Source organism: Sutcliffiella sp. NPDC057660, from assembly GCF_042800035.1.
GTDB lineage: Bacteria > Bacillota > Bacilli > Bacillales > Bacillaceae_I > Sutcliffiella_A.
The window spans coordinates 57672-258653 of record NZ_JBHVHV010000007.1 but is presented as its reverse complement, the minus strand read 5'-3'; the positions used below and the strand labels follow the sequence as shown (position 1 = coordinate 258653).

Annotated in this window: 223 protein-coding genes, 1 other RNA gene, 1 pseudogene and 3 riboswitches (1 of these 228 cut by a window edge); of the genes and pseudogenes, 192 read left to right on the top strand and 33 right to left on the bottom strand. The window is 43.0% G+C overall.

Annotated elements, in window-relative coordinates:
• Window positions 1-1086 precede the first annotated feature (1086 nt).
• The 4 genes from ACFVAD_RS10255 (at window position 1087) to ACFVAD_RS10240 (ending at window position 4707) form a co-directional block, all read left to right on the top strand.
• The gene (locus tag ACFVAD_RS10255) at window positions 1087-2808 is read left to right on the top strand and encodes a WG repeat-containing protein (RefSeq protein WP_386639071.1); all 1722 of its coding nucleotides are present in this window, start codon (window positions 1087-1089) and stop codon (window positions 2806-2808) included.
• A gap of 223 nt (window positions 2809-3031) precedes the next feature.
• Window positions 3032-3547, top strand: coding sequence for a GNAT family N-acetyltransferase (locus ACFVAD_RS10250; RefSeq protein WP_386639069.1), 516 nt, complete (start codon window positions 3032-3034; stop codon window positions 3545-3547).
• Entirely contained in the window at window positions 3548-3976 is a 429-nt protein-coding gene (locus ACFVAD_RS10245; RefSeq protein ID WP_386639066.1) for a hypothetical protein, read from the top strand.
• 71 nt (window positions 3977-4047) lie between these two features.
• The gene (locus ACFVAD_RS10240; protein WP_386639063.1) at window positions 4048-4707 is read left to right on the top strand and encodes a DUF421 domain-containing protein; all 660 of its coding nucleotides are present in this window, start codon (window positions 4048-4050) and stop codon (window positions 4705-4707) included.
• A gap of 213 nt (window positions 4708-4920) precedes the next feature.
• On the opposite strand, the gene ACFVAD_RS10235 is transcribed toward ACFVAD_RS10240, so the two are convergent.
• Entirely contained in the window at window positions 4921-6381 is a 1461-nt protein-coding gene (locus tag ACFVAD_RS10235) for an alkaline phosphatase family protein (protein WP_386639060.1), read from the bottom strand.
• A 55-nt stretch (window positions 6382-6436) separates the two neighbouring features.
• Entirely contained in the window at window positions 6437-6853 is a 417-nt protein-coding gene (locus tag ACFVAD_RS10230; RefSeq protein ID WP_386639057.1) for a phosphatase PAP2 family protein, read from the bottom strand.
• Between the two features lie 258 nt (window positions 6854-7111).
• Between ACFVAD_RS10230 and ACFVAD_RS10225 the strand changes: the two genes are divergently transcribed.
• Window positions 7112-7465, top strand: a complete 354-nt coding sequence (locus ACFVAD_RS10225) for a DUF805 domain-containing protein (RefSeq protein WP_386639054.1) — start codon at window positions 7112-7114, stop codon at window positions 7463-7465.
• A 177-nt stretch (window positions 7466-7642) separates the two neighbouring features.
• Window positions 7643-8401, top strand: coding sequence for a class I SAM-dependent methyltransferase (locus ACFVAD_RS10220; RefSeq protein ID WP_386639052.1), 759 nt, complete (start codon window positions 7643-7645; stop codon window positions 8399-8401).
• A gap of 825 nt (window positions 8402-9226) precedes the next feature.
• Here ACFVAD_RS10220 and katA read toward each other — a convergent pair.
• The gene (gene katA / locus ACFVAD_RS10215; protein WP_386639114.1) at window positions 9227-10681 is read right to left on the bottom strand and encodes a catalase KatA; all 1455 of its coding nucleotides are present in this window, start codon (window positions 10679-10681) and stop codon (window positions 9227-9229) included.
• A 196-nt stretch (window positions 10682-10877) separates the two neighbouring features.
• Here katA and ACFVAD_RS10210 point away from each other — a divergent pair, with 196 nt between their 5' ends.
• Both ACFVAD_RS10210 and ACFVAD_RS10205 read left to right on the top strand, forming a co-directional pair.
• On the top strand, window positions 10878-11132 hold the full coding sequence (locus ACFVAD_RS10210) for a YqkE family protein (RefSeq protein WP_386639049.1): 255 nt from the start codon (window positions 10878-10880) through the stop codon (window positions 11130-11132).
• Window positions 11132-11653 carry a GrpB family protein gene (locus ACFVAD_RS10205; protein WP_386639046.1) on the top strand — a complete coding sequence of 174 codons (522 nt, stop codon included), beginning with the start codon at window positions 11132-11134 and terminating at the stop codon, window positions 11651-11653. The genes ACFVAD_RS10210 and ACFVAD_RS10205 overlap by 1 nt, the downstream gene beginning before the upstream one ends.
• A 37-nt stretch (window positions 11654-11690) precedes the next feature.
• On the opposite strand, the gene ACFVAD_RS10200 is transcribed toward ACFVAD_RS10205, so the two are convergent.
• Window positions 11691-12611, bottom strand: coding sequence for an aldo/keto reductase (locus ACFVAD_RS10200; protein ID WP_386639044.1), 921 nt, complete (start codon window positions 12609-12611; stop codon window positions 11691-11693).
• A 77-nt stretch (window positions 12612-12688) separates the two neighbouring features.
• The gene (gene mciZ, locus ACFVAD_RS10195; RefSeq protein ID WP_386639041.1) at window positions 12689-12829 is read right to left on the bottom strand and encodes a Z-ring formation inhibitor MciZ; all 141 of its coding nucleotides are present in this window, start codon (window positions 12827-12829) and stop codon (window positions 12689-12691) included.
• Between the two features lie 75 nt (window positions 12830-12904).
• Between mciZ and ACFVAD_RS10190 the strand changes: the two genes are divergently transcribed.
• The 28 genes from ACFVAD_RS10190 to ACFVAD_RS10055 all read left to right on the top strand — a co-directional run bounded on the left by ACFVAD_RS10190 (window position 12905) and on the right by ACFVAD_RS10055 (window position 37177).
• Complete coding sequence (locus ACFVAD_RS10190) at window positions 12905-13456, top strand: NUDIX hydrolase (RefSeq protein ID WP_386639038.1); 552 nt, start codon at window positions 12905-12907, stop codon at window positions 13454-13456.
• Between the two features lie 9 nt (window positions 13457-13465).
• On the top strand, window positions 13466-14635 hold the full coding sequence (locus tag ACFVAD_RS10185; protein ID WP_386639035.1) for an endonuclease Q family protein: 1170 nt from the start codon (window positions 13466-13468) through the stop codon (window positions 14633-14635).
• A gap of 155 nt (window positions 14636-14790) precedes the next feature.
• Window positions 14791-15432, top strand: coding sequence for a stage II sporulation protein M (gene spoIIM / locus ACFVAD_RS10180; protein WP_386639032.1), 642 nt, complete (start codon window positions 14791-14793; stop codon window positions 15430-15432).
• Between the two features lie 110 nt (window positions 15433-15542).
• Complete coding sequence (fur, locus tag ACFVAD_RS10175) at window positions 15543-16004, top strand: ferric iron uptake transcriptional regulator (protein WP_386639029.1); 462 nt, start codon at window positions 15543-15545, stop codon at window positions 16002-16004.
• 300 nt (window positions 16005-16304) lie between these two features.
• Window positions 16305-16532 carry a YqzK family protein gene (locus ACFVAD_RS10170; protein ID WP_204418043.1) on the top strand — a complete coding sequence of 76 codons (228 nt, stop codon included), beginning with the start codon at window positions 16305-16307 and terminating at the stop codon, window positions 16530-16532.
• 6 nt (window positions 16533-16538) lie between these two features.
• Complete coding sequence (gene xerD, locus ACFVAD_RS10165; RefSeq protein ID WP_386639026.1) at window positions 16539-17429, top strand: site-specific tyrosine recombinase XerD; 891 nt, start codon at window positions 16539-16541, stop codon at window positions 17427-17429.
• Between the two features lie 193 nt (window positions 17430-17622).
• Window positions 17623-18807 (top strand): phosphopentomutase, encoded by a 1185-nt coding sequence (deoB, locus tag ACFVAD_RS10160; RefSeq protein WP_386639023.1) that lies wholly within the window; start codon window positions 17623-17625, stop codon window positions 18805-18807.
• 12 nt (window positions 18808-18819) lie between these two features.
• Window positions 18820-19635 carry a purine-nucleoside phosphorylase gene (locus ACFVAD_RS10155; RefSeq protein WP_386639020.1) on the top strand — a complete coding sequence of 272 codons (816 nt, stop codon included), beginning with the start codon at window positions 18820-18822 and terminating at the stop codon, window positions 19633-19635.
• A 24-nt stretch (window positions 19636-19659) separates the two neighbouring features.
• Complete coding sequence (locus tag ACFVAD_RS10150) at window positions 19660-20964, top strand: pyrimidine-nucleoside phosphorylase (RefSeq protein ID WP_386639017.1); 1305 nt, start codon at window positions 19660-19662, stop codon at window positions 20962-20964.
• 404 nt (window positions 20965-21368) lie between these two features.
• A complete protein-coding gene (locus tag ACFVAD_RS10145) occupies window positions 21369-22532 on the top strand; it encodes a D-alanyl-D-alanine carboxypeptidase family protein (RefSeq protein ID WP_386639014.1) in 1164 nt (387 codons plus the stop codon).
• Between the two features lie 126 nt (window positions 22533-22658).
• The gene (gene spoIIAA / locus ACFVAD_RS10140) at window positions 22659-23009 is read left to right on the top strand and encodes an anti-sigma F factor antagonist (protein WP_386639011.1); all 351 of its coding nucleotides are present in this window, start codon (window positions 22659-22661) and stop codon (window positions 23007-23009) included.
• Window positions 23009-23446 carry an anti-sigma F factor gene (gene spoIIAB / locus ACFVAD_RS10135; RefSeq protein ID WP_386639008.1) on the top strand — a complete coding sequence of 146 codons (438 nt, stop codon included), beginning with the start codon at window positions 23009-23011 and terminating at the stop codon, window positions 23444-23446. Before spoIIAA ends, spoIIAB begins: the two co-directional genes overlap by 1 nt.
• A gap of 12 nt (window positions 23447-23458) precedes the next feature.
• Window positions 23459-24214, top strand: a complete 756-nt coding sequence (gene sigF, locus ACFVAD_RS10130) for an RNA polymerase sporulation sigma factor SigF (protein WP_204418051.1) — start codon at window positions 23459-23461, stop codon at window positions 24212-24214.
• A gap of 575 nt (window positions 24215-24789) precedes the next feature.
• On the top strand, window positions 24790-25410 hold the full coding sequence (locus tag ACFVAD_RS10125) for a stage V sporulation protein AA (protein WP_386639004.1): 621 nt from the start codon (window positions 24790-24792) through the stop codon (window positions 25408-25410).
• Window positions 25400-25822 (top strand): stage V sporulation protein AB, encoded by a 423-nt coding sequence (locus ACFVAD_RS10120; protein ID WP_386639111.1) that lies wholly within the window; start codon window positions 25400-25402, stop codon window positions 25820-25822. Before ACFVAD_RS10125 ends, ACFVAD_RS10120 begins: the two co-directional genes overlap by 11 nt.
• A 14-nt stretch (window positions 25823-25836) precedes the next feature.
• Window positions 25837-26295: a stage V sporulation protein AC gene (gene spoVAC / locus ACFVAD_RS10115; RefSeq protein ID WP_386639002.1), complete on the top strand. Its 459-nt coding sequence runs from the start codon at window positions 25837-25839 to the stop codon at window positions 26293-26295.
• A 13-nt stretch (window positions 26296-26308) separates the two neighbouring features.
• Entirely contained in the window at window positions 26309-27319 is a 1011-nt protein-coding gene (spoVAD, locus tag ACFVAD_RS10110) for a stage V sporulation protein AD (RefSeq protein WP_386638999.1), read from the top strand.
• Window positions 27319-27669, top strand: coding sequence for a stage V sporulation protein AE (gene spoVAE / locus ACFVAD_RS10105; RefSeq protein WP_386638996.1), 351 nt, complete (start codon window positions 27319-27321; stop codon window positions 27667-27669). The genes spoVAD and spoVAE overlap by 1 nt, the downstream gene beginning before the upstream one ends.
• A 6-nt stretch (window positions 27670-27675) precedes the next feature.
• A complete protein-coding gene (gene spoVAEA / locus ACFVAD_RS10100; RefSeq protein WP_386638993.1) occupies window positions 27676-28290 on the top strand; it encodes a stage V sporulation protein SpoVABEA in 615 nt (204 codons plus the stop codon).
• Window positions 28235-29710, top strand: a complete 1476-nt coding sequence (locus ACFVAD_RS10095; RefSeq protein ID WP_386639109.1) for a spore germination protein — start codon at window positions 28235-28237, stop codon at window positions 29708-29710. The genes spoVAEA and ACFVAD_RS10095 overlap by 56 nt, the downstream gene beginning before the upstream one ends.
• Window positions 29711-29927: 217 nt before the next feature.
• On the top strand, window positions 29928-31253 hold the full coding sequence (lysA, locus tag ACFVAD_RS10090; protein ID WP_386638990.1) for a diaminopimelate decarboxylase: 1326 nt from the start codon (window positions 29928-29930) through the stop codon (window positions 31251-31253).
• A gap of 43 nt (window positions 31254-31296) precedes the next feature.
• Window positions 31297-31599, top strand: a complete 303-nt coding sequence (locus tag ACFVAD_RS10085) for a hypothetical protein (protein ID WP_386638987.1) — start codon at window positions 31297-31299, stop codon at window positions 31597-31599.
• A gap of 158 nt (window positions 31600-31757) precedes the next feature.
• The gene (locus ACFVAD_RS10080; protein WP_386638984.1) at window positions 31758-32198 is read left to right on the top strand and encodes a peptidylprolyl isomerase; all 441 of its coding nucleotides are present in this window, start codon (window positions 31758-31760) and stop codon (window positions 32196-32198) included.
• A gap of 229 nt (window positions 32199-32427) precedes the next feature.
• Window positions 32428-32577: riboswitch (FMN riboswitch) on the top strand.
• 128 nt (window positions 32578-32705) lie between these two features.
• Window positions 32706-33788 (top strand): bifunctional diaminohydroxyphosphoribosylaminopyrimidine deaminase/5-amino-6-(5-phosphoribosylamino)uracil reductase RibD, encoded by a 1083-nt coding sequence (gene ribD, locus ACFVAD_RS10075; protein WP_386639106.1) that lies wholly within the window; start codon window positions 32706-32708, stop codon window positions 33786-33788.
• Window positions 33789-33800: 12 nt separating this feature from the next.
• Window positions 33801-34448: a riboflavin synthase gene (gene ribE, locus ACFVAD_RS10070; protein WP_386638981.1), complete on the top strand. Its 648-nt coding sequence runs from the start codon at window positions 33801-33803 to the stop codon at window positions 34446-34448.
• Window positions 34449-34472: 24 nt separating this feature from the next.
• Window positions 34473-35666, top strand: coding sequence for a bifunctional 3,4-dihydroxy-2-butanone-4-phosphate synthase/GTP cyclohydrolase II (locus ACFVAD_RS10065; protein ID WP_386639103.1), 1194 nt, complete (start codon window positions 34473-34475; stop codon window positions 35664-35666).
• Between the two features lie 546 nt (window positions 35667-36212).
• Window positions 36213-36677, top strand: coding sequence for a 6,7-dimethyl-8-ribityllumazine synthase (ribH, locus tag ACFVAD_RS10060; RefSeq protein ID WP_386638979.1), 465 nt, complete (start codon window positions 36213-36215; stop codon window positions 36675-36677).
• Window positions 36678-36829: 152 nt separating this feature from the next.
• A complete protein-coding gene (locus ACFVAD_RS10055) occupies window positions 36830-37177 on the top strand; it encodes a GNAT family N-acetyltransferase (RefSeq protein ID WP_386638976.1) in 348 nt (115 codons plus the stop codon).
• 70 nt (window positions 37178-37247) lie between these two features.
• Here ACFVAD_RS10055 and ACFVAD_RS10050 read toward each other — a convergent pair whose 3' ends face one another.
• Window positions 37248-37775, bottom strand: a complete 528-nt coding sequence (locus tag ACFVAD_RS10050; RefSeq protein ID WP_386638973.1) for a DUF309 domain-containing protein — start codon at window positions 37773-37775, stop codon at window positions 37248-37250.
• A 145-nt stretch (window positions 37776-37920) separates the two neighbouring features.
• Here ACFVAD_RS10050 and ACFVAD_RS10045 point away from each other — a divergent pair, with 145 nt between their 5' ends.
• From ACFVAD_RS10045 to ACFVAD_RS10010, 8 genes and pseudogenes are all read left to right on the top strand, one after another.
• Complete coding sequence (locus tag ACFVAD_RS10045) at window positions 37921-38703, top strand: segregation/condensation protein A (RefSeq protein WP_386639100.1); 783 nt, start codon at window positions 37921-37923, stop codon at window positions 38701-38703.
• On the top strand, window positions 38690-39268 hold the full coding sequence (gene scpB / locus ACFVAD_RS10040; protein WP_386639097.1) for an SMC-Scp complex subunit ScpB: 579 nt from the start codon (window positions 38690-38692) through the stop codon (window positions 39266-39268). Before ACFVAD_RS10045 ends, scpB begins: the two co-directional genes overlap by 14 nt.
• A gap of 76 nt (window positions 39269-39344) precedes the next feature.
• A complete protein-coding gene (locus ACFVAD_RS10035; protein ID WP_386638971.1) occupies window positions 39345-39773 on the top strand; it encodes a hypothetical protein in 429 nt (142 codons plus the stop codon).
• 95 nt (window positions 39774-39868) lie between these two features.
• The gene (locus tag ACFVAD_RS10030; protein WP_386638966.1) at window positions 39869-40357 is read left to right on the top strand and encodes a YpuI family protein; all 489 of its coding nucleotides are present in this window, start codon (window positions 39869-39871) and stop codon (window positions 40355-40357) included.
• Between the two features lie 366 nt (window positions 40358-40723).
• Window positions 40724-41359 (top strand): annotated as a pseudogene (locus ACFVAD_RS10025) (superoxide dismutase); the annotation flags it as partial.
• Window positions 41360-41660: 301 nt separating this feature from the next.
• Complete coding sequence (locus tag ACFVAD_RS10020; protein ID WP_386638961.1) at window positions 41661-42812, top strand: D-alanyl-D-alanine carboxypeptidase family protein; 1152 nt, start codon at window positions 41661-41663, stop codon at window positions 42810-42812.
• Complete coding sequence (locus ACFVAD_RS10015; RefSeq protein WP_386638959.1) at window positions 42809-43399, top strand: nucleoside recognition domain-containing protein; 591 nt, start codon at window positions 42809-42811, stop codon at window positions 43397-43399. Before ACFVAD_RS10020 ends, ACFVAD_RS10015 begins: the two co-directional genes overlap by 4 nt.
• A 2-nt stretch (window positions 43400-43401) precedes the next feature.
• On the top strand, window positions 43402-43935 hold the full coding sequence (locus tag ACFVAD_RS10010; RefSeq protein ID WP_204418071.1) for a spore maturation protein: 534 nt from the start codon (window positions 43402-43404) through the stop codon (window positions 43933-43935).
• 29 nt (window positions 43936-43964) lie between these two features.
• Here the strand turns inward: ACFVAD_RS10010 and ACFVAD_RS10005 are convergent, their stop codons facing one another.
• Window positions 43965-44192 carry a hypothetical protein gene (locus ACFVAD_RS10005; RefSeq protein ID WP_386638956.1) on the bottom strand — a complete coding sequence of 76 codons (228 nt, stop codon included), beginning with the start codon at window positions 44190-44192 and terminating at the stop codon, window positions 43965-43967.
• Between the two features lie 273 nt (window positions 44193-44465).
• On the opposite strand from ACFVAD_RS10005, the gene ACFVAD_RS10000 reads away from it, so the two are divergent.
• The 11 genes from ACFVAD_RS10000 (at window position 44466) to ACFVAD_RS09950 (ending at window position 56455) form a co-directional block, all read left to right on the top strand.
• The gene (locus ACFVAD_RS10000; protein ID WP_386638953.1) at window positions 44466-45194 is read left to right on the top strand and encodes a pseudouridine synthase; all 729 of its coding nucleotides are present in this window, start codon (window positions 44466-44468) and stop codon (window positions 45192-45194) included.
• Between the two features lie 557 nt (window positions 45195-45751).
• Complete coding sequence (resA, locus tag ACFVAD_RS09995; protein WP_386638950.1) at window positions 45752-46282, top strand: thiol-disulfide oxidoreductase ResA; 531 nt, start codon at window positions 45752-45754, stop codon at window positions 46280-46282.
• A gap of 12 nt (window positions 46283-46294) precedes the next feature.
• Entirely contained in the window at window positions 46295-47944 is a 1650-nt protein-coding gene (gene resB, locus ACFVAD_RS09990; protein WP_386638947.1) for a cytochrome c biogenesis protein ResB, read from the top strand.
• Window positions 47945-47955: 11 nt separating this feature from the next.
• Entirely contained in the window at window positions 47956-49119 is a 1164-nt protein-coding gene (gene ccsB, locus ACFVAD_RS09985; RefSeq protein ID WP_386638944.1) for a c-type cytochrome biogenesis protein CcsB, read from the top strand.
• A gap of 76 nt (window positions 49120-49195) precedes the next feature.
• Window positions 49196-49915 carry a response regulator transcription factor gene (locus ACFVAD_RS09980; RefSeq protein ID WP_386638940.1) on the top strand — a complete coding sequence of 240 codons (720 nt, stop codon included), beginning with the start codon at window positions 49196-49198 and terminating at the stop codon, window positions 49913-49915.
• Complete coding sequence (locus ACFVAD_RS09975; protein ID WP_386638937.1) at window positions 49912-51681, top strand: ATP-binding protein; 1770 nt, start codon at window positions 49912-49914, stop codon at window positions 51679-51681. Before ACFVAD_RS09980 ends, ACFVAD_RS09975 begins: the two co-directional genes overlap by 4 nt.
• A 90-nt stretch (window positions 51682-51771) precedes the next feature.
• Window positions 51772-51973, top strand: a riboswitch (cobalamin riboswitch).
• Between the two features lie 207 nt (window positions 51974-52180).
• Window positions 52181-52597 carry a DUF4430 domain-containing protein gene (locus ACFVAD_RS09970; protein WP_386638934.1) on the top strand — a complete coding sequence of 139 codons (417 nt, stop codon included), beginning with the start codon at window positions 52181-52183 and terminating at the stop codon, window positions 52595-52597.
• Between the two features lie 4 nt (window positions 52598-52601).
• Complete coding sequence (locus ACFVAD_RS09965; protein WP_386638931.1) at window positions 52602-53102, top strand: ECF transporter S component; 501 nt, start codon at window positions 52602-52604, stop codon at window positions 53100-53102.
• Between the two features lie 343 nt (window positions 53103-53445).
• Window positions 53446-53982, top strand: coding sequence for an RNA polymerase sigma factor SigX (sigX, locus tag ACFVAD_RS09960; protein ID WP_386638928.1), 537 nt, complete (start codon window positions 53446-53448; stop codon window positions 53980-53982).
• Window positions 53972-55267, top strand: a complete 1296-nt coding sequence (locus ACFVAD_RS09955) for a hypothetical protein (RefSeq protein WP_386638925.1) — start codon at window positions 53972-53974, stop codon at window positions 55265-55267. Before sigX ends, ACFVAD_RS09955 begins: the two co-directional genes overlap by 11 nt.
• Before the next feature lie 375 nt (window positions 55268-55642).
• A complete protein-coding gene (locus ACFVAD_RS09950) occupies window positions 55643-56455 on the top strand; it encodes a histidinol-phosphatase (RefSeq protein WP_386638923.1) in 813 nt (270 codons plus the stop codon).
• Window position 56456: 1 nt separating this feature from the next.
• Here the strand turns inward: ACFVAD_RS09950 and serA are convergent, their stop codons facing one another.
• Window positions 56457-58031 carry a phosphoglycerate dehydrogenase gene (gene serA, locus ACFVAD_RS09945; protein ID WP_386638920.1) on the bottom strand — a complete coding sequence of 525 codons (1575 nt, stop codon included), beginning with the start codon at window positions 58029-58031 and terminating at the stop codon, window positions 56457-56459.
• Window positions 58032-58224: 193 nt separating this feature from the next.
• Window positions 58225-58404, top strand: a riboswitch (FMN riboswitch).
• A gap of 178 nt (window positions 58405-58582) precedes the next feature.
• Between serA and ACFVAD_RS09940 the strand changes: the two genes are divergently transcribed.
• Complete coding sequence (locus ACFVAD_RS09940) at window positions 58583-59167, top strand: ECF transporter S component (protein ID WP_386638917.1); 585 nt, start codon at window positions 58583-58585, stop codon at window positions 59165-59167.
• A gap of 49 nt (window positions 59168-59216) precedes the next feature.
• On the opposite strand, the gene ACFVAD_RS09935 is transcribed toward ACFVAD_RS09940, so the two are convergent.
• Window positions 59217-59465 (bottom strand): ferredoxin, encoded by a 249-nt coding sequence (locus ACFVAD_RS09935; protein WP_386638914.1) that lies wholly within the window; start codon window positions 59463-59465, stop codon window positions 59217-59219.
• A gap of 256 nt (window positions 59466-59721) precedes the next feature.
• Here ACFVAD_RS09935 and ACFVAD_RS09930 point away from each other — a divergent pair, with 256 nt between their 5' ends.
• The 10 genes from ACFVAD_RS09930 to ACFVAD_RS09885 all read left to right on the top strand — a co-directional run bounded on the left by ACFVAD_RS09930 (window position 59722) and on the right by ACFVAD_RS09885 (window position 69429).
• A complete protein-coding gene (locus ACFVAD_RS09930) occupies window positions 59722-60780 on the top strand; it encodes a YpbB family protein (protein ID WP_386638911.1) in 1059 nt (352 codons plus the stop codon).
• The gene (locus tag ACFVAD_RS09925) at window positions 60773-62296 is read left to right on the top strand and encodes a RecQ family ATP-dependent DNA helicase (protein WP_386638908.1); all 1524 of its coding nucleotides are present in this window, start codon (window positions 60773-60775) and stop codon (window positions 62294-62296) included. The genes ACFVAD_RS09930 and ACFVAD_RS09925 overlap by 8 nt, the downstream gene beginning before the upstream one ends.
• A 2-nt stretch (window positions 62297-62298) precedes the next feature.
• Window positions 62299-62925, top strand: a complete 627-nt coding sequence (locus ACFVAD_RS09920) for a CPBP family intramembrane glutamic endopeptidase (protein WP_386638905.1) — start codon at window positions 62299-62301, stop codon at window positions 62923-62925.
• On the top strand, window positions 62918-63598 hold the full coding sequence (locus tag ACFVAD_RS09915; RefSeq protein ID WP_386638902.1) for a LysM peptidoglycan-binding domain-containing protein: 681 nt from the start codon (window positions 62918-62920) through the stop codon (window positions 63596-63598). Before ACFVAD_RS09920 ends, ACFVAD_RS09915 begins: the two co-directional genes overlap by 8 nt.
• A 115-nt stretch (window positions 63599-63713) precedes the next feature.
• On the top strand, window positions 63714-64169 hold the full coding sequence (locus ACFVAD_RS09910) for a DUF2663 family protein (protein ID WP_386638899.1): 456 nt from the start codon (window positions 63714-63716) through the stop codon (window positions 64167-64169).
• A 120-nt stretch (window positions 64170-64289) separates the two neighbouring features.
• On the top strand, window positions 64290-65066 hold the full coding sequence (locus ACFVAD_RS09905) for a metallophosphoesterase (protein ID WP_386638897.1): 777 nt from the start codon (window positions 64290-64292) through the stop codon (window positions 65064-65066).
• 158 nt (window positions 65067-65224) lie between these two features.
• A complete protein-coding gene (locus ACFVAD_RS09900) occupies window positions 65225-66148 on the top strand; it encodes a MerR family transcriptional regulator (RefSeq protein WP_386638895.1) in 924 nt (307 codons plus the stop codon).
• 102 nt (window positions 66149-66250) lie between these two features.
• Window positions 66251-66838, top strand: a complete 588-nt coding sequence (locus tag ACFVAD_RS09895) for a genetic competence negative regulator (RefSeq protein WP_386638892.1) — start codon at window positions 66251-66253, stop codon at window positions 66836-66838.
• Window positions 66839-67089: 251 nt separating this feature from the next.
• Entirely contained in the window at window positions 67090-68370 is a 1281-nt protein-coding gene (locus ACFVAD_RS09890; RefSeq protein ID WP_386638889.1) for a Glu/Leu/Phe/Val family dehydrogenase, read from the top strand.
• Window positions 68371-68460: 90 nt separating this feature from the next.
• The gene (locus tag ACFVAD_RS09885; RefSeq protein ID WP_386638886.1) at window positions 68461-69429 is read left to right on the top strand and encodes a YpdA family putative bacillithiol disulfide reductase; all 969 of its coding nucleotides are present in this window, start codon (window positions 68461-68463) and stop codon (window positions 69427-69429) included.
• A gap of 559 nt (window positions 69430-69988) precedes the next feature.
• On the opposite strand, the gene ACFVAD_RS09880 is transcribed toward ACFVAD_RS09885, so the two are convergent.
• Window positions 69989-70960: an asparaginase gene (locus ACFVAD_RS09880; RefSeq protein WP_386638883.1), complete on the bottom strand. Its 972-nt coding sequence runs from the start codon at window positions 70958-70960 to the stop codon at window positions 69989-69991.
• 112 nt (window positions 70961-71072) lie between these two features.
• Here ACFVAD_RS09880 and prsW point away from each other — a divergent pair, with 112 nt between their 5' ends.
• The 9 genes from prsW (at window position 71073) to fni (ending at window position 79213) form a co-directional block, all read left to right on the top strand.
• On the top strand, window positions 71073-71723 hold the full coding sequence (prsW, locus tag ACFVAD_RS09875) for a glutamic-type intramembrane protease PrsW (RefSeq protein WP_386638880.1): 651 nt from the start codon (window positions 71073-71075) through the stop codon (window positions 71721-71723).
• Between the two features lie 195 nt (window positions 71724-71918).
• Window positions 71919-72899 carry a spore cortex-lytic enzyme gene (gene sleB, locus ACFVAD_RS09870; RefSeq protein WP_386639094.1) on the top strand — a complete coding sequence of 327 codons (981 nt, stop codon included), beginning with the start codon at window positions 71919-71921 and terminating at the stop codon, window positions 72897-72899.
• Between the two features lie 15 nt (window positions 72900-72914).
• Window positions 72915-74255 carry a germination protein YpeB gene (ypeB, locus tag ACFVAD_RS09865; protein WP_386638877.1) on the top strand — a complete coding sequence of 447 codons (1341 nt, stop codon included), beginning with the start codon at window positions 72915-72917 and terminating at the stop codon, window positions 74253-74255.
• A gap of 122 nt (window positions 74256-74377) precedes the next feature.
• Window positions 74378-75028 (top strand): flagellar brake protein, encoded by a 651-nt coding sequence (locus tag ACFVAD_RS09860; protein ID WP_386638874.1) that lies wholly within the window; start codon window positions 74378-74380, stop codon window positions 75026-75028.
• 67 nt (window positions 75029-75095) lie between these two features.
• Window positions 75096-75278 carry a YpfB family protein gene (locus ACFVAD_RS09855; RefSeq protein ID WP_386638871.1) on the top strand — a complete coding sequence of 61 codons (183 nt, stop codon included), beginning with the start codon at window positions 75096-75098 and terminating at the stop codon, window positions 75276-75278.
• 157 nt (window positions 75279-75435) lie between these two features.
• Window positions 75436-76128 (top strand): (d)CMP kinase, encoded by a 693-nt coding sequence (gene cmk / locus ACFVAD_RS09850; protein WP_386638868.1) that lies wholly within the window; start codon window positions 75436-75438, stop codon window positions 76126-76128.
• Complete coding sequence (locus ACFVAD_RS09845) at window positions 76125-76706, top strand: lysophospholipid acyltransferase family protein (RefSeq protein ID WP_386638865.1); 582 nt, start codon at window positions 76125-76127, stop codon at window positions 76704-76706. Before cmk ends, ACFVAD_RS09845 begins: the two co-directional genes overlap by 4 nt.
• A gap of 296 nt (window positions 76707-77002) precedes the next feature.
• Window positions 77003-78145 carry a 30S ribosomal protein S1 gene (rpsA, locus tag ACFVAD_RS09840; protein WP_386638862.1) on the top strand — a complete coding sequence of 381 codons (1143 nt, stop codon included), beginning with the start codon at window positions 77003-77005 and terminating at the stop codon, window positions 78143-78145.
• 18 nt (window positions 78146-78163) lie between these two features.
• On the top strand, window positions 78164-79213 hold the full coding sequence (fni, locus tag ACFVAD_RS09835) for a type 2 isopentenyl-diphosphate Delta-isomerase (RefSeq protein ID WP_386638859.1): 1050 nt from the start codon (window positions 78164-78166) through the stop codon (window positions 79211-79213).
• 74 nt (window positions 79214-79287) lie between these two features.
• On the opposite strand, the gene ACFVAD_RS09830 is transcribed toward fni, so the two are convergent.
• A complete protein-coding gene (locus tag ACFVAD_RS09830) occupies window positions 79288-79419 on the bottom strand; it encodes a YpzI family protein (RefSeq protein WP_386638856.1) in 132 nt (43 codons plus the stop codon).
• A 128-nt stretch (window positions 79420-79547) separates the two neighbouring features.
• Here ACFVAD_RS09830 and ACFVAD_RS09825 point away from each other — a divergent pair, with 128 nt between their 5' ends.
• From ACFVAD_RS09825 to ACFVAD_RS09640, 38 genes are all read left to right on the top strand, one after another.
• Window positions 79548-80153, top strand: coding sequence for a YphA family membrane protein (locus ACFVAD_RS09825; RefSeq protein WP_386638853.1), 606 nt, complete (start codon window positions 79548-79550; stop codon window positions 80151-80153).
• Entirely contained in the window at window positions 80150-81034 is an 885-nt protein-coding gene (locus tag ACFVAD_RS09820) for a YIEGIA family protein (RefSeq protein WP_386638850.1), read from the top strand. The genes ACFVAD_RS09825 and ACFVAD_RS09820 overlap by 4 nt, the downstream gene beginning before the upstream one ends.
• A gap of 1 nt (window position 81035) precedes the next feature.
• Window positions 81036-81221 (top strand): capping complex subunit for YIEGIA, encoded by a 186-nt coding sequence (locus ACFVAD_RS09815; RefSeq protein ID WP_386638848.1) that lies wholly within the window; start codon window positions 81036-81038, stop codon window positions 81219-81221.
• 246 nt (window positions 81222-81467) lie between these two features.
• The gene (gene der, locus ACFVAD_RS09810) at window positions 81468-82778 is read left to right on the top strand and encodes a ribosome biogenesis GTPase Der (protein ID WP_386638845.1); all 1311 of its coding nucleotides are present in this window, start codon (window positions 81468-81470) and stop codon (window positions 82776-82778) included.
• An 18-nt stretch (window positions 82779-82796) separates the two neighbouring features.
• Window positions 82797-83837, top strand: a complete 1041-nt coding sequence (locus ACFVAD_RS09805; RefSeq protein WP_386638843.1) for an NAD(P)H-dependent glycerol-3-phosphate dehydrogenase — start codon at window positions 82797-82799, stop codon at window positions 83835-83837.
• A gap of 441 nt (window positions 83838-84278) precedes the next feature.
• Window positions 84279-84488 (top strand): DUF2768 domain-containing protein, encoded by a 210-nt coding sequence (locus tag ACFVAD_RS09800; protein WP_386638840.1) that lies wholly within the window; start codon window positions 84279-84281, stop codon window positions 84486-84488.
• A gap of 42 nt (window positions 84489-84530) precedes the next feature.
• Entirely contained in the window at window positions 84531-85268 is a 738-nt protein-coding gene (locus tag ACFVAD_RS09795; protein ID WP_386638837.1) for a hypothetical protein, read from the top strand.
• 234 nt (window positions 85269-85502) lie between these two features.
• The gene (gene spoIVA / locus ACFVAD_RS09790; protein ID WP_386638835.1) at window positions 85503-86981 is read left to right on the top strand and encodes a stage IV sporulation protein A; all 1479 of its coding nucleotides are present in this window, start codon (window positions 85503-85505) and stop codon (window positions 86979-86981) included.
• A 359-nt stretch (window positions 86982-87340) separates the two neighbouring features.
• Entirely contained in the window at window positions 87341-87613 is a 273-nt protein-coding gene (hbs, locus tag ACFVAD_RS09785; RefSeq protein ID WP_010193643.1) for a non-specific DNA-binding protein Hbs, read from the top strand.
• Between the two features lie 136 nt (window positions 87614-87749).
• On the top strand, window positions 87750-88316 hold the full coding sequence (gene folE, locus ACFVAD_RS09780) for a GTP cyclohydrolase I FolE (RefSeq protein WP_386638831.1): 567 nt from the start codon (window positions 87750-87752) through the stop codon (window positions 88314-88316).
• Between the two features lie 589 nt (window positions 88317-88905).
• Window positions 88906-89127 (top strand): trp RNA-binding attenuation protein MtrB, encoded by a 222-nt coding sequence (mtrB, locus tag ACFVAD_RS09775; protein ID WP_386638827.1) that lies wholly within the window; start codon window positions 88906-88908, stop codon window positions 89125-89127.
• A 321-nt stretch (window positions 89128-89448) separates the two neighbouring features.
• Window positions 89449-90279: a heptaprenyl diphosphate synthase component 1 gene (locus ACFVAD_RS09770; RefSeq protein ID WP_386638824.1), complete on the top strand. Its 831-nt coding sequence runs from the start codon at window positions 89449-89451 to the stop codon at window positions 90277-90279.
• Between the two features lie 3 nt (window positions 90280-90282).
• Entirely contained in the window at window positions 90283-90996 is a 714-nt protein-coding gene (locus ACFVAD_RS09765) for a demethylmenaquinone methyltransferase (RefSeq protein WP_386638821.1), read from the top strand.
• Window positions 90997-91014: 18 nt separating this feature from the next.
• Window positions 91015-91977, top strand: a complete 963-nt coding sequence (gene hepT / locus ACFVAD_RS09760; RefSeq protein WP_386638819.1) for a heptaprenyl diphosphate synthase component II — start codon at window positions 91015-91017, stop codon at window positions 91975-91977.
• Between the two features lie 109 nt (window positions 91978-92086).
• Complete coding sequence (gene ndk / locus ACFVAD_RS09755; RefSeq protein ID WP_386638816.1) at window positions 92087-92533, top strand: nucleoside-diphosphate kinase; 447 nt, start codon at window positions 92087-92089, stop codon at window positions 92531-92533.
• 174 nt (window positions 92534-92707) lie between these two features.
• Window positions 92708-93493, top strand: a complete 786-nt coding sequence (locus tag ACFVAD_RS09750) for a CheR family methyltransferase (protein WP_386638813.1) — start codon at window positions 92708-92710, stop codon at window positions 93491-93493.
• Between the two features lie 336 nt (window positions 93494-93829).
• Window positions 93830-95002 (top strand): chorismate synthase, encoded by a 1173-nt coding sequence (gene aroC / locus ACFVAD_RS09745; RefSeq protein WP_386638810.1) that lies wholly within the window; start codon window positions 93830-93832, stop codon window positions 95000-95002.
• Between the two features lies 1 nt (window position 95003).
• The gene (gene aroB / locus ACFVAD_RS09740) at window positions 95004-96083 is read left to right on the top strand and encodes a 3-dehydroquinate synthase (RefSeq protein ID WP_386639091.1); all 1080 of its coding nucleotides are present in this window, start codon (window positions 95004-95006) and stop codon (window positions 96081-96083) included.
• A gap of 12 nt (window positions 96084-96095) precedes the next feature.
• Entirely contained in the window at window positions 96096-96461 is a 366-nt protein-coding gene (gene aroH, locus ACFVAD_RS09735; RefSeq protein WP_386638807.1) for a chorismate mutase, read from the top strand.
• A 362-nt stretch (window positions 96462-96823) separates the two neighbouring features.
• Entirely contained in the window at window positions 96824-98335 is a 1512-nt protein-coding gene (gene trpE / locus ACFVAD_RS09730; protein WP_386638804.1) for an anthranilate synthase component I, read from the top strand.
• Complete coding sequence (gene trpD, locus ACFVAD_RS09725; protein WP_386638801.1) at window positions 98328-99353, top strand: anthranilate phosphoribosyltransferase; 1026 nt, start codon at window positions 98328-98330, stop codon at window positions 99351-99353. Before trpE ends, trpD begins: the two co-directional genes overlap by 8 nt.
• Window positions 99343-100107, top strand: a complete 765-nt coding sequence (gene trpC, locus ACFVAD_RS09720) for an indole-3-glycerol phosphate synthase TrpC (protein WP_386638798.1) — start codon at window positions 99343-99345, stop codon at window positions 100105-100107. The genes trpD and trpC overlap by 11 nt, the downstream gene beginning before the upstream one ends.
• Window positions 100100-100759 (top strand): phosphoribosylanthranilate isomerase, encoded by a 660-nt coding sequence (locus ACFVAD_RS09715; RefSeq protein ID WP_386638795.1) that lies wholly within the window; start codon window positions 100100-100102, stop codon window positions 100757-100759. Before trpC ends, ACFVAD_RS09715 begins: the two co-directional genes overlap by 8 nt.
• Window positions 100740-101963: a tryptophan synthase subunit beta gene (trpB, locus tag ACFVAD_RS09710; RefSeq protein ID WP_386638792.1), complete on the top strand. Its 1224-nt coding sequence runs from the start codon at window positions 100740-100742 to the stop codon at window positions 101961-101963. Before ACFVAD_RS09715 ends, trpB begins: the two co-directional genes overlap by 20 nt.
• The gene (trpA, locus tag ACFVAD_RS09705; protein ID WP_386639088.1) at window positions 101956-102756 is read left to right on the top strand and encodes a tryptophan synthase subunit alpha; all 801 of its coding nucleotides are present in this window, start codon (window positions 101956-101958) and stop codon (window positions 102754-102756) included. Before trpB ends, trpA begins: the two co-directional genes overlap by 8 nt.
• A 9-nt stretch (window positions 102757-102765) precedes the next feature.
• Entirely contained in the window at window positions 102766-103860 is a 1095-nt protein-coding gene (hisC, locus tag ACFVAD_RS09700; RefSeq protein WP_386638790.1) for a histidinol-phosphate transaminase, read from the top strand.
• A gap of 56 nt (window positions 103861-103916) precedes the next feature.
• Complete coding sequence (locus ACFVAD_RS09695) at window positions 103917-105026, top strand: prephenate dehydrogenase (RefSeq protein ID WP_386638787.1); 1110 nt, start codon at window positions 103917-103919, stop codon at window positions 105024-105026.
• Between the two features lie 24 nt (window positions 105027-105050).
• Window positions 105051-106337 carry a 3-phosphoshikimate 1-carboxyvinyltransferase gene (aroA, locus tag ACFVAD_RS09690; protein ID WP_386638785.1) on the top strand — a complete coding sequence of 429 codons (1287 nt, stop codon included), beginning with the start codon at window positions 105051-105053 and terminating at the stop codon, window positions 106335-106337.
• Window positions 106338-107151: 814 nt separating this feature from the next.
• Complete coding sequence (locus tag ACFVAD_RS09685; RefSeq protein WP_386638782.1) at window positions 107152-108054, top strand: hypothetical protein; 903 nt, start codon at window positions 107152-107154, stop codon at window positions 108052-108054.
• Window positions 108055-108101: 47 nt separating this feature from the next.
• Window positions 108102-109361, top strand: a complete 1260-nt coding sequence (locus ACFVAD_RS09680; protein ID WP_386638779.1) for a tetratricopeptide repeat protein — start codon at window positions 108102-108104, stop codon at window positions 109359-109361.
• Window positions 109362-109393: 32 nt separating this feature from the next.
• Window positions 109394-109930: a ReoY family proteolytic degradation factor gene (locus ACFVAD_RS09675; RefSeq protein WP_386638776.1), complete on the top strand. Its 537-nt coding sequence runs from the start codon at window positions 109394-109396 to the stop codon at window positions 109928-109930.
• Window positions 109931-110058: 128 nt separating this feature from the next.
• On the top strand, window positions 110059-110514 hold the full coding sequence (locus tag ACFVAD_RS09670) for a YpiF family protein (RefSeq protein WP_386638774.1): 456 nt from the start codon (window positions 110059-110061) through the stop codon (window positions 110512-110514).
• A gap of 224 nt (window positions 110515-110738) precedes the next feature.
• Entirely contained in the window at window positions 110739-111248 is a 510-nt protein-coding gene (locus ACFVAD_RS09665; protein WP_386638771.1) for a ubiquinol-cytochrome c reductase iron-sulfur subunit, read from the top strand.
• A gap of 3 nt (window positions 111249-111251) precedes the next feature.
• Complete coding sequence (gene qcrB, locus ACFVAD_RS09660) at window positions 111252-111926, top strand: menaquinol-cytochrome c reductase cytochrome b subunit (protein ID WP_078380200.1); 675 nt, start codon at window positions 111252-111254, stop codon at window positions 111924-111926.
• Window positions 111927-111962: 36 nt separating this feature from the next.
• Complete coding sequence (locus tag ACFVAD_RS09655) at window positions 111963-112754, top strand: menaquinol-cytochrome c reductase cytochrome b/c subunit (protein ID WP_386638768.1); 792 nt, start codon at window positions 111963-111965, stop codon at window positions 112752-112754.
• A 110-nt stretch (window positions 112755-112864) separates the two neighbouring features.
• The gene (lhaT, locus tag ACFVAD_RS09650) at window positions 112865-113461 is read left to right on the top strand and encodes a lipoprotein heptaprenylglyceryl N-acetyltransferase LhaT (protein ID WP_386638765.1); all 597 of its coding nucleotides are present in this window, start codon (window positions 112865-112867) and stop codon (window positions 113459-113461) included.
• Window positions 113462-113521: 60 nt separating this feature from the next.
• Entirely contained in the window at window positions 113522-114319 is a 798-nt protein-coding gene (gene ypjB, locus ACFVAD_RS09645; RefSeq protein ID WP_386638763.1) for a sporulation protein YpjB, read from the top strand.
• A gap of 446 nt (window positions 114320-114765) precedes the next feature.
• A complete protein-coding gene (locus ACFVAD_RS09640) occupies window positions 114766-115440 on the top strand; it encodes a zinc metallopeptidase (RefSeq protein ID WP_386638757.1) in 675 nt (224 codons plus the stop codon).
• A gap of 80 nt (window positions 115441-115520) precedes the next feature.
• Here ACFVAD_RS09640 and ACFVAD_RS09635 read toward each other — a convergent pair whose 3' ends face one another.
• Window positions 115521-116396: a YitT family protein gene (locus tag ACFVAD_RS09635; RefSeq protein WP_386638754.1), complete on the bottom strand. Its 876-nt coding sequence runs from the start codon at window positions 116394-116396 to the stop codon at window positions 115521-115523.
• Between the two features lie 145 nt (window positions 116397-116541).
• Between ACFVAD_RS09635 and ACFVAD_RS09630 the strand changes: the two genes are divergently transcribed.
• The 19 genes from ACFVAD_RS09630 to ACFVAD_RS09540 all read left to right on the top strand — a co-directional run bounded on the left by ACFVAD_RS09630 (window position 116542) and on the right by ACFVAD_RS09540 (window position 134924).
• The gene (locus ACFVAD_RS09630; RefSeq protein WP_386639085.1) at window positions 116542-116880 is read left to right on the top strand and encodes a nucleotide pyrophosphohydrolase; all 339 of its coding nucleotides are present in this window, start codon (window positions 116542-116544) and stop codon (window positions 116878-116880) included.
• A gap of 2 nt (window positions 116881-116882) precedes the next feature.
• A complete protein-coding gene (gene dapB, locus ACFVAD_RS09625) occupies window positions 116883-117686 on the top strand; it encodes a 4-hydroxy-tetrahydrodipicolinate reductase (RefSeq protein WP_386638751.1) in 804 nt (267 codons plus the stop codon).
• Window positions 117687-117700: 14 nt separating this feature from the next.
• Window positions 117701-118111: a methylglyoxal synthase gene (gene mgsA / locus ACFVAD_RS09620; RefSeq protein WP_386638748.1), complete on the top strand. Its 411-nt coding sequence runs from the start codon at window positions 117701-117703 to the stop codon at window positions 118109-118111.
• Window positions 118112-118819 (top strand): bacillithiol biosynthesis deacetylase BshB1, encoded by a 708-nt coding sequence (gene bshB1 / locus ACFVAD_RS09615; RefSeq protein WP_386638745.1) that lies wholly within the window; start codon window positions 118112-118114, stop codon window positions 118817-118819.
• Window positions 118820-119947, top strand: coding sequence for an N-acetyl-alpha-D-glucosaminyl L-malate synthase BshA (gene bshA / locus ACFVAD_RS09610; protein ID WP_386638742.1), 1128 nt, complete (start codon window positions 118820-118822; stop codon window positions 119945-119947).
• A gap of 39 nt (window positions 119948-119986) precedes the next feature.
• Window positions 119987-121180, top strand: a complete 1194-nt coding sequence (locus tag ACFVAD_RS09605) for a CCA tRNA nucleotidyltransferase (RefSeq protein ID WP_386638739.1) — start codon at window positions 119987-119989, stop codon at window positions 121178-121180.
• Window positions 121165-122151 (top strand): biotin--[acetyl-CoA-carboxylase] ligase, encoded by a 987-nt coding sequence (locus ACFVAD_RS09600; RefSeq protein ID WP_386638737.1) that lies wholly within the window; start codon window positions 121165-121167, stop codon window positions 122149-122151. The genes ACFVAD_RS09605 and ACFVAD_RS09600 overlap by 16 nt, the downstream gene beginning before the upstream one ends.
• 269 nt (window positions 122152-122420) lie before the next feature.
• The gene (gene panB / locus ACFVAD_RS09595; protein ID WP_386638734.1) at window positions 122421-123260 is read left to right on the top strand and encodes a 3-methyl-2-oxobutanoate hydroxymethyltransferase; all 840 of its coding nucleotides are present in this window, start codon (window positions 122421-122423) and stop codon (window positions 123258-123260) included.
• The gene (panC, locus tag ACFVAD_RS09590) at window positions 123257-124120 is read left to right on the top strand and encodes a pantoate--beta-alanine ligase (protein ID WP_386638727.1); all 864 of its coding nucleotides are present in this window, start codon (window positions 123257-123259) and stop codon (window positions 124118-124120) included. The genes panB and panC overlap by 4 nt, the downstream gene beginning before the upstream one ends.
• 1 nt (window position 124121) lies before the next feature.
• Window positions 124122-124508, top strand: a complete 387-nt coding sequence (gene panD, locus ACFVAD_RS09585) for an aspartate 1-decarboxylase (RefSeq protein WP_386638724.1) — start codon at window positions 124122-124124, stop codon at window positions 124506-124508.
• 581 nt (window positions 124509-125089) lie between these two features.
• Window positions 125090-127708 carry an exonuclease domain-containing protein gene (locus tag ACFVAD_RS09580; protein ID WP_386638721.1) on the top strand — a complete coding sequence of 873 codons (2619 nt, stop codon included), beginning with the start codon at window positions 125090-125092 and terminating at the stop codon, window positions 127706-127708.
• A 56-nt stretch (window positions 127709-127764) separates the two neighbouring features.
• Window positions 127765-128601: a ComEC/Rec2 family competence protein gene (locus ACFVAD_RS09575; RefSeq protein WP_386638718.1), complete on the top strand. Its 837-nt coding sequence runs from the start codon at window positions 127765-127767 to the stop codon at window positions 128599-128601.
• Window positions 128602-129024: 423 nt separating this feature from the next.
• Window positions 129025-129195, top strand: coding sequence for a YpmA family protein (locus ACFVAD_RS09570; RefSeq protein WP_386638715.1), 171 nt, complete (start codon window positions 129025-129027; stop codon window positions 129193-129195).
• A 12-nt stretch (window positions 129196-129207) separates the two neighbouring features.
• A complete protein-coding gene (locus ACFVAD_RS09565) occupies window positions 129208-129681 on the top strand; it encodes a cell wall elongation regulator TseB-like domain-containing protein (RefSeq protein WP_386638712.1) in 474 nt (157 codons plus the stop codon).
• A gap of 23 nt (window positions 129682-129704) precedes the next feature.
• Window positions 129705-130892, top strand: a complete 1188-nt coding sequence (locus tag ACFVAD_RS09560) for a pyridoxal phosphate-dependent aminotransferase (RefSeq protein WP_386638709.1) — start codon at window positions 129705-129707, stop codon at window positions 130890-130892.
• Window positions 130893-131015: 123 nt separating this feature from the next.
• Window positions 131016-132308 carry an asparagine--tRNA ligase gene (gene asnS, locus ACFVAD_RS09555; protein WP_386638706.1) on the top strand — a complete coding sequence of 431 codons (1293 nt, stop codon included), beginning with the start codon at window positions 131016-131018 and terminating at the stop codon, window positions 132306-132308.
• A 666-nt stretch (window positions 132309-132974) separates the two neighbouring features.
• Window positions 132975-133685, top strand: coding sequence for a DnaD domain protein (locus ACFVAD_RS09550; protein WP_386638702.1), 711 nt, complete (start codon window positions 132975-132977; stop codon window positions 133683-133685).
• A gap of 82 nt (window positions 133686-133767) precedes the next feature.
• Window positions 133768-134421 (top strand): endonuclease III, encoded by a 654-nt coding sequence (nth, locus tag ACFVAD_RS09545; RefSeq protein WP_386639082.1) that lies wholly within the window; start codon window positions 133768-133770, stop codon window positions 134419-134421.
• Complete coding sequence (locus ACFVAD_RS09540; RefSeq protein WP_386638700.1) at window positions 134418-134924, top strand: YpoC family protein; 507 nt, start codon at window positions 134418-134420, stop codon at window positions 134922-134924. Before nth ends, ACFVAD_RS09540 begins: the two co-directional genes overlap by 4 nt.
• A gap of 29 nt (window positions 134925-134953) precedes the next feature.
• Here the strand turns inward: ACFVAD_RS09540 and ACFVAD_RS09535 are convergent, their stop codons facing one another.
• Entirely contained in the window at window positions 134954-137665 is a 2712-nt protein-coding gene (locus ACFVAD_RS09535; protein WP_386638697.1) for a transglycosylase domain-containing protein, read from the bottom strand.
• 42 nt (window positions 137666-137707) lie between these two features.
• Window positions 137708-138307 (bottom strand): Holliday junction resolvase RecU, encoded by a 600-nt coding sequence (gene recU / locus ACFVAD_RS09530; protein WP_386638694.1) that lies wholly within the window; start codon window positions 138305-138307, stop codon window positions 137708-137710.
• Window positions 138308-138403: 96 nt separating this feature from the next.
• Between recU and ACFVAD_RS09525 the strand changes: the two genes are divergently transcribed.
• Window positions 138404-139420, top strand: a complete 1017-nt coding sequence (locus ACFVAD_RS09525; protein ID WP_386638692.1) for a DUF2515 family protein — start codon at window positions 138404-138406, stop codon at window positions 139418-139420.
• A gap of 243 nt (window positions 139421-139663) precedes the next feature.
• On the opposite strand, the gene ACFVAD_RS09520 is transcribed toward ACFVAD_RS09525, so the two are convergent.
• Entirely contained in the window at window positions 139664-139786 is a 123-nt protein-coding gene (locus ACFVAD_RS09520) for a spore protein (RefSeq protein ID WP_386638690.1), read from the bottom strand.
• A 178-nt stretch (window positions 139787-139964) separates the two neighbouring features.
• On the opposite strand from ACFVAD_RS09520, the gene ACFVAD_RS09515 reads away from it, so the two are divergent.
• Entirely contained in the window at window positions 139965-140225 is a 261-nt protein-coding gene (locus tag ACFVAD_RS09515) for a hypothetical protein (protein ID WP_386638687.1), read from the top strand.
• Window positions 140226-140269: 44 nt separating this feature from the next.
• The gene (locus ACFVAD_RS09510; RefSeq protein WP_386638684.1) at window positions 140270-140629 is read left to right on the top strand and encodes a YppE family protein; all 360 of its coding nucleotides are present in this window, start codon (window positions 140270-140272) and stop codon (window positions 140627-140629) included.
• Window positions 140630-140674: 45 nt separating this feature from the next.
• Here ACFVAD_RS09510 and ACFVAD_RS09505 read toward each other — a convergent pair whose 3' ends face one another.
• Entirely contained in the window at window positions 140675-140839 is a 165-nt protein-coding gene (locus tag ACFVAD_RS09505) for a hypothetical protein (RefSeq protein WP_204414563.1), read from the bottom strand.
• 108 nt (window positions 140840-140947) lie between these two features.
• Complete coding sequence (yppF, locus tag ACFVAD_RS09500; RefSeq protein WP_386638681.1) at window positions 140948-141151, bottom strand: YppF family protein; 204 nt, start codon at window positions 141149-141151, stop codon at window positions 140948-140950.
• Window positions 141152-141363: 212 nt separating this feature from the next.
• On the opposite strand from yppF, the gene ACFVAD_RS09495 reads away from it, so the two are divergent.
• Entirely contained in the window at window positions 141364-141972 is a 609-nt protein-coding gene (locus ACFVAD_RS09495) for a YppG family protein (RefSeq protein WP_386638678.1), read from the top strand.
• Between the two features lie 94 nt (window positions 141973-142066).
• On the opposite strand, the gene ACFVAD_RS09490 is transcribed toward ACFVAD_RS09495, so the two are convergent.
• Both ACFVAD_RS09490 and ACFVAD_RS09485 read right to left on the bottom strand, forming a co-directional pair.
• On the bottom strand, window positions 142067-142315 hold the full coding sequence (locus ACFVAD_RS09490) for a sporulation protein (protein WP_386638675.1): 249 nt from the start codon (window positions 142313-142315) through the stop codon (window positions 142067-142069).
• Complete coding sequence (locus tag ACFVAD_RS09485) at window positions 142308-142493, bottom strand: hypothetical protein (RefSeq protein WP_224840179.1); 186 nt, start codon at window positions 142491-142493, stop codon at window positions 142308-142310. Before ACFVAD_RS09485 ends, ACFVAD_RS09490 begins: the two co-directional genes overlap by 8 nt.
• Window positions 142494-142645: 152 nt before the next feature.
• On the opposite strand from ACFVAD_RS09485, the gene ACFVAD_RS09480 reads away from it, so the two are divergent.
• Window positions 142646-142795: a hypothetical protein gene (locus ACFVAD_RS09480; protein ID WP_386638672.1), complete on the top strand. Its 150-nt coding sequence runs from the start codon at window positions 142646-142648 to the stop codon at window positions 142793-142795.
• 40 nt (window positions 142796-142835) lie between these two features.
• On the opposite strand, the gene ACFVAD_RS09475 is transcribed toward ACFVAD_RS09480, so the two are convergent.
• On the bottom strand, window positions 142836-143312 hold the full coding sequence (locus tag ACFVAD_RS09475; protein ID WP_386638669.1) for an Hsp20/alpha crystallin family protein: 477 nt from the start codon (window positions 143310-143312) through the stop codon (window positions 142836-142838).
• A 165-nt stretch (window positions 143313-143477) separates the two neighbouring features.
• On the opposite strand from ACFVAD_RS09475, the gene ACFVAD_RS09470 reads away from it, so the two are divergent.
• Both ACFVAD_RS09470 and ACFVAD_RS09465 read left to right on the top strand, forming a co-directional pair.
• On the top strand, window positions 143478-145397 hold the full coding sequence (locus ACFVAD_RS09470; RefSeq protein ID WP_386638666.1) for a lysylphosphatidylglycerol synthase domain-containing protein: 1920 nt from the start codon (window positions 143478-143480) through the stop codon (window positions 145395-145397).
• Window positions 145398-145589: 192 nt separating this feature from the next.
• Window positions 145590-145796 (top strand): cold-shock protein, encoded by a 207-nt coding sequence (locus tag ACFVAD_RS09465; protein ID WP_204414551.1) that lies wholly within the window; start codon window positions 145590-145592, stop codon window positions 145794-145796.
• Window positions 145797-145864: 68 nt separating this feature from the next.
• On the opposite strand, the gene ACFVAD_RS09460 is transcribed toward ACFVAD_RS09465, so the two are convergent.
• A complete protein-coding gene (locus ACFVAD_RS09460) occupies window positions 145865-146827 on the bottom strand; it encodes a cation diffusion facilitator family transporter (protein WP_386638662.1) in 963 nt (320 codons plus the stop codon).
• A 228-nt stretch (window positions 146828-147055) separates the two neighbouring features.
• Between ACFVAD_RS09460 and ACFVAD_RS09455 the strand changes: the two genes are divergently transcribed.
• The 11 genes from ACFVAD_RS09455 to ACFVAD_RS09405 all read left to right on the top strand — a co-directional run bounded on the left by ACFVAD_RS09455 (window position 147056) and on the right by ACFVAD_RS09405 (window position 159008).
• Window positions 147056-149320, top strand: a complete 2265-nt coding sequence (locus tag ACFVAD_RS09455) for a DEAD/DEAH box helicase (protein WP_386638659.1) — start codon at window positions 147056-147058, stop codon at window positions 149318-149320.
• A gap of 14 nt (window positions 149321-149334) precedes the next feature.
• Window positions 149335-150591, top strand: a complete 1257-nt coding sequence (locus ACFVAD_RS09450; RefSeq protein WP_386638656.1) for a ribonuclease H-like domain-containing protein — start codon at window positions 149335-149337, stop codon at window positions 150589-150591.
• 340 nt (window positions 150592-150931) lie between these two features.
• Window positions 150932-151336, top strand: coding sequence for a CotD family spore coat protein (locus tag ACFVAD_RS09445; protein WP_386638653.1), 405 nt, complete (start codon window positions 150932-150934; stop codon window positions 151334-151336).
• A 605-nt stretch (window positions 151337-151941) separates the two neighbouring features.
• Window positions 151942-152508, top strand: a complete 567-nt coding sequence (locus ACFVAD_RS09440) for an SLOG family protein (protein WP_386638650.1) — start codon at window positions 151942-151944, stop codon at window positions 152506-152508.
• 132 nt (window positions 152509-152640) lie between these two features.
• Complete coding sequence (gene gpsB / locus ACFVAD_RS09435) at window positions 152641-152946, top strand: cell division regulator GpsB (RefSeq protein ID WP_386638647.1); 306 nt, start codon at window positions 152641-152643, stop codon at window positions 152944-152946.
• 62 nt (window positions 152947-153008) lie between these two features.
• Window positions 153009-153398: RNase P RNA component class B (gene rnpB, locus ACFVAD_RS09430), an RNA gene on the top strand.
• 170 nt (window positions 153399-153568) lie between these two features.
• Window positions 153569-154714, top strand: a complete 1146-nt coding sequence (locus ACFVAD_RS09425) for a THUMP domain-containing class I SAM-dependent RNA methyltransferase (RefSeq protein ID WP_386638645.1) — start codon at window positions 153569-153571, stop codon at window positions 154712-154714.
• 54 nt (window positions 154715-154768) lie between these two features.
• On the top strand, window positions 154769-154972 hold the full coding sequence (locus ACFVAD_RS09420) for a hypothetical protein (protein ID WP_386638643.1): 204 nt from the start codon (window positions 154769-154771) through the stop codon (window positions 154970-154972).
• Between the two features lie 96 nt (window positions 154973-155068).
• On the top strand, window positions 155069-155260 hold the full coding sequence (locus tag ACFVAD_RS09415) for a hypothetical protein (protein WP_386638641.1): 192 nt from the start codon (window positions 155069-155071) through the stop codon (window positions 155258-155260).
• 145 nt (window positions 155261-155405) lie between these two features.
• Entirely contained in the window at window positions 155406-157346 is a 1941-nt protein-coding gene (locus ACFVAD_RS09410) for an ATP-dependent DNA helicase (protein WP_386638639.1), read from the top strand.
• Between the two features lie 147 nt (window positions 157347-157493).
• Window positions 157494-159008 carry a carboxypeptidase M32 gene (locus ACFVAD_RS09405; protein WP_386638637.1) on the top strand — a complete coding sequence of 505 codons (1515 nt, stop codon included), beginning with the start codon at window positions 157494-157496 and terminating at the stop codon, window positions 159006-159008.
• 307 nt (window positions 159009-159315) lie between these two features.
• Here the strand turns inward: ACFVAD_RS09405 and ACFVAD_RS09400 are convergent, their stop codons facing one another.
• Window positions 159316-159774 carry a chemotaxis protein CheX gene (locus ACFVAD_RS09400; protein WP_386638634.1) on the bottom strand — a complete coding sequence of 153 codons (459 nt, stop codon included), beginning with the start codon at window positions 159772-159774 and terminating at the stop codon, window positions 159316-159318.
• Window positions 159775-159939: 165 nt separating this feature from the next.
• Here ACFVAD_RS09400 and ACFVAD_RS09395 point away from each other — a divergent pair, with 165 nt between their 5' ends.
• From ACFVAD_RS09395 to ACFVAD_RS09345, 11 genes are all read left to right on the top strand, one after another.
• Window positions 159940-160473 (top strand): GNAT family N-acetyltransferase, encoded by a 534-nt coding sequence (locus ACFVAD_RS09395; RefSeq protein ID WP_386638630.1) that lies wholly within the window; start codon window positions 159940-159942, stop codon window positions 160471-160473.
• The gene (locus ACFVAD_RS09390; protein WP_386639117.1) at window positions 160439-160678 is read left to right on the top strand and encodes a hypothetical protein; all 240 of its coding nucleotides are present in this window, start codon (window positions 160439-160441) and stop codon (window positions 160676-160678) included. The genes ACFVAD_RS09395 and ACFVAD_RS09390 overlap by 35 nt, the downstream gene beginning before the upstream one ends.
• On the top strand, window positions 160671-161750 hold the full coding sequence (locus ACFVAD_RS09385; RefSeq protein ID WP_386638627.1) for a type III polyketide synthase: 1080 nt from the start codon (window positions 160671-160673) through the stop codon (window positions 161748-161750). The genes ACFVAD_RS09390 and ACFVAD_RS09385 overlap by 8 nt, the downstream gene beginning before the upstream one ends.
• Window positions 161751-161754: 4 nt before the next feature.
• Entirely contained in the window at window positions 161755-162306 is a 552-nt protein-coding gene (locus ACFVAD_RS09380; protein ID WP_386638624.1) for an isoprenylcysteine carboxyl methyltransferase family protein, read from the top strand.
• A 398-nt stretch (window positions 162307-162704) separates the two neighbouring features.
• Window positions 162705-166397 (top strand): dynamin family protein, encoded by a 3693-nt coding sequence (locus ACFVAD_RS09375; RefSeq protein WP_386638621.1) that lies wholly within the window; start codon window positions 162705-162707, stop codon window positions 166395-166397.
• A 1-nt stretch (window position 166398) separates the two neighbouring features.
• Window positions 166399-167130: a nucleotidyltransferase domain-containing protein gene (locus tag ACFVAD_RS09370; protein WP_386638618.1), complete on the top strand. Its 732-nt coding sequence runs from the start codon at window positions 166399-166401 to the stop codon at window positions 167128-167130.
• A 13-nt stretch (window positions 167131-167143) separates the two neighbouring features.
• The gene (locus ACFVAD_RS09365) at window positions 167144-167356 is read left to right on the top strand and encodes a hypothetical protein (RefSeq protein WP_386638615.1); all 213 of its coding nucleotides are present in this window, start codon (window positions 167144-167146) and stop codon (window positions 167354-167356) included.
• Window positions 167343-167597, top strand: a complete 255-nt coding sequence (locus ACFVAD_RS09360) for a YpbS family protein (RefSeq protein WP_386638612.1) — start codon at window positions 167343-167345, stop codon at window positions 167595-167597. Before ACFVAD_RS09365 ends, ACFVAD_RS09360 begins: the two co-directional genes overlap by 14 nt.
• A 16-nt stretch (window positions 167598-167613) precedes the next feature.
• On the top strand, window positions 167614-168456 hold the full coding sequence (locus tag ACFVAD_RS09355) for a sulfurtransferase (protein ID WP_386638609.1): 843 nt from the start codon (window positions 167614-167616) through the stop codon (window positions 168454-168456).
• A 69-nt stretch (window positions 168457-168525) separates the two neighbouring features.
• A complete protein-coding gene (locus ACFVAD_RS09350) occupies window positions 168526-168660 on the top strand; it encodes a hypothetical protein (protein ID WP_386638606.1) in 135 nt (44 codons plus the stop codon).
• Window positions 168661-168841: 181 nt separating this feature from the next.
• Window positions 168842-169714 (top strand): 5'-3' exonuclease, encoded by an 873-nt coding sequence (locus ACFVAD_RS09345; protein ID WP_386638603.1) that lies wholly within the window; start codon window positions 168842-168844, stop codon window positions 169712-169714.
• 74 nt (window positions 169715-169788) lie between these two features.
• Here ACFVAD_RS09345 and sspL read toward each other — a convergent pair whose 3' ends face one another.
• On the bottom strand, window positions 169789-169923 hold the full coding sequence (sspL, locus tag ACFVAD_RS09340; RefSeq protein WP_204414512.1) for a small, acid-soluble spore protein L: 135 nt from the start codon (window positions 169921-169923) through the stop codon (window positions 169789-169791).
• A gap of 98 nt (window positions 169924-170021) precedes the next feature.
• Between sspL and ACFVAD_RS09335 the strand changes: the two genes are divergently transcribed.
• The 3 genes from ACFVAD_RS09335 (at window position 170022) to ACFVAD_RS09325 (ending at window position 171656) form a co-directional block, all read left to right on the top strand.
• Window positions 170022-170510 carry a divergent PAP2 family protein gene (locus ACFVAD_RS09335; protein WP_386638600.1) on the top strand — a complete coding sequence of 163 codons (489 nt, stop codon included), beginning with the start codon at window positions 170022-170024 and terminating at the stop codon, window positions 170508-170510.
• A 67-nt stretch (window positions 170511-170577) separates the two neighbouring features.
• Entirely contained in the window at window positions 170578-170850 is a 273-nt protein-coding gene (locus tag ACFVAD_RS09330) for a DUF6123 family protein (protein ID WP_386638597.1), read from the top strand.
• A 608-nt stretch (window positions 170851-171458) separates the two neighbouring features.
• Complete coding sequence (locus ACFVAD_RS09325; RefSeq protein WP_386638594.1) at window positions 171459-171656, top strand: hypothetical protein; 198 nt, start codon at window positions 171459-171461, stop codon at window positions 171654-171656.
• Window positions 171657-171676: 20 nt separating this feature from the next.
• On the opposite strand, the gene ACFVAD_RS09320 is transcribed toward ACFVAD_RS09325, so the two are convergent.
• The gene (locus tag ACFVAD_RS09320; RefSeq protein ID WP_386638591.1) at window positions 171677-172069 is read right to left on the bottom strand and encodes a reverse transcriptase-like protein; all 393 of its coding nucleotides are present in this window, start codon (window positions 172067-172069) and stop codon (window positions 171677-171679) included.
• A 164-nt stretch (window positions 172070-172233) separates the two neighbouring features.
• Between ACFVAD_RS09320 and ACFVAD_RS09315 the strand changes: the two genes are divergently transcribed.
• Complete coding sequence (locus ACFVAD_RS09315) at window positions 172234-172887, top strand: reverse transcriptase-like protein (RefSeq protein ID WP_386638588.1); 654 nt, start codon at window positions 172234-172236, stop codon at window positions 172885-172887.
• A gap of 14 nt (window positions 172888-172901) precedes the next feature.
• Window positions 172902-173096 carry a zinc-finger domain-containing protein gene (locus ACFVAD_RS09310; RefSeq protein WP_386638585.1) on the top strand — a complete coding sequence of 65 codons (195 nt, stop codon included), beginning with the start codon at window positions 172902-172904 and terminating at the stop codon, window positions 173094-173096.
• Between the two features lie 107 nt (window positions 173097-173203).
• Here ACFVAD_RS09310 and ACFVAD_RS09305 read toward each other — a convergent pair whose 3' ends face one another.
• A complete protein-coding gene (locus ACFVAD_RS09305) occupies window positions 173204-173476 on the bottom strand; it encodes a DUF2564 family protein (protein WP_386639079.1) in 273 nt (90 codons plus the stop codon).
• Between the two features lie 132 nt (window positions 173477-173608).
• Entirely contained in the window at window positions 173609-173809 is a 201-nt protein-coding gene (cspD, locus tag ACFVAD_RS09300) for a cold-shock protein CspD (RefSeq protein ID WP_204414507.1), read from the bottom strand.
• A gap of 199 nt (window positions 173810-174008) precedes the next feature.
• Here cspD and ACFVAD_RS09295 point away from each other — a divergent pair, with 199 nt between their 5' ends.
• Window positions 174009-174257 (top strand): hypothetical protein, encoded by a 249-nt coding sequence (locus tag ACFVAD_RS09295; protein ID WP_386638582.1) that lies wholly within the window; start codon window positions 174009-174011, stop codon window positions 174255-174257.
• A gap of 99 nt (window positions 174258-174356) precedes the next feature.
• The gene (locus ACFVAD_RS09290; RefSeq protein WP_386638580.1) at window positions 174357-176528 is read left to right on the top strand and encodes a DNA topoisomerase III; all 2172 of its coding nucleotides are present in this window, start codon (window positions 174357-174359) and stop codon (window positions 176526-176528) included.
• Window positions 176529-176617: 89 nt separating this feature from the next.
• Here ACFVAD_RS09290 and ACFVAD_RS09285 read toward each other — a convergent pair whose 3' ends face one another.
• The 3 genes from ACFVAD_RS09285 to ACFVAD_RS09275 form a co-directional block, all read right to left on the bottom strand.
• Entirely contained in the window at window positions 176618-177235 is a 618-nt protein-coding gene (locus ACFVAD_RS09285; RefSeq protein WP_386638577.1) for an FMN-binding negative transcriptional regulator, read from the bottom strand.
• 142 nt (window positions 177236-177377) lie between these two features.
• A complete protein-coding gene (locus ACFVAD_RS09280; RefSeq protein WP_386638574.1) occupies window positions 177378-177521 on the bottom strand; it encodes a hypothetical protein in 144 nt (47 codons plus the stop codon).
• 15 nt (window positions 177522-177536) lie between these two features.
• Complete coding sequence (locus ACFVAD_RS09275; RefSeq protein ID WP_386638571.1) at window positions 177537-177764, bottom strand: DUF3892 domain-containing protein; 228 nt, start codon at window positions 177762-177764, stop codon at window positions 177537-177539.
• 126 nt (window positions 177765-177890) lie between these two features.
• Between ACFVAD_RS09275 and ACFVAD_RS09270 the strand changes: the two genes are divergently transcribed.
• On the top strand, window positions 177891-178571 hold the full coding sequence (locus ACFVAD_RS09270) for a class I SAM-dependent methyltransferase (protein WP_386638568.1): 681 nt from the start codon (window positions 177891-177893) through the stop codon (window positions 178569-178571).
• 14 nt (window positions 178572-178585) lie between these two features.
• Window positions 178586-179284 (top strand): AIM24 family protein, encoded by a 699-nt coding sequence (locus ACFVAD_RS09265; RefSeq protein ID WP_386638565.1) that lies wholly within the window; start codon window positions 178586-178588, stop codon window positions 179282-179284.
• Between the two features lie 56 nt (window positions 179285-179340).
• Here the strand turns inward: ACFVAD_RS09265 and ACFVAD_RS09260 are convergent, their stop codons facing one another.
• A complete protein-coding gene (locus ACFVAD_RS09260; protein WP_386639076.1) occupies window positions 179341-180489 on the bottom strand; it encodes a diglucosyl diacylglycerol synthase in 1149 nt (382 codons plus the stop codon).
• A gap of 204 nt (window positions 180490-180693) precedes the next feature.
• Here ACFVAD_RS09260 and ACFVAD_RS09255 point away from each other — a divergent pair, with 204 nt between their 5' ends.
• The 5 genes from ACFVAD_RS09255 (at window position 180694) to ACFVAD_RS09235 (ending at window position 185462) form a co-directional block, all read left to right on the top strand.
• Window positions 180694-182391 carry a formate--tetrahydrofolate ligase gene (locus ACFVAD_RS09255; protein WP_386638563.1) on the top strand — a complete coding sequence of 566 codons (1698 nt, stop codon included), beginning with the start codon at window positions 180694-180696 and terminating at the stop codon, window positions 182389-182391.
• An 11-nt stretch (window positions 182392-182402) separates the two neighbouring features.
• Window positions 182403-182906 carry a hypothetical protein gene (locus tag ACFVAD_RS09250; protein WP_386638560.1) on the top strand — a complete coding sequence of 168 codons (504 nt, stop codon included), beginning with the start codon at window positions 182403-182405 and terminating at the stop codon, window positions 182904-182906.
• 64 nt (window positions 182907-182970) lie between these two features.
• Entirely contained in the window at window positions 182971-183447 is a 477-nt protein-coding gene (locus tag ACFVAD_RS09245; protein WP_386638557.1) for a glutathione peroxidase, read from the top strand.
• 131 nt (window positions 183448-183578) lie between these two features.
• Window positions 183579-184436, top strand: a complete 858-nt coding sequence (locus ACFVAD_RS09240) for an amidohydrolase family protein (RefSeq protein ID WP_386638555.1) — start codon at window positions 183579-183581, stop codon at window positions 184434-184436.
• 183 nt (window positions 184437-184619) lie between these two features.
• Entirely contained in the window at window positions 184620-185462 is an 843-nt protein-coding gene (locus ACFVAD_RS09235; protein ID WP_386638553.1) for a DegV family protein, read from the top strand.
• A gap of 2 nt (window positions 185463-185464) precedes the next feature.
• On the opposite strand, the gene ACFVAD_RS09230 is transcribed toward ACFVAD_RS09235, so the two are convergent.
• Window positions 185465-185707, bottom strand: coding sequence for a hypothetical protein (locus ACFVAD_RS09230; protein ID WP_386638551.1), 243 nt, complete (start codon window positions 185705-185707; stop codon window positions 185465-185467).
• A 232-nt stretch (window positions 185708-185939) separates the two neighbouring features.
• On the opposite strand from ACFVAD_RS09230, the gene ACFVAD_RS09225 reads away from it, so the two are divergent.
• The 16 genes from ACFVAD_RS09225 (at window position 185940) to ACFVAD_RS09150 (ending at window position 199911) form a co-directional block, all read left to right on the top strand.
• Window positions 185940-186569, top strand: coding sequence for an HD domain-containing protein (locus ACFVAD_RS09225; RefSeq protein ID WP_386638549.1), 630 nt, complete (start codon window positions 185940-185942; stop codon window positions 186567-186569).
• A gap of 2 nt (window positions 186570-186571) precedes the next feature.
• Window positions 186572-188473 carry an ABC-F family ATP-binding cassette domain-containing protein gene (locus ACFVAD_RS09220; protein WP_386638546.1) on the top strand — a complete coding sequence of 634 codons (1902 nt, stop codon included), beginning with the start codon at window positions 186572-186574 and terminating at the stop codon, window positions 188471-188473.
• A 74-nt stretch (window positions 188474-188547) separates the two neighbouring features.
• The gene (locus ACFVAD_RS09215) at window positions 188548-189669 is read left to right on the top strand and encodes a conserved virulence factor C family protein (RefSeq protein WP_386638543.1); all 1122 of its coding nucleotides are present in this window, start codon (window positions 188548-188550) and stop codon (window positions 189667-189669) included.
• A 15-nt stretch (window positions 189670-189684) separates the two neighbouring features.
• Window positions 189685-190122, top strand: a complete 438-nt coding sequence (locus tag ACFVAD_RS09210; RefSeq protein ID WP_386638540.1) for a BrxA/BrxB family bacilliredoxin — start codon at window positions 189685-189687, stop codon at window positions 190120-190122.
• A 76-nt stretch (window positions 190123-190198) separates the two neighbouring features.
• Window positions 190199-190978, top strand: coding sequence for a class I SAM-dependent methyltransferase (locus tag ACFVAD_RS09205; protein ID WP_386638538.1), 780 nt, complete (start codon window positions 190199-190201; stop codon window positions 190976-190978).
• 55 nt (window positions 190979-191033) lie between these two features.
• Window positions 191034-191165 carry a YuzL family protein gene (locus ACFVAD_RS09200; RefSeq protein WP_386638536.1) on the top strand — a complete coding sequence of 44 codons (132 nt, stop codon included), beginning with the start codon at window positions 191034-191036 and terminating at the stop codon, window positions 191163-191165.
• Between the two features lie 890 nt (window positions 191166-192055).
• Window positions 192056-192646, top strand: a complete 591-nt coding sequence (locus tag ACFVAD_RS09195; RefSeq protein WP_386638533.1) for a YpjP family protein — start codon at window positions 192056-192058, stop codon at window positions 192644-192646.
• A gap of 22 nt (window positions 192647-192668) precedes the next feature.
• Window positions 192669-193199: a phosphatidylglycerophosphatase A family protein gene (locus tag ACFVAD_RS09190; RefSeq protein ID WP_386638530.1), complete on the top strand. Its 531-nt coding sequence runs from the start codon at window positions 192669-192671 to the stop codon at window positions 193197-193199.
• A gap of 291 nt (window positions 193200-193490) precedes the next feature.
• On the top strand, window positions 193491-194246 hold the full coding sequence (locus tag ACFVAD_RS09185; RefSeq protein WP_386638528.1) for an anthrax toxin lethal factor-related metalloendopeptidase: 756 nt from the start codon (window positions 193491-193493) through the stop codon (window positions 194244-194246).
• 81 nt (window positions 194247-194327) lie between these two features.
• Window positions 194328-195122, top strand: a complete 795-nt coding sequence (locus ACFVAD_RS09180) for a thymidylate synthase (RefSeq protein ID WP_386638525.1) — start codon at window positions 194328-194330, stop codon at window positions 195120-195122.
• Window positions 195119-195604 (top strand): dihydrofolate reductase, encoded by a 486-nt coding sequence (locus ACFVAD_RS09175; RefSeq protein ID WP_386638523.1) that lies wholly within the window; start codon window positions 195119-195121, stop codon window positions 195602-195604. Before ACFVAD_RS09180 ends, ACFVAD_RS09175 begins: the two co-directional genes overlap by 4 nt.
• Window positions 195605-195631: 27 nt before the next feature.
• Window positions 195632-196342: a lysophospholipid acyltransferase family protein gene (locus ACFVAD_RS09170; RefSeq protein ID WP_386638520.1), complete on the top strand. Its 711-nt coding sequence runs from the start codon at window positions 195632-195634 to the stop codon at window positions 196340-196342.
• 112 nt (window positions 196343-196454) lie between these two features.
• Entirely contained in the window at window positions 196455-197630 is a 1176-nt protein-coding gene (gene iadA / locus ACFVAD_RS09165) for a beta-aspartyl-peptidase (RefSeq protein WP_386638517.1), read from the top strand.
• Between the two features lie 14 nt (window positions 197631-197644).
• Window positions 197645-198310 (top strand): SOS response-associated peptidase, encoded by a 666-nt coding sequence (locus tag ACFVAD_RS09160; protein WP_386638514.1) that lies wholly within the window; start codon window positions 197645-197647, stop codon window positions 198308-198310.
• 310 nt (window positions 198311-198620) lie between these two features.
• On the top strand, window positions 198621-198872 hold the full coding sequence (locus tag ACFVAD_RS09155; protein WP_386638512.1) for a DUF2535 family protein: 252 nt from the start codon (window positions 198621-198623) through the stop codon (window positions 198870-198872).
• A gap of 196 nt (window positions 198873-199068) precedes the next feature.
• Window positions 199069-199911: a DegV family protein gene (locus ACFVAD_RS09150; RefSeq protein WP_386638510.1), complete on the top strand. Its 843-nt coding sequence runs from the start codon at window positions 199069-199071 to the stop codon at window positions 199909-199911.
• Between the two features lie 36 nt (window positions 199912-199947).
• Here ACFVAD_RS09150 and ACFVAD_RS09145 read toward each other — a convergent pair whose 3' ends face one another.
• Both ACFVAD_RS09145 and ACFVAD_RS09140 read right to left on the bottom strand, forming a co-directional pair.
• Window positions 199948-200469, bottom strand: coding sequence for a PCYCGC motif-containing (lipo)protein (locus tag ACFVAD_RS09145; protein WP_386638508.1), 522 nt, complete (start codon window positions 200467-200469; stop codon window positions 199948-199950).
• A gap of 107 nt (window positions 200470-200576) precedes the next feature.
• Window positions 200577-200843 carry a hypothetical protein gene (locus ACFVAD_RS09140; RefSeq protein WP_386638505.1) on the bottom strand — a complete coding sequence of 89 codons (267 nt, stop codon included), beginning with the start codon at window positions 200841-200843 and terminating at the stop codon, window positions 200577-200579.
• Window positions 200844-200965: 122 nt separating this feature from the next.
• Between ACFVAD_RS09140 and ACFVAD_RS09135 the strand changes: the two genes are divergently transcribed.
• A protein-coding gene (locus tag ACFVAD_RS09135; protein WP_386638502.1) for a nucleoside hydrolase crosses the window boundary here: on the top strand, window positions 200966-200982 show its 5' end (the start). Its footprint extends 958 nt past the window's final position; only the first 17 of its 975 coding nucleotides appear in the window; it begins with the start codon at window positions 200966-200968; its stop codon lies off the right edge, out of view.

Here is a 200982-nt window from a genome sequence, read left to right as displayed (position 1 = left end):
ATAGCTTCTTTAAAATGTAAAGAAAAGCTCACCATTATTGAAGATTATGAAAAAATTCTCTCTAAAGTGTTGTCCACTTTCTTGACAGAAGACCACAACAGCCCGGAATGAGACCACGAAACAGGAGAAAAGAAGAAATCGCGGTTTCAAAATCGCGGAATGAGACCACGAAACAAGCGAAAAGAAGAAATCGCGGACTCAAAAACGCGGAATGAGACCACGAAACATAGAAAAAGAAAAAATGGCGGTCTCAAAATCCCGGAATGAGACCACGAAATAAGAGAAAAGAAGAAATCGCGGACTCAAAAACGCGGAATGAGACCACGAAACATAGAAAAAGAAAAAATGGCGGTCTCAAAAGCCCGGAATGAGACCACGAAACAAGAGAAAAGAAGAAATCGCGGTCTCAAAATCCCGGAATGAGACCACGAAACAAGCGAAAAGAAGAAATCGCGGTCTCAAAAGCCCTGAATGAGACTACGAAACAAGAGAAAAGAAGAAATCGCGGTCTCAAAAACGCGGAATGAGACCACGAAACAAGAGAAAAGAAGAAATCGCGGTCTCAAAAACGCGGAATGAGACCACGAAACAAGCGAAAAGAAGAAATCGCGGTTTCAAAAACGCGGAATGAGACCACGAAACAAGCGAAAAGAAGAAATCGCGGTCTCAAAAGCCCGGAATGAGACCACGAAACAAGCGAAAAGAAGAAATCGCGGTATCAAAAACGCGGAATGAGACCACGAAATAAGAGAAAAGAAGAAATCGCGGTTTCAAAATCCCAGAATGAGACCACGAAACATAGAAAAAGAAGAAATCGCGGTTTCAAAAGCCCGGATTGAGACCACGAAACATAGAAAAAGAAAAAATGGCGGTCTCAAAATCCCGGAATGAGACTACGAAACAGAGGAAATGAAAAAATGGTGGTCTCAAAAATCCCAGACCTACCAATACCGCAGAAATTAAGCAATATTTAAATGAGTTTGCTTTCATCCCCTCCCCCTTTCCTCCCATCAAACACCAATCAAACACCCATTCCCCACCCATCCCATATAATACGGAAAATGCTATTTATGGGGAGTTGCGGCTATGTGGTTTAAACGGGTTGTTCCACGATTGTTTCCTGCTTCGGTGAGGACGGTAGAAGGGACAAAGTGGGGGTATATCAACGAGTCAGGAAAGTTTGTGTTAAAGCCTCAATATGGGGATGCAGGGGATTTTCAGGAAAATGGTTTGGCAATTGTCAGGCTGAAGGGTGCAGGGGTTATCAATCAGACTGGCCGCTTTGTCGTGGAGCCAAAATACAGCTCCATCTCGCCTTTTACTGAAGGTCGAGCTGTTGCGATGGATGATAAAGGCTTTTTGATCATAAATGAAAAAGGTAAGGTGCTGACGAGCAAATCGTATTCATTTATTAGTCCTTTTCAGGAAGGGAGAGCGGTCTTTCAAATAACTGATGAAAACGGAAAGATCGTATATGGCTACCTGGATCTGAATGGAAAGGAGGTCATTCCACCCAAATACCAGTATGCTTTTGACTTTAATGATGGCAGAGGTCTCGTTCAAGTAAAGGAGAAGGAATATGCGCTGATTGACCTTAACGGCAAGCAGCTTCAGACTTTTCCCTATGAGCAGATGAACGGTTACAGCGAGGGATTGCTGTCATTCCAGAAAACGTATCAGGATAAGGCGGGGTATGTGGATGAAGCAGGGAAGGTGGTCATTGAGCCGAAGTTTGGCATGGCATTACCTTTTCAGGATGGAAGGGCAGTGGTGAATGCTTCCACTGATTATAAGAATGAGTTCGGATTGATTGATAAAAAGGGAGCATATATCATCCCGCCTAAATATAATGATATCAATATTCTCGGGGGAAACCGGGCATCTGTTGGCAAGGCGATCAATGCAACGGAACCATATCTGGGTTCTGTTTACGCGATTGCAGATACCCAAAGCGGAAAGTTGTTGACAGATTTTATCTATAGCAGTGTAAATGATTTTCAAGACTCCTATAGCTCTGTTACTCAGGACGAAACGAGCTTTTTTATCACTAAAAAGGGGACACGGGCGACTGGGCTGCCTGTCATTCGGGGTATAGGGACGCTTACATTGGCAGGGAGCATCATTAAGGCCTTTGTGGACCAGCGATTAACGTATTATGCCCGAAACGGCAACGTTGTGTATTCCCAAAATATCACCATCCCCCTATCAGGTAAAGTATTTATTCGTGAGGAAAAATACATGCCGAACAAGGATTACCTGGTGTATTTCCCCCAACTGGATGGAATGAAGGATGAAAATGCCGAGAAACGCGTAAATCAGGTCCTGAAAAAGAAATCCCAGGTAAAACCGATTGACCCGAATGCACAGCTCGACTACAGCTATAGCGGTGACTTCTCTGTGAGATTTTTTCAAAAGGCCTTGCTCATTCTGGAGCTTGTCGGCTATAATTTTCCATTTGGTGCAGCACATGGGATGCCGAGTCAGATTGAAGTGCCAATCAATATTAAGAATGGCAGTATCTATGTATTAAAGGACCTTTTCAAACCAGGCAGCGATTATGTGAAGGTACTGAGCGAGATAATCGGCAAGCAGATTGCCGCCTCGGAGGATGGCTATTACTTCCCGGATGCATATAAAGGAATCAGCCCCGATCAGCCGTTCTATGTGAATAATGAGTCACTATTCATCTACTTTCAGCCATATGAAATCGCAGCCTTTGCAGCAGGTTTCCCGACATTTGAGATTCCGTTTTCGGAGATCGAATCGATTATTAACAAGGAAGGCGACTTTTGGAAGTCGTTTCATTAAGGTAGTTGGCACTCTTTGATTCTAAAGGGGTGCTTTTTCGTATGTTGAGTTAAATACATTTGTCAAAAAATCTTACAAACGAGTTGATTATTTTATCAAACGAAATGATAATGCTAAAAAATAATTATTTTTTTAGAAAATTGCTTACTGCTTTCTGCCAAATATATTCATGCTATACTAGAAAAAAGGAAAATAATACCGATAACTTTTGGAGTGAATGCAGATGAAAAATCAATTATTCATTGAACAAATAGAAGACACTGATCCCTACCTGGATGAACTTGCAGAAATGCTGGTTCTCGTTGTCGAGGGTGCATCCATCGGATTCCTGCCGCCAATTACAAAGGAAGTTGCAGTAGAGTATTGGAAACGTGTAAGGAAACCTGGAATCGTACTCTTTATTGCTAGAATTGAGAATCGTGTGGTCGGAAGCGTTCAGCTCCATGAGAGTTCGAGTCAAAATGGTGCGCACCGGGCAGAAATCGCCAAAATGATGATACATCCCGAATTCAGGCAACAAGGTATCGCGAGAAAGCTCATGATGGTTGCTGAAGAAAAAGCCATTAGTGGGGGAAAAACACTATTGGTCCTGGATACGAGAGAAGGAACCGCAGCCAACAGCCTCTACATTTCCCTTGGATACGTAGAAGTAGGAAGAATCCCGAACTATGCAAGGTCCGCTGACGGAACACTTCATACGACCGTAATCTATTACAAACAGATCGGTCTGGTGGTGTGATTGACTTATCGAGCCAAGACACAAAGAGGATTGCTGGTTAGCTTACTATTTTTTACACTCGCATCATGGGCATGGAATTTTGATACTACTAATCTCTTTTCCTTTCATATTATAATACTTGTTTTTATTCTGGTTGCTTTGGGGACCAGCTATGAATTAACCGTAGACAAAGCGGTTCTAACCTACCAAATGTTGTTCCTCCAGACTACAATTTTTAAAAGAACAGTAAATGCATCACAGATCAGCCAGATGAAGTTCAAACGGTACGGTTGGATTCAAACTGGGGTTGCGATACGAATGAAAAAGGGATTCACGTTGCGGATTGTTGGCTTTAAACCGCAACACCATCTAATTAGATTAGAAAAATTTGCAGAAGAAAATGGCATTCCTATTAATGAAACAGCAGGCTACATCATCTTGAAAAGATAGATTCAAAACCAATCGGATAGTTAATGAAAATAAGGGGATGATATCCTAAAAAGCTATCCGAGGTATGAATTATGACTTTAGTTATTAAGATTTTGGTTATCTACATCATTACAATTGCCATCATGCGGCTTATGGGGAAATCCACGATTGTCCAGATGACCCCTTATGATCTGGTGGCCATCATAATTGTAGGAACGGTTGCATCCGAACCCCTGATCAGTACGGAGTTCCTGCCAACGCTTGGCGCATTGACCACTTTGGTGATCCTGCATATTATCTTTTCCAAGCTTACATTATGGCAATGGGGAAACCGATTTTTTCTGGGGGAACCCACTCTGCTTGTAAAAAATGGAGAAATCATTGAGGATAATATGGAAAAGACAATGGTGTCGATTGCACAGCTGCTTTCCATTTTAAGAAGTAAAGGCTATCCCAACATATCCGATATTGATTATGCCATTCTTGAGCCGATCGGTGAAATCAGCATTATTCCAAAGGCGGGGAATACCCCTGTGACTGTGCAGCATCTGGATATCTCGATTGATGATGAAGGACTACCGATAGCGGTCATCATTGATGGAAGGGTCCAGGATAAAAATTTGAAACTGCTTGGTAAATCGCGGGATTGGCTTATGGAAAAGCTCCAAACCAACAATCTGAACGTAAAGGATATTATCTACGCCTATGTGAATGAAAAAACGAAAAGTCTGCAGATCAATAAAAGGAAATAGGGAAAAGCGCTATAAGGTTTGGCGCTTTTTTTGTGTGTAGAATTATGTCGGACATTGCGTTTTGTGCGTATTGTCATGATTTTTCATCGTATTTTCAGAATTTTACGCGTAAGTGGGATTGATTTCATCGCATATTTAAATTTTTGTGCAAAAGCAACCAATTTTTGTACATAAGCGATATTGGGAAGCAGGTTTACCCCAGGTTGCCTCGCTTTACTTCAAAACCTCTAAAATCCACTCCTTCAAATCCACCATTCGAAGTTGCTCGATGCTCTTATCCGTCCCCGTGACCAGGATGGGGGTGACGGAATCCACTTTATGCATGGCTCCGTATAGCCGTGCTAGCGCATCTGGATAATCACCATACTCAATAAGAGTATCTTTTAATTTCAAATCCAAAATGGAAATATTTCCTTTAAGAGACCAGGCTTGATGATATTCATCCTTGAAGGGTCCTTTGGAAGCGATGGTAAGCATCCCTTTATGATCAGGGGAAATGACATGGATGCTCCCGCCTTCCTCCCAGGCTATCCAAGCAATCCGGGAGTCAAGCTTCAGGGTGGACGCGATCTCTCTTGTAGCCGATTTTTCTCTCAAATAATAGATATAGGCCATACGCTCATTCGCTGTAATAACCAGCTCGTCTTTAGGACTTATCTCTTCCCCTAGTTCCAGCACTTTGTAGCTTTGAAGAGCTTCTCTTAGATCAATTAACGCTTCTTTTTTCTCCTCGTTAACAGAAGATTGATTACTGTCCCCTATGATCACCCACACCATATTTTCGAGGGCATCTTCCCAGGTCGGAAATACATTCAACACTTTCTGAAGCTGTTGATCAAGCTCTTTAATCCCTTTTAATGTCCCCGGTCCTTTCTTATGTACAGGATGGTCATTCTCCGGAAAATAAAGGATTGTAAATGCAGGAAGGATATTTTCCTTCAAAAGAAAAATCAGTTCCTGTGCTGAATAGGCATCATTAAGCCCTAATCGATTCACGATATGCTTGTTCTTGGGATCTTGTTGTAACAGCCTACCCATGGATAGGTATGTTGGACCTTTTGTCTGGTATATAACGGGAAGTTCCGTAAGTTTTGCGACTGCTTTTGGGATTTTCAATGTGTGCTCATAATTTCCTCGATAGATCAATGTATTAATGGAAGCGGACTGTTTACCGGCCCTATCCAATTCTTCATGTATAGTTGTGACATCTGGTGAAAGGTCTGAATTATTATAATGATACAAGCTGTTCTCAGCAATTTGAGCGGGGCCAAGCTTAAGAATTTCAAACAATCCATTTCCATAGCTGATAATCCGCTGCTTATCCGTATCAAACCAAATAAGGGCAGGGATTTTATGCTGATCGGGATAAGTACCTGTGATGATAGTGCTATCAATCGTAACGGACATAGTGGGATAGGAGCTCACAAGGGTGTTACTGTAGTTTCCATGCTTCATGAAAAAAGCTAGAGCGGGGGCTTTATTTTCCTTAATGGCTTTTTTTAGTGGCTCATCCATCAATGAGTCAATAACAAGGAGAATCACCTTTTTTGAGGTCTCATTGTTGACCTGTACAATCTCTGAGGCTTTTCTTTGCTGATGTAAATTGCGGTCGACGAATACACCTGCAATGATTAAACTGCTCATAAGGATAAAAAGGAAAGACCGGGTTCTCATGGAAAACCACCCCCCAAAAGTGTGGACCTATTACTATTACAAAATTTTCGCAAATTTAAGTTTCTGATCGCTTGTGGAGAATCAAACCGATAAAGAATCCTAAAATGCCGCTGCCAAAAATGTCAGAAGGATAGTGAGAACCTACCCAAACACGTGAAACACCTGTTAACAAGGACAATCCCAATAGGAAGGAGCCAAGTATACGTTTATAAAAAAAGATAGTAGAAGAAAATGCAAAAACCAGTATCGTATGTTTACTTGGAAAGGAAGAATCGACTTTAGAAGGGATGAGAATTCCAACACGTTTTTTTACAAAAGGTCTTGGCCGAAAATAAATAAGCTTAATCAATCGGTTCGTTACCAATGCAGCTAAAATGGATAGGAAAGCATCATTGGTCATCTTTAAATGACTTTTCTTATTCAGCCAAAGAACAATTAATACAATGATATAAATAATATTAACCTCTTCCAATTAATTTAATCCTATATTTCTATATCAATGATTGCGTTAAATTCGGAATGTATTTTTATTGTTCTAATGAAACGTATAAATTATTCATTTCACGAGGTAGCTGTATTTAATTTTCTTTTGAAAAAAACAATTCTAAAATTCTTTGAAAATCAATAAAATTAATAGAGATATTTTTACAATTATGTGATATATTTTTAATCAAGTTGTTTCTCAACTTAAACTGACAAAATACTATTTTTTTTGTAGGGGGATTTTGGAATGCATTGGTATACGAATGTATTGAAAAATTATGTTACTTTTAGTGGCAGAGCAAGACGTAAAGAGTACTGGATGTTCGCTCTTATCAACTTTTTGATTTCTTTGGCACTGACTGTGGTAGAGATTGTTGCAGATTTATCACAAATTTTAACTGGCCTTTATTCATTATTCATTTTCTTACCTTCTTTGGCTGTAACAATTCGCCGCTTGCACGATACAGGCAAATCCGGCTGGTGGTTCCTGATTGTACTTATTCCATTGGTAGGTGCGATTATTCTTCTTGTGTTTATGTGTCTTGACAGTGAAGAAGGAACAAACAAATACGGTCCAAATCCTAAATCAGCTGGCTATTAATAGTCTGATAGCGTTAAAGAAAACCGTCCATCCTTGGGCGGTTTTTCTATTTGGTATAGATTAATCTATGTTTGATTTAGATTCATTTGGACAGACGGCAAGATTCATATTAGTATAGAGATATATGATTGGAAAATTAATCTAATTTTAGTGAAAAATATGGACGGTGACTAATTGTTGAAAAAAGTTCTGGAGAATGCAGAAGAATATAATAATCCCATTTTATATGATCAGGAAAATGAGAGTTTCCAAGACGATATCCCATTCCTGTTGAAGTGGGCTAACAAAACGGAAGGGCCAATTATCGACATTGCTTGTGGTACTGGCAGAGCTACGATCCCTTTGGCTGAAGCAGGATTTGAAATGATAGGTGTAGATATCAATGGGAAAATGCTTGACGAAGCGAAAAGAAAAGCTGCAGAACTTTTGATTCCTATTCAGTGGGAAGAACAGGATTGCACAGACTTTCAATTGGAAGCAAAGAGCAATTTGATCTTTACGGTCGGAAATTCCTTTCAGCACTTTTTAACCAATGAAGCTCAGGATATGTTGCTGAAGTCTGTGGGCAAACATTTGGAGATGGGAGGCATCTTCATATTCGGTACAAGGTTTCCAAGTTCCGAGGAGCTGCTTCAGCCAAGTACGGAAGAATATTGGAGAAGCTACAAGGATGGGGATACGCAGCAAAAAGTGGATGTCTACACGATAAGTGAATATGACCCGATCGAGCAGCTGCAGCATTACACCACGATAAGAAGAATGAAAGAGAGTGAGGCCAGTACCAGAATCACATTAAGATACACCTATCCAAAAGAGATGGAGCGCCTTCTAACAAAACATGGCTTCAAGATTTTACATGTGTTTCAGGATTTGAAAGAAACCCCTCTATCCAAGGATGCCTATCAGATGGTTTGTATTTGTGAGAAGGTCGGATGAATGGATTCGGAATAGTTCGTAATGTTATTACTTTCTGCATTCTGTAACCTCATCTTTGGGGCAGTGTTTTACTTCGTTGCAGGCTCTTGGGTGATCAGCATCAGATATCTACTTTCAAAGATTGGTTGGGTAGTAGATTCCAATTCGGATGATGGTTTTCTTCAATTTTTCCTCTTTGTCGCGATCACTTCGAGCATAATATTTTTCCCTGTCTGGATTATAATCAATAAAGCGATGGTACATGCTATACCCGTTCGGAGAGCCACGTACTTTTGGATAAACGGTGCCGGTTTTCTAATAGGTGTTTTTGCGGTTATGGGTTACTTGCAACTGCTTTAATGGAACCATGAACACGAGGAATCACTAGATGAGGGATGCCTTTTTTAGAAGAGGGTATCTCTTTTTTTTATGTAATACTGGGTGTCGGAAAATGGCGGAATGTGCGTTTTATCGATATCCTGGTTTATTTCACCGATAAAATAAAATTCTCGTTGATAAATTTTTCTTTCCGTTGATATCATGTCCGGAATCGTTGATATATGAAAATTTCCATTTATATCGGTATTCGCCTTGCAAAAAGATGAGTGGTTTGTAGCTCATACGTCCCCCAAAAACGCTATTTCCGCACTTTAATCCTAATCCCGCAACCACACAACACCGTATGCTTCAATTTCTTCTCCGGTTTTTCACAGATTCTGCAGATTTGACCGATCATGTTTCCAACTCCTTTCCGATTTTGTAGCAGGCACCATTATGTTGGTGCCTGCCATGACAGTAGTGAGAATAAAAGAGAATGTTAATGTTTGATATTATTAGTACAAGAAGTTACAGAACTTCCTGTGGCACCTTCAGCCCGAGGCCTTCAGCGACGCGTGTTCCGTATTCATGGTCCGCTTTGTAGAAGTGGGCGATCTGGCGAAGCTTTATTTCATCATTTTCAACAGGAGCCATGGAACCGACGATATTGGCAACAAGACGTGTGCGTCCCTCTTCGCTTTGCAGGCGATATAGGTCCCCGGCTTGTGTGTAGTGATCATGGTGGTCATAACTAACACTGTCCGCTACTCCGGAAATAGGATATGCCGCTGGTTTATTTTCAGGTGATTCAGTTGGACCTCCATAGCTGTTCGGCTCATAGTATACTGAACCGCCGCCATTGTTATCGAATCTCATTTGGCCATCGCGCTGGTAGTTGTGTACTTCATTGCGTGCCCGGTTGATCGGCAATGCCTGATGGTTGGCTCCTACGCGATATCGGTGTGCATCATGGTAGGCGAACAAGCGTCCTTGCAGCATTTTATCAGGAGAAACATCGATTCCCGGCACCAATGTTCCCGGGGAGAATGTTGCCTGTTCCACTTCTGCAAAATAGTTTTCCGGGTTCTTATCCAAGACCATGCGGCCAACTTCGATTAAAGGATAATCTTTTTGGGACCAAACCTTCGTCACATCGAACGGATCGAAACGGTACGTATTGGCGTCCTCAAGCGGCATGATTTGTACATATACCTTCCATGCAGGGAAATCGCCTTTCTCGATGGAATTGAAAAGATCTTGCGTATGATAGTCAGGATTTTCTCCAGCAATTCTGGTCCCAACTTCTTCTGTCAGGTTTTTGATTCCTTGCTCTGTTTTGAAATGATACTTGATCCAAACCCCGTCTCCATCCTCATTTACCCATTTAAAGGTATGGCTTCCGAATCCGTGCATATGACGGAAGGTTGCTGGAATTCCGCGGTCCGACATAAGTATGGTTACTTGATGCAATGATTCAGGGGAGAGGCTCCAGAAATCCCAAACCGCATTAGGGTTCTTTAAGTGTGTTTGTGGATGGCGCTTTTGCGTATGGATAAAATCCGGGAATTTGATGGCATCACGAATGAAGAACACAGGTGTGTTGTTACCTACAAGATCGTAGTTTCCATCTTCCGTATAGAACTTCACTGCAAATCCGCGTGGGTCACGAACAGAATCGGCAGAACCATTCTCACCTGCAACCGTGGAGAAGCGAACGAATAGCGGTGTTCGTTTTCCAATCTCGGATAGGAATTTTGCTTTCGTATATTTAGTCACGTCATTTGTCACTTCGAAGTATCCGTGTGCACCGGCACCTTTGGCGTGAACTACCCGCTCAGGTACCCGCTCCCTGTTGAAATGAGCCAGTTTTTCTAATAGGTGTACATCTTGGATTAAAGTCGGGCCTCTGGAACCTGCCGTCATGGAGTTCTGATTGTCCCCAACAGGAGCACCCCAGCTAGTAGTCAAATTTTTATTATTGATACTCAAATTGTTTCACCTCAATGAATAGATTAGTAGTACATTTCTAATGATAACACTTCTCAAACAAAAATCAATATTTATTTATAATAATTATAAAAAGAAAATTTTTATAAAGAGGAAATCACGCTTAAATTTATTTCGCATAGGAGACCATTCTGCTATACTACTAAAAAACATATAAAGGAGATTGTCTTATATGAAGAAAAAGCAGCGAAAACAACAACCACAGCCTGCTAAGCAAAAAGAGGAAAAGCTTTCCTTGAAGGATCAGCTGCAGGACGATGTTTTTTCAAAATTAAAATCAATGAAAGACCAGCTTGTTCAGACAGAGCAGAAGGCAAAGGATGAAGAGGCTGCCAGAATAAAAGAGGAAAAACGTCTAAAAGAGAAGAACAAGTCGTTTGAAGAATTGTTTGAGGAAAGCAACCAGAACTGGAAGGAATTCAAATAGTGACAAGGAAATATTTTGTGGTTGATCATAACCCGTTATGGCTGGAACAATTTCAAACTGAAGAGAAGCTTTTGAAAGAGGTATTCGATAAAGCGGCTGTGAACATCCATCATATCGGCAGCACGGCTATTCCTTCGATAAAAGCGAAACCTATTATCGATATTTTAATAGAGGTTTCAGCATTAATTGAGGTGGACCAGCTAAATCCAAAGCTTTTGGAGCTTGGCTATGAGGCGAAAGGTGAAAACGGAATCGCGCAGCGACGCTATTTTCAAAAAGGCGGAAAAAGACGCAGTCACCATCTCCATTGCTTTATTTCCGATCATCCAGAAGTGGAAAGGCACCTGAATTTCCGCGACTATCTAATCGCTCATCCTGAAAAAGCGATGGAATACAGCGACTTGAAGCACCGTTTATCGACTGAAAATGGTGGGGATCGCGAGGCATACCTTTCGGGGAAAGAGCCTCTAATCAAGCAATTCGATAAGGAAGCGGAGATGTGGTCTCGTAGTCTCAAATAAAAAGTGCCTGACACATTAACTATGTCAGGCACTTTTTTCAATTAAGGTGGGAATCATAATGCGACTGCTTCAGAAAAGTCTTTATTTTTACCATTTCACTTTCCGTTAATGGAGGGTATTCCATAGCGGAAATGTTGGCTCTTACCTGTTCCAACGAGCTCGCTCCGGGAATTACGGCTGCAACTGTCGGATGAGCCAGGCAATAATGAAGGGCAGCCGATTGTAATGGACGGTCCTTTATCGTATCTTGTAGTTTCCCAATCAACACCACTAGCTCTTCATAAGAGTAGTCCATATATCCGTTGTCCTTAGCCTTTTCTTTCGCTTTTTCAAGCCCAGTATTGGAAAGGAGTCCTTTTGCTAGAGGGCCCCTTGCTACTACGCTGATGTTGTTGGCATGAAGGTAATCCAGATATTCCTCGGGTCTAGTATCAAGCATGGAATATTGCATCATGATGGAAACGATAGAGGAGGATTCCGTAAAACGTTTGATGACATTCGGCCGGATAGAGGAGATCCCGTATTCGCGGATATACCCTTCCTTCTTCAATTCCTCGAATGCTTCGATCGCTTCCTCCGTAGGATCATCAATTGTCCCACCATGAAGCTGGTATAGGTCGATATAATCGGTCTGCAATCTCTTTAGGCTATCCTTTACCCCGGACTTGATGTGTTCCTTTGAAGGATCCCACTCCCAGCCTTCTTTCCCGGGGGTCCATCTGTTGCCGACCTTGGTGGCAAGGATGACCTTGTCACGCTGCCCCTTCAAGGCCTGTCCGACGATTTCTTCGTTACGTCCAAAATCATAGAGATCAGCGGTATCCAAGTAGTTGATGCCGTGATCCAGTGCTTCTCTTATAATTTCCCCAGCCTTTTTTTCATCGGTGCCAAGTGACATGCAGCCAAGACCCATTTTACTGACAAGAAGATCTGAATTTCCTAACCTGTTTTTCTCCATTCACAATTCCCTCCTTTTTTGAAAATCACTTTTTATTATTGTAACGAAAAAAGAAGGCCCCCGGCAAACGGGAGCCCTCATTTAGCGTTATTATCTTTAAGATGATCAATCCATTCCTGAACCGTCCCGTGCTTTTTTGCATATTCCTTCAGTTTGGATCGGATTTCCCAGGCTTTCCCAACCAGAACGATACTGTTAGGACGCACATAGATCTGCAAATTTGTTACCTCCCAATCTTTGTATGGTAGAATGTATGAATAAATAATGACAATCAGAACAAGGAGCGGTTTAGCGTGGATCATTTAAAGGAAACGACGATAAAAAAAGATAAATTATTTTCAGGAAGAATCATTGATCTATATCTGGAAGAGGTGCGCTTGCCGAATGGAAATACGAGCAGCCGTGAGATTATCAAGCATCCGGGTGCAGTGGCTGTCATCGCCATTACAGAGGAGAATAAAATCGTGATGGTGCGTCAGTTCCGCAAGGCGATGGAAAAGGTGTTAGTCGAGATACCGGCAGGCAAGCTTGAAAAAGGGGAGGAACCGATCACGACGGCGAAACGTGAGCTGGAGGAGGAAACAGGCTATACGTGCGATTCTCTGACACCGCTCATCTCCTTCTATACATCACCAGGTTTTGCAGATGAACTGGTGCATCTTTTTGTAGCAAACGGTTTGAGGAAGGATACCATAGAGCATCACCTGGATGAGGATGAGTTTGTTGATTTGTTGGAGGTAACACTTGAGGAAGCTCAGCGGATGGTAGAAAACCAGGAAATCTACGATGCCAAGACAGCCTTTGCCGTTCAGTATCTACAGCTGCAAGCCATGATGCGAAAGTAGGAGGGTTCCATGCAGGACTATTTTACAGATCTACATATTCATTTGGGCTCCACTTTAAGTGGCAAACCCGTTAAAATTACCGCTTCGAGAAAAATGACCATTGAAGCGGTGATGGAAGAGGCACGGACTCGCAAAGGTCTGGATATGATTGGGGTCATTGACTGTCATGTCCCGGAAGTTCTGGTCCAGCTAGGAAACTTGGTGAAAGCTGGAGTGGCCAATGAGCAGGCTGATGGTGGGATACAGTTTGGAGAAACAACGCTGATTCTCGGTACAGAGCTGGAAATCCATGATGAAAACTGCCAGGGACTTATTCACGTATTATGTTATTTTCCAAAACGTGAGACCATGATTGAGTTCTCGCGCTGGCTCAGTGAACGTTTGAAAAATATCACGCTATCCACACAGCGTGTATATGAAAATGCAGTGGTGATCCAGGAAAAAGTGCGTGAACTGGATGGACTATTCATTCCGGCACATGTATTTACTCCTTTTAAGAGCCTCTATGGGAAAGGTGTTGTCCAAAGCTTGAGAGAAGTGTTCGATCCTGAACTGATCGATGCGGTGGAGCTTGGATTAAGTGCGAATACCGCTATGGCAAGCGCTTTATCCGAACTGGACCGTTATTCGTTTGTTTCCAATTCGGATGCCCATTCGGTAGGGAAAATCGCTCGGGAATATCAGAAGATCAACATGATGGAACCGACGTTTGAAGAGCTAAAGGCTGCTCTGCACGAAAGGGATGGTAGAGGCATTACAGCCAATTACGGGCTCGATCCGCATCTTGGAAAATACTATCGGACCGCTTGTGTTGAGTGTTTGCAGGTCGTGGATGGTGTTGGCGCAGTTGTAGAGGGATGTCCGGGCTGCGGGCATGCCCGGTTGACAAAAGGCGTCTCAGTGCGAATAGAAGAGATTCGTGATCAAGCGGCATCTTCTAGGGAAAGACCACCATACATCCACCAGGTTCCGTTGGATTTTATTCCCGGGCTTGGTCCGAAAACTTTGCAGAATCTGCGAGAGGTGTTTGGAACAGAAATGAAGATTTTACACGAGGCCACATTTGAACAGCTTGCTTCAGTGATCGGTGAAAAGGTAGCTCAACTGATTGTAAAGGCGAGAAGAGGGGAACTCACCTTTCATAGCGGCGGCGGGGGCAGGTTTGGACGAGTGAAGTAGTTATTATTATTGAGGTCGGCGAAATAACTAAGCCGACTTTTTTGCGGTCCTGTGGAAGCGGGGAATGTCGGAAACGCTAAAAGTTTTCCGCCTCCCAGTCATACTTCCTGTCCTCCTTCATACAATCTAGTAAGAGAGTGATAGGAGGAACTAGGATGAAAAAACAGTCGCGCTTTTCCATTTTACTAGGGCATTTAAGAGAACACTCCTCTTTATACTTGTTCATTGTCGTGCTTTTTTTTATGGGAGTGATTTTCGGTGCCATTGTCGTCAACAGCATGAACTTTACGCAGAAGCAGGATCTGCTAGTCTACTTGAACCGCTTTTTTGGACAAGTGGCGGATGGTCAGTTTGCGAATGCGAAGGATATATTCTTTCAGAGCTATTTTCATAATGTGAAATATGTGCTCCTCATGTGGGTGCTCGGCATTTCCATCATAGGGTTGCCGGTCATTTTGGTATTATTGTTTTTAAAAGGGGTAGTGGTCGGTTTTACGGTTGGCTTCCTGGTCAACCAATTAAGCTGGGAGGGCTTTTTGCTATCCTTCGTATCGATCCTTCCACAGAACATGATTGCCATACCGGCTTACATCATCATCGGCACCTTGTCTGTGGCATTTTCGTTAAAAATGATTCGCCAGCAATTTGTAAAGAGAATTCAGGAGCCCTTCTTTCAGCAGTTCTTAAGATATAGCCTGGCGATGGGCTGCATCTGCCTGCTGCTAATCCCAGCATCGCTGATAGAAGCTGTGGCATCCCCGGTATTTATGAAATCGGTTATCACCATGTTAAAATAATTATTATTTAAAAATGACTATTATGGCTTATTTGTAATAATTATATTTTCTTTGACAGTTCTCTCCCTATTCGATAAAATAAAATGGTATAGCGAGGGAGGGAACAAGTTATGGAAGACAGAATTGAACGGATTAAAACGCAGCTACATTCCGCAAGCTACAAGCTTACTCCTCAACGGGAATCAACTGTCCGTGTTTTATTGGAGCATGAAGAGGATCATTTAAGTGCGGAAGATGTATACCTCCTCGTAAAAGAAAAGTCCCCCGAAATTGGACTTGCTACCGTTTATCGAACTTTAGAGCTGCTTACAGAATTGAAAATAGTGGATAAAATAAATTTTGGCGATGGTGTGTCCCGTTATGACTTAAGGCAAGAGGGCAAAAAGCATTTCCATCACCATCTGGTTTGTATAGAGTGTGGCGCAGTGGATGAGATTCAGGATGACCTGTTGGAAGATGTGGAAGCAATCGTGGAGCGTGATTGGAAATTCAAGATCAAAGATCACCGTCTGACATTCCACGGAATCTGTCATCGTTGCCAGGATCCAGAAAATCCGGAAGAAGAGAACTAGAATACATAATGAAAATGTCCCAACGAGCAAAGCGCTTCGGGACATTTTTTTATTTTTAGGAATCAGATATGTAAAAAACCGTATAGTAGTAAGTTTTAGGGTGTCTAGCTGTTGATTGGAGCAATAGGCTCCACCAACGCCCCGCGGAAAGCGCAACCTATTGCGGAAATCAACAGCGGTGTTTAATGTGCAAATTAAATTTACAATCTACACTAACCATGTATAAAACCCCGATAAATTGTCATACCTTCTAATAAGACAAGTTATTCGGAAAATTTGCAGGTTGGAGGTTCGTTATACATGAAGAATATTATGGAAACATGCTATAATACATTTAAAGTATTTATATTATTTACCGGCTGCACGGTGCTATTTTACTATGGCATCATGTGGGTCAATCAGGAGTATCAGAATTACCACCGTTATGATGAGCCGGAGGGGGCAGCGGTGAAAGTGACAAAAATGATAGAGGAGAAGGATGAAAGCTGGATACAGCGTTTACTGTTTTTCTATCATTACGGGGAGTAGAGTGAAGTGCAGGAGCATTTAAATGATTTTATGCATTATTTGGTAGTCGAGAAGGGTTTGGCAGATAACACGATTGTATCCTATGAACGTGACTTGAAAGCATATATTCTATATATCAGCAAGGTGGAGGAGATTGCTTCACTCGATCATGTGACAAGAGCGACCATTATCCAATCTTTAAAGTTCCTCCATGAAAAAGGAAAGTCTTCGAAGACCATTTCGAGGCATATTGCATCAATACGCTCTTTTCACCAGTTTTTGCTTCGGGAAAAAGTGACCACCCAAGATCCGACCGTACATATCGACCGTCCTAAGACAGAGCAGAAGCTGCCACAGGTATTATCGGTGGAAGAGGTGCAGGCCCTGTTGGATTCCCCAGATACAAGCAAGGAGATCGGGATCAGGGACAAGGCGATGCTTGAGCTGTTGTATGCCACAGGTATGCGTGTGTCGGAGCTTATTTCCCTAAATCTGAGTGATGTCCATTTAACGATGGGGTTTGTACGCTGCATCGGAAAAGGGAACAAGGAGAGAATCATTCCCCTTGGAAAACTGGCACAGCTGGCGGTTCATACATATATAGAAGAAAGTAGAGGACGGCTCAAAAAGAAAAAGGTAACAGATGCACTGTTTTTGAACCATCATGGTAACCGTCTGACCAGACAGGGGTACTGGAAAATCCTCAAAAAACTCTCCAAAGAGGCGGGAATTGAAAAGGATCTCACTCCTCATACATTGCGTCATTCGTTTGCAACACATCTTTTGGAAAACGGGGCAGATCTCAGAGCAGTCCAGGAGATGCTCGGTCATGCTGATATTTCCACAACACAGATTTATACACACGTTACAAAGACTCGAATGAAGGATGTCTACAGCATGTTTCATCCAAGAGCATAAAGGCTGGTTGTCAGAACAGTCTTTTTTTTATTTTTTGATTGCAAGACTGAAAGCGCTTGTTTATACTGAGGAAAGAGGTCAGACTTCTGACAAATCAAGTTAGTATTTCTTATGGTTATCCTCTTAAAAAGAGGGGAAAATACCTAGGACAAAAAAACATGAATGTAGAATAGCTTTTATAGGAGGTTATCAAATGAGTTCTTATACATATAAAAGAGTGTTCCTTGTCGTGATGGACTCTGTTGGAATCGGGGAAGCGCCTGATGCAGAAAAGTTCGGTGACAAGGGTGCTGATACATTGGGACATATCGCAGAGCGTATGAATGGGCTAGACATGCCAAACATGGCGAAGCTTGGCCTAAGCAATATCGAACAAGTGCAAGGTGTTGAAAAGGCAGCCAAGCCGCTTGCTTTCTATACAAAAATGGAAGAGGCATCAAGCGGGAAGGATACAATGACTGGTCACTGGGAAATCATGGGTCTTCGCATCGATACGCCATTCCAGGTGTTTCCGGAAGGATTTCCTGATGAGCTGATTCAGGAGCTTGAAGAGAAGACGGGCAGAAAAGTGATTGGTAACATTCCTGCATCCGGAACGGAAATCCTTGATCAATTAGGGAAAGAGCATATGGAAACAGGCTCACTTATTGTATATACTTCTGCTGATTCCGTTCTCCAAATCGCTGCACATGAAGGTGTCGTTCCGATAGAGGAGTTGTATGACATCTGTAAAATTGCCCGCGAATTGACACTGGATGAAAAATACATGGTTGGAAGAGTCATTGCCCGTCCGTTCGAAGGAGAGCCTGGCAATTTCAAACGTACATCAAACCGTCATGACTATGCATTAAAGCCTTTTGAACGCACTGTCATGAATGAGTTGAAGGACAGCGGATTTGATGTGATTTCCATAGGCAAGATCTCTGACATTTTCGACGGAGAGGGTGTAACAAAATCCCTACGTACCGTTTCCAATATGGATGGTATGGATAAGCTTATGGATACTGTTGAAATGGACTTCACAGGACTCAGCTTCTTGAATCTTGTTGACTTTGATGCTGTTTACGGTCATAGAAGAAATCCGGAAGGCTACGGAAAAGCTTTGGAAGAGTTTGATGCAAGACTTCCTGAAGTGCTGTCCAACCTTCGTGAGGATGACCTATTGATCATTACAGCGGACCACGGAAATGATCCGACCTTCCCTGGTACCGACCATACACGTGAGTATGTACCTTTATTGGTGTACACACCACGAAAAGAAGAAGGAAAAGAATTGGACATCCGTAAAACATTTGCAGATATCGGTGCAACCGTTGCGGATAACTTTAATACAAAAATGCCGAAGCACGGAAAAAGCTTCTTAACAGACTTAAACTAGGGGGAACTTTTCATGAATGTAGCTGCAATCAAACAATCTGCTGAGTACATTTCAGCAAAAATCAAGAACCAACCGAAAATCGGACTTATTTTGGGATCGGGACTCGGCGTACTTGCGGAAGAAATCCAAAATCCAATCACCATCCCATATGGCGAGATCCCTGAATTCCCAGTTTCTACAGTTGAAGGACATGCTGGCCAGTTGGTAATCGGAGAACTTGAAGGTAAAACGGTTATCGCGATGCAAGGTCGCTTCCATTTCTATGAAGGCTATTCCATGGACAAAGTGACATTCCCTGTTCGTGTCATGAAATACTTGGGTGTAGAAAAGCTGATCGTGACAAACGCTGCTGGTGGAGTGAATGAAAGCTTTGAAGCTGGCGATTTGATGCTACTGACGGACCATATCAACAACATGGGTACAAACCCGTTAATCGGGCCTAACGACAATGAACTTGGTGCGCGTTTCCCTGATATGTCCGAGCCTTATTGCAAGGAATTGCGTAAGCTTGCAAAAGAGGTGGCAGCACAAATCGGCCTTAAGGTGCAAGAAGGGGTATATGTTGGAAACACAGGACCTTCCTATGAAACTCCAGCAGAAATAAGAATGCTTCGTACATTAGGCGGGGACGCTGTTGGGATGTCAACTGTGCCGGAAGTGATCATTGCCCGTCATAGCGGTATGAAAGTGCTTGGCATCTCTTGTATCTCCAATATGGCAGCAGGAATTCTTGATCAGCCATTAACACATGATGAAGTAATGGAAACAACTGAAATGGTAAAAGCCAACTTCCTGCAATTCGTAAAAACAATCATCAAAGGTATGTAATTTTAAAATAGAGGTGTGTTTGACATGAGAATGGTAGACGTTATTGAGAAGAAACGTGATGGAAAAGAACTGACTACAGAAGAAATCCAATTCGTCGTAAAAGGCTTCACGGACGGTTCCATCCCTGACTATCAAATGAGTGCATTTGCAATGGCCACTTATTTCAAGGGAATGAGCGATCAGGAGCGTGCGGACCTTACAATGGCAATGGTTCACTCCGGTGACACGATTGACCTTTCTGCAATCGAAGGAATCAAGGTTGACAAGCACAGTACAGGAGGAGTTGGCGATACAACTACTTTAGTATTGGCTCCTCTAGTTGCGGCAGTTGGAGTACCTGTTGCGAAAATGTCCGGACGCGGTCTTGGCCACACAGGCGGAACAATCGATAAGCTTGAAGCGGTACCTGGCTTCCACGTGGAAATCGACAATCAGGAATTCATTGATTATGTGAACAAGAACAAGGTTGCTGTCATCGGTCAAAGCGGAAACCTGACTCCTGCTGACAAAAAGCTTTATGCACTTCGTGATGTAACAGCTACTGTTAACAGCATTCCATTGATCGCAAGCTCCATCATGAGTAAGAAAATCGCAGCTGGGGCAGACGCAATCGTACTGGATGTAAAAACAGGTGCTGGCGCATTCATGAAGGATCTGGATGAAGCGAAAAAGCTTGCAAAAGCAATGGTTGACATCGGGAACAATGTTGGTCGCAGAACAATGGCTGTTATCTCCGACATGAGCCAACCTCTTGGCTATGCTATCGGTAACGCATTGGAGATCAAAGAAGCAATCGATACGCTTCGCGGAAAAGGACCGAAAGACTTGGAAGAGCTTTGCCTCGTGCTAGGAAGCTATATGGTTCTTTTAGCAGAGAAGGCTTCCACATTGGAAGAAGCCCGCGGTATGCTTGAAGAAGTAATCCGTTCGGGAGCTGCAATCGATACATTGAAAACATTCCTGGAAGCACAAGGCGGAGATTCTTCTGTAGTTGATAACCCGGAAAAAATGCCACAGGCTAAGTTTGTGGTTGAATTGGAAGCGAAGGAAGCTGGCGTAGTTTCTGAAATCGTAGCTGATTCCGTTGGTACTGCAGCAATGCTTCTAGGGGCTGGCCGTGCAACGAAAGAATCTGAAATCGACTTGGCTGTTGGTATCGTTCTTCGCAAGAAAATCGGTGACAAGGTAGAAGCAGGCGAATCACTTGCTACCATCCACAGCAACCAGGAAGACCTTGCAAAAGTAAAAGAAAAGCTATATGAAAGCATTAAAGTGGTAACTGGTGACGTAACCGTGCCGCCGCTTGTATATGATACTATCTCTGAATAACTTTATTGAGACAGCTCCCGTTTTAAAAGGGGGCTGTTTTTTTATGATTTCCACTTATATGGTGTTTTCGACCAGTTATAAAACAATATGATCAAGAACATGAGTAAACAAATCGATATGTTTTGTCCCCAACGAATCTCACTGTTGGCTATTAATTGCCATCCAGTTGATATTACAAAAAATATGATGGGAAATCTGAAGCTTTCCTTCATATTTTTTCACCTCCCTCATTTACCTCTTAACCCGAACATTGACATTAAGTATACATTAACATAAATATCCATTTCAGTTTATTCTTTATCATACATAACACAAAAATAATTCCACCCAACTGCCAAATCTTAGTATAAAACGTATCTTTATGGAAAAAATGTGAAGTATGGAAAAAGAATGGAGGTATTAGGATGAAAAAGTTTGGAAGTGCCATAATTGCCATTGCTTTTGCTTTTTCCGCATTCAGCCCATTGGCACAGGCGGAGGAAAAAAGTGTTCAACTTACTGAAAATGCGAGATCTGCAATATTAATTGAGCGTGATACCGGTCAGGTTCTTTATGAGAAAAACGGACAAGAGAAATTACCGCCTGCAAGTATGACCAAAATTATGACGATGCTATTAATTATGGAAGCGTTGGATGAAGGAAAACTGTCTTGGGATGAAAAAATCCGAACAAGTGAACATGCTGCCTCCATGGGTGGTTCCCAGATCTTCCTGGAGCCGGGTGAAGAGATGACGACTGATGAAATGCTGCGTGGAATTGCCATAGCATCCGGAAACGATGCTTCTGTGGCGATGGCTGAACGAATTGCCGGATCAGAGCAGGCTTTTGTTGAAAAAATGAACATGAAAGCGAAGGAACTGGGGCTTGAAAATACAGTGTTTCAGAATCCGACTGGCCTTCCAGCAAAGAATCATTATAGTACTGCCTCTGATATGGCAGTCATGGCGAAAGAACTATTGAAGTATGAAGCTATTACCAAATATACAGGACAATACGAAGATTACCTTCGTCAAAATACGGAAAAGAAATTCTGGTTAGTTAATACGAATAAGCTTGTTAGATTTTACCCTGGTGTCGATGGGGTGAAAACAGGCTTTACGCAAGAAGCTAAATATTGCTTAACTGCAACTGCAAAGAAAGATAATATGCGAGTCATTGCTGTAGTGTTCGGAGCGCCAACTCCAAAGGACCGTAATGCGCAGATTACAAACATGCTTGATTTTGCGTTCAGTCATTATAAAACGCATCCGATGTTCGAACGCAATGTTGAAGTAGCCAAAGTGAAAGTCAGCAAAGGTTCCGATAAGGAGCTGGAAGCTGTAACAAGCGAACCGATTTCCGTCCTCACCAAAAAAGGGGAAAAAGTGGATGATGTAGTCAAGGAAATCAAGGTCGACATGAAGCTTCAGGCTCCTATTAAGAAAGGGGATAAGGTGGGTACCATCGTCCTGAAAAAAGGGGACAAGGTTCTATCCGAGAGTGATCTTGTTGCGGGTTCAGATAGTCTCGAAGCAAGCTGGTGGCAACTGTTTAAGCGTTCCATGGGACATTTTACAAAAACTGACTGATGAAATTTGTGACGGTTTTGCACACTCTTTAGCGAAATAGCACTAGTTTTGTCCCTATGCAGGATTTTGTTATAGAAAAATCGAAATTGACTCACTGAACGATGATTCCACAAGGAGGAAAGTACAGTGAGTCTTACCGTTGATTTGGAAGTTAAACAAAATGTCCTTTGTATACGATTAGCTGGAGAATTAGATCACCACACAGCGGAGAATTTGCGTGAACAAGCTTCGAGTATCATCCAGAAGCATCAAATCTCTCATATTATCTTGAATTTGGAGCAGTTATCATTCATGGATAGCTCAGGGCTGGGTGTCATTTTAGGCAGATATAAGCAAATAAAGAGCAATGGCGGAGAAATGGTGGTTTGCTCCATCTCGCAGCCAGTAAAGCGATTGTTTGAAATGTCTGGCTTGTTTAAAATAATTCGCCTTGAAGAAAGCGAAGAAAATGCACTTCAGAAATTGGGGGTGGCATAATGAGAAATCAGATGCACCTTGAATTTTCTGCACTCAGTCAAAATGAGTCTTTTGCGAGGGTAACTGTAGCTGCATTCATCATGCAGCTTGATCCCACAATGGATGAGCTGACTGAAATCAAGACGGTAGTATCAGAAGCGGTAACAAACGCCATTATTCATGGATATGACAATGATCCTACTGCCACTGTATATATTTCAGTAGAACTGGAAGATGGTGCCGTTCATATCACCATCAAAGATAAAGGCATGGGAATTGAAGATGTGGAGGAAGCTAGACAGCCGCTATATACTACTAAGCCTGAGCTCGAGCGTTCTGGTATGGGTTTTACCATTATGGAAAACTTTATGGATAATGTAGATATTCACTCAACGCAAGAAGGCACCTCTATCCGTATGACCAAATATCTAGCTAAGAGCAAAGCGCTTTGCAATTAAGGAGCTAAGCCTATGGATGTGGAGGTCAAAAACGAAACGCAAACTTACTTAAAAGATCATGAAGTGAAAGAACTGATCAAAAGAAGCCAAGATGGTGAACAGGAGGCAAGGGATCTGATTGTCTCCAAAAACATGCGGCTTGTCTGGTCGGTGGTCCAACGTTTTATGAATAGAGGATACGAGCCGGATGACCTTTTTCAAATCGGGTGCATCGGATTGTTGAAGTCAGTTGATAAGTTTGACCTTTCTTACGACGTGAAATTCTCCACCTATGCGGTACCAATGATCATTGGAGAAATTCAACGCTTTATACGCGACGACGGGAGTGTGAAAGTAAGCCGTTCCTTGAAAGAGGTCGCCAATAAAATAAGAAAAGCGAAAGATGAATTATCGAAGCGCTACGGCCGTGTGCCTACGATCAACGAAATTGCAGAGTTCCTCGAGATTACGGCTGAGGAAGTGGTACTGGCGCAAGAGGCAGCAAGAGCACCGTCTTCCATTCATGAAACCGTGTATGAAAATGATGGTGATCCAATCACCCTGCTCGATCAGATTGCAGACCATTCGGAAAATAGATGGTTTGATAAGATTGCCTTGAAGGAAGCGATAGAAGAGCTGGATGAGCGGGAAAAGCTGATCGTCTACCTGCGCTATTATAAGGATCAGACACAGACAGAGGTCGCCCAGCGGCTTGGTATTTCCCAGGTGCAGGTTTCCAGGCTAGAGAAAAAAATACTGGTACAGATGAAAGATCGTATGGATGAGTAAAATTATCCGTACGGTTTTTTATTTTGGATATTTTCTCACTATCGTGATTCAAAAATGAGTTTTGAGACCACGATTTCCCTGTTTCAGTTCAGTCGTGGTCCCAAAGTGAAGTTTTGAGACCGTGATTTCCCTGTTTTCAAACTTTCGTGGACCCAAAGTGAAGTTTTGAGACCGTGATTTCCCTGTTTCAGTTCAGTCGTGGTCCCAAAGTGATATTTTGAGACCGTGATTTCCCTGTTTTCGAACCTTCGTGGTCCCAAAGTGATGTTTTGAGACCGTGATTTCCCTGTTTCAGTTCAGTCGTGGTCCCAAAGTGAAGTTTTGAGACCACGATTCCCCTGTTTTCAAACTTTCGTGGTCCCAAAGTGAAGTTTTGAGACCGTGATTTCCCTGTTTTCAAACTTTCGTGGTCCCAAAGTGCTTACTATAAAACCAAGGTTCCAAATGGATAGCAAGAACCATTAGACTTTCCCCTAATTGTGGTAATTCTCCCCATTATTTTTTCCTTTGCATGGTAATTCTCCCACTAATCCATACTACATATACAATAATGTTTTGGCGGGATGTGTTAGGAGATGGATAAAATCTTGTATATACGCATGCGTCATCGTATTCAAGCTCGTCCAAACCAGACCATCACAATCGGCGATGTAGGTCAGCTGGTCGGGGATGAAGAGGTGCTGAGGATGGTCGGTGGAATTGCCATCCACCAAGTGAACAGAAGCGATAAGTCCATTGTCGTCCTTGATATTATGCGGGTGTTGAAGGAATTGCGTAAAGCTGATCCTGAGCTTGATGTGCAGACGGTTGGGCCAGCCCAGACGATTGTAGAAATTGTCTATAAGACAAAGCAGTTCAGGCCGATGTTTTTTGCAGCCGTGTGGCTTCTTCTCTTTCTGGGAGCTGCACTGGCCATCATGAATTTTCATGAAGATGTTAGCATGCGCATTGTCCACCAGAAAATTTTTAAGACCATTACGGGATTGGATGACGAAAAACCGCTACTCCTGCAAATTCCATATTCCATTGGATTGGGTCTTGGGATGATCTTGTTCTTTAACCACGTGTTCAGAAAGCGCATTAACGAGGAACCGAGCCCGCTTGAAGTGGAAATGTTCAACTATCAGCAGGATCTCGATATGTATGTCATCATGCATGAAAATAAAGAAAGCTCCAAACAGACTGATGACAATTAGTATCATCTTTGTCGTCTTTCTCGGACTGGCAGGGGGGCTGGCGGTGGGTTCAGGATTTGTGGCATTTCTTGCAGTTCTCGGTATCATTCCGCGATTGACGCAGCTGACCAAAACGACCAGATTCGTTTTCAGCTATGAATGGGGTGTCATCGGTGGAGCCTTGTTCGGCAGCTGGATCAGCCTGAATCATGTGACGTTTCATCTCCCGTCTTTTATTGCTGTTCCAATCGGACTTTTCTGTGGAGTATTTGTGGGGTTGCTTGCCGCGGCCTTGACGGAAGTGCTCAATGTACTGCCGATTCTTGCAAAACGGATCGGTGTGGATGGGCAGATGGCGATCTTGTTAATGGCCATCGTTTTTGGTAAAATACTCGGCTCGCTTTATCATTGGCTGGTTTTTGTGGACTTATGAAAGGAGAAGCAGGAATGAGTGAAAAGATAAAAGATAACTATAAGCAGAATATAAAAAAATATCAGCCCAAGCCTCCATATCTGTTGAATTGCATTAAAGCATTTCTCGTTGGAGGACTGATCTGCCTGATTGGCCAGGCAGTTCAGAACTTCTATATAAATGTGTTCGATTTTTCGGAAAAGCAAGCAGGTAATCCAACAGTCGCGACCCTAATTCTCTTTTCCGCATTATTGACCGGCTTTGGCATCTACGATAAGATCGGGCAGTTTGCGGGTGCGGGTTCAGCTGTACCGGTCACGGGCTTTGCGAATTCAATGACAAGTGCAGCCTTGGAGCACCGGAGTGAAGGATTGGTACTTGGTGTTGCAACGAATATGTTCAAGCTTGCAGGAAGCGTCATTGTGTTTGGTGTGGTAGCTGCATATGTTGTTGGTTTCATACGCTATCTCTTTAATATGAGTTTTACAGGATAAGGGGGAGTGAAAAGTGAGATTCGTCGGCAAACAAACATGGGTTTTTCAGAATCCGGTCTTTCTGACAGCAACTGGCACAGCCGTAGGTCCGAAAGAGGCGGATGGTCCTTTGGGCGTTCATTTTGACCACACCCATAAAGAACTTCACTGCGGAGAAGACAATTGGGAGCTTGCGGAGCGCAGACTGATGGAGCAATCGATTCTTGCGTGTTTGGAAAAAGTGAACCTTGAATACAAGGACATCGATTTTTTCTTGGCAGGAGACTTATTGAATCAGAATGTCACAGCAAATTACGTGGCCCGACACCATCAGATTCCCTTTCTGTGTATGTTCGGTGCCTGCTCAACCTCGATGGAAACATTGGCAATGGCATCAGCACTTATTGATGGAGGCTTTGCCAATAGGGTGTTAGCGTCTACAAGCAGTCATAATGCCACAGCAGAACGGCAGTTCAGGTATCCAACGGAATATGGAGGGCAAAAACCGGACTCGGCCACTTTTACAGTAACGGGTGCAGGAACAGCCCTTGTAAGCAAGGAACCGAGTCAAGTGAAAATAACTGCTGCCACAATAGGGAGGGTAATGGATCTTGGGATTACAGACCCTTTTGATATGGGATCAGCGATGGCTCCAGCTGCAGCGGATACCATCCAGGCACACCTGCAGGACCTGCAAATTCAGCCGGATGAATATGATCTGATTGTAACAGGTGACCTTTCTGGTGTAGGAAGTCCCATTCTGAAAGAAATGTTAAAGGAAGAGGGCTATGACATTTCAACCATTCATACGGATTGCGGACTGATGATTTTCAGGCCAGATCAAGAAGTATTTGCTGGTGGAAGCGGCTGTGGCTGTTGTGCAGTTGTCACTTATGGCCATCTTTTGAATGAATTGAAAAATGGAACATATAACAAAATACTTGTTGTCGCGACAGGAGCCCTGCTTAGTCCGACCATGATCCAACAAAAGGAATCAATTCCGACCATTGCACATGGCGTTGTATTGGAGAGGGTGAAGAGCTGATGGAATACTTCATTGCCTTTGTTGTAGGTGGACTCATATGTGTAGTTGGCCAGCTTTTACTTGACTTTGCAAAGTTGACTCCTGCCCATGTGATGAGCAGTTTCGTGGTAATCGGTGCGGTACTGGATGGCTTTGGACTATATGATAAGCTTATTGATTTTGCGGGAGCTGGTGCCACTGTTCCCATTACAAGTTTCGGGCATTCCTTACTGCATGGAGCGATGCATCAAGCAGATAAACATGGATTGATTGGGATAGGCATGGGAATATTTGAATTAACTTCAGCGGGTATCTCTGCTGCCATCCTTTTTGCATTTCTTGTGGCAATAATCTTCAAGCCGAAGGGATAGTTCATCATGATAAAAAAACGGGTCATTCTAGTCACGGATGGGGATGTGTACGCGAAAAAAACCATTCAATATGTTGCCAAGCATTATGGAGGCCGCTGTATATCAAGTTCATTTGGCAATCCGACCTTATTAAGCGGGGAGGAAATTGTTCAATTGATTTTAAAAGCGAAATCGGAGCCTGTCTTTGTGATGTTTGATGACAGTGGTTATTTGGGCGAAGGAGCAGGGGAGATTGCCTTGAAGCATGTTGCCAACCACCCGCAAGTGGACGTATTAGGTGTCATTGCGGTTGCCTCCAAAACACATCAATCAGAATGGACGAAGGTGAATGTCACCGTTGATCGTGATTTGCAAGTATCCTCGTATGGTGTCGATAAAAGTGGAATCCAGGAGATGGATATCGGAAGAATAAATGGAGATACCGTTTATTGCCTGGATACAATCAACGTTCCAATCATTGTAGGAATTGGAGATATTGGAAAAATGGCACGTAAAGATGATGTGAAAAACGGCGCGCCCATTACCAGTAAAGCAGTAGAAATCATTTTAGAGAGGAATGGGTATGATGTCTCACAATGGAATGGAAAAAATCCCGATTTCACCAAAACTGACGACGAATGAGAAATTCTTCAAAGATAAAGTGGGACTGAATGAGAGCTTTGACCTCGGTGTAAGGAAAATTACAGTCCTAGGTAAGGAATTGAACATCTATTATGTTAATGGATTATGTGATACAAGCTATATCATTGAATTGCTCGAGGAATTGGTGCACCTCAATGATGTGGAAAGAAGATCAAGTAAAGTAAAGGAAATTGTCCATAACCGGCTTGTTCATCAGCAGGTTGAAAGCATTGAATATCTCGACGAAGTGGTGGATCAGGTTCTTAGCGGCCTAATCGTCGTACTTCTTGAAGGGGAAGATAGCGGTTTTGTCGTTGACACTCGATCCTATCCGGGTAGAAATCCGGAAGAGCCGGATACCGAAAAAGTGGTGCGTGGAGCACGAGATGGATATGTAGAAAACATCATCGTTAATACTGCCTTAACACGGCGAAGAATCCGTGATGAGCGTCTTCGAAACGAAATTTTCCAAATTGGCGAGCGTTCCAAAACGGATATCTGCCTTTCCTACATAAAAGATGTGGCTGATCCGGACCTGGTGGAAATTGTTCGTAAAGAAGTGAAAAGCATTAATATTGATGGTCTGACGATGGCAGATAAAACCGTAGAGGAATTCCTGGTAAAACAAGGTTTTAACCCATATCCGCTTGTGCGTTTCACAGAACGGCCCGACGTTGCTGCCACCCATCTTCTCGAGGGACATGTAATCATTATGGTTGATACCTCCCCAAGTGTGATCATCACACCTACAACCTACTTCCACCATGTGCAGCATGTGGAGGAATATCGCCAGTCCCCGGCGGTAGGGACCTTTGTCCGTTGGGTGCGTTTTTTAGGAATCTTTGCTTCTCTATTCCTATTGCCACTCTGGTTTTTAATGATATTGGAGCCGCAAATGCTGCCGGAAGCGATCAACTTCGTGGGACCGAATGAACAATCGAATATTCCGATAGTCGTTCAGATCTTTCTTGCAGACATAGGAATTGAGTTCCTGCGGCTTGCAGCCATCCATACACCAACTGCACTATCAACCGCAATGGGTCTGATTGCAGCAGTCCTGATCGGGCAAATTGCCATCGACGTCGGGTTGTTTGTTCCAGAAGTAATTCTTTATGTGGCTGTTGCGGCAATCGGCTCCTTTACTACACCGAGCTATGAGCTCAGTGTTGCCAACAAAATAGTTCGTCTGATTTTGCTTGCACTAGTCGCGCTCTTCCATGCACCAGGATTGATAATCGGTGTTACGATGTTCGTTTTGTTTTTAGCTGGAACACGCTCATTGAATACGCCTTATTTATGGCCGTTCATTCCATTCAGTCCAAAAGCGCTATTTATGATCCTTATAAGAAGAGCAACACCTGGAGCAAAAGTAAGGCCAAGTATCGTTCATCCTAAAAATCGCTTCAGGCAGCCGCAATGATCTTGTAGTTAGAATATTCGCTTGATAGGGCTAAATAGATGTGGTAGAGTTTATTTAAATAAAGAGCTAAAGGATATCAAAAAACAGCTAAAGAGTTCTGTTTAGCTGTTTTTTTCATATGCAGGGCAAGTATCCCTTACTATTTGGACTACTCCGGAATAAGGTATGGTACAACGTCTGCTACATAATAGACTATTGTTAGAGGAGAAAAGGGAATATGTACTTTCACGGAACGAGTCAAGTAAATGATAAAGGACATCTGGTAATAGGAGGAGTGGATACGATTGAGCTTGCGCATCAGTATGGCACTCCGTTATATGTGTATGATGTTGCTCTTATAAGAGAAAGGGCAAGGGGCTTTCAAACCACTTTTAAGAACATGGGAGTGAAGGCGCAGGTAGCTTATGCCAGTAAAGCCTTCTCATCGATTGCAATGTTCCAGCTGGCAAAAGAAGAGGGGTTGTCCCTTGACGTAGTATCAGGAGGGGAGCTTTTTACAGCGCTTGTTGCTGATTTTCCGGTGGAACGCATCCATTTCCACGGCAATAACAAGAGCTATGAAGAGCTTGAAATGGCTGTTCAGAAAAAGATCGGCTGCGTAGTGGTTGATAACTTCCTGGAGCTAGAGCTTTTGCAGGAGATTTGTGAAAAAAATGAATACACCATGCCAATCCTCTTAAGAGTAACACCAGGTATCGAGGCTCATACACATGATTATATTTTAACTGGCCAGGAGGATTCCAAATTCGGATTTGATCTTCAGAGCGGACAGGCGAAGGAAGCGATGGAGCTTGCGCAAAAAGCGACAAGTTTAGACCTACTAGGAATCCACTGCCACATAGGGTCACAGATTTTTGAAACAACAGGCTTCAAGATGGCTGCAGAGAAATTATTTGATACCCTGAAAGTCTGGAAAGGTGAAAGCGGGTTTGAAGCGCGCGTGGTGAACCTGGGCGGAGGCTTTGGTATCCGCTATACAGATGAGGACAATCCGATTCCTGTTTCCCGTTATGTGGAGGAAATCATCGGCGACGTTCAATCCCATGTAAAAGAATTGGAAATGAGGATGCCCGAAATTTGGATTGAGCCAGGACGCTCATTAGTTGGAGATGCCGGCACAACCATCTATTCTGTCGGTTCCAAAAAGGAAATTCCGAACATTCGTCAGTATTTGGCGATTGACGGAGGGATGAGCGACAATATTCGACCAGCCCTTTATCAGGCAAAATATGAAGCGGTACTTGCAAATCGTGTGAATGATATTCCTGAAGAGACCGTCTCAATCGCAGGGAAATGCTGTGAGTCCGGGGATATGCTGATCTGGGACCTTCCATTGCCTAAAGCGAATCACGAAGACTATCTGGCGGTATTCTGTACAGGTGCATATGGCTATTCCATGGCAAACAACTATAACCGTATTACAAGACCGGCTGTAGTGTTTGTAGAGGACGGAGAAGCACAGCTTGTCATCAAGCGGGAGTCCTTCGAGGATCTCGTAAGACTGGATCTGCCGTTTCAGTCTAAGTCGAAGATATTGAAATAAGGGGAAAGGATCATCTCTGGATTTATTCAGGGGTGGTCCTTTTTTGTGTTTTATTTTACGGGTGTGTAAAACGCCGCTGCTGATCTCCGCAAAAGGCACAGCGACCCAAGGGGCGGTGCTGGAGCCTCCGCAGGCTTCGCCTTGCGGGGTCTCCAGCCTACCGCTAACTCCCGCAGGAGTCTTCGCCTTTTGCTCCAATCATCAGCTAAGCAAAATTTTATACAACATATCCAAATTTTTAGGAATCTACGAGGATTCTTACATTTCTGAGGGCTATCTTAAAGTAACTAGATTTATCTTCACTCAACTCTCAATTATTCACGAAGCTCCAGCGATTCTCACCTAACTAGCAATAATCTTCACGCTTCTACTAAATCACAAAAATCAAAGCTTTCACCACTTCCACCAACATTCTACCATCAAACGCAGCATCTCACTTTCCTTTACCAAAAGAATGCTGTATGATAAAGACTGATTGATACAACCTTAAAGGAGATGTTCTCAATGAAAAAACAAGGATACATACTTATGCAAAACGGCGAGAAAATCGAATTCGAATTATACCCAAATGAAGCGCCTAACACAGTTGCCAACTTTGAAAAGCTGGCAAACGAAGGTTTCTATAATGGTGTAGTTTTCCACCGCGTCATCCCTGGCTTCGTAAGCCAAGGTGGAGATCCGACCGGGACTGGTGCTGGCGGAAGCGGCACAACGATCAAGTGTGAAACTGCCGGTAACCCACATAAGCACGAAGCAGGCAGCTTGTCCATGGCTCATGCTGGGAAAGACACTGGTTCCAGCCAATTCTTCATCGTTCACGAGCCGCAGCCACATTTGAATGGGGTGCATACAGTGTTCGGTAAGGTGACTTCCGGTCTTGAAACTGCCAGAGGAATGAAAAATGGTGACACAATGGAAAAAGTGGAAGTATTCGACGCTGAATAATCAAAATCGAAAAAAGGGGGCAGCGATGCTCTCTTTTTTTATCTCTCATAAAGGTGGGAAGTTGGATGAACAAGTCTAACTGGATATTAGCTGCAGTTCTTTTGGGTATGTCCCTCGTCTGGGGAATCATTTATTGGTTTTTTATCGTGTAACAGGCATAAGTTCAAAACAAAAAATTTTACTTATCGTATAGTTATGCTAATATAATCTTGTACACAATTACATAATTGATGTCCTTCGGGGGTGGGTGAAATTCCCTACCGGCGGTGATGAAGCCTTGTGCTTCTTAGTCCGTGACCCGTTAATTGTTTGACAGTTAGCGGTGGATCTGGTGAAACTCCAGGGCCGACAGTGAAAGTCTGGATGGGAGAAGGATTAAGTTTGCGAAAACAGTGAAAAATCACAAATGTGACACTGTTTATTTTCCTATACGCAATTTTAATCTTCTACACCTCTAAGGCTAATGACTTAGGGGTTTTTTGTATGATAGAAGGCGGGGTAGTGTATTTGGACGATCAGTATTATATGAATGTTGCTATTGATCTTGCAAAAAGAGCGACTGGGCAGACCTCTCCAAATCCCGTGGTAGGGTCGGTTGTGGTGAAGGATGGGGAGATTGTCGGGTTTGGTGCACATTTAAAGGCGGGGGAAGCACATGCGGAAGTGCATGCAATCAGGATGGCCGGCGATAAGGCTGACGGATCAACTGTATATGTGACCTTGGAGCCGTGCAGCCATCATGGCAAAACGCCTCCTTGCTCAGACCTTTTGATTCAATCACAGGTAAAAAGAGTGGTCATCGCTTCTGTGGATCCGAATCCATTAGTTGCTGGCGCAGGAATCAAAAAGTTGGAAAAATCCGGTATTTTAGTGGATGTGGGGGTTTGTGAATCAGAGGCACTCGCATTAAATGATGTATTTTTTCATTATATAAAAACGAATAAGCCCTATGTCACGTTAAAAACAGCATCCAGTCTTGACGGAAAAACTGCAACTTTTACAAAAGACAGCAAGTGGATCACCGGTGAAGACGCACGCCTTGATGTTCACCGCTACCGACACCAGCATGATGCAATCCTTGTTGGTGTGGGAACAGTGATTGCTGATAATCCCAGTTTGACGACCAGACTCCCCAATGGTGGGAAGAATCCGGTGAGGATCATCCTTGATACACATTTAAGGACGCCAATCGATGCAGGTGTCATCAATGACAGGCAGGCACCTACCTGGATCATTACAAGTGCTGAAGCCAATGAGAAGAAAATCGAAGCACTTACCAATCAGCAAGTGACGGTAATGAAACTGCCAACCAAAGAAATAGAGATAGAGAATCTCCTGACTTTACTCGGTGATCGTGGCATCACTTCCCTGTTTGTAGAAGGGGGCGCAACGGTTAATGGCAGCTTTCTCCAATCTGGTGCGATTAACCAGGTGATCACCTATATCGCACCTAAATTGATCGGGGGGGCCAAGGCGCCAACTATGATTGGCGGTGCGGGATTTAGTTCAATGGCTGATTGCATGAATCTGAGGATTAAAGAGTGCACAAGAATCGGGCAGGATATCAAGATTGTTTCCGTGCCCCTGTAAGGAGGGAATCTATTGTTTACGGGTATTATAGAAGAAATAGGGACAGTCAAGCAGATTATCCGTAGCGATAAGGCGATCGTATTGGAAATCTCAGCAAAGAAAGTGCTGGAGGATGTCAAGCTTGGCGATAGTATCGCAGTAAATGGTGTCTGCCTAACAGTGACTACTTTTTCCGCTAAGCGTTTTACAGTGGATGTGATGCCTGAAACGGTTCATGCTACATCTTTAAGCGAGCTCGCGGCAGGTTCCAAGGTGAATCTGGAGCGTGCCATGATAGCCAATGGCAGGTTTGGCGGCCACTTTGTCAGTGGACATGTGGATGGGACTGGCGTGATTCAGGAGAAGAGAAGTGTTTCCAACGCGGTCTATTACACGATTTCAGTTGGAGATGACTTGGCTAGATTTCTGATGCTAAAAGGATCGGTAACTGTGGATGGTACTAGCCTGACCATTTTTGGGGTTGCGGAAAACAACTTCACAATCTCCTTGATTCCACACACCATGCAGGAGACGATCCTGGGTGAAAAAGGAAAGGGAGATAAGGTCAATATTGAAGTCGACATGCTGGCCAAATATATGGATCATCTCTTGAATAGGCAAGAACCGAAAGCGAATTCCAGCATTTCAGCGTCTTTTCTGGAAGAGCATGGATACAAATAAGGTGGGTGAAGACGGATGAGTACAATTTTCAATACAATAGAGGAAGCACTAAAAGACCTGCAAGAGGGAAAAGTGATCATCGTCTGTGATGATGAGGATCGTGAGAATGAAGGCGATTTTGTATCCCTGGCAGAGAAGGCAACTCCTGCTGTCATCAATTTCATGGCTACCCATGGACGTGGTCTGATCTGTGTACCTGTCGTGGAGGAGTTGGCTGAAAAGCTCGACCTCGCACCAATGGTCAACCACAACACTGATTCCCATGGCACAGCTTTTACGGTCAGTATTGATCATAGATCTACAACAACAGGTATCTCAGCCTATGAACGTTCAGCTACTATCATTGAACTTCTTTCTCCGGCTGCTAAATCTGGTGACTTCAAGCGTCCTGGACATATCTTCCCGTTGGTGGCGAAGAAGGGTGGAGTACTGCGTCGCGCGGGTCATACGGAAGCTGCTGTGGATCTCGCCGTGATGAGCGGTTCCTACCCTGCCGGCGTCATTTGTGAAATAATGAATGAGGATGGATCCATGGCAAGGGTGCCACAGCTTAGGGAGATTGCGGACAAGTTTGATTTGAAAATGATAACAATCAAGGACCTGATCCAATACCGTAACCGAAAGGACAAGCTCGTTCAGCGAGAAGTGGAAATAAAGCTTCCTACTGAATTCGGAGACTTCAGGGCCATCGGCTATTCCAATATTGTCGATGGAAAAGAACATGTAGCCCTGGTGAAGGGAGATATTGATCCTGAAACACCTACACTTGTCCGGGTCCATTCAGAATGTCTGACAGGAGATGTATTCGGCTCAAACCGTTGTGACTGCGGTCCGCAACTCCATGCCGCCCTGGCCCAGATCGAGAAGGCAGGAAACGGTGTGCTGCTCTATATGAGGCAAGAAGGCCGCGGGATCGGCCTGCTAAACAAAATGAGAGCCTATAAGCTTCAGGAGCAAGGCTTCGACACTGTGGAAGCCAATGAAAAGCTTGGATTTGGTGCCGATCTCAGAGACTATGGAATCGGGGCCCAGATTCTCCGTGATCTTGGTATTTCCAAAATGAATCTGCTTACGAATAATCCTCGAAAAATTGCAGGTCTGAAAGGATACGACCTGGAAGTGGTCGATCGTATTGCACTTCAGATGCCGACAAAAGAAGCAAATGAAAACTATCTCAAAACAAAACATAGCAAACTGGGGCATATGCTTCATTTTTAAAGGCTCTTTTCGTAGAGATTGTTGCTTTAATCATAGGGATGGACTAAAGAAAAGGTGTCTACAATAAACACCCTGTTGGTCTCCGTTCCAGGCGTTCGCTTATCCTAAGGCGGCCTCTGGAGCCTCCTCGGCGCTTTGCGCCTGCGGGGTCTCCCTTGACACGCTGCTCCCGCAGGAGTCTCACGCCTTGCACTCCAACCAACAGGGGTGACTTAAGATAAAAAATTGCCTTACTAAAGGTAGAAAAATTGGATTTTTTCTCAATTTTTCATTTCATTAGGGAATTTGATTGTTTTTAGCCTCTTCCTTTTTGCAAATAATTTTTAACCCGAGAGTTGATTGTAGCGGAGGACCCTTGACTCCTGCGGGAGAGCAGATGGCATGGGAGACCCCACAGGCGAAGCCGAGGAGGCTCCCATCCGTCCCCGGGGAATCTTGTGTCCCTCGCTGCAATCAACGGACTACATTTGCTGTTTACATTTTATCTAAACAGCAACTATGAATGCGAATTTAATAAACATAAACTTTTTACTGGAGGTATTTGAAATGGGAAATATATATGAAGGCAATTTGGTAGGTACAGGACTGAAAGTTGGAATTGTAGTAGGAAGATTCAATGAGTTTATTACTAGCAAGCTATTGGGTGGCGCACAGGATGCCTTGAAAAGACATGGCGTGGAAGAAGGAAGTGTCGATGTAGCATGGGTGCCTGGAGCGTTTGAAATTCCGTTGGTGGCTAAACGCATGGCCGACTCCGGAAAATACGATGCGGTAATTACATTGGGTACAGTAATACGTGGATCCACTCCACATTTCGATTATGTTTGTAGTGAAGCGGCTAAAGGGGTCTCCCAAGCTTCCATGCAATCAGGGATACCTGTTATTTTTGGCGTGCTGACAACGGAAACGATTGAGCAGGCTATTGAACGTGCAGGCACAAAGGCTGGTAACAAAGGATGGGAAGCGGCAGCGGCAGCAATCGAGATGGCCAATCTGTTACGTGAATTTTAAGATTTATTCCAAAAAGGTATACAATCCTGCGGCGATTGGATAGAATGTATATTTAAGAGTAAGATATCCATACTGGAATAGCACCATTGCAATCTGGTTGCCTATACTATTACTATTAGTAAGAAAGTTTTTTCGATAATGAGGGGTAATGTATGTTAATTCGTTATAAGAAGAGCTTTGAAAAAATCGCCATGGGTCTTATGTCGTTTATGCCAACGGAAAGAGAACTGAAAAAACTTCAGCAGACGATGAAGGATTACGAAGAGAATGACAACTGGCAGCTATTTCTTTGGAAGGTAGAAGATATCCTTGGAATAATAGGCATTGTCATGGATGAGGACAGTTATACAATCCAGCATATAAGTGTAAGTCCCTCTCACCGCGGACAAGGATGCGGGAAAGAAATGGTAAAAGCTTTAAAAGAAATGTATCCTGGTAAATCTGTAAAGACAACAGAGTATACAACTGCATTTATTGAGAAATGTGATTTTGAGCAGTGATTTTCTCTCAAGCTTGCTAGCATTTAACAGTAAGTACTCTATAAAAAAGGAAGGCGGCCTGTGTCAGAGGTCAGCCTTCCTTTTTTTGTTGCCGTTTCATTAATTGTGCTAGTCGTTCCTGTATCACATCATCCCGGTTACGGGTTGAATGCCGATGCACCAGGGATTGGTTTTGAAGATCGCTTGGTGCGCCCCAAACCAGGTTCTCCTTTGTGGCTCTAGTCATGCAGGAGGACAAAAGTGATTCATCTGTAAGTGGCAGGTCGATACTTTTATAGGAGTCCTGCCTTTTTATCAATGCTAGCTGGTTTTCCAATAACTCTATCAGTCTTCTGTTATCTAAAGCCAGGCTCTCGATTTCACTGGAATGCGTGCGTATGATGGAGATTGCGTTTGTCAGCATCCGTTTTGCCCCATTGAAATTTCCGCGTCGATGGTGATAGAGCCCAACTGCGATCTGGATCAACCCTACCCAGTGTAGTTCCCGTTCTCCTGCCTCTTTTTCCTTCCAATGCTCCTCGAGCACTTCATGGCATTCGAAATAGTCCCTCTCGCAATGAAAATAATGCAAATAATCGACATATGCTTGTGGATACAAAGCTTTTCCCCCTTTAAAAAAGGATAATAATATTTTATCATAATCCTTATAATACTATAAAATGTTGCTGGAATACTTTATACTATGATAGAGTTCGGAAAAATTCGAACCTGTTAAATTGTTTTGATTGAAGTTAGGTGGATGAATACCTGTGCAGGAATATAATGTAAAAGTTGAAGCGTTTGAAGGTCCATTGGACTTGCTGCTTCACCTGATAAACCGCTTGGAAATAGATATATATGATATTCCCGTTGCTCAAATTACTGAGCAATATTTATTTTATATACATACGATGAAGGAATTACAATTGGATATTGCAAGTGAATACCTCGTAATGGCAGCCACATTGCTGGAGATAAAGAGCAAGATGCTGCTTCCTAAGCACGAGGAGGAATTGCTTGAGGAAGACGATGACTTCGGAGATTACGAGGAGGACCCTCGTGAGGAGCTGATGAACCGTTTGATCGAATACCGGAAGTATAAAGAGGCGGCAGACGATCTGAAAGAGCTGGAGGAAGAGCGGAGCCATCTATTTACCAAAGCCCCGAGTGACCTGACTGAGCTGATGAAAAATGTGGAACCTGAAGAAGTGAAGCTCGATGTATCCTTATACGATATGCTTGGTGCACTTCAAAAGCTTATGCGTCGCAAGAAGCTACAAAAGCCTTTGCAGACTAGAATTGCCAGACAGGAGATACCGATTGAAAAGAGAATGGCAGAGCTTATACAGGATCTGCGCCAGTTTAAAGGGAGAAAGCACTTCTTTGAACTATTTCCAGAGTCGAGCAAAGAGTATATTGTGGTGACCTTTCTGGCAATCTTGGAGTTATTGAAAAAGAACACCATAATGCTTGAGCAAGAAAATAATTTTGCGGATATTTATGTTTCCTATCAAGAAGGAGGAAATGAAGAAGTTGGATATTATTAATTGGAAGTCGATTGTGGAAAGCCTGCTATTCGCAGCAGGGGATGAAGGGCTGACGCTCAAGCAGCTTTCCACCGTGTTGGAAATAGAAGAAAGTGAAGCCCTGGATGCCATTTCCGCTCTTAGGGAGGATTATCAATCTTCAGATAGGGGAATAGCCATCATAGAGCTTGCAGGCACTTTTCAGCTTACTACGAAAAAAGAACACTCTGTCTATCTGAAAAAGCTGGTTGAATCGCCGACATCCCAATCGTTGTCACAGGCAGCACTGGAAACATTGGCGATTGTAGCGTACAAGCAGCCGATCACCAGAACGGAAGTGGAGAGCATTCGCGGGGTGAAATGCGAGCGACCGCTTCAGACGCTTGCCGCCAAAGCGCTTGTAAAGGAAGTGGGCCGTGCGGAAGGCACGGGACGCGCCATCCTTTATGGAACCACCAAGGAGTTTCTCGACTACTTCGGTCTGAAGAACATCAAGGAGCTTCCGCCGCTTACCGTCACAACCGACGATCCGGATGAAGAGGCAGATCTGTTCTTCGAAAAGTTTCAAGAAACGTTTGAAAATTAAAACGATTTGTTAGTGTTGTATGGTAAAATAGTGATACATACTAGATTTGGAACTTTTAAGGAGTGGCATCATAACCATGAGAATAACCGAAATCAAAGGCTATGAATTGGAAAAAGCTCAATCTAATACGTCAGAGGATTTCTTTAACCGTTCGGAAGTGACATTTTTCGAAGAGGGCGAGGAAAGAACATTTCATGTATTATATATCCGATATTTTGATGAAACATTTCCTGAGTTTTTGAACATTGAGGTGGAAGGAGATCCTGTTTTTAAAGTCGGTGACAAGGAAATCCTTTTTAAAGATCTGGTTGCACTTACCCTCCTGATCAAAAACCCGAGTTTTCGACATCGGAAACGAATCTACATAAATACCCGGGAAGATTTCGCCTCCTATTTTGAAGGCGTCCAAATCCCGAAGCTGAAAGAGATATTTGAAGGGCTACACAACAAAGGGGAATATACCCTGTCGTCCCCATTGAACTTTTTAGCTCAGCCATCCTCATAAAAGAACTAGCTGTACATAGGCATAGTTTGTAAGTCGTATTAACACAAAAGCTGCGGCATTTACTATAAACCTTATATATGGAGGGTCCATTACAAATGGCAAATATGATTGTAAAAGCTCAAACAGAACAAGTAGAGAGTTTTTTAGGAAATACTGTTCATCAACTAAACGAGTTTCTGAATGAAGCAACCTTATCCTCACTGATGGAAGAAAGTGAAGGAAGCAGGGAATATGTTAGCCTCCTATTGGCTAACACACGAAGACTTGCAGTTTTCTGTGATGAAGGGCACAATGCCTGTCAGGTTATTTTAAAAAGTGAGCCGTTCCGTAAATCTGCCGCCGAGAAGGTGCTATATAACATCTATCACCAGTGCATAGAGGAGTTTTTTGCTCCAAGGAATGATGCGTGGTACGAGGACAGCCGTTCCGCCTATACTGGCAAAAACTCGATTATGTTCCATGAAGCGCCGCCTACACAATTAAAGGCTGTCATCCGCCACTTGGAGAGCGATTTTCAAACAATCCGTGAGGAACTGGAATATTACGAAACAGACTATCGTACAAAAATGATGCAAAGCAATTAAACGTTCACCCGGTCCCTCGTTGGGCTGGGTGTTTTCTTTTTGAATAGCAATCGGACAACTTTCTTTTTTTCTCTCAGAAAGCATAGGATATCACGATGACTTCAAAAAGGGAGGACCTCTAGGATGATCAGCCAGAATCAGCAGGTTTTCAGAAATTACTTACAGGAAACGGAACATTGGTGCTTGGAGATACTTACGGAGAATGGGCAAGAACGATCGGAGTGGCAGTCAGAAGTGAGAAATCTTCTCTCCTCTATACAAAGTACCCAGGAAAAGGAAGTGATCCAGGAAACGGAAGTACTTAATGTCAAACAGAAGCTCGATGGTTTTCATCAGCTTCTGGAGGTGCAGCATTCATCTAGACAAAATAGTGGCCGGGTCCCAATCGGAGGTCATAAGCTTCCTCCTCTTCCTTACCCCTACAACGCTCTTGAACCATATATATCAAGGGATATAATGGAACTGCATCACCTGAAGCACCATAAAAGCTATGTGGATGGCCTCAATAAAGCGGAGCTGAAAATGCAGGAAGCCCGCGTGACGGGAAATTTTGATCTGATTAAACATTGGGAGCGGGAAGCAGCCTTCCATGGATCTGGACATTACTTGCATACGATGTTTTGGGGGAATATGACTCCAAATGGCGGAGGACAGCCTAAGGGTAGACTTTTGCAGCAGATCAACCAGGACTTTGGAGGCTATGACAAATTCAAGAAGCATTTCACGGAAGCGGCAGACAAGGTGGAGGGTGTTGGGTGGGCATTGCTCGTCTGGTCCCCGCGAGCCCATCGACTGGAGATTCTCCAAACAGAAAAGCAGCAGCTGTTCACCCAGTGGGATACCATCCCGCTCCTTGGTTTGGATGTGTGGGAGCATGCCTACTACCTGCAGTATAAGAACAACCGCAGGGACTATATAGACAAGTGGTGGAATATCGTGAACTGGCGCGATGTGGAGAAGCGGTATCAGGAAGCTTCAAAATTGAAGTGGCAGTCTTACTGACAGAAAGAGCTTTTGTATAGGAATTTTTTTACAGTGGCAATACAGTGAGAAGTCCATTAGAGGGTGTCTAATGGCTTTTTTGATTGAATATTCCATTGAGAAGTCCATTAGAGACGTTCTAATGGCTTTTTTATTGGCTATTGCAGTGAGAAGTCCATTAGAAACTTTCTAAAGGTTTTTTACAGTATATTTCAGTAAGAAAACCATTAGAGGCATCCTAATGGCTTTTTTTAACGAAAAAATCATATTGGGACAGCTTGTGCATAAACTTGTACAAACATAGACAAGGGATGGGGATTGGATGGTACGAGCTAGAATAGTGTTCATCATCGCTTCTATTGTGATGCTGATGTTTAGTATAGGCATTCCTCAACAGGCAGTGGCCGAGCAGGTTGGCGTTAGTGCGAGGAATGCAATTTTGATAGAACAAGAGAGTGGCAGAGTCATTTTTGAAAAAAATGCCCATGATAAACAACGTATCGCCAGTATCACGAAAGTAATGACGGCCATACTCGCCATCGAATCTGGAAAAATGGGTGAAATCGTGACTGTCAGCGAACGGGCAACCCATGCAGAAGGGTCGTCGGTCTATTTGAAGCCTGGTGAGAAAATCAAGCTCGAGCATCTTGTATATGGATTGATGCTGCGTTCAGGGAATGACACGGCCGTTGCCATTGCTGAGCATGTAGGGGGCAGCCTCGAAGGGTTTGTTTTCATGATGAATGAGAAAGCGGCGGAACTGGGAATGAGCAATACAGAGTTTGCTAATCCCCATGGCCTGGACGATCATGAGAATCACTACTCGACTGCCTATGACATGGCCCAGCTTACCCGCTATGCAATGGAAAATGAAAAGTTCAGGGAAGTGACTGGAACAAAGGTATATCGTGCACCTGCTGCACCCGGAGAGTCCTGGGACAGAAGCTGGACAAATAAGCATCGATTGGTCACAGGTATGTATTCCTATGCAACCGGTGGGAAAACAGGTTTCACCAAACGTGCTAAGCGCACGCTCATCACCACCGCTTCCAAGGATGGCCTTGATGCAATTGTTGTCACATTGAATGGACCCGATGATTGGCAGGATCATATCTATATGTTCAATCGAGCCTTTGTCGACTACAAGCTATACAACATAGCAAATGAAGGAAAGCTTGAGGATATTGAGGATACCTTTTATAAGGATAAAGTATTCCTTTCGCGTGATATCAAGTTTCCGATGACTAAAAAAGAACGGGAAAATGTACGGATCAATATTGAGCTTGTCAAGCCCAGAGAGGACTGGGAGCGTTCAGGTAATGTTCCTGATGTGGTCGGGAGCTATACACTTATCCTTAACAATGAGGCAGTAATCGAGACACCGATCTATTATGAAAAGGAAAAGGAAGGATCAGGAGGGTTCTGGTCGATCTTCAAGAATATCTTTTTTATTTTCTGTGGTAATCTGCCATGATCAATATCATTTGGGTAGCCATGACGATCATTGGCATTCTTTTTGCGATGATCAATGGAACAATGGATAAAGTGAATGAAGCAATCTTTCTTGGAGCAAAAGAGGCGGTCACCATCTGCATAGGGTTCATCAGCATCCTTGTTTTTTGGCTGGGCTTGATGCGGATTGCCCAGGAGGCTGGGCTCCTTGAAAAGCTCGCAGTATTATTCAGGCCGTTGGTCAGGAGGATTTTCCCTGAGGTTCCACCGGATCACCCTGCTATGGGGTATATGCTGTCAAATATGATCGCCAATATGTTTGGACTTGGAAATGCGGCAACTCCAATGGGAATAAAAGCGATGGAACAGCTGAGGGAGCTGAACGGAGGAAAGATTGAGGCAAGTAGGTCCATGGTAACTTTCCTTGCGATTAACACCGCAAGCATCACGCTAATTCCCACAACGGTTATCGCGATTCGGATGAATTATGATTCCGCTTCACCGACTGAAATTGTGGGTCCGACCTTGGTCGCGACTGCCTGCTCCACAATTGCAGCCATCATGATAGACCGTTTTTTCTATTATCGCAGAATGGCTAGGAGGAGGTAGAGATGCAGCTCATATCGTTAATATCTCTTTGGTTAATCCCTTTTCTGATCGGGTTCATCCTCCTTTATGGTACCTTCAAGAAAGTGCCAACTTATGAAACATTTGTCGAGGGAGGTAAGGAAGGTATCAAGATAGCCATTTCGATCATCCCTTTTCTCGTTGGGATGCTGGTGGCCATCTCCATTTTTCGCGCTTCGGGTGCGCTGGACTTTTTGGTGGAATTTTTGAGACCGGCGATGAGTGCCATCGGGGTCCCGGCTGAAATTGTCCCTCTTGCGATAATCCGTCCCATTTCGGGTACTGCAGCACTTGGGATGACGACGGATATGATAGCAACGTTCGGTCCTGACTCCTTTATGGGGCGCCTTGCTTCCGTCTTGCAGGGAAGCACGGACACGACGCTCTATGTACTCACCGTGTATTTCGGTGCAGTGGGCATAAAGAAGATGGGGGACGCCCTGAAGGTGGGACTCCTTGCCGATGTGGTCGGAATCGTAGTGTCGATTCTAGTTGTCACTTTTTTCTTTGGAATCTAAAAACACAAGGAGCCTTGTGTTTTTTTTGTTTATACAATTTGTGACAATGTACTTTTTATGGCGGAAGAAGCTGCTTCTATATCTGGAAAGTGCTCGACAATGCCTTGTGTATCTCTGGCAATCTGAAAGCATCGATTATTCCTAAGATAGGTAATGGAAAGCGGTTGATCCGGATTCGTACAAATGGTATACGTGATTTCCGTATCCTGATAGGTTCCCAACGTTTCAAGCACCTGTTTGATTTGTACATTATTCATCAACATTCTCCTCTTGCGGAAAATTAAAAACTTTTCCTTTTAAGGACACTATATCAACTAAAGACGCCTGAAGGAATATGGGAAACGGGGTAATTTCTTTACTCCTTTAGTAGTATGGAATAGTACCAAATGATGAAAGCCATATTATTTTACTATCCTTTTTAAAATTACTAAGGGTATAATTAGAGTTTGTGAACGATGGGAATCATATAAGTATGGAAATCTTGGCTTTTCTAATGAAAGTCATGTAAGATGTTGAATGAGGTGAAAGAAATGGAACGGTTACAGAAAGTGATTGCGCATGCAGGGATTGCATCGAGAAGAAAAGCAGAACAGTTGATTCAAGAAGGTAAAGTCAGAGTGAATGACAAGGTCATCAAAGAGCTTGGGGTAAAGGTTTCCCCAAATGATAAAATAGAAGTGGAAGGCATTCCTGTTGAAAGGGAAGAGCCGGTTTATTTTGTGTTATACAAACCAAGAGGTGTCATCTCCAGTGTCAGCGATGATAAAGGGAGAAAAGTAGTAACAGACTTTTTCCCGCTAATCGATGAGCGGATCTATCCTGTCGGCCGGTTGGATTATGATACATCCGGATTGATCATCATGACCAACGACGGAGAATTCGCCAACAGTCTTGCGCATCCAAAATCCCAAGTGGATAAGGTCTATATTGCAAAAGTGAAAGGGATTCCATCAAGGGAAGCAATTCGCAGCCTGGAGCGAGGCATCAAGCTTGAGGATGGAAAAACGGCTCCAGCAAAAATCAAATTCATTTCAATGGAAAGAACAAAGGAAACTGCAATCTTTGAAGTGACGATTCATGAAGGCCGCAATCGCCAGGTGCGCCGCATGTTCGAAGCAATCGGCCATCCGGTGATGAAACTGAAACGTGAACGCTATGGATTCCTGACACTGCAAGGCTTAAAGTCGGGAGAAGCTAGGGAACTGACACCGCATGAAGTAAAGCAGCTTCGAGTAATGGCAACAAAGCCGGGCAAATAATAGCGCGATGAAAGCGGAGGTGGGGAAAGAACCGCTTCCGCTTTTCTATTATGTCTAGCTGCGCCGGCTAGCCCCTCGAGGTCTTAAGCCAATTTCCGGATGAGGTCAAAGTACGACCTCTTCCGAAAATAGTCTTAAGCTTGTCGGGGCTGAACGAGCCGGCTCCGCTTTTCTATTATGTCTAGCTGTGCCGGCTAGCCCCTCGAGGTCTTAAGCCAATTTCCGGATGAGGTCAAAGTATGACCTCTTCCGAAAATAGTCTTAAGCTTGTCGGGGCTGAACGAGCCGGCTCCGCTTTTCTATTTGTCCAGCTGCGGGCGCTTGGGACTATCAAACTTCCCTCATCTCCCTACGATAAGTCAACATCGGATCGCTATCGCTCTCCGTGTATCCTTTATCTCAGGAGATTCAGTCCATTTTGTACGTCCCAGAGCGATCGCCCTCCGCTTTTCTGTGTTCACATAAGATTCATATTCTACTATCAGTGGTAAAAGTAGTAAATGTTATAATAGCAAGGATGATACGATACGACTTATGGTATAGGAGAGTAATGAGGAATGAGTAAAAAGAAACGTTTAGTGATGCGTACAGCGATTCTGCTTCTCCTGTTATCTGCGATAGGGTATACGTTATACGCGAATTTTTTTACATCTAAAGAATTGGTTGGTGTGGGAGATCAGGCCCCGGACTTTGTGTTGAAGGATTTGGAAGGCAATGAAGTGAAGTTATCGGATATGAAGGGCAAGGGTGTATTCCTGAACTTCTGGGGAACATGGTGTGAGCCGTGTGAACGTGAAATGCCATATATGGAGAATCAATATCAAGCTTTCAAAGATCAGGGTGTCGAAATACTTGCTGTCAACATCCAGGAAACAAATGTGGCAGTGGAACGTTTTAGAAACAAACATCAGCTGACATTTCCTATTCCGATGGACCGCACAGATCAGGTGAGACAGGCTTATGGAGTGGTACCTTTGCCTACTACGATTTTGATTGATGAGAATGGCGTAATTGTAAAAAAAGATTCAGGACAGTTGACCGAAGCGAAAATAAAGGAATACATGGAAATGATTAAACCGAAACAATAGGGAGTTTTACGTATGAAGGATATTAAATGTGAATGCGGACATCTGAATCCGGAAGGCACGATTCTTTGTGAGGCTTGCGGAAAGCCGACGGAGAATGAAACGAGCCAGGAAAAACTGCTGGATATGAAGTATGAAGGCAGTGCCAGACGTTCTCAAACGTATAACAAGACCATCATAGATAAAATATGGAATTTCTTTTCTTCTGTTAAGGTGGGGATATGGATAATCGTTCTTTTATTGGTTTCCTCAGCATTTGGAACGATTTTCCCGCAAGTAGGCTACATACCGCAAAACATTCCTGCAGAAGTCTATTATGAACAGGAGCATGGTTTTGCAGGGAAAATGTATTATACCCTCGGTTTTCACGATCTTTATGGTTCATGGTGGTATTTACTTCTGATTGCAGCGCTTGGAATTTCTTTGGTGATTGCAAGCCTTGATCGTTTTGTTCCATTATACAAAGCGTTGAAAACTCAAAAGGTTACGAGACATGAAAGTTTCCTTAAGCGTCAACGTGTATTTGGACAGACGACAGTTGAAAACACGGAAACGGAACTTGCAAAGGTAAAAGATGGCCTTAAAAATAGAAATTATAAAATACGTGAAGAAAATGGCAATCTATTGGCGGAGAAAAATCGTTTTTCCCGCTGGGGCCCTTATGTGAATCATATCGGACTTATCATTTTCCTGATTGGGGCAATGCTCCGTTTTTTCCCGGGCATGTATGTGGATGAAGTACTTTGGGTCCGGGAAGGGGAAACGAAGCTTATCCCAGGCACAGATGGGCAATACTATATGAAGAGTGAAGGCTTTGTTTTTGAAACATATGACAGCGACTCCTCTGATGAAGTTTTTGAGTCTGCCATTTCCAGAGCGGGAGAAGGGGCCATTGCGAGCAACTTCCAAACGAACGCCGTCCTTTATGAACGAAAAGGCGACATCGTGGTTGGCGCAGAGCCGGAACTTGAAAAGGTGAAAGAGCATGCAGTAAAGGTGAATAAGCCATTGAAGCATGATTCCTACGCATTCTATCAAGTTGACTACAAATTGAACGAATTCAGCGCCATGAGCTTCAATGTGGAAAATAAAGAAACACAGGAAGTCTATGGTACAATCAAAGTGGACCTGAATGAACCTGAAAAGAAGTATGATCTAGGGAACGGCAATTCTGTTGAACTCGTAAGTTATTTTCCTGATTTTATCCTAAGGGACGGGGAGCCGGATACAAAGACAAGGGTCCCGGACAATCCGGCTTTTGTTTTCCGCATGATAACGCCTGAAACGACGGAAGGGGAAATCAGCCTGGTTGCTATACGCCAGAACATTGAACCGAACGGGACCAATATCAATAAGATGAGCTTTGCCGGTGTCGAGACACGTAATGTTTCCGGACTGACCGTCCGAAAAGACCATACCCTTTGGATACTGGGTCTTGGTGGGGCGATCTTCATGCTTGGAGTGATCCAGGGCATGTATTGGAACCATCGCCGTGTCTGGGTCCAGACACGAGGAAATGAAATCTGGGTGGCAGGACATACGAATAAAAACTGGTTTGGACTAAAGGGCGACATCAATAGAGCATTGCAAGAAACATCGATTAGCATACCGGTCGATCAAGTGGAACAAGAGCAAGAGAGCAAGAAAGAGAAAGCGGAGGAATAGGAGGTTCATCAATGGCACAGCTTAGTGGTAATTTACTATATACCGCATTTATCCTATATCTAATAGGTACCGCCTTTTTTGGTGGCGCAATTCGTGCTAAAAAGAGCAGCAAAGCAGCCAAGATAGGAATTTCGATCACTATTTTGGGCTTCCTTGCACAGTTAGGATATTTTATCACGCGATGGATTGCAGGCGGTCATGCACCTGTCAGCAACCTGTTTGAGTTTACAACATTCTTTGGCATGATGCTCGTGCTGGCATTCATTGTCATCTATTTCATCTATAAAACTAGTACGCTAGGCGTCTTCACCCTGCCAATCGCATTGTTGTTGATTGCCTATGCAAGTATGTTTCCAAGAGACATCGCACCATTGATTCCGGCGCTGCAGAGCCATTGGCTTGCGATCCATGTTTCAACTGTTGCGCTTGGAGTGGCGATCCTGTCAGTCAGCTTTGCGGCAGGTTTGATTTATCTTGTAAAAGTGGTAGATTATACGAAAAAGGGAAAAAAGACATTTTGGCTTGAGCTGACGCTCTATTCCTTGATCTGTTTCCTTGGCTTTATTTTCCTCTCCATCGGCTTTGGTGCTGCAGGGTACCAGGCGGAATTTTCCTATATTGACAAAAAAGGTGCCGATGCGAATGTCGAATATCATCTGCCGGCATTAGTGGGTCCAAATGAGGGAGAACTCCTGACAGACGGAAGAATGAATGCCTTGGTGAATCTGCCGGCTTATGTAAACACATTAAAATTGAATACGGTTATATGGTCACTTTTTGCAGGTTTGCTGTTATATGGACTTTTCCGACTGATTCTTAGAAAACCAATCGGACAGGCATTGAAGCCTGCCGTTAAAAAAGTGAACCTGGAGCTGGTGGATGAAATCAGCTATCGCGCGGTAACTATCGGATTCCCGGTATTCACACTTGGCGGACTGATTTTTGCAGCGATTTGGGCACAGATTGCCTGGACTAGGTATTGGGCATGGGATCCAAAGGAAGTATGGGCACTTATAACCTGGCTATTCTATGCAGCCTACTTGCACCTTCGCCTTTCCAAAGGGTGGGAAGGGGAAAAATCAGCATGGCTTACTTTGATCGGCTTTGCGATTATTCTATTTAATCTGATTGGTGTCAATTTAATTATCGCAGGTTTGCACTCGTATGCTATGTAACGCAGAATATGGAGCCTTCACAGCAATGTGAGGGCTTTTCTTGAAAAATTGAAACATTACCAGGAGGGGAAATTTCATGGAAAAAGACGTAAAAATTCTTGTAGTGGACGACGAAGATCGAATCAGAAGACTGTTGAAAATGTATCTTGAAAGAGAGAACTATACCATTGAGGAAGCCGACAATGGTCACACCGCATTGGAGCTTGCTCTGGAAAATGAATACGATGTCATTCTCCTTGATATCATGATGCCAGGCATGGACGGCATGGAGGTATGCAAGGAAATCCGTGAAAAGAAAGCGACTCCGATCATCATGCTGACGGCAAAAGGGGAAGAGACCAACCGTGTCCAGGGCTTTGAAGTTGGAACAGATGACTACATAGTGAAACCATTCAGCCCGAGGGAAGTGGTACTTCGGGTAAAGGCGTTGCTGAGACGATCTTCGACCACAACCTTCCTGACAACGGAAACAACAACAAAGGATGTCATAGTGTTCCATCATCTGACCATCGACAATGATGCGCACCGGGTTACATCCGACGGCAAGGAAGTGAACCTTACGCCAAAAGAGTACGAGCTTCTCTATTTCCTTGCAAAATCGCCGGACAAAGTTTTTGACCGTGAACAACTGTTGAAAGAAGTATGGCAATATGAATTCTTTGGTGACTTGCGAACCGTTGATACACACGTGAAGAGACTTCGCGAAAAGCTGAATAAAGTATCAGAGCCTGCTTCGAAAATGATTGTGACCGTATGGGGCGTCGGATACAAGTTTGAGGTCGGCAGTGACTCATGATTTGGAAAAGTGTTGTTGGTAAGCTCTGGCTTACCATTTTACTTTTAGTTTCCTTTGTTCTTTTTGTCCTTACAATCCTGTTGCTGGAGTTCTTCGAAAACTACCATGTCAGTGAAGCTGAAAAAGAACTGACAAAGGATGCAAAAAAAATAGCGCTCATTCTTGAACAACATGCAGATAGTGAACAGGCGATGAGCATCGCATGGGAGCTGGTGGATGAAGCGACAAGGGTAGTAGTGTTCTCGGATAAGAAAGACTTTAGCCATTCCCCAAACGGAACGCTCAGTCATCTTCCCGCTTCCTTTTTCCTCGATGATCCGCAGCTTTCCCTCGTATTCGAGGATCAGCCGATTGTAACGAAAAAAACCTATTTATCCGATATCAATAAAGATGATGAGATGTATGGGGAAATCATGATTGTGGGCGTTCCACTACACCTGGATGAGAACAAGGATGGAGCTGTCTTCATCTACCAATCCTTGCTTGCCATCAAGGAAACAACAAAACAGACAACCCAGCTCATTTTACTCGCAGCCGGTTTTGCCATTTTCCTAACAACGATTTTTGCATTCTTCCTATCTACCAGAATTACAGCACCTCTACGGAAAATGAGGGAGGCTGCGTTTGAAATTGCACGTGGGAAGTTTGATACAAAGCTGCCGATGCTCACTCACGATGAAATTGGGGAGCTTGCAATGGCATTCAATCAGATGGGACGCCAGTTGAAATTCAATATTAATGCATTGAATCAGGAAAAAGAGCATTTGGCGAACATATTAAGCTCGATGGCGGATGGTGTTATCACATTGAACCGTGACGGAACCATCCTTGTCTCGAATCCTCCAGCTGAACGCTTTTTGCAAGCCTGGTTCTACCAGGAAGGCAGTGACAATGGGGAAGATCTTCCCACAGAGGTCAGGGATATGTTCCAGAGGGCGGTTTCCATTGAAAAGGAACAGGCAATTGAGCTCACCTACCAAGGACGCACCTGGGTGATTGTGATGAGTCCCCTATACAGCCAGACACATATACGCGGGGCGGTTGCCGTTATCCGGGATATGACGGAAGAACGCAGGCTCGATAAGCTCCGCAAGGATTTTATCGCGAATGTATCACATGAACTGCGTACACCGATTTCCATGCTGCAGGGATACAGTGAAGCAATCGTCGATGATATTGCAGGAACGGATGAGGAGAAAAAAGAGCTTGCATCTGTCATCTATGATGAGTCGTTGCGCATGGGGAGACTCGTTAACGATCTTCTAGACCTTGCGAGAATGGAAGCAGGCCATATTTTACTGAACTATGAAGAAGCTAATGTTGCAGTGTTTGTGGAAAAAATAATTCGCAAGTTTCAGGTGCTGTCAAAGGAAAAGAACATCAGTCTAAGTTACGAGATGACTGGACAAGGCAAAATCGCATTTGATGTAGATAGAATGGAACAGGTTTTGACCAATCTCGTTGACAATGCGATCCGTCATACGGAAAAGGGCGGAAAAATTACGATCTTAGTCAATTTGTCGGATCTAGGTTTGAAAATGGATGTAAAAGACTCCGGCCACGGTATTCCTGAAGAGGATCTGCCGTTTGTGTTTGAACGGTTCTATAAAGCGGACAAAGCTCGTACAAGAGGACGAGCAGGGACAGGTCTCGGCCTTGCCATTGTAAAGAATATTGTCGAAGCACATAATGGCCAGATCTCCGTTCATTCGAAATGGAATGAAGGAACGACATTTTCCCTGTTTATTCCACGAACAATGAGGTAATATGTTTAACATTAGCGAATAATCTTGTTTAGTATGAAACATTTTCTTGTCAGCAAGGGACATATTGTGTAATATGAAAGCTAGTTAATTGAATAGTTTTGAAGATGTGGTGTCACCTCGGTGACTTAAAAGGGAATTTGGTGAAAGACCAAAACTGTCCCCGCAACTGTAAATGTGGACGAAATGAGATAACCACTGTATGATCCGGCTTGAGAAATCAGGCTGCCATATGGGAAGGCTCAAAGTAGGGTGAAGCATGAGTCAGTAGACCTGCCAATTGTCTAAACTTAGTTTCAATGCTTCGGGGGTTGAGTGAGAGAGACGGCGTTTATTTATACGTGCTTTTTATGCCGTTTACACCTCATCCTTCATATTGGATGAGGTTTTTTTGTTTGCTTCAGAAGTGAGTTAACAACAAGAGGGGACTTATTTTTCCAGCGGGGGGATGAACAAACCATCTTGCAGTTTTACCTACTACATACATAAGGGGAAATGACACATGAAGAAATTCTTACTGACACTATTAGCAGCATTTATATTGGCACTGACAGGATGCGCATCAGGGGGAAATAATACGAACTCCAACTCCTCAACAGAAGCGCCGGTAGAGGAGAAGCAGCAGGACCAGCTCGAAACGACCATCAAGCTGACAAAGGATGGAGAAGATGTAATCAGTGAGAAAACTCTGGAATTTGAAGAAGGCGAATCATTGATGGAAGTCATGGAACGTAACTTCGAATTGACCCTGGACGATACCAAGGAATTTATCGTTGGGATTGATGGGGTAGAGTCGGATACAGCCAACTCCTATTTCTGGACATATAAGGTGAATGAGGAAGAAATCATGGTCGGTGCAAAAGAATACGTGCTCAAGGCAGATGATGTTGTACACTTCGACTATGCAAAGTGGGAATAGTTTTATGCCTACTAAAAAGCTTGCTTTATTAGGGGTGCTCATCGCTTTATGCGTAGTGGGGCGGATTGCTTTCGCCTCCATTCCTAATGTTCAGCCTGTTACAGCAATCATCATCATCTGTTCATTTTGGATGGGGCCGGTGACAGGATTGATTCTGGCTTGCGGCAGTACGATTGCCTCCAATATGGTGCTCGGAAGCGGCACATGGACGGTCACCCAGATCATTGCATGGTCGATTATCGGGTTGATGAGCGGAATGATCGGCAAATGGTTCCATAAGACACCTGTCGTCATTTTGGCAATCTATGCAGGCGTTTGCGGACTTTTGTATGGTTTTGTCATGTCACTTGAACGTTTGGTAGTTGGCAAGCTGTTTTGGCCTTACTATTTGGCAGGAATTCCATTCGATGTGAACCATGCGATTGGGAATGTTGTATTTTTCATTATACTATTTCCAGTGTTATCGAAGCTGCTGAAGGAACGGGCGGCGTATATGCTTCAATGAACAGAAGGGGAGCCTTGAAAAGGGCTTCTTTTTTTTGGAGGTAAGGCGAACCATCTTGTTCCATTTCCGTCCACTTCTTCTGAACTGACCTGTCCCAGAATTCCACAAAACCAAACAAAAAAGGTGCTCAAAGACCCCTACAAAGTTGACTGACCCTCCATTATAATAAAACAATATGGACTGATTTTCCTATTAAATATAAAAAAGATTACCTTCAAAAATACTATGAATATTTTCCTGAAAATTCCTAAAAGAATATAGCCAAACTGTAACTTTTGTCATATATTTGTAATGTAACTTTTTTAATATAGTATACGACTAATCTAATGAACGGAGGGAAAGGATGAATACGGTTTTTCAAGAGCTCTATGAAAAATATCACCATGATGTCTTTCAGTTTTTATTTTATATGGTAAAAAACAAAGAGCATGCCGAGGACCTCGTTCAAGAAGTTTATATAAAGGTTTTGCGTTCTTACGATCGGTTTGAAGGAAAGAGCAGCGAGAAGACTTGGCTTTTTTCGATCGCCAAGCATGTTGCGATTGATTCTTTCCGAAAGCAGAAGGGTTGGAAAAGTAAACTACTTGAAACTTTTGACTGGAGCACACAACAGGTAAAAGATCATGCACCACTGCCTGAAGAGATAGCTTTACAAAATGAACAGGTTCAACAAATGTACCGGTGTCTGGATAAATGTAAGGTGGATCATCGTCTTGTCCTCGTCCTGCGGTACATACAAGCCTTATCGATCCAAGAAACAGCCCAAATATTGGGGTGGACGGAAAGTAAGGTGAAAACGACTCAACATAGGGCTTTAAAGGTCCTGAAGGCTCATATGGAAGAACTCCAAGAGAAAGGGGGGAACAGTAATGCGTCATAAACAGCATATGGAGGAAGAACAACTGGAAAAGCTTTTGCGGCAAATGCCGAGAGTGAAAGATGACCGTGACCCAAAACAAATATATCGTGAAGTACATGTTGGCCTAAATAAAAAAACACGCTCCTTTAACGTGATGCCTGCGCTTGCATTAGCCGCTGCGGTATTGATTTTCGCCATTATCTCACCTTTATTCCTGCAGAACATGAATAGCTCCAATTCATCGATGGATCAAGCAGCCAGGAATTCAGACGGTGCAGGCATCATGGAAAGCGCTGAACGTGATGATTCCGGGGACTCGGCGAAAGGGGAAGCCGTCGGGATACAGAGTATAGGTAAGGAAGAAAGTTTAGACAAAGAAAACACGGATATTGCAATGGATGATGCCAAAGAGTCTGATACCGATGATATGAATGTATTAACTGCAGAACAACCGACCTTTGTGGTATCCAATGTGATGGAAGAAACGGAAAATGTCATCACAATCGGAGTGTCTGCAAGGGACGCCATGTCCAATGATGGAGCATTCAGTTTTCCAATTTCCGTTGTTGTACCAAAAACAGATGAAGCGTCATATATTAATGACCTTGAGAAAATCCGATATGAACTGGATTATGATAGATTAGGATTGAGCGTCCCTCATCTCAATGATGGGGCTGTAATCACTGAAGCGGAAAACGAGGACGGAACGAAGAAAGCAATGATTGAAGTAGGTTCTCTATACAGAGGATATTCGAGCACTCAAAGCTTTACGTTTGCCGATCAGGTTGCGGAAACGTTCCGACTGCACTTTACCACAGTGGAATATACGAACAATGGCAGCAGTCAAAACGTAGAAATGGCTGGCAATGTGAAGAATGGACCAGAGGATTTACAAAAGCTCAGGAACAAAGCATATCTAAAATACAAAGGCGGTCAGGATGGTCCGACATTCCTTGTACTGTCCCAACAGGACTATGAAGATGTCCAAGAGGCCTTGAATGCGATGAAAACAGCTCCTGACCAGGATTCCGAAAGCAGGATTGAAGCTTCGGTACCAAAAACGATAGAAATCACCAGCCTCCAACCAGAGGGGGATCTTGTAAAGATAGTACTTTCTTCTGCAAGCATTCTCGACGATACGGAAGAGACCATTTTCGCCTTGGAAGCAATGATGATGACAGCAAAGGAGTTCGGGTTTAAGCAGGTTGTTTTTGAAACCGCCCAGAGCGGAAGCATCGGGAATGTGCCGCTGAATGAAGCTGTCGATGTACCTCTCGCACCAAATCCAGTTTCATATCCGCGTTAATAAAAGCGTTCGCTGGCAAAGGGTTCTGTTTTCGGGTTAGTATAATATATTTTCCCTTCATAAAGGTGATGTAGGAAAAAACTCAGGAACCTGTCGTTGATTTATCATTCGAAAAGGTGATGAAGCAAAGGGTGTGACCGGGCAGCCAGTCGTAATGGACGACGGGTATACAAGCAGTAATAATAATTTAATATGCTTTTTGGAAGGAGGCAGCCTGAAAATGGCATGCCTCTCTTTTGGTTGATTGACGGTGAACGGTGTTGCAATTGTTCGAAAGAAGACCAATTGGAAGAGCTACATAAATTTTCAGATGAATTTCACCAACCCGTCCCATATCCATAGTATAATGGTTGAAACTGATTGGAGGGACGACCATTGCTTACCGATTATCATAATCATTTGGAACGAGGAACATTGACACTGGAATACCTGGAGAAATTCATTGAAGTGGCAAAGCTGAATGGAATCGAAGAATTGGGGATTTCAGAGCATGCGTATCATTTTTACCAAACAAAAGATATCTTGAGCAACCCATGGGTGGAAGAGCGTCGTTATTACGATATGGAAGATTATTACGCGTTGTTTAAAGAGGCTTGGAATAAGGATCATCATGTAAAATTCAGTATTGAAATGGATTACACTCCCGGAAAGCATAAGGAGATGAAGAAGTTTATCGAGTCCTATCCTTTCGATTATGTGATTGGTTCGATTCATTGGGTGGGGGACTTCGGCATTGATCTGGCAGAGTTTCGAAAAGAGTGGGACAGAAGGGATACATATGAGGTGTATGAAAAGTACTTTGACCAGGTCATTACACTTGCCGAGTCGAATCTGTTTGATATCATCGGCCACCTCGATCTTGTGAAAATATTCAAATATGTTCCACAGGACGAAGAATTTCTGCTTGCCCAATATGAAAGAGCAACAAAAGCACTCGCCAATTCGAAGACATGTGTAGAAATCAGTACCGCAGGACTCAGAAAGCCTGTTGGCGAATTGTATCCCGATAAACGGTTACTACAGATGTGCCATCAAAAAGGAGTGCCGATTGTGCTCTCATCTGATGCCCATATACCTGAGCATGTAGGGTGTGACTATGACCAGGCGGTAGCCCTTGCCAAAGAAGTAGGCTACCGGACCATTATGATATTTGACAAAGGTGAAAGAAAAGAAGTGGAGTTGGGTTAATTTACGGAAGCTCCAAGGTCAAGGCGGAGGAGATATCCGGTATGAGAAGGATTTCATCCAGCAGATCCTTTTCTAAAGGCTTATCAACTGAAAGCATCATGATCGCTTTTCCGCCTTGCAGCATACGACCTACATGCATCGTTGCAATGTTGGTTTCGTGCTTTCCGAAAATATTTCCGAGCTGTCCGATGACACCTGGGCGGTCATGATGCTGCACGTAGAGCAGATGGCCGCTTGGGGCATAATCGATATCAAACCCGTTCATATGGACAATTCTGGCTCCGTATCCTTCGATGTAGGTGGCGCGGACGGTCAGATCCACCTGATTCCCTTTTGCACGAACTTCCATCAGATTGGAATAGCCATCGCTTTCGTTGCGATGCTTTTCTCCGTAATTTATTCCGCGGTCTTTCGCAATGGAAGCGGCATTTACCTCATTTACAGTTTGATCGACCCTGTTTTGCAGAAAACCGGCAATGACACTTTTCGTGATAATGGAGGTCTCCCATTCGGTGATTTTTCCTGCATAGGTTGCTGTAATTTCCTCGACCGGACTGTTGGATACCTGGGACAGAATGGAGCCTACCTTTTTACCCAACTGGAAAAATGGCCTTATTTTATTCAAGATCTCTTTTGGAATGGTAGGAAGGTTGATGCTTGTTGTTACAGACTGCCCGTTCAAGAAGGCTAGAACATCCTTGGACACCTGAAAGGCAACATTATATTGAGCCTCTTTCGTTGATGCCCCCAAGTGAGGAGTGGCAATGACATTCTGATGCTGAATCAGCTCCGATTTGGTTGGCGGCTCGACTTCAAATACGTCGAGGGCAGCGCCGGCTACATGACCTGAATTCAAGTTTTCGAGCAGGGCATCCTCATCAATGATTCCACCTCTCGCACAGTTGACTAAAAATACCCCGGTTTTGAGGATTGACATATTTCCGGAATTTATGAGGCCCCTGGTTTCCTTGGTAAGCGGAGTATGTACCGTAATGATATCTGCGCTTCTCATCACTTCCTCCAGCGAAAGAGAGGCAACATCAAGTTTCTCGGCACGACTTTCCGTCAGAAATGGATCGTAGACTGCCACTTTCATCTGAAATGCCTTGGCGCGCTTTGCAATCTCACTCCCGATTCGCCCAAATCCTACAATCCCGAGCGTTTTACCGAAAAGCTCCGTCCCTACGAATTTTTTACGATCCCAATGGGCACTTTTGACATTCATGTTTGCCTGAGGGATATGGCGTACAAGTGAGGAGATCATGGCAAATGTATGCTCAGCAGTGGAGATGGTGTTTCCATCCGGTGCATTGATCACCACAACTCCCTTTTTAGTCGCTGCTGCCACATCGATATTATCGACTCCGACACCAGCTCGTGCGATGACCTTCAGGTTTGGCAATTGATTTAACAGTTCTTCATCTACCATGGTGGCACTTCGAACAAGTAAGGCATCTATTTCATCATAGGAAAAAGTGGTGTTCTGATCTTTTCTGTACACCCGGACATTTTCAGCCTCCAACAAAGGAGCAAGACCATCTGCGCTAATTGAATCTGCAACATATACATGAAACATGTTATCCCTCCAAAATATTATAAAATTTCTGATAACTTAACATCTTAAAGGAAGGCTGTCAATAACTTTCACACAGGTCGAACCTATGTAAGCGCTACAAGTTTTTTGGAAGGCAATCTAAATGAATTTCAGTTCAATTTCTTCCCTCTTTACTATTTTACGAGTATAATAACTTTGTATTTAAAATAACATGATCTATCTTCGGGGCAGGGTGAAATTCCCGATCGGCGGTGATGAGATTTGCTTCTCTAAGCCCGCGAGCCGTTTGATCCTGGAAAAGTAAAGCAGCACAAGCCGCTTCCGCTTTTCTTGGAGGCAGGATTTGGTTCAATTCCAAAGCCGACAGTTACAGTCTGGATGGGAGAAGATGGAGGTTCAAAGAACGTTAAAAAACGAGTGTTTTTAACGCTTATTTGTTTATGCCTTCACACACTCCCGTATGCCATAATGGCAACGGGTTTTTTCGTGTCTTGAAGTGCAATGCACAAATAATTTCTTTTGAATTTCTCTTTTCGTACGAGGTGGATCTCCAACAAAAAGGAGAGAGTCGAATGAATCAGAGAGTACGCATCAAGAAAATGGTAACAGTGGGGATGTTAAGTGGAATCTCATACCTATTAATGTGGTTAAGCTTCCCATTGCCGTTATTACCACCATATTTATCCGTTGATTTCAGCGATGTACCTGCACTGCTTGCGGCCATTCTATTTGGACCTGTGGCAGGGATAACGGTGGAAGCAATCAAGAATCTGCTTCACTACATGGTACAAGGAAGTATGACGGGTGTTCCTGTCGGACAGATGGCAAACTTCACGGCAGGTGTATTATTTATCCTTCCGACCTACTTTATCTTCAAGAAAATCCGTACAACTAAAGGTCTTGGTATAGGATTAGTGGCTGGTACAGCTTTCATGGCTGTGATGATGAGCGTGTTGAACTATTATGTATTTTTACCGGCATTCACTTATTTTTTGAATGTTCCAATGGGATCTTCGGCTGTCGTCATAAAATCAATCGTATATGGCATCTTGCCGTTTAATATAATCAAGGGACTAATTGTGACATTCCTGTTCCTGTTGCTTTACAAAAAGCTTTCGTTCTGGCTCGAGCGCCAGTGGTTCACTAAAAACGTATAAAATTAAAAAGAGCCGCATTCCTTAATGGGAATGCGGTTCTTTGTGTGTACTATTCAAATTTTAGAGCGTCTCCATCGAATGGCTCATCTGCCACTTTGATGGAATCTGTAGGACAACCTTCGAACGCGTCCATCATATCGTCTTCCAACACATCAGGAATTTCAACGATTCCTTGGTTGTCATCAAGTGTAACGAAAGCAATGCCTTCATCGTCATAGTCGTAGATGTCTGGAGCTGCAGCGCCACATGCGCCACATGCGATGCAAGTGTCTTTGTCAACAATCGTATATTTTGCCATGAAAATAAACCTCCCAATTAGTAACTATACAATAAGATTAACATTTCCAAAAATTAGATGGAAACGAATTCCTCATACTTTATATTGTAAAACTGTTTTCCTAACTTTTCAATAGAAAAGTCAATGAGAATGCTTATCACATAAGGGTTCTGCCATTCTATTCATCATTTACCCGACCATTTGTCGACATAAACATGCCACAATTCTGCAAAATTTTGATAAAATGGTGATAGATGAAAAAAGGTGTTGAATTTTGTTGAAATCATTCGAATATCTCTGCTTATTTTGTATTCGTGCTTTTCGTGGGGAACGAACTTCCTCTGCCATTTATCATTTGCTAAAAGGGAAGAAGTCATCCCAAACAATTCAGGATGGCAATCTTTATTCTCTCGCCTTCCTATTTGGTCTTTTGCCGGACCTTTCCCGTGCTGAGCTTGATTCGACCATTGCCCGCTTCGAGCAGGATCAATTAATCTCTTTTCAAGACGACTTTTACTACCTAACGGAAAAAGGAAGCACTGTTCTGGAAAAAGAGGCGGAAAACTTTCCGTTCCCTGATTATCTAAATGGCTGGAAATACAAAGGAAAGGCAGATGTGTTTTGGAAAAGGTATAGCTTGCTGACCCAGACATTGTCAAATCTGCAAATGGGCAGAACAGATTTTATTCCGGTTCAATATGAAGAGACAGTTCAACATTTTGTGAAAAAAATCTTATTACAGGATGGGATTGCCAAAAAAGAGTTATGCGAAATAATCTATAAAGAGACCTTTGATATTTTAGGAAGTGTGGGAGACCAGCAAGCATACATATTCGTCTCCAAGCTTTCCGGTCACCTACACAGTGGTCTCACCCTCCTGCAGATATCCAAAATGCTTGGGATTGACGAAACCTGGGTGCGATTGGAGTTTCAGGCTGCACTCCATTATATGCTGCAGAAGATAGAGAGGAAAGTTGACCATTATCCAGTATTAAGCAAGCTATGTTCGGATATGATTCATCGACCAAATTTGACTGCTACCACTCAAAAGACCTTTTATTTATTGGAAAGGGGCTATAAATTGGAAGAAATCGCAGCTGCAAGAAATCTCAAGCAAAGTACCATCGAGGATCACATTGTAGAACTGGCGCTTCATCTTGATTCCTTTTCCATTTCACCATATGTGCCAAAAGAAAGGGCACAGATTATCCAACAAGCTGCCTATTCGTTGAAAACCAACCAGTTGAAAAGGATAAAGGAGTATCTAGGATTGGCGGATGTCAGCTATTTTCAAATAAGACTAGTTCTGACAAAGATGGGTGATGCGCATGGATAGTTTAAGCCTTCTACTGAAAAAGCTCGATTTCACCGACTTTAAACCTGGTCAAAGGGAGATTGTAGAAGATGTCCTTAAGAAAAAGGATGTTGTCGCACTCCTGCCTACAGGAGGAGGGAAATCTCTATGCTATCAGCTTTCCGGTTATTTGCTTGAAGGGCATATAGTTATTGTTTCTCCACTTCTATCCCTAATGGAAGATCAAGTCCAGCAGATGAAGTCGAAGGGTGAAAAGAACGTTATCGCCATCAATTCCTTCTTAAGCTTTCATGAAAAAGAAAAGCTATTGCACGCAGATCTCTCTCGGTTTAAATTTATCTTCATTTCACCCGAAATGCTGCAGGTCAGTCGCTGGCTAAGAAAGCTTCAGGGTTTACCAATCGGTCTGTTTGTAGTGGATGAGGCCCATTGCGTTTCACAATGGGGACATGATTTCAGGACGGATTATCTGAAACTTGGTGAGGTGAGGGACAAACTTGGAAAACCTCCTTGTCTGGCATTAACGGCTACAGCGACAGATAGTGTGATAATGGATATAAAGAAGTATCTTCATTTAGCATCGACAATGGAGCATATCAATTCGATTGATCGGCCGAACATTGCCTATCAAGTGGAGCATTTCCAGAACAACCAGGAAAAAAGGGAACGCCTCCTGGAGCTTGTCAAGCATTTCCGTTCTCCGGGGATTGTATACTTTTCAAGTAGGACAAAAGCGGAACAGATCAGTCAATATCTGGAAGAGCAAGGCGTGGACCGGATTGCTTTCTATCATGCAGGGCTCGCGCAGGAACAGCGGATTCTTATCCAACAGCAGTTTCTCCTTGGTCAGCTGGATGTAATATGCTGTACAAGTGCATTCGGAATGGGCATCAACAAAGCTGATGTGCGATTTGTCATTCATTATCATCAGCCGACTCAGCTGGAATCCTATGTCCAGGAAATAGGGAGAGCTGGTCGTGATGGTGGAAAAAGTATCGCAGTTCTATTGAAAAGTGCCGAGGACCTTATGCTGCCTCAGCTCTTAATCGAACATGAGCTGCCGGATGACGCGTTTGTCTCAGCTGTTTTGACGGAGCTTGTAAAAAAAAGGAGCGTCATCGAGTCACTAACGGATGAAATGATGACAGACCTGGAAGTAAGATTCCAAGCTACCGAAACGCATTGGAGATATTTAACCTACCACCTGACAAGTTTTATCGGGAATAATGGACCTCTCACGGAAATAAATCTGGAGTTGTGTGCAGCTTTTTTGCAAAAGCAGATACAACTCCGGACATCTGCTAAACAGGAAAAGCTTCGTAACTTCGACAGTTGGACATTTGGATCAGGGTGCAGGAGGCGAGGGATCCTCACCTATTTTGGCGAAGAGGCGGGTCCTCCGATAATAAACTGCTGCGATCATTGTGGACTTGAATTGGAAGATTATTCAAAAAATGAAGAGAAGCGGAAAAGCATGACTGGTGATGCTTCTTCTTGGAAGCAACTATTAGCAAAAATATTAGTACAGGAAGAATGAATATGAAAAATAAACAGGCGGAATTGGTTAAGAGAATGAGTGACAAGGAACTGTTGTATCACTTACATGTATCTCAGCTCCTATTTTTACTCGTAGCAGTTGTCCTTGCTTTTTTTCTTTTTGAAGGATGGAACGAATTTCTGCTTTTATTGGAATGGGATATTCAAGAGATTTTCATCATTGGATCATTTGTGGGTATTGCAGTAGTGTTGATCGATCTTTTCTTGATGAAGTATGTCCCAAGGCACCTGATGGACGATGGCGGCATCAATGAGAAAATGTTTCAAAAAAGAAGTGTTATACACATATTTGGTTTGGCTCTTCTTATTGCATCAGTGGAGGAGCTGCTTTTCAGGGGCGTGATTCAGACTCATTTCGGGATCTGGATTGCAAGCATCGTATTTGCCATCATGCATATCCGCTATCTTCATAAATGGCTATTACTGGTATCGGTCATCCTATTAAGCTTTCTATTGGGCTTTTTGTATGAATGGACTGAAAATCTTCTTGTTACAATTTGGGCTCATTTCATCATAGATGTGCTGCTGGCACTGAAAATAAGAAGCGAGTATATAAAGAAAACCGACAACGGGGAGGTTAGTGAGGAGTATGAGAAACGAGATGAATAGACAAGATCAGGCGGATTCCTTACGAGATGAGGTTGAAAAAGCTGCGGCTGAAAAGCTTCCTTCCAGGAGCGAAATACATGCCGAGAAACGCAATAGAACGAAATGGAAAATGAATTTCCCTGTTCTACGCTTGCTCGGCATCGCTTTTTTATTGATACCAATCACCATTTTGGCGCTTCATTTTAATAATAAAGATGAAAATGTACTTAAATCATTATTTCCTATTAGCGGAAGTGTAGAATCCTATGATCAGATCAATATTCCTTCCAAAACAAATTCGAAAGAAGCGATAGAATTCGACAGGATTGAAGAAGAAGAGAATACGATAGTGGAAGAGGAGGAGACCAAGGATGAAGATACCTCTGTCGAAACCATCAGCACGAATGCTCAAACAGGCAATGGCAAAAACACTCCTGCAGAAACAAAACCGGAACCTCCTCCAGTAGCTGCTGAGCCGGAAGAAACCGAAGAAGTGATAGATGAAGAAAAGATTGAAGAAAATGTGGAATATATAGAGCATGTGGTCGCCAGCGGGGAAACGTTGTACAGAATCTCCATGAAATACTACAACAGTAGAGCTGGAGAGAAGATTATCAGCGATTATAATAACCTCACTAATCAGCAGGTGAATGCGGGACAGAAGCTTACCATTCCAATCAAAAGAAACGGATGAAGAAAAGTGCAGGGGCTATACATCAGTCCTTGTGCTTTTTTTGTGTTTTTTGGCATCATACAAGCTCTCATATATGCATAAGGTTTATTAATAGAACAGGTATGAGGTGGTACGGATGGAGCCTGAAATTCAAAGGTTGGATAAGCATACAGATGAAGCTACAAAGAAAACCCTGCAGCTTCTTGTCTCAAAGAAAAGAAAGTTTGATCAGTTCAAGAAAAGAGAATGGCACTGGAGATTATCCACGTTTCTGACACTCGGGATTTTCCTTGCGTATATCTATTATTACATTTTTTTGAATGGAACAAGCTATGGGGAAATGTTCGCTTATTTTTTTGACAGAACGGTGCATTTTTATGTGGTGATGTTCATCGGTTGCCAGATGGGCATGATAAAATATTTGTTATACAAAAAGGATAAAGCAGAAAAGGAATACCATGACCTGCGCAAGGAGATGGTCAAGCGCAGCGATGATTACTGGGCTCAGCCCGAAGAATGGAAGCAGCGTCACCAAGTATATGAAATGATGAAAAAGGAATTTGATATAAACCTATATCATGAAACCAAATAGACCTTTTAGGGGTCTTATTTTTTTGAATGTAACCAAGAGTTGCAATAAACTGACCAATTTAGAGTTTTATGGTATGATTCTGTAACATTCATTTAACGGAGAGAAGAAAGGACGTTACCGATGACAATTGTTTATATTTTAGGGGCAGCCTTTGTGTGTGGGCTGATACTGCTTTTATACATGTTCAAGCAAGCAAAAGAAGAGACAATAAAAGAAGAAACATTGGCATTTTCTGAGTTTCCGGCAAGCTTCGGGAAGGTAGCCATCTTTTTTATCTCTGATATTCATAGAAGAAAGCTATCACCTGAATTCATACAACCGCTCGAAGGGAAAGTCGATTTTGTTGTAATCGGCGGAGACCTTGCAGAGAAAGGCGTCTCTCTGGAGCAAGTAAAAGAGAATATTGGAGTTTTGAAAAAGCTGGGTCTGATATTTTTTGTATGGGGTAACAATGACTATGAATTGGATTATCACGAATTGGATTCCCTCCTGTTGCACAACGGGGTAAAAATATTGGACAATACTGCTTTCAAGTTCGAGTCGGAAACAGGGGAACTTCTTGAGATTATCGGGGTGGACGATATGATTCACGAACGGGACGATCTAGAGCTTGCCTTGGGGGATGCGACAAAAGACAGTTTTAAAATCTTGGTCAGCCATGACCCGAAGATAGTAGAAAAATTCTCGGGTGAAAATAAAATCAGCCTTGTTTTAAGTGGACATACCCATGGAGGGCAAATCCGTATCTTAGGCTATGGACCTCACGAAAAAGGAGCAATCCATCATCTCCCGCAAACCACGCTCTTAGTAAGCAACGGTTTTGGAACCACAATGATTCCCTTGAGACTTGGCGCTCCACCTGAAACGCATCTGTTAACGATAACGACGAAGATTTGAAATGTGCGACCGGGTGGTCTGGTAACCGGACAGCTCAGTCGTTTTTCACTTAAATGAAATCGTAATATGGATTATTCAAAACCTATACAAAGTTTACACGACGAGATTCCTCCTATATAATTCAACTAAGGATTTTGTTAGGAGAGAAAGGGATCTTTATGTCAAAAAATGAAGGTAAGTACAATATTAAAGCAGCCTCAAAAATGCTTGGAATTCAACCTGGGACGCTTCGTGCCTGGGAAAGAAGGTACCAGATGATTGCACCTGTGCGTAACGACTCTGGTCATCGCCTTTATACGGAGGAGCATATAAAAATATTAAAGTGGCTTATTCAAAAAGTGAACAAGGGTTTTACCATCAGTCAGGCAGTATCCCTGCTTGATAAGAATCAACAGGAGCTATTGGAAACTGATGGTGGTGATTCAACTGCCAATTCGGATTTATCTAAAGATCTATTGGAGGAGCTATTAAAGGCCCTACTTGAGTTTGATGAAGGCCGTGCTCATGAAATAATGGATAAAATATTCAGCTTATATTCGGTGGAAAAGGTATTGATTGATATTTTAGGAACACTTCTGGTAAAGGTAGGGGACCTTTGGGAGAATGCGGAAATATCCAGTGCGCATGAGCATTTCGCTTCTGCATTCCTTCGTTCCCGAATCGGGATGATTCTGCATGGACTGCCAGTGAATGGATTTTTGCCCAAAACGGTATCGGTTTGTGGACCAGGGGAATGGCATGAGCTTGGTTTGCTGATCTATACGCTGTTTGTTAGAAGAAAAGGGTTCGATACCATTTATCTTGGTACCAGCATAGCAGATAATGATATTCATATTGTGCTGAAAGAAATAAACCCGAAATTTCTATTTTTATCCTGCACGCTATCCATTAACCTTCCGAAAACACTGGAAATGGTGGATGACCTGCACAGAGACTATCCGGATCTGATTATTGGGCTCGGTGGCTCGGCTGTTGATAGGATGCCGCAGCATAAACAAACGGAGTATCAAGAATTTTTGATCGGAAACACCATGAAAGAATGGGAAGACTGGCTTAAGCAACATATGGCTGCCAAGAATTAATGTACTTTACTTCCATTCTATGGGGAACGTAACGAACCAACTTACCACTCTTATCATAAAATGTAAGAAATAGCAGGGTGTAAAGGTTGGGAGGAGTCTTTCATGCGGCTGGAACGAATCAACTACAATAAAATAAAGATATTCCTCACGTTTGATGACCTCGATGAAAGAGGGTTGACAAAAGAGGATTTATGGAAGGACTCGCAAAAGGTTCATCAGCTGTTCCGTGACATGATTGATGAAGCGAGCGAAGAATTGGGTTTTGAAGTGAGTGGCTCCTTGGCCGTTGAGGTATATGCATTACAAGCTCAAGGCATGGTCGTCATTGTTACATCCACGGATGACGATTTTCTGGAAGAGGAATTTACCGATGACTACATCGAAATGCAAGTAACGGTCGATGAAAGTCATGAATTGTTTTATGAGTTCCATTCGTTTGACCACCTTATCGATTTAGCAAAGCGTTTAAAGCACTTTCATATAAATGGTGGCATGATCTATTCACACGAGAATATTTTTTATCTTCTCTTAGAGGAAGAGACGCCTCCATGCATGGATATTGATACGCTGATTGCCGTGTTATCAGAATATGGTTTTCCTTCTACCATGACTACTCACCGGGTGCATGAGTACGGGAAGATCATAATGGAGAAGAATGCTTTACAACAATTGAATGCCTATTTCAACTGAGCTCCAGCCGTGTCTACGCTTTTAGTAGATAGGGCTGGTTTTGTTCTATTGTATGATGTAGATGTCAGGGGAAACTTCCCGGATTGAATGCCTTCCGTATTATTTAGTGTGAATGTCTGATTTTTGTAACCGTTTGCAAATTTTTTTCTAAAATATTATTTTCTATCTTTGCATAAATGGTAGTAAGGTGTATACTATGTCATGAAGATGGACTTCGTAAATTTTGAGTGAAACAATCTAGGAGGGTACTTATGGTAGCCGAGAAAAGCAACGAGCAGACTAATAAACATGAAGACAAGTTGGATGTATTGAAATCAACACAAATTGTGATACATAAAGCCTTGGAGAGGCTAGGCTATCCCGAGGAAGTATATGAACTTTTAAAAGAACCCCTTCGCATGTTAACAGTGAAAATTCCTGTCCGTATGGATGATGGATCTGTGAAGATCTTCACTGGGTATCGTGCTCAACATAATGATTCTGTAGGACCTACAAAAGGTGGAATCCGCTTCCATCCGAATGTAACTGAGAAAGAAGTTAAAGCGCTTTCCATCTGGATGAGCTTGAAATGTGGAATTGTCGACCTTCCGTATGGTGGTGGTAAAGGAGGAATCGTTTGCGACCCTCGTGAAATGTCGTTCAGGGAATTGGAACGATTGAGCCGCGGTTATGTCCGCGCCATCAGTCAGATTGTTGGACCTACTAAGGATATTCCGGCTCCTGACGTATTTACGAACTCTCAGATCATGGCTTGGATGATGGATGAATACAGCCGTATAGACGAATTCAACTCACCTGGATTCATCACCGGTAAACCACTGGTACTTGGTGGATCACACGGAAGAGAATCAGCTACTGCAAAAGGTGTAACAATCTGTATCCATGAAGCGGCAAAGAAAAAAGGGATAGAGCTTAAAGGAGCCAAGGTTGTTGTACAAGGCTTCGGTAATGCTGGAAGCTACCTATCAAAGTTCATGCACGATGCAGGGGCTAAGGTGGTAGGTATCTCGGATGCTTATGGTGGATTGTATGACCCGAATGGACTGGATATCGACTATCTTCTAGATCGTCGTGACAGCTTTGGTACTGTAACGAAATTGTTCAATAATACAATTACAAATAAAGAGCTGTTGGAATTGGAATGCGACATCCTTGTTCCTGCAGCGATTGAAAACCAGATCACGGAAGAAAATGCCCACAACATCCGTGCGAAGATCGTTGTAGAGGCAGCGAATGGACCTACTACAATTGAAGGAACACAAATTCTGACTGATCGCGGAATTCTTCTTGTACCTGACGTCCTTGCTAGCGCAGGTGGAGTGACCGTTTCCTACTTTGAATGGGTGCAGAATAACCAAGGTTATTATTGGACCGAAGAAGAAGTGGAAGAAAAGCTTGAAAAAGTGATGGTTAAATCATTTAACAGCGTTTATGATACAGCTCAGAACCGCCGTGTTGATATGAGACTTGCAGCATACATGGTTGGTGCACGCAAAATGGCGGAAGCATCCCGATTCAGAGGCTGGATTTAATTATTTGCACATCATCTTACAATCCCCTATCATTAGTGATAGGGGATTTTTTCATGTCCTATTAATAATGTGTACGGAGTTGAAGCAACTGTGATTAATAGAGAAGCCATCATTGTAGGTGGAGGACCTTGTGGTATATCGGCAGCAATTGCCTTGCAGAATATCGGGCTCTCCCCACTTGTGCTAGAAAAAGGAAATATCGTCAACGCCATTTATCATTACCCAACTCACCAGACCTTTTTCAGCTCAAGTGAAAAGTTGGAGATTGGGGATGTTCCATTTATTACAGAGAACAGGAAACCTGTCAGAATTCAAGCGTTGACCTACTACCGCGAAGTGGTGAAAAGGAAAAAGGTTGAGATAAATGCGTTTGAAAAAGTGGAGTCGGTCCATAAGCAGGAAGACGGTACGTTCCTTGTAAAAACCTCTAAAGAAACTTATTTGACAAAATATGTTGTGGTTGCAACAGGTTATTATGATAATCATAATAAATTAGCGATCCCAGGTGCGGATCTGGAAAAGGTATCCCACTATTTCAAAGAAGGACATCCTTATTTTAATAAGCATGTCACTGTAATTGGCGGGAAAAATTCTAGTGTGGATGCTGCCTTGGAGTTGGTAAAGGCGGATGCACACGTGACAGTTGTGTACAGGGGTTCCAGCTACTCCCCAAGTGTGAAGCCATGGATACTGCCTGAGTTTGATGCACTCGTCAGAAACGGTACCATCAAGATGGTATTTGATGCAGATGTAACAAAGATAAACGAAGATACGGTAACCTATGCAACACGTGATGGGAAAGAAGAAACAATCAGAAATGATTATGTCTTTGCGATGATTGGCTATCACCCAGATCACCATTTTCTGACCAAAATGGGTGTGGAAATTGACCAGGAGTCAGGCCGACCGGCATTCAATCCTGATACGATGGAAACGAATGTGGAAGGCATTTTCATTGCTGGTGTAATTGCTGCTGGTAACAATGCAAATGAAATATTCATTGAAAATGGCCGTTTCCATGGGGGGCAAATTGCAGAGTGTTTAAAGAATAAAATGTGATATATAAGGAGCCGTCCGCGTAGACACCGTGTTGTCTGTCGGACGGCTGCTCTATTTTCATTGATGTTGTATGGAGGGGCGAGAAAAGAAAGGTTGAATTGGATGAAGGACGTTTTCGTGGTGCCGGGCAGGCAAAATGTCCATCATCCAGTGAATGAAGGACGTTTTCGTGGAGCCGGACGTGCAAAATGTCCATCATCAAGCGAATGAAGGACGTTTTCGTGGAGCCGGACGTGCAAAAGGTCCATCATCAAGCGAATGAAGGACGTTTTTAAGGTGTCAGGCAGGCAAAAGGTCCATCATCCAGTGAATGATGAACCTTTTCATGGTGTCGGGCAGGCAAAATGTCCATCATCAAGCGAATGAAGGACGTTTTCGTGGAGCCGGACGTGTAAAAGGTCCATCATCAAGCGGATGAAGGACCTTTTTAAGGTGCCTGGCAGGCAAAAGGTCCATCATCAAGCGAATGAAGGACGTTTTCGTGGTGCCTGGCAGGCAAAAGGTCCATCATCACGCGGATAAAGACCCCTTTAACGGTGCAGTGCAGGAAGCTTTAGGTTTATCTTAAAAACAATCTTTGCAACTCTTGGGAATCCTTCGTTTCTTCCATTGCCACAAGTAATTTGATTCGTGCCTTCTGACCGTTCAAGCCATTAGAGAAAATGACTCCAAGTTGCTTTAACTGGCGTCCTCCACCATCGTAGCCATAGATGTCCTGCACGATTCCGTTAAAGCAGCGGGAAACGAGGACGACAGGGATTTTTGCATCAGTCAGTTCTTTTAACCCTGCCAAAGTGGTAGGAGGGAGGTTGCCTTGTCCAAGGGCTTCAATCACCACTCCGTCAACCCCCATATCTTTCATAAGAGAGAAAATGGCGGAATCCATTCCGGCATAGGCTTTCAGCAGCATCACCTTTTTCGTTACATCCTTGATCGCATACTTGTCTTCTGCGACCGGAGAATGGTGGAAGGAAGCTCCGCGCTTTGTGACAATACCAATTGGCCCGTATTGCGGACTCTGGAAAGTGGCAATATTGCTTGTATGCGTTTTTGTAACGTTCTTGGCAGTGTGTATCTCATCGTTCAGTACAACCAGTACCCCTTTGTTTTTAGCTTCAGTGCTAGCTGCGACTTTCACAGAAGAGAGAAGATTGTATGGTCCATCAGAGCCGATCTCATTGCTTGAACGCATCGCCCCTGTCAGGACAATCGGCACTTTTGTCTGTACGGTCAGATCAAGGAAAAACGCTGTTTCCTCCAATGTATCTGTGCCGTGGGTAATGACGATCCCTTCATAGGAGTTCTCTGTCACCTGGGCATCGATGAAAGTGGATAGCTCCCACATATGGTGCGGTGTCATGTGGGGAGAAGGCAGATTGAAAAGTTCATGACTATCAATAATCAAATTAGGATCTGTGATGATGGGTGTTGCGGATAGTGGATTTTTTTCTCCGGGAGAGACTTCTCCCTGTTCGTTTTCTGACATGGAAATCGTTCCACCTGTGTGAATGAGTAAAATCTTTTTCTTCATCTATTTTCACCTCATTAATATACAAACAATTCCAAAAAAACTGGATGTATCATTCCATTAATTACGATAACATGATACGATAAAAAAAAACAGATGGAAACGAGGCTTATTTATGCTGGGCGTTGTATCCGCCGGAATTGCTCCCGGCTTGGCGTTGTTGTCATATTTTTATTTACGGGATACTTTTCAGAAAGAACCGATATCCTATGTGTTCAAGATATTCGTGTTCGGGGCACTGCTTGTGTTCCCGCTAATGTTCATACAATACGTGATTCAATTGGAGATGGGTGTGAACTCCAATTTAATAAAGGCTTTTTTTATGTCCGGGCTGTTGGAGGAATTCTTCAAATGGTTCATTTTGATCTATCTGGTCTATCGGAATGTTAACTTTGATGAGCACTACGATGGTATTGTATACGGAGTAGCAGTGTCACTGGGATTTGCCACTGCCGAGAATATTTTGTTTCTCATCGCAAATGGGGTGGAGCTTGCCATTGGGAGAGCGGTACTTCCTGTATCAAGCCATGCATTGTTTGGAGTCATCATGGGCTACTATCTTGGAAAAGGTAAATTTTCCATGGAACAGAAGAAACATAGAATATGCTTGAGTCTTTCTTTATTTGTTCCATTCTTGCTTCATGGTACATATGACATGATTATTCTCTCGCAAAAGCACTGGGGATTCTATATGGTTCCCTTTATGATCTTTTTATGGTGGTTAGGATTACGAAAAGTAAAACTCGCAAATACTGCATTGGTTTAGCCTACAAGGAAAACATTCCTTATAGGCTTTTTTTGTTATAAATGCCTGGTAATCGGCTCTCCATATTTTGGAATGCGTCTTTTATTAGACGGAATCTGTATAAAATGCCAACATCTACAGAAAATACTTGTAACAATTGTTTAAAGAAGACAAAGGAGGAAATGTAAGGTGAAGCGGTTACTAATAATTTCATGTATGTTCCTTATCAGCACCTGTATGCTATTTTCGATAAATCAGTCCAAAGTAAGTGCCTTTTCCGAACAGATCATTCAAAAGGGTGCTACCGGGAATGATGTGGTCGAGCTTCAAGCACGCCTTCAATACAATGGATATTACCAAGCTAAGATTGATGGGGTTTACGGCTGGACTACATACTGGGCAGTTAAAAACTTCCAACAGGAATTTGGATTAGATGATGTAGATGGACTGGTAGGTCCCAAAACGAAGGAAATGCTCAATAAATCAACCAAGTTTTACAAGGATTGGGTTCATCAACAGATTAATAGCGGGAAAAGATTCACTCATTATGGCGGCATGGAATTGAAGTATCAGGTGGAACCTTCCGCAACAACTATGGAAAAAGCAAAGCAGGGGGCAACTTCACAGTGGCAACAGAAGAAGGTGCAATATCAGCAAAAGCAGCCAGCGCCACAACAGGAGCAAGAAAAACCAGCACCACTACAGCAGGCGCCGGCAAAACCAGCACCAGGAAAACAGCCAGCGAAACCAGCACCACAACAAGAGGAACCAGCAAAACCGGCTCCTGCTCCAGAAGAGCCTGAGGAAGAAAAGCAGACGGCAACCAATATGCCAGGAGGGTATTCTGAAAACGATATTCAATTGATGGCCAATGCCGTTTACGGGGAAGCGCGTGGCGAGCCTTATGAAGGCCAGATTGCTGTTGCAGCAGTAATCTTGAATCGAATTAACAGCCCGACATTTCCAAATACGGTTTCAGGGGTAATCTTTGAGCCGCTTGCATTTACAGCTGTGGCGGATGGCCAAATCTGGCTCACACCAAATGATACTGCCAAAAGAGCGGTCATCGATGCCATCAATGGAATGGACCCTACAGAGGGTGCAACCTATTACTTCAACCCGGATACAGCAACAAGCGGCTGGATTTGGGGGCGTCCGCAAATAAAAAGAATCGGAAAACACATTTTCTGTGAATAAAGAGGGTGGAAAATTATGTTGAGACTTATCATTATCGCTGTTTTAGCAGTAGCTGTTGCAGGAACAGGGTATTGGGGTTATCAGGAGCATCAGGAAAAAAACGCAGTCCTCATTAATGCGGAAAATAACTATCAGCGTGCCTTTCATGACCTTGTATACCATGTGGACCTGTTACATGACAAAATTGGAACAACGCTCGCCATGAGTTCAAGGGAGCAATTGTCTCCATCCTTTGCAGAGGTTTGGAGAATAACATCTGAAGCTCAAAATGATGTGGGACAGTTGCCATTAACCTTACTTCCCTTTAACAAGACAGAGGAGTTCCTGACGAATATCGGGGATTACACGTATCAGGTTGCTATACGTGACCTGGATAAGAAACCTTTATCAAAAGATGAGTTTGATTCCTTGCAGACACTTTATCAAAAATCAGGTGAAATCAAGTCAGAGCTGAGAAAAGTGCAAAGCATGGTCATGAATCAAAACTTGCGCTGGATGGATGTGGAACTTGCATTATCAGCAAAAGACCAGCCGCAGGATAATGGGATTATTGATGGATTCAAAACTGTGGAGAAGAATGTGGAGGGGTACGAGGAAACAGATTTCGGTCCGACCTTTACATCCATGAACAAAAAGGATGAGAGCTTCAGCAGACTTTCTGGGAAGACAATAACAAAAGAAGAAGCCAAACAGGTTGCTGACCGTTACCTGGAGCTTGAAGGTGATGAAAAGATTACGATTACCGAAAACGGTGAAGGGTCCAAAGTAGGATTCTATAGCCTGAAGATCGTGGATAAAAACCAGGTGGATACGTACATGGATGTAGCCAAAAAAGGTGGCACGCCCATTTACATTGTGCAAAACAAAGAAGCAAAGCAAAAGAACATCAGCCTGAATGAAGCAACAGAAAAAGCCCGAAACTTCCTGAAGCAGAACAAGTTTGAAAGCCTGGATCTCTATGAAAGCGTGGAGTACAATAAGCTGGGGGTTTTCACTTTTGTTTCCAATCTGGATGGGGTGAGGATCTACCCGGATGCGATTAAAATGAAGGTAAGCCTCGACACTGGAGAGATTGTCGGGTTTTCAGCTAAAGACTATCTGATGGCCCACCATCTCCGTGAAATTCCTGAACCTGGAATCACCTACGAAGAAGCAACGGATAGAATCAATGAAAATGTGATGATCATGGAGGATCGCTTAGCAGTCATCAATAATGATACTGGTGAGGAAGTCCTATGCTATGAATTCCTTGGAACCATTAATGAAGATACTTATCAGATCTTCATTAATGCCGAAAATGGTAGGGAAGAAAAAGTGGAAAAACTGAAAAATGCTGAAGAATTATATGATTTATAATTGGAAAATCGTTATGGAAAAGCTAAAATTCGGCTTTTCCTTTTTTTGTTTACATGGTTTAATTATAGTAACTAGGGAGCTTGGAAAAAGAGAGACAAGCACGAAAGTTAGGGGGCAATTTTTTGTTGAAGACAGGGGTAATATTAACTCTTCATATGCAAAATGATGAAGGAGTGGAAAGGTACCGATGTAAGGTTCAAGAAGTGAAGGAAAATGAATTTTACGTTGACTATCCAGTACACATCAAGAATGGAAAAACTACATACATATTAAATGGCACGCAGCTGAACGTCTCATTTGTGACGGATGAAGGGCTTGCGTATCATTTTGACAGTGAAGTCATGGGGAGAATAAAGCAGTCCATTCCGATGATTCAGCTATCCTATCCTGGACACGAACAGCTAATCAAAATACAGAGAAGAGAATATGTTCGTGTCGAGAGCAGTGTAGACGTAGCTGTACATCCAGATTCTGCCGAGTTTCAACCCTTTACCACTGTTACACATGATATAAGTGCAGGTGGCAGTTCCATTATATTGCCCCAGGAAGCAACAATTCCTGAATCTGATACCATCCAGACGAATTTCGTCATCCATCTGAACAATGGGGAGATCTATTATCTGAAACTTAAAAGTAAGGTAATCCGTATTGTGGATGGGAAAAATGGACGAAAGAGAGCTTCACTACAGTTCGATCATATCAAAGAGCATGAAAGGCAAGTGATCATCAAATATTGTTTTGAGCAGCAACTATTAATGAGAAAAACACACTGATGAGAATATTTACCACTTTTTTCAGACATAATAAGTAGAAACGCCTGAGAAAATGTGGTGAGATAAAATGAAAAGGTTTGAAGGCATTATCGTAAAACTTCTTATCATTCAACTGTTTTGTCTTGTGGTAGCTCAAGCATTGATACTCTACACGGAGGTTTCCCCTTTCTTGACAAAGGTTGTTCAGTATGAAGGGGTAGATGGAATGGAGATCATGGAGCATATAGAAACATTCGACCAAAATAGATGATTATGATAAAATAATGAAGAAAATACGTCTGAAATCTGCAGGGGAGACCTGCTTTTTTCATTATAAGGCAGAAAAAAGATCAGTACATACGAGCGATGGAAGATTGGGTCTTTACAATTCCCGGTTCTTCAAATGTTGTTCGGTAGCAGGAGGAATTATGAACAATCATTATTTATCAGTAGCAATCGACGGACCGGCTGCAGCGGGGAAGAGTACTGTGGCAAAAATCGTAGCAGGGAAATTGGGCTACATCTATATTGATACAGGTGCAATGTACCGGGCAGTAACTTTTCAGGCTCTTCGCCATGATATTGACCTTGAGGATGAAGAAGCGCTGCAAAGCTTAGTTGGAAAGATGGATATCGATCTGCGTGCGGCTGCCAAACATGAGCAGCATGTATTCATTAATAACGAAAATGTAACGGAGGATATACGGACACACAATGTGACCAACTCCGTTTCCATTGTTGCCAAGCATAAAGCTGTCAGGGAAGAGATGGTGGAACGACAGCGCATCCTCGCACAAAGAGGCGGAGTAGTAATGGATGGACGCGACATCGGGACACATGTATTACCTCATGCAGAAGTAAAAGTATTCCTGTTGGCCTCTGTGGATGAGCGTGCAAGAAGAAGACACGCAGAGAACCTTGCAAAAGGTTTTGAATCCGATTTGGAAAAACTGAAAGAAGAGATTGCACGACGTGATAAACTGGATTCGGAAAGAGAGTTTGCTCCACTTGTCAAAGCGGATGATGCAAAAGAAATAGATACAACGTCCCTATCCATCGAACAAGTTGTGGAAAAAATTATGGACATTGTCAATGATACGGAAAGGATCTACAAAGCATGACCTTTTACTCATTTGCTAGATTTATCGTAAGTGTTGCTTTAAAGCCATTGTATCGAATAAAAGTGGTGGGCGAAGAGAATATTCCGAAAGATGGACCGGTTCTGCTATGTTCCAACCATATAGATAATCTTGATCCTCCGGTAGTAGGTATAACTTCCCCTAGGACCGTCCATTTCATGGCAAAAGAAGAAGTTTTCCGCGTACCGATCCTAAAGACCATTTTACCAAAATTGCACGCATTTCCAGTTAAAAGGGGAATGAGTGATCGCGAAGCACTACGGACTGCAATAAAGGTTTTGAAGGAAGGACATCTTCTGGGGCTTTTTCCTGAAGGAACCAGAAGCAAGACAGGTGAACTGCAGAAGGGATTGGCAGGTGCCGGATTTTTCGCATTAAGAAGTGAGGCTGTGGTTGTGCCATGTGCCATCATCGGACCATACAAGGCGTTTCAGCCATTAAAGGTTGTTTATGGCAAGCCGATTGATTTTGCAGAATATCGCAAGGAGAAAGTCTCCGCGGAAGAAGCTACCCTTATCATCATGAATTCCATCAAGGAACTTTTAGAAAAAAATAAATAGTTTAAGAGTTTTGACTTGACAAAATGTCCTATTTATTAGAAGTTAATAGAAAGAAGTTAAAATATTTGATGAATTTTGCATAAAAATAGCTATTTTTTTCATCAAAGCTTCACTCTGTCTGTTTAACAATAGATGGAATATTATCCATTTATGAATTATTACACGAAACATGCAACTTTGTTTAAGTCCATATGATAGTGCTTGGAAGTTTGTCCGGTCGCTTTCATATATACGTAACGGCTACCGTTACTTACATAAATAATGGAATAGTTGGTTTGTATAGAGGAGGTAATAATATGGTAGAAGACATGAATCAAGTAGAAGTGAAAAATTTAGAGGTTGGTACCAAAGTGACTGGAACTGTTACTAAAGTGGAAGAAAAGCAGGTTCTGGTTTCTATAGAAGGAAGCAAACTGGATGGGATCATTCCAATCAGTGAGCTGTCAAGCCTTCATGTAGAAAAGGCTACAGATGTTGTGGCGGAAGGGCAAGAGCTTCAGCTTAAAGTGACAAAAGTGGAGGATGAGCTTTTGGTCCTATCCAAAAAAGCGGTAGACGCAGATTTGGCATGGGAGGATCTCCAAAAGAAATTTGAATCCAAAGAGGTATTTGAAGCGGAAATCAAAGACGTTGTAAAAGGCGGCTTGGTAGTAGACCTTGGTGTTCGCGGCTTTGTACCTGCTTCCTTGGTGGAAAATCATTTTGTAGACGATTTCTCCGATTATAAAGGGAAAACGCTGACCTTCAAAGTGGTTGAATTGGAAAAAGAGAAAAATCGTGTAATTCTTTCCCATAGAGCTGTCGTAGAGGAAGAAATGAAAAATAAAAAGCATCAGGTGCTCGATTCCATTGAGACTGGCCAAGTACTTGAAGGTACTGTACAACGCATTACCGATTTCGGTGCATTTGTTGATATCGGTGGAGTGGACGGACTGGTTCATATTTCCCAGCTTTCCTATGAGCATGTAACAAAGCCTTCCGAGGTGGTTGCGGAAGGGCAAAAGGTGCAGGTGAAGGTACTTTCTGTCGATCGTGACAATGAAAGAATCTCCCTTTCCATTAAAGAAACTCTTCCGGGCCCTTGGAGTCAGGTTACTGAAAAGCTTTCAACCGGCAGCGTTACAGAAGGTGTCGTAAAACGCCTGGTTTCATTCGGAGCATTCGTTGAAGTTCTTCCAGGTGTGGAAGGGCTGGTTCATATTTCCCAAATCTCCAACAAGCATATCGGAACTCCACATGAAGTGCTTTCCGAAGGGGAAAAGGTCCAGGTAAAGGTTTTGGACATCAATGTCAACGAACAACGAATTTCCTTAAGCATCCGAGAATTGGAAGAGCCTGAACAGGAAGAGGACTATAGCCAATACAGCCATTCCGACGAATCCGGCGGTTTCCAGCTTGGGGATTTGATTGGCGACAAATTGAAAAAACTTAAAAAATAATTTTATAGGTGATAAACGGTGAGCAGAGCAAAAAGGAAAATGGACCATATCAAGCATGCTTTATCAACAGGTCAACTAAGACAACATGGTTTTGAGGATGTTATGTTCGTTCATCAAAACTTGCCGGACTCCAGTGTTTCATCTGTTCAATTGAATACAAAAATAGGCGAACTTGCTTTAAGTTCGCCTATTTTTATCAATGCAATGACTGGTGGAGGCGGGGCAGAGACCCTGGAAATCAACAAAGGGCTTGCTGGAGTTGCAAGGGAATGCAAGCTTGCTTTGGCAGTCGGTTCGCAAATGTCTGCAATCAAGGACATGGATGAAAGGGTTACGTATGAAATAGTACGTACAGAAAATCCAGACGGAATAATCTTTGCAAACCTAGGAAGTGAAGCGACAGTCGAGCAAGCGGTTCAAGCCGTCGACATGCTTGCTGCTGACGCGCTGCAAATCCATTTGAATGTGATTCAGGAACTTGTAATGCCAGAAGGTGATCGAGACTTTACTGGTGCCCTCAAAAGAATAGAGAAAATAGCTTCTTCGATTGATGTGCCAATCATTGTGAAAGAAACAGGTTTTGGCATGAGCAGAGAAGCGGCTCGTAAGCTTTCGGATGCAGGAGTATCCATTATTGATGTCGGCGGCTTCGGGGGGACAAATTTCTCCAGAATAGAGAACGAACGTCGGGAAAATCGTCTCACCTTCTTTGACGACTGGGGAATTTCCACGACATCCTCCATAGCAGAAGTGAGTCACTTTGTGCCGGAAGCAACAATCATAGGCTCTGGTGGTATACAAAGTGCCCTTGATATCGCAAAAGCAATTGCACTCGGGGCATCAGCTGTTGGGATTGCAGGGTATTTTCTTCGTGTCTATTTGGATGAGGGACAGGAAGCTTTATGTCGATTGATTGCTAATGTGCATGAAGATCTTAAAATGCTCATGACTGCTGTGGGAGCTTCTACTATTGAAGATCTTAAGCGCGTACAATTGGTTCTACGCGGAGAAACCTACCATTGGCTGACCCAGCGCGGCGTGGATACGAGCAGATACAGTAATCGGTGAGATTCATGGTGGCATTTAGTACATATATACAAAAAGCAGCGGCTCCATCAGGAGAACCGCTGCTTTTTGTTTGCTTATCTATTACGCTCTCTTGCCTCTTCCGGACCTTCAAGCTTTGTTGCACCGGGATATTTCAAAGACTGATCACGGTCTGACTCTGTTCGCTTCTGAGCTTTCAATTTCTTCTCCTGTCTATCTTTTCCCATTCTTATCACCTCAACGAAAAATGATTATCTGACTTATTATTTGCTTCTTTTGAAAAAAGATACGAAGGACCGTGACTAGCTTTCTGTTTTTTTACCCATAATGTATGGTGTGATGGGAGGGAAATGGCATGGTATCGGAAGGGTTATATTTTTATTTTCTATCGTGGGTCGGCTGGATCATTGTGACCTTCTTTTTTGCGAAGAGTCAACAGAGGTTTCTTTTGTCTGCACTTCTTTTATTGATAATTATAGGCTCTAATACATTTATTCCAGTTGTGGATTTTCAAGTAAGCGTTTCCTTTATCGTTCTTGCGATTATGGCAATCATTTTGCTTGTCAAAGTGCTGAAGAAGCATTTTTTGCTTCATTATTTTTCCATATGCACAGTTGCACTTGCCTATGTGTGCTTTAAACTGTTTGAGATTTATGATCCGGTTTGGATTATTTTCCATAGAACTTGGATGCTTTCCATCATTCTCTTGTATTTGGCATTATTGCTTTTCAAATCAAAAAGCGAGAGGTATGTTTTTCTTTTGACAGGGCTGTTGATGGGGGAGCTTCTCAGCATATTTGTGTTGCATTCCGTCTTTCGTTATTCCATCATAGGAGCCTTTGAATTTCTGGACGTTTTTTCATTAACGGTTTCAGGATTATCAGTCTGGGTATTTTTTGAAACCGTCACTGTTTATCTGGATGGCTTCATACAAAAGCGTGTAAAGGAGAAACAAGGATGAACGAATACACTTACCCTATACTATTTGGGGTTATAATAGGCCTCGTCACAAGGATATACATGCTAAAAACGGATTATAGGCAATATCCGACGTACTTGCATGGAAAGGTGATTCACCTGTCGCTTGCTTTCATTGCGGCGGGACTTGGTACGATTGCCGTTCCTGCTATCATGGAAGAGGAATTTGCCGCCATTACGTTCCTCGCTCTTGCTGCATCCCAATTTCGCGATGTGCGTAATATGGAAAGAAACACGCTGACGGAACTGGATGGCTATGAGCTTGTACCGAGAGGCAGTACATACATAGAGGGAATTGCAATCGCTTTTGAAGGAAGAAATTATTTGGTGATCATCACATCGTTTTTGGCTACATTAGCTTATCTTGTAGGAAACTTCTGGGTGGGGCTTGTAGTGGGTATTTCTGCGATGCTCATTTCCCACCGGCTGATGACAGGGGGACAGATCAAGGACATCGTAGAAATTGAATACGTTAAACCGCATTTCAAGGATGCTGGGCTCTACGTGGACAACATCTATATCATGAATATTGGTTTACCGGATAGGCAAAAGGAAGTCCTTCAGTATGGAATGGGTTTTATTCTGACACCGAAAAATTTTAATGCAAGAAGCACCATTGCCAATCTTGGACAAAGGCAGGCGATTCTTCATGATATGTCGACCGCTCTCGGAGTCTACCGTGATTCCGGAACTCCGGCTTTGGTCCCCCTCGCCAAAAGGGATCTCAATGACGGACGCGTAGGGGTTTTTGTGCTGCCACAGGAACAGGACCTCGAAATTGCACTTTCGATATTGGGGCAGGTTCCTACCTTGGAGAACGCAATAAGGATGCCGGCGGAAAAAATCAAAGAGAAGGTAAAATAACATGGAAATGGAAAAATATATTTTAGCGGTCATTACTACAAACTCTGCCAAAATAGCAGGTGGCGCTCCTGTATTCACATGTGATACGAAAGAAGAAATGGAGTTTGTCGCAGCAAACCTTGAAGCAATCCTGGATGGAATCGCCCATGGATTGGGTGAGGAGCTATATATCATTGTGAAGCATTAGACTCCCGGGATGATGAGTGTGGAAAAAGTCAGACTTCCTTATTGGAATCAATAATGTTAAACTATTCTAGTTAGACCCTTCCGGCTTCAGGAGGGTTTCTTTTATTAATGTTTAACCTTTTTGTCTTATCTTTTTCAGAATAGGTAAAGACTAAAGGATATGGGAAAAGCGAAAAAGTAGAGTTTCTTCATCAACTTGATAGAGAATTTTTACATAAATATTTAGAAAATTGGGAGGGTGGTCAAGATGCCAAAACCAACCGTTGCGATTGTCGGAAGACCGAATGTCGGGAAGTCGACCATATTTAATCGTATTGTAGGAGAAAGAATCTCCATTGTAGAAGATATTCCTGGTGTAACTAGAGACCGAATCTATAGCTCAGGAGAATGGTTAAACCAATACTTTAATCTAATTGATACTGGTGGAATAGAAATCAGTGACGCGCCATTTATGACGCAGATTCGTGAGCAGGCAGAAATCGCCATTGATGAGGCTGATGTCATCATTTTCTTGACAAATGGCCGTGAAGGATTGACAACAGCGGATGAAGAGGTGGCGAAAATCCTCTACCGCTCCAAAAAGCCGGTCGTTGTAGCGGTAAATAAAGTGGATAATCCGGATATGAGAGATACATTATATGACTTTTACGCATTAGGCTTTGGAGAGCCGATCCCAATTTCAGGTTCCCATGGATTGGGACTTGGAGATCTGTTGGATCTGGTCATTGCCAATTTCCCTAACAAGCAGGAAGAGGAATATGATGATGATACCATCAAGTTCTCTCTTATCGGGCGTCCGAATGTCGGGAAATCTTCTCTTGTGAACGCCCTTTTAGGCGAAGAGCGAGTGATTGTCAGTAATATTGCCGGTACTACCCGTGATGCCATTGATACACCATACAAGTACGATGGCAAGGAATACGTGATCATTGATACTGCTGGTATGAGAAAAAAAGGGAAAGTGTACGAGACTACCGAAAAATATAGTGTATTACGTGCATTGCGTGCAATTGAACGCTCGGACGTAGTTCTAGTTGTAATAGACGGCGAAGAAGGAATCATCGAGCAGGATAAGAAAATCGCAGGCTATGCCCATGAAGCGGGACGTGCCATCGTAATTGTAGTGAACAAGTGGGACGCTGTGGAAAAAGACGACAAGACAATGAAGGAATTTGAACAGAAAATAAGAGACCATTTCTTATTCCTGGACTATGCTCCAATTGTTTTCCTTTCTGCAAAAACGAAGAAGCGTGTGCATACACTGATCCCGAAAATTGATCTGGCAAGTGAGAACCATGCAATGCGTGTTGTGACAACCGTCCTGAACGATGTCATCATGGATGCAGTTGCGATGAATCCTACACCGACTGATAAAGGGCAAAGATTGAAAATCTACTATGCGACTCAAGTGGCTATCAAACCGCCGACATTTGTCATCTTTGTAAATGATCCGGAATTGATGCATTTCTCTTACAAGCGTTTCTTGGAAAACCGTATTCGAGATGCGTTCGGATTTGAAGGAACCCCTATTAGACTTATTGCACGTCCACGTAAGTAATGGAGAGGGAGTGAGTTCGTGAAAAAGGTAGCAGTTCTTGGTGCCGGAAGCTGGGGCACCGCACTGGCGTTGGTGTTGGCAGACAATGATCACGAAGTACGTCTTTGGGGTCATAAAAAAGAGCAGATTGATGAGATAAATTCCACCCACACTAACAATAAGTATTTGAAAAACATTACTCTGTCAGAGGGGATTGTCGGTTACACCTCGATGGAGCAAGCTGTATCAGGTGTAGATGCCATTGTGCTGGCAGTTCCTACTAAAGCGATGAGAGAGGTATGTCAGCAGGTCAAGCAGTACCTGGGCTCTCCCCATCTGTTTGTGCATGTGAGTAAAGGAATTGAACCTGATACGCATCTTCGTGTCTCTGAGGTCATTGAGGAGGAGCTTCCTGAAAACGTGAGGGAAGCGGTTGTGGTACTATCCGGCCCTAGTCATGCAGAAGAGGTAAGTTTAAGGCAGCCTACTACTGTTACGGCTGCGTCCTCCAATTTGATTGCCGCGGAAAAGGTGCAGGACCTCTTCATCAACCAACATTTCCGAGTTTATACCAACACGGATGTGGTCGGGGTGGAGATAGGCGGATCTTTGAAGAATATTATCGCCCTGGCAGCAGGTATTACCGATGGTCTCGGGTATGGCGATAACGCGAAAGCAGCCCTTATTACACGGGGACTCGCGGAAATTGCGCGTCTGGGAAGCTGTTTGGGTGCAAATCCGTTAACTTTCCTCGGGTTGACCGGAATGGGAGATTTGATTGTAACGTGTACGAGTGTGCATAGCAGAAACTGGCGTGCAGGAAATATGCTTGGTAAAGGCATGAAGCTCGATGAAGTTCTCGAAAACATGGGAATGGTAGTCGAGGGTGTCCGGACGACGAAAGCGGCCTACCAGCTGTCCCAGAAGCTGCAGGTGAAAATGCCGCTCACCTCCGCTCTCTACCACGTGCTATTCGATGGTGTGGATCCGAAAGATGCAGTGGATGAATTGATGAGCCGCAACAAAACCACCGAGCTTGATGATCTGTCCCAATTGCTTGGAGATCGCTTCTCTTCTTAAGGAAGAGGAGCTTTTTTTGTAACATTTCAAGCGAAGAAAATTTTTTGAAAATGAACACCCAATTGGGCTCCTTGCATAGTGTATAAAGAAGAATTGATGGGAGGGTGCTTTCGTTAATCCATACTAATCCATAATTTTTACATGCTTTATTTGCGATAAATAGGCATTTGGCGATGCATGTTTGCATGGCGCCGCATATGATGTGAATGAGGATATCACTGGTTGAGCTGTGGGATTGGATTATTTAGTCTATTACATGTTGCTGAAGTAAAACAGCCCCTTTTACTTCAGCTTTTTTTGTGGGGACAGGTCCCGTGTCCCCAATAAGTTTTTGTCCGTTTTGTGACCCGTTTGCTTGGACAAGCAGGTCAAGGAAAGCAATTGGAGTTTTTTTCATGTTTATATTATGCTATAATATTTGACGGAAAAGGAGAGATGAGAATGTCACCTGCATTGATGAAAATGTGGATTTCGTTTGTTGCGATGGGCTTTATGGTCATATCCGTACTTACTGTATACTTCACTAGATTTAAAGTTAAAAATAATGTAATCCGGATTATTTTGAATACAATTGCTTTTCTGTTGATCATAGTTGCTGGACTTATCATCTTTTATGTTGTGTTCAGTGGACCAGTACCTGAAAGTGCCTAAATGCACAGGTTATAGAAAATTGTGATAAAGGTGGAAAAATTCATGCCGTTAAATAAGTTCCTCCTCCTAGCAGGAATGGCAGCGATGATGTTGCTGCTGACAGGTTGTTTGTATCCCCAGGACCGTTTGACGCAAAATCAGGTTCCCTATGAGGATCAGCTTGCAGCCGTTCAATCTGCGGTCAATCAATATCGCGAGGCAAGCGGTGGGCTACTTCCGATAAAGGACAGGGATATGGAAACGCCGATCTATCAGAAGTATCCGATAGATTTCAATAAACTATCACCAAAGTATATGCAGGAGCCACCCGGAACAGCGTATGAAAACGGTGGGGTTTACCTCTATGTCCTGGTTGACGTCGAGGAGAACCCGACTGTGAAGCTGATCGACCTTAGAATTTCTGAGAAGATCCGTGATCTGAATGTGCGTATTTCCATTTATAAAAGCTCAAATGGCGGTTACCCCCCTGTAAAGGAAGTCATCAGCGATTCTGCGTTCCGTGTGGATTGGGACAAGCTTGGGTTCTCTGAGGAGCCGCATGCCGAAAGTCCTTATTCCGGTAAAAATCTGCCGTTTATTTTAGATGAAAATGGAGAAATCAAAGTAGACTACTCCATGGATCTGTATGATTTCCTTCAAAAGCATGACCATCATTTCAAAGAAGGTGAGGATATCAGGGAGATATTGGTCGATAACTCCGTTTTTGTCCCTGCATTTTCCCTACCGTATACATTGGACGAAAATAAAGAGCCTGTGATTACAAAATCTGATAATAATTAGTCATGAACCCTTTTTTAGAGAATACATTCTAAAGAAGGGTTTTTTGTTATTCCAAGCACAGAACCCCTTCTTTGATCATAGCTGACAATCTTTAAATAAAAATACAGTTGAGAGGGATTTAATTTTCTAAAAGTAGTCATATTTAATTAGGACAACATCATACACATATAGTGTCATAGATTCTATTCTTACTAGAAAATGAATATCCCAAGATAAATGTCGGGAGGGAATCACTTGGAAAAAGTAGATATTTTCAAAGATATCGCTGAACGGACTGGCGGCGATATATATTTAGGGGTCGTAGGCGCTGTTCGTACAGGGAAATCAACGTTCATCAAACGGTTCATGGAGTTAGTGGTTCTGCCGAATATCGGTAATGAGTCGGATAAAGCTCGGGCACAGGATGAGCTTCCGCAAAGTGCAGCAGGAAAAACAATCATGACAACAGAGCCGAAGTTCGTACCTAACCAGGCGGTAAAGGTGAGGGTGGATGAAGGCCTTGATGTGAATATTCGCCTGGTTGATTGTGTCGGTTATACGGTACCTGGTGCAAAAGGGTATGAAGATGAAAATGGTCCAAGAATGATCAACACTCCATGGTATGAGGAGCCAATTCCTTTCCATGAAGCGGCCGAAATCGGCACGAGAAAGGTGATTCAGGAGCATTCCACAATCGGTGTCGTCATTGCAACGGATGGTAGCATCGGTGAAATTCCACGCAGAGATTATATCGAAGCGGAGGAGCGTGTGGTGGAAGAGCTGAAGGAAGTTGGTAAGCCATTCATCATGGTTATCAATACCGTACAGCCTTACCATCCAGAGACGGAAGCATTAAAAAGAGAACTTTGTGAGAAGTATGATATCCCTGTCATCGCCATGAGCGTGGAGAGTATGAGGGAGTCTGATGTCTTCAATGTACTAAGGGAAGCACTATTTGAGTTCCCGGTACTGGAAGTGAACGTCAATCTTCCAAGCTGGGTGATGGTGCTCAAAGAGAACCACTGGCTGCGTGAAAGCTACCAGGAGGCTGTTAAGGATACAGTCAAGGATATTAAACGCCTTCGTGACGTTGACCGGGTTGTCGGCCAATTCAGCGAGTATGAGTTCATTGATCGTGCCGGGCTTGCGGGAATCGAAATGGGGCAGGGGGTCGCCGAGATCGACCTCTATGCTCCAGATGACCTGTATGACCATATTTTAAAAGAGGTAGTGGGTGTCGAGATCAGAGGGAAGGATCACCTTCTGCAATTGATGCAGGATTTTGCCTATGCAAAGGCGGAGTATGATCAAGTTTCTGACGCTTTGAGGATGGTAAAGCAAACCGGCTATGGTATTGCCTCTCCTGCCTTGAGCGATATGAGCCTCGAGGAGCCGGAAATCATCCGTCAAGGTTCCCGATTTGGAGTAAGACTCAAGGCGGTAGCCCCTTCCATTCATATGATCAAGGTGGATGTGGAGTCTGAGTTTGCACCAATCATCGGTACGGAAAAACAAAGTGAGGAACTGGTGCGCTACCTCATGCAGGACTTTGAGGATGATCCGCTTTCCATCTGGAATTCAGACATCTTCGGCCGTTCCCTCAGTTCCATTGTTCGCGAAGGGATCCATGCGAAAATCTCCTTGATGCCTGAAAATGCGAGATATAAGCTGAAAGAAACGCTCGAGCGAATCATCAACGAAGGCTCCGGTGGTTTGATCGCGATTATCCTATAAAAAATATGTCGAACAGGTTTAACAGCTCCCAAAAGGTGGTACGTTACACAAATGGTGAGCTGTTTTTTATTTTTGTAACGGAAATCCCTTGCCTAGTGCATTTTCATATGTTAATCTACTAACAGAAAATCTTCTCTTAATTGGCGAATAATTCCTATAAAAATCGCTTTTTAAAGAGAAATTTGTTGAAATCTAGTGATTAATGGGGTAATATAAGCCTTGTTACAAGATTTACAGCATAATGATGTATAGAATGATTGAAAACTGTGAAGAAATGTTAGTACTAGGCTTTTACTAGACCTAATCAGCATCTTGGTCTATTATAGTGATTAAACTCCCTTTGGGAGGAGGTGAATGGCATGAACAAGACAGATTTGATCAATGCAGTTGCTGAAGCAAGTGAACTTTCCAAAAAGGACGCTACTAAAGCAGTTGATGCTGTTTTCGATACAATTTTAGATGCACTGAAAAACGGTGACAAAGTTCAATTAATCGGTTTTGGTAACTTTGAAGTACGTGAACGCGCTGCGCGTAAAGGTCGCAACCCACAAACTGGGGAAGAGATTGAAATCGCTGCTAGCAAAGTACCAGCTTTCAAACCTGGTAAAGCTTTAAAAGATGCTGTTAAATAATTAACAGCTACATATCAAATGATTGTCATCAGTAAGAGGCGCATGTGTTTGCGCCTCTTTCTTTTTGCTTTTATAAAAAAACTTATGCTAGAATCACATTACAGCTATTTGTATGATAAGTGGGAGGAAAAGAGAAATGACACAAGTAAATACAGCACAAATTGAACAAGCCGTTCGTTTAATATTAGAAGCGATTGGAGAAGATCCAAATCGTGAAGGTCTATTGGATACACCAAAACGTGTGGCAAAAATGTATACGGAAGTTTTCTCAGGTCTGAATGAGGATCCGAAAGAACATTTTAAAACAGTATTTGGCGAAGCTCATGAAGAACTTGTTCTAGTAAAAGATATCTCCTTCTTCTCGATGTGTGAGCATCACTTGGTGCCTTTCTTCGGAAAAGCGCATGTAGCCTATATTCCTAAAGGTGGAAAGGTAACGGGATTAAGCAAGCTTGCAAGAGCGGTGGAGGCAGTTGCAAAACGTCCACAGTTGCAGGAACGAATCACATCTACGATCGCGGACTCCATCGTCGAATCACTTGATCCGCATGGTGTCATGGTAGTCGTAGAGGCTGAGCATATGTGCATGACCATGCGTGGTGTGAAAAAGCCTGGCGCCCTTACGATTACTTCTGCAGTTCGCGGAGTACTTGAAAAAGATCCTGCTGCAAGAGCGGAAGTTCTGTCCTTCATTAAAGGGTAAAGAAGAATATCCTATATTATAAAGATAAGCTTTTTTCGTAAAGATGGTTGCTTTAAGCATAGGGAGCTGGACTAAAGATAAAATGTGAACAATAAACACCCTGTTGGTCTCCGTTCCAGGCGGCAGCGATCGTGGGCGGCCTCGGGAGCCTCCTCGGCGCTTTGCGCCTGTGGGGTCTCCCTTGACACGCTGCTTCCGCAGGACAAGGAAGGCTTCGGCAGCGATACATCGCACGCAGAAAATGCTTGCATTTTCAAGGAGTCTCACGCCTTGCACTCCAACCAACAGGGGTGACTCATAGTATAATATTTGCCTTCTAAAGTTTGGGAAATTGGACTTTGTCTCAACTTTTCATTTCAGCGGAGCAAATAATGTTGAAAAACTTAGTTGATTGTAGCGGAGGACACTTGACTCCTGCGGGAGAGTAGAGGGCATGGGAGACCCCACAGGCGAAGCCGAGGAGGCTCCCATCCGTCCCCGGCGAATCTTGTGTCCGCAGCGGAAATCAACGGGCTACATTTGATGGGTACATTTTATCAAATTAGCAACAATGAATGCGAAAACAGCCAAGATAATGAGGAGGGTTCGAATGAGCCAGACACATCCAAATGATTTTATCGTCATTAAAGCAAAGGAAGACGGTGTAAGTGTAATTGGACTGACACGTGGAACGGACACGCGTTTTCACCATTCTGAAAAACTCGACAAAGGTGAAGTGATGATCGCCCAATTCACCGAGCATACCTCTGCAATCAAAATAAGAGGAAAAGCACTTATCCAGTCCGCTCATGGGGAAATGGACACGGAATAATAAGAAAAACAGAGGGCGCCGAGCCCCCTTGATAGAAGCCAAGAGCAGAAGAGATTCATCTTTCTGCTTTTCTTCTATTTTGCATCCCAATCCAACTTTACGTTTCGACTGCACAAAACAGGTTAAACTAAAAGAAAGATAGTTCATTATCGACATTATGCCTCACTAATGTGCTATAATTAGCTTTGTCTATTCAAAGAAAGTGTAAGTTGAAAGAAAGCGTAATCCGGCTTGCTGCGGAGTACCGTTAACAAGCTGCTATTCAACTACATAAGTTAATTTTTTCTTATCCGTAAGAAAAGGGAACAAGGGTGGTCTTTAGTGAGTAATATTCAATTACATATATCAGAAATTAAAGAGCAGTTACATAAATTGATTACACATCCATACTTATCGAAACATATAGAATATCCCGTTATTGATGAGGATAAGCTTCTTCTCCTCTATTCGGCTTTGGAATCCATCTCATTACCAGTTGAGAAAAAAGAAAAATACATCCTTTCCACCATGCTGGTGCAAATCGCCCTTGATACCCACGATTTGGTAACGAATGCAAAAATGGATCACTTGAAAATGGATACCGCAAAAAACAGGCAGCTCACCGTACTCGCAGGGGACTATTACAGTGGCCTTCATTATCAATTGCTTGCTAAAGTGGACGATATCACCATGATTAAACTCCTTGCGAGCTCAATCAAACAAATCAATGAACATAAAATCGCGTATTACCAAAAAGAGTTTGATGGAATGGAAATGTTGATGGATAGTCTTGCAAAAATTGAGTCATCCCTCATTCAATCCGTTTCCCAATATTTTTCCGATGCCATGTTCAAGGAACTGAGTGTCAATTTTCTTTTATTAAAGCGCTTAATCGCGGAGCGCAAAAAGTACTGCATGGAAAAGTCCTCTCATTTTTTTGATATGATGAAAAGAATAGCTTTTTCCAAGAGTCAACTTGAAAAGTCAGATACATCGAAAGAACAGGAAACCTATATTCTTTATCTGATAGACCGTTATATTGAACATGTAAAGAAAACGATCGATCAACTGGCAGGATCCATCCCGAACATGAATCTCCTTTTACAAAACCGGATCCAGGAGTTGTTTTATGAGGTACCGTTTTCAACAAAAAAGTTTGTGGAAGAAGGGTAAATAATGCAGCATCCATCAAAAGAGGAAAGAGTGCATGGAGTTTTTGAAAAAATCTATAAAAACTATGACAAGATGAATTCCGTCATCAGCTTCCAGCGTCATGTTGCATGGCGAAAAGATACCATGAAAAGAATGGACGTCCAAAAAGGGGCAACTGCCCTGGATGTTTGCTGTGGTACGGGGGACTGGACCATTTCCATGGCAGAAGCCGTAGGAAGCACAGGAAAGGTAGTCGGACTGGATTTCAGTGAAAACATGCTTTCAATCGGAAAGGAGAAGGTGAAGAACCTTTCCCTGCAAAACATTGAACTCATCCACGGAAATGCGATGGCACTCCCTTTCGAAGATAACAGCTTTGATTATGTGACAATCGGGTTTGGGCTTCGAAATGTTCCGGATTATTTTCAAGTGCTGAAGGAAATGTATCGTGTGGTGAAGCCTGGAGGAAAAGTGGTCTGTTTGGAGACCTCCCAACCGACTCTTATCGGCTTTAGGCAAATGTACTTCCTATACTTCCAATATGTCATGCCGATGCTTGGTAAGATCTTTGCAAAAAGCTATAATGAATACGCTTGGCTTCATGAATCTGCAAAGGATTTTCCCGGGATGAAGGAATTAAAAGCAATGTATGAAAAAGTAGGTTTCCAGCCTGTACAAGTGAAGGCTTATACTGGTGGAGTTGCTGCCATGCATTTAGGAGTTAAACCTAGAAAATAGTTTGTAAAGGTGACCTACATGAAATTAAAGATGATGTATTCCTTTTTAAATAGCGATTTGCAAATAATAGAGAATGAATTGGAAGAAACAATCCAGACGGAACGTGCCCTGCTTCAGGAAGCATCCCTTCATCTGTTGCAGGCAGGCGGAAAACGGATCAGACCTGTTTTTGTTCTGTTAGCCGGTAAGTTTGGTCAATATGACATTCATAAAATCAAATACGTCGCGGTAGCACTCGAACTCATACATATGGCCTCGCTTGTTCACGACGATGTGATTGACGATGCAGAACTGAGGCGCGGTAAGCCAACCATCAAGGCCAAATGGGATAACAGGATAGCCATGTATACAGGAGACTATATATTTGCAAGATCCCTGGAATTGATGACGATGGTGGAAAATATTGAAGCGCATCAAATTCTCTCCAATACCATTGTAGAACTGAGTAAAGGCGAAATAGAACAGATTCGGGACAAATATAACTATGACCAGAATCTGCGAGTATATCTGCGAAGAATCAAACGGAAAACGGCACTTCTTATCGCTGCAAGCTGTCAGCTTGGTGCCGTGTCGGCTAGCGCACCTTCCGAGATACATAAAAGCCTGTTCTGGTTCGGCTATTATGTTGGAATGTCTTTTCAAATTACAGACGATATACTGGACTTCACCGGTACTGAAGAGCAATTGGGGAAACCTGCAGGAGGGGACCTCTGGCAGGGGAATATCACGTTGCCAGTCCTGTATGCCATGGAAGATTTCAACTTGAACCAGAAAATCAGGGCAATCCATGAAAACAGCACGAAAGAGGAAATACAAGGCATCATAGATTCCATAAAAAAATCGGATGCCATCGAGAGATCGTTTCAGCTAAGTGATCGCTATTTGAATAAAGCTTTCAAAGAGCTGGAAAAACTTCCGAACGGAATTGCCAAACGGACCTTCAATAATGTTGCCAAATTTATCGGAAAACGAAAATATTAAGACAATTCCCCATTTTTTGAGTTGCGTAACATGCTGAACCATGTTATATTTTTGTAGGTTAGGGCTTTTCCTAACCTTACATATTCTTTGATGGGGTGGAGAAATTATTATGGAAAAAACATTCTTAATGGTAAAACCTGATGGTGTACAACGTAACCTTATTGGGGAAATCGTTTCTCGTTTCGAAAAAAAGGGATACCAACTAGTTGGAGCAAAATTAATGCAAATCCCTACTGAATTGGCAGAAGAGCATTATGGTGAACATAAAGAGCGTCCTTTCTTTGGTGAATTGGTAGACTTCATCACTTCTGGTCCTGTATTTGCGATGGTATGGCAAGGGGAGAACGTGATTGCTACAGCTCGTCAAATGATGGGTGCAACAAACCCTAAGGACTCAGCTCCTGGAACAATCCGCGGTGAGTATGCTGCAACAGTAGGAAAGAACATCATTCACGGTTCTGATTCTCCTGAAAGCGCAGAACGCGAAATCGGTCTTTTCTTCAAAGGTGAAGGTTTAGTAGAATACAATAAAGACGCAAACAACTGGGTTTATTGATATTTTTGTAAACGCTTAACCAAAAGATAAAACATTTCCAAAAAGCCTCAAAATCGTGTCGAACCACATGATTTTGAGGCTTTTTGTTTTTTGTAGAAGCAGGTGAAAATTTATCCACCTTCAGCCGATAGTTCTAATATATACTTTAATTAGATAATCAGAGATAGAAAGTAGATGACAAGGTTGATAAAGGATGACTATGAAACGTTTATAGGGAATATAAATAAGAAAACAGGAATTGATCTTTCATTATATAAAGAAGCCCAAATGAAAAGAAGGTTGACTTCCCTGTACGAAAAGAAAGGTTATACAAGTTTTCTGGAGTATTTCAGGCAGCTGGATAACAACCAGGACGAGCTTTACGAATTTCTTGATAGAATGACCATCAATGTTTCCGAGTTTTACCGGAACTATAAGCGCTGGGAGATACTGGAGAAGACCATTCTGACTCCCATGCTTGAGCGGGAGAAGCAGTTGAAGGTATGGAGTGCCGCATGCTCGACAGGGGAGGAACCGTATACCTTGGCCATGCTGCTCTCAAAATTCCGCCCATTGTCATTGATAAAAATAACTGCCACTGATATCGATGATAATGCCATTGCAAGGGCAAAGCTTGCAACCTATCAGGAAAGGTCCTTGCAGGAGGTCCCTGAAGAGATGAAAAAACGATTTTTCTTAAAAGATGGCAGCTTCTATAAAGTGAAGGACGAAATCAAGCAAACGGTCACGTTCAAGAAGCAAAACCTGCTTGCAGATCCTTTTGATGCAAATCACGATTTAATCGTCTGCCGGAATGTCCTGATCTATTTTACTGAGGAGGCGAAAGCCCATCTGTATCATAAATTCAGCAACGCACTGAAAAAAGGCGGCATTCTATTCGTCGGCAGCACCGAACAGATATTTCAGCCTGCCCAATATGGATTCGAAGTGGTGGATACGTTTTTTTATAAGAAGATTTGAGGAATCCGTCCGTGTGGGTGGGTTCTTTGTTTGTATGTGGGTTGAATGGTAAAGGTTTTCAAGCTTTGGTTGAAAGACCATGAAAAGGTCAATAGGAGCACTCTAAAGACCAATACCAAGTGCAGGAAGACATGAAAAGATTAATAGCAGCTTTATGAAGGACAAAGCGCAGGGAGAAACCCAAAGAAAAGGTCATCATAAGAATCTGCCGCCCAGTTTATTCATCCTTACTTTTTTTTTATACCACTCTAGGCTAAACTTATGGTATAGTATTACATAAATTATTAACACTTAGATGCTTAAAAGCTTTAAAGGGATAAAGGAGATGCTGAAACGATGAGATATTTGACTGCGGGAGAATCACACGGACCACAGCTCACAACCATTCTAGAAGGAATTCCAGCAGGACTTCCATTGACTGCCGAGGACATCAATGATGACCTCGCGAGAAGACAGAAGGGGCATGGACGTGGCAGAAGAATGCAAATTGAAAAGGATACCGTCGAGATATTGAGCGGGGTGCGTCATGGATATACTTTAGGGTCTCCGATTACACTTGTTGTGGAAAACAATGATTGGAAGCACTGGACAAAGATAATGGGGATCGAACCGATCTCAGAGGAAGACCAGGAGGAAGTGAAGCGTAAAATCACCCGTCCTAGACCGGGTCACGCAGACTTGAACGGTGCAATTAAATATGGGCACCGTGATATGAGAAATGTGCTTGAGCGTTCTTCTGCAAGGGAAACTACTGTGCGTGTGGCTGCAGGTGCGGTAGCGAGAAAATTCCTTTCTGAGCTTGGAATTACGGTTGCCGGGCATGTAACGGAAATCGGTGGTGTGAAGGCAAATCCCCAATCCATTGACAGTCTCCAGGAATTAAAAAGTATAACAGAAGCATCTCCGGTTCGCTGTTTCGATAAAAAAGTTGAGCAGGAGATGATGGACGCCATTGATACTGCCAAGCAGAATGGGGATTCAATTGGTGGAGTAGTGGAAGTCATCGTGGAAGGAATGCCATCTGGTGTGGGAAGCTACGTGCATTATGACCGGAAGCTGGATGCAAAACTAGCAGCAGCCGTCATGAGTATCAATGCTTTCAAAGGTGTGGAGTTTGGCGTCGGTTTTGAAGCGGCACGCTTGCCTGGCAGCAAGGTCCATGATGAAATCGCCTGGAGTGAAGAGCAAGGCTACTACAGACTGTCCAATAATCTTGGCGGCTTTGAAGGCGGCATGACAACTGGTATGCCGATTGTTGTACGTGGAGTGATGAAGCCGATTCCGACTTTATATAAACCGCTTCAAAGTGTCGATATCGAATCGAAAGAGCCGTTCCAAGCTAGTATCGAGCGCTCTGACAGCTGTGCAGTACCGGCAGCGAGTGTTGTAGCGGAGGCTGTTGTAGCCTGGGAGGTTGCGTCCGCATTGGTCGAGCAGTTTGGGCAGGATCGTTTGGACCTGATCAAGGAAAACGTTCAAAGGATGCGAGAGCATGCAGCAGAATTCTAAGCTGAGTAAAGTGAAGGTGAAAACCGAATCGAAGGAGTATTGGGTGCATATCGGGCCAGGGGCATCCGAACTGCTTCCTGATGTACTGGGAGCCTTCAATAGGGAACCAAAAACCATCCTCATCATCACCGATGACCTTGTAGCAAAACTGTATCTTGATAAAATTAAAGCATTCATAGATCAGTCATACACCGTCCACCATTTTATTCTGGAAAATGGGGAAAGCGCGAAGTCTTTTCAAAACTATTACGATATCCAATCCTTCGCGCTCGAAAAAGGCCTGGATCGGAATTCGGTTGTGATTGCATTAGGTGGTGGAGTGGTCGGGGATATCGCAGGGTTTGTAGCCTCTACCTATATGAGGGGGATCAAGTTCATCCAGATCCCGACCACCCTTTTGGCACATGATAGTGCAGTTGGCGGAAAAGTGGCCATCAATCATCCGCTAGGGAAGAATATGATCGGTTCGTTCTATCAGCCTGAAGCAGTTTTATACGATACAAGCTTCTTGAGTACCTTGCCCATGAACGAATTGCGCTCAGGCTTTGCGGAAGTTGTAAAGCATGCGCTTATTTGGGATAAGGAATTTTATGAGTGGATCAAGGAAAACATCACATCCCTTGAAGCGCTTGATGACCAACGCTTGAGGTTCTGTATTGAAAAAGGAATTCAGACGAAGGCGGAAGTGGTTTCTTCGGACGAAACCGAGCAAGGGTTGAGGGCAATCCTGAACTACGGGCATACACTTGGGCATGCATTGGAGGCCGCCTATGGTTATGGGGAAATCACGCATGGAGACGGTGTGGCTCTCGGCATGCTTTTTGCAACTGAACTGAGTGAGGTACTTGTACCTTCACTGGACCTGTCAAAAGAATTGCGCACGCTTTGGAAAAAGTACGGTTTTCCAAATGAGATCAAAGCCAACATCCATCCAGGAGACCTTTTAAATTGGATGAAAAAAGATAAAAAGTCAAAAGCCGGTCATATACATATGGTATTGATGCAAGAAGTGGGAAAAGTCCAACTTGATTCAGTACCTGATGATGTAATCATGAAAAAATTAGAATCGTTCTATAAATAAAGGGGGAATACAGTGATTAGAGGAGTAAGGGGAGCAACCACCATCAATCAGAACACCGAACAGGAAATTATCCAAAAGACAGAAGAGCTTTTGTTAAAAATGATTCACACCAACAACATCGTGGCTGAAAATGTGGCACAAGTATTGATTTCTGTCACGAATGATATCACCGCTTGTTTCCCTGCAAAAGCGATGCGTAACCTGAAAGGGTGGGATTATGTTCCGGTCATGTGTACGAAAGAGATCGCCGTACCGGACTCTTTGCCATCCTGTATCAGGGTGATGATGACAGTGAATACAGAGGTTGCACAAAAAGATGTGAAACACATTTATCTCCATGCGGCACAAAGCCTCAGACCGGATTTATCCAAAACATGATGGTTGACAATCAGGAAAGTTCTATCATATAGTTACTACCAAGGAAACAAATTATTAGAGTTTTCTGAGCCTAGATTAGTGAGTTAGAGACGAGAGCAAGAACGAGAGTAAGTGAGTGGCATGAAAGCCTTATAGTAGGGCTATAATGGCCAATAGCAGCCAAGGTGTAGAAGCCGGCACAATTAGTAATAGACGAGTTGAGATGAGAATAGCTGAGAATGAGTTGAGTTTAGCTGAGGTTAGAATGTATTGTATTAAATCTACCCAAAGACTATCCTCGTCTTTGGGTTTTTAATTTTTCCTCATTCCGAATTCACCTCTTATATAGCTCATTCTCCATTTCGAAGATGGAGGAGAAAGTTATGCACACAAATGAGTTTGCCGAGTTTTTAGATGCGGCTAGACTTCACAAAACCATTCCAATTATTGAAACATTTTTTGGAGACACGATCACACCTGTCTCTGTTTTCCAGTCACTGAGAGAAGAGGCTGTCTATCTTCTGGAGAGCAAGGAGCCTAATTCCGACTGGTCCCGATTTTCCTTTATTGGACTAAATCCGTTTATGAAGATTAGAGGGAACGATTCTGCCATTACTTTGGAGGATCAACATAGCATACTCTATTCAGCTGATAGCCTGAAAGAAGTGGTAGAGTTTGCAAATGAAAGATTGCAAGTGAAAAAGGTAGAGAAAAGCCTAGGGTTCACAGGCGGCGCTGTCGGTTATTTAAGCTATGATTTCATATCGACACTGGATAAGGTCCCGATGCACCATGCCTATAAAGGGGAGGATACGGTCCATCTCCTATACTGTGAAACAATCATTGTCATCGACCATAAGCAGAATGAAATTCATTTTATCCACTATGTAAGACTAGAAGGAAACGAGACGGAAAAAGAGTTAATTTTCAAATATGAACAAGCCAAGCAAAGCCTCCATGGTTGTGCCACACGTATTAGAATTCGGGAGAACAAGGATAATCTTCTTGAATCCAAGCTCGAAAACGATTCATTGGACGTGCGCTCCAATTATACAAAAAAAGATTTTCTGAAGCATGTAGACCGGATAAAAGATTACATTTCTGCCGGTGATGTCTTTCAATGTGTATTATCCCAGCGCTTCGAAATGGAAGCGGACCTGGATGGTTTTGACGTTTACAGGGTGCTGAGAAAGCAAAATCCATCGCCATATCTGTTCTATTTAAAATATGAGGACATGGAGCTAATCGGGAGTTCACCTGAACGGCTTATTCAAATCCAGGATAACCAATTGGAAATCCATCCGATTGCCGGGACGAGAAAACGAGGGGTTGACCCCCACCACGATAGGCAGCTTGCAGAAGATCTCATGCAGGATGAGAAGGAGCAGGCGGAGCATTTCATGTTGGTCGATCTTGCGAGAAATGATATCGGACGTGTGGCGAAATACGGATCTGTTCATACCCCAAAGGTAAAGGAGCTTGTCTATTTCTCAAGGGTGATGCATCTGATCAGTGTTGTCAGAGGGGAGCTTTCCCCGGCATATACACCGGTAGAGGCGCTGCTTGCTTCATTCCCTGCAGGTACGGTGTCGGGAGCCCCTAAGGTAAGGGCGATGCAGATCTTGCAGGAGCTGGAATCCACTCAGAGAAACACCTATGCGGGAGCCATCTGCTATATCGGATTTGATGGGAATGTGGATTCATGCATCACTATCAGGACCATTCAAAAGAAAAATAATACATTCTATATCCAGGCAGGCGCTGGTATAGTGGCTGATTCCGTTCCGGAGATGGAATGGGAAGAAACGAGAAACAAAGCGTCCGCGCTTATTGAAACCGTTCAACTAGCCAACAAACTGTTCAAAAAAGAGACAGGGGGGTCCCTACATGTTTAAAAATTATCTTTCCTTAATAATCAATGGACAGAACCTTTCCATCAAGGAAGCGGAAAAAGCGATGGATTTGATGATGAAGGGGGAGGCGACTTCCAGTCAGATAGCAAGCTTCATCTCCATTCTCACGTTTAGAGGGGAAACCGTCGAGGAGATGATTGGATTTACCAAAGCGATGAGGGAGCATATGAAGGAGATTCCGTATGGGCATCCCCATCTCATTGATACATGCGGTACTGGAGGCGACGGCGCATCCACCTTTAATATCAGCACAGCATCTGCGATTGTTGCAGCAAGCGGCGGGGCGAAAGTTGCAAAGCATGGTAACAGGGCGGTCTCTTCTCTGAGCGGCAGTGCCGACGTCCTGGAGCAGTTGCATCTGCCAGTCCAGCAGTCTCTACAGGAGGCAGAAGAAACCCTGAAAGTGAAAGGGATGAGTTTTCTTTTTGCTCCTATCTACCATGAAGCGATGAAGCACGCCGTTGCACCTCGAAAGGAAATTGGCTTTCGCACCATTTTTAATCTGCTTGGTCCTTTGGCCAATCCAGTTCGTTGCAAGCAGCAGGTGATCGGGGTATTTTCCAGTGAATATGCAGAAAAGATGGCAAAGGTGTTGCATCATCTAGGGTCAAAACATGTTCTGATTGTCGCTGGAAGTGATGGGTTGGATGAAATCACCATTACAGGTCAAACAAAAGTGGTGGAAGTGAAGGATGGGAAGATTTCTTCCTATACGATCTTCCCGGAGGATTTTGGCATGAAAAGAGGGCTTTTAAAAGATATTCAAGTAACGAACAGTATGCAAAGTGCACAGCTGATCAAGCAGATTTTCCAGAACAAGGCTTCTGATAGTGCGAAGAATATAGTTGCATTGAATGCAGGTGCAGCCCTTTATGTATCAGGTATCTGCAGTTCTTTGGAGAACGGTGTCAGTCAAGCCATACATCTCATCGAGTCAAAAACTGCGTATCAGATGCTTTTGGACCTGCAAAAGGAAGGAGTAAGCGAACATGTTAACTAAGATTGTAGAGACGAAGAGAAAAGAGGTAAGTGCGCTGACTCTGCCTTCCCAGACATTGGTAACAAAGCACTCCTTTTATGAAGCACTAAAAAACCCCAATCGCTCGGTCGGCTTGATTGCGGAAATGAAAAAAGCCTCACCGTCCAAAGGGATATTGAAGGAAAGCTTTGCTCCGATCGATATAGGTGCACATTATGAAAAGGTGGGGGTGGATGCGATTTCGGTCCTTACCGACCAGCAATATTTCAAAGGGTCGAAGCATGACCTGATGATGGTGAAGGAGACAACAAATCTGCCTGTTCTGCGAAAGGATTTCATCATTGATTCGCTGCAGGTGCAGGAGAGTGCCCGTATCGGCGCGGATGCCATTCTTTTGATTGCAGAGATTCTGACGGATGAAAAGTTATACCAACTCTATCAAGAAGCCGTTGAATCAGGACTGGATATTCTAGTGGAAGTTCATAGCTTGGAAAGATTATCGCAGCTTCTCCAAACCTTCACACCTGCAATCATAGGAGTGAACAATCGAAACCTGAAAACCTTCGATACGGATATAGAGTCGACTAGAAAGCTAGCAAACTATATTCCTAGGTCCTCTCTATTGGTCAGTGAAAGCGGCATCCTGACGCACGAGGATCTCACAAAGGTACAGAAATACGGAGCAAATGCTGTTCTTGTAGGTGAGGCATTTATGAAGGACATTTCTCCAAGCATTGGTGTCAAACGCTTATTTGGTGAACTGGAGCATGCCTGAAGTATCTATCAAGTATTGCGGCAATAAAACGCTACAGGACTATCAGACTACTAGCAGATCAGGAGCGGATTATCTTGGCTTTGTTTTTGCTAAAAGCAAACGGCAGGTTCAAGTCGAAGAGGTATCATCTTGGATTGCACAAGAGAAATCACCATCAAAAAAATTAGTTGGCGTTTTTGTGAATCAATCTATCGATGAAATTCTATATGCGGTGGATACGCTGAAACTTGATGTTGTTCAATTACACGGTGATGAAAGCCAAGAATACATTCAATCTCTTAGTTCTAAAATTGATGCTGTGATTTGGAAGGCCATACACCACGAAAATGATGAGAGCCTTAAAAACCTCGAAGTCTATCAGGAGCTTGTCGAAGGCTTTGTCATTGATAAAAAAGTGGGGAATGCTTACGGAGGAACAGGGGAAAGCTTCGACTGGAGCATCATACCGCGATATATAGGTAAGGCGAGATCGATGAAGAAACGGTGTATTATTGCAGGTGGAATAAAGGAAAAGAATCTTGCTGAACTATTAAGTTATTATCCAGATGGGATAGACATATCAAGCGGGATAGAGACCGATTTTATTAAAGACGGTGAAAAAATACAAGCCGTAGAGAGAAGGGTGAACGAGTATGGCACAATCAGAAACTAGAACAAGTACCCCGGACAGTTTTGGAAGATTTGGAGAATTCGGAGGCAAATATGTCCCAGAGACTCTGATGGTTCCCCTTGAGGAGTTGGAGGACGGTCTGCAGGAGGCGCTTCAGGATGAAAAGTTCCTGCAAGAGTACCATTATTATTTAAAGGAATACTCCGGCAGGCCTACCACGCTGACTCTGGCAGGTAACCTATCGGAAAAGCTAGGCGGAGCAAAAATCTATTTGAAAAGAGAAGATCTGAATCATACTGGCGCCCATAAGATCAATAATGCCATCGGGCAGGCCCTCCTTGCAAAAAGATTAGGAAAGAAGAAGATCATCGCAGAGACCGGTGCCGGCCAGCATGGGGTGGCCGCAGCCACTGTGGCGGCAAAATTCGGTATGGAATGCAAGGTTTTCATGGGAGAGGAAGACATCGAACGCCAATCGCTTAATGTGTTCCGGATGAAACTGCTGGGTGCAGAGGTGATACCGGCTACAAGCGGCAACAAAACCCTGAAAGATGCGACCAATGAAGCAATACGGTACTGGGTGCAGCATTGTGAGGACCATTTTTACATGATCGGATCTGTTGTCGGCCCACATCCTTATCCATACATGGTGAGGGAATTCCAGAAAGTGATTGGTGAGGAGGCAAGAAGCCAGTTTCTTGAAAGGGAAGGCCGCTTGCCGGATAAAGTAATCGCATGTGTCGGGGGCGGTTCCAATGCGATTGGCATGTTTGCACCATTCATCGAGGATGATGTCAAGCTCATCGGAGTGGAGGCAGCGGGTATGGGAATCAACACACCGCTGCATGCCGCTACACTTTCCAAAGGCACGAAAGGAGTTATCCATGGATCGCTCACCTATCTTCTTCAGGATGAAGACGGCCAAATCACAGAACCATATTCCATTTCGGCAGGTTTGGATTATCCGGGTATCGGCCCCGAGCATGCCTACCTGAAGGAGACAAAGCAGGTTGATTATAAAAGTGTGACGGATGAGGAGGCGCTGCATGCCCTTGATCTTTTGGCGAAGGAAGAAGGAATCATTCCTGCAATTGAATCAGCACATGCGCTTTCCATCGCTTTTGCAGAAGCAGAAAAGATGTCATCAGAACAAACCATCCTCGTATGCCTATCCGGCAGAGGGGATAAGGATGTAGGAACACTGATGAAGCGAATGGAGGGCGAAGATCATGACAACAATGTATAAGGAGCGGCTGCCGAAGCATGAGAAATTATTTATACCGTTCATCATGGCAGGGGACCCAACCCCCGAGTTGACGGTAAAGCTTGCATTGCTGCTTGAAGAAGCAGGTGCCTCTGTTCTGGAGCTTGGTGTTCCATATTCTGATCCTTTGGCGGACGGGCCGGTCATACAGCGTGCTTCCAAGCGTGCGCTTGAGCATAAAATGACCATCAAGAAGGCGATGGGATTGGCTGGGGAAATGAGAAATAGAGGACTGAAAATACCGATTATTCTCTTTACGTACTATAATCCTGTGTTACAATTAGGGGAAGAATCCTTTTTCGCTTTAGCGAAGGAAAATCAGATAGACGGTCTCCTCATTCCAGATCTTCCTTTTGAAGAAAGCGAAGCAATCAGACAATCGTGCAAGAACAACGGGCTTACTTTTATCAGCTTGGTGGCACCGACCTCCAAGAAGAGGGTAGAAGCTATATCAAAGGCTGCAGAAGGCTTTCTCTACTGTATTTCCTCCCTTGGAGTGACAGGTGTCAGGAATGATTTTTCCGAGCAGCTTTATTCCTTTTTGGAAGAAGTGCAGGAGTTGAGTTCCGTTCCTGCTGCCGTTGGATTCGGAATTTCGAGCAGCAAGCAGATCGAAACCTTAAAGGATTATTGCGATGGCTTTGTTGTCGGAAGCGCCTTGATTCAGATGATAGAAAACTTTGATGCAGCTTTTAAAGTTGATGAAGAAAAAACCCTGGATCAACTTAAACAGCAAATAGAAGAATTAATTTCTCCGCTTTTAGCAGAAAGGTGATTGTAAGTGATGGAAATAAAAAAACAACTATTATCTTTGACCCCTTATCAGCCAGGCAAGCCGATGGATGAAGTGAAAAGGGAATTTGCCTTGGACAAAATAGTGAAACTTGCATCAAATGAGAACCCTTTCGGCTGCTCGATCCATGTAAAGACAGCAATTATGGAGCAGTTAGGCAAAGCAGCAACCTATCCGGACGGGTATGCGCGTCAATTGAGAGAATCGCTTGCAGCACATTTATCGGTCGCAGAGGAAGAGTTGATCTTCGGCAATGGGTCGGATGAAGTCATCCAGATCATAAGCCGTGCCCTCTTGCACAGTGGAAAGAACACCGTGATGGCAACCCCGACCTTCCCTCAATATAAGCATAATGCCGTCATTGAGGGTGCCGAAGTCAGGGAAGTAGTCATCAAGGATGGCCATCACCAATTGGATGACATGCTGAAGCAGATTGATGAAAATACGGCCATTGTATGGCTTTGCAGTCCGAACAATCCTACAGGAACTTATATTAATGAAGAAAGATTGCTTTCTTTCATTCAAAAAGTGCCAAGTACCTGCCTGATTGTGATTGATGAAGCCTATAAGGAATACGTGACAGCACAGGATTACCCAGAAACATTGAAACTCCTGAAAGAGTATCCAAACCTGCTGGTAACCCGTACATTTTCCAAAGCATATGGACTTGCCAGTTTCAGGATTGGGTATGGCGTGGCAAATAAAGAGCTCATCAGACTGCTCGAGCCTGCAAGGGAGCCTTTTAACACGAACTCCATGGCACAGGTTGCTGCCACTGCCGGTATACAGGATCAAATATTTATCAAGAATTGTGTAGAAAAAAACAAACAGGGCTTGGAACAGTTCTATTCATTCTGCAGGGAGTTGCAGCTAGCTTACTATCCGTCAGAAGGAAACTTCATTCTCATCGATTTTGAAGCGGATTCGGATGTACTTTTCCATTACCTGCTCACAAAAGGCTATATTGTTCGATCCGGTAATGCATTGGGCTATCCAGGCTGCCTGCGAATCACCATCGGAACAGAAGAGCAGAACAGGGAAATCATTTCTCATTTAAAAGAATACAAATTGAAACAAGCCATCTAATAGAGAGGAACCTTCCTCTCTATTCTCATATATTAAGGCATCAGGCGGTGAAGAAAATGGAAGGTAATGTGTTAATAATAGGGCTGGGGCTGATTGGCGGTTCCATTGCACTTGCATTAAAAAAGGAACATCCACAGGTAACAGTGATCGGATATGACTTGAATGAGCAGCAGGCAAAGCTGGCTAAATCATTGAAGGTAGTGGATGACTATTGTGAAATTTATGAAAAGGCGGCACTGGATGCCGATTTTATTTTGATTTCGGTACCGGTCATGCAGGCAAGCAAGGTACTGGAGAGATTAAGCTGCCTGGATTTCAGAAAGCGGGTATTGATTTCGGATGTAGGGAGTACTAAAGAGAAGATTGTGGAGCATGGAGCGGAGCTTTTTGCACAAAAAAATGTTACATTTATAGGTGGGCACCCTATGGCAGGCTCCCATAAAAGCGGAGTCATTGCGGCCAAGGCCCATCTTTTTGAAAATGCATTTTATGTACTTACTCCAACCGATCTTGAGAAAGATGCACAGCAGGTGGAAACCTTAAAGAGTTGGCTCAAGGGAACGAAAGCCAATTTTGTTACGATGAGCGCGGGTGAGCATGATCTTGTTGCGGGGGTTGTCAGTCATTTCCCTCACATCGTGGCGGCAGGGCTGGTCCACCAGGCGGAAGATTTGCAGCAAAAGAGTCCGTTTGTGTCGCGATTGGCTGCAGGTGGATTCCGAGATATCACCCGGATCGCTTCGAGCAATCCGATGATGTGGAAAGATATACTCATACATAATAAAGAAACCCTGCTTCAGCTCATCGCCAGTTGGCAAGAGCAGATGAACGCAGTAAGACGGGACTTGGAAGAGGGCAAGGAAGACAAGCTATTTGATTATTTCCAGAAAGCGAAGGAATTTCGGGATGGGCTACCTGTTAAAGCGAAAGGAGCCATTCCATCCTTCTATGATCTATATGTGGACGTTCCTGATTATCCTGGTGTCATTTCCGAGATAACCGGCTACCTTGCCACAGAACAGATCAGTATCACCAACATACGGATCATGGAAACAAGGGAAGAGATCTATGGCGTTCTGAGACTTAGCTTCCAGACAGAAGATGATAGACAGAGTGCAACCGAATGCCTTGGCAAATATACAAATTATGAAACCTATATAGTGTAATACAGTACAAGGAGTGTATGCTACATGAAGAAATTGACCAGAACTGCCTCCGGTCTTAACGGAAGCATTGATATTCCAGGAGATAAATCCATTTCGCACCGTTCTGTCATGTTCGGTTCATTGGCAAAAGGAAAAACGACTGTGGAGAATTTCCTTCCCGGAGAAGATTGCCTCAGTACCATCAGCTGTTTTCGCATGTTGGGAGTAGAAATCGAACAAAAAGAGTCTTCCGTTACGATCCATGGTAATGGCTTGGGTAGCCTAAAGGAGCCAACTGATGTTTTGGACGTCGGGAACTCAGGAACTACAGCAAGACTGATGATGGGAATCCTTTCGGGTCTACCGATACATACCGTGTTAATCGGGGATGCTTCCATTGCGAAGCGTCCAATGAAACGGGTTACTGGTCCGCTTCGTGATATGGGAGCAAGCATTCAAGGAAACCAGGATGGCAACTTTACTCCTATTTCCATTCAAGGCGGAAATCTGAAGGGTATGAACTATGTGTCGCCTGTAGCAAGCGCGCAGGTGAAATCGGCCATCCTGTTGGCAGGCCTTCAGGCAACGGGCAGAACGATGGTAGAGGAACCATTCAAATCTAGGGACCACACCGAAAGGATGCTGAAGGCGTTTGGTGTCGAACTTGAAGTGGATGGCTGCAGGGTGGCCCTCGAAGGAAAGCAGGAGCTGAAATCAGATCTGCATATTGTGGTTCCTGGTGATATTTCTTCAGCTGCATTCTTCCTTGTTGCCGGAGCCATTGTCCCACGCAGCAAAATAACGTTGAAAAGAGTGGGCTTGAACCCAACGAGAACAGGGATCCTCGACGTAATGAAATCCATGGGGGCCTCCCTGACCTATTCAGAAGTCACGGAGGATGGACCTGAACCATATGCCAACATAACGGTGGAGACCTCCGCATTAACAGGAGTGGAAATCTCCGGTGATATCATTCCGCGGCTGATTGATGAAATTCCGGTCATTGCTTTGATGGCAACCCAAGCTTCAGGCACGACGGTAATCAAGGATGCAGAAGAACTGAAGGTGAAGGAAACAAATAGAATTGATACGGTCGTGAATGAGCTGAAGAAGCTTGGAGCGGACATCACGGCAACGGAAGATGGCATGATCATCAAGGGCGGTGCCAAGCTGACAGGTGCTGTACTGGACAGCTATGGAGACCATCGTATCGGCATGATGGGTGCAATTGCCAGCCTGTTAGCAGAAGGGGAAACGGTTCTTGAAAATGAAGAAGCGATCAATGTCTCCTATCCAAGCTTTTTTGCACATTTGAATAAGTTGCAGAGGTAGATGTGGGGGAGTGAGTTTTAGTTTAACCGGTAACCACTAGGCGGGGTGAGATTGTGGTCGATTGAGACGGATGAGACTAGAAGATGGAATGGTGGTCTCGAAAAGCCCTGTTGAGACCACGAAAACCGGAAAAAGACGGAATGGTGGTATCGAAAAGCCCGGTTGAGACCACGAAAACCGGAAATAGGTCGAATGGTGGTCACAAAAACCTTGGTTGAGACCACGAAAACTGGAAAAAGACGGAATGGTGGTATCGAAAAGCCCGGTTGAGACCACGAAAACTGGAAAAAGGTCGAATGGTGGTCACAAAACCCTTGGTTGAGACCACGAAAACTGGAAAAAGACGGAATGGTGGTCTCGAAAAGCCCGGTTGAGACCACGAAAACTGGAAAAAGGCGGAATGGTGGTCACATAACCCTTGGTTGAGACCACGAAAACCGGAAAAAGGCGGAATGGTGGTATCGAAAAGCCCGGTTGAGACCACGAAAACTGGAAAAAGGTCGAATGGTGGTCACAAAACCCTTGGTTGAGACCACGAAAACCGGAAAAAGGCGGAATGGTGGTCACAAAACCCTTGGTTGAGACCACGAAAACCGGAAAAATACGGAATGGTGGTATCGAAAAGCTCGATTGAGACCACCAAAACTGGAAAAAGGTCGAATGGTGGTCACAATAAGCCCGGTTGAGACCACTAGTACCCAAATTAGGAGCTTTGCCGGACTCATCTACCCTACTCCTTTTTTTATTCAGATTACTCATATTTCCATTCAGCCATTCATAGCTTGTCTTAAGACGAAAAAATTAGGGTGATGCTATGGAATATATAATTGATCAGGCAAACATTGTAAAAGGTGATTCCTCTTTTAAAACCGCCTCTCTGCTTGTTAAGGACAACAGCATACGATTAATGAAAGAAACCATCCTTTCCACACGATTGAAGAGAATGAACTTCTCCTCCTATGTGATGACACCTGGCCATGTGATGATTGTAGACGAACTTCCGTCCATGAGTTTTCAGGCATTCAAATCATATATGATCGACCACTATCTGAACCTGGGGTGTACAACCCTGCTTTCTGTTTTTACCATCCAACATGAGAGGGAATTTGCAGAAAAGCTGAAACTCGCAAAATCCTATCTATTAAACAGTCCCATTGATTATTATTTTGCCATCAGAGTGCCGATTGCCAAGCTTACCCCATCCTTGATCCGTCTCTGTAAACGGCATAGGCTGCCCGCTGTTTTTCTAGAAATCTCCGATGAGGTATCGCTGCGCAATGTAGCATGGGGATGGATTAAAGAGGCTCTATACCAATTTCCCATCGCCTTCATCCCATGTATAAGAAAGGTTCCAACCACAGGTAAACAGATCAAAAAAACATGGAAAGTAATCATGAAAGAAGAGAGACTGCCACATCTCATAGAATGCCCCGAAGCCGGAAAAGCATTGGAAAAAGAGTTGCTGATGAAGCTTGGGATCTATCCGAATAAAGGGGATTTGAGAGTCGGCGGCGAATTAAACTATAACTTATTTGTGTACCCTGAGGACCGAATTATTGAAACAATAGAAGATCTGGATTATGATAGTCATATTCCAGAAATTACGGTCCATCGCGGCATCATCCTGAAGGCTGGGGAGTCTATCTCCTTTAGGCCAGGTTTCGGGAATGAATGCATGGTCACGGTACCAGGACACTTTATGGAAGGGCGTAGATGAGCAAGGCTCCAATCATGCGCGTTTCTAATTAGAAGGGAAGTTGTAGTTTGTCATACCAAGTTATCGAAAAGGCATTAACACTTATAGACAATGGGGAAGTAGAAAAAGGAATCACACTACTCCAGGAAAATCAGTCCTCCTTCAATGAAGATGATCTGTTCCATACAGCACAGATCTTCCAGCAGCTCGGAATGCTAGAAGAGGCGAAGGAGCTGTTGAGCGGACTTTTATATCATCATCCCAATGAGTCCGACTTGATTCTTTCCTTGGCTGAGGTACTTATCGACCTCGATGAAGAAGACGAGGCAATGGCACTCCTCGAAAACGTCGATGAAGAAGAGGATGCTTACCTGCAAACACTATTGCTTCTTGCTGATCTTTATCAGGCACAAGGATTGTTTGAAGTGAGTGAGAACAAGCTCACCCAGGCAAAAAGGCTTGCACCGAAGGAACCTATCATTGATCTGGCACTAGCGGAAATCTATCTGTCTCAAGGGGATTACAAGAAAGCGATTCCTTATTACGAAGCTGTACTGCCATTTAAGGCAGATCTCAATTTCGACCTTGAGGAAAGATTGGCGGAATGCTATAGCGCGACCGGGCAGTTCGAAGAGGCAATGCCATATTTCGACGAAGCACTGAAAAAAGAGTTGAAAATTGATGTTTTATTTCAATACGGATTTACCGCCCTTCATGCAGGATTCTCCAAGACAGCTGTCGAAAAGTTAAATCAGGTAAAAGAATTAGATTATGAATATTCCTCTCTATATCTGTACCTGGCAAAAGCTTATGAGCAGGAGGGTCTTCTTGAAGACAGCCTGCGAGTAGCCAATGAAGGTCTCGCGGTCAATGAATATAATAAGGAATTGCAAGTATATGCCGCAAAGGTGGCGTTAAAGCAGAATAATAGTACCGAAGCGATACGATTATTAAGGGATGCGATCGCGATCGACCCAGGTTATTTGGAAGCTGCTATAACCTTGACGAAAATCTACATTCAAGAGGAACAATACGAAGAAGTGATTGATTGTCTTCAGGAATTGATCAGGTTTGGTGAAACGGACCCTCAGTTTGACTGGGATCTTGCTGTAGCATATCAGAAATTAGAAAAATATTCTGATGCATTAAACCATTACCGTCAAGCATATACTTCTTTTAAAGATGACCCCGACTTCCTTTATGACTACGGATTCTTTTTGCTGGAGGAAGGGAAGAGGGAAGAAGCGAAGCCATTGTTTGAAAAGTTGATTCAACACGACCCGACCAACTTGGAACTTCAGGATGTATACAAAAATCTAGAAGAATAATGATTATTCTACGCAGAGGAGGGACGATAGTTGTGGCTACCCCTGTATCTGTCAACGAGAAGAAGGACTTTATAAGGTGGTTCTTAGGTAACTATCAGTTAAAAAGACGAGAATGTGTTTGGATCCTGAATTATTTGATGAGTCATGATCAGTTAATGAAAAAAGTTCATTTTGTCGAGCAAGCACAGTATTGTCCTAGAGGTATCATCATGTCGACTCATTGTGTAGAAGAAGTGCCGTTTCGGTTCTATAAGGAAAATGTCATGACAACCGATGCCGAAAAATCGTTTCATGATATCCGCCTGAACAGGGAAGAGGACATCTATATTCAACTGAATTTCCGTTCTGTCTATCACTCTCCCCAGTACGCTGCAGTACTGGAGGAAAATCCTTATATGCCCAAGTCGTCCAAATCAAATGAAAAAGATCGTATAGTTGCAGAGCAATTTCTTCAGGAATGCATCACCACCTTCCAAAAAGAAAAGCTGCTGACTTTAATAGACGATGCCTTAGATCGCCAGGATGAGGCTGCCTTTAAGAGCCTTACCGAACGGTTGAGAAAATTATAGACCCACCCACTATAAAACCCTGCCGGTGTCGGCAGGGTTTTATTATTTGACCTTCCAAATTATAAAACTTATATTAGGAAGTGACCTGCTTATGGAAATTACTTTAAATTAGAAATGAGATGATAGTCATGAAATGGACGAGCAAGGATATGTCCCTATATGTGCAATCGAAGGAGTATATCGATACAGCCGTCATACCACTAATCCCGATAACCTTTGAGGATGAAATCAAAACGGTTGCCTCGCATGGAGAATACATAACTATACTCAGTCATGAATTGGAAAGGCAATTTAAAGGAAGAGTAATATTATTGCCTTCCTACTCCTATCTACAAAAAAACTCTCTGAAATCCAAGGTGGAGCAATTAAACGACTTTGTTTCCCACATCAAGAACGATATGAAACACGTTTTTCTTTTAACTTCAGATAGTGTATGGAGCCAGAAAGAACAAGAGCTGGAAGGAAAGCTTGTTTGGCTCCCTGCCATCCCGCTTGAAGACATGGAAGAGAAATATAAGCAAAAAATCATTCAGGATCAGATGAACCAGCTCCTACCGATGTTCATCCAAAAATGGCAGCCTTAAGGGGAAAACCTGAAAAAATTATATTTACAATAGTAAAAAAGTATTCCTTTAGTATGAAGTTCCAATAGATGTATAAAATAAGTCACAAGGTTGCCATTATTTCAATCAAGGAGATTATTGACCTTGGGCGAAGATTGATATATCATGAGAATGTCCTAGTTTTCTATGTGTTATAACCTACTGTCCGTTTGGACTTAGTTTTTTCTATAGAGGGGGGAAAAACAATGAGTGAAAAAAACCATCGTGTGTCTAGACGTCAATTTTTAAACTATACCCTTACTGGTGTAGGCGGATTCATGGCTGCAGGTATGCTAATGCCAATGGTTCGTTTTGCAATTGACCCGGTTCTTAAAACTGGTACAGATCAAGATATGGTAGCTGTCTGTGAAGAAAGCGAACTGACTAATGAGCCACAAAGCTTCAACTTCAAAATTGAACAGGTTGATGCGTGGTATGAATCCGAAGAGCCTAGAACGGCTTGGTTGTACAAGGATGAAAGCGGCAAGATTGTTGCATTATCACCGGTATGTAAGCATCTTGGCTGTACAGTGAACTGGAATTCCGATCCAGCGAATCCCAACAAATTCTTCTGTCCATGTCATTACGGCTTATACGACAAAGACGGTACAAACGTACCTAATACACCGCCACTTGCTCCACTAGATGTGTACAAGCATGAAGTGAAGGATGGCACCGTGTACTTAGGCGCAGCAAAACCTAGAGGGGGGGCGTAATAATTGTTAAATAAGATTTATGATTGGGTTGACGAACGATTGGATATTACGCCTATGTGGCGGGATATTGCAGATCACGAAGTTCCTGAACACGTAAACCCTGCTCATCATTTCTCTGCATTTGTATACTGTTTCGGCGGATTGACGTTCTTCGTTACAGTTATTCAAGTTTTATCCGGAATGTTCTTGACAATGTATTATGTTCCAGATATCAAAAATGCTTGGGAATCCGTTTATTACTTGCAAAATGAAGTTGCGTTCGGACAAATCGTACGCGGTATGCATCACTGGGGAGCCAGCCTTGTAATTGTTATGATGTTTTTACATACGTTACGTGTTTTCTTCCAAGGTGCATATAAAAAACCACGTGAACTTAACTGGGTAGTCGGAGTATTGATTTTCTTCGTCATGTTAGGTCTTGGTTTTACAGGTTACTTACTGCCTTGGGATATGAAAGCGTTATTTGCTACAAAGGTAGGATTGCAGATTGCAGAGGCAACACCGGTAATTGGTACGGCAGTAAAAACATTGCTTGCTGGTCACCCTGAAATCGTTGGTGCTCAAACATTGACCCGTTTCTTTGCGATTCATGTATTCTTCTTGCCTGCAGCTCTTTTCGGATTGATGGGAGCTCACTTTGTCATGATCCGTAAACAAGGTATTTCAGGTCCACTATAAGATTTATACTTTTAAATACAAAGGAGGGGAACATGTATGCATAGAGGAAAAGGTATGAAGTTTGTCGGTGACTCTCGTGTCCCTGCAGCTCGTAAGCCAAATATTCCGAAGGACTACTCAGAGTTTCCTGGTAAAACGGAAGCGTTTTGGCCAAACTTCCTTCTAAAAGAATGGATGGTAGGAGCGGTATTCCTAATTGCTTTCTTATGCTTGACTGTCGCGCATGAGTCGCCTCTTGAGCGTATAGCAGATCCTACTGATACTGGTTACATTCCATTACCAGACTGGTACTTTTTATTCTTATACGAGCTTCTTAAATATCGTTTTGCAGCAGGGGATTACACTGTTATTGGTGCGATGGTCATGCCTGGTCTTGCTTTCGGTGCTCTTTTACTGGCTCCATTCCTGGATCGCGGACCGGAACGTCGTCCTAGCAAACGTCCGATCGCAACGGGATTGATGCTGCTTGGTATCGCGTCCATCTTCTTCCTTACTTGGCAGTCTGTGGATTCCCATGACTGGGAAGCCGCTGCTAAGCAAGGGGAAATCACGGATGAGCTGAACATCGAAATCGATGAAACCGCAGAAGGCTATGTCATCATGCAAGATAACACTTGTCTTTCCTGTCATGGGAACAACCTTCAAGGCGGTGCAATGGGTGCAAACCTATTGGACAATCCTGATTATGCTCCAGAGGATTATGCCAAGATTGCCAAAGAGGGTGTAGGCACAATGCCAGGCGGTATCTTTAAAGGTACAGATGAAGAAGCTCAAAAACTTGGTGAATACTTAGTTGAGATGAATAAATTAGCGGCAGAATCAGAATAATCAACATCTATTCTAGTTCTTCTATCAACAAAAACTGGCTATTATAGCCAGTTTTTTTGTATACTCAAAATACATTATTCTATTTCTTTCAAACAAAGTGAGGAAAAACGATGTTAAATTGGTTCATCTATCTTTTGAGAACACCATTTATGCTATGGAGTGTACTTATTATCAATGTATTGGGCACGATTTACGGGTATGTTTGGTATTGCGTCCAATTGAGAGAAACTCCGCCCATCTTTTTGATATTTGTGCCTGATAGTCCAACAGCAAGCCTCTTTTTTGTCTTTGTGCTTGTTGGTTTTATATTGAAAAGGAATTTCAAGCTGATGGAAGCGCTGGCGATTGTCACCTTAGTGAAATATGGGATATGGGCTGTGGTGATGAATATACTTACTCTACTGGAAACGGGATATCTCCCGATAGAAGGATACATGCTCATTGTGTCACATGGCGCAATGGCCGTCCAAGGGATCCTCTACAGCCCCTACTATCGTTTTACAGTCTGGCACTTGGTTGTGGCAGGGGTATGGACCTTACATAATGATGTGATAGATTACGTCTTTAAAATGATGCCCTGGTATGGCAGTCTCGTAAAGTATATGCCTCAAATCGGATATTTCACTTTCTGGCTCAGCCTATTCTGCATTGCGATCGCCTACTATTTTTCACTAAGAAACAACCGTCAAAAGTTATCTCTGCAATAAAGTTCTAACCTTGTCCCATTTCTCATAATTATCTACTAGAGAATATGGGAGGGACAAGCGATGATAGGTAAAAGGTTAACAGTCATCTTACTATTTTTACTTCTTGCTATACCAACTAATTTAGCTGTGGGCTCCAATGAAAACGTGCAGCCTTTAAAACTGAATATATTGACGGATGACGCGCTTCAGCTGGTGAAAAACGAACGGTATGTGGAAGCACATAATTTATTGGATATTTTCTCAGACGAATTCACAAAATTGATGGTGAATAATCCAATGATGCCGATGGATCAGGTACGAATCATCACCCTTGTCCATGATAAATCGATGGCGGCCCTATCTGATATCAATCTGCCTCAGGAGGAAAAAGTGCGTGCCCTAACTAGGCTCCGATTGGTGGTGGATGCCATGACCTCCGAGCATCAGCCATTATGGACAGAGATGGAAGACCCGATCATTACAACTTTTAATCAATTGAAGGATTCCATAGAGACCAGGGATAGCCAATCCTATCAGACCCTTTATCAACGCCTTCTTCTGAACTATGACCTGATCCATCCGAGTCTAAGAATGGATGTCAAACCGGAATTTATTCAAAAGGTGGATTCGCATATAGCTTTTCTGAATGAAAACCGTGAAAGCCTACTTGCAAGTCCGGAAAGTGCCGAAGATTTGGCGGTAATTGAAGCAGATCTGAAGTCATTGTTCAAAGAGTTGAAAGAGGATGAGACGGATCCTTCCCTTATTTGGGTAATAATTTCTACCGGGAGCATCATCTTCCTTACCTTGTCCTATGTAGGATGGCGGAAATTCAACGCAGACCGGAAAAGGGTGAAGCGGAAAACGGAGAAACATTGAGATATAGGGATATTTGAAACTGATTCGGTTTACATGTGCTCGCTGGAATTTGGATTTGTTAGAATGATAAAGAAGTGTGTTAGAATGTTTTGGGATATTGTTAGAATGATTGTGGTATTTGTTAGAATGTTCGGGGATTCTGTTAGAATGATTAGGAAATCTGTTAGAATCAGTAAGAAACTTAGCCTAATGATACTTCATGAAGCCCTAAATTTGTTCAGATTTTGAAAAATATAGGAAATTTTCACAAATAGCGGCCAGTTGAACATTTTTATGTCACGTATACTCCATATCATAAAAAGGGATGAAGTCACTAAGGCTTCATCCTTTTTCATGTTCGAGCATACGCACTTCCTAAAGAGTTCACGAATAAAATGATGTTTCCTAAACAATCCTAAAGGGGTATAGCGGTAATACGTTCAAGACCAAGAGGAGGTATCAAGCTTATGGGTCTTTATTTAATTTACTTTGCCATACTTCTGATTGTCCCGCTTTGGGCTCAGTCCCGTGTGAAAAGTGCTTATAAAAAATATTCGAAGGTTCCATCCTCTTCCGGACTGACTGGGGCCGAGGTTGCAACAAGAATCCTGCATGATAACGGTATGTACGACGTACAAGTGGAAGAATCCAGAGGCGTTTTGACGGACCACTATGATCCGAGAAGCAAGACAGTCCGATTATCATCACAGAACTACCACGGGACATCCATTGCAGGGGCAGCGATAGCAGCTCATGAGGTTGGGCATGCCATTCAGGATGATCAGGCATATGCCTTTCTGCGTTTCCGCCATTCATTGGTTCCCATTGCTAGCCTTGGGTCCAATATGTCCTTCTTTATCATCTTTGCCGGATTGATCTTTGGGATAAACAATTTGATTTTGCTTGGAATCATCTTTATGGCAGGGGCAGTACTTTTTCAGCTTGTGACATTGCCGGTGGAGTTTGATGCTTCGAACCGGGCGATGGACCAGGTAGTGTCATTGGGGATCATCAACAATAGCGAAGAACGGGAAACAAAGAAGGTTCTGAATGCGGCCGCTTTTACATACGTTGCTGCGGCGGCAGTAGCTGTGGCAGAGCTTGCCCGATTTATCCTGATTTACTTGGGCAACAGGGAATAATGCATTTTGTGGTGGGACAGGGGAACCTGTCCCCCAAAAAAGCTCCGTTGAATATCACATTCAACGGAGCTTTTCCATGATTATCTTTCCAGCGGGTTTTTGTTTTCGTCCAATGTGAAGCCTTCGCCTAGGACGTCGTGGACATCGCTTACTGCCACGAATGCGTGCGGATCGACGGACGTGATGGTGTTCTTGAGCTTTACCAGTTCGTTTTTGGCGACTACACAGTATAGTACGTTTCGTTCTGCTTTGGAATAGGAACCCTTTCCATGAAGGATCGTGACGCCGCGGTCCATCTCCTGGTTGATTCTCAGGGCGATGTCTTCATGCTTGTCGGAAATGATGGTGGCACCCTTCGCTGCGTATGCCCCTTCCTGCATGAAATCGATGACACGCGCTGCAACAAATACCGCAACAAGCGTATACATTGCTTCCTGATAGCTTAAATAGGTGATCAAGGACAGGATGATGACTATTGCGTCGAACAGAAACATGGTTTTTCCCATACTCCATCCGATATACTTATGTCCTAGTCTTGCGATGATGTCCACACCGCCGGTAGTCCCGCCATAGCGGAAAATGATTCCGAGCCCGATTCCGATGAATACCCCGGCAAAAAGTGCCGCAAGGGCCAAGTCATCCTCAAGTGGTGGAAATACCAATGGAACACGCTGGAAGATCCAAAGGAATACGGAAAGACTGATAGTGCCGATCATCGTATAAATGAATGTGTTCCGTCCAAGCAGCTTCCAGCCGATAAAGAATATCGGAATATTCAAAAGTAGGTTGGTATAGGATGGATCTAATTCGAAGAGAAAGAATAATAACAGGGTGATCCCTGTAAATCCACCCTCTGCAAGATTGTTTTGCATGTTAAAGTTGACTAGTCCGAATGCAAATATGGCCGATCCAAGTAAAATGAAGAAGATATTAGTTAGTTTTATGCCTTTAAACATGGAGTCCTCCAAAAAGCTAGTGAATTTTTGAACTATTTCATTATAATAAACATGTAGATGATAAGTAAATCACTTAATTATTTGTCAAATGATAAGGTTTTAGCTAACATGATAGGATGAGGTGAAAAAGTTGACTCAAAAAACAATGAAAGAGATGCAAAAAGAGGTAGACCAATACATATCACAATTTAAAGAGGGGTACTTCAGTCCGCTTGCGATGCTGGCAAGGATGACGGAGGAATTAGGGGAATTATCACGTGAGGTTAACCATTATTATGGAGAAAAACCGAAAAAAAATACAGAAAAAGAAAATACGATGGAAGAAGAGATGGGAGATGTCCTCTTTGTATTGATCTGTTTTGCCAACAGCTTGAATATAGATCTGCAGGAAGCGCATGACAGGGTGATGCATAAATTTCAGACAAGAGACAAAGACAGATGGACGAGGATAGATCCTGAATTAGACGCAAAGGGAGAAGAGTGAACATGCAAACTATCAAGATAATACTGGCAGGTCCACGTGGAAGAATGGGCCGTGAAGCAGTAGATTTAATACATAGAACCGAACTTTTTGAACTGGTAGCCTGCCTTGATCGGGTGAATGGGGGGAAAATGCTGTCCGAGGTAGAGGGGTTCCCGGCAATGGATGCGGAAATTTTCACTGATGCGGGCGAGTGTTTCAGTAAAGTCGAGGCGGACGTACTAATCGACCTGACAACTCCGGAGATTGGTAAGTTGCATACAAAGCTTGCACTTGAGCATGGAATCCGTCCGGTAGTCGGGACGACCGGATTTAATGAGGAGGAGTTGAAGGAACTGACAAGCCTTGCAGAAGAGAGGAAGACTGGTGTCATTATCGCCCCCAACTTTGCTGTCGGCGCCATTCTTATGATGAAATTTGCACAGATGGCAGCCAAGCATCTGCAGGATGTGGAGATCATAGAACTTCACCACGACAGAAAGCTTGATGCTCCTTCAGGTACTGCGATCAAGACAGCTGAATTGATTTCCAAGACACGTGAGCCTAAAAATCAGGGTCATCCGGATGAGGAAGAGCAGTTAACAGGGGCAAGAGGGGCGGAAACAAAGGATGGAATTCGCATCCATAGCGTACGTCTGCCAGGCCTTGTAGCCCATCAGGAGGTCATCTTTGGCGGTGAAGGGCAGTCCTTGACCATCAAGCATGATTCGTATAATCGTGCTTCCTTCATGTCAGGGGTCAAGCTTGCGGTCGAGACGATAATGAGTCTAGATGTATTAGTGTACGGACTTGAAAATATCATCGAGTAAGGGTGGGGATAACCATGAAAATTGCATTGATTGCACATGATAAGAAAAAGCCTGATATGATACAGTTTGCTACAGCGTATGAGCCGATTCTAAAAAAACATGAGTTGTATGCTACAGGTACCACAGGTCTTCGTATTGCGGAAGCGACAGGAATGAATATTCACCGATTTCAATCTGGCCCCCTTGGTGGAGACCAGGAGATTGGGGCGATGATTGCCCAGAACAGGATGGACATGGTAATCTTTTTCAGGGATCCACTGACTGCCCAGCCGCATGAGCCGGATGTAACCGCACTGTTGCGACTGGTGGATGTTTATTCCATTCCGCTTGCGACAAATATGGGTACTGCAGAAATACTGATTCATGGATTAGAACGTGGAGAGCTTGGCTGGCGAAATCTTGTGAAGAAAAAAGAGGAAGAGTAAATGGCGTCATTAGATATTCTGGCTTTCGGTGCACATCCTGATGATGTGGAAATCGGGATGGCAGGCACGTTGGCAAAATATAAGGAAAAAGGAATGAGAATCGGCATTTGCGATTTGACGATGGCTGAGCTATCCTCCAATGGAACCGTTGAAATCCGTCAAGCGGAGGCAAAAAGGGCCGGTGAAATTCTTGGACTTGATGCAAGAATACAGCTTGATCTCCCTGATCGCGGACTCGCATTGACAGAAGCTCACATCAAAGAAGTGGTGACCGTAATTCGTACATACAAGCCAAAGGTTATTTTTGCACCTTATTGGAAGGACCGTCACCCTGATCACGGCAATTGTGCAAAGATCGTGGAGGAGGCTGCTTTTTCCTCTGGAATCAGAAAGTACATTGTAGAAGATGATTTAGAACCGCATAAAGTACAAAACATATTTTTTTATATGATAAACAGCATGCATCAAGCCCAGTTTTACATAGATATCACTAATCATGTTGAAAAGAAAACAAATGCCCTGCTTGCGTTTGAAAGCCAATTTGAGGTCGGGAATAACGGGGTAGTCACACCATTGACTAACGGATATGTGGATAGCGTCATCAGCAGGGAAAAAGTGTACGGTAAACAAATAGGATCCGTGTATGCGGAAGGATTTTTTGCAAAAGGTCCTTTAATCGTAAACAACGATCTAATAGGTGGGATATAAGTGAAACTCAAAATAGGAATCACCTGTTATCCTACGGTTGGAGGATCGGGTGTCATTGCAACAGAACTAGGAAAGCTTCTCGCAGAAAAGGGCCATGAAATTCATTTTATCTCCTCAAGCATGCCATTCAGGCTGAATAAGGTCTATAGCAACATTTATTATCACGAGGTGCAGGTCAACCAGTACTCCGTGTTTCAGTACCCACCTTATGATTTGGCTTTGGCTAGTAAAATGGCAGAGGTGGCGAAGCGGGAAAAACTGGACCTGTTGCATGTGCATTATGCAATCCCGCATGCGGTCTGTGCTTATCTGGCCAAAAAGATGACTGGAGATGAGCTGAAAATAGTAACGACACTCCATGGAACTGATATCACAGTACTTGGCTACGATCCTTCATTGAATGACATGATCAGATTCGGAATTGAAGGTTCGGATGTCGTCACAGCAGTATCAGAATCGCTAGTACAGCAAACCTATGAACTTTTGCAGCCACAAAAAGCCATACAGACTGTCTATAATTTTATCGATGAACGTGTCTATTACAAAAAGGATAAATCCGATTTAAAAGAACAGTACGGTATCCTCCCCGAGGAAAAAGTGGTCATTCATGTATCCAACTTCCGCAAGGTAAAACGGGTGGAGGATGTAATTCAATCCTTTTATCGCATTCAAAAGAAAGTTGCCTCGAAGCTGCTGCTCGTGGGGGACGGACCAGAGATTTCCGTTGTTTGCAAACTTGTCAGTGAACTAGGTATCACGGATAAGGTACTATTTTTAGGGAAACAGGAGAATGTGGAGGACCTGCTTTCCATTTCAGATCTGAAACTGCTCTTATCTGAAAAAGAAAGCTTTGGACTTGTATTGTTAGAAGCAATGGCATGCGGTGTTCCTTCTGTCGGAACCAATATCGGAGGCATCCCGGAAGTGATCGAACATGGTGTTACCGGTTTTTTGAGTGAAGTGGGTGAGGTGGAAAACATAGCCGAACAGGCGATTTCCATTCTTATCGATCCGGATTTACATAAACGGTTTTCCGAGAATTCCATCCAACGGGTCAAGGACCGTTTCAGCTCGAGATACATTGTGGAACAATATGAAGATCTATATTTGAAACTGATCAAGGAATAGCTCCTTCCGTTAGAGAAGGAGCAAAGGGATGGGATAACGATGAACACCTCTTTTCAACATGCAATCGCCATTATAAACGTTCTTGAGGGATCTGGGCATGAAGCTTATTTTGTTGGGGGTTCTGTCAGAGATCATCTGATGGATCAGGCTTTGGGAGATATTGATATTGCAACAAGCGCTACTCCTGATCAGATACAGGCGCTTTTTCCTAAGACCGTCGACGTCGGAGCTGAACACGGTACCATCATCGTTGTCACAGAGCACGATTCCTTTGAAGTGACCACCTTTCGGACAGATGGAACCTATACAGACAACCGAAGGCCGGACGAAGTTATATTTGTTAAAAGCCTATCAGAAGATCTTAAACGCCGCGATTTCACGATGAACGCGATTGCTATGACCAGAACAGGGGAAATCCTTGATCCATTTCAAGGGAAAGTGGATATCGACAGAAAATTGATTCGGACAGTGGGGGAAGCGTCGGAACGATTCCACGAGGATGCCCTCAGAATGTTTCGTGCACTCCGATTCTGTTCCCAGCTCGGATTTTCCATTGATAAGGAAACATTCCTTGCAATCAAGAAGGATGCAAGCCTGATGGAAAATGTCTCTGTAGAAAGAAAAACAGTCGAAATGGAAAAGCTGCTCCTTGGGAAAGGCATAAACATGGCCATACACTTATTGATTGATTCAGGTTTATTCCGCTATTTACCATTGCTGGAGGAGAAAAGGGAGGATCTTGGACGACTGGCTTCCTTCCCTTTTCATGCATTGTCAGGCCGGATAGAACTATGGACAGCATTTGCTTATTTGTTGGAAATTACCGAGCTGGAATCCTTCCTGGATGCCTGGAAGCTCCCTAAAAAGGTTAGTAAAGCAGTATTACTGAATATCTTGACCATTCACCGATTTATTGAAAATGGGTGGAACAGGGAGCTCATCTATTATTCCGGCAGTGAAGCCTGTCTTGCGTCCCATGAAATATTGGTGCTCCAAGGGAAGGACAAGCCTGAATCATATGATACGATTCAACAAATAAGTGAAGCATTGCCTATCAAGGGAATAAAAGATATTGCCGCCAATGGAAATGACCTGGTGGCGTGGCGCGAACAAAAGCGTGGAAAATGGATTTCCGAACTTTTAGATGATCTTGAAAAAGAGATATTGGAAGGCAGGGTCCAGAACGAAGCAGGTGCAATAAAGGAGTGGGTAAGGTCTTGGCAACAGAAATAAGATCCAAACTATTAAAAATGTTCACAGAAGTGGAAGGCGGTTTTTTATCCGGTCAAAAAATCAGCGAGGAGCTCGGCTGTTCAAGAACCGCTGTATGGAAGCATATTGAGGAGTTGCGACAGGCCGGCTACGAGCTTGAGGCAATCAGAAGAAAAGGCTACCGAATCACGAAAATCCCCAATCGGATCAGCTCCAATGAAATATCCCTCGGCTTAAGGACTGATACGTTGGGTAGAGAAATTCATTTTCAGGAATCCGTCACGTCCACCCAAAAGATAGCTCATCAACTGGCCTATGATGGTGCGGTGGAAGGAACGCTGGTTGTAGCGGAGGAGCAGACGGCAGGCAGAGGCAGGCTCAACCGTGCTTGGCATTCACCGATGTACACTGGAGTCTGGATGAGTCTCATCTTAAGGCCAAATCTGCCACCGGCGAAAGCCCCGCAGCTTACCCTGCTTACAGCGGTGGCCATTGCACAGGCAATTGAAGAGTTAACTTCATTGCGCACGGACATTAAGTGGCCAAACGATATACTGATCAATAAAAAGAAGACAGTCGGAATCCTGACCGAGATGCAGGCAGAGGCCGATAAGATCAACTCTGTCATTATCGGGATGGGTATCAATGTGAATCAGGAGCTCGAGCATTTCCCTGAAGAACTCCATTCCATTGCCACTTCCCTTGCAATCGAGCTTGGAAAGCCAATTAACCGTGCGGAACTGATTCAGATGATACTGTTAAAATTCGAGAATTTGTATCATCGCTACCTGGAGCATGGCTTTTATCCGATCAAACTGCTATGGGAATCCTATGCCATCAGCATCGGTAAGAAAATCATCGCAAGAACGATCACTGGTACGCTCGAAGGAACGGCAAAAGGAATTACAGAAGATGGAGTATTGATGCTTGAGGATGAAAATGGTCACATTTCTTATATACATTCAGCCGATATTGAAATTGGAAAAGATTAAAAGAATAGCATCTTTTCCAAACATCTTTTATAATGGTAGCGTGGGCAGTATCCCAAAAGGAACTGCACCAAAAGATTAAATGCAAAGAAAGCAACTACAACCAAATATCTGCCTTGATCCAAAGGACTAGGACAGAGGGATTGAACTGAACCGATTAAAATTAACCATGCAGCACACCTGTGTGAATTAACCATCCTTCTTTCTGTGGAAAGAGGGATTTTTTTGTTTCGGTTGTTCATTTCTTGTCCTCAAAAAGAGGAGGAACGAACATGAAAACAGCTACAGATTTCATAAAAATGAAACAAAATGGAGAGAAGATCGCGATGTTGACCGCCTATGATTATCCGTCTGCAAAACTTGCAGAGGAGTCTGGTGTGGATGTGATCCTTGTCGGGGATTCCCTCGGGATGGTCGTACTGGGCTACGACTCGACGGTACCGGTGACGGTGGAAGATATGATCCATCATACCAAGGCGGTCAAACGAGGAGCTGGCTCTACTTTTATCGTGACAGATATGCCATTTATGAGCTATCATCTGTCCATTGAAGATACGCTATATAATGCTAAAAAAATGATCCAGGAATCTGGTGCACATGCTTTGAAGCTTGAAGGGGCAGATGAAGTAGTCGATATGATCCGTTATATTACGAAAGCCGGAATTCCGGTTGTCGCACATCTCGGCCTGACTCCTCAGTCCGTCGGAGTACTTGGCGGCTATAAAGTGCAGGGCAAAGACGTGGAAAGTGCCAAAAAAATGCTTGAGGATGCCATCCTGGTAGAAAAAGCCGGTGCGATGGCACTTGTACTGGAGTGTGTACCAGAACAGCTGGCAAGGGAAATTTCCTCCAAACTCACTATCCCGACAATCGGAATCGGTGCAGGAGAAGCGACAGATGGTCAGGTGCTTGTTTTTCATGATGTACTCACATATGGAGTAGATCGGGTTCCGAAATTTGTTAAATCCTATGCTGACGTACAAACTGTCATGAAGGATGGACTCTCAGGCTATGTAAGGGAAGTGAAAAACAAAGCATTCCCTAAACCAGAACACAGCTTTACCATGAAGGAAGAAACCCTGCAAAGATTATACGGAGGCAAAAATCAGTGAAAATCATTAATCTTATTTCCGACATGCAAAAGGAGAGCCTTGCTGCACGCCTGGCTAAAAAAACAGTCGGGTTTGTCCCGACCATGGGCTTTTTGCATGAAGGCCATGCTACATTGATTGAACAGGCTAGAAAAGAAAATGATATTGTCGTGCTCAGTATTTTTGTCAATCCTCTCCAATTTGGTCCAAATGAGGATTTTGACGCGTATCCAAGGGACATAGCGAGAGATGAAAAAATCGCTAGGGAGCTTGGTGTGGACTATCTTTTCTACCCAACCATTGAAGAAATGTATAAAGAAGACCGGACCACTCTCATCACTGTGCAAAAGAGAGTGGATGTCCTATGTGGAAAAAAACGTCCCGGTCATTTTGATGGCGTAGCAACCGTTGTGATGAAGCTGTTCCAAATTGTCATGCCGACTCAAGCTTATTTCGGAATGAAGGATGCCCAGCAGGTGGCGGTGATCGAAGGATTGATCTCCGATTATCATTTGACTGTCGAGCTTGTGCGCGTAAATACAATCAGGGAAGAGGACGGCCTGGCAAAGAGCTCAAGAAACGTCTATCTCACTCCCAAGGAACGCGAAGAAGCCCCAGCCATCCATCAGGCTTTGCAATTGGGAAAAAGCAGGCTGGAACAAGGGGCTTCCATCCCGGGGACGAAGGAATTTGTGGAAAACAAAATCAAAGAGCATACTTGTTCCGAGATTGACTATGTGGAAATATATTCGTATCCCGATCTGAAAGAAGTAAAGGAACCGAGAGATGGAGAAAGCCTTATACTTGCCGTTGCTGCGAAGTTCAGCAAGGCGAGACTGATAGACAACATCGTTTTTTCATACAAGAAGGGGGAAATTTAACATGTTTCGTACTTTAATGAATGCCAAGATACATCGTGCCCGTGTGACTGATGCGAATCTTAACTATGTCGGCAGTATCACAATCGATGAGGATATTCTGGATGCTGTTGGACTTGTCGCAAACGAAAAGGTCCAAATCGTGAACAATAACAATGGCGCACGTTTTGAAACGTACATCATACCAGGGGAAAGAGGCGGAAAAGAATTCTGCTTAAATGGTGCAGCGGCCCGTTTAGTTCAAAAAGGGGACGTCATTATTGTCATTTCTTATGCGATGATTGCAGATGAAAAAGTAAAAGACCACCAGCCTAAGGTAGCAGTGATGAATGAAAACAATGAAATCGTGGAAATGCTCGGAACAGAACCAGCAGCCACAGTCATGATATAATTTTATAGAGTTTATCTGAAAAATATTGTATGCCCTTCAAACACCCCTGTCGGTTTCCGCACCAGGGGTTCGCTTATCCAGGAAGGCCTCGGGAGCCTCCTCGGCGCTAAAGCGCCTGTGGGGTCTCCCTTGACACGCTGCTTCCGCAGGAAACCCCTTGCGCTCCTACCAACAGGGGGAGAGTAAAATTATATTGAGCTCTTATGAAACCGGTATAGTAAAAATATGACTTTTAAATAATAATGGAATCTTTTTTATATTGTAAACTCCTAAAGAAGAAAGTGATTAGAAACGTGAGTGGATTGTAGCAAAAGGCACTTGACTCCTGCGGGAAGATAGAGGGTATGGGAGACCCCACAGGCGAAAGCAGAGGAGGCTCCCGCGCGGCGCTGAGTGCCTGTAGCGGAAATCCACGGGAAATATCTTTAACCAAAATATCATCCATTGTGAAAACAGCTTTCCCCCTTAAATGGGGGTTTTTCTTTTAAAAGACTGGAGAAAATAAATTTAACTATTTTTTTCGTTCAGTGACTATGATACTTTGTTTATAGATGATTTGAGAAGTTATGAGGTGTAAAGAAATGAAACAGCGTTATGTAGTCCTGGATTTGGAAACAACAGGGAACTCTCCGAAAAAACAAGATAAAATTATACAAGTGGGCGCTGTTTTAGTGGAAGATGGCGAAATAACGGAAAGGTTTGCGAGCTTTGTCAATCCAAGCTGCAAAATTCCTCCTTTTATCGAACAACTGACAAGTATAAATAATGAGATGGTAAAAAAGGCACCGACCTTTGCCCAAATAGCACCTATGCTAGTGGAAATGCTGGAAGGTTCAACATTGGTGGCACATAATGTCCCGTTTGACCTGTCCTTTCTTCAGCATGAACTGCAAGAGAGCGGCTATCCTGCTTTTTCAGGGAATACAGTGGATACAGTGGAGCTTGCACGCATTCTTCTCCCTACCCGTTCAAGCTATAAACTGACTGACCTAGCAGACTTCTATCAGCTTGATCACGATAATCCTCATCGCGCAGACAGTGATGCGGAAGTGACTGCAATCATTCTCATTAATCTATTGGAGAAGATAAAGAGTCTTCCTGCTCAAACGAGCCGACAATTACATACCCTATTACATAATATGAAAAGTGACATTTACATCCTGTTCCAATCCGCTGATACAGGCGCATCACTTTCCGATGATTACTATCTATATGAGGATAGGCTTGTCCTAAAGGCTCCTGCTGAACATCAAGTTGATGAGAGGGTGAAACGCAAGGAGTTACTACTTTCATCGATAAAAAAGAATATAGGGCATTCAACTGCGGTAGATGAAATAAGAGGGCTGTTTGAATCCAGGCAGCATGGGCTTTTGGAAATTCCACCCTCTTTTGAGGACGAGGATTCCTATCTGCTGGGAGCGTTTCTATTTTCCGTCGAGAATGATAAACAGGTTGTCATCAGCAGTCAGCGTTCCGGTACTTTTAGCACCATCCGGGAGCTTTTCAGTAGGTTACAGATGGATGAGAGAGATTTCAATTTGCTTACCACATCCATTAAAGGCAAATATTACTATTTGAGTCTGCCTCGGTTTTTACACGCGCTTGGAGAAGAGGAAGACAATTATGATGCGGTTTTGACTAAAGCGCAGATTCTAGTATGGCTGACGGAAACCGGGTCTGGTGATATGGAGGAGTTATCCTTGTCATCTGGCGGCCGGCTTTTATGGGAATCCATCAATTGCTCATTACCCTCCGAGATGGGAGTAGCAGAAGCAGCACATTGCTTTTACCAGGCAGCAAGGGAAAAAATAAGTCATGCGAGTCTTCTGCTTACCAATCATTCCTTTTTGGCCAAAGAAATTTGGAGAGAGGATGTATTAAAGGGAATGCAATATTACATTATCGAAAATGCCAATGTGTTTCATCAGAACGTCAGTAAATTCCTTGGAATAGAAATAAGCTATTTGGATATTTATTTTGCCTTATCCAAGCTCCCCGATGGACGTGCCGTACTGCAAGCAAAAGAGGAGCTGGATGATATGTTTCGGATTCTTAGGGATTATTGCCTTGCTCGAACCAAAAGGTCGTCATCCAAAGTAACCTATCGTTACGCTGTTCAAAAAGAGAGCGGCAGAGCCTGGGCAGGAGTGCAGGAAGCAGCACAAAGGCTTTACATGTCGTTGACAGATGTCATCCTAACCCTAGAGAAACAGGCAAGCAGATTGGGATCTGTATCGGAGGACATACAATCCGAATACCTCCTTCAAGAGCAAATGGTTCTTACGGAAATGCGGGAAACTTTCTATTCGCTCCTGTTTGTCCCGAAGAATGACAGGTTAACTTGGTTTGAGGTGAATGTCCGGGGGGCTAAGAATTCTGTGACCATTTTTGAGCAGCCTCTGGATATCAGTACCAGGCTTGCCGAAAAATTCTATCAGATAAAAAGCAGTGTGATATTCGTTTCCCCAGCGCTCAGTATAAACGACAGCTTCGAATTTACAATGGAGGAGCTTGGTCTCACCGATTTTTATCCGGTTATGAAGGTGTTTAAGCCGCAGGAATCCAAGGCTCTCCCAGGAGTGTTTATTCCAACTGATATGCCGTACATTGAAAAGGGTAAAAATGAGACATTCGTCTCGATTGCCGCTCTGCAGATCCAGGAGCTGTTGGCACAAAAAGGAGGAAGGGTCCTTGTTTCCTTCTCTTCGAGTGACATGCTGTCAGCGGTCTACAATGAGTTGAAAAATTCTCCACAATCAAGTGAAACAGTCGTTGTAAGCCAAAGTGGAATAAGTGGGGGCAAGCAGAAAATCCTGAAGGCTTCCGCCAACTTCGAAAACGCGATTCTTCTGGTAACCAACAGCTTTCTCGAAGAAGTCTCGATCAAAAAAGAGAAGATCGATACATTAGTTATCATTCGATTGCCATTCAAAGCTCTTGATGAACCGCTTCTTGCAACGAAAATCAACCAGGTTGAAAAGCAGGGAAGAAACTCCTTTATGGATGTATCTTTGCCAATCGCAGTCCTTCGGTTCAAAAAAATGGTCGCCAATTTTCTGGAAGGTAACGGAAGCAAGGACATCTTTATTTTCGATAGAAGAGTGGCAGAGAAAAGGTATGGTGTTCAATTCATCGATGCGATTCCAAATGGGATTGTGAAAAAAGATACTTTTTTCAGCCTTCTCCATAGTATAGATTAAAGCTAATGAAGTCATTTTAATACAGTACACAACTATGGTTAGAATGGATGAGATGGATGTGGAATATCTTCTTGCTGGGCCTTCTTCTGATAAACTTCGGAATCCTGCAGCCTGAGTACCCGACAGACGTAGAGAACATTGATCTAAAATTGGATGATGAGGAAATAGCCTTTACCTTTTTGGATCTGCCAAATGGCGAAAGTACCATCATCCAGAACTCGGAAGGAGAAAATATCCTGATCAATACAGGAGCCCCTGAATCCGAGGATGAATTGCAGCATTATTTGAATATATACGGAGTCGACGAAATATCAGTACTGATCATTACCAGCCCAGACGCTGAATATACAGGGAACTTGAAGTATCTTTTGGATAATGTCGCAATTGATAAAGTGATTCTCCCAAGGCGCATGTCCGATGCCAGATTAGGTATTGAGACTGATTGGTGGGAAAATGGAACAAAAAGTGAACCTGTGGAGGACCTGAATGTACAGGTGTTGAATGAAGACTATTCCAATGAAAAGCATCTTGGGATGGATTTATTGTTTGAATTTAATAAAACATATCTGCTATACATGACCAGTGCAGATAAAGAAGTCGAGAACAGATTGCTTCAGCAGCATAACCTAAGTGTCGTCAACATAATCAAGGTTGGGGACTTCGGAAATGATACTGGAACATCAAAAAAATTCCTGAATGCCTGTGATCCGCAGACAGCGGTCGTGTTTCACAAAGAATCAACACAAGGAAAGTCACAGGTCCTCGAAAGACTCCAGGAAACATGGCTTGACCTATATCTCACAAGCCAAAAAGGAAATGTCACCATAAAAATAAAAGAAGGCGACTACCACGTCTTCACACTAACACTTGACACTTTTTTGCAAATGTCATAATTAAACTGCGGGAAAAAGTTACACCTATGTAAAACTTCGCTTAGCTGTTGATTGGAGCAATAGGCGAAGACTCCTGCGGGAATTGGCGTTCAGTGAAGACCCCACAGGCGAAGCCGAGGAGGCTTCACTAACGCCCCGCGGAAAGCGCAGTCTAGTGCGGAAATCAACAGCGGTTTTTAACAGATCCGTAACATCTTAAACAAAAATAGGGTGAATCAAAAGCTGCCACTTGATTCACCCTTTCAAATATCGGTGTAGGATAGGAGAAAATTTATTATACTGAAAAGTACTTAATTGTACTAAACTGAATATTTACTGTTATAATGTGTTTGAACACTATAGGTGATTCAGTACTTATATTCTTACCGATATACGGGGGCAATATGAGTAACAATAATTGCTTGAAAGCAGGAGGATTTTGGGATGGAAAGTAAAATTGAAGTGATTTCCACCGTGAAAGTGGAATACTCTTCCGATCTTTATAAAATTGTCGACACACTCAATCGAAATCTAAAAAGGGAAAACCTTATGTTTGGTTTGGCTTTAGATGAAGAAAACAAAGATAAAGCAGTCTTCACCATATATCGTACATAAAGAAGTGATAAAATGAAAAAATGGATAATCATTATAAGCACACTCATTTTCATTCTGCTCGTATGGCAGCTTATTTCCATTTACCATACAGCCATGTCGCCTATCCGCGAGGATGAAAATGAAGCTATAGAAATAGCAAAAGAAGAGAAGAACCTACAGACCATAAATGAGGTTTATACATATAATGGTACGACTCCTTACACCATCGTCCAGGGAACGGATGATAAAAATAAAGAAATAATCATCTGGGTGGATGAAAAGAAAAAGATTGCCCTGACAGCAAACGCGAGCGATGGAGTAGCAAAAAAAGATGTAATGAAATATGTCGATACCGACCGAAAACCTTCAGAGATCTTATCGGTGTCTCTAGCAATGGAGAACGATATTCCACTATGGGAAATCAAATTCAAAGATCAGAATGACCGATATAATCTGTACTACATTAAGTTTGAAGATGGAGAGTATTATCAACGTATAACGTTTTAATCGTAGCGGGAGGAATAAGAACCATGAAATTAGCCAAACGAGTATCAACCTTAACACCATCTACTACATTGGAAATTACAGCAAAAGCAAAAGAATTAAAAGACGCAGGTCATGACGTTATTGGTCTTGGAGCAGGGGAGCCGGATTTTAATACGCCTGAACATATTTTAGATGCTGCAAAAAAAGCGATGGATCAAGGGCTTACCAAATATACGCCATCAGGTGGATTGCCTGCGTTGAAAAAGGAAATAATCAGCAAATTGGAAAGAGACCAGAAGCTTTCCTACAAGCCTTCTGAAGTAATTGTCTGCACAGGGGCAAAGCATGCCCTCTATACCTTATTCCAGGTTCTGTTGGACAAAGATGATGAAGTGATCATTCCAACACCGTATTGGGTAAGCTATCCGGAACAAGTGAAGCTTGCAGAGGGAGTTCCTGTCTATGTGGAAGGAAAAGAAGAAAACCATTTTAAAATTACTGCTTCCCAGCTGAAAGAAGTCATAACATCCAAAACCAAAGCACTTATTCTGAATTCACCAAGTAATCCCACTGGGATGATCTATACAAAAGAAGAGCTGCAGGAACTTGGCAAAGTGTGTCTTGCGCACAATGTACTGATTGTATCAGATGAAATATATGAAAAGCTTTTATACGATGGGAATGAGCATATTTCCATTGCCCAGTTATCACCTGAGCTGAAGGATGCGACAATCATCATAAATGGTGTATCCAAGTCTCATTCCATGACTGGCTGGAGAATTGGTTATGCTGTTGGAAATGCCACCATCATCAGTGCAATGACAAACCTTGCAAGCCATAGCACTTCCAATCCCACTTCCATTGCCCAATACGCTACCATTGCAGCATATGCAGGGTCACAGGAAGATGTGGAAGTGATGCGTAAAGCTTTCGAGGAACGACTCAACATCATATTTGAAAAATTAAATGCGATTCCAGGCTTCTATTGCATAAAGCCTCAAGGGGCATTTTACCTATTCCCAAATGCATCTGAAGCTGCTAAAATGGCCGGTTTTCAGGATGTGGACAGTCTGGTAAAAGCTTTGCTTGAAGAAGAAAAGGTGGCATTGGTTCCAGGTTCCGGCTTCGGAGCAGACAACTACGTACGCCTTTCCTACGCTACAAGCCTAGACCAACTGGAGCAGGCTGTTGAACGTATTGCACGTTACATGGAAAAAGTAACAGTGAAGTGATAATGAGGGAAAGGGAAGCAGACTTAAAAGTGTTTGCTTCCTTTATTCATGGCTTGTATAATATAGGTTATGTACATAACAGTAAGAAAAAGTTGCTAGAACAAGGTTGGAGGGAACATTAGAGTGAAGACAACAATTAAAGAAGTATATAAGCATGTAGGAGAGGAAGTAACGATTGGTGCCTGGATTGCAAACAAACGTTCAAGCGGAAAAATCGCCTTCCTACAATTGCGTGATGGCTCCGGCTTCATTCAAGGAGTAGTGGTGAAAGCAGAGGTAGCAGAGGAAGTATTCCAAAGCGCAAAATCCGTGACTCAGGAAACATCCGTCTATGTCAAAGGTATTGTACGTGAAGATGAGAGATCACCATTCGGATACGAATTGGGTGTTACCGGACTTGAAGTGATCCATGAAGCAGTTGATTATCCAATTACACCTAAAAACCATGGTACTGAATTTTTAATGGATAACCGTCATTTATGGCTGCGTTCCAAAAAGCAGCATGCAATCATGAAAATCCGTAATGAAGTAATCCGTGCGACGTATGAATTCTTCAACGAAAATGGATTTGTAAAGGTAGATCCGCCTATCCTGACAGGAAGTGCTCCTGAAGGGACATCAGAGCTATTCGCAACGAAATACTTTGATGAGGATGCGTATCTTTCCCAGAGTGGTCAGCTTTATATGGAAGCGGCAGCTATGGCTTTAGGAAAGGTATTCTCTTTTGGACCGACTTTCCGAGCGGAAAAATCCAAAACACGCCGTCACCTCATTGAATTCTGGATGATCGAGCCAGAGATGGCATTCATCGAATTTGATGACAACCTGAAAGTGCAAGAGGAGTATGTTTCCTATATTGTACAGGCTGTTCTAAGAAACTGTAAGCTTGAATTGGGCGTTTTGGATAGAGACGTTACAAAGCTTGAAAAAATCAAAGCACCGTTCCCTCGCATTTCCTATGACGATGCTATCAAGTTCCTGAACGAAAAAGGATTTGATGATATCCAATGGGGCGATGATTTTGGTTCTCCACATGAAACGGCTATCGCAGAAAGCTACGATATGCCAGTATTCATCACTCATTATCCAATTGGCATCAAACCGTTCTACATGCAGCCGCATCCAGAACGTGACGATGTAGTATTATGTGCAGACCTGATTGCACCGGAAGGCTATGGCGAGATCATCGGTGGTTCCGAACGTGTCCACGATTTTGATTTGCTGAAGCAGCGATTGGAAGAGCATAACCTGGATTCTGATGCATACAAATGGTATTTGGAATTACGTCAATACGGTTCCGTACCACACTCAGGCTTTGGTCTTGGACTAGAGCGTACAGTGGCATGGATCAGCGGAACGGAACACGTTCGTGAAGCCATTCCATTCCCAAGACTATTAAACCGTCTGTATCCATAATATGATAAAACCACTTGTTCCCATAACAAGTGGTGTCAGACTGTAGACAAACGCGAGGTAATTCGAGGTTGTCTACAGTTTTTTTGTGTACCTTGATAATATTGCCCGTTGATTTCCGTTCCAGGCACTGCGCTTATCCTTAGGCGGTCCGGGAGCCTCCTCGACGCTGCGCGTCTGCGGGGTCTCCCTTGTCCCTTCCTCCCGCAGGAGTCTCCGTGCCTTCCACTCCAATCAACTGAGTATTCTAAACTTTTTGTGGAGCGATAATCCTGTGTATTTTAACAAGTGCTTTTTTTATTCTCATTCTTCCTTTCCCATTGAATAAGGATTCAGATTTATCACTGAGAAGTTTAATACAATGATTTATTTATTATTTATATTACGCATTATTGTTGCAGGTTCGCCCCTGTTGATTGGAGTGCAAGGCATGAGACTCCTGCGGGAGCAGCGTGTCAAGGGAGACCCCGCAGGCGCAGAAATGCGCCGAGGAGGCTCCCGAGGCCGCCATGGATAAGCGAATGCCTGGAACGGAAATCAACAGGGTGTTTAACGTCGACACCTTATTTTCAAGGTAGCCTGATATTAATTCCATGTTATAGCTTTTCTTAATTTTTCCTTAGAAGAAAAGGTATAAATTTGTTATACTTAGTCATGAGGTGTCTCCTAATGAAAAAAGAGCAATTTATTGAATTTTTGGAGGAAGGGAATCTTTCCATTCCAAATTACTTACTGAACAATTACGTAAAACTGGGCTTAAATGAAAAAGAGTTTCTACTCATCCTTCATGTTCATTCTTTCGTGGAAAGCGGAAAAATCTTTCCTACCCCAATGGAAATAGCAGATAAAATGACGATAGATCCTACAGAATGCATGGAAATCCTGCGTCATCTACTACAAAAAGGGTATCTTGCCATCAGTGATGAGATGGACGAGTACTCCATCAAATACGAACGTTATTCCATCCAGCCCTTATGGGAAAAAATGATTAGGTTTATGCTAGAGAAAAACAAACAGGCAACCATTCAATCCAATAAAGACGATGAAATCAATCTATATACAATTTTTGAGCAGGAATTCGGACGACCATTGTCACCGTTTGAATGTGAAACGCTTGGTATGTGGATGGACCAGGACTACCATGATCCCACCATTATCAAAGCTGCCTTGCGAGAGGCTGTAATCTCGGGGAAACTGAATTTTCGATATATTGACCGTATTCTTTTTGAATGGAAAAAGAATGGCATCAAAACACTCAATCAGGCAAACGAATATGGCAAGAAATTCAGAAAGTCCAATATTCCTTCAAAACAGCAGAACCAGGTGCCAATGAATAAACCTAATAAAAACACGGTTCCATTTTATAACTGGCTGGACTAAAGATCAATCAGCTTAGGAAAACGGACTATCGCCGTTTTCCTTTTTATATTAAGAATCAAAGCAAGAAGGGCAGGGCATGTCGATGCTTAATTTAAAACAGGTCAATGAAGTCGTGGAAGTGATGGGGGAGATGTTCCCCGATGCACATTGTGAATTAAATCACCGCAATCCATTTGAACTCGTCATTGCCGTAGCTTTATCCGCACAATGTACCGATGCACTAGTAAACAAAGTAACCAAAACATTATTTGAAAAATATAAAAAACCAGAAGATTATTTAGCCGTTACTTTGGAAGAGCTTCAGCAGGACATACGATCTATCGGATTGTTCCGCAACAAAGCCAAAAACATCCGGAGTTTATCGCAGCTTCTACTTGATGAATACGATGGAGAGGTTCCACAGGATCGAGATGAGCTTGTAAAGCTTCCTGGTGTAGGGAGAAAGACTGCAAATGTTGTTGTATCCGTAGCATTCGGAGTACCCGCCATCGCGGTGGATACGCATGTAGAACGGGTCAGTAAAAGACTTGGAATCTGCAAGTGGAAAGACAGTGTGCTGGAAGTGGAAAAAACGTTGATGAAGAAGATTCCAATGGATAAATGGTCCGACACACATCATCGTTTGATCTTTTTTGGAAGATACCATTGCAAGGCTCAAAATCCGCAATGTGACAGTTGTCCATTGCTTGAAATGTGCCGTGAGGGCAAAAAGAGAATGAAAAGGAAAGTTAAATGATGAGAGCGCCTACAGCCTTCGTGCATCCTCTGTATTATGCAGAAAGCGAGGAGGTCGAGACAGGACGCTTTAATTGGCAGTCAAGTTTGACTGTCCCGTTCAAATATGATATTGCATATGCTCTCGGTCTTGCTCCGTCAAATCTCCCATGGGAACACCATACAGAGACGGTACCGCTATTGTTTCAATTATGGAAGGAGAAAGAAGTGAAACTTAACACCCTTCATAATAAAAGAGAGCGTTCTGATGTGAAGGTCCATGTAATAGGGGGAATTGCGTTACTACTTCAAGCGATATTCTGGATGAACCAGGTGCCGGTGCGTTCATTGGCGGATTGGGAAAAGGAGATATCGCAACTGCCAGAAATACCAGTAAATATAGAAGAGCGTCTTGATTTTGTCATGAAAAAACCGGAATTGTATCACTCCTTTATACAGCTACAGCAGCTTTTTACAGAAAGCAGCAAACTGTTCTATAAAATGCAGGCAATACAAAAAAGGTAGGACCCAATGTATCGGGTCCTACCTTTTCTTTAGTCCTCATCATTATTGTTAGTGTTCTGACCACGGTTTCGGCCTTCGCCACTACCGTCTTCGCCATCACCGGTTCCACCCCCAGTATCGCCACCAGTACCGCCACCAGTACCGCCACCAGTATCGCCGCCAGTACCGCCGCCAGTACCGCCACCTTCACCAGTACCGCCACCTTCACCAGTACCTTCGCCGTCACCTTCGCCGCTACCTTCACCAGTACCTTCGCCGTCACCTTCGCCATCACCTTCGCCATCACCTTCACCAGGAGGAGTTGGAGGGAGCTCAGGAATGACTTCTTCCTCTTCTACAAGCTCAGGAACCTGAACGGACTGAGTAGCAGGGTCGCTTCGGCTTTCTTTGTTGTCATCAAGGAATGCGGTGATTTCAAATGTAAATGTTGCCCCTGGGTCAGGATCATTCACTGCCAATCCAAGCTCTTTGGTGACAGTTAATGCTTGAGGGGATCCCTCGTTCACTGCAACTTTTACATCAAAGCTTACATTTTCCAATTGATCTTCTGGGTAATCCCAATTTAACAGAATTTGATTGGTAGCTTCGTCATAAGAAGCTGTAAAGTTTGACGGACTAGCAAGCTTCTCAAATTCTTTTGATACTTTCGTAGGTTCCGTACCTTTGACGAAATACTCATTTGTAATACGATCTTTCGGAGTGAACTCACTCGCTTTAAGCGGTGGATTCGATCCTTTTTCTATAGCAACTCTTACAACACTTTTCGGGACAGGGAAGTCCGCCTTATCTTCATCTGTCGTGGAGACATGCTCCATTAGCTGCCTGAATATTTCTCTCGATAAATACTGATCCTCAGATCCGGATGCAATACTTCTTAAGTAGTTATCTTCGCCGCCCTTGTTGAAACCGGTCCAAACAGCAGCTGTGTAGGACGGGGTGTATCCTGCAAATAGTGTACTTGGAGCTGCATCTGCTGGAATATCATACTTTTGCAGATCATCAGATGAAAAGTTGGTAGTCCCCGATTTACCTGCAAGGTTCAACCCTGGTACATTTGCTGCACGTGCCAAACCAGTTGTTATGGATGTTTTAAGCATGTCTGTAATCATGAATGCGGTAGAATCTTTCATCACTACCTGCGATTCCTTATTTAAACTAACACTCTTGCCATCCTGGAATACTACCTTAGTTACAGCAAAAGGTTCTGTGTAAACCCCGCTATTCCCAAATGGTGCATATGCTCCAGCTAGTTGAAGAGGGGAGATACCGCGATTGAAACCACCGATCGAGTATGCTTCCGGAATATCTTCGCCTAGTGGAATGCCAAGCTTCACAGCAAAGTCGCGCGCTTTATCAGCTCCAACCTCCTGAAAGGCTTTCAGAGCTGGAATATTACGTGAATCTGCAAGATGCTCACGAATACTCATGACACCTTTATGTTTTTTGTCCCAGTTGTTGATTGGTGCACCGTTGGAATAAGTTACCGGCTCATCATCGATTTGTTGGTAAGTGGACCAGTCCAGATGCTCGATGGCTGGGCCATAGTCCAATATCGGCTTGATGGCAGAACCTGGCTGTACGCGAATATCTGTTGCATAATTCAAGCCTGTTTTTACATGGTTGCGACCGCCGCCGATTGCACGGATTTCACCGGTTTTCGTATCAATCAAAGATACTCCAGCCTGGAAATCTTCATTTTCTGGATACGCAATGCCGCTCTCATCAGATAGCAGGTATTCAACATGCTCCTGGGCATCCACGTCTAATGTTGTATAGATTTCCAAACCATCTGCCTGGGGATCTACTTCTCCAAGCTGCTCGGAAATCTCTTCGATTACCCGATCCATGAAAGCATTGTATTTATTGGAGAAATTGGTTTTTTCCACATCGCTTGTCAATGTTGCGTCAATAGGTGTTGCTTTTGCTTCATCCGCTTGTTCCTGCGTAATTTTTCCATGCTGTACCATTAAGCCAAGAACAATATTACGACGTTTTTCTGCATTTTCCGGATTCGTCAATGGATTGTAGTTGTTTGGACTTTGAGGAAGGCCAGCAAGCATGGCTGCTTCATGCAGCTCCAATTCGTCCAAAGATTTACCGTAATAGTTTTTAGCCGCTTTCGCGATTCCATATGAATAATTGGAAAAATAAATTCTGTTTAAATACATTTCAAGAATCTGCTCTTTTGTGAATCTTGATTCCAATTCGTAAGCAAGATAGAATTCCTGCGCTTTTCTTTTTAAAGTTTTGTCTGTGGATAAGAAGGATAATTTCACTAACTGCTGTGTAATCGTACTGCCGCCTTCTGCACCGAAACCACGTGTTACGTTTGCAAGGACAGCTCCTGCAAGACGACGGTAATCCACTCCTTTATGTTCAAAGAACCGTACATCCTCCGTAGCTAGAAATGCATCTTGTACAAGCTGTGGTATCTCATCATATTCGACATATTCCCTTGCTTCATGTCCGCCGATTTCAGCAGCCAATTCACCATTTCGGTCATAGACCTTGGATGGGACTGGAACCTTTAGCAATGTCTCATCAAGAGGGGGGGTATCTTTTACATAGTACGCAAAAGTGCCGATTCCTGTAAGAAGCCCGACGATACCAACAACCAGCACCGTCAGAAAAATCTTTTTAAAGAGGTTTTTTCTCTGATTCTTTTTCGGTCCCTTTTTTGCACTTTTTTCTTCTTGTAATGCTTTTCTTCTCTGTTCTCTAGATTGATAATTATCTGCCATGTAACAGACCTGCCTTTCTCCGCTTTTGCCGTGATTCAGGGGTTAGCAATAGACATTGTCTATTATTTTAATATAATCAATTCTTGGCTGAAAACCTATAGGTATCAAGTACCCGTCCTTTTCAACCTCAAGCTTTGTAATTGATTTTCTTTCCCCAGCTTCTTTTCTCTCCCAGTAATAAAACAACCTTTCAGCCGGCAGCAAATAGACTTCATTAAAAACACGGAACAATAATATGACGAAACAGATTCCATTTTGTTTCACTACCTGCTGCATATGTTGAATCTGATGTTCATGGAAATTCTGAAGTGGGAAGGAAGTTTTATTTTTGGTTTCCTTTGCTTCAAAATCAATATATTTCCCTTTGTATACACCATTAAAGTCAGTGGTGGATGCCTGTTTGAAGTAAGCTTCCTTGATGACCGCCGCACTTCTTTTCGGATAATGGACATCTACAATCTGAATTGGTGTGGGCTTTTTATGGACAACAGCAATCTGATGATGCAGATAGTACAAATTGGATTCTTGCAAGTCGTCTTCGAGTGTCATTCCTCTGTTTCCGTATAGGACGGGAGCCTTGTTCTTGGAAGATGTATTTGCGGTTGACTGAAATACTTTTCCGTTTGGGTATCGGATATTCATAAAATTCCCCCTATAGACCAAAACTAACCTTATCTAGGAAAAAAACGTCAAATTTATTTGGCGAAACACCACATGCCTGTGCAAGGAGGAAAAGAATTGAGTCTTTCTTCGGTGCTTCAAAGCTATCATTCCATTGGTGAAAAAAGGAAGAATAATGTATATTCCTTTCAAGAAAATAAGTTTATCACTAGTATTAAAAAAAATACAGCAAAACATAATTTTGATAATATCTCCCGTACAAAGGCATATGCCAGTTTTTATGAGCGGAACAAAAGAATCAAATGGGCATTTTTAGCCAGTATGGTTTCCCGTAATGCCGGATGGAATATGACAGACCTGGAAGGCCGCTGGTTTACCCTTGCACTTGATTGGCAGCAGCGGTTTCCCTTGTTCTATACGTATGAGCTTGCAAATTGGATGATTTTTCAGGATGCCTATCCGCAACTATTAATATATGAACTATCCTCCTATTATAACAAATCATATTTCCATCTATTAAAGGAGTTCGGCGTTTCCTGTTTCATGGAATATGAATGGCTGGAGTTCTGGGGGGAAGGGGATGAAGAACGCTTAATTACTTCCCTGATCATCAATGAACAAAACCTTATTCAAAATCCTGTACTTCAAAGTCGCACACTAAAAAAGAAAGTCTTTAAGACCATGGTATACTCTTTTCAGGATCTGGGGCATTTCAGTTGTGTATTATTCCCGACACTTGAAGGAAAGCTGTATGGTTATTCCGTCCATGGGTTTCAAAAGCTGCCCAACAGAATAGATTTGGGAAAAAGACTGGCTGCACTGTTATTTTCACCTGAGCATCATGAATCCTTTCACCAATTCTCAGTCCATACCGAGCATACAGGGTCTAGGAGGGATTATGAACAGTACATAAATAACAGGCTTCTTCGCGAAACACCGATATTGAGGTCTGTCTATCCGGTTATTAGTCACGAAAAACTAAATCAGGAGGATTGGATTTTTAAAGGAGCTAAAAAGCTGGAGAAGTGGAGGCAGCCTTGCCAAAGAACCCCTAAACAGGAGGATCTGACAAAATGGTTTATCCATAAACAGCACCAGATGCATGGACTGATCGCTTTAAGGAATTGGTTGTAAATAGAGGCTTTTGAGTGATTACTCTCGAAGAAACATTAAAAAAGGTTATTAGTTATTAGACTTCTATTTGAGGGATTCTTGCTCAAAAGGTCCGATAGAATGTTGCTAATGGACTTCTCAAAGGGATTCCGCCACAAAAAGGCCAATAGAAAGCCAATAACGAAATTTTCAATGGAATTTCCGGAAAAAAAGGCTGTCCAGAAAGTCATGAAAAAACTGTCTGGACAGCCTCTTGCTATTTTCTTATGTCGAAGGACGATTCGGTCCGCCTAATTTCTTGTCTAATTGTTCAGGTGCATTCTCTGCAGCATTTCGATTGTGCTGATGTTGGCTTTGTTGTTTGCTATTCCGTTTTTTTGCCATCATACAAACCTCCTATTTGTTGTAGTGAATTTGCTTTTATATTTTCTCCTGTACCGACAAAAACATGCAATATCGCAGAAAAACACTTTCTTTGGCGAATTAGTTCTAGTTTTGTCACATGGGAAGGTGGAAGGGAAAAAGCGGCGAAATGTAACAATAATAAAGTATGGAGGGGATTATTATGTCCAATGTTGTATCACGCTATGATGTCTCTAAGTTGTTTGATGATATGATGCTGCAAATGGATGTGCTGGAGCAAACCATGTCCAATTCCATGAAAATCGAACGAGAAGAAATGGAAGAAGTCATGAAGGATCAGATTAAACGGTTGCATTATACATTGGATGAAGTGGAAAAGGTAATGAAGGAACAGAAAAATCATAAGATGGAGACGAAGCCTGCTATCCCGTTCAATCAACGTGCCTATTCTGTTTCTGTGTAGAAAATATCATTTTTATGGTACTATTTATTGCTAGAGGTGAGAAGATGGAAAGCACTAGCAGTAATGTATTGACACTGACGCAAAAGCTATTGGATTTTATAGAGGAAATTGAATCTCGGTTTATTCACACACAGGAGAACAAAGTGGAGCCTGATTTTTTTAACGAGGTAAAACCTTTTGCCGATGAAGTGCATGCTCTCCTGTTGGAATGGGAAAAGGAGACGGTGGAGTGGATAGGGATTGCGGCCCCTAAATATATACATTCGCAGCAGATTGTCAGCACGGTGGAAAATGTTAATCATGTAACGGTCCAGTGTTTCTACCCGGATACCCGTGAGAAAAGGTTCAAAGGGATGATCCAATCTATCCGTTATGTATTGAATGATATACTGTCAAAAAAATAGTGAAAACAAGTGCCTGTACCCTCGTGGGGCAGGCACTTGTTTTCTTTATCTTTCCTTCTCTTTTTGAATGGTAACAGGGCGGTTTCCGTTTTTGGCAGAAGGCTCTATTGCAAATTCCGCCTTTTCAAATACCTTTTTTTCTGCAGGGGCAGATCCTATTGTAGGTTCATGTCCTTTTTTCTTGTGCTGAAAATGTTTTCCACGGCTCATCGTTCATTCCTCCTTTTATCCTTTTTATTGTTCCTCAATTTTTCAGGTTCATTACATTGAAAATAAAAATGGAGATCCTGATGTGGGATCTCCTGTCAAAAAAGCATATCATGTTAATTCTAAAATATCTTCGAAGGTTTTTGGCGGAACTGCACCTTTTTTCTCTAGCTCTTTGATAAGGCATCGAAACTGTACAATCGATAATTCTTCCCGTAAATAAAGCTGTCTGGCAAAATCCATTAACTCATTTTCTTCCATTGGTTCATAGCTTTTACAAGAAACAAATTTGTGATGAAGTTCTTCTAGTACCACCAAAACATCCCCCCACTTTGAAGTTACTTTTATAGTAGCATGGGATTTGAATTTTTCTTGTTTTTGAAAAAATGAAATATCCGACAAAATGGGACATAAAATATAAATATTTCCAATAGAATGAGGGAGGTTGACCGATAAGGTAAGATAGGCACGTTTCCCAACTGTCATTCATATGTTATGGATAGAGCCAGATAAGAGGAGGGATCTGAATGTTTAGGAGAATGCACAGAAGACCTAGACATTTATCATATAATAGGAATATGTCTTTATTGAATCAACTGCCATTTATGCAGAATATGATGCCTTTTATTAATAGCGGCAGCTTTCCAGGTATGACAGCAGGATTCCCTTTTAACGGAGGGATGGAAGGCTGGAATCAGGAGGCGTTCAGCCAGAATGGGATGAACATGTTTTCCAATCAGGGGATTCCGAACCAGAATTTCCAAGGGATGCCGGGGTTCCAAGGATTTCCGTTTCAGCAGAATGGAATGATGGGGCAGAATGGTATCTTGCACCAAGCTGGATTCCAGAACGGAATGCAGCCTGGCGTAAATGGTATGTCAATGCTTCCCGCACAGGGTGGCATGCCACAGGGAATGAATATGTTCCCGCAAACACCATTCATGAATCCTTATCCGACGCAAAATCAGAACAATAAACCACAATCCTCACAGGTTCAATCGTTTATGAATCAGTTCAAAGGGCAGGATGGGAATGTGGACATGAAGAAAATGATGGATACAGCGGGCCAGATGATGAATACGGTAAATCAGTTGAATAATATGGTAAAAGGAATAGCAGCCACGTTCAAGGCTTAAAAAAGGATGCCGGGATAGTGGCATCCTTTTTTAATTCAGATCTGTTCGTAAAGATTTTTGGCCTCGTTTATTTTGTAGGACAAGTTTTCTGAAGTTACAATAATTCATAAACCTCATTCAAATTTTGAAGACGGGGGAAATCCTCCGACTCCAATGCATGCTTCATTTCATCTGGGAGAGAATGATTGAGAAACTGAATCTGCTCGTCGTTCAACTCGTTGATAAAGGAAACAGTATTCTCATATCTTTTTTCATGCATCTTTAGAATAATACTGTTGGCGATCTCCCTGTCTTCACCGTAAGAGGTGAGAATCTCCTGTAAGTAGCCGAGTGGCTTATTCATGATAATCACCCTTTGCTTTCCCATCAAAAAAGAAGTTATCGAGCTTTTCTTCTTCCTGATGGTTTAGAGAGGAGCTGTAATAGGGATTTTCCACTTTCTCTTTTTCATCCAGGTTTGTCTTAATGACAAGGGACGGAGAAGTAGAAGGACTGGCATAGATCTTTTTGTATTTTTCCACGAAGAACACCTCCTTGTCTTTATGTTTTGTAGGGATGGGAAAAGTATGTGGGGAGAGAGCTATCAGAAGTTACCAGAAGTAAGAAAGAAGATTTGTGGAAAAATAGTCGATAGGTTCATTCATTCAAAACAAAGTGAATAGGAGGAGTTAAAATGACAAATCGCAACGATAACCGGGAGCGGAAAAATAAGTATCCCAACAATAAGGGAGATGTGGAAGCCTCAAAGGAAATATCGAGCATCCAACAGGATTCCACTCCAGAGGAAAATCCAAAGTACGGATCCAAATCACATAAAAACTAACAAAGACGACGCCACGCATATGTGGCGTCGTTCTCTGTATTCAGTCTTCGATTCTGATTTGCCTTTTTGATTTTTTGGGGAAACGGATTTGTAGAAGTCCATCGCGGTAGTTTGCCTGCAGTGCACTGATCTTCACATATGACGGAATAGGAATACTGCGGCTGGATCTGTTGGCGGAATAGCTTTTGGAATATACATGGGTTCCTTCATCAGAAGTTTCCAGGATCTCTGTATGATCCACACTGATCGTAATGTACCTGTCGAAGCTTTCAATCGTAATTTGTTCTTTTTTAACTCCTGCCAATTTGCAATGGATGGTATATTCCTGCTCGGATTCTGTTGTTTCGATTGGAAATGTAGCGTTAACGAATGAATGGCCGAAAAAATCATCCATTTGCCGTAAAAGCCCTTTGATTGGAGAACTGCTAAAAAAGGAATCAATGGATTGAAGAATGTCAGTTTGGGGTGGTCGTGATCCTTTTTTTGGAGTTAAGTCGGAATTCTTGTCTTTCATCATGAAGCTCCTTTCAAGTCATGTTAGTTATCTATATGAAGAAATGGGTTGGAAAGGTTCCACTTTTAATAAAGGCTATATTAAGGAATGAATGGAAAAAACTCATGGAAAGAGAATACAAACTATGATACGTTTGGACTAACAACCTTACCCGAAGGAAGATAACGTATGCTGCTATTGAAAAATACATATTTCTTGAAAGTACTTAAGGTCGTTTTTCCCCTGACGATTTTAATTTTGATTTACATAGAAGGAACAAAACAGATGCGTGCTGTGAATATGTCCCTTGTTTTGCAGAAAATACAGGAAATCGGACTCCCTTGGTTTCTCTGGATATTTTTGTTAGGTGTATTTGCTGTTGCCACCATGATTCTTTATGATGTTTATCTAATTAGGAAGTTGAACGTCCGTGTTCCAAAATGGAAAATAATGGTACAAGGTTTTTCTGCAAACGCTTATGCAAACTTTTGGGGATTTGGCGGTTTTGCAGGGGTCGGATTACGAACTTTGTTTTACCGGAAATATACAGGGAATATCTCCTTTTTCCTTAAGTCGGTCACCATTCTATTACCCTACATGTTAGTTGGATTATCTTTTTTTGCATGGATAGTCCTGGCTAATGAATGGTATGCCCCTATCATTCTTCATGATTATCCGATAATAAAGCTGCCACTGCTGATTATGTGTGGCTACGGCATTTTTATTGTAGCTGCCGGATACTATACAAAAAGAGTGACAAACCACACTCAATTGACTTTAGTGGCCATCTCGCTTATTGAATGGGGATTTGCCGCGTTTCTATTTTTTCAGATTGCACTTGCCTTGAATGTTCAGATGCCTCCTCATATTGTCTTCCTCCTCTTTTTTATGGCCGCCATCTCCGGAGTATTGAGCACAGTGCCTGGAGGAGTGGGAGCTTTTGATTTTGTCATACTTGTAGGAATGGCGAGTTTCGGAAATTCAGAAGAAAAAGCATTGGCACTCCTATTTTTATACCGGCTGGTTTATTATGTGATTCCCTTTCTGATCAGTACTATGTTTTTAGGGCATTTTCTATATAAAGAAAAGGTATGGAGAACTATTATTCCGGACAAAGAAGCATTTTCATCAGCATGCCATCGCATATTATCAGTTTGGGTATTGGTGGTTGGCGTCCTGCTGCTGCTTTTCCCTGTGGTTCCGGCATTCATTCATAGGGTGAAGCTTGCAGACCAGTTCCTAGCCCTTGAGTTACTGCAAATTTCCCAGCAGTTCTCCATTGCAATCGGAATCATCCTTTTGGTACTTGCCAGAGCGATAGAAGATAAGGTCAGAAGAGCCTATTACTTTACCTTTGTTGTTTTAATAATTGGAATGTTTGTCAGTTTTTCAAAAGGGTTTCATATGTGGGAGGTGGTCCTTCTCCTCGGTGCACTCTTGCTTTTGTATGGTTCCAAACGGGAATTCCATCGTTCTGTCAGTCAGTACACCTTAACCAAGATAATTATCGATGGATGCATTCTTTTTTGTATTTCCTTATTGTATGTACTAGTTGGGTCCCTTCAAATCGCATATCTGCGGAAAATGGTGTCAGGCAGATTGAAGGATCTTTTTGCTCTTCATCCGCAGGCACTGATCCAGGATGTGGCAGTTGGTACTGCTATTGCCGTTGTTCTCTTATATTTTGGGTTGTATTTTAAAAGAAATAGCAAATCCAACTCACTCTTCACTAAGGCAACGGGGGAAGAAAGGGAAGACAGATTAACAGGTGGAAAGTTGCTGTTCTCGGAAAAGCCTCTTTACGTTTTCTCCACTGATACAGCTATGGTGTATTATCAAAAGTGGAAGGATTCCCTCATACTCATCGACGATACAAGCCCGCTGGACAGGGGAGCTCTGATTTATATGGAAAAGGAAGCAGATCGATATGGATATACGCTGATACTTCAGGGATTTCATAAGCTTGATGCTGCTGATTTGAGGGAGATAGGGTATTACTGCTTGCGGGAAGAAAAGCACTTTTTCTTCTTTTCGCAGCAATTTCCACAATTGGAAGCAAAATTCTTGATAAAACAGCTTGTCCGAACCACTAAAAAGGTGGTAAGATAGATGTCTTTTCTTTTGATTTATGGTACAATAAGGATTGGAAGAGATTGTATAACGATGGTGTCCGGTAACATGGATGCATCTTTTTTAATCATTTTTTAAAATAATATTATTTTTTCCTCGTATTTTGGAATACTAAAAGTATATTAGTGTGGATGTAGTTTGCCCCACCTCAAAAGATAGGAGAGTGGCACTATGGCGTTTGGAAGAAGAGAAGTAGAGGAAATCGTAACAGACGAAACAAAGATTTGGGTTTGTGAATCGGAAGACTGCAAAGGTTGGATGAGAGACAACTTCAAAAGCAGTGAAACACCTTCTTGTCCTTTGTGTAAAAGCGGGATGAAAGAGTCCACCAAAGTTTTAGCAGTCATAAATAACTATAGTCAAAATCAAAAAATGTAAATATTGCAGAGCAAAAATAACCATGCCTTAAAGGAGGCATGGTTATTTTTATTGCCAGTACAGGACAGTTAAATTTTACCCTTATCCCAGGTAACAACCCCATCACTTTCCAGAATTCCGAGAACTACATCCCCAATATCCGGGTCCGTATATAGCAGGTCTCTTACACGGAACTTAATATCATCCGCATCTGCCAGTGTGAAGCCTTCACGAAGTTCTATGTAGCTTTCCACATGATATTTACGGCCTTCCTGAAGAATTCGGATATTCTTGATGTCTACTACATCCGGATCAGAAAGAATCATGTCGATGATTCTATCTTCCACTTCTTTCGGTGCTGCAACACCAATCAGGCCAACCGTATTTTCATAGCCGATTTTTAAGGCGATGCCTATCAATAGTATCCCGATCAGAATCGTTCCAACTCCATCAAGAAAATACAGTCCGGTGAAGTGCGCGATCAATATCGTTACCAGGGCTAGCGCAGCTCCAAATGTTGCGATGATATCCTCGTAGAAGACAAGCCTGGTTGGTGGTGATGCAAGACGAACATTTTTGAATGCTCCGATCAACACACCGCCGCCACTGTTTTCTGTTCTTGTTTCTTTCGCAATCTCCTTTGCAGCTTTAATCAGGACGAGTCCGTCAATGAAGACAGCAATGATCAAAATGACACTGTTCAAGATGATGTTTGTGGATTCTTTTGGATGAACAATTAGCTCCCATCCCTTAATGATCGTTTCATACGCCATAATCGAGATGACGATTACAGCGATTAATACAAATAGGTTAACAACACGTCCGAAACCAGTTGGGAACCGTTTGGTTGGTGCTTTCTCCGCTAGCGCACTCCCTAAAAAGACAAATCCCTGGTTGGTGGCATCAGCCAAGGAGTGGAAAGTGGTGGCAAGCATGGTTCCACTGCCGCTATAAATTGCCGCAATCCCCTTGATGATTGCCAGCACCGTGTTTGCCATAGCCGCAATCCCCGAAGATTTATTTCCTTTTTTTAATAGTTGAAAAAAACTCATACCATCACCCTCACATATGACCTATTTTATTCTTTTGCCTATACCCCAAAAAATATGTAAACCAATCCCTCCATCCAAAATTCTAAGTATTTATTCATTATATAGTAGAAGGGAATATTTTGGTAAGTGATATATATGCCTGATTTCATATATTAACCAATTCTCCCCCCTTTACGAAGCGAACGCCTATTCGCTAGAATAGAAGGTAGATAAAGAGGTGAAGGAAACATGTGGAGAAAAACAATTCATGAAGTGATAGATTGGATGAAAACTGAGGAATCGATCGCTCAAAATATCGTTCATTGGGAAACAGTTCCGCCAAAGGAAGCGCAATCTGTAACTTTTCCGGAAAATATTGATGACAGGCTTCGCAATGCATTAACTAGCAGAGGGATAACAAGTCTCTATACCCATCAAGCAGCAGCATTTGAAGCGGCTATACATAATAAGCATTTTGTTGCTGTTACACCTACCGCTTCCGGGAAGACGCTCTGCTACAATCTGCCTGTTCTTCAGAAAATCATCGCCAATAAGGAAAGCAGGGCACTTTATCTTTTTCCAACAAAAGCTCTGGCACAGGACCAGAAGAGTGAGCTTAATGAAATCATTACGCAAATGGGTGTTCCTATCAACAGTTATACCTATGATGGGGATACGGCTCCGGCTATCCGGCAGAAGGTGCGAAAAGCTGGCCATGTGGTAATCACGAATCCTGATATGCTTCATTCAGCCATCCTCCCGCATCATACGAAATGGGTGTCCTTATTTGAGAACCTGGAATACATCGTCATTGACGAGCTTCATACGTACCGAGGGGTGTTTGGTAGCCATGTAGCCAATGTCATTCGCAGATTAAAGCGGATTTGCAGGTTCTACGGGAGCAATCCGACCTTCATCTGTACTTCCGCAACAATTGCCAACCCAAAGGAGCTTGCAGAGGAGCTGACAGGGGAGCATTTTGAGCTGATCAGTAATAATGGGGCGCCATCTAGTAAGAAGCATATCGTTTTTTATAATCCGCCGATCGTCAACAAACCTCTGAATATTCGCCGGAGTGCCACGCTCGAAGTAAGGAAGCTTGCAAGCGAATTTCTTCAGGAGAAGATCCAGACGATTGTTTTTGCCAAGAGCAGAGTGAGAGTGGAAATCCTCTTGACCTATCTGCAGGATCTTGTGAAAAACCAGTTAGGCAAAAAGTCGATCCAGGGCTATCGCGGGGGGTACTTGCCAACACAAAGGCGTGAGATAGAAAAAGGTCTGAGAAACGGGGAAATATATGGAGTTGTAAGTACTAATGCGCTTGAACTCGGCGTGGATATCGGTCAGCTTCAGGTTTGTATCATGACGGGTTATCCCGGGACCATTGCGAGTGCCTGGCAGCAGGCTGGACGAGCAGGGAGAAGGCAAGGGGAGGCAGTCATCGTGATGGTGGCAAGCTCCAGTCCCCTTGATCAGTACGTCATTCAGCATCCGGAATTTTTCCTGAAAAGCAGTCCCGAGTCCGCCAGAATCAATCCAAATAATCTTGTCATACTGGTCGATCACATCAAATGCGCGGCATACGAACTTCCATTCAAAAAAGGGGATACCTTTGATGGGGTGGAGCTGGAGGATATTTTGGACTACTTGACCGAAGAGCGGGTGCTTCATGAGAATGGGGGGAAATGGCATTGGATGAACGATGCCTTTCCCGCTCATAACATCAGCCTGCGCTCCGCCTCCCAGGAAAATGTCATCATCATTGATCAGACGGTGGAGCCTGCGAACAAAGTAATCGGGGAGATGGACCGCTTCAGTGCGATGACACTATTGCATGATGAAGCCATCTATCTGCATCAAGGTATCCAATATCAGGTGGAAAAACTGGATTGGGAAGAAAAGAAGGCTTTTGTCAGAGAAGTGAATGTAGACTATTTTACAGATGCAAACCTCGCTGTTTCCCTTGATGTTCTCGAGGTCGACAAACAGAGGAACTACCCTGCAGGAGCGGTTTCCTTTGGAGATGTATCCGTTAAAGCGATGGCGACCATTTTCAAAAAGATTAAATTCGAAACACATGAGAATATTGGTTCCGGACCGATCCATCTTCCTGAAGAAGAGCTCCATACCAATGCCACATGGATCACCCTGGAGGAGAATATAACGGATGCACTTGGTGCAGATGAACTCGAAAAGAGCCTGATTGGGCTTTCACACGCCCTCAAAGCTGTCGCACCGCTTCTGCTCATGTGCGAACCCGAGGACCTTCAAGTCGTACCGCAGGTTAAATCCACATTTGATGAAAAGCCGGTCATCTATTTCTATGACCGTTATCCTGGTGGAGTGGGATTGAGTGAGAAAGCCTATGAAAAAGTGGGAGAGCTTTTTGATAGAGCAAGTGAACTGATCGGAAACTGCCCGTGCAAGAATGGCTGTCCATCATGTATTGGCGCAGATTATGCCTTCGATGACACCAAAGAACTATCGTTACAGCTGTTACAGCAGCTTGTATAAAGGGTGAGTGAAACATGTCTTTCAAAAACAAATTAAATAGAATGAAAAAGCATCTACAGCCTGAGAAGCAAGTGGTGGAAACAGAAAGGAAAGAAAATATTCCTCCTGCATCAAAGGACCAATCTGTTCCGAATGAGAGGGAATGGGAGGCCTATGGTGCGATCCCCTTCCATTTTCACGAGGAGTATTGCATGATCCGTGAAGTGGAGTATCCACTCGATTACAGGCATGGCCGCTATAGCCTCGGTGAAATCCTCCCTGTAATGGAAAATTGGCAGAAAGAGACTGCAGCACACCCCTTATCCGCAAAGGGCCATCTGTGCAAGGATCTGTTCTTCTTTGATACAGAAACGACAGGGCTAAGCGGTGGTGCAGGGACCACGATATTCCTTCTTGGATATGCGAGGGTTCTTGAGGATAAAGTGGTGGTAAGACAGCATCTGCTTCCCTCACCAGGCAATGAGGTCGCTCTCTATCAGAGCTTCCTTCAGGAGGTAGATTATACAACGCTTGTCACTTATAACGGGAAGGCTTTTGATTGGCCTCAAGTCAAAACAAGGCACACGCTTGTTCGGGAACACGTCCCCAAGCTCCCTCTTTTCGGCCATTTCGACCTTTTGCATGCAAGCAGAAGGCTATGGAAGGATACAATGGAGTCGGTTCGTTTGGCAAACGTGGAAAGAGAGATACTAGGCATAAAAAGAGAAAATGATATCCCGGGGTTTTTGGCGCCGATGATCTATTTCGACTTTGTCAAAACGCATGAAATGGAAGGGATCAAGGGCGTGCTGAAGCATAATGAATGGGACGTCCTAACCCTTATCACCCTGTATATTCATCTATCAAAGCTGTTGCAGACGGATTCAGAAACCCGCAATGAAAAAGAAGAATTTGAAGTTGGGAGATGGTTTGATTCGCTCGGGCAAAAACAGGTGGCTGCAAGCATGTATGAAAATATTGTCGAACAATCCTGGGGGGCATCCTATAAATTGGGTCTAATAAAGAAAAGGGAAGAAAAATATTGTGAAGCAATAGAGTTGTTCCTGCAGTCATACAGCCATGAGGAAAATCCGAAAAAGGAAGAGGCAGCCATCGAGCTTTCCATGCTTCTTGAACATAAGGAAAAAGACTATGTTTCCGCACTTTTCTACGCAGAACAAGCCTTTGGTTTCTGGAAGGGAAAACAGCTTTCCGGACGCAGGGGGGAAATTAAAAACAGCGTTAAATATACGAGAAGAATAGAAAGGCTGAAAAAGAAAATGGAAGCCTGAAATAATTTTCGAATTTTGTCAAATAATCTTTTGATTTGTATTGTCAGCGTAACATTTACCATGTAAAATTAAATATTGTGATTTACTATTTAACAAAGGAAAAGCATGGGAGAGAGAGCGTTGTCAAGATTAATTTTGTGTTTGTTTTTTGTTGTTATCGGTCTGACACTTTTTGTATTTTCGAATCTTAAAGAAGATATCTACACGATTTTGCTATAATTTTCATAGGCAAACGAGTATATCTCCGTAAAATAGGTGTTTGTATTAGTACATGTATCACCCTTCTTTCATAGTTTGTTAATGTAAAGAGAAAAACAAAAAATGAAAGGAGATCATAAGTATGTACAACTGCAGACCAAACATGATGGGACCAATCGTTCATCCTACTAAATGTTGTGTAAAGAACTTACAATCCGTAACAGAGGTTACTCACATTCACCCTTCTCACACAACATATGTTAACAACCAAATGTTCCAGCATAAGCACTATTTCCCACACACTGAATCAATGGTTGACTCAGTTTCACACCAAAACTTCAACTGTGGTCCTGGAGCGCCTGGCATGGGTCAAGGAGCACCTGGTCAAGTAATGGGAGCTTTCCAAGGTCCTGGCGGAATGCCTGGAGGTCAAGTATTGGGAGCTTCTCAAGGTCCTGGTATGGGCTATGGCGGCGGAATGCCTGGTGGCCCTGGAATGGGTTACGGCGGCGGAATGCCTGGGCAATGCAAACCTTACGGCAGATAAGCTTTATTGACAAGTCAAAAAAATACGTTACTCTGATTATATAAAGGAACTGGTGAGAAGCCAGTTCTTTTTCTTTTGGGCACATTATACACCGCTGTTGATTTCCGCACTAGGCTGCGCTTTCCGCGGGGCGATTGTGGAGCCTCCTCGGCTTCGCCTGTGGGGTCTCCACTAATCGCTACCTCCCGCAGGAGTCTTCGCCTATTGCTCCAATCACCAGCTAAGCTAGGTACATAAATCAAAATTATTCTTTTACAGAGACTCTGATGTAAAAGGAGAACACCATGAGAGACTAAAAATAGTGTTGTCGTTATGCGTTACATGCCGCCCCTGTTGATTGGAGTGCAAGGTGTGAGACTCCTGCGGGAGATAGCGGTAGACTTGAGACCCCGCAGGCTAGCCGAGGAGGCTCAAGCGCCGCCCCGCGGAAAGCGAACACCTGGAACGGAAATCAACAGGGTGTTAAACGAGGGCACCCTGAATTCCAGGTAGACCCTTGCTCGCATTAAAAATATTTACGAAAAGAACTTTTTAAAAATTTTTGAAATGATCTTAGTTCTTGCGCTTTTGTGCGTACATATCTATTATTAACTTATGAGGTGTCTATGAAAGTACTCGTCCTGACAGGTTATAAATCTCATGAACTCCAAGTGTTTAAAAAGAATGATCCAGCTGTACACTATATAAAAAAGGCCATCCAAAAACGGATTGTCTCTTTACTCGAAGAGGGGCATGAGTTAGAATGGATTGTCATCAGTGGTCAGTTGGGAGTGGAGCTATGGGGAGCGGAAGTGGTCTATGAGCTTCAAACAACCTATCCCGACCTGAAGCTTGCAGTATTTACTCCATTTCTTTTACAGGAAGAAAATTGGAGTGAATCCAATAAAGAGTATTATGAGCTGATTATGTCTCAAGCCGATCATATTGATTCGATTACCAAAAAAAAGTACGAAACGCCTCTTCAGCTTCGCGTGAAAAACCAGTTTCTTATCGATAAGTCGGATGGATTATTGGTGGTTTATGATGAAGAGAGGCCGGGTAATCCTCAATATATGATTGAAATGGCCAAAAGGAAAGCGGCAGGGCAATCTTATCCGATATTCATGATTGATGACTATGAGCTTCAATTGGTGGTAGAGGAAGAACAATTTAATGGACAACATGATTGGTAACTGACTACAAAAATTTACCTAAATCATATTTATAAAAATTACCCAAATACTATTAAAGAGAAATTGACAAGTGCCCCTTTTTTTGAAAAAATAATAAGATAAAAGTGGCACTAGCATTGAGGTGAGGAACTTATGCTATCTGATAAAATCAAATTGACAGCAAAAGAAATTTTGGAAAAAGAATTTAAAGCAGGCATGAGAGGCTATAAGGCTGAGGATGTTGATAAGTTTTTGGACGTGGTGATCAAGGACTATGAAACATTCTATCACGAATATGACCAATTGATGCAAGAAAATGCAAGATTGAAACGCCAGGTGGAGGAAGCTGGCAAAAAGCCGCAGCAGAGCACAAGTAATACCGGCTCCACCAACTTTGATATCCTACGCAGACTTTCCAACTTGGAGAAGCATGTATTTGGCAGCAAGTTATACGAATAACAGTAATTTACAGTTGCATTAATCATTCAGATTTACTATACTATATCTTGCTGACATCAATAGTGATTGGGTAACCGCTACAGTTTATCTGTAGAGGAAAGTCCATGCTCGCACAGGCTGTGATGCCTGTAGTGTTCGTGCCTAGCGAAAAAATAAGCTAGGGTAGTCTGGTATATACTGGGCTAACGGCAGGGAAAGCACCTAAGTCGAGAGATATGGTGTGAATACCTTGAAAGTGCCACAGTGACGTAGTCCGGCAAGAAATTGCAGGAGTGGAACGCGGTAAACCCCTCGAGCGAGAAACCCAAACAATGGTAGGGGCACCTTCTCTATGGAATCCGAACGAATGAGAAGGACGGATAATCTTATATTATCTGTAGACAGATGGTTACCACCTGAGTACAAGGAGCAATCCGTTTGCAGTACAATGGAACAGAACATGGCTTACAGATCGCTATTGATTGGATGTCACATGATAACGATGTAGATTTAAGAATAAGCTCTCCTGATCCCAGGAGAGCTTTTGTATTAAGAAAAGGGTCTTTAATAGAGGCTTTTCTGATAGAATATTGGCTACAATAGATTACATACATATTCGCTTAAAAAAGGTTAGGGTGACAAAATGAAAAACAAATTCAAATTAATTGCAACTGCTGCAATGGGACTGGAATCGCTGGTGGCAAAAGAAGTGAAGGATCTCGGTTACGATTGCACAGTAGATAATGGAAAGGTCATTTTCTACGGGGATGCACTTGCCATCTGCCGTGCAAACCTGTGGCTTAGAACTGCAGACCGCATCAAAGTGGTGGTTGGGGAGTTTAAAGCGACTACATTTGACCAGCTTTTTGAACAAACAAAAGCATTGCCATGGGGAGATTACCTACCAGAGGATGCGGAATTTCCTGTTATCGGGAAATCAGTGAAGTCACAGCTTTCCAGTGTGCCGGATTGTCAGGCAATCGTCAAAAAGGCAGTAGTGAACAAAATCAAGCAGCATTATAACATTCAATCCGACTGGCTGGATGAAAAAGGCGCTGTCTATAAAATTGAAGTGGCAATTCTGAAGGATAACGTCCAACTCACCATCGATGCATCGGGAATTGGGCTGCATAAACGTGGCTATCGCGCGGACCAGGGGGAAGCGCCATTAAAAGAAACGTTGGCTGCAGCCTTGGTGATGTTAACCAACTGGACTCCTGATAAGCCATTTGCCGATCCTTTCTGTGGCTCCGGTACTATTGCCATTGAAGCCGCCCTGATAGGTCAGAATATCGCTCCGGGCTTCAACCGGGATTTCGTCTCCGAGGACTGGCACTGGATTGGCGATGCATTATGGGAAAGAGCACGTCAAGAAGTGGAAGAGAAAGCAAACTACGATCAGCCTCTGGACATTTCCGGATATGATATTGACCACCGCATGATTTCCATAGCAAAGGAAAATGCTTTTGAAGCGGGTCTTGGGGAACTGATCTCATTCAAACAGATGCAGGTTAGTGATTTCACAACGAAAAAAGAGTACGGAGTCATTGTCGGAAATCCTCCTTACGGTGAGCGGCTAGGGGAACGCCCTGAGGTGGAGAAGATGTACCGTGGTATGGGAAAAGCCTTAAAAGAATTGGATACATGGTCCATTTATATTCTTACATCCCATGAAGGCTTTGAGAGCTTTTTCGGGAGAAAGGCTACGAAAAAAAGAAAGCTGTTTAACGGATTCATCAAAACGGACTATTACCAGTATTGGGGCAAGCGTCCGCCTAGAAACATCTAAGGAATTGTTTATCATCCGAGCTCTGGGGGAAATGGTTACAAAGGAGTGATTTCGGTGACAAACACAAGAAAAGAGAAAGAGCTTTTGGAAAGAAATGAAAAGGAAAAAGCCTTCAAGGAAAACGAAAAAAAGCAGAAAAGGCGCGACCAGCTGGTGATGCCGATTGACGAACTGCCTTTGGAGGAAATCAAGTACGAAGCTGAAGAAGAGAAAAAGAAAAAAGACTCAACAGAAGATTCCACCAGTGAAGAGCAGTGAACCTACGGCTTGTACAATAATCTGTTGAGACAACGTATATTAAATTGAAACCGGGCATAGAATACTTCTATCAGTAATAAAGATGGAGGGAATTCTATGCCTTTGCATGTAAATGATTTTATGAAAATTTCAAAAGCCCTCGACAGCAGCTATCAAAGTCTGGTCAATGAGAACCTGCTCGAAGGTGAATGCGTGGAGCGTATGAGGGCTGCACGAGAGGAATATATGAAAGCCATGCTGCACGCGTCCTATGTGGATGAGAGCATGATTCATATAATGAAAGGCTGAAAAGTTTCCCTTTAAAGGAAGGGGAACTTTTTATTTTGGGTAAAAAGCTTGACAAAACCCGCTATTTTTTCAATAATGTTCAGATGCAAACTTTTTTGTGACGGAAACTTTTCAAAGATGCAAATTTTTTCACGGAGGTACATATATGAACAATCGTCTGCCTTTTACAATGAACAAGGGTGATTCTTTTTTTGATCGTTTGAACGAATGGATCGGGGATGTATTTTATGACATTCTGCCTGATGCAGGGTTTGAACTTCGTGATGAGCAAATCTTTATGGCATTTCAACTAGAACGGGCATACAAGGAAAAGAAGGTCATTTTTTCTGAAGCAGGTGTAGGAACAGGGAAGACGATGGTGTATTTATTATATGCAATCTGTTATGCAAGATATATGGGCAAGCCTGCCATTATCACCTGTGCAGACGAATCCCTAATCGAACAGCTGGTAAAAAAGGAAGGCGATATTGCCAAGCTTTCCAACATCCTGGATGTAACATTTGACGTAAGATTGGCAAAATCTCCAGACCAGTATCTTTGTTTAAATAAATTGGACCATGCTTTAAATACGTATGACATTGATAATATTGATGAAGTGTTTGATTCTTTGCCGAAATTCGTAAACAAAACAGCCCCGATGCAATCTTTTCATCCTTATGGAGACAGAAAGGACTATTCCAAACTGAATGATGACGAGTGGGGTCTCATCGGCTGGGATAGCTTTCAGGATTGTTTCAGCTGTGAAAAGCGCCATCGATGTGGACAAACCTTATCCAGGGACCACTATCGCAAATCGACTGACCTGATTATCTGCTCCCATGACTTTTACATGGAACACGTATGGACGGTGGATAAAAGGAAGCGGGAAGGACAACTCCCATTATTGCCGGAAGCATCCACAGTCGTCTTTGATGAAGGGCATCTATTGGAATACGCTGCCCAAAAAGCGCTGACCTATAAAATCAAAAAACATATGGTAGAAGAGTTGTTTACAAGACTTTTAGGAAACGACCTCAGGGAAGAGTTCGTCCTGCTGGTGGAGGATGCACTTGAAGCCAATGACCTTTTCTTTGAAACGCTAGAGGAGAACCTAAGCTCCGTTGATGGTTCAGATAGAAAAGATATCAAAATGGATCAAGCTTTAGTGAAAAATGCAAAAAACCTGCTGGCAAAAGTGGAGGAAATCGGAAACCAACTGGTGTTTGAAGGGGAACTTCATACAGTGGACCATTACCAGCTTCATATTGTGGAGGAGTATCTGGATTCCATCGAGTTCCTTTTGAAATTGCTTCTATCACAGGAAGATGTGATTGCATGGGCCGAGCAGGCGAAAAATGATTTGACATTGGTTGTTATGCCTAAAACTGTGGAGGAAGTATTGAGGGAGAATGTATTCTCGAAAAAAATACCGTTTGTATTCTCTTCCGCAACACTATCGGATAACAATTCCTTTGATTATCTTGCAAACTCTCTCGGTATCAGTGACTATCTATCGTTCTCTATTAATTCACCATTTGACTATGATGAAAAAATGAGACTGAGATTGGCAGAACTGGACAACGACGAAGCCGGATTCGGCAAGAAATATCACGCGACGATGGAAGCGATAAACCGTACAGAAGGCAGTGCGCTCGTGTTGTTTTCAACCAAGCGTGAGCTGCAGCAATTCAAGGATAGAAATGCGCAGAATTCAACTTACCGCTTCCTTTATGAAGGGGAACAGGAAATAAGTGTACTTGTTTCCGAATTCCAAAACGATGAAAAATCGGTACTGTGTGCCTATCACCTATGGGAAGGGCTCGATATTCCAGGTCCATCCCTATCCAATGTAGTGATCTGGTCCCTGCCATTTCCTCCGAATGATCCCGTTTTTGCTGCAAAGCGCAAAGGACTCGAGGATCCGTTCATGCAGTTGGACGTACCCTATATGCTTCTTCGCCTAAGACAGGGAATTGGAAGGCTGATTCGTTCATCTGAGGACCAAGGGGAAATAACCATCTTCCTGCCAACAAATTTACCAAAGCAGGTAAGGGGCAAGATAGAAACGGTTCTTCCTACTGTGCCTGTTACAACATTGCAAGGCTAATATGACCCTGAGATGCTCCAAGCACTATAAGCTTGGAGCATTTTTCTGTTTAACTCAGAAAACCAGAATAGCCAGAAATGTGTTGCCAACTAGTAAGAAAATTGTGTATTCTTAAACTTAGTCTAGGATATGTTGGGGGATAGAAGCATGATAGAGACAAAAGATTTGGAAAAGCAATATTTGGAATATATGACGAAGATGGAAAGCTATAAAGAAGCACTTTCCCTTATTTTCTGGGATTTACGCACAGGTGCGCCGAAAAAAGGGGTGGACCGCCGTTCTGATGTAATCGGGGTATTATCTGCTGAGGTATTCAACATGTCAACTTCAGAGGAGATGGCTGCCTACCTGGCGCAGCTTCTGCAGGAAGATGTGTTTAAGACATTAAACGATGTAACCAAGGCATCCTTACTCGAAACGAAAAAGAACTATGACCAAAATAAAAAGATCCCTGCCAAAGAATATCAGGAATATGTAGTGCTAAGCACCAAGGCGGAAACCGTATGGGAAGAGGCGAAAGCAAATTCCGATTTTGCGACGCTCCAGCCTTACCTGGAGAAGTTGGTGGATTACAATAAAAAATTCATCGAGTATTGGGGCTATGAAGATAATAAGTATAACACCCTGTTGGATTTGTATGAACCAGGTGTGACGGTAACTATTTTGGATGAAGTTTTTGGAAGGCTCAAATCCCGCATTGTCCCACTTGTAAAGGCTATTCGGAATTCCAAGGTGCAACCAAGATCATCTGATTTGCTTGTTCCATTTTCCAAAGAAAATCAGCAAAGGTTCAGTCTCGAGGTTTTAAAGGAACTTAAATATGATTTTGACGCAGGAAGATTGGATGAAACAGTTCATCCATTTGCGATCGGACTTAATCCTGGTGATGTGCGTGTGACGACAAAGTACGATGAACATGACTTCAGGACAGCTGTTTTCGGTACTATCCATGAGTGTGGCCATGCGTTGTATGAACAGAACATCTCAACGGATTTAGTAGGAACGGGGCTTTGCACTGGAACATCGATGGGAATCCATGAGTCGCAATCCTTGTTTTATGAAAACTTTGTAGGCCGTAACGAATCATTCTGGAAACGACATTATGAAACGCTTCAACGTTATGCAGACGGTGCTTTTGACTCTTTGAGCATGGAGGATTTCTATCTGGCCATCAATGAAGCAAAGCCTTCCCTGATCAGGATTGAAGCGGATGAGCTTACTTACGCCCTACATATTATGATTCGCTATGAACTGGAGAAAGCATTATTCAATGACGAGCTTGAAGTGAAGGACCTTCCGAAGGCCTGGAATGAGAAGTATGAAAGCTATCTGGGCATTACCCCACCAAACGATGCCAAAGGAGTATTGCAGGATGTTCACTGGTCAGGTGGAAGCTTCGGCTACTTCCCGTCATATGCGTTAGGATACATGTATGCAGCCCAATTCAAGCAGGCGATGTTAAAGGACCTTCCGAACTTCGATGAATTGCTTGAAAAAGGGGAGCTTGATTCCATAAAAGGCTGGCTTACTGAAAAAGTTCATCAGCATGGAAAGATGAAAAAACCTCTGGAGATTCTGAAAGAGGTAACAGGTGAAGAACTGAACGTAGACTATCTGATTGAATACCTGGAAGAGAAGTACAAAGGGATTTATCAGCTGTAGTATAATTGACAATTGATTAGAGGCCTCTGTAATGGGGCTTCTTTTTTTGCCCTTATAAACACCGCTGTTGATTTCCGCACTAGGCGCAGCGACCCAAGGGGCGGTGCTGGAACCTCCTCAGGCTTCGCCTTGCGGGGTCTCCAGCCTACCGCTACCTCCCGCAGGAGTCTTCGCCTATTGCTCCAATCAACAGCTAGTAATTACAAAAACAACACTTTTATTTAATAAAGCCTTCAAGAATGAATTCACTTCCTATCCTTGAATAAAAAAGAAGCCCTATATTAGGACTTCAACAGGTATGAATAAATTAAGATGCATTTTCTAATTCTACAATTATTTGCATTTCACCGTTGTCCTTTAAGTAAAGGGGAGAATGCAGACGGTGGTGCAGATGAAATTCAGTTTGCTGTTCAATCAAAACATTGGGAGGGGTAATATCCATATTAAGACCACTTTGAGCAATATTCGAGGATAGGGTGCCGGCGATCATGTTTCCAAGCTCGCCTGTAAAGGATTGAAGCATTTCCCCTTCCAATTCCATGCCGAACATCATGGCGCCAATATGCTGGAATACTGTACGTTCACCTTGGATGATAAGTTGACCTCTGATGTCTCCAGTTAAAACGATCAGGACACCTAAAGCCACGTTTGTAAGATTTTCTGTATGTAGACTTGGCTGTTCAAACGTGAAGTCGATAGGAATGACCGATTTGACCGAATCGATAGTCCTGTTGAAAACTTGAGTTAAGCTCTCTGCGGGGGACATATAGCACCTCCTGAAACTGAAGTATCTAGTACTTTTTTATCATATCATATTATTTATGAGATTTTTCAACAAATTTCAACATTTTGATTAGAAACCCTCATTTGTTGAACAATAAGATTGGATGTATTAACATGAGTTACTCAAGAATGAATAGTGGAGGTTCGTATGTTCGATTTATTGTTAGAGTTCACAGCCAAGGACGGTTCCACTGTGAAGCTTAGGCCTGTGAAAGAGGAAGATGCAGAGGATATTGTAAAAGCAGTGGAGAGCATTATTGCTGCCGGTGAGTTTATTCAGAAAGAGGCACCGCGCTCCGTCGAAGAGGAGAAAACCTTTATACGGGAAATGCAGCAGAAAGGAAATATGTATCTTGGTGCGGAATGGAATGGCCGGGTGGTAGGCATCGCCCGAGTGATCAAGGGCGAACTCCAAATGAAGAAGCATACAGGAATCTTCCGTACTTGGCTTGCAAGGGAAGCACAAGGGCTGGGTATTGGGAAAAAAATCATGGATTATACAGATATGTGGTGTGAGCAGCATATTAGAAAGCTGTCGCTGACCGTGTTTTCTTCCAATGAAGTGGCATACCAATTGTACAAGAAATATGGTTTCCATGAAGAAGGCAATCAAAAGGAACAGGCCTTTATCAATGGAGAATATGTAGATGAGCTTTGGATGGCCAAATTCTATAAAAAGTAGATTGCAAATAATTAACAATGCTATCCATCCTATTTTTCGTTATAATAAAAATGCACAACACAACTACTCCTTTAAAACAATTGAGCTTTCCCCTTTTTCGGGGAAAGCTTTTTTTATTCCTCTAAATACCATTTTCTGCATATTATTATACGATTTGGAAATAGTAAAAATACCAAATTCAAGAGGTGTGTCACATTATGCCTAAAATACTTTCAGTCGGAACCGCCATACCCAAATATCCGATTTCACAGGATACGGCTGTGGAATTTGCCAAAGAGCTTTTTGAAGGATCATTCAAGGATATCAATCGGCTGCTGACGGTTTTCCAGAACGGGCAGATTGAGAAAAGGCATTTTGCAAGAGATGTGGAATGGTTCCGCACCTCGCATACCTTTGAGGAAAGAAACAATATTTATATGGAAGAGGCGGTTGCTTATGGTGTGAATGCCATTCAAGCATGTCTATCCAACAATGTTACCCTCAAAAGCACGGTTCCCTATGAAGAAATAGAGGCTATTTTCTACATTTCCACAACAGGCATGTCCACACCAAGTATTGAGGCTCGAATTATGAATAAGCTTCCGTTTTCCCCTTATACGAAGAGAATTCCGATCTGGGGCTTGGGATGTGCCGGTGGCGCTGCAGGATTATCGAGAGCCTATGAGTATTGCTTGGCGTTTCCTGATGCGAAGGTATTGGTACTAAGTGTGGAGCTTTGCAGTCTCACATTTCAGAAGAATGACCTCTCAAAAAGCAATCTTATCGGTACCTCTTTATTTGCTGATGGAATTGCTTGTGTTCTGGTAGCTGGGGATGGAGTTGCTGTAGATGATAATCACTCCTATCCAACTATACTTGGAAGTCAATCCACGCTCATGAAGGATTCTGAGGACGTGATGGGCTGGGAAATCAAAAATGATGGCCTATACGTCGTATTCTCGCGTGATATCCCAAGTATTATCGAGAGTTGGCTTGCTCCGAATGTCAAACGCTTCCTTGATCAGCAAAGTATACCCATCGAAGAAATCGATCACTTTGTCTTTCATCCAGGAGGAAAAAAAGTGTTGGAAGCCTATAAGGAATCCTTAAGAATCCCTGAAGGAAAACTGGAAACCTCCTTAAGGGTTCTGAAGGAATATGGTAATATGTCATCCGCGACCGTACTATACGTATTAAAAGAGATTATGGAAAATGAAGCAGAAAAAGGGCAGTCAGGTATAGCTGGTGCACTTGGACCAGGCTTCAGCTCGGAACTGCTATTGCTGAAATGGGAGTGAAAAGATGTTCTTCCTTTTTTATTTGTTCGTAGTCTGCCAGCGATTGGTGGAACTGGGGATTGCCAAGAGAAATGAAAGGTTGATGAAGAAGAAGGGGGGAGTGGAATTCGGCCAGGAGCATTATAGGTATATGGTGAGCTTGCATGTCGCTTTTTTACTTAGCTTTCTTTTAGAGGTTCTCATTCTGTCACAGGAAATAAGTCCTTTATGGCCAGTCCTCTTCTCCTTGTTTATTGTGGCACAGATAATGAGAGTGTGGGCCATCACTTCTCTGGGTCAGTTCTGGAACACCAAAATAATCATTTTGCCAAATGCAGATGTGGTGAAAAAAGGACCTTACAGGTTTTTCAGGCATCCCAATTATTTGGTTGTTTCCATGGAGATCATCGTCATCCCGTTGCTGTTTCAAGCCTACATCACTGCCTTCATCTTCACCATCCTCAATGCCTGGATGCTATCAGTCCGTATTCCCTTGGAAGAAAAAGCCCTGAATAAAACAACAAGCGACTATTCAAACTATGCTCAAGAGAAAAGCAGATTTACTCCGAAAATATAAATATTAGGAATGATAGTCATTGTCAATTGGGCGATTACCTGATATGATGGTGATAACAATTATCAGTATCAACCAATATCAACTTAAGGGATGGTGGAAGCATGACACTACTATTTGTAGGAACAACAATCGTTGCCTATTCCATTTTAATGAAAATTGTCATCAATCATACATGTGAGCCGAAACATGCCAAATAATAAACATACATAACAAGACCCAATGCGGAAATAAAGAGCATTGGGTCTTGTTTTTTTGTATGTACATGTACGTCAGCTTGCCGACTGTCATACTTATGAAATAAAACGATTGCTCATTTTCTCAAAGAATATAGGAAAACACAGCGAATTCAAGTAAAATAGAATAATCAGGCATTAAATGACATCCAAGGGGACTTATATATGGGAATAAATAAACCGATTGAACGAAAAACAGCCTCCTATTCAGAGCTGTTGGCAAAAACAAATCATATTCTTGAACAACTACATACATCCGGTGACAAACAAAGCGCAAGAAAGGTTGCAGAGCTGTCCAGAAAGATCATGGACGAAAATCTGACCATTGCATTCTGTGGACATTTCTCAGCAGGAAAATCCACATTCATCAATGAAATCCTGCAGGAATCCCTTTTGCCGGCGAGTCCGATACCGACCTCAGCCAATGTCGTGAAAATACAAAAGGGGACGGAAAAGGCACGTGTATATTTCTTTGAAGGAGAATCATTGGAAATCCTGCCACCGGTTTCCTTTGAAAACGTCAAGGCATATTGCAAGGACGGAGATCATGTAGAATCTGTAGCCTACCAATACCCTTTTACTAATCTGCCGGAGGACTTGATTGTCCTGGACACACCTGGTGTGGATTCGACTGATGACGCCCACCGTGTATCCACAGAGTCGGCCTTGCATCTCGCAGACGTTATTTTCTATGTAATGGACTACAATCACGTTCAGTCCGAAGTGAACTTGAAATTCATCAAAGAGCTGCAGGATCAGGAAAAAAGAATTTACCTTGTGGTGAATCAGATTGACAAGCACAGGGAAGAGGAAATTTCTTTTGAGACCTACCAAAAAAGAATCCAGGATTCCTTCGTGGACTGGGGTATCGAACCTGTCAGCCTTTATTTCACCAGTTTAAAAATTCCTGAACATCCGTTAAATGATGTAACCATTGTGAAGGAAACGATCCAGCTATTGCGTGAAGACAAAATGGACATTTTACCAATAACCGTGGAAAACGCAATCCATCATATTTTGGAGGAACATAGAAATTGGCTCTTTCAAGAGAACGAAGAAACACTCGATAATCTCAACCAGCGGATTCAGGAGAGCAACCTGTCTACAGAGGAAGTAAAGGAACGCCTTGATGTCAAAAGAACAGAATGGGCCGCTATGGAAGCCCAAAGAAAAAAAGTAAAAGAGGAATTTATTCAACAAAACAATCAATTGTTGGAGAATGCGAATATCACCCCTTTTGAAATGAGGGAGCTTGCAGGACGATATCTGGAATCCATGCAAAAAGGGTTCAAGGTTGGACTGTTGTTCAGCAGTAAGAAGACTATGGAGGAGCAGCAGACCCGTCTTGATTCATTCGTTTCTGACCTGGAGAAGCGTGTCAAAACCCAGATTGAGAAATTCGTTCACGAGCTTGTATTAAATTTCCTTAAAGATAATGATTCATATAAAGCGGATCTTTTTGAAGAAGTTCAAAACATAACCGTTCATATTGACAGTCAGCTTGTTGCATCCCATGTAAAGCAGGGGGCGGGTATAACAGGGGACGCAGTGCTCCATTATACTAAGGAACTGGCACAATCCATAAAGAGCAGCTATCGAAAACAGGCATTGTCGTTTATGGAGAAAATCTTTGAACAACTTGATGCGCTCTATAGAGAACAGAATGAAAACTTGCTTCTGGAAATAAATGATCTCGAATCCCTAAACCATGCCAACGACGAAATACTTTCGATAAATCGCCTTATTGAGGAAAAGATGGACAGATTCCAGTCCATCCTTTATCAGGGCCAGCATATCGCGAATGCTAACAATCAGGGTGAATCGTTGGTGGATCGCTATATAAACAGGACATATAAACGTGTTAAGGGTTCCGATTTGGAAAAAGCCCAGTTTCATAAAGAAAAGCCAATTCATGAAAAACAGGTCCACATCAATCAAACGCTTCAAGAGGTAGAGGACCCTAAGGAAACTGCAAAAGTACTGGAACAGTCTGCAAGTTACCTTCACAATCTGGAAGGCTTCCAATCAGTTGTACAAGATCTTAAAAACAAACAGAAGAAATTGGAGAACCAGTCCTTTACAGTTGCGCTTTTTGGTGCATTCAGTGCAGGTAAGTCGTCTTTTGCCAATGCGTTGCTGGGAGAATATATCTTACCGGTTTCACCTAACCCGACTACGGCATCCATCAACAAAATTTCACCGGTAACGAAAGACTTTCCTCATGGAACAGTTTCGGTGCAGATGAAATCAAGGGAACAGATATTACAGGATGTCCAACAGGCACTGAACGTTTTTAAAACGCACATAACAACCCTGGAGGAAGCGAAAGAAAGCATTTCAACAATCATTCAGAAAAATGTGCATCTTGAATTGGACGCAAGCAAAAAGCCGCATTTCCACTTCCTGAAGGCTTTTGTATCCGGTTGGGCACAGATGGGGCCTCAACTGGACTCTAGGCTTACCGTTTCTTTGGATGATTTCCCATCGTATGTAGCTGATGAGGAAAAATCGTGCTTTGTGGAATGGATCGAGGTTCATTACGACTGTGCCTTAACGAGAGCAGGCCTGACACTTGTCGATACACCTGGTGCCGATTCAATCAATGCGAGACATACAGATGTGGCTTTTGAATATATAAAAAATGCAGATGCCATCCTGTTTGTCACCTACTATCAGCATGCATTTTCCAAAGCGGACCGTGAATTCCTTATCCAGCTTGGCCGGGTAAAAGATGCATTTTCGATGGATAAGATGTTTTTCCTTGTCAATGCAGCAGACCTCGCCCAAAGCCGTGAGGAGCTCACTTTGGTATCTGACTATGTAGAAGAGCAGCTGCTGACCTATGGAATCAGGAATCCAAGGCTGTTTCCTGTATCAAGTCTTCTTGCATTAAAAGAAAAAGAAGGGAAGCCTTTTACTCATGCCTTCATGGAAAGCTCCATGATGGGGGAATTTGAGGAATCCTTTAAAGGATTTATCCAAACTGACCTTATCCTCATGAGTATCCGTTCCGCCAGATTGGAAATAAACCGGGCAGTCGCACTCTTGGAAAACTATCTGAATGAAGCGAAGCTGGGGAAAGAAGAGAAAGCAGAAAAAAGGGCGGTCTATCTTCGAAATAAAAGCCATATCCAGAAATGGATCGCCGATTATTCCATCGACAGTTTCCAAACACTACTGACAAAAGAAATCAGTGAATTGCTATATTATGTGAAACACCGCACCTTCTTGCGCTTTAACGACTTTTTCAGGGAAGCCTTCAATCCGTCCGTATTAAAAGAAGATGGAAGAAATATGAAGGAACAGCTCTCCCAATCGTTGCGAGAATTTCATGGAGATATTTCCCACAATCTTTCCCAGGAGGTACGAGCTACCACTGTGAGAATAGAAAATTACATCAAGAAAGCATTGGAGACCTGGCAAAATGAAGTGGAAGGCCATGCCAAAAAAACAGAAAAGCAGCTATCCTTCTCATCATTTGAGTTAGATAAGCTGAGGGATGTAAAAGTGGAAAATCATTTCCCTGCTTTTTCTGCCAAGGTTGAAAAACAGGCAATCGGATATTTCCGAAACTCCAAAGCCTTTTTTGAAAAAAATGAAAAACAGAAATTAAGCGATTACCTGGAAGAGCAAACGGCACCTCTGATGGATCATTTTACAAAAGAGAATGAAAAGGAACTCGACCGCCATTACCAGGCAGAACTTGAAAACAGCTTTGCCCGGGTCAAAGCGGATCTCGATCAGCAGTTGGAGGATTTCTACCGCGGTATGCAAAGTGCATTAAGTGAAGAGATTAATACCGTTGCACTCGAGGAGGTCTATCATAAAATTTCCGAGCTGAACCGTAAGGAGATCTAGTATGAGGGAATCGATTCTCGCTATTTTGAGCAAGCTGGAAGAAGATCATGAGGTTAGAATTTTATATGCATGCGAAGCTGGAAGCAGGTCCTACGGGGTGGAAAACGAGAAAAGCGACTATGATATCAGGTTCATCTATATTGCTCCACTCCGGCGTTATCTCAGCATCATTCCTATGGATGATACAATCAGCCATAAACAGGGGGAATGGGATATACAGGGGTGGGATATTCAAAAAGCATTAAGGCTGGCACTTAAATCGAATCCATCACTTTATGAATGGACACATTCTCCCATAGTCTACCGGCAGGACGAGGAACTGACAGATAAGCTTCGCATCCTAGCACAAAAGGAATTTTCGAAAAAGACGCTTGTGGCTCATTATACAAATATGTCGAAGCGGAATTTACGAGCTTTTGAGGAAAAGGGTGCCCCCTCCTCATTGTATCAGGGACTAAGAGCGGCACTAATGGCAGAAAACTTGACTAAGGATGGTGCTGCAGCGACCATCCTGCTGCCGGAATTGATCGCTCACAGCATCCATTTTTCCGATCAGGATCTAAAACATGTCCTAGACCTAAAGAATGAGGCTACAGATCAAAGCTTTAACGGATTGCTTGAAAAAATAACAGCATGTATTGAGCAGACTCAACGCCAGGAGTCCAGATTGCCCCATACCAAACCGGATATAAATGGAATACAGGAATTATTTTTCCGCAAACTCGGCATTTGAGGGGGCAATAATAGTGACGAAGACAAACCGATTTCATGCCTGTGCCACCTGTAAGCACTATCAAGTAATCAAACTGCCCGACCGCAATGTCTACCGTTGCAGCCGACTGGGCTTTGAAACAAAGCCTCATTTTGCATTTAATTGTTGGCAGCCGAAGGATAAAGTACTACAATTAATGAAAAAACAAGGAATTAGAGTGGAGGATCACATCAATGAGCGTACATAAACAAATTAGTGAGCATTCAAGAAAGCAGAATCAGATCGTTTCAACGTTTTTGAAGCTGGAACAGCAAAGAGAGAATTACATAGAAGAAGCGATTGTGCTCTGCAAGCAGAAGAAGCCTTTTACAACCGAAAAAATCAATATGGTTACCAAGCAGATCAATGAACTGGCACGTAAAGGAATAGCACCCCAAAGAATGCTTGTCACAAAGGAAATGGTGGAGGAATTTGTTTCTCGCAGCTAAAAGCGGAGGCGATTAGATGAACTATATTGTGGAACCCGGATGGGCAAAAGATAACATAGATGATCTTCTTATCATCGATTGCCGATTTTATTTACAGGACCCGTTAAAAGGAAGACAGGAGTATGGAAACGACCATATACCCGGTGCCCACCATTTTGACCTGGATCTAGATCTTTCCGGGCCAAAAGAGCAGCACGGAGGAAGGCATCCATTACCTCCATTGGAAAAGCTTCAGGAAAAATTGGAAGAGGTGGGCGCGACAAACACGAATACGATTCTGCTTTATGATGCCCAGAATGGTGCCATGGCTTCCCGTCTCTGGTGGCTTCTGACCTACATGGGACACAGTAGGACTTACCTTCTTAATGGCGGCTATGACAACTGGAAGCGTAAGGGGTATCCTGTGACTGATGCCTTACCGGATGTTACTCAAAAAGGGGATTTCCAACTCGATTTGCAGAAGGATATGGTAGCGACTGCCCAAGAAATATTTGCGAACCTGCAAAGCATTGAAAAGGGGGAACGCTATTTGATCGACTCCCGTGAGCAAAAGCGATATCTTGGAATCGAAGAACCGATTGACCATAAAGCGGGCCATATTCCCGGTGCACGCAACTTTTTCTGGGGGGACAATCTGATTGGCGATGAATGGAAGAATCTGAACGATTTGAAAGGTCGCTTCTCCGAATTGGATCCTGAAAAAGAGTTGATTGTCTATTGCGGATCTGGTGTGACAGCATGTCCGAATGTGTTGGCACTAAAGGAAGCTGGCTTCAGCAATGTAAAGCTGTATCCCGGCAGCTGGAGCGATTGGATCAGTTATGAAGACTTCCCAATTTCCGATAATTCGAGAAAATAATTACCTTTCATGTAAAAGCCTCTCCCATCACAAACTATAAAAGACCAATATGTGATAGGGGGTTTTACGATGGGTCGTACGAAAAAAGGAAATGCCAATGCACAACGCAACAATAACGCAAAACAAAAGGGCACAATGAATACCGAGTTTGCTTCTTATGCGGAATATGAAGCAGCCAAGATGACCAATAAAAAGAATCATTAATCAAATGGTTTTTGGAGCACATTTGCCTCACAAGCGCTATTTCTAATAGGAGAAAGCCTGATCACAGCGGAAAAAACCGTTGAGATCAGGCTTTTTTACATTAGATTCCATTCTTCCTCTCTTAAAAGAGAGACAGAAATATGGTATAATCAAAGTCGCGTAAACGAGAGGAGAAGATCAGATGAATAAAAAAGTACTTCTAATAGATGGCATGGCCTTATTATTTCGTTCCTTTTTTGCAACCAGTGTGTATAACAGGTTCATGTATACCTCCAATGGAATTCCCACCAATGCGGTGCAGGGGTTTGTCAAGCATATGATTTCTTCCATGGAAGCATTCAATCCGACACATGTTGTATGCTGCTGGGATATGGGAAGCAAGACCTTCCGTACAGAAATGTTTGATGAGTATAAGGCAAATCGCCCGGCACCACCTCAAGAACTGATTCCCCAATTCGATCTGGTTAAAGAAGTGGTAGAAGCTTTTGATATCCCGAATATTGGACTAGCTGGCTATGAAGCCGACGATTGCCTAGGAACATTGGCAAAAAGTTACAGCCAGGAGGCGGAAGTCGTCATTCTAACTGGCGACCAGGACGTGCTGCAGCTTATCACAGAGAACGTGAAAGTGGCACTTCTCCAAAAGGGGTACGGCAACTACGAAGTGTTGGATGAAAATGGCTTCTATGAGAAAAAGGGGCTCACTCCTAGTCAATTGATTGATTTGAAAGCAATCATGGGAGACTCTAGCGATAATTATCCTGGAGTGAAAGGAATCGGAGAAAAGACGGCATCCAAATTATTGATGGAGTTCCAAACAGTGGAAGGGATATTGGAAAATATCCATTCCCTTACTAAGAGTCAACGTCAAAAGTTTGAAGATAGCCTCGAGCTGCTGCACCTTTCGAGGGAACTTGCAACTATCAAATGTGATGTGCCGATTTCCTGTGACCTTCCTTTGGCCACTATTTCCATCGACCGTACCAAGGTCATGACCAAATTCGAAGAGCTGGAGTTCAATGGACTTCAAACGTTTGTCAGCAGAGTTTGTTAAATGCAAAGAAGATGATTCACGGATGAGTCATCTTCTTTTATATTTTAAAAAACTAGATGTCAGCGAATAGCCACTTATCTCTTGGTATTGCTCTTTTTTGCATTGTTTTCAAGTTTGGACTTCGGTTCCTCTGAAAATTCCTGTCCATATCCTTGTGGATTTACCCCTGGTGCTGCTTTTCCCTTGTTGGCTGATTTGTTTCTGCTCATGCTCTCACCTCCATTGCTTCTAGTTTTCCTTTTTTGCACAATAAATATGTTGCATACAAGTACACTTCCCATTGAAAACTAAAGAAGAGGTGATGGAGTTGAACAAAGCTTTGAAGATTGCGCTAGGTGCAATTATGCTTGCCCAATTTATAAAAATACCAATTAAATATAAGCGGACCGGTAGATGGGAATGGTCGACCTTTTTTGAAACCGGAGGAATGCCAAGCTCCCATTCTGCAGGTGTATCTGCGCTTGCCACATTTATTGCCATCAAAAGGGGATTCAGAACGGTGGACTTTGCACTTTCAAGCATCTTCGGACTGATTGTGATGTATGATGCTCAAGGAGTTCGGAGACAAACAGGGGAGATTACACTGGCTGTCAACGATTTGGCTGAAAAACTGGATAAATTGGAAGGCAAGCCTGAGAAAAATGTACATGATAAAATTGAAAAGCGTCTGAAGGAGCGATTGGGCCATCAGCCTGAAGAAGTGATTGGTGGCGCATTATTCGGGGTCTTTCTAGGCGTATTGGGAATATTATTTTTTCCTAAAACAAAGAAATACGATTGGCTGGAAAAACTTTAATAGGCATCCGACAAATTTTGCGGTAAGATAAATACAGATGATCGATTAGAATAAGGATGGATTTCTATTGAAAAGCACATTAAGTACAGAAGAATACATTGAGCAGCTTACCGCAAAAGGATTTGTCTTCCGCGAGGATTCACTTGGATTCATAGAATTTGGAAAGCACTATACTGCAAGTTCAGATTATTTAGTCAATGTGGCCATCGAGATCACCCTTATGGCACAAAAGCAGTTTGATGGCAGCTTTTTCGTATCTTTATTGGAAATGCTGAAAGCCGAAAAGATCGAAACAAAGCATGCGGCTTTTCAATTGGTTAAGGATAGGAACATTATGTGACTTATTGGCTCTTCGTCTTGCTGATGAAGAGCTTTTTGATGCTCGAACTGAGGTAAAAGGCTCTTCATAACGTCGATGAAGAGCTTTTTGATGCTGGAACTGAGGTAAAAAGCTCATCATCACGTCGATGAAGAGCTTTTTGATGCAGGAACTGAGGTAAAAGGCTCATCATCACGTCGATGAAGAGCTTTTTAATGCTGGAACTGAGGGAAAAAGCTCATCATCACGTCGATGAAGAGCTTTTTGATGCTGGAACTGAGGGAAAATGCTCTTCATCACGTCGATGAAGAGCTTTTTAATGCTGGAACTGAGGTAAAAAGCTCATCATCACGTCGATGAAGAGCTTTTTAATGCTGGAACTGAGGTAAAAAGCTCATCATCACGTCGATGAAGAGCTTTTTGATGCTCGAACTGAGGTAAAAGGCTCATCATCACGTCGATGAAGAGCTTTTTGATGCTGGAACTGAGGGAAAAAGCTCATCATCACGTCGATGAAGAGCTTTTTATGCTGGAACTGAGGGAAAAGGCTCATCATCACGTCGATGAAGAGCTTTTTATGCTGGAATTGAGGTAAAAGGCTCTTCATAACGTCGATGAAGAGCTTTTTGATGCTGGAACTGAGGGAAAAAGCTCATCATCACGTCGATGAAGAGCTTTTTAATGCTGGAACTGAGGGAAAAAGGCTCTTCATAACGTCGATGAAGAGCTTTTTGATGCTGGAACTGAGGGAAAATGCTCTTCATAAGAACGATGAAGAGCTTTTCCATGCAGGATCACAAGTGAAAAACCTGTCATCACACCGTTGACCATCAACTCAAACCAACTTTTAATCCCTATTCTTCAGTATCGCTTTCCGTGACAGTTCATCTGCCACTTTGTTCTGTTTGCTTGGTATCCATTTGATGAAAAATAAATCAAATTCATCCATAAGCTTCAACGACTGTTCAAGAAGCTGGCGATATGGCTCCTTCTTGGCAAATCTCTTCTCCACCGCAGCCTCCACAGCCTGGGAATCTGTTCTGAAAGACACAATTTTGTAGTTCTGTTTTTGGCATATTTCCAATGCATGAAGAAGTGCATGGAATTCCGCCTCATGGTTGGACATATTCCCAAGTGGTATGGAATACTGCTCTGCCCCGCCATGCCCTTTAATGAATATACCTGCCCCAGATGGTCCCGGGTCCCCAGCACTTGCTCCATCTATGTAAACTTCAATCATGTCCTCTCTCCCTTTACAAACATATTCTAGGCGTTCCTGTGATAAGATAAGAATACACAACTTAGTTCCGTTAGGAAAGATAGAAAATTTTAGGAATATTGCCCTAATTCGCCGGGTACAAGAGGGGTATAATCCTGTATAAAAGTTGGAGAGGGGCATGACGCGTGAAAGTGACGGTGGAATGGCATTACCAAACACCAAGACATATAGAGACCATTTTCCGAAGCGAGGAAATGGATAGCAGGCTTGCTCTGCGCCTAGCCGAGGACATCGAAAAAACTGGAAGAGTGAAACAGTTATATTTCCACGATCAAAAAGGGGAAGAATGGACGAAAAAAGAGCTCCTGAAATGGATCAAACAAAGTGAGGAAGGTATCTCGGATGTTATCGCATTTTTCGATGGGGGCTATGATGTGGACACAAGGCTGGCGGGAATCGGAAATGTCGTGTATTATAATCAGAATAGAAAAGACTATAGATACCGGATCAATGCCCGCTTGGAGGAACTGGAGTCCAACAACGAAGCGGAATATGCAGCCTTTTATTATCTGGTACAACAGCTTGAGAACCTCGGCGTGAAGGCGATGGAAGTGACGTTCAAAGGTGATTCACTCGTAGTCCTGAACCAGTTATCAGGAGAATGGCCCTGCTATGACGAACTTTTCAACCGCTGGCTGGATAAAATAGAAGAAAAGCTGAAGATCCTTAAAATAAGGCCGGTCTATGTACCGGTGACGCGAAAAGAGAACGAGGAAGCGGATAGACTTGCTCGTCAGGCACTTGAAGGAACACCAATAGAAAGCAATCTGTTATTGTAGCTAAGGAAGTGACGATGTTGATAAATCGAAAGAAGATATTGATGGAAGTTGGTGAGATTTTAGACAAATATTGTACGGAATGCTTGGTAAAGCAAGCCCTGCGAAAGGATTATGGAAAAAACCATGCCCAGTCCTTCTGCATAAACGAATGTACAGTAGGTTCTGAAATTAAGACCCTGGGAGATCAATTGGTTCACAGGAATGAATAGAAATCCATAGGCACATGATTGGCTGAGCAATAGCTGATTATGTGCTTTTGTATGTAAAGAAAAAAGGAGTCATCCCAATATAAGGATAACTCCCGGCTACTAGTCCGCTATTTCTTCGCCTCAGAAAGCTGGTGTTCGCATTGAGCCAATGTCAGCTCCGCATTTTGGAGGAAGTCGGTATCCATCCCAGTTCCTTGGCTTTTTGCATCATTCAATAGGCTTCTTGCATTGGAAATCGCGCGTTCGGCATGCTCCATTGATTCCGGATCCATGCTCATGGTCGCGGAACCAACCATCTTCTCGGCGGATTGAATGGATACTTCCACCTGCATTAGATCATTATATCCTGTGTGAATATCGTGTGATTGATTATTGTCCATCATTTACGCCTCCTTCTGTTGTTAGAATCGCTCAGAACAAAGGAAGATATGCATAGATGAACAGAAATTTAAAAAAGAAAAAAGAGGCCATCGCAGCCTCTTTTCAATACTTATATGTGTTTGCTCGTTAGATTATAATTTCGTAACGTTTGCAGCTTGTGGTCCACGGTTGCCTTCTACGATTTCAAAAGAAACTTCTTGGCCTTCTTCTAAAGACTTGAAGCCGTCACCTTGGATTGCTGAGAAGTGTACGAATACGTCGTCTCCACCTTCTACTTCAATAAATCCGAAACCTTTTTCATTGTTGAACCATTTTACTTTACCGTTTTGCATTGTTTCTTTTCCTCCTAAAAATAGCGCACCATGTGCTTTGAAAGTAGATTATCATTGTACTCGCTTTTCCTTAAAAAGAAAGCGGTTAAATGACACTTTCACTATACAATATATGCCTCATCAAGGTCAAGAATTCTAAAAAATACGAGTGCTAAACCTCATCTTTTTTCATAAATTAAATAAAAAGGGAGGATTAGCTATGCTGAGAACCACGTATGAGCATCAAGAAGTCATTCTTCGTATTAAGCAGAACCTTTCACGCTACACATTGGATGATGATAAGATTTACGAGGTCCTGCAACAGGCTATGGGAATTATTCTTCAAAAGGAGAACTTCGCCATATATGTGGAAGAGAAGTATCTGATTATTGGGGATACACAGCAAAGTGCCTATCCGTTGATTACGGTCCTTCAAATTGTTCCAATACGCAATATGGTCTCTCTGTAAAATCCTATACAAACAAATGTTTTCCTTTTATAATAAATGGAGGAAAGGAGATTACGCTTTCCTGCATTTATTTTGTTTTAGAGCGGAGTGAACCATATTGTGAAATTGATTATTGCGGAAAAACCTGACCAAGGATTAAAGCTAGCTGCTCCATTTTCCCCGAAAAAAAGAGACGGCTATGTGGAAATCCCTCCTCAAGCAATGTTTCCGGATGGTGCCCTGTTGACCTGGGCAGTAGGACATCTGTGCGAGCTGCTGTCCCCGGAAGAATATGATCCCTCATGGAAGCGCTGGTCCTTACAAACCCTCCCCATATTACCCGACCGATTCCAACACAAAGTATCAAAATCGAAATGGAAGCAATTTAAGATTGTCAAAGAGCTGATTCACAAAAGGGAAGTTAATGAAATCATCATGGCAGGCGATGCCGAGCGCGAAGGGGAGGCCATCATCCGAATCATTTTGACAGTGGCCAAATGCAATAAACCCCTGAAAAGGCTATGGATTTCCTCACTCACACCAAAGGCTGTCCAGAACGGCTTTGAAAACCTTTTGGAGGAAAAGCAAACAAGAAGCATCTATCATGAAGCACTAAGCAGATCTTGTGCAGACTGGCTGATTGGAATGAATGCTTCCCGAGCTTACACCCTTCTGCTTCAGCAAAAAGGGGTGTCGGATGTATTCTCAACTGGCAGGGTACAGACACCCACACTGGCACTGATTGTAAAAAGGGAACTGGAAATCGAAAACTTCCAATCAAAACCCTTTTGGGAAGTTCTGGCGACATTCAATATGGATGGTAAAATGTATAAAGGGAAATGGCACAAGGATGGGGAATGCAGACTCGAGGACCCGGAGCTTGCCAAAAAGATTGTGCAATTCTGCAAAGGAAAAGAGGTGAGAATAGATACAATTGAAAAGGAAAGAAAAGAGTTCCTGCCGCCATTTCTTTTTAATCTATCATCTTTACAGGCCACTGCGAACAGCATGTACAAGTTCTCTCCACAAAAAACGTTGGAGATTGCGCAAAAACTTTACGTGAAAGGCATCATTTCGTACCCTCGTTCAGACTCTAGCTTTGTGACAAAGGAAGAGGCGTCCATGTTCCCGGAAACACTGCAAAAGCTGAGCCAGTTCTCGGCATTCAAGGAGTATTTTCCTCTGCCCTTCCATTCAGTGTTGAACAATAAAAGGGTCGTGAACGATAAAAAGGTGACAGATCACTATGCCATCATTCCAACCGAGCAAGTGAAAGATCCATCTAAAATGTCACCCGAAGAGGAGAAAATCTATTCCCTTATCGTAAAAAGACTCATCGCAGCGCACTATGATAAAGCCATCTTTGACTACACGACCATCCATACCCTAGTGGAGGAGCGAGCGACCTTTCTTTCCAAGGGTAAGGAAGAAGTGCAGGCAGGCTGGAGAAAAGTGATTTATGGCAACAAAAAGGAAAAAGAAAGCGATGAGGAAGAACAGGATCTTCCTTCTCTTCAGGACGGAGAAAAAGGTTTCGTTCATGAAGTGAAGGTGAAGGACGGCAAAACGCAGCCTCCCAAAAGATATACGGAGGGCCAGCTTATTACCGTTATGAAGACAGCTGGAAAACATCTCGAGGACGGAGAACTGACGAAGGTTCTGAACAAAACGGAGGGCTTGGGTACGGAGGCAACCCGAGCAGGCATCATTGGTGTATTAAAGGATCGCAAATACATCGAGGTAAGGAAGAACCAGGTATTCGCAACCAATAAAGGAAAGCTTCTCATCCAGTCGATCGGACCAAGTATACTTGCCAGTCCGGAAATGACCGCCAAATGGGAGCAGCGCCTGCATGAAATAGGTGAAGGAAAAGCATCAGCTGAAGAATTCATGGAACAGGCAAAAAAACTTTCCCTTAAACTGATTGACGACGCACAAAAGCAAAGCACGGAATGGTCCTTTGAAGGCATGGATCTCAGTGAATTCAAAAGGGAAAGAGGCGGCAGAAGGGGACGTGCATCGGTTGGATCAAAAGTCGGAAAATGTATGAAATGTGACGGCGAAGTGGTGGATAAAGGGACTTTCTATGGCTGTTCCAACTACAGCAAAACCCAATGCAATTTTACCATCTCCAAAAAAATCTTGGGTAAATCCATTTCAGCCACGAATGCTAAAAAGCTGTTGTCTGGCGGAAGAACCGATGAAATCAAAGGCTTTAAAAAAGGGGAAAAAGTATTTAATGCCGCATTGGAATGGAAAGACGAACGAGTGCAGTTTGTTTTTGAGAAATAGGATACTTATGTCTGAGTGCAAACCGAGCATTATTGAATTCCCTATTAAAAAACGCTCAGATGTAAAAGTCTGGGCGTTTTCTCTGCAGTTTACCTTTTCATTTGATTCTCCATCAATTGAGCAATCTCCCGGGAATCATATGCGTTCTGCTTCTTTAGCTGAGTAATGACTTTTTCTTTCCGTTCCTTGGAGTGGTGCTGATTCAGCTTCCATTTCCCTTCTAGTTTGTCTACCGTTAAACGGATTCCGACAATCCCATTTAACATACTGTCCACCGTTTCTTCATGTTCTTCAAACTTCCACGGTTCTGCAAATTCCCCTTCATAGAAATCGGTTGCATTTTTTAGAATTTCCTTCAGTGATTGCGAGTCCTTCAAAATTTCAACTCGTCCATGTGCATGTGCACTTACATAATTCCAAGTTGACACCGTTCCCGGCTCCTCGTACCAGCTAGCGGAAATATACGCATGGGGTCCGGTGAAGACTGCCAATGCAGTGCTGCCATCCAGTGTTTTCCATTGAGGATTTGCTTTTGCCATATGAGTGATCAAGGTGATGCTTTCTTTGGTCTCTTTTACGATAAAAGGGAGATGTGTCGCTGTCGGGTGATCACCGTTCTGTGAGAAAAGGACTCCGAAACTGTTGTTGCGTATAAATTCGATTATTTCATCCTGACTTTCGTTTTTGAATTGTTTTGGTATGTACATGATGGAAAGTTCACCCCGGTTTGATGGTAGTATTATTGTTATTATAATGGAACTCGACGGGGAAGGGGGACAAAATAAGAATAAAATCGGAAATAAAAAAGCACACGGCAACCATCTAGCCGCATGCATTTTCCACTATCTTTTATAGCTCCGTCTTGTCCTTCTGATCCTTATTGCGTTTATTGCCCTTGCTGTTATCACCGGCAACATGTTTGCTGGAGTTGATGCTGTCCCCGGTAGGACTGTTCTGGTTTTTGCTTCCACCACGGTTATATTTCTTTGTCATGTATGACTCGCTCCTTTAAGAGAATGTAGGTAACCTATCCAGATTGTTGGTAGGGTCGCCGTCTGCATTACCACGGATATACATCTCGCCGTCTTTCCCTTTAAATACATTGGCACCGAGAACCGCACCGTTATTGACGGCCAACAACGCTTCTTCATAGGAGAGTACGTTGCCGGAAGAAGTTTTAAACTTTACAATGTCACCATCTCCGTTCTTTTGAACAGCAACAAAAGTTTCGCTCATCCTGCACACCTCCTTTTCTTTATGCTAATAATCTGTCCCGGAAGTATGAATTTATTCTAAAAGCAAAGAAGAGGATATCCCGACACAAATAGAGAAATAAAGAAAGGAAAGGCGGGCTGAAAAAACATGAAATCATTTGACTGGAATCAGGAAACAGAAAAGAAATGGAATGAGAATGCCCATTTTTGGCATGAAAATAGTGAGAAAATGTGGTTAAAAGGAAGCAGGAGCACCATCATCCCATTTATAAGAGAAAGATTGACTGAAGGCTCGCTGATTCTTGATGCAGGGTGCGGCGACGGTTTTGGATCCTACTTACTTGCCGAAAGCTCCTACAGGGTGACAGGAATAGATATAGCGGAAAAGATGATCTCCCTTGCAAAAGAAAAGCGGAGACATCAACATGTAACCTTCCATAAGGCAGACTTGACAAGGCTGCCATTCGAAAGAGGTCAATATGATGCGGTCATGGCCATCAACTCCATTGAATGGGTCGAACAGCCACTAGACGTCATTGAAGAATTCCACAGGGTTACAAAGGAAAAAGGTTTTCTGTTTTTAGGACTTCTTGGTCCGACTGCTGGACCACGTGCAAACAGTTTTCCAAGGCTATATGGAAATAAAGCGATCTGCAATACGATGATGCCTTGGGAATTCGAGCAGCTGGCACAGGAAAATGGCTGGGAACTTTTAGACGGGATGCCCGTATATAAGGAAGAAGCGAAAAAGGTGGATGTGACAGGTCTTCCTAGACACCTGAAGCAGGCATTGACATTCATGTGGGTGTTTATGCTGCAAAAAAGATAAAGGGGCGTGTTTGTATGTCAAAGTACTCCATCGATCAGTTTATCCAAAAAAGCAAGCAGGTTGATAAGGGGCAGGGGCTGTTCGAGCTTGAAACGGAAAGAATTCTGGAAATCAACTTGGACGGGGAGATCTGGGCCAAAATGGGTTCGATGATTTCGTACGATGGAAAAATAAAATTTGAAAGAGAAGGAATCCTGGAGCACGGATTAGGGAGGCTCGTTAAAAAAGCATTTACCGGAGAAGGTTCTCAATTGATGAGGGCAACGGGATCCGGCAAGCTATATGTTGCAGATCAAGGAAAGAAGATTACCATATTGGACCTTCAGGGGGAGAGCATCTTCATCAATGGGAATGACCTCCTTGCATTTGAAAAAGGCTTGGACTGGGATATCAAGCTGATGAGGAAAATTGCCGGCATGATGGCAGGTGGATTATTCAATGTAAGGCTTGAAGGGGACGGAATGGTGGCGTTCACCTCACACTACGAGCCACTAACACTGATGGTTCACCCTGGACACCCGGTCTACACGGATCCAAATGCAACGGTCGCCTGGTCAGGAAATCTTGAACCGGAATTTGTCACTGATATTCAGCTGAAAACGTTTTTTGGCAGAGGCAGCGGCGAGTCGATTCAGATGAAATTTTCAGGAAGCGGATTTGTGGTCGTTCAGCCATATGAAGAGGTTGTTTATGCACAAAACACTCAAAGTTAATCCTGCGTGAATATCCAAAAGAGCAGATTGGCAAAGCCTATCTGCTTTTTTTTCGTTTAGACGGTTTTTCTCCATGCACAATCATGGACGATCTTTTCGCTTTCCTCTAAAATGTCATTGATAATCGTGTTTGATGCATAAGGAAGATGCAGATTTTGCAGGGAGCCCTTCATAACTTGCTGGAGATTATTGTCTTCGAGCAACATGTATACGGCTTCAAGCAATCTGTCTTTTTTTTCCACCATTATGGCCGCACTCTCTTCCTGAAAGAAAAAGGCATTTTCTTTTTCCTGACCTGGAACAGGTTTGTACAAAATAACCGGAGTTCCAATGGCACAGATCTCTGAAAGGGTAATGCCGCCTGGTTTTGTCACAATACAATCGGCGATCCTGTACAGTTCATCAATCCTTTCCACAAACCCGTGTGATTGAAATTTAGCAGGATGCAAAGATTCAAATGCCTTCAATTCTTTTTGCAGCATCTTGTTGTTTCCGCAAACTACAAGTATTTGATAATTTGTTGTGGAAAGAATATCTTCACAGATCTTATATATATCTTTCAACACACCATGTGCCCCCGCAAGTATCAGCAAAAGCTTTGTGTTTCTATCTATCTTATATTTTTCAATAATTGGTTCAAGGGGAGGGTGGTATTCGAAGTTGGAGCGGATCGGAATGCCGCTGACCATGATTTTTTTGTCATGGATATTTAATTTCAGAAGTTCTTCTTTCAGACTAGGAGTTGCAACATAATACTTATCCACTTCACTGTGTAGCCAAAGTCGATGCAGACAAAAGTCCGTCAGTATAGTGAAAGTAGGGATGACGATACCTGTTTTCTTACGGAATTCCGGTACTGCATGTATTGGGAACGTGTTGATGAGAATGTCCGGCTGCATTTCATCGATCAGTAGACTGAGACGGTTTAAGCCGTAATAGGCATACCATCCCCAGAGTTTTTTATCGTACACTTTATTCGTACCATAGTAAAAAAGGCGATACATCTGTTTTCCGACTGTAAAACTCTTTTTATAAAGCTTTTCTGTAACTTCAGTGACAACAGGATGAGATTCGGAATAGAGGTTACAGATTGTCACATCCGTTATACCTTTGCTGATACAAGTCTGTTGCAGTGAATGAGCTACTTGCAAATGTCCATTGCCATATGCAGCAGTCAGTATCAAAATTTTCGGGTTGTTATGTATCATGAATTGACCTCCCTAAACGGTGTTTTGGTTTTCCTCTTTAACGTAGCACCCATATGTAAGACTAGTATGACTGAATGTTAAAATTCATCTGAAAATTTGTTAATATTCTGTAAATATGATAGGTGGCTTGATCATTAGTAGTTGAATCAAAAAGTGGTACAATAACGAATAGGAAAAATATTATTTCTATCTGGTGGGGGAATGAATGTGAATCATACAAAAACGATTGTGCCGTCTGATATAGAGATTGCACAACAGGCATCCATGAAGAAAATATTCGAAATCGCAAATGGGCTTGACATCGAAGAAGAGGAGCTCGAGCCTTACGGGAGATATAAAGCGAAGGTGTCCTTGAATATTTTAAAAAGGTTACATACGAAAGAAAACGGGAAATTGATACTGGTGACAGCCATCAATCCTACACCTGCAGGAGAAGGGAAATCCACTGTAACGGTAGGACTTGGTCAAGCCTTACATAAATTGGGCAAAAAAGCTGTCATTGCGATGAGGGAGCCTTCTTTAGGACCTACTATGGGGATGAAGGGTGGCGCCACTGGCGGGGGCTTTTCACAGGTTTTGCCGATGGAGGATATCAATCTACATTTTACAGGCGACATCCATGCCATCACGACTGCTAACAACGCTCTTGCTGCCATGATCGACAACCATATTCATCAAGGAAATCAGCTGCAGATTGATACGAGAAGAATCAGCTGGAAGCGAGTAGTAGACCTTAATGACCGCGCCTTGCGTAAGGTGGTTATCGGTCTTGGAGGACCAGTGCAGGGAGTTCCGAGAGAGGACGGATTTGATATAACGGTTGCCTCAGAGATAATGGCGGTATTCTGCCTAGCAAAAGACCTAATTGATCTAAAAGAGCGCCTATCCCGTATTGTGGTGGCATACGACATCCATAAAAAACCGATAACAGTGAAAGACCTAAATGTGGAAGGTGCACTGACACTTTTATTAAAAGATGCGCTTCAACCGAATCTGGTTCAGACATTGGAGCACACGCCAGCCATCATTCATGGTGGGCCTTTTGCAAATATCGCACATGGGTGCAATAGTGTGATCGCTACACAGATGGCTGCAAAACTTGGTGATTATGTGGTGACAGAAGCAGGATTCGGTGCAGATCTTGGCGCGGAAAAATTCCTGCACATCAAGACACCCTCGCTGGGATTCAATCCTGAGGTGGTAGTCATTGTGGCAACCATCCGTGCATTAAAAATGCATGGCGGAGTAAAGAAAGAAAACTTGAAGGAAGAGAATGTCGAAGCATTGACCAATGGTATTACCAACTTGAAAAAACATATTGAAACGATCCAAAGCTTTGGTCTTCCCTTTGTGGTCGCGCTTAATGAATTTGTAACAGATACGGAAAGGGAAGTTTCCTTCGTACTTGACTGGTGCAAAGAGCAAAACATTCCAATTTCCTTGACACAGGTGTGGGAAAAAGGCGGGGATGGTGGTGTGGCCTTGGCCGAGAATGTTTTGGAGCAAATTGAGAAAAAGCAGACCACCTTTACACCGCTGTACAAGCAAGATGATACACTTGAACAGAAACTCGAAAGTATTGCAGTAAACGTATATGGTGCAAAAGGAGTCGAGTTATTGCCTGCTGCCCAAAAGCAGCTGCAGCAGATTGAGGGGGAAGGATGGGGCAAGCTTCCTGTATGCATGGCAAAAACCCAGTACTCCCTAAGTGATGATGCGAAAAAACTTGGCAGGCCGGAGGATTTTGTCATCACCATCCGAGAGTTGAAGCCTTCTGTTGGAGCGGGTTTCATTGTCGCTTTGACAGGAACTATCATGACTATGCCTGGTCTGCCAAAGGAGCCGGCTGCGCTAAAAATGGATGTGGATGAAGAAGGCAAGGCTGCAGGTATATTCTAAAGGGGAAGGGGATGAAACGAATGTTTGATCCTACTGTATTTGATAACTTGAAAGTCATTATAGAGGGAGCGATTTATGACCTTGATCTGGATGGAGAGCTTCAGGTTGTCAATCGGCGAGATCTGGTCGACCTAGCGAACATGTCCAGACAGTTTTCCATGGATATCGCAGTTTCTGCAGAAATGCTGGGAAGGGTCGAGCTCTCCAGTGATTTGGAAAATATTTCTGGTGAACTCCTTAAAAGGCTGGACAGACCGGGATGCTCAGTGACGGTTTCTTTTTTTCAGGAAGTCAAAAGAAGCTCGATGATCAAAGAGAAATTGGAACAATGGAAGAAAGAGATGCAGGAGATATGGGGCGAAAGCTGGGAAATCGAACTTTCTTCTATTGAAACCCTTGATCCGAATCAGCCAATGAAGCTATCGGCGACCATCAGATTCGACCGTCTTTTCTACGAGGACAATATAGATGACCTAGAGGAGCTCCTCCCGTACATGATGAGCACATTGAGGTAAGCCTATTATTAGACAAAAGGAATTGGCTTCCATCATAATAAAGAAAAAAACTGAGGTGATCGGAATGTCTATTTATGAATATACTGCCAAAGATTTAAAAGGTAACGAAGTTCCTTTAAGTGAGTACAGGGACTATGTGGTTCTGATTGTGAATACGGCAAGCAAATGCGGCTTTACCCCTCAATATGAAGAGCTGGAGCAGCTATATAAGGAATACCGCGACCAGAAGTTTATGATATTGGGCTTCCCGTGTAACCAGTTTGGGAACCAGGAGCCAGGAAGTGAAGAGGATATCAATGAGTTCTGTCAGGTGAACTATGGGGTAACATTTCCGATGTTCGCAAAAGTGGATGTGAATGGGGATGATGCTCATCCATTATTCGACTACTTAAAAGATAATGCCAAAGGACTCCTGGGGTCCAAGGCTGTCAAATGGAACTTTACGAAATTTCTAGTAAACCGAAATGGGGAAGTGGTCGACAGGATTGCGTCTGCCACAAGTCCACTTAAGATGAAAAGTGATATTGAAGCATTACTATAATAATTAATTGGGATATCAACGGTCTATTTTGTTGAATACTATTACAAAAATCCTTTCCGTTATGGAAAGGATTTTTGAGTATTATTATCGAATTAATAATAATACTATTATGTCAAGAAAGGAGTAACCGTTTGAAAATCATCGATGCCCATGTGCATTTTTCAGAAATAGCAAGTTTTCATGATACCGCAAAACGCCTTTCCAATCTATCGTATTCCTATGATGGACTGCTTCAGGAATGGAGAGAGCATAATGTGATAGGCGGAGTGGCGATGGGGGTCACTGAAACAGTACATAACGGATTTCCTGATTATCAGAGCAACACCCCTATGGGATTGGATTTGGCTGCGTCCATTCCTAATAATCTGGTATATTGCCCAGGAATCAACCCTTTCAAAACGGAAGAACAAAATTTTAAAGAATTGGAGCTTGAATTACTTAGACCGGATGTTGCAGGTATCAAAATTTATCTGGGTTATTATCCAATATTTGCTTATGATGAAATCTACACTCCGGTCTATAGGCTGGCAGCAAAGTATAATGTGCCTGTGGTCTTTCATACTGGTGATACATACTCCGAACGAGGCCTGTTAAAATATTCCCATCCTCTGACGCTTGATGAAGTCGCTGTAAAGAATCGGGATGTAACGTTTGTCATGGCCCATTTCGGGGATCCCTGGGTGCTTGATGGAGCGGAAGTCGTGTATAAAAACAGGAATATGTATGCCGATCTCTCCGGTTTGATTGTTGGAACGGAAGCGGAAATCAACAGGCATAGAAGAACGCGGTTTCTGAACCATCTTCTGCATGCTCTCGATTATTGCGATCATTACGAGAAGCTGATGTTTGGAACCGATTGGCCTTTAATAGGGGTAGGGGCTTACATCGATTTCATAAAGGAGATCATTCCCGAAGAATATCATCATGATGTTTTTTATCAAACGGCACTTAAGGTTTTTCCAAAGTTAAAAAGTAATTTGATCGTTTGAAAAATAGAAAGCTGTGTTAAAGAATACGTTGATTTGCAAGGTTACTAGATGTCGATTGGAGCAATAGGCTTCACAACCGCCCAACGTTCGGTGTACCTAGTGCGGAAATAAACAGGGAGTTTAAAGTGGATACCTTATTTTCAGGGTAGCTAAAAAAAAGAGAATTTAAGGGGGAGAAGTGAAATGGAGAAGATTGCTTGGGTTACAGACAGTACGGCATTTTTGGATGATGTGCTAACTAACCATCCGGATGTTTACAGCATACCAATGGTCGTTTATTTTGAAGAGGATGAATATTTGGACGGAGTCACGCTTTCCTTGGAGGATTTTTACACTAAGTTGGAAACAAGCCAAGTTCCTCCAAAAACATCACAGCCATCTGTGGGCGCATTTGTGGAATTGTACAATAAACTTTCTGAGTCTTATGACCGAATCATTTCGGTCCACCTTTCCAGTCATTTAAGCGGAACTGTGAGTTCAAGCAAACAGGCAGGAGAAATGGTCGATATTCCTGTTCATACGGTCGATTCGAGGGTTATTTCCTTTCCCTTGTCGGCAATGCTGAAAAGAGGGGTTGAAATGCGGGAAGCAGGAACCTCTTATGAAGAGATACTCGCTCATCTGGAGGAACTGGCAAAAAAGTGTGAAATCTATGTGTTGATCGGAAGCCTCGAGCAGCTTCATAGAAGCGGAAGAATGACAGGAGTTCAGAAACTGTTAGGCAGTCTCCTTCAGATCAAACCGATCATTAAGATTGAAGATGGAAGGCTTGAAGTTTCAGAAAAAGTTAGAACCGAAAAGAAAGCGTTATCAAAGATTACAGATTATTTGAAGGAGGCCTCTGCACATTCCTCCATCAGGGAACTGTTTGTCCTGCATGGCACCAACGTTGATCAAGCTGAAGCATTAGTCAAAGAGCTGCGTGAAACCTATCCGGCGATTCCGATAAACGCCTTTCCACTATCCACGGCTATTGCTGTTCATGCAGGGGTGAATACAATCGGCATCTCTTGGTTTAACGAGTAAGTCTAGCGATAGATCAGAAGATATTGAATATCAGTTTGATTTAAAGGGTAGCCTCCAATAACCGTGTACCCAATACTGATGAAGCGGGAGAGTGTTTCCGCACAGCTGATGCTTGCAGGTTCTGACGGAGCATGATCACTTTTGGTGATGGAGAGAACCTGGTTGGTAAGAAAATTACATCGTATGAGAACTACATGTGTTCCTTGCCACGCAGTACCAATCTGTATGGGGTTATGGTAAACCATTGTTTTTACCTCCTGCGAAGCTGATTGATAGTTGAGGATATCACATTCTCACCCTTCAATTGGCTTTTTTATTGTGATTTTTTTAAGCCGCTGCCCATTAATATGTATATGTGAATAGCCATAAGCGGTGACTATTGGCGTTTGAGGTTTTTGCATTATTAGATTGAAGATAATCATGATAGAATAGTAAAAGTAGAAACCTTTAAATCAGGGGAATAAGGAGTCTGTTTTTGTGATTGATAAAATAGAGAGTTTTGTACAATCAAAATTTGAACATGATGCTAGTGGTCATGATTGGTACCATATTCAACGTGTTAGAAAACTGGCTGTACATATTGCCGACCAGGAAAAGGCGGATCGTGGATTCGTAGAGATTATTGCACTTTTGCACGATGTGTTGGATGATAAGCTGACGGGTGACAACGTTGAAGCTCAGCTTGAACTTACTGAGTTTCTCAAGGGCCTGGCACTGCCTGAGGCGCAGATACAAGAAATTCTGTACAATATTGAAAACATAGGATTCAAAGGCGGCAATGGCGTTGTTTTACCTAGCTTGGAAGGCCGGGTTGTCCAGGATGCGGATAGGCTGGATGCACTAGGTGCAATTGGTATCGCCCGTACCTTTATGTTTTCCGGTGCGAAGGGGCGTGCGATGTATGATCCTCGTATCGCGGTAAGAGATTCCATGAGCTATGAACAATACCGAAATGAGCGTTCTTCCGCAATCAATCATTTCTATGAAAAACTGTTTCTATTGAAGGATACTTTACATACCGAAACAGCAAAAAGGATTGCCGATGAGCGTCATACCTACATGGAGCAATTTGTTGATCAATTTTTGAAAGAATGGAATGAGATTTAACGATGAAAATGTTAATCGGGGAAAACCTATCTAAAACCTATGTGGAAAAAGTACTGCTCGACAATGTGTCATTCAGTATACAAGAAAAAGAAAGAGTTGGCTTGATCGGAGTGAATGGGACTGGTAAATCCACACTGCTAAAAATAATTGCAGGTCTGGAAACCTGTGACACAGGTACGATTACCACTTCAAACGACTATACGATCGGCTTTTTGTCACAAGCTCCGGAGCTTGAGGATGAGTTTACAGTGATGGAACAGATTTTCAGCAAGGATACACCTATAAATAAAACCATCAAGCAATACGAGGCATGCCTTGGGAAATTGCAGGAGGACCCAGGGAAAATCAGCCTTCACGAAGAACTTTCAAAGCAACAGCTGCTAATGGATCAACTTCAGGCTTGGGATGCAAGTGCGAATGCAAAGGCTATTCTGCACAAACTGGGAATGGATGATGTCAACATGGTCATCGGTAATCTTTCAGGTGGACAGAAAAAACGGGTCGCATTGGCACAGACATTGCTCGAGTCTGCAGATCTCCTTATATTGGATGAACCTACCAACCATCTGGACTTTGAAGCAATTGAATGGTTGGAGGATTATTTGAGCAAATACAGGGGGGCAGTCTTGCTCGTAACGCATGACCGCTATTTCCTGGACCGCGTGACGAATAAGATTTTTGAGCTGCACAATGGAGCCGTCTATTCCTACAATGGAAACTACGGCGACTACCTTGAAGCAAAAGCCATCCGAATGGAAGAATTGGAGAAGACGGAAGCAAAGCAGAAGAGCCTTTACCGTCAAGAACTGGAGTGGATGAGAAAAGGCGCCAAGGCAAGAACGACGAAGCAGAAGGCAAGAATCAAGCGATTTGAGGATCTTGATGAAAAGGTATCCTCCACTTCTTCCTCACAAGACCTCGAACTGATCACCGGTTCTCAGAGGCTTGGGAAAAAAGTGATGGAACTCGAGGGTGTCAGCCTCCATTATGGAGAGAAAGTCATTTTGGACCATGTGGATCTCCTGGTCAAGCAGAAAGACAGAATAGGGATAGTAGGGCCAAATGGTGTCGGGAAATCCAGCCTGCTGAACGTGCTTGCAGGTAGGATCCAACCGGATAGCGGTGAGCTTGATACAGGTGTGACAGTAAGAATCGGATACTATACGCAAGAGCAGGAAGAAATGAACCTCGAACAGAGAATGATAGATTATGTGAAGGAAGAAGCGGAAGTCTTAAAGAGCGAAGATGGCACTCAAACAAGCGCGTCCCAGCTTCTGGAGCGATTTCTATTTCCATCCCATTCCCATGGTACACCGATAAAAAAGCTTTCTGGGGGCGAGCGGAAAAGACTATACCTTCTTCGCATCCTTATGTCGCAGCCTAACGTACTATTTTTGGACGAACCCACCAATGATCTGGACACGGAGACATTGACCATTCTGGAGTCTTATCTTGCAGAGTTCCCAGGTGTCGTCATCACGGTATCACATGATCGCTATTTTCTCGATAAAGTGGTGCAGGAGCTTGTCATTCTCGAAGGAAGCGGAAAACTTAAACGAATCTTTGGGGAGTACTCTGATTATGTGGAAGAGCAGCTTCGCAAGCGCCAGGAAGATAAAAAAGTGGAACAGGCAGTGAAGGATAACCAGCAGAGGCAAAAGCCAAAGACCTTGAAGCTGACTTACCAGGAGCAAAAGGATTGGGAAGGAATTGAAGAGCGGATCATGGCGGTCGAAGAGAAATTGGAAGAGATTGAAGCGGAGATAGCCAAAGCCGGAAGTGACTATGAACAGGTCAGCAAATGGATGAATGCCCAGGAAGAGAATAATGAACTTCTTCAGAGTCTGATGGATAGATGGGAAGAGCTCTCAGAGAAAGTGGAGAAAATAAATTCTAAAGGATAATGTCTATTCTTTTAAATGAATAAGGCATGTATGCTACCATAGTACTATTGAATCGTGTAAAGGAGTGAACACTCGTGAGAATAAAAGCAATAGAGCCTACACCGAGTCCAAATACGATGAAGGTTATTTTGTCGGAGGAGCTACCGGCAGGTGCCAGAAACAATTATACAAAAGAAAATTCCTCTCAGGCACCGGATATCATCCAGTCGATATTGGAAGTGGAAGGCGTAAAGGGAGTTTACCATGTTTCAGATTTCCTGGCGGTTGAACGAAATGCCCGCTATGACTGGAAAGTGATTCTGGCAGATGTGAGGAGCGCCTTTGGTGAAACGGAAGAGGACCGTGCAGAATCAGGTGAAACACCTCTTAGCGGGTTCGGAGAAGTGAAAGTTTTTATCCAGATGTTCCAGGGCATTCCCATGCAAGTGAAGTTGACAGACGGGGAAGTGGAAAAACGCGTCGGCCTTCCCGAGCGTTTCATGAATGCAGTCCTGACTGCGCAAAAAAATCAGGACAATGTTGTCTTGGAGCGGGAATGGAAAGAGCATGGAATCCGATACGGCGACCTTGAAGCCGTAGGGAATGAGATTGTGGAGGAAATTGCAGCAACCTATTCGGAGGAAAGACTTCAGAGCATGTCGGAAAAATCGGCATCAGGTGAAAAGCAGTCGAATATAAAGCAGAAACAAAGATACAAAGTGACATTGGAGATGCTTGATAATCCCGACTGGTCCGAGCGATTTGCAGCCCTTGATCAGATGGATCCGACAGAAGGGGATATCCCGGTATTGGCTAAAGCCCTGGAGGATGAGAAAGGTTCTATTCGCAGGCTGGCAACCGTATACTTCGGTATGCTGGAAGACTCTGATATATTACCTTATTTGTATAGAGCGTTGAAGGACAAATCTGTAACAGTAAGAAGAACTGCGGGTGATTGCCTTTCCGATCTTGGAGATCCAGCAGCAATGTCTGCCATGATGGAAGGTTTAAAGGATAAAAATAAGCTTGTCCGATGGCGTGCAGCGATGTTTCTATTTGAGGTCGGAGATGAAAGAGCATTGCCGGCCCTGCGTGCAGCAGAGGACGATCCAGAGTTTGAGGTCAGCATGCAAGTGAAAATGGCGATTCAACGCATTGAAGGCGGAGAAGAAGCAAAAGGTTCCGTCTGGAAACAAATGACAGAACGAAACAAATAAAAGGGGGACCAAATCATGTCGATGGCATATGAAGATTATATGAGACAATTAGTAAAACCGATGAGAGATGAATTGACGAGAGCAGGATTTAAGGAGCTGACTACAGGGGAAGAGGTGGAATCTTTCTTTGATAAAGTGGAAGGTACGACATTAGTTGTTGTCAATTCAGTATGTGGCTGTGCAGCAGGCCTGGCGCGTCCAGCAGCCACTCAATCTGTACTGCAGGCAGAGAATGCCCCTGATCATCTCGTGACCGTTTTTGCTGGTCAAGATAAAGAAGCAACGGAGAAAATGCGTGGGATTTTCGGCGATATCCCACCTTCGTCCCCTTCCATGGCAATCATGAAAGGGAATGAAGTGGTCCATTTTATTCACCGTCATGATATCGAAGCGAACACGATGGAAAATATTATGACCAATCTTCAAGGTGCTTTTCATCAATATTGCAAGTAAGTTTGGAAAGAATGGTGTGCGCTTTTAAGTGCACACCATTTGTTTATGGAAAATCAAAAGCAGGTGACAATGAAAAATGATCGTAACCACCGCAGGCAGAACAAATGCCCAGATGATCCAAACCGCCCGTCGCGTTGCATTGGAATTGAATCTGCCATACATAGAACGAAACAAAAAATCCATCGAGCTTTTACAGATTAAATATAAAACGGATGTTTTAGTCATTGGGAAAGACAAAATCGAATGGTTCGTATTTGGTACGGGCGTGCCTGTATTTTTTCACCCGAACAGTGCGGCTTTTCGGGCAAAGCGATGGCTTTCCGGAGAAGTCGAACCGTTTCTTCAGGCAACCACACTTAAGGAAGGGATGTCTTTTCTGGATTGTACATTAGGCCTTGCGTCCGACAGCATCATGGCAAGTATAGCGACGGGACCTGCGGGTAAAGTAACAGGCATCGAAGCGAACAAGCTGTTAGCTTATATTGTAAGTACGGGCCTAAAGACTTGGGAAATGCAAAATAAGGAAACGGAACAATCAATGAGACGAATCGAGGTTGTCCAAGGAAATCATGATGATATTCTTCACACACTTCCTGACGATTTCTTTGATGTTGTGTATTTCGATCCAATGTTTGAAAGGGAAATAGAGGAATCGACCGGTATCCTTTCAATAAGGAATGTCGCTCACTATGGAGACCTGACTGAGAGCACGGTGGAAGAGGCAAAAAGAGTCGCAAGAAAAAGAGTGGTGTTAAAGGACCATTGGCAAAGTGACCGTTTTGACCGTTTGGGGTTTACGAGAATGGTTCGAAAATCATCCAAATTCCATTATGGCTATTGGGAGAAAAAAACCTGATTTGGGACAAACTATTGAAGATTTCACACAATATTATTAGGAGGTCTTCAATATTATGGGTGGAAAAAGAAAAAAGCCTGGCAAAGTGGGGTTACCCTCTTCTCAAGTGGAGGGACAGGGGACAACAACTACTGAAATCGATGGTAAGTCCTTGAGCTCCAGCAGAAAAAGCACGAAAAGAAACTAAAAAGAAACTCGTGTTGGAGTGAACCCACACGAGTTTCTTTTTAGATTAGTCTGTAATACATAAATAAGTTAAATATCCCAATGTTAAAAATGAGCTTACGATCAATAGAACCTCATACATGTATAAAACCTCCATTATGTACTATTCACACTTATTAACTAAGCGGTTATACAAGGATAACGCTATTCTTAATATTAACAAAAAAAGCTAAATAAATGAACAAAAAATATCGAAATTGAAGGACCAATTAAATTTTTGTTGCTAATACTGTAAGCTATGTGCGTAAAGTTACATTCTTCTTTTTAAAAAAGAGGCTCTTTACGTAAAGATTGTTGTTTTAAGTATAGGGGCTGGGCTAAGGATAAGGTGTCAACATTAAACTCCCTGTTGGTCTCCGTTCCAGGTGTTCGCTTTCCGCGGGCGGCCTCTCGGGAGCCTCCTCGGCGCTTTGCGCCTGTGGGGTCTTCCTTGACACGCTGCTCCCGCAGGAGTCTCACACCTTGCACTCCAACCAACAGGGATGAATCGAAGTATAAAATTTGCTTTCCTAAAGTTTGAAAAATTTGTTTCTTTTATTCATTTCAGTAGAGCAAATAGTGTTAAAAAACTGAGTTGATTGTAGCGGAGGACACTTGACTCCTGCGGGAGAGTAGAGGGCATGGGAGACCCCACAGGCGAAGCCGAGGAGGCTCCCATCCGTCCCCGCGGAAAGCAAGTGTACGGAGCGGAAATCAACGGGCTACATTTGGTGCTTACATTTTATCTATATAGCAACAATGTACGAGAAAAGAACCTTAAAAAAACAAAGTTAAATAGATATAATTTTCTTACTTTTATGATATACTAGATTTACAAAAATTATGGTGTACATAAAAGAAAGGGAGTTTCCCATGCCGAAATGGTTGAAGAAGTCGTTAGTGGTCCTTATTACTGCGTTGACATTCGGTACTGTTTCACCTCCTGCCTATTTATTCGCGGACGACAATTCCGATGATTCCAATTTCAGTGATATAAAGAGCAGGGAATCTGATAGTTTTTCCTCAGGATTATATCATTCTCTCAAACCGGAGCTTTCAAAAGAGCAGTTTCTATTCCAAGCACTAGAGCAAGCGGAAGTTCAAAGCTTTACAAAATTCGGTTCCCGTATCGGGCCGAAAATTGAAGATGAATTCAAGGATGTGATCCTCCCGAAAATGGAGGAAGTTATCAGCACGCTCGCTTTTCAGCATCCTGAAGAAGATTTAAGCAACCTAATAATTTCAGAGTCCCCGGCCGGTGGAGATGGTGAAAAAATCTTTCACATCTATCATAAAGTGTCGGGTCAGGATATGATCCGGTTTCATGTAAGAAAGGACAACCCTCCAAAAGAAGGGTATTGGTTCAATTTCCATTACCATACCCACCATGACCAATTCCAGAACCATCATGCGTTAGGGTCCATTTTCTGGGCAAAAAACATGCCGCCCAAGTGGCTGAGCTAAAAAGAGAGAATGAGGGGTCTGAATGAGAAAATACACACTGCAGCAAATGAGAGAAACGGCAAAGAAAATGCTGGAAGATCGTGGTGTCACTATCCGGGATATAGCAGAGATTGTATTGCTCCTTCAACAAAGATACATTGTCGATGTGACGCTTGAGGATTGCATCCACAATGTAGAGAAGGTGCTTGAGAAAAGGGAAATCGTCCATGCAGTTCTTACCGGAATTTCACTAGACATCCTGGCTGAGCAGAAGCTCCTTCCCGAGCCATTGCAGTATTTGGTGGAGACTGATGAGCCATTATACGGGATCGATGAAATCATCCCTCTATCCATTGTCAATGTGTATGGATCGATCGGCTTGACGAATTTCGGTTATCTCGATAAAGAGAAATTCGGTATCATCAAGAAGCTGGATGAACACGAAGGGGAAGAAGTGCACACATTCATGGATGACATTGTCTGTGCACTTGCCGCAGCAGCAGCAAGCAGAATAGCGCATCGTACAAGGGACATTCAAGAAGCAGCATTAAATAAAGAGGAAATTATCGTTTAAGTATAAAACAAGAGGCTGTCCAGCAAGTCAGTTTTACATGACTTGCTGGACAGCCTTTTTTGTATTGTAGGTAAATCTTATTGAGTTGTTCATTAGAAGTGTTCTAATAATTAGGTGATCCAAAATTGGAAATATTTAATTACCCATTTCCATTCATTGTTAAACCTTTTTAGCAAAAATCACATCTCAATTAATGGTTTAGATGTTATAATAGAAACATATTATACGATAATGTGAATTTTCAAACAATACATAACATCCTAGACGAACATCATCAGAAGGAGAGGGAAAATGAGCCGACGTTTTTTAGCCATTGGACTTTTATTAGTTTTTACGATTATTCCGGTTTATTGGAAGGCATACGCCAGTTTGGATGCTATTTCCTTAAAAAACTATCATTCTACTACATTTAATTCTCATCTCGGAGAAATACAAAATAGAGAACTTATTGAGAAGCTGGTATATGTACCATCAAGGGAATTTGCCGAAAAAGAGGCGGCGTCCATGGTGTCCCGATTATCTCACATTCCCGGAAGCATTCTCAGCATATTGGTCCAGCAGAATATCCATCTATATTTATTTACTGGCAGTTTGACAGAAGTGCAGGGCTTTGAACATCTTCATGGAGTCAAGCCAAGAGGCTATAGCGTAAAAGGTTCGACCTGGGAGGAAGTTCCGGGGGTGGGCGGTTCCAAGCTGGTCTTGGCTAAAATAGGTCATAGCAATAAAGGAATGGGTCATGGATCAGTCAATCTTGAGCTGCATGAATTGGCGCATTCCGTTGACCGATATGTGCTTGGGAATGTAAATATGAACCAAACCTTTTTGACCATCTGGAAGGAGGAAGCATCCCAGCTTTTTCCTGGTAAAGACTATTTTCTACATTTTCCGGAGGAGTATTTTGCTGAAACGTTCGCCATGTATTATTTGAACGAAACCTCCAAACTGGAAATTGCAATGAAAGCACCAAAGACATTTCTATTCCTGGAGAATCTAGAGAACTCTCCAATAACGAGAGGGAATTTGCTGGGGCTTCGATCACAGTGAGCATTTCATGATGAAATGCTCTTTTTTCGTTATCAATATGGTAGAATAGAATCGTCGACTATAGCTGAAGAGGTGAATAGAATGAAACAATACTTAGATCTTTGTAGACATATTTTACATAACGGAACAAAAAAAGAAGATAGGACAGGGACTGGCACGATCAGTACTTTCGGTTATCAGATGCGTTACGATCTTGCAGAAGGCTTTCCGGTTGTAACGACCAAAAAGTTGCACCTGAAATCCATCATCCATGAACTGCTCTGGTTTCTAAGCGGTGATACGAACATCAAGTACCTTCAGGACAATGGTGTTCGCATCTGGAACGAGTGGGCCGATGAAAACGGCGATCTTGGGCCTGTTTACGGCTATCAGTGGAGATCCTGGCCAACACCTGACGGGAAGAGCATAGACCAGATCACAAATGTGGTGGAACAGATAAAGAACAATCCGGATTCAAGAAGGCTGATCGTATCGGCTTGGAATGTGGCGAATGTGGATTCCATGGCATTGCCCCCATGCCACACCATGTTCCAATTCTATGTTGCCGATGGTAAGCTGTCCTGCCAGCTATACCAGCGCTCTGCCGATGTTTTCCTAGGTGTCCCATTTAACATCGCATCCTATGCATTATTAACCATGATGGTCGCCCAAGTTTGCGATTTGGAGCCTGGAGAGTTTATCCATACCCTGGGGGATGCTCATATCTATACAAACCATTTAGACCAGGTAGAATTGCAGCTTGGCAGAGAACCGAAAGATCTGCCTACAATGGAAATCAACAAAGAGGTGAAATCCCTTTTTGACTTCACCTATGAAGACTTTAATTTGGTAGGTTATGATCCGCACCCAGCGATCAAAGGAGTGGTCAGTGTATGATATCCATGATCGTTGCGACAGACAGAAATGGTCTGATAGGAAAGGACAATGATATGCCATGGAGATTGCCCGAGGATCTGTCTTATTTCAAAAGGATTACAACAGGTTCAACAGTGGTGATGGGGAGAAATACTTTTGAATCCATTGGTAAGCCTCTCCCCAATAGAAAAAACATCATACTCACAAGAAATAGTGACTACCATGTTGAGGGTTGCAAAACATTATCCTCCATCGAGGCACTTAAAGAGATGGATCAAACAGAAGAGGAAATTTTCGTAATTGGCGGGGCCAATATCTACAAACAGGCCATGCCGTTTACAGAAAAACTTTACCTTACATATATTGACGAGGAATTCGCGGGGGATACCTATTTCCCTGAAATCGAAGAAAGTGAATGGAAGCTGGTTTCAGAAGAAAAGGGAGTAAAGAATGAAAAAAACCCTTTTGACTACTTTTTCAGGGTTTATAAGCGAAGACATTAGAGTTGTAATGATTAGGGAGAGAATGAAATGCTACGTACGTTATGGTGGTTCGCCTACTTTTTCGGCTATTTGATTTATAGCTTGCCGACAATAGAAAAAGTAAAAAGGTTGGACCCTTCCATGCCAGTGGAAGAGAGAGATACAATTATTCACGAAAAGCCGAAGCATTGGGCAAAAAGCCTTGTGAACATTACTGGATCAAATATACAAGTGATAGGAGAAGAGAAAGTTCCGAGTGGGCCAGTGCTGTTTGTAAGCAATCACCAAGGAAACTTCGACGTCCCGATCCTTATCGGATTCCTTCAAAAGCCACTTGGTTTCATTTCCAAAGTTGAAGTGAAAAAGATTCCTTTCATCCCAAGATGGATGGAATCGATGAATTGCGTATTTATCGATCGCAAGGATAGAAGAAAAGCCATCCTCTCCATCAGGGAGGGCATTGCAACATTGAAAGAGGGACATTCGCTCGTTATCTTCCCTGAAGGAACAAGAAGCAAGGGGAATGAGATGGGGGAATTCAAAAAAGGGGGACTGAAACTCGCAACAGAAAGCAGAGTACCAGTTGTTCCTGTTACCATCTCCGGTTCCTATAACATCATGGAAAAGAGCAAGTTCGGTTTTCAACCAGCAAATGTAACAGTAACCATCAGCGACCCGATCTACATCCCATCAGAAGGAAAAGTCGATGGAACCGAACTTGGTATCGAAATACAAAATAGAATTAAGGAACATTTATAAGTAAAAAACTATCAATGTTTTTAAACATCCAGCAAGGTCACTACTGCAATCAGTTAGTGGCTTTTGTTCTATTTATGTATAGGAGAGAATGAACAAGGGGGAATATGGGAGTATGTTGAAATTGATTAAGAATGTTCAAGTTTATGCACCAGAAAATCTAGGCAGGAAAGATGTTCTTTTGATTGGAGATAAGATAGGGGCCATCGAAGATGAAATAACGCTCCAGACCAATCTTCAAAATATTGAGCTGATTGATGGAAAGGGACAATTCCTGGTTCCGGGATTCATAGACGCCCATGTTCATATTACAGGTGGTGGCGGAGAAGGCAGTTATCATACCAGAACTCCTGAACTGATGCTTACTGACGCAACAACTTCTGGCATCACAACACTTGTCGGTGTCCTAGGAACAGATGGGACCACCAGAACGATGGCAAGCCTGATTGCCAAGGCGCGTGCTCTCGAGGAGGAAGGCATTTCGTGCTATGTACATACAGGGTCTTATCAGGTTCCCGTCAAAACCCTGACCGATACCATCGAGAATGATCTTATTCTTATAGATAAAATCATAGGTGTCGGGGAAATTGCCATAGCGGATCATCGTTCCTCACAGCCTACCATGGAGGAGATGGCGAAAATAGCTGCCAGTGCCAGGGTGGGAGGTATGTTATCAGGTAAGGGTGGCATCGTCAATATTCATGTAGGGGATAGCAGCGCATTGCTGTCCCTCATTGAGAAAGTAGTCGAAGAAACGGATATACCGATAACACAGTTCTATCCGACACATATTAATCGAAATCAAGCCTTATTTGAAGCAGGCATTCATTTTGCCAAAAATGGAGGGTATGTAGATTTTACAACCAGTACTGTTCAAAGATTCCTTGATCAGGGGGAAGTCCGTTGCAGCACAGGCCTAAAAAAGATGCTGGAGGCAGGTGTGCCGATTCAAAACATTACATTCACGTCAGACGGACAAGCAAGCCTCCCGGAATTCAATGGTCACGGGGAGCTTGTCGGATTGCAGGTGGGTAAAGTGCGTACTCTATTTCAAGCAGTAAGAGAGGCAATCCTCGAAGAAGGCATTCCGCTTGATATCGCAATAAAGGTCATCACAGAGAATCCGGCAAGGATTTTGAAGCTAGCCCAAAAAGGGACGGTATCCACAGGGAAGGATGCTGATCTTGTAATGCTGGATCCACAAAATCTGACGATACAAACTGTGTTTGCAAAGGGTAAGATGATGGTCCAACAGGAGATGGCAATCGTTAAGGGTACCTTTGAAGAGTAAAGGAGGGTTTCAATATGTGCGGAAGATTTTCTCTGACGACAGAAATTCATAAATTACAGGAGCGATTTTTTCTTGAAAATTCGGAAAGCCTTGAATTTCAGCTGAGCTACAATATTGCACCCGGGCAAAAAGTGCTGGCTGTGGTCAAAGGGGAACAAAAGAACAAGGCAGGATTTTTGCATTGGGGGCTTGTACCGAGCTGGGCAAAGGATAAGAAAATCGGGAACAAAATGATCAATGCCCGAGCTGAAACGCTACAGGAAAAAGTGAGCTTTCGGCGTCTTCTCGAGAGAAGGCGCTGTCTCATCCCGGCCGATAGCTTCTACGAATGGAAAGTGGAGGAAGGTGTAAAAAAGCCCATCAGGTTTGTCATGCAAGATCAGCAGCCATTTGCATTTGCTGGACTCTGGGACAGGTGGAACCATAACGGAGAGGAATTGGTAAGCTGTACAGTCATCACCACCCAGCCCAATGAATTGGTAATGGGTGTACATAATCGTATGCCAGTCATTCTTAAGAAGGAGCATGAACAGAAATGGATAGACCAGGAAGTACAAGATCTTTCCTTTCTAACCTCCATTCTTACACCGTTCGACGCTCGTTCCATGAAAGCTTATGAGGTTTCTTCTTCTGTAAATTCACCTAGAAACAATGATGTTACCTGTATAACACCCATTTAAAATGTAGGCTATTTTCGTAAAGATTGTTGTTTTTAAATATCAGGCTGGGCTAAAGATATGATGTCAACATAAACTCCCTGTTGGTTTCCGTTCCAGGTGTTCGCTTTCCGCGGGCTCCCATCCGTCCCCGGCGAATCTTGTGTCCGGAGCGGAAATCAACGGGCTGCATTTGTTGCAGACAATTTATCCATTTAAAAACAACGAATGCGAAAACAGCTAAATTGTTTTATTTTGTCAGACTAAATATTAACACTTGTGAGAAAGATTAGTGTATAATAATGTCAAACGGGTGAAAAAGAGGATTGATATTTTGCTATGGAAAAGCCTAGAGTTCACGATTGAAAAGGGACAGAAGGTAAAAGTCATTGAAATTCCAGTACTGGAGGACGATAGCACATATCACTTTATGCTTCGTGTCAGATTGCAGACATTTTTAACACAAATACTTTCAGATAAAAACCCCAAGCAAGTGTATTCGTTCAGGGAATATCTGCAAAAAGTGTTGAAATGGCCGGATTATTGCAATGTAATAAAAACAGATATCTTAAAAAATAATGCGTAATGAACCGAGAATGTGATAATATGGGGACAGGGCTAACACCCTGTTATTTTTTTTGTCCAAAAACGTAAAACAAGAAATATTTGTGACAAAATCCTGCATAATGTCGGTTTTGAGTCAAAAAATATGAGTAATTGGTTTGAAGTGCATATAATTGCAGGTATAATATTAACTAGGCTATATTTGGGGAAGTGAATTCATGACAAACGTAAAAATAGTGACGGATTCGACCGTTGATATTGATCAATCTATCATAGATGAGTTAGACATTAAAATTGTACCATTGTCCATCACAATAGACGGAAAATCATACATAGACAGATTTGGTATAAAGCCTGATGAATTTATGGACAAGATGAAAGAATCCAAGGAACTTCCGAAAAGCTCCCAGCCTGCTGTTGGCACTTTTGTGGAAACATATGACGAGCTAGGCAAAGATGGAAGCAGAATATTGTCCATCCACATGACTGGCGGAATGAGCGGGACAGTAACATCGGCAGAAAGTGCCTCCAATATTTCAGAAGCTGATGTAACAGTGGTGGACTCGCGCTTCATCTCATTTGCCTTATCCTTTCAGGTAGTGGAAGCTGCAAAAATGGCTAAGGAAGGTAAGTCCATTGAAGAAATTCTGAAACGATTGGATGCAGTAAGAACTAACACAGATTTGTTCATCATGGTGGATACATTGGATAATCTGGTGAAGGGTGGTCGGATTGGACGCGGAAAGGCGCTGATCGGCTCCTTGTTGAGCATTAAACCGATTGCATCGCTTGCAGACGGGGTATACACACCGGTGAACAAGGTCAGAAGCCATTCTCAGGTCATAAAATTCTACACAAAACAATTCAAGGAAGATATTGCAGGCAAAACAGTTAAACGTGTTGGAATTGCGCATGCAGGCTGCCTGAAACTTGCAGAAACGTTAAAAGCTTCCCTGCAGGAGGCATCGGGATTTCAGGGTGTGGAGATAGCATTCACTACACCTGTCATTTCCACTCACACCGGACCAGGTGCACTTGCACTCATGTATTTTGCAGAATAGAATAGAAAAAGCTAGGGGCTTTGCCCTTAGCTTTTTCTATTGGTTAGAAGGCAGCATTGGTGTTGGTGTGGGAGAGGAATACCCTTCCTTGTATGCCTCATCAATGCCGTCCCTGATTTCTTTTATGGATTTTCCGTCCTTATATTCCATTACCGCAGTAGCTGCAATTTCCAGACAAACTCCGCATCTAGTTCCATGATCATCCCATTCAAGGGAACCGTCATCATTCACTTCATGAACGAAGCATTGATAACTGCTTTTATGTCCAGCTGAAGTTCCGCAGCCACAATAGCAGGGTATGTGCTCCAGTAACTCCTGGTGTTGTGCTGCAGCAGCATAGATTAATTTGATATTGTCTGGTTTCTCGTCCAAGAATGCGGGAAGCTCTTGAACCGAACCAGTTTTTTCTCTAAGGTCCCCTTGAAAAAAAGAAGGCTTTTCATGTTGATGATGTTCATCTGCTTCAGACTTTTGATCTGTGGCATTCTTCTCTGAATTATTGGAACATCCCGTTGAAAAGACCATCAGGAATACAACTATCAATGCCATTTTTTTCATATCGTACACCCCGTTTACATAAACTATACCATTCTACTATAACATAGCCGAAATATGGATACTTTAACATCTTTGTGAACGAGGTGCAGGGTAGTATACTTATCTGATTACCAGAATAATAGTCCGCCTAATACGATACCTGTAACGAAAGCAAGTGGAACAGCTACAGGGTTGTATCCATACCCGCCATACCCACCATATCCACCAAAAAAGCCCATTCCGAATCCATTCAGGCCTCCTCTTCTGTTTGGCTGAATGTATACATGGCTAGGTGACACCCTAACAATTCTTCCACAATGACTCGAGCCGTCCCTGCATCTGATGGTAACCACTTGACCATGGTAGCGTTGGCACTGTTGATAAAACTGTGACATATCTTCATCCTCCTATCGATTAGATTACATAGTAGACTATTCCGCTTCCCAATATGTTGCTTGTACGTTTGACTAGCTATATTCGATACTACCGAATTTTTCAGATAAAGGAGGACATCCGAATGAGCAGGAAAATCTT

Coding starts and splice junctions, on each gene's coding strand:
- ACFVAD_RS09220 (WP_386638546.1), top strand. CDS start 186,572: ATGAAAATGTTAATCGGGGAAAACCTATCTAAAACCTATGTGGAAAAA.
- ACFVAD_RS09820 (WP_386638850.1), top strand. CDS start 80,150: ATGAACGAATACACTTACCCTATACTATTTGGGGTTATAATAGGCCTC.
- cmk (WP_386638868.1), top strand. CDS start 75,436: ATGAACAATCATTATTTATCAGTAGCAATCGACGGACCGGCTGCAGCG.
- ACFVAD_RS09845 (WP_386638865.1), top strand. CDS start 76,125: ATGACCTTTTACTCATTTGCTAGATTTATCGTAAGTGTTGCTTTAAAG.
- ACFVAD_RS09275 (WP_386638571.1), bottom strand. CDS start 177,764: ATGAGCGAAACTTTTGTTGCTGTTCAAAAGAACGGAGATGGTGACATT.
- ACFVAD_RS09160 (WP_386638514.1), top strand. CDS start 197,645: ATGTGCGGAAGATTTTCTCTGACGACAGAAATTCATAAATTACAGGAG.
- ACFVAD_RS10030 (WP_386638966.1), top strand. CDS start 39,869: ATGGCAAATATGATTGTAAAAGCTCAAACAGAACAAGTAGAGAGTTTT.
- folE (WP_386638831.1), top strand. CDS start 87,750: ATGACACAAGTAAATACAGCACAAATTGAACAAGCCGTTCGTTTAATA.
- ACFVAD_RS10120 (WP_386639111.1), top strand. CDS start 25,400: ATGACAATTAGTATCATCTTTGTCGTCTTTCTCGGACTGGCAGGGGGG.
- ACFVAD_RS09295 (WP_386638582.1), top strand. CDS start 174,009: ATGCTGAGAACCACGTATGAGCATCAAGAAGTCATTCTTCGTATTAAG.
- sspL (WP_204414512.1), bottom strand. CDS start 169,923: ATGAGCAGAAACAAATCAGCCAACAAGGGAAAAGCAGCACCAGGGGTA.
- ACFVAD_RS09385 (WP_386638627.1), top strand. CDS start 160,671: ATGCCTAAAATACTTTCAGTCGGAACCGCCATACCCAAATATCCGATT.
- ACFVAD_RS09400 (WP_386638634.1), bottom strand. CDS start 159,774: ATGTCCCCCGCAGAGAGCTTAACTCAAGTTTTCAACAGGACTATCGAT.
- der (WP_386638845.1), top strand. CDS start 81,468: ATGCCAAAACCAACCGTTGCGATTGTCGGAAGACCGAATGTCGGGAAG.
- ACFVAD_RS10210 (WP_386639049.1), top strand. CDS start 10,878: ATGAAGAAAAAGCAGCGAAAACAACAACCACAGCCTGCTAAGCAAAAA.
- ACFVAD_RS09250 (WP_386638560.1), top strand. CDS start 182,403: ATGAAACGAATGTTTGATCCTACTGTATTTGATAACTTGAAAGTCATT.
- ACFVAD_RS09630 (WP_386639085.1), top strand. CDS start 116,542: ATGAAAGAGATGCAAAAAGAGGTAGACCAATACATATCACAATTTAAA.
- ACFVAD_RS10035 (WP_386638971.1), top strand. CDS start 39,345: ATGAGAATAACCGAAATCAAAGGCTATGAATTGGAAAAAGCTCAATCT.
- ACFVAD_RS09270 (WP_386638568.1), top strand. CDS start 177,891: ATGAAATCATTTGACTGGAATCAGGAAACAGAAAAGAAATGGAATGAG.
- ACFVAD_RS10240 (WP_386639063.1), top strand. CDS start 4,048: ATGACTTTAGTTATTAAGATTTTGGTTATCTACATCATTACAATTGCC.
- ACFVAD_RS10250 (WP_386639069.1), top strand. CDS start 3,032: ATGAAAAATCAATTATTCATTGAACAAATAGAAGACACTGATCCCTAC.
- ACFVAD_RS10225 (WP_386639054.1), top strand. CDS start 7,112: ATGCATTGGTATACGAATGTATTGAAAAATTATGTTACTTTTAGTGGC.
- ACFVAD_RS09265 (WP_386638565.1), top strand. CDS start 178,586: ATGTCAAAGTACTCCATCGATCAGTTTATCCAAAAAAGCAAGCAGGTT.
- gpsB (WP_386638647.1), top strand. CDS start 152,641: ATGCTATCTGATAAAATCAAATTGACAGCAAAAGAAATTTTGGAAAAA.
- serA (WP_386638920.1), bottom strand. CDS start 58,031: ATGTTTCATGTATATGTTGCAGATTCAATTAGCGCAGATGGTCTTGCT.
- ACFVAD_RS09390 (WP_386639117.1), top strand. CDS start 160,439: ATGAGCTTTGGATGGCCAAATTCTATAAAAAGTAGATTGCAAATAATT.
- ACFVAD_RS09345 (WP_386638603.1), top strand. CDS start 168,842: ATGAATAAAAAAGTACTTCTAATAGATGGCATGGCCTTATTATTTCGT.
- ACFVAD_RS09450 (WP_386638656.1), top strand. CDS start 149,335: ATGTCTTTCAAAAACAAATTAAATAGAATGAAAAAGCATCTACAGCCT.
- panB (WP_386638734.1), top strand. CDS start 122,421: ATGAAAACAGCTACAGATTTCATAAAAATGAAACAAAATGGAGAGAAG.
- ACFVAD_RS09410 (WP_386638639.1), top strand. CDS start 155,406: ATGAACAATCGTCTGCCTTTTACAATGAACAAGGGTGATTCTTTTTTT.
- ACFVAD_RS10095 (WP_386639109.1), top strand. CDS start 28,235: ATGTCTCACAATGGAATGGAAAAAATCCCGATTTCACCAAAACTGACG.
- spoVAE (WP_386638996.1), top strand. CDS start 27,319: ATGGAATACTTCATTGCCTTTGTTGTAGGTGGACTCATATGTGTAGTT.
- ACFVAD_RS10005 (WP_386638956.1), bottom strand. CDS start 44,192: ATGAATAATGTACAAATCAAACAGGTGCTTGAAACGTTGGGAACCTAT.
- ACFVAD_RS09765 (WP_386638821.1), top strand. CDS start 90,283: ATGCAGCATCCATCAAAAGAGGAAAGAGTGCATGGAGTTTTTGAAAAA.
- ACFVAD_RS09475 (WP_386638669.1), bottom strand. CDS start 143,312: ATGATGAAAGACAAGAATTCCGACTTAACTCCAAAAAAAGGATCACGA.
- ACFVAD_RS09230 (WP_386638551.1), bottom strand. CDS start 185,707: ATGGTTTACCATAACCCCATACAGATTGGTACTGCGTGGCAAGGAACA.
- ACFVAD_RS10125 (WP_386639004.1), top strand. CDS start 24,790: ATGGATAAAATCTTGTATATACGCATGCGTCATCGTATTCAAGCTCGT.
- resA (WP_386638950.1), top strand. CDS start 45,752: ATGAGTAAAAAGAAACGTTTAGTGATGCGTACAGCGATTCTGCTTCTC.
- ACFVAD_RS10200 (WP_386639044.1), bottom strand. CDS start 12,611: ATGGAGAAAAACAGGTTAGGAAATTCAGATCTTCTTGTCAGTAAAATG.
- ACFVAD_RS10155 (WP_386639020.1), top strand. CDS start 18,820: ATGAATGTAGCTGCAATCAAACAATCTGCTGAGTACATTTCAGCAAAA.
- deoB (WP_386639023.1), top strand. CDS start 17,623: ATGAGTTCTTATACATATAAAAGAGTGTTCCTTGTCGTGATGGACTCT.
- ACFVAD_RS09170 (WP_386638520.1), top strand. CDS start 195,632: ATGCTACGTACGTTATGGTGGTTCGCCTACTTTTTCGGCTATTTGATT.
- ACFVAD_RS09445 (WP_386638653.1), top strand. CDS start 150,932: ATGTACAACTGCAGACCAAACATGATGGGACCAATCGTTCATCCTACT.
- ACFVAD_RS09140 (WP_386638505.1), bottom strand. CDS start 200,843: ATGTCACAGTTTTATCAACAGTGCCAACGCTACCATGGTCAAGTGGTT.
- trpA (WP_386639088.1), top strand. CDS start 101,956: ATGTATAAGGAGCGGCTGCCGAAGCATGAGAAATTATTTATACCGTTC.
- ACFVAD_RS10080 (WP_386638984.1), top strand. CDS start 31,758: ATGAAAAAACAAGGATACATACTTATGCAAAACGGCGAGAAAATCGAA.
- sigX (WP_386638928.1), top strand. CDS start 53,446: ATGAATACGGTTTTTCAAGAGCTCTATGAAAAATATCACCATGATGTC.
- dapB (WP_386638751.1), top strand. CDS start 116,883: ATGCAAACTATCAAGATAATACTGGCAGGTCCACGTGGAAGAATGGGC.
- ACFVAD_RS09920 (WP_386638905.1), top strand. CDS start 62,299: ATGAAAAATAAACAGGCGGAATTGGTTAAGAGAATGAGTGACAAGGAA.
- ACFVAD_RS09255 (WP_386638563.1), top strand. CDS start 180,694: ATGAATGTGAATCATACAAAAACGATTGTGCCGTCTGATATAGAGATT.
- recU (WP_386638694.1), bottom strand. CDS start 138,307: ATGAATATCCGATACCCAAACGGAAAAGTATTTCAGTCAACCGCAAAT.
- ACFVAD_RS09510 (WP_386638684.1), top strand. CDS start 140,270: ATGGAAAGCACTAGCAGTAATGTATTGACACTGACGCAAAAGCTATTG.
- ACFVAD_RS09310 (WP_386638585.1), top strand. CDS start 172,902: ATGTTGATAAATCGAAAGAAGATATTGATGGAAGTTGGTGAGATTTTA.
- ACFVAD_RS09180 (WP_386638525.1), top strand. CDS start 194,328: ATGAAACAATACTTAGATCTTTGTAGACATATTTTACATAACGGAACA.
- trpB (WP_386638792.1), top strand. CDS start 100,740: ATGGCACAATCAGAAACTAGAACAAGTACCCCGGACAGTTTTGGAAGA.
- ACFVAD_RS09235 (WP_386638553.1), top strand. CDS start 184,620: ATGGAGAAGATTGCTTGGGTTACAGACAGTACGGCATTTTTGGATGAT.
- ACFVAD_RS09640 (WP_386638757.1), top strand. CDS start 114,766: ATGGGTCTTTATTTAATTTACTTTGCCATACTTCTGATTGTCCCGCTT.
- ACFVAD_RS09565 (WP_386638712.1), top strand. CDS start 129,208: ATGAAAAAATGGATAATCATTATAAGCACACTCATTTTCATTCTGCTC.
- ACFVAD_RS09425 (WP_386638645.1), top strand. CDS start 153,569: ATGAAAAACAAATTCAAATTAATTGCAACTGCTGCAATGGGACTGGAA.
- ACFVAD_RS09685 (WP_386638782.1), top strand. CDS start 107,152: ATGGAATATATAATTGATCAGGCAAACATTGTAAAAGGTGATTCCTCT.
- ACFVAD_RS10235 (WP_386639060.1), bottom strand. CDS start 6,381: ATGAGAACCCGGTCTTTCCTTTTTATCCTTATGAGCAGTTTAATCATT.
- ACFVAD_RS09205 (WP_386638538.1), top strand. CDS start 190,199: ATGATCGTAACCACCGCAGGCAGAACAAATGCCCAGATGATCCAAACC.
- ACFVAD_RS09825 (WP_386638853.1), top strand. CDS start 79,548: ATGGTATCGGAAGGGTTATATTTTTATTTTCTATCGTGGGTCGGCTGG.
- spoVAC (WP_386639002.1), top strand. CDS start 25,837: ATGAGTGAAAAGATAAAAGATAACTATAAGCAGAATATAAAAAAATAT.
- ACFVAD_RS09395 (WP_386638630.1), top strand. CDS start 159,940: ATGTTCGATTTATTGTTAGAGTTCACAGCCAAGGACGGTTCCACTGTG.
- prsW (WP_386638880.1), top strand. CDS start 71,073: ATGCTGGGCGTTGTATCCGCCGGAATTGCTCCCGGCTTGGCGTTGTTG.
- ACFVAD_RS09800 (WP_386638840.1), top strand. CDS start 84,279: ATGTCACCTGCATTGATGAAAATGTGGATTTCGTTTGTTGCGATGGGC.
- ACFVAD_RS09490 (WP_386638675.1), bottom strand. CDS start 142,315: ATGAATAAGCCACTCGGCTACTTACAGGAGATTCTCACCTCTTACGGT.
- cspD (WP_204414507.1), bottom strand. CDS start 173,809: ATGCAAAACGGTAAAGTAAAATGGTTCAACAATGAAAAAGGTTTCGGA.
- ACFVAD_RS09935 (WP_386638914.1), bottom strand. CDS start 59,465: ATGGCAAAATATACGATTGTTGACAAAGACACTTGCATCGCATGTGGC.
- resB (WP_386638947.1), top strand. CDS start 46,295: ATGAAGGATATTAAATGTGAATGCGGACATCTGAATCCGGAAGGCACG.
- ACFVAD_RS09405 (WP_386638637.1), top strand. CDS start 157,494: ATGATAGAGACAAAAGATTTGGAAAAGCAATATTTGGAATATATGACG.
- ACFVAD_RS10150 (WP_386639017.1), top strand. CDS start 19,660: ATGAGAATGGTAGACGTTATTGAGAAGAAACGTGATGGAAAAGAACTG.
- ACFVAD_RS10020 (WP_386638961.1), top strand. CDS start 41,661: ATGGTACGAGCTAGAATAGTGTTCATCATCGCTTCTATTGTGATGCTG.
- ACFVAD_RS09670 (WP_386638774.1), top strand. CDS start 110,059: ATGAAATGGACGAGCAAGGATATGTCCCTATATGTGCAATCGAAGGAG.
- ACFVAD_RS09520 (WP_386638690.1), bottom strand. CDS start 139,786: ATGATGGCAAAAAAACGGAATAGCAAACAACAAAGCCAACATCAGCAC.
- ACFVAD_RS09855 (WP_386638871.1), top strand. CDS start 75,096: ATGAAAAGGTTTGAAGGCATTATCGTAAAACTTCTTATCATTCAACTG.
- ACFVAD_RS09965 (WP_386638931.1), top strand. CDS start 52,602: ATGCCTACTAAAAAGCTTGCTTTATTAGGGGTGCTCATCGCTTTATGC.
- ACFVAD_RS09185 (WP_386638528.1), top strand. CDS start 193,491: ATGAGCCGACGTTTTTTAGCCATTGGACTTTTATTAGTTTTTACGATT.
- ACFVAD_RS09560 (WP_386638709.1), top strand. CDS start 129,705: ATGAAATTAGCCAAACGAGTATCAACCTTAACACCATCTACTACATTG.
- ACFVAD_RS10145 (WP_386639014.1), top strand. CDS start 21,369: ATGAAAAAGTTTGGAAGTGCCATAATTGCCATTGCTTTTGCTTTTTCC.
- ACFVAD_RS09245 (WP_386638557.1), top strand. CDS start 182,971: ATGTCTATTTATGAATATACTGCCAAAGATTTAAAAGGTAACGAAGTT.
- ACFVAD_RS09895 (WP_386638892.1), top strand. CDS start 66,251: ATGCGGCTGGAACGAATCAACTACAATAAAATAAAGATATTCCTCACG.
- ACFVAD_RS09480 (WP_386638672.1), top strand. CDS start 142,646: ATGACAAATCGCAACGATAACCGGGAGCGGAAAAATAAGTATCCCAAC.
- iadA (WP_386638517.1), top strand. CDS start 196,455: ATGTTGAAATTGATTAAGAATGTTCAAGTTTATGCACCAGAAAATCTA.
- ACFVAD_RS09535 (WP_386638697.1), bottom strand. CDS start 137,665: ATGGCAGATAATTATCAATCTAGAGAACAGAGAAGAAAAGCATTACAA.
- mgsA (WP_386638748.1), top strand. CDS start 117,701: ATGAAAATTGCATTGATTGCACATGATAAGAAAAAGCCTGATATGATA.
- ACFVAD_RS09380 (WP_386638624.1), top strand. CDS start 161,755: ATGTTCTTCCTTTTTTATTTGTTCGTAGTCTGCCAGCGATTGGTGGAA.
- ACFVAD_RS09925 (WP_386638908.1), top strand. CDS start 60,773: ATGGATAGTTTAAGCCTTCTACTGAAAAAGCTCGATTTCACCGACTTT.
- hisC (WP_386638790.1), top strand. CDS start 102,766: ATGGAAATAAAAAAACAACTATTATCTTTGACCCCTTATCAGCCAGGC.
- ACFVAD_RS09750 (WP_386638813.1), top strand. CDS start 92,708: ATGACAAGGTTGATAAAGGATGACTATGAAACGTTTATAGGGAATATA.
- ACFVAD_RS09370 (WP_386638618.1), top strand. CDS start 166,399: ATGAGGGAATCGATTCTCGCTATTTTGAGCAAGCTGGAAGAAGATCAT.
- ACFVAD_RS09795 (WP_386638837.1), top strand. CDS start 84,531: ATGCCGTTAAATAAGTTCCTCCTCCTAGCAGGAATGGCAGCGATGATG.
- ACFVAD_RS09515 (WP_386638687.1), top strand. CDS start 139,965: ATGTCCAATGTTGTATCACGCTATGATGTCTCTAAGTTGTTTGATGAT.
- ACFVAD_RS09570 (WP_386638715.1), top strand. CDS start 129,025: ATGGAAAGTAAAATTGAAGTGATTTCCACCGTGAAAGTGGAATACTCT.
- spoIIAB (WP_386639008.1), top strand. CDS start 23,009: ATGAGAAATCAGATGCACCTTGAATTTTCTGCACTCAGTCAAAATGAG.
- ACFVAD_RS09815 (WP_386638848.1), top strand. CDS start 81,036: ATGGAAATGGAAAAATATATTTTAGCGGTCATTACTACAAACTCTGCC.
- aroC (WP_386638810.1), top strand. CDS start 93,830: ATGAGATATTTGACTGCGGGAGAATCACACGGACCACAGCTCACAACC.
- ACFVAD_RS09195 (WP_386638533.1), top strand. CDS start 192,056: ATGCCGAAATGGTTGAAGAAGTCGTTAGTGGTCCTTATTACTGCGTTG.
- ACFVAD_RS09830 (WP_386638856.1), bottom strand. CDS start 79,419: ATGGGAAAAGATAGACAGGAGAAGAAATTGAAAGCTCAGAAGCGAACA.
- ypeB (WP_386638877.1), top strand. CDS start 72,915: ATGTTGAGACTTATCATTATCGCTGTTTTAGCAGTAGCTGTTGCAGGA.
- ACFVAD_RS09150 (WP_386638510.1), top strand. CDS start 199,069: ATGACAAACGTAAAAATAGTGACGGATTCGACCGTTGATATTGATCAA.
- ACFVAD_RS09465 (WP_204414551.1), top strand. CDS start 145,590: ATGGCGTTTGGAAGAAGAGAAGTAGAGGAAATCGTAACAGACGAAACA.
- ACFVAD_RS09455 (WP_386638659.1), top strand. CDS start 147,056: ATGTGGAGAAAAACAATTCATGAAGTGATAGATTGGATGAAAACTGAG.
- ACFVAD_RS10185 (WP_386639035.1), top strand. CDS start 13,466: ATGCAGGACTATTTTACAGATCTACATATTCATTTGGGCTCCACTTTA.
- ACFVAD_RS09145 (WP_386638508.1), bottom strand. CDS start 200,469: ATGAAAAAAATGGCATTGATAGTTGTATTCCTGATGGTCTTTTCAACG.
- fur (WP_386639029.1), top strand. CDS start 15,543: ATGGAAGACAGAATTGAACGGATTAAAACGCAGCTACATTCCGCAAGC.
- ACFVAD_RS09190 (WP_386638530.1), top strand. CDS start 192,669: ATGAGAAAATACACACTGCAGCAAATGAGAGAAACGGCAAAGAAAATG.
- sleB (WP_386639094.1), top strand. CDS start 71,919: ATGTTCCTTATCAGCACCTGTATGCTATTTTCGATAAATCAGTCCAAA.
- ACFVAD_RS09415 (WP_386638641.1), top strand. CDS start 155,069: ATGCCTTTGCATGTAAATGATTTTATGAAAATTTCAAAAGCCCTCGAC.
- ACFVAD_RS09665 (WP_386638771.1), top strand. CDS start 110,739: ATGAGTGAAAAAAACCATCGTGTGTCTAGACGTCAATTTTTAAACTAT.
- ACFVAD_RS09200 (WP_386638536.1), top strand. CDS start 191,034: ATGGGTGGAAAAAGAAAAAAGCCTGGCAAAGTGGGGTTACCCTCTTCT.
- ACFVAD_RS09495 (WP_386638678.1), top strand. CDS start 141,364: ATGTTTAGGAGAATGCACAGAAGACCTAGACATTTATCATATAATAGG.
- nth (WP_386639082.1), top strand. CDS start 133,768: ATGCTTAATTTAAAACAGGTCAATGAAGTCGTGGAAGTGATGGGGGAG.
- sigF (WP_204418051.1), top strand. CDS start 23,459: ATGGATGTGGAGGTCAAAAACGAAACGCAAACTTACTTAAAAGATCAT.
- spoVAEA (WP_386638993.1), top strand. CDS start 27,676: ATGATAAAAAAACGGGTCATTCTAGTCACGGATGGGGATGTGTACGCG.
- ACFVAD_RS09715 (WP_386638795.1), top strand. CDS start 100,100: ATGCCTGAAGTATCTATCAAGTATTGCGGCAATAAAACGCTACAGGAC.
- ACFVAD_RS09210 (WP_386638540.1), top strand. CDS start 189,685: ATGTCGATGGCATATGAAGATTATATGAGACAATTAGTAAAACCGATG.
- ribH (WP_386638979.1), top strand. CDS start 36,213: ATGGGAAATATATATGAAGGCAATTTGGTAGGTACAGGACTGAAAGTT.
- ACFVAD_RS09890 (WP_386638889.1), top strand. CDS start 67,090: ATGGTAGCCGAGAAAAGCAACGAGCAGACTAATAAACATGAAGACAAG.
- bshB1 (WP_386638745.1), top strand. CDS start 118,112: ATGGCGTCATTAGATATTCTGGCTTTCGGTGCACATCCTGATGATGTG.
- trpD (WP_386638801.1), top strand. CDS start 98,328: ATGTTTAAAAATTATCTTTCCTTAATAATCAATGGACAGAACCTTTCC.
- ACFVAD_RS10000 (WP_386638953.1), top strand. CDS start 44,466: ATGGAACGGTTACAGAAAGTGATTGCGCATGCAGGGATTGCATCGAGA.
- panD (WP_386638724.1), top strand. CDS start 124,122: ATGTTTCGTACTTTAATGAATGCCAAGATACATCGTGCCCGTGTGACT.
- ACFVAD_RS09580 (WP_386638721.1), top strand. CDS start 125,090: ATGAAACAGCGTTATGTAGTCCTGGATTTGGAAACAACAGGGAACTCT.
- aroA (WP_386638785.1), top strand. CDS start 105,051: ATGAAGAAATTGACCAGAACTGCCTCCGGTCTTAACGGAAGCATTGAT.
- ACFVAD_RS09980 (WP_386638940.1), top strand. CDS start 49,196: ATGGAAAAAGACGTAAAAATTCTTGTAGTGGACGACGAAGATCGAATC.
- spoIIM (WP_386639032.1), top strand. CDS start 14,791: ATGAAAAAACAGTCGCGCTTTTCCATTTTACTAGGGCATTTAAGAGAA.
- hbs (WP_010193643.1), top strand. CDS start 87,341: ATGAACAAGACAGATTTGATCAATGCAGTTGCTGAAGCAAGTGAACTT.
- ACFVAD_RS09915 (WP_386638902.1), top strand. CDS start 62,918: ATGAATAGACAAGATCAGGCGGATTCCTTACGAGATGAGGTTGAAAAA.
- ypjB (WP_386638763.1), top strand. CDS start 113,522: ATGATAGGTAAAAGGTTAACAGTCATCTTACTATTTTTACTTCTTGCT.
- ACFVAD_RS10055 (WP_386638976.1), top strand. CDS start 36,830: ATGTTAATTCGTTATAAGAAGAGCTTTGAAAAAATCGCCATGGGTCTT.
- ACFVAD_RS09910 (WP_386638899.1), top strand. CDS start 63,714: ATGGAGCCTGAAATTCAAAGGTTGGATAAGCATACAGATGAAGCTACA.
- ACFVAD_RS09375 (WP_386638621.1), top strand. CDS start 162,705: ATGGGAATAAATAAACCGATTGAACGAAAAACAGCCTCCTATTCAGAG.
- ACFVAD_RS09955 (WP_386638925.1), top strand. CDS start 53,972: ATGCGTCATAAACAGCATATGGAGGAAGAACAACTGGAAAAGCTTTTG.
- mtrB (WP_386638827.1), top strand. CDS start 88,906: ATGAGCCAGACACATCCAAATGATTTTATCGTCATTAAAGCAAAGGAA.
- ACFVAD_RS09325 (WP_386638594.1), top strand. CDS start 171,459: ATGCTGGAACTGAGGGAAAAAGCTCATCATCACGTCGATGAAGAGCTT.
- ACFVAD_RS09880 (WP_386638883.1), bottom strand. CDS start 70,960: ATGAAGAAAAAGATTTTACTCATTCACACAGGTGGAACGATTTCCATG.
- ACFVAD_RS09635 (WP_386638754.1), bottom strand. CDS start 116,396: ATGTTTAAAGGCATAAAACTAACTAATATCTTCTTCATTTTACTTGGA.
- ACFVAD_RS10255 (WP_386639071.1), top strand. CDS start 1,087: ATGTGGTTTAAACGGGTTGTTCCACGATTGTTTCCTGCTTCGGTGAGG.
- ACFVAD_RS09360 (WP_386638612.1), top strand. CDS start 167,343: ATGAGCGTACATAAACAAATTAGTGAGCATTCAAGAAAGCAGAATCAG.
- ACFVAD_RS09940 (WP_386638917.1), top strand. CDS start 58,583: ATGAATCAGAGAGTACGCATCAAGAAAATGGTAACAGTGGGGATGTTA.
- ACFVAD_RS09320 (WP_386638591.1), bottom strand. CDS start 172,069: ATGATTGAAGTTTACATAGATGGAGCAAGTGCTGGGGACCCGGGACCA.
- trpE (WP_386638804.1), top strand. CDS start 96,824: ATGCACACAAATGAGTTTGCCGAGTTTTTAGATGCGGCTAGACTTCAC.
- ACFVAD_RS09175 (WP_386638523.1), top strand. CDS start 195,119: ATGATATCCATGATCGTTGCGACAGACAGAAATGGTCTGATAGGAAAG.
- ACFVAD_RS09695 (WP_386638787.1), top strand. CDS start 103,917: ATGGAAGGTAATGTGTTAATAATAGGGCTGGGGCTGATTGGCGGTTCC.
- lysA (WP_386638990.1), top strand. CDS start 29,928: ATGTACTTTCACGGAACGAGTCAAGTAAATGATAAAGGACATCTGGTA.
- ACFVAD_RS09285 (WP_386638577.1), bottom strand. CDS start 177,235: ATGTACATACCAAAACAATTCAAAAACGAAAGTCAGGATGAAATAATC.
- ACFVAD_RS09470 (WP_386638666.1), top strand. CDS start 143,478: ATGCTGCTATTGAAAAATACATATTTCTTGAAAGTACTTAAGGTCGTT.
- ACFVAD_RS09655 (WP_386638768.1), top strand. CDS start 111,963: ATGCATAGAGGAAAAGGTATGAAGTTTGTCGGTGACTCTCGTGTCCCT.
- ACFVAD_RS09575 (WP_386638718.1), top strand. CDS start 127,765: ATGTGGAATATCTTCTTGCTGGGCCTTCTTCTGATAAACTTCGGAATC.
- ACFVAD_RS09900 (WP_386638895.1), top strand. CDS start 65,225: ATGTCAAAAAATGAAGGTAAGTACAATATTAAAGCAGCCTCAAAAATG.
- ACFVAD_RS09505 (WP_204414563.1), bottom strand. CDS start 140,839: ATGAGCCGTGGAAAACATTTTCAGCACAAGAAAAAAGGACATGAACCT.
- ACFVAD_RS09905 (WP_386638897.1), top strand. CDS start 64,290: ATGACAATTGTTTATATTTTAGGGGCAGCCTTTGTGTGTGGGCTGATA.
- ACFVAD_RS09540 (WP_386638700.1), top strand. CDS start 134,418: ATGATGAGAGCGCCTACAGCCTTCGTGCATCCTCTGTATTATGCAGAA.
- ccsB (WP_386638944.1), top strand. CDS start 47,956: ATGGCACAGCTTAGTGGTAATTTACTATATACCGCATTTATCCTATAT.
- ACFVAD_RS09975 (WP_386638937.1), top strand. CDS start 49,912: ATGATTTGGAAAAGTGTTGTTGGTAAGCTCTGGCTTACCATTTTACTT.
- ACFVAD_RS10015 (WP_386638959.1), top strand. CDS start 42,809: ATGATCAATATCATTTGGGTAGCCATGACGATCATTGGCATTCTTTTT.
- trpC (WP_386638798.1), top strand. CDS start 99,343: ATGTTAACTAAGATTGTAGAGACGAAGAGAAAAGAGGTAAGTGCGCTG.
- ACFVAD_RS09305 (WP_386639079.1), bottom strand. CDS start 173,476: ATGGACAATAATCAATCACACGATATTCACACAGGATATAATGATCTA.
- ACFVAD_RS09970 (WP_386638934.1), top strand. CDS start 52,181: ATGAAGAAATTCTTACTGACACTATTAGCAGCATTTATATTGGCACTG.
- rpsA (WP_386638862.1), top strand. CDS start 77,003: ATGGTAGAAGACATGAATCAAGTAGAAGTGAAAAATTTAGAGGTTGGT.
- ACFVAD_RS10010 (WP_204418071.1), top strand. CDS start 43,402: ATGCAGCTCATATCGTTAATATCTCTTTGGTTAATCCCTTTTCTGATC.
- ACFVAD_RS09280 (WP_386638574.1), bottom strand. CDS start 177,521: ATGACAAAGAAATATAACCGTGGTGGAAGCAAAAACCAGAACAGTCCT.
- ACFVAD_RS09350 (WP_386638606.1), top strand. CDS start 168,526: ATGGGTCGTACGAAAAAAGGAAATGCCAATGCACAACGCAACAATAAC.
- ACFVAD_RS09605 (WP_386638739.1), top strand. CDS start 119,987: ATGAACACCTCTTTTCAACATGCAATCGCCATTATAAACGTTCTTGAG.
- ACFVAD_RS09460 (WP_386638662.1), bottom strand. CDS start 146,827: ATGAGTTTTTTTCAACTATTAAAAAAAGGAAATAAATCTTCGGGGATT.
- ACFVAD_RS09550 (WP_386638702.1), top strand. CDS start 132,975: ATGAAAAAAGAGCAATTTATTGAATTTTTGGAGGAAGGGAATCTTTCC.
- ndk (WP_386638816.1), top strand. CDS start 92,087: ATGGAAAAAACATTCTTAATGGTAAAACCTGATGGTGTACAACGTAAC.
- lhaT (WP_386638765.1), top strand. CDS start 112,865: ATGTTAAATTGGTTCATCTATCTTTTGAGAACACCATTTATGCTATGG.
- ACFVAD_RS10170 (WP_204418043.1), top strand. CDS start 16,305: ATGAAGAATATTATGGAAACATGCTATAATACATTTAAAGTATTTATA.
- hepT (WP_386638819.1), top strand. CDS start 91,015: ATGAAATTAAAGATGATGTATTCCTTTTTAAATAGCGATTTGCAAATA.
- ACFVAD_RS09440 (WP_386638650.1), top strand. CDS start 151,942: ATGAAAGTACTCGTCCTGACAGGTTATAAATCTCATGAACTCCAAGTG.
- ACFVAD_RS09355 (WP_386638609.1), top strand. CDS start 167,614: ATGAACTATATTGTGGAACCCGGATGGGCAAAAGATAACATAGATGAT.